Origin of the sequence: Flagellimonas iocasae (assembly GCF_042682725.1) — a bacterium.
Taxonomy (GTDB): Bacteria; Bacteroidota; Bacteroidia; order Flavobacteriales; family Flavobacteriaceae; genus Flagellimonas; species Flagellimonas iocasae.
This window is the reverse complement of sequence record NZ_JBHUHU010000005.1, coordinates 173015-403700: the sequence shown is the minus strand read 5'-3', so window position 1 is coordinate 403700 and position 230686 is coordinate 173015. Positions and strand designations below refer to the sequence as shown.

Genomic DNA, 230686 nt, shown 5'->3' with positions numbered 1-230686 from the left:
GGGAGGTACAGTGTTGGTCGCTTGGAAAAGTGTTGGTTATATCAGTATTAACAAAGGAGGCATTGGGGGTCAATTTGAATACTCGAAATTGTGAATACCCTTTCGGGATTGTACAATAGTAGGAATAATTGCCGTAAATCATGAAAAGATGCCTGGCTAGTGGACTGCCTGGATCTAAGTATGGTAAACTAATTTTAAAAACTTAATCAGAAGGTTCATTTTTTACATTTAACCAACTGACAAACATTGCCAATCGAATGTATTATTTAGGTATTGATTTAGGAAGTTCATCCATAAAACTTGCCCTGGTCGAAAGAGAAACGGGAAAAAAAGTGATTGTGGTCCAAGAGCCAGAGGGCGAGATGCCAATGATGGCCCCCAGAAAGGGTTGGGCAGAGCAGCGACCCCAACTGTGGTGGGAACTTTTCTGTACCGGAACCAAAAAAATCATTGAAAAGCAGGGTGTTTCCCCATCAGAAATAATCGGATTGGGCATCGCATATCAAATGCATGGGCTCGTACTTATCGATAAAAATGGAGAGACATTGGGAAATTCGATCATATGGTGTGATAGCAGGGCCGTAGCCATTGGCGACGAAGCTTATGAAACTGTAGGGAGGGATACGTGTGAATCCAGATTGTTGAATTCCCCAGGTAATTTTACCGCATCAAAATTAGGTTGGGTAAAAAGAAACCAACCAAAGGTTTTTGGTCAGATCTATAAATTTCTGTTGCCCGGGGATTATATCGCTTTTCGATTGAGCGGAATCGCAAGCACTACAATCCCGGGTCTTTCTGAAGGCATTTTCTGGGATTTTCACAACAATTGTGTTTCTAGGGAAATCATGGATTTTTATGGAATCCCACATGATACGGTACCGGAGATAGTTGAAACTTTTGGGGTACAGGGAAAGGTCTCCGCCAAAGGGGCGGAGGAAAGTGGTCTTGTTGAGGGCATCCCCATTTTGTACCGAGCTGGCGACCAGCCCAACAATGCGCTGTCCCTCAATGTGTTTGAGCCCGGTGAGTTGGCTGCCTCAGGGGGGACATCTGGAGTGGTCTACGCCGTGGTGGACAATCTGTCGGCAAAAGAATGTTCAAGGATAAACAATTTTGCACATGTCAATTATAAAAAGGATCATCGGATAAGAATAGGGAAACTGTTGTGCATCAATGGAGCGGGAATTCAATATAGGTGGCTTTTGGACAACCTAAAAGTATCTTCTTATGAAGAAATGAACAGCTTGGCATCAGAGGTGGAGGTAGGTTCAGATGGCCTTTGTACACTTCCTTTTGGAAATGGTTGTGAGCGTATGTTGAACAACCGGGATCTGGGTACCAGAATTTTGAACCTTGACCTTAATAGACACACCAAAGGTCATCTTTGTAGGTCGGTCCTGGAGGGAATTGCTTTTTCCTTTGTTTATGGAATGGAAATTATGGGATCCGATGGAGTGCAACCTAAAGTATTGCGAGCAGGAAACGACAATCTTTTCAAGGCGGAGATATTTGCAGATACCATTGCGACCCTTATCCAAGGGAAAATCGAAATATACAATACTACAGGGGCGGTCGGTGCTGCTAGGGCATGTGCCATCCATGAAACAGGGTACGGGGACTTCACATCCATTATGGAAAACGACCTGGTAATGACCCACGAATACCAAACCGATCAAGGGGCATACCTTAAGGCCTTTGAAAAGTGGAAAAAAGAATTGGAACTAATTATAAAAGCAAAAAAATAATGGTGCATTTAGGCAACAAGGAGTATTTTAAGGGAATTGGGGAGATTAAGTTCGAAGGCAAGGAGTCAGACAATCCATTGGCATTTAAGTTCTATGACCCAGATAGGGTCGTAGCGGGTAAATCAATGAGGGAACATTTTAAGTTTGCCATGGCTTATTGGCATACACTGTGTGGAACGGGAGGTGATCCATTTGGTCCCGGGACCAAGCGGTTCCAATGGTCAACTTCCAGTGACCCGATAAAAGCAGCTGAGGATAAAGCAGATGCGGCCTTTGAATTTATTACCAAAATGGGTTTCGATTATTATTGCTTCCATGATTTTGATTTGGTGGACGAGGGAGATACATTGGCGGAATCCGAAAGAAGATTATCCATAATAGTGGATTATCTAAAAGAGAAGCAAAATTCATCAGGTGTAAAATTGCTTTGGGGAACTGCCAATTGTTTTTCCAACCCACGTTATATGAACGGAGCGGCTTCCAATCCCAATTTTGACGTTTTGGCCCATGCTGGTGCACAAGTAAAGTTGGCAATTGATGCCACCATTGCACTGGGAGGCGAAAATTATGTTTTTTGGGGAGGAAGGGAAGGATACATGTCCCTGTTGAATACCGATATGAAACTCGAACAGGATAACATTGGACGTTTTTTAAACATGGCTAGGGATTATGCAAGAAGTGAGGGGTTCGTCGGCAGCTTTTTAGTGGAGCCCAAACCCATGGAACCTACCAAGCACCAATATGATTTTGATGCGGCCACAAGCATTAATTCCATTAGGGACTATGGACTGGAGAATGATTTTAAACTGAACATAGAGGTGAACCATGCAACCTTGGCGCAGCACACCTTTCAACACGAATTGCAGGTGGCCGCCAATGCCGGAATGCTGGGAAGTATAGATGCCAATAGGGGAGATTATCAAAACGGATGGGACACCGACCAATTTCCAAACAATGCATTGGAGGTCACCGAAGCAATGTTGGTGTTTCTTAAATCAGGGGGCCTGCAGGGAGGAGGAATCAACTTTGATGCAAAAACCCGAAGAAACAGTACGGACATGGACGATATTTTCCATGCCCACATCGGAGGTGCAGATACTTTTGCCAGGGCATTATTGGCAGCCAGTGCAATATTGGAAGAATCCAATTACGAAGATTTGTTGAACAAAAGATATGCGTCCTATGATACTGGCAAAGGTGCTGAGTTCATTGATGGAAAGCTGGATTTCACCGATCTCTATCAATATGCCTTAAAACATGGAGAACCAGAACAACTCAGTGGTAAACAAGAACTGTTTGAAAATATTGTAAACCGTTTTGTATAAGTAATAAAGGAATGGTCTCAGAAGATAGGCCTATATCAATGTTTAGATTGCTCGATCATTTAAGTGGTCTTACTGAACTTTTATGGAAAACTTGGATATTGATTTCCGAATTTTCATTTGATTTTTAAAATAATTTGTGTTTTAAGAATGATATTTTGATACCAACCCAATGACAAAGTTGACCGTTAAAGCCATTGCTTCCCATTTTAATGTGTCCGTTTCAACGGTATCAAAGGCTATCCATGACAGTCATGAGATTAGTGATGAACTTAAAAGGAACATTAGGGAATATGCTAAATTGAACAATTATAAACCCAACAGGGTGGCCCTAAACCTTTTTAATAGGAATACAAAAACCATAGGTGTTGTTATTCCGAACATCTTAAACTATTTTTTTGTTCAAGTACTCTATGGTATTGAAAAAATAGCAGATCAAAGGGGATATAGTATTATTATTTGTAGTACAAACGAATCCATCGAAAAAGAAATAAAGGTTTTGGATTTTTTATCCTCTGGAACTGTGGATGGGGTTATAATTTCCACTGTGTTGGGTGAAACAGGTCTGACAAACAGCAATGAACATTTCAGCGCCTTATTGGATCGTCAAATCCCAATGGTCATGTTTGATAGGGTTATTGAATTTATAAAATGTGATAAGGTAATGGTGGATGATTTTGAAGCCGGTTATTTAGCTACAAAATACTTCTTGGATACAGGATGCAAGATAGTGGCAATAATAAACCCGCTAGGGAATTCTTACATCGGTAGATTAAGGATTGAGGGGTATAAAAAGGCATTATGTGAGAATGGGATAGGTCCAAATGACAAGTTGATCGTTACCATCAATTATCAGGACGACCTTGAACTGACAATTCATTCATTATTGGATTTCGATAAAATTGACGGAATTTTGATTTTTGATGAACTGACCCTGGTGAAGATAATGGACATTGTCCAGTCCAAAGGATATCAAATCCCCAAAGACATTTCTTTCATAGGTTTTACCAATGGGGAGTTATCCAAGTATGTGACTCCTTCCGCCACTACGATCAGCCAACATGGAAAGTTTATTGGGGAAAGTTCTGCAGATAAACTGATAGACCGGATTGAGGAAGAGTGCGATACCTGTAATTTTGAGACCAGAATCATTAAAACGAGCCTTATTGCAAGGGAATCCACCTTAAAACCGAAAGAGTATGGAAAAGCTTGATTTCAAAATTACTGGGTAATATGGGCTGTTTTATGCGATAGAGCTATCCCATGCCTGTTGGATTACCATTTATTTGCTTAATTGGGCGGGCCAATAGTTTTTTTAATAGATGAAGTAGGCCATATACAGTATGCTGAAACGTACATCGGTTCACACAAAGAGTGTAGCGTGTCCTATAAATGAACATGAATGGTGGTTTATATTACGGCAATCCATATTTTCCTGGGTTGGAAGGAGCAAACCATCTATAGGTGGTGCAAGATAGTCCCAAGGATATTGTAAGGTCGAGGTTTTCACTTCTCGGATTATGTGGAAATAAATGGCGTAAACTTATAGTGGTTGGCTGAAATGAGTACACGGGAAAACCTCTTCCTTCATGCTTTGCTGGTCAAGGCTTAACTTGAATAGGGGCAGGTAACGTCATTCAGGTCAAATCGAAGTGGCCGCAACTGGTTCAAAGGTGATTTTTCAAGTTGGTGGGATCTTCAAAGTCCATTTTCCATGGCGGAATTTCATAAGAGATCAACGGCATGGTTTTCTTCTTGTTTGTCCAGGGCTCTCCACACCTAAAAAGACCTTCGGGAAAGGGCACTTGGCACCGAAGTTGGGTTCTTGCCATTTTCGGGCCAAGGTCATGACCCTGTGCGTCCTTGTATAAGTCTAACAGCATCTGTTGTCGGGCGATAAAAGGATCATATTTAATATCACCTTGTTGTTCTCCTCCCTTCGCTTTGTCATTTTAAATGCCGCCATGTATAAACCCCAAGTCCCTCAAAACCTCGATCAACTGGTTTTCATTGATTGGTTTAATGATATAGTCACTGACGACCTCATATTGTTTCGCCCTTTCACGATCTGAAGGATTGATGGACGAACTGACCACATAGACAACAATTTTTTCCCTGTTCTTATTTGGAATTTTAATGAAATTATCCAAGAAGCCCCAACCGTCCATTATGGGCATGTTCAAATCCAGGAAGATGATCGATGGTAACTTCGCCCCGTCCACCACACGATCCAGAAGGGCGTCCATGGCCTCCTGTCCATTGTGATAGACCAAAATTTCCTTGGAGAGTTTTACTTTTTTCAACAGAACTTTCATTCCAAATTGGTGGATGGGATCATCATCGACAATAAATGCGGTGTCCAAATGTTTCATTTTATGGTACTTTTAAAAATGTGACCTCAAAGGTCGTTCCTGTATTTGGTTTACTGGCCACGGAAATTTTTCCCCCCATGGCCTCAATTTGATTTTTGGTGATAAAAAGCCCTATGCCCCTAGCGTCCTTGTTGCCATGGAAGGTCTTGTACATGCCGAACAGTTTGGTCCCGTATTTATCCAAATCGATGCCAAGACCATTGTCCTCCACAATTAAGACCACGGTATCTTCCTTTTCCCAAGCAGAAATATGAACCATGGAAACATCTTTTCCTGAATCCCTATATTTAATGGCATTGGTCACTAAATTTAATATGACGCTCTCCAGATAAGCGATAACTCCCTTGACCTGAAGTCCGACGGGGACATCAACATGGGTGAATACCACATTTTCTTGGATCAAGGCATGCGTGTCCAATAATACTTTTTCAACAACGTCCCGAAGGTTTACGGCCTTCAATTTTCGATCTGCTTCAAGTTTTACCTGTACGACCTCGTTTAAATGGGCAATGGTCTCATTTAAGCTTTGAGATGCCCTGCCCAACATTCCAAAGCTTTCATCTCGAATTTCCTCACCCAAGGTATCATCCATTAAAAAATCGCTTATCATGGTCAGGTTTGCCGCATGTGACCTTAGGTTATGGGAAACGATATGGGCAAAGTTCATTAGACTGTTGTTCTGATTGGTGGTCAGTTCCAATAGGCCCTTGAGTTTATTCTCTGTCTTGATCCTTGAGGAAATGTCCACGATTTGGGAAATAAAATGTGAAATTTCCCCTTCAATATTTCGGGAGGCCGTAACGGTGAGGATGACATGGACCAATTGTCCCCCCTTGTCAAAATAGCGTTTCTCGATTTGATAGGTTTCCCTCATGCCCTGGACCAGTTCATTTAAAAAGGAAAGATCGATTTCAAGATCTTCAGGGTGCGTGATATCCTGGAATGTCAAATTCAGGAGTTCGTCCTTCGAATAGCCGAGACTATGGCAAAGACTCGAATTGACATCCATGAATTTGCCGTCCTTGGCGACCAGTGCCATTCCGATGGATGAGTTCTTCAAAGTTCCCTTGAGCGATTCCTGACTCTTCAATAATTCCAACTCGGCCCTCTTCCGATGGTCTATGTCCTGAAAGGTCCCGATGATTCGGACACATTTCCCATTTACCATCTCAGGTTCTCCAATCGCCCTTACCCACAACGTATTTCCCTTTGCTGTGACAATTTGCAGTTCCGTATCCCACTTTTTGCCCGATTCCATTCCTCTTTTTACCAGTGTTGAAATGACTTCCCTGCTATGCCCCTCCTTGTAAAAGAAAATTCCACTGGCCAAATCGGGAATAAAATCATCGGAAACTTCATGGATTTCTCTCGTGATCGCTGACCAATAAATGGAATTCTTGACAAGATCGACCACCCAGCCGCCGATTCGTGCCACTTGTTGGGACTTGACCAACAACTCTTCCTCCAATCTTTTGTTCGAAACATCTTCCAAAATAACAAGTACGTCGGTGGTGGTTGTGTCCCCATCTTTTATTTGGCTTATTTTCCAATCATACCAAACCACATTTCCGTTTTCCAAGACCATTCTTTGGATATTGGATCTATGCTCTATCTTCCCAAGACAATGGTTGATGTCCACCTTAAATTTTTCGGGTAGATCCGGCATGTTATCATAAAAGTACCTGCCTCGAATTTCTGGGCCCAAGTCGAAGGCATCCAGCCACTGTTTTGAAAAATCAACAAAAGTTTTTCCTTGGTCTACAACGGCAAAGGGAATGGCTGCGTGATGAAGAATGGATGGATTGACCGGCATTGTTTTTTTTGGATTTAAATGTATTAAATCAAGTTCAATCCGACAATGCTGCCATTGAGGTTTGACCTCACTGGGTTAATCATGAATTCGATATGTAAATGACATATGCCCTTTTATGGAATTGGTAACATATGTTTGACCGTCCATGGACTTCGACCCAAAAATTGAAAAATGAAAGTCAATCAATTTGAAAGGTATCCCCAGGAAGAAAAACGTTCAACTCCATACCATGGGCCCCCAGCTTGTCTTCGAACTTGTTCGTCGAAAGACCGCGGTTCTCCATGACCACAACCTGTGAAACCCCCACTACCTCAACTGAATTGCCATCCACTAGGATGGCGGTGGCCTCGTCAATACCGATGCCCATCATTTCAGGGTATTGGATGACGGCGCTCAACAAGCGGTTATACCGACTCCGTTTCACAAAATGTTGGTCTATGATGACATTGGTCAGCATTCCGAGTCCTGGCTTTATTTCAATATTATCGGCTTGGATATACCTAAAGGTAGAGGAGTATTCCGGGTGCTTCAACTCATTCCCGGTGATCATCATCCTGCTCATGACAGCAGCGCCCGCACTGGTTCCCGCAATGAGACTACCATTTTCATAGGCCTTGTGGATTGATTTTTCAATGGGGGTTCCTGCAATCACATCCATGAACCTGTTCTGGTCACCACCAGAGATATAGATGAGTTTTGCCTTGGAAATTGAATCCAGTTTTGTTGGTGAAGAAATTTCACCCTTCACAAAATTCAACCCATGGACATTTGTAATGCCCTTGTCGTAAAACTGCCTCGTGGCATAATAAACCGCTGAGTCTGGTTCTATACTGGACATCGGAAGAATTATTCCATACCCTGATTTGTCAATTCCGGATTCTTTGATAATCCTGTCAACCATCCCACTGGGTCTAGACCCCCCTCCGATAATGAACAATTTACCTTTTGGCGGTTGTTGTTGGGCAAACAAGCTACATGTAAGCCCAATACATAGTATAATTAGAATTTTCTTCATTGATCTATTGTTTTTTACCTATAATGATCCCTCTGGTATCTCCAGGGGCAGTAAACCATGATTCAGGGTTGCCCCCATCCAAATCGGCACGCCACATGATGTCGGTGCCACGGTCGCCCCAATATATTTTTTGATCATTGGGGTCATAGCCAATTCCATACACCACTCGGCCTATGCCGACGGCTAGCGTATTTATATTGTTGCCGTCCAGATCGGCTGACTTTATCCTAATATCACCAGAATCCACGTATTCATCAAAATAGATCCTATCGTTGATGACCATGATCGTACCTCCTTCGATATCGGGAAAGAGCATGGTCTCACCAGTCCCGTCCAGGTTTTTGGAACCTATGCCCCCATTGTAATTGATCCAGTAGAGTTTTCGATTGACCGGATCGATGGAAAGCCCATCGGGATCGTTTGTCTGTCCGGTCACAAAATCCTCTTTTTGGTTCAAATCTGAACTGTTCAGGTCGGCTCTTTGGATTCCAGAACTGTTATCCCAATAAATTTGGTTTTCCCCATAGTCGATGGCCAGCCCATTGGGACTGTCAATTCCGGTCCTGAACTCTTCAAAGCCACTGCCATCCAAATTGGCCCTGTAAATTTTGTCGGCCCCGTAATCGCTCATGTATATCTTTTGGGCAACAGTGTCCATGACCATACCATAGCTCGATTGTAGGGATGGTCCCTCAAGCGCTGTAAAAATAGGGGCTTGGGTATTGATAAGGGCCTGAAACACTGTAGACCCATCCGTGTAATAAATGGGCACCCCGGTGGCGTTCGGGTCCTTGATCACAATCGTTTCTGAGACTTTCCTTACTTCCAAGGATATGGAAGTGGTGACGACCAAGTTGACTGTATACGCTCCCGCTTTTGTGTATAAGTGTTGTGGATTGGCATCCCGGGATGATTCCCCGTCTCCAAAGTTCCAATAGAAAGTGGCTTCCCCAACGCTTGAAGGGACAATGGACGTATTGGTAAACGTTGCCATGGAAGGGGCGAGTTCATCATTATCCACCGTATAGGTGAACTTAGGTACCGTACTTGCCGGGGGAACGGCAAAATCTTCATCGCCGCAGCTGAGCAACATTCCCACCAAACAAACTAAAACTGGAATTCTGATTACGTTGTTCATAGGTCTTATTTTATCAGTACAATTCCCCTAGGACTGGACAGTCCGGTTTTTAACACTTCTTTCCCGGTACCATCCAAGTTGGCACGGTAGAGTTCCCCTGAATCCCGACCGGACCAGTAGAGCTTTCCTTCTTCATGGTCAATGTGCATGCCATATATCCTTGTGCCATTATCATCGACCGTCTGAACATCTGAGCCATCAAGGTTGGCCACTTTGAGCAATTCCTCGTTTTGATCGTCAAAATAAATTTTGTCGTTAACGGTATCCACTGAAATGGCGTAGCCATATACCCCCGATACGATAATGTTAGGGTCGGTCCCATCCATGTTGACTTCGTACAAATCTTCAAAATAGGAATCATAAACATACATTTTGGAGTTTTCAACGTCCAATGCAATGGCTCTCCACCAAGCTCCGGCCACAGTAAAGAACCCAATTTCCGGATTTGACCCATCCATATTTGCCCTTGATACGTTTCCATCATCGTCAACCCAATATATTTTGCCCGCATCAATATCCAAGGCTATGGCATATGGGTCACCAATATTACTGGCGATGGCCTCCAATTCAGATCCATCGGGGTTCATTTTCCAAATGTTCCCCAAAGGATAAGCATTGAAATCACTGAAATAAACTTTTTGATTCACGTGGTCATAGGCCATGCCCACACCGCCCATTCCCGCAATGTTGAGGATGTCCGAAACCGTGCCTGTGCCATCCAGGGCCAAGCTCCTTACATATTCGTCCCCTAGGTCGATATAATAGAGATCGGCAAATTTTTGTGGTGCACTTCCTACAAGGATATCCTGGGTGAACACGTGGCTGCCCACTGCACTTTCGGCTGTGAGACTGACCGAATAGGTGCCGGCCTCGGTGTAGGTGTGCGTTGGATTTTCCTCCGTGGAACTCGAATTGGTTCCGTCGCCAAAGGACCAACTATAACTGGTGGCCTCCAATGACATATTGTTGAACTGTACGGGTACGGTGGCCAAAAGGCTTTCTGGATCTTCCACTGTGAAAGAACTTGCCGGGGTGACGGTAATTTCCATGTTGGAGATGGTGGACCCTCCGGCACCTGTTGACACCAGGCTTACCAAAAAGATATCACTGCTCTCATATGATTTTTTGGGCGATACCAATTTTGAGGTCGTGCCATCACCAAAACTCCAGAGGTATGCCGTTGCGTTCTGCGAATCATTGGTAAACTGAATGGTTTCCCCCACGGCCACTTGATCGGCACTTGCTGAAAATACGGCCTCCGCTTGGGGAGGGAGAGCCATTTCATCCTCTTGGCAATTCATAAACAATAGGGATGAAAACAATACAATTGAGTAAATGTAAACTTTTGATTTCATGCGATAGTTTTTATTTGGTCATCTTGTTTGGTTAATATCCGGGATTTTGTACCATCCCCGGATCATTGTTGGTCTGTAGCTCATCCAACGGTATCGGGAACAAGGTTTGATTTCCGCTGGTAACATTTGGAAGCAGTTCCATGGCACGGCCCGTGCGTACCAGATCGAACCATCTGTGTCCCTCAAAGGCAAATTCCAAGTGCCGCTCATTTTCTATGATAGTGAGAAGCGCTGCAATGGAGGATTCCGTAATGGGGGGCAGGTTGGCCCTTGCCCTTATCGTATTGATGTCATCTTGAATGGAGCTTATTTCGGGAGTGGTCAAAAGGGCCTCCGCCTCCGCTCTGATCAAATACATTTCGGCCAATCGCAATACTATGAAATTGTCCGCACCCAGACTGATGTCATCATATTTTATTGCATAGGCATCGGTTCCTTCGAATGCAATGCTGGCGGCAAACCTTTCATCCCCGGAACCATAGGCATCCAAAAGGACAGTGGATGGTTCCACTTCCCTTCTCCCATTCAGTGAATGTGGGAAGTTGTATTCTGCAATCCTGTTCCTCTCAAGTTGGGAAAATGATATTTCAAATATGGATTCCGACGACCCCTCCTCGAATACAATTGAATAGTTGTCCTCCAAGGTATAATTGCCGCTGGATATCACTTCGGTGGCCATTGAAATGGCCTTCGAAAAGTCCCCTTTATATAGATAAACCCGGGCCAAAAGTGCCTTGGCACCAAATCTTGATGCCCTTGACCTATCACCTGGATCCATGAGATTGTCGGCAGCAAAGGTCAAATCTTCAATGATTTGGTCGAATACCTCCGCTGAAGAATTTCTTGGTGCATCCAGATTACCAACCCCAACTGTGGGCTCGACCTTTATGGGTATCCCTCCAAAATAGTTCAGAAGATTGAAATGGTTCAGTGCCCGAACAAAGTAAAGTTCACCTCTGGCCTGGTTTTTTTCCTGCTCGGTCATGCCTTCTATTCCTGGGAGTTTGTCGATGACATTGTTGGCCACATTGATGCCGTCATAACAACTGGCCCATATGCCACTGATCGATCCATTTTCAGGGAGAATGTTGTTATTGTCAACTTGGGCATAGGCCGTAGCGGTGGCAGCTATGGGATGTGAAAGGTTGTCTGCCGCCAAATCCGAAAAGATGCCATAGGTCCTTCCATAATAGCTCAGGTTTTGGAACGGGGCATAGGAGCCCAAAATTCCTTTTTCAATATCATCAGAGGTCTGGAAAGCCTCATCGGCCGGTATCGCATTATAGGGTTCAACGTCCAGTACATCACAGGACAGTACCATTGCTGCAAGATTCAATAATAAAAGTATCTTTTTCATTTTTTAAAGTTTTACGTTAACCCCCAACGTCAGTGTTTGAGCCTGTGGATAGGTAAAAAAATCAGTACCGATCACCGAATTGTCATCGCCCCTATAGTTCACCTCGGGATCCAGGCCGGTGTACCTCGTCCAAGTGAACAGGTTCTGGGCACTCAGATAGAAGCGGATGCTCGAAACCATCGATCTGCCGAGAAATTCGTTCCCAATGGTGTAGCCCAGGGTTATGTTTTTTACCCTAAGGTAGGATCCATCTTCAATGAACCTTGATGATACCCGTTTGTTCTCAGCCGATTTGATGGGGTCCGTTGTCGCCCTTGGGATATCAGTGATATCCCCGGGTTGTCTCCAGCGTCTGGTGACCGCCGCAATCTGGTTGTCACCGCCCTGAAGCGATTCCAGAAACAACCGGGAGCCATGAAAGACATCATTGCCATAAGAGCCTTGGAGAAAAACACTTAAATCGAAACCTTTAAAATTGAAGGTGTTGGTAAGGCTCCCGATGAAATCCGGATGTGGGTTGCCCACAATGGTTCTGTCCTCAGAGGTGATCTCACCATCAAAATTGGTGTCCTCATATACGATGTCTCCAGTGGAGGGATCCACCCCCAAGGACTTGTAACTATAAAAAATGCCGATGGGTTGGCCCTCCATGATCCTGTTGCCGCCACGACCTATATCATCAATGGGCTGGTCGTTGTAGAGTTCCAAGACCTTGTTCCTGTTCCCTGAAATGTTGAACTGCGTGCTCCAACTGAAATCCTCTCCCACGATGTTCTGGGTCCCAAGGGTGAACTCAATCCCTTGGTTTTCCACTTTTCCAATATTCTCAGCTATGGAGGAAAATCCTGAACTCGAAGGGATGGGCCTGCTCAGTAGCAGATCGTTTGTCTGTTTGTTGTAGTAATCGGCGGTAAGGGTGATGCGGTTGTCAAAAAGCCCCAGGTTTAGGCCTACATTGAATTGAGATGTACTTTCCCATTTTAGGTCAGGGTTTGGGATATTGCTCGGATAAATGGCGGGTTGTTCACCATATGAAGTGTTACCATATAGTTCTGAAAAAAGAAAGGAACTGATATCATCGTTTCCGGTCTGTCCATAGCTCACCCTCAATTTAAGGTCGGATAGCACACTGCCATTCCTTAGAAATGGTTCTTCGGAAACCCTCCACGCCAGGGACGCGGCTGGAAAAAATCCTGTCCTGTTGTTTTGTCCGAACTTGGTTGAAGTATCAAATCGTCCCGAAACATTAAGGATATATTTATTTCCAAAATTATAGTTCAGCCTCCCCAGGTACGATTTGAGTCCGGAATCGGAAGCGCTGGCACTGGCCGAAACGATGGTGGCGGCCGAGTTGATGTATTCCAGATTGTCATCGGCAAAGTCCTGCCCCCTTATAAAGGAAGAACGGTACCCATAACTCTCAAAACTGTGTCCGATCATGACCTCCAGATTGTGCCTGCCAAATGAATTGGCGTACTTTAAAATGTTGTTGGAGACAATATTGGACACATTACTGTAGGTCTCAAATCCAAGACCGTTGTATTTGGCACCTTGGACCGTTTTGGTGGACTCGTAGGCATGTTCCCTAAAGCTTAGAAAGTCCACCCCCCATTTTGTGGAGAAGGAAAGTCCATCCATTATTCTGTAATCTAGGAACACATTTGAATTGGTCCGGTATGAAAAGTTTTGGTTGATGGCCTCGTTGGCTATGGAGACCGCATTGGAGTAAGGCCCCTCCTGGTTATAGGTTCCATCCTCATTGTAAACTGGGAAAATCGCAGGGGTTGAAATACCGTTTGGCAAGGGGCCGTGCAAGGTTTGGTCACTTTCGACACGATCGGTCTTTGCATAGCTCAGGCCAATGCTTGTGCCCAAGGTCAATCTGTCCGACAATTGATGGTCCACGTTGATGCGTCCATTGACCTTGTTGTAATCGCTTCCGATTAGGATCCCTTCTTGGTCAAATACGGTGCCGCTTATAAAGAACTTGGTTTTTTCAGAGCCTCCAGTGGCCGATACTTGATAGTTGTTGATAAGGGCTGTTCTAAATATAATATCCTGCCAGTCCGTATCCACGGTGATGTTGTCCATTTGTTCCTGGGTAAAGACCGTGGAACCCGTAAGGTCGTTCCTGTATTCCATCCATTGCCTTGCATTTAACATGTCCAATTTGTTCCAAGCACGTTGGACACCCGAATATACGTTGACATTAATTTGGGATTTTTGCATTTTCCCTCTTTTGGTTGTGATCAGCACAATCCCATTGGAGGCTCTTGCGCCATATATTGCGGTCGCTGAAGCATCTTTGAGAACACTTATGCTCTCTATTTCATTGGGGTTTAGGTCTGAAAGGGCCGATATGCCCTGTCCGGAATATCCAATTTGGGCAAAATCACCACTGGTGACCGGAATTCCATCAATGATGTACAGGGGTTGGTTGGAGCCACTTATTGAACTGAGTCCCCGTATTCTAACAGAGATCTCGCCGCCCGGCGTACCGGAGTTTTGAATCACCTGGACCCCAGCGGCCTGTCCCTGAAGTACACCGTCCACGGTGGGTACCGGTAGGTTTTGAATGTCATTGGAACGTATGGAGGCAACCGCATCACTCAATAATGCCTTTCTTTCTGTGCCATAGCCCACTATGACCACTTCATCCAGGACAGTATTGTCCGGTTGAAGCACCACATTGATCTGGTCGGCGCCGACAATGTCAACTTCCTTTGTCGCATAACCGATATAGGATACCTCCAAGGTGGTGGCATCGATGGGCACGGATAGTTCGAAATAACCATCAAAGTCCGTGCTTTCACCAATCGTGGTATTTTTTACCACCACAGTGGCACCGGCCAAAGGTTGACCTTCATTGTCCTCGACCGTTCCCTTAATGGTCCTTGTCTGCTGCCGATTCTTGGTTGGCGGGGCATTCCCTTGTAATTTCATGACAATTACCTGTCTACGGTCCAACTTGTAGGTTAGACCCGTTTTGTCAAAGGCTTTGTCCAGTATTTCGGAGATGGAGGCGTTTTTAAGGTTTAGGGTTATAGTGTGGCCTATCACATCGTCCTCGTAAAAGAAAATGTACTCACTTTTGTCCTGTATTTCCCTGAAGAAGTCTTCCAAGGAAATGTTGGTCACGTTAATATCCATTCTGGTCTGGGCTTCGGAAACGTTCGAAAATGCACTGCTCGCTCCAATGGTGATGGTTAAAGTAAGGACTTTGAGGGTCTTGGACAGTCTTTGCCCAAAGCGTACGGCCCACTTGACTAGGGTTTGTTCTCTCATTATCATTCTTGGTTTATTGGTTGGCATCCTAGGATTGGGAATTGCCTTTTCCCCATCGCTAAGCTCGATTTATTCTTTAATGATGATCAATTGGTCGTCCTCGGTCAGATGATAGGTGAATTTTGATGAGGCCGTTTCGTTGATTGTCTGGATTACATGTTCAATGTGCTCTGTGACGTCCAAATAGCCAGAAAAGGTTTGGTTTGCCAATTCCTCGTCTTTGATATCTATCTTTATATTATAATATCTGGAAAGTTTTTTAAGGATTTTTCTGAAAGGATCTTTATGGAAGATGAACACCCCATCCCTCCATGAAAAGTAGGGTTCCACGTTTACAGAACCGGTTTCTATCGTCCCATCCCCTTTGCGAAAAGTCGCCATTGTATTTGGGGCTATCTTTATTGAACGCTCATTTTGAACCCCATCACTGATATCCGTTAGGGCTATGCTCCCACTTTTTAGAACCGTGATGATTTCTGGGTCATCATGGTAATTGCTCACATTGAAAACGGTGCCCAACACTTCGATTTCCTGCTCCCCAGTTTTGACCACGAAGGGCTTTTCCTTATCGTGGGCCACTTCAAATATGGCCTCTCCTTCCAAATATACGGTCCTACGATCACCCTGGAAAGAAGCGGGGAATCTGAGTTTGGAACCCGAATTTAACCAGACCCTGCTTTGATCGGACAATACAATTTCAGATCGTTTTCCATAGGGCACCATTAGGGTGTTGAAGATGATACCCCTCGAAGTGGCGGTTTCTTGATTGACCGTTTCATTGCCCAAAAAAACCTCCTGTCCTGTGGGTGAATAGGTAATCTGGGGATTTTCCTTGGGGATTTCAATGGTATTGTCATCACCCAGGACAAGCCTTACCTGATCAAGCTGTTCCGAGTTCTCATTTGAATTCACCATATTTTCCATTGGAACGGCCGTCCGATCATCGGAGGTCAACAAACCGTAATAGACTGAAAAGCCGATTAGAAATGTTGCGGCCATGCCCATGGCATACCTGATGTTCCGCCTTGATCGGATATGGGCTTGGACCGATTTGGTGATTCGTTTTTTTAAGAGGGACTTTTCTTGCTCTCCAAGCTTTTGCCCTTCAGGGATGTTTGTCATATTGGTCAATTTTAAGGCAGGTATTCCACGCAATGAATTCTCCGAGGTCTTGTCAAGCTTTGGTGTTTGGGTTTCCTTGCACCTTGCCCCAGTTGCCTCAAAGAAGGTCTAGGGCATGTCAAAGCTTGAAAACATGAAACTTTCAAATTTTTAAAATACCTATGATCCTATATAACTATAAGTGGTGGATACCGGATATATAGACAGAAAATTTGATATAATTTTATTGGAAATACTGAAGAGTGGTGACAATCAGTATCTTGAGGGCGCCCCTAAGAATCTTTAAGGCCCTGTAAATCACAGTTCTCGATGATGTGACGGAGATTTCCAATAGATCAGCTATCTCTTCATAACTGCGTTGCTCGTTGAACCTGAGGTAGAGTACCCTTTTTTGTCTTTTGCTCAATAAATTGAGAGCTCCATCAAGACGGACATTTTGTTCGATATCAAATTCACGGTGAACAATTTGGTCCTCAACCGAAGGGGCGATCCGTTCTTTCAACAACACCTGTTCAGAATAGGCGAATTTATTTTTTTGTTTTTTGATAAGTTCATTCTTTAACGATCTCAAGAGATAGTTTTTGACATTGTCGGTTTCCGAAAGGTTTGTTCGGTATTTATATAACTTTAGGAACAGGTCATGGATACCATCCAGTACACGGTCTTTGTCCTTGACCAGGTGCATCCCATAGCGGTAAAGGTCATCTATGAACAAATCGTACAGATCACCTAATGCCTCTACGTTTCCGGTCTTAAGTTTCCTCCACAACAGTATTTCGATTTTACCGGTTTCCTTCAAAGCATGAACGGTTTTGAAAAATCCTTGCCCTTCGACCCAATTCGGATTCCATTCTTTGGATCCCATGGGAAAAGAGATGGCCCATGAGACAATAGTGACCCTTGTCAAAAATTGAGTTGGCGGGCAAAAAGTAATAAAAAGTATTTTTTTTTAAAAGAATTTCATTGTAAAATCAATGATTATGTTAAATAATCAAAGAAATCTCATTTGTTGGATTCTTGAATTTTTGGGTGAAGATTCTGCTCGCCAGACCTATCAGTTTGATCAAAAATTATGCAAATTGGTTTTTTTTTCCTTTTTTGGAGGGATTTTCCATATTGGAAAAGATAGATTGGGGAAATATCCTGAAGGATAACCTGGGGACAGTCCTGAATGGGCGCCTTTGGTGGTTCATCGGCATTTGTTCTTCAGTATAATCGATGTGGGGCGGTCGAAATGGATTTTGAAAGGTTGGATTGACGGGATTCAATTTTTGCCTTGGAGTTCGGCCACCGAAATGAACCACTTTATGGGATTCTTGGATGATTTGAGTATCGGATGAAAGTTGTTTTTGGTTTTCGGGATAAACTGACAGTGCCGATACTGGCATAGATTCAATATAAAGTTATGGAGTTAAGTTATTGGGAATATAAGACTTGGTTTTCCAAAGTTGATTTTACGGTCATTGGTAGCGGTTTGGTTGGTCTCAACTGTGCAATTCGTTTAAGGGGCAAATATCCCAAGAGCAAGATTTTGATATTGGAGAAGGGGAGTCTTCCCCAAGGAGCAAGTACCAAAAATGCTGGCTTTGCCTGTTTCGGAAGTATTTCAGAAATTCTTTCGGACATGAAATCCCAACCTGAGGAAGCGGTGGTGCAATTGGTCCAAAAACGTTTAAAGGGCATTCAGCGACTACGTGAGCTTTTGGGAGATTCGAAAATGGGATACCAATGGAACGGAGGGCACGAATTGTTCTTAAAGGACAAACCCGAACTGTATGAACCTTGTTTGGACGCTATGGAGCGATTGAACAAACTCTTGAAGCCCATATTTGGGGAAGCCCCTTTTTGCAAGGGCAGCAATAGGTTCGGTTTTAAGGGGATAGAGGATCACTATATCACCCAGCGATTTGAAGGTCAATTGGACACTGGGAAAATGATGCGGGGATTGCTACAAAAATGCCTTGATGCAAAAATCCCTATTTTGAACGGAATTGAGGTGGTATCCCTTGAGGATTCAGGTGACAAGGCTATGGTTGGTACAAGGAACTTTGATTTTGTCTCAAAACAGGTAATTGTGGCCACCAATGGATTTGCCTCAAAATTGCTACAGGATGAGTCGATAAGGCCGGCCCGTGCCCAAGTCTTGGTCACCCGACCGATTCAAGACTTAAAGATCCAGGGTACTTTTCATTTGGATGAGGGGTATTATTATTTCAGGAATATAAATAATAGGATACTTTTTGGGGGAGGTCGCAACCTTGATTTCCAAGTGGAGGAAACCATGGAATTTGGACAAACCCTGATTATACAGAACTCTCTTGAAAGTCTGCTCCATGAGGTCATTCTACCTGGCCAAGAAGTGAAGATAGATCGAAGGTGGAGCGGTATCATGGGGGTAGGCTCCAATAAATCGCCCATTGTCAAACAAATTTCCAATTCCGTGTATTGTGGTGTTCGGTTAGGGGGAATGGGCGTGGCCTTGGGAAGCTTGGTTGGCGAAGAACTTGCACAAATGGTCCATTGATTTCGGAGCGGCAATGTCGGTTCTAAGCATCGTCTTGGCCCTAGGGGTCAACACTGCCCGTCTTGGTATTGTCATCAATGTAAATATCCATTAACTAATCAATGGCCTAATTGATGTCTGTTGTTGGGCCGGAAACATTCTGTTCCGACCACAGATTGTAAAGAGGCTTTGGATAAAAAGATATCAGGAACCAATCCCCACGTTTGGTCAAGGAATGGCGCTTTCAAAATTTGGGCCATGGTGATCCCTTGTTCGACCGTACGCTTCTGAAGCAGCCCCATTGCCCCAATCATAGATCGTAAAGTCGCCAATGCCCAATCCTTCTTTGGAAGTTGTGCCATTGTGACCATAATTTTCCATCATAAATCCATGATCCTCTTCGCCAAAATGAGGATGTTTGGCTTCCCACTGTGTTTTGGTCAGTCGATTTTCGGGACAATACATCATTACAAATGATGCCCGAAGTGCCGCCAGCCCACGCTCCATGTATTCCTTTGAGCCCAATGCTTTTCCATACTTGATGATCAACTCGGAAAAAAGACTTTGTCGGGCATCGTTCCACTCCGCATCCGCGTTCATTACCCCGAAACCTCCAAATGTCTTCACATACATATAGGGGGGTTGCCATGTGGCCTGGGTCATGAGCAGTTCATCCAATACGACCTGTCCAATGTCCAAATAGCTTTGGTGCCCTGTTAGCTGGTAGGCCTCATAAAGTGCCTCGGAAGTCCAAAACATGGATAAATTGTTCTGCTTGAACATGTTGTTTCGCTCTACCTTTTTGTTGACCAGGGATATGTTCCCGTAACTAGAGCAGGACCAGTAGGTTTCAAAGTCCTCCCATCTACCGATCGGAATGACTTCATCGATAAGTGTATGAAGAGCTTTTAATGCTGAATCCTTGTAACCCTTATTCTGTGTGGCCCTATAGGCATTTAACAGGAATGTGATGGACATCGCAGATTCAGGTGATTGATCGAGGATACCCATGGGTTCATGGGTCTGTTCTGAAATCCAGCCGGGAAAATAGCCTTCCTTATCCTGAAGTTGAACAAGTCGATCTGCATATCGTATGGCATAATCGAGTAATCGCTGGTCTTTTTCCAACTCCATAAACCAAAGCAGCATTTGGTTTGCGGTCCAACTCATATCCAGAATATGGTAGGGAGCTTCCTTTGGGCTTCCCCAATGGACACCTTCAGCCTGGGTAGGGTTCATAAAGGGGTTTCGGTTGGAATTTCCAAAATAATGGGTGTCCCAACTTTTGGATCTTCTAAATGCATTACCCTCAATAACGGTATCCTTCATCTCAGTGGCAATGATACTCGGGAAAAAACCATTGTTTTGAGGGAACAACAAGGACAACTCCTTGGTCATCAGGGCTTTTTCCATCAGTTTTTGGTCATGGTGTCTTTTTGCGTAACGAAAAAGCCCCGAGGCCGAGCGCAAGGAACTGAACCATGCTTGGTTCCAGATGGATTTAAACTCCCTTTCAAAAGGCGGCTTTTTATAGTTGGGGCTTTGGCTAACGTTTACAATAAAGGTAGCCGCCCCAACCTTTTTGTTGTTCAGTTCAAATTCTTGCCACACCACATCTTTCCAGTCCTCAAAGGCCCACCGGTAGGCATGGTCCACATATGTTTCCAAAGCGGTGGTTCCTAAAGGTTCTTTCTTTTCATGGAGCGGTTCCCCAAATTTTTTCCAATAAAATGCCAGAACATCGCGCCACGGATTCTTGACTTCAGCAGGTGTACCGGTCGCTCTGATATAAAATGAAAAATGGTATGCCCCAGGCCGGTAATCGGTGCCCTTCTCTTTTACATAAAGCACATGTTCTCGGATTTTTGAGGAAGTCCAGCCCAAAACCATTTCATTGTTTTGTGCATCCAAATCCATATACCATTCAGGTCCGGAGGGATCAATTGCACTAAGTTCAGGGAAGACAACCAATCTGATGTTGTTCGCTTTTTCGGACATGATCAAGGCGGGAGCCCTAAAAACATGTTGGGGAATGATGTGGTCATCCGTTGGGGTTAAATGGGGTGACCAATGAAAATCAGGTTGAAATGATGGACGAATGGATACCTTCCAATCATCTTGGGAGATGGCGTGGTCTAATTCAAAATTGATGTCAATCTTTACCGTATGCTCGTCAACAACGTCTAACGAGGTGATTGGAAGCGCATCCCCCAACGGTTCAATCTCTATACGCTCAATGATATCTTTAAAAAGAGGGGATGCCCCTTTTTTTTCAAATTCCGTTAGCAAGTCCTTGTTGGTGGGTTGGGTAGGGTTGCACCCCACCAAAACCATTGTAAGTATGGTATTATATATCATTCTAAGTGCACCATTGCACTTTAAGGATCTGACCGAGGAATGGTTTTGACGAATTTCCGAATGCATAGGCAGTTTTTAGAGATGGTCTCGATTAATTCATTTTTGTTAGCTGCATGACCATTCCGCCACTGGGGGCCAACTGTATTTCCAAAGTGTCCTCAAGGGTTATTTGCTTCATTTCCCTGTTCAATTGGTTTGGGTTCACATTGGCCTGTTTTCCATCTGTATAGATTTCTGCCCTGTAGGTTCCCTTTTCCAGAAACCCAAAATGTATGTTGATCGTTCTGGCCGTACCGTTGTTAAGGCTTCCCACAAACCATCGGTCGCCCTTTCGGCGTGCGGTGGTCACATATGCATCGACTTTTGCATCCAAAATTTTGGTTTCATCCCAGGTAGTGGGTACTTTTCCAAGAAAATCAAAACCTGGTTGACCCAAATAGGCATCGGGATAGTCACAAACAGAAGCGAGATAACTTTCCATAACCACGTACATGGCCAGCATGTGACCTCTGGTGACCACTACCAATGGGCGGGTGTACTGTGTCTTGAATTCAGATTGGGGCACCGCCCGGAACCCACCAAGATGGTAATCCGTGGTTCCCGCCAGCAACCGGGTAAAAACAATATCCAGATCGTGGTCGGCGGTTATGGGTTCGGCCTCCCATTTATTGTACTCATAATTTTTGGCCCCCTCACGGGTAAATTCGTTGGGATAGGTGCGATGGAGCCCTGTGGGCTTAAAGCTACCATGAAATTGAATGTAAAGTTTGTGTTCTGCCGCTTTTTGCAGTATTTCTTCTTGGATCAGCACCATTTCCTGATCGTCACGATCCATAAAATCCACCATCATCCCCTTAATGCCCCATTCCTCGAATTTGGAAAAGGCACGTTCCAAATGGGGGTAAATGGCTTTCCAGTGTACCCAAACGTGAATCCCGACACCTTTTTCCTTGGCGTAGTTGCATACGCGCTCCATGTCCAAACTTGGTACCGGCCGGGTAACATCGGTTTGTGAACCCACCGCTCCATAGCCAGGAGCGTCGCTGGTATACCATGCAAATCCACCATAGCCAATGACCGCATGATAATCAATGTTGTTATCAGCGCAGAAGTCGATATAGTATTTGTTGGTCTCAAAATTGACCCCTGGGGCAAATGTGGTGTCCGGTACAATGTCACCATTCCACCAATGAAAAGAGGTCTTTCCCGGTTTGATCCAGGAGACATCCTTAATTTTTGAGGACTCGTTCAAATTGGTCAGTATGTTCGATTCGAGTAGTGCGCCGATCCGGTCACTTATCATCATGACCCGCCAAGGTGTTTGATGCGGTAGGTCCGCCCGCACCTTTACTTTGGATTGGCCGGGTAGGGGGGAGAGCTGGCAAGTAAAGTGCCCGTTCTTTTTTATAAGGTACATCCCTGCATAATTCCTGAGATTGGCCTCGGTGATGGCCATGAAGGTCTTGGGAAACTCGAGCAGTATGGGCATGTCCATGAGGGTGTCCTCCTGTATGCTGTTGTAGGGCAGCGTATGGTAAAATCCCTCATGGGAATTGACATAATTGTTCCAAAAAAGGGTTCGTACTGTTGGATTCCCTTTGATTTCGAAAGAGGTCAATTCATCCAAAAGTTCATAAGAGCTCCATTTTTCCTGCTCGGGAAATTCATAACGAAACGCAATACCGTCATTGAAGGCCCTTACCGCCAAAATAAGGGTCTGCTTGGATCCATTGTGGGCATGGAGCGGAATCCGTACCTCACGATAGTGGTTTCTGACCGTTTTATTTTTTCCCACTAAAAGTTCATAAGTCTCATCAACAGTATTATAGGTTGGCTTCCCCATTTTTAGACGAGCGGAAAAATAGCCCTCCTTTTGAAATTGGAAGCCTAGGTTGGAAGTATCAATTAAGGTGGAGCCATTGAAGGAGATACTGTACTGGGGTGCATCCTTGGTGACCTTAAGGCTAAAATGAAGCTTGCCGTCGGGAGAGGATAGTCCAACTTTTTTTTGTGCATTGACGGTCATGGACAGGCTCAAAAGAAGGGCAATCCATAGGCAATGAACGCTTAGGGATTCCGAATTGTTTTTTTTTTGTGAAGGCTGTGGCATTGGTGTGTATTTAGCGTAAAAGGTTCTAGTTCCAATGGATGAAATTGAAACACTTAAACGTTTAAGTGTTCAAACATACTGATAATTCATTTATACAGAAAAAGATATTTGTTAAAATGGACGTTTCTTCACTATTCCGAAGGTCATTGGTCACTAAAATAAATGTACCTTTTGTCTTTTTGCAATAACAACGGAATTCAAAACAATGATCCAATTCCCTAAGTTTTATTTTTTTGTGGATAAACTCAGAAGACACCGCCATAAATTGAAAACAAAAATTTGGTATCATGTATTCTTATTGATACTTTGCGGGTCGAAATAAATTAAACGTTTAAGTCCTTGTCAGTCTATGAAGAAAAGAACTTCCCTTAAAGACATAGCCAAAGAAGCGGGGGTTTCCATTGCCACAGTTTCGTATGTGCTTTCAAAGCAGGAGAACAGCGGTGTAAGCAAGGAAGTTTCGGACAGAATAAAGGAAATAGCCAAAAGGCTCAACTATCGGCCCAATCAAATTGCAAAGAGCTTGCAAAGTGGAAAAAGCCATACCATAGGGTTGATCGTGGCCGACATATCCAACCCATTTTTTGCGCATATAGCAAGAATTGTGGAAGATGAGGCAAAAAAAAATGGGTATACTGTCATTTTTGGAAGCTCGGACGAGAAGGCCGCCAAGTCCCATGACCTCATCAAATTTTTATTGAACAGACAGGTGGACGGATTTATCATAACACCGACGGAAGGTTCCGAAGGACAGATTCAGCTCTTGAAAGAACAGAATATACCCTTTGTATTGATCGACCGGTATTTTCCCTCAATTGACACCAACTATGTCGCCATAGACAATTATAAGGCAGCATTCGATGCAACAAAAAAGTTTCTTGAAAATGGAAAGAAACGAATCGGCATGATCGCCTATTCCACGGAGTTGAACCACATGAAGGAACGGGTTCAAGGTCATAAGGATGCTTTGGGAAGTGTCTATGATGAAGCCTTGCTACAAGAGGTTGCGTTTGAAGGGTTGGTGGAGCATATGCCCAAAGCCATCAATAATCTTGTCAAGGGAAAAAACCCGGTGGATGCCATCTTTTTTGCCACCAATACTTTGGGGGTAGTGGGTTTGAAATATCTAGCTGAACTGCAACTCCAGGTTCCCAATGATATAGCTGTCATCGTTTTTGACGAAAGTGAGGTGTTCCACTTTTTTTACTGTCCCCTTACCTATGTGAAACAACCGTTGGCCGATTTGGCCAAAAAGGCGGTGACCGTTCTTTTAAATCAGATCAAGGACCCCGGTGCCAAGACGGACAAGGTGAAATTGAACGCACAACTTGTAATTGGCAATTCCAGTAATTAATTGTAAATATTTAATCAAAGAATCAATTTAAAGATGTAAAAATTGAAAATAATACATTTTTTATTTTTATTTAAACGTTTAAATAGTATATTTGGCCGATAGCGTGGTCGAGCGGTCGCACTAATCCAATTAAACTTAAAATTATATCCATTATGAAAAAAAGAGGAAGTTTTATACTCACACTACTCGTTGCTTTGTTCAGTTTTTATTCCTGGACACCCTATGCCCAAACCGCAAATGGTCTTGATGCCCACATGGGTAATATCTTTACCTTGTCCGACGCAAAAACCCGTTCCATCAGTCCGGAGAATTTTACGGGTGAACCCGGAAAAGGCGGTATGGCCGAAGTGGGAAATGGAACAGGAAGCCACGCAGCCAGGGAATTGGGACAAGGCTGGAAGGTCAGCCCATCCGTTAAAATAGCCCCAGGTGAAACATTTACCTTGGCCGATATCAATGATGAAGGCGCCATTCAGCATATTTGGATGACCCCGACCGGTAACTGGCGCTTTTCCATTCTTCGCTTTTACTGGGATGGAGAAAAGGAGCCCTCTGTTGAAGTTCCCGTAGGCGATTTCTTTGGAATGGGATGGGGCGAGTACACGCCTCTAAATTCCTTGCCCATTACCGTTAACCCAGGTAGTGCATTTAACACCTATTGGCCGATGCCTTTCCGAAAAAATTGTAGGATCACCATGGAAAACATAGGGACAGAGGAAATGTATTTATATTACCAGATTGATTACACCTTGACAGATGTTCCTGATGATGCAGCGTATTTCCATGCCCAATTCAGAAGAAGCAACCCAACGGAAGGTGCCCTTTATACCTTGATCGATGGAATCAAAGGGAAAGGTCACTACGTAGGGACCTACATGGCCTGGCAGGTCAACAATCGAGGTTGGTGGGGTGAAGGCGAGATCAAGTTCTATATGGATGGGGACAAAAAGTTTCCAACCATTGCCGGAACCGGAACCGAGGATTATTTTCTGGGGTCGTACAATTTTGAGAACAAGCGGAAAAGGGAATATGAAAGCTATTCCACACCTTATGCCGGCCTGCACCAAATTATAAGACCTGATGGAATGTATGACTCCCAACAGCGATTTGGACTGTACCGTTGGCATATACAGGACCCCATTAGGTTCGACAAGGAGCTTAAGGTTACCATCCAAGATTTGGGCTGGAGAAGTGATCACAGGTATCTACAGCAGAAATCGGATATCAGCTCGGTAGTGTATTGGTATCAAACCGAGCCACATGCGAAGTTTCCGGACCTGCCTTCCAAAAATGATCTTGAAGTGAACTAGACATGTTGAAAAATCAACAGTTTTTACAAATCGTGGTGGCCTTGTTGGTGGTAGTTTCCTGCAGAAATCAAGGCAAAAAAGGTGCAGATATAGGGACTATGGACAAAGAAATTGCTTTTAAGGAAGGTTCCTTCGGGCATGACACGGATTTTTTAAAAAAATGGGATTCCGATCTCATACTGTTGAAATCCGGAAATGCTGCGGTGGCCGTATCGGGAAAGTACCAGGCAAAGGTATTTACTTCGAGCGTATCCGGGGATGAAGGAAGAAGCATGGGGTGGATCAACTATGGGGCATTTGGGAAGATGGACCCGCACATGAACGCTTACGGTGGGGAGAGTAGATTTTGGTTGGGACCCGAAGGGAGCGCCTTTTCACTCTTCTTTAAGCCCCAGGCCGAAATGACTTTTGAGAACTGGAAAACCCCGCCCCCAATTGATAGTGAAGGCTGGGATGTCACTAAGAAAAGTGGGACTTCGGTGGTTTTGGAACGTACCATGGAAATTGAAAACTATGCGGGCCATACGCTTCATATCCAAGCACAACGGGAAATTAAGATCTTGACCATCGATCAACTGGAGGAATTGCTCGGAGTGCGGACCAGAGCGGTCAAATCGGTCGGGTATAAAACAAAAAATACCATTACCAATATTGGCAATTTTGAGTGGACCGAAACTACCGGAGCTCCCTGCATTTGGATATTGGATATGTTTCCACCTTCCGAAGAAACTACCATTATGATCCCGTATAAACAAGATAGCTCTGGACCCATTGCCACGACGGATTATTTTGGAGAAATTCCGGAAGAGCGAATTGGGTATGAAGAAGGGATCTTATTTTTCAAAGCTGATGGGAAATCCAGGGGGAAATTGGGCATACCGCCACAGCGGGCTACGCCATTGGCCGGGAGTTATGATGCGCAGAACAATGTACTGACCATTGCCCTGTTTGATGTGGACTCCAAAGCGACCTATCTCAACCAGGAGTGGAATCTAGAAGGGGATCCTTTGATAGGTGATGCAGTGAATGCCTATAATGATGGGCCCTTGGAAGATGGTTCACAAATGGGGCCATTTTATGAGTTGGAAAGTGTCTCCCCGGCGGCATTTCTCAAACCCAATGAATCGCTCACCCATAACCATTCGGTTTTTCACCTGACGGGGAAAAGGGAAAATCTAGAGCAAATTGTGGCGGAAGTATTCGGGACCACATTAGATAAAATAACTAACTTTTTATAGTATACTAAAGAAAGAATGACCAAGAAAAACAAGTATCCTAAAATAGGGATTCGACCCATAATAGATGGAAGGTTGGGAGGAGTGCGCGAGTCTTTGGAGACGACCACGATGAACATGGCGAAAAACGTCGCCGAACTTTTCAGGGAAAAACTTAGATACCCGGACGGTAGTCCAGTGGAATGCATTATTCCGGACTTCTGTATTGGAGGGGTAAAGGAAGCGGTGGACTGTGGGGCCCTTTTCAGTGCCCAAAACGTAGGGGTGTCGCTGTCCGTTACCCCATGCTGGTGTTATGGTACTGAGACCATGGATATGGACCCCCAACTCCCAAAGGCCATTTGGGGATTCAATGGTACCGAGCGGCCCGGTGCGGTGTATCTGGCTGCTACCTTGGCCGCGCACAACCAAAAGGGACTTCCGGCCTTTGGTATTTATGGGGAAGATGTACAGGATTTGGATGATGGTCAAATAACTGAAGATGTTCAACGTAAACTACTGTCCTTCGCCAAGGCCGGATTGGCGGTTGCTTTGATGAAAAATCGAAGTTACCTGGCCATTGGCAGTGTTTCCATGGGAATAGCAGGTTCCATGATAGACCCCGATTTTTTTCAGGACTATTTGGGAATGCGAAACGAATATGTGGATTCCTCCGAAGTGCTTAGACGTATCCAGTATGAAATTTATGACAGGGAAGAATATGAACGAGCATTGCAATGGACCAAAGAAAACTGCACGGAAGGGCAAGACTTGAATGAAAGGGATAATCAGCGCAGTCCTGAGCAAAGGGGAGACGATTGGGAATTTGTAGTGAAGATGACCCTTATTATCCGTGATTTGATGGAAGGGAATCCGAAATTAAAGGAAATGGGCTATGGGGAGGAATCCCAAGGACATGATGCTTTGGTTTCTGGTTTTCAGGGACAACGGCAGTGGACCGATTTCTTGCCCAACGGCGACTTTTCAGAAGCCATTCTCAACTCTTCATTCGATTGGAACGGGATTAGGACACCTTATATGGTGGCCACTGAGAACGATGCCCTTAATGGCGTATCCATGTTGTTCAATTATTTACTGACCAATACCGCTCAGATATTTGCGGATGTACGTACCTACTGGAGTCCCAGTGCAGTTAAAAGGGTTACAGGATGGGAGCCCGACGGAATAGCATCGGAAGGCTTCATTCACCTGATAAACTCAGGGTCGGCCACCTTGGATGGCACAGGTCAGCAAAGTAAAGATGGAAAGCCTGTAATGAAACCCTTTTGGGAAATAGACCAAAAAGAGGTTGATGCCTGCCTAAAGGCCACTACATGGTATCCGGCCAACCTTGGGTATTTCAGGGGTGGGGGATTCTCCTCTAACTTTCTCACCAAAGGGGGAATGCCCGTCACCATGTGCCGAGTGAACCTTATCAAAGGTTTGGGCCCTGCCCTTCAAATAGCCGAGGGGCATACCATAGACCTGCCGGAAGACGTCCACAAAACCTTGGATGAAAGAACGGATCGTACTTGGCCAACAACATGGTTTGTGCCCAAGACCACAGGGAAGGGTGCATTTGCCAATGTCTACTCGGTGATGAACAATTGGGGATCCAACCATGGAGCGATCAGCTATGGCCATATCGGGCATGACCTTATCACCTTGGCCTCCATGTTGCGCATTCCCGTTTGTATGCACAATGTTGAGGATGATCGGATTTTCAGACCATCGGCATGGAATGCACAGGGAATGGACCTTGAAGGTTCAGATTATAGGGCTTGTGAGAATTATGGTCCAATATACGGCATGAAATAACGGAACAAATGAGCAGTAAAAAAGGAACGAACAAGGGCATTCCGGTTACAATGCCGGGAAATAAATGGCCCTTTATTCTGATTACCAGTTTATTCTTTCTATGGGGACTGGCCAATAACATGACGGATACGCTGCTGGCAGCGTTCAAACGGATCATGAGTATGACCGATTTTCAGACCTCATGGATACAGATGGCCTTTTATGGGTCCTACTTTTTGTTGGCCTTGCCGGCCGCAATTTTGATTAAAAAGTATTCTTACAAAACAGGGGTTTTGGTGGGATTGGGGCTATTTATCATCGGAGCGCTTCTTTTTTATCCGGCCAGTATCACTATGGTATATGGTCATTTTTTGGTGGCTCTCTTTATTCTGGCAGGTGGACTGTCCATTCTGGAAACAGCAGCCAATCCCTATATCATTTCAATGGGACCCGAGGAGACGGCAACCCGAAGATTGAATTTGGCCCAATCCTTCAACCCAATTGGGAGTATTACAGGCATATTGCTCAGTAAAATTTTTATATTGTCCAATCTAAACTTGTTGGATGCAGGCCAGCGGGCATCCATGGCGCCCGAGGAGCTAAAGGCCATTCAATCCAAAGAACTTACCTCCGTGATGGGCACCTATGTGGGGGTGGCCCTTTTCTTGCTGGTCATCTGGATATTGGTAAAGATGACGAAAATGCCTATGGCCAAGGATAAAGTGAAAAAATTGGACATTTCAGCTTCCATAAAACGACTCTTGGGCAATAGGAATTATTGCTGGTCCGTAACTGCACAGTTTTTTTACATGGGAGCCCAAATCGGGCTATGGTCCTATACCATCCGCTATGCAATGCAGGAATTGGGCAAAAGCGAGGATGACGCCGCTGTGTACTATTTGGCGTCCATCATACTATTTTCAAGTTCGAGGTTTGTATTTACCGCTTTGATGAAATATGTAGCGCCCAGAAGATTGCTGTTCATTGCCTCCATACTGGGAGTGTTCTGTACCTTGACCGTAATTTACGGAGCGGGCATGGTCGGGGTGGTCGCACTTATCCTTGCATCGGGCTGTATGTCTTTGATGTTCCCGACAATTTATGGATTGGGAATGCAAAAATTGGGGAATGATGCAAAAATTGGAGGATCAGGACTGATCATGGCCATTTTGGGCGGAGCGGTTCTGACCAGTGTTCAAGGTATGGTCTCGGACCGTTTCGGAAGTATCAATATTTCGTTCTACGTACCCTTGGTATGCTTCCTTGTCGTGGCCCTGTATTCCAGGGTTCAAAAGAGTCTTCAACAAAACGTAACCACAACCTAAAGCAAAGTTCCCTTATGGTGAATGATGATTATGTGATCGGTGTTGATTTCGGCACTGGGTCAGTACGCGCACTTTTGGTAGATGCGCATACTGGAGATGAGATCGCCATCTCTGAATTTGAATATCCCCGATGGAAAAAAGGCATGTACTGTGTTGCCGCCCAGGGTCAATTTAGACAACATCCATTGGATTATATAGAAGGACTGGAGCACACAATCTCCAAGGTGGTAGCCCAAGCAGGTGCAAGTATTGCTGGAAAGGTCAGGGCCATTTCCGTGGATACGACCGGTTCTACTCCGGTTGCCGTGGATAGGACCGGACAGCCCTTGGCCCTGAGACCTGAATTTGAGCACAACCCAAACGCCATGTTCTTTTTATGGAAAGATCACAGTGCCATTCAGGAAGCCGATGAAATCAATGCACATGCCACTTCATTTAAGCAAGACTATCTTAAGTACTCCGGGGGCACTTATTCCCCGGAATGGTTCTGGGCGAAACTCTTGTATGTCCTAAGGGTTGATAAAGGGGTGGCTCAAGCCTGTACTACCTGGGTGGAGCATTGTGATTGGGTTCCATTCTTGCTCACTGGTGGTACCGAGGCCAAAAGCATCAAAAGAGGGGTATGTGCTGCGGGACACAAGGCACTTTGGGCCTATGAACATGGAGGCCTGCCATCCAAGGAGTTTTTTACCTCACTTGATCCAGTGATGGAAACATTGCGCCATCCCCTTTTCACCAAGACCTTTTATGCGGATGAGCCCGTTGGGAATCTATCCAAGGACTGGGCCGGAAAATTGGGACTTTCCACAGACGTTTTGATCGGGGTTGGGGCTTTGGATGCACATGTGGGTGCGGTTGGAGGACAGATTGAACCGTATTACCTCAGTAAGGTAATGGGTACTTCAACTTGTGATATGATGGTGGTGCCTACCAGCGACGATGTGGCTTTGGTACGTGGAATATGTGGTCAGGTACAAGGTTCCATTATCCCGGGAATGGTGGGTTTCGAAGCAGGCCAGTCTGCCTTTGGCGATGTGTATGCCTGGTTTCAGGATCTCTTGACCGCAACAATGCTAAAAGCTCTTCGTAAAAGTTCTGTGGACGATGACAATAAGACAGGGTTGGAAGAAGAACTTACCATTGGACTATTGGAACAATTGGGGGAGGAAGCTGCAAAACTTCCCCTTGGAGAAACTTCGGAGCTGGCCATTGACTGGTTCAATGGCAGAAGAACCCCGGATGCAAACCCCTATGTTAAGGGAGCCCTGTTCAACCTGAACTTGGGAAGTGATGCCGCCAAAATATATAGAGCTCTTGTGGAAAGTACCTGTTTTGGGGCCAAAAGCATTGTGGATCATTTTGTGGAAAATATGGTAACACTTAAGGGGGTGATTGCTTTGGGTGGTGTCGCAAGGAAGTCGGACTATATCATGCAGATGATGGCCAATGTATTGAACCTCCCGATCAAAGTCCACAGTTCGGAGCAAACCTGTGCCATGGGTGCTGCAATGTTTGCATCGGTAGTGGGCAAGATACATCCCAATGTCCAAGGGGCCATGAAAAAAATGGGCACAGGGTACGACAAACACTTTTTACCTGAAGCAGAAAACGTGGTGATACATCTAAAACGGTATGACCTTTATAAGGATATGGGTGCTTTCCAGGAAATATAACATGATTATGATTGAAAAGCTCAAAAACCACTGTTTTTGATTAAATGACATTTTTTTGTTTAAAAATTTATCAAAAACGGATATTTAATCGTTTAAATTTTGTGTAATACAAAAGAATGTTATAGTTTAGTTAAACGTTTAAATACTTAAACGTTTAAACTGACGCAGATAAGTAACAAACAAACTATTAAACCAAAGTAAATGAAGGAAAGTTTTTTAAAAGCGAATATCGCTTTGAAGTACCCTTTTAGGGGGAAAAGTAGAATCTTATTTCTTCTGTTGACGATGTTGACGGTTAGCAATAAGGGCCTTTGTGGTGAACTGACGGAAAACCTGGTCTCCAAGGATCTTCAGCAGTCCGTATCCGGTACTGTAACCGATGAACAGGGAACCCCGATGCCCGGAGTCACCGTATTTGTCAAGGGGACGACCAATGGCACCTACACCGATTTTGATGGGAATTATTCTCTCGAAGTCAAAAATGCCGCTGTACTGGTGTTCTCCTATGTGGGATACCGAACGTATGAGGTTCCAGTTAATGGCTCCTCAACCATAGATGCGGTCATGAAAGAAGATTTGGCCATGCTTGATGAAGTGGTCATAACAGGCTATATGAAGCAACGAAAAGCAGATCTTACCGGTGCCGTGGCCACAGTAACCGCTGAAGACATTGAAAAAAACCCATACCCCAATATAATTCAGGGGCTTCAGGGAAGGCTTCCCGGGGTTCAGATTACTGCGGATGGAAGTCCCTCTGGGGGAACGGGAATCCAAATTCGGGGTCTTACCTCCCTTAGAGGGGCGCCTCCGCTTATCGTTATTGATGGATTGCCCACGGATATCAACTTGAACGATATCAATTCCAATGACATTGCCTCTTTGCAGGTGTTAAAGGATGCTGCCTCGGCCAGTATCTACGGTTCTAGGGCCGCAGGGGGTGTTATCCTTATAGAGACCAAAAAAGGGAAATCGGGCAAGACAAGGATAAACTACAAGAGCACTGTTGGCTTTTCAACCTATCTTGACAAGATCGACATGTTGAATACCCAGGAATATGGCACGGCTTTTTGGCAAGCAGCTGTCAATGATGGCAGTGATCCAAATGCAATGACACAGATATACGACTATGATTGGAGTGTCGGTGCCAACGGGGTGCCGGTATTGAACAGTGTGAGCCCCGTGGAATGGCTCAATGCTGACCAGACCATGAGGTCCGCAGATACAGATTGGTTCGATGAAGGAACAAGGGCGGGTCTTCAGGTCAATCATAACCTTTCCATTAGCAGTGGAACAGATAAAGGGAACAAGTACCTGGGATTAAATTACTTTGAAAACCAAGGGACACAGATTCATTCTTATTTCAAGAGATATTCCCTTCGCTTGAACTCCGATTACAAATTACTGAACGATAAACTTGTAATTGGTGAGAACCTCTCCATAGCGCATCTAGATCATAACAACCAATGGAGAACGAACGAGATGTTGAGAATGCCTTCCATAGTGCCCGTGTACACAGAAGATGGCGGTTGGGGAGGATCCGCTGTGGCCTTGGGTATGGATGATTATTGGAACCCTATCCGGCAGCTCGCCATGAACAAGGATAACAATACTGTTGGAAATACATTGGTCGGTAACATTTTTGCCGAACTCCAAGTGGTAAAGGGATTCAGTTTCAAAACTTCTTATGGTCTACAGTACAATACTTCAAAATTCAGGCATATTGACTTTAGTTGGGAAGAAGGAGGTGGAAGAGCCAATCCGAACAACGGGATAAATACAAGATGGAGTGAAAATGTCACCCAGACCTTTACCAATACCCTCAATTATGCACTAAAGACCCAAAGACATGATTTGGATTTTATGGTCGGAATGGAGTCTGTTCACTATCAAACAGAGTTTATGAGAGGGTATCGCAGGGATTTGGAAATTGAGGATTACGATTATGCCTATTTGAGTTCCGCATCCGGTAATCAAGAGGTCTATGGGGGAGGGGATGAATGGGCCCTACTTTCCTATTTCTCCAAGTTCAATTACGTATTCAATGATAAATACCTATTGTCCGCAACCTTGAGGTACGATGGTTCGTCCAAGTTTGGCAAGAGCAACCAATTTGGATTTTTTCCGGCAGTTTCCGGGGGATGGAGAATAAGCGAGGAAAATTTCTTGAAGAACAGCAAGGTACTGTCAAACTTAAAATTGAGGGCAAGCTGGGGAAAAAATGGGAACTCGAACATTCCGACCAATGCGTTGGTGGACATCTTTGATGCGGCGTACCATTCAGGTTTGCACGGTACCAGCTATGGCATCGATGGAAATGAAACGGGGAACTTGGCTTCTGGATACCGTAAAATACATACGGGAAATCCCAATCTAAAATGGGAGGCCACCGAGCAGACGAACGTTGGACTTGATTTCGGCTTCTTCAACGGTGCACTTTCAGGATCGGTGGATTATTTCCGAAAGGATACGGACGGAATGCTTTTTGAACCACCGTATCTGGCAGCCATAGGTGAAGCTGGGTATAGATGGGTAAATGCGGCCAACATGGCCAATACCGGATTTGAGTTTGTGGCCACCTATCTTGGGAAGATAAACGAGGATTTTCAATTCTCCATTACTGCCAATGCCAGTACCTATCGCAATGAAATTGATAACCTTCCGGAATCGGTTAAATATACCTATGGGGGAAATGGACTTGATGACAGTATTTTGGGCAGGCCCCTCAATTCCCATTATGGTTTTATTGCTGATGGGCTGTTCACCACCCAGGACGAGGTTGACAACTCCCCTGAACAACCGGGAAAAGGTCTGGGGAGAATACGATACAGGGACCTTAACAGCGATGGAAGGATTACATGGGAGCACGACAGGACCTGGCTTGGGACAAGTGACCCGGATTTGGCCTATGGTTTGAACTTTACGGCCAATTACAAGGATTTTGACTTTTCCATGTTCTGGCAGGGAATTATGGGGAATACGGTGATGAACGAATGGAAAACCTACAGTGACTTTTGGAACGTCCATGTCCAAAAAGGACTCAATCACCCAACACGGATTTTGAATGCCTGGTCACCCTCCAATCCAGACTCGACCATTCCCGCACTGTCCCTTATCAATCCCAACGATGAGTTGAGACCTTCAACCTATTTTATGGAGTCAGGTTCTTATTTGAAGCTGAGACAAGTGGAATTTGGCTATTCACTTCCCCAAAAGTTCCTAACCAGTATAGGCGTGGAAAAAATTAGAATGTCCCTAAGTGCTCAAAACTTGTTGAGCTTCGACAAGGGGCGGGGAGATGATGCCTTTACCGGGATAGATCCAGAGAGCCCTGCTGCCACGGCCTATGTTAGACCACAGATATTCTTGTTCACACTTGATGTGTCACTTTAAAAAAATGTTAGAGATGAAAAGATTGATAAAATATATTGTATTGACCTATATCTTTGCAATGCCATTATTGGGTTGCGAGAGCGAATTGGATATTACCCCCAAAGGGGTTCTTACGGAGTCCCAACTTCAGGATCCAGACCAATTGGATGGATTTGTCACTGCGGCATATGCCTTTATGCCCATGTCGCACGCATTTGAAACCTACAACCCATTTATCGCCAGTTTACGTTCCGATGATGCTTATAAAGGAGGGGGTGGACTTAATGACCAAACCCCTTGGTACCAAATGGAGGTTTTCTCACTGACCAATGCCAGTGTGGGGAACAATGATGGATCTTGGTACCGAGGCTATCAAGGTATCTCCAGGGCCAATACCGCCATTCGGGTCATTGAGGCGGTTACGGTGGAACAGTACCCGCTCAAGAACCAACGGTTGGCGGAAATGCACTTTCTTAGAGGTTGGATCCATTATAAAATGAAGAGGCGTTGGAAGTGGATCCCGTACATTGATGAGACGGCTACATCGGATGACATTGCCCAGATTTCAAATCATCCCAGCGATATGGACAATGATATCCCTTTATGGCAGAAAATAAGGGAGGATTTTCAATTTGCGGCCGAAAACCTTCCCGAGGTTCAAGACCAGGTGGGCAGGGTCAACCGGTATGCGGCAAAAGCATACTTGGCAAACACCTTGCTATGGATGGCCTATCCCCAGAACGGTTCCCATGAAGTTACGGGATTGGATGAGGGTAAATTGCAAGAGGCATTGGTCCAGGTCAATGATATCATCAATAGTGGGCAGTTCAGCCTGGCCGACGATTTTGCCTTTAATTTTATGCTGGAATACGACAATCAATCACCAGAGTCATTGTGGGAACTGCAATTTACCATAGATGATGGTACGCCTCGTGGTAATCTGAATGAAGGAAATGGATTGACCGCACCGTGGTGGAACCCTTACTTCAGTTGTTGCGATTTTCACAAAGCCAGTTACAATTTGGTAAATGCCTTTCGGGTAGATGAGAATGGGGTGCCCCTTTTTGATACCTACAATGATGCCGAATTGCAGAACAATTACGATAACTATTTTGAAGATATGTCATTCGACCCAAGAATGGGGCATACTGTTGCAGTACCGGGATTTCCTTGGAAGTACCAAGAAATTCCATTCGACAGTACGGGATCTCGAGACCCAGGTATCTACGGGTTCATGAATTCCATGAAGGAGAACGTAAGAACCGATAGCCCCGGATTGTTCAACCAATTTTGGATGTTCAATTCCAAGAACCAAATTGAGGTGCGGTACGCTGAGGTTTTGCTATGGAAGGCCGAAATACTGATCAAATTGGGAAGGCACGATGAAGCGCTACCTATTATCAACCAATTAAGGGAAAGAGCAGCTAACAGTATAGAGAAATTAAGAAAAGCAGATGGAACGTTTCCAACGGAGTACAGGATATCGCCCTATGTGGACGGATCCAATATTAATTGGACTCCCGATAATGCTTGGAAAGCTTTGATGTGGGAAAATCGATTGGAGATGGCAATGGAAGGGCGAAGATTCTTTGACCTCGTTCGCTGGGGTGTGGCCGCTGAAGTGATCAATGCTTATTATGAGAAGGAACGTCAAAGGTATCCATGGATGGAAGCAGCTTACTTTACAAAAGGACGGGATGAATTTCTGCCCATTCCCCAGGCACAGATGAATTGGTCGCAGGGGGTATATATCCAAAACCCAGGCTATTAACCGCTAAAACAAAAAAAGTAATGAAAACTATTATAAAATATTCACTTTTAGCAGTCTGTATTTTATTTGCGGCTTGCTATAACGATGATGTCATAGCTTCCAAACCTGGAGAGCCCATTGATGGAATAGACAACCTGCAACATAATATCAATGGCAACGAGGTTAGTTTTACTTGGGATCTCCCAACTTCATATCCAGAAGGAATAATAACCCCCGTTTCGGTACAGATTGTTCTAACCGTGGACGGCGTACGGGAAGGTGGGGCCATTATATTGCCAGACAATCCGTCAAATTTCACCTATAACACATATGATTCTAATAAGGAATATAGGTTCACCCTAAAAGTTGTTGCCGATAGGGATGTCCAAGAGGATGAACCTTATGTTTCCACTGTATGGTATTCAGAAGGTACCACCTTAGAAATTTAAAATTTCAAATATCGTGTAGATATAGATATGTTTGAGTTAGTTGTTAGTTTAAAAGGCCAGTTCCTGTGATTGAAAATATCATTGGGAATTGGCTTTTTACAATTAAATGAAGACGTTCTAAACCCCCAAGGCCCCAAACAACCAAAATGGGTAAATCACAAATATTGAAGTTCCACAATTGATTTTTGGGGATTGGAAGTTACTTTCAAACCTGATGCGCCGAAGCAAACCTAGCTTTAGTGTTATAAAGGACCAAATTGTATTCGATTTTATTCAGGGACATCAGGTGCACATCAATGAATGGATTAAGTACATTGATTCAAATGGCAATTGGATTGGACTTTTGAACTGAAGATTTAAATAATCGACTTTGATTGCACTAAAAAGCCTTTTTTGAATTCGAATAATTTTAATTCACGACTTTCCTTGGATGTATTCGGTAGGGGTCATTTCAAATTGTTTTTGAAAGTTTCGGCCAAAACTGGTTGCTGAATTATACCCTACAATTTCCGCCACCTCAAAAATGCGATATTTCCCTGTTTTTAGCAGTTCGGCAGACCGCTTTAGGCGGGTTATATTTATTAATTCGTTAGGGCTTAGGTTAGATATATCCTTGATCTTGCGATATAGGGTTGACCGACTCATGTTCATGATCTCTGCCAAGACTTCCACATTAAGATCATGATCTGCCATATTCTCGTATATAACTTCATCTAACTTTCTAATGAAAGTTTCATCGGTCTTTGTATTGGCAATACTTCTAATATGGGCCAGTGGTGAACTTGTGTAGTGTTCCAAAATGTGTTTTCGGTTTTCCAGTAAGTTGGCAATGTGCACCTTTAGGTGTCTCATGGAGAAAGGTTTTTCCATGTAGGCATCGGCACCCGACTCAAGACCTTCCATTTTAGCCGCCATTGCACTTTTTGAAGTAAGCAGGATTACTGGAATATGGCTCGTTTCCAGATTGGTCTTTAAGTTCTTGCACAATGTAAAACCATCCATGCCGGGCATCATTACATCACTGATGATAAGATGAATGTTCTCCACTTCCAAAATTTGAAGGGCAACCGCACCATTTGAAGCTTTAAAAACCGTATACTCTTCCTTTAATTCCTTAGCAATGAAATCCAATAATTCTTCACTGTCCTCTACAAGTAAAATACTTGTTTTTCCAAATACTGTTAGACTTTCTTCTGGTTCCTCATTTTGAAATCTTTGGTCCATTCTTTTTGGCCAGAGTACAAATTCCTTTTCTTGACGAATGGGCAGTACCAATACAAAACAGTTTTCAATTCCATTGCTCGCATCCAGTGTTAAGCTTCCTTGGTGCATTTCTGTAAGTGATCTGGCTAAAGCAAGCCCAATTCCGGTTCCAGACTGATTCTCTACCCCAGATACTCTATAGAAAGGTTCAAAAACGGTTTCCTTTAAATGTGTGGGAATCAAATTCCCATCATTGGCAATGGTCAATATCAACCCCTCTGTGCTGGTCTTTAGGTGCACGTTCACATTCTTTTCGGCATATTTTATGGCATTTCCAAAGAGATTGCTCAGTATTTTTCGTAAGGCCTCAGCATCCACGTAGGCATAGATATCATGATCGTTTGTATTCAATTTAAAATCGATTTCACGCTCTTCAATGGCTTCACTAAAACGTTCCAAGGTCTTTTTTACCAACTCTGTAATATTGGTCTCCACAAACGTAAGGTTTACCCGTTCAGTTTCGGTCTTTCTAAAATCCAACAACTGGTTCACAAGGTCTAACAACCTGTTTGTGTTCTTTTCAATAATGTTTAGATTTTCGGATACGCCTGGCAATTCCTTCACCTTATTGAGCACTTTTTCCAACGGACTCTTTATCAATGTCAGTGGGGTACGTATTTCGTGGGAAATATTGGTGAAGAATTCAATTTTTGCCTCGTACAGTTCTTTTTCCTTTTTATAGTTTAATTGACGGATTCGCTGGATATTCTTAATCTTGTTTCGCTGGTGATATAATCTAAATCCGAGGATTGCCAAGGTTGCGATCAAAAACGTATATAGGGCATAGGCAAAGTTGCTTTTCCAGAATATGGGAAAAACTTTTACTTGCAAAGCTTTGGATTCTTTACTCCAAGTACCATCGTAATTCATGGATTTGACCTTGAACACATAATTTCCTGCTGGAATTTCGGTAAAAGACACATTGTGACTCTTTTTAAGACTGATCCAATCATCGTTCAATCCTTCCATTCTGTACCAGTATTCGGTGGTCTCTGGAGCAGCGTAGCCCAGAGCTGCAAAACCAATATTAAAAGATGCTTGGCTTGGCTTTAAATTAATTTTATCAGCCCAAATCAATGATTCTTGCAAAGGCGACCCCTTAGCGGACACATCCACTTCTGTATTGTTGATCTGTAAGCTGGTTAGGTAAATTGGGGATTGCTCCGAATTCTCTTTAAAACTTGAAGGATTGAAACTTACCAAGCCCGCAACACTTCCAAAGTATAGCGTGCCATTATCATCTTTATAGGCAGAATTATAGTTGAACTGATCGCTCAACAAACCATTGGCCTTTGTATAAATTCGCTTCTCTTCTGTATCTGGATTGAATTCGACCAAACCCTTGGAGGTACTGATCCAAAACCAGTCCCCAATCTCAATTATGGAATAGAACACATTACTGGGAAAACCATCCTCAACCGTATAGGTTTTAAAGTCATTTGTTTCTTCTCGATACAGGTTAAGCCCATACTCCGTGGTAATCCAAATACGGTTACTACTATCTTGAAAAATTCCATTGACATTGTTACCGCTAATGCTGTTCTGGTCATTTTTGTCATGTCTGTAGATTCTTTTCTTTCTGGTCTTTGGATTAAAAGTAACCAGACCGTCCCAGTACGTACCGGCCCAAAGCACACCCTTACCATCTCTTAGTACGGCGGTGAAATGTGTGTCTTCGGAAAAGGCGTCAATGGTGGTAAATAGGTCGGCTTCGTAGTCGTAGGTTTGAATCCCTGAATCTGTTACCACAAACAAGTTTCCAAAATTGTCTTCATATAGACTGAAAATGAAATCACTGGAAAGTCCATGCCCATCGCCCCGCCCATAATGCTGTACCACTTTACCCGTAGTGATATCCATGATGTCCAATCCATGCTGAAAAGTACCCACCCATAAATGTTTTCCTTTAGGAAAAAGAGCGTGGATGTTGTAATAGGAAAGTGTTTGGTCCGATTCTGAGGGCGCATAATTTGTGAAAAGTCCTGTACTAGGGTTGTATTTATTAAGTCCCGCATCTTCGGTCCCAATCCAAAGATTCCCCAAGCGATCTTTGATGATTTCCCGCACCGCATTTCCGCTGATTGAGTTTTCCCCAGGTATTGGAAAAAACTTATTGAACTGCGTGTATTGTTTGGGATAATAATTGATTCCCCCAAAATAGCTACCTATCCATACACCGTCCTCATTGTCTACAGTAACACAATAAAGGGCATTATCGGAAAGGGCGTAAGGATCATTGATACTTTTTTTTAGGTTGATGAATGTCCCATTTTCAATGTTGTAGATAAAAAGCCCTGATTCTGTGGCCACCCAAAGCTCATCCTCATTTTTTACAGAGATACCCCGCACATACAATTGATCTTTGTCATCATATAAAAGCTTGGTCACATTTTGGTTCGTTGTATTGAAAGAAAGCAAACCGTGACTTTGGGTCCCCACCAATAAAGTGGTACTATCCAGTGCTTCAATTTTACTTATCCGTAATGAAGGGGCATTTGATTCATTTAGGGTGATATCGAAGTTTTTGAAACTCTTTGAATCGCTATCATACCAATGCAGGGAGTTATCGTGGGCAGCCCAAATACTCCCATCAGCACCTCTGGTGATGTCCTCTACATGGAAGTGCCTTTCCGCATCATAATTGGTGGATTTTTGACTGTCTACCTCATACTTTACCAAAGACTGGCCAGACACAAACCAGAGGTTACCTTGGTCGTCATGATCTATATCAAGAATGGGAAGGCCCATTGAAGCATCAATGGCCTCAAAACTTTCATAGCGCTCATCGTAGCTAAACAGACCGCTATCTGTACCGACCCATAATTTACCCTTGTATTCATGGAGGCATTCAATAAAATTACTGCCTAAACTTTTTGGATTGTTGGCATCATATTGAAAAACCTTGAATGAATACCCATCGAAACGATTAAGGCCATCCTTGGTTCCAAACCATAAAAAACCACGCTCATCTTGCAAAGAACTAAGAACAGTATTGTGGGAAAGGCCATCCTCCGCTTTGTAATTCTTGAAATAAAATTCCTGGCCTGTTACCCAATAAAATGAGCAAAGGAATATCCAAAAACCAAACCAAATACCCTTCATCATAGACCGCATTGCTGTTTTACAATATTATGGATTTAGAGAACAACAAAGCGTATCATCTTGCTTCAAATTGTTGCATAATTCTGTTCAACATTCAGGAAAGTGTGGTTTTTGAACGGATTGCAAGATATTTTGAAACAAATTGTCGTGCCCATCGGCACAGAAATATAGTACTTGGAATGCTGTATGGGTTCCAATGAATTTTTATTTTAAATTTCATTGGGACAAAACCGTTATTTTCCAATCAAAATTTAAAAATGACCTAATAGCATTTACTATGAGAAATTCAATTGCCATATTCTTTACTGTTCTATTGAGTTTACAGCTCTCTGCCCAGTGGAAGCCTGCCGGTAACAAGATCAAGACAGCCTGGGCGGAAAAAATTGACCCAAAAAATGTATTCCCGGAATATCCACGTCCAATAATGGAGCGTGCCGATTGGAAAAATCTCAATGGCCTTTGGAACTATGCCATTCAGCCCAAAGGAGCATCCCAACCAACCCGATATGATGGAAAGATTTTGGTGCCATTTGCAGTTGAGAGTAGCCTATCTGGGGTAATGAAGGAAGTAGGGGCATCCAAGGAGGTATGGTACAGCACCTCTTTTACTGTTCCGGGAGCATGGAACGGTAAAAATGTTGTGCTCCATTTTGGCGCAGTGGATTGGAAAACCGAGGTGTGGCTCAATGATATAAAAATTGGTTCCCATGAAGGGGGATACACATCTTTTTCTTTTGACATCACTCCATTTTTAGGGAACAACGAACAAAATCTAGTGGTCAAGGTTTGGGACCCCACCAACGATGGTCCGCAACCCAGGGGAAAGCAGGTGAAGGAACCAGAAGGCATTTGGTATACCCCGGTTACTGGCATTTGGCAAACGGTGTGGTTGGAACCAGTGGCTCAAAAGAGCATTGCCCACATGAAAAGTGTACCTGATATAGATAATGGTACCGTAAAAATTGAAACAGACATTGTTGGAGGCACCTATGGTGATATCGTTGAAGTAAGCATTTCTGATGGTGACAAGAAGATAGCAACGGCTAAATCATCTTTTGGGGAATCTGTGGTAATCAACGTACCAAATGCTAAACTTTGGTCTCCAGAATCACCCTTTTTATATGATTTCACCGCAAAACTGATAAGTGATGGAAAGCTGGTGGATGAGGTAAAAAGTTATTTTGGGATGCGAAAAATTTCCATGCAGAAAGACCAGTATGGTGTTGTTCGAATGCAGCTCAATAACAAAGATTACTTTCAGTTTGGTCCGTTGGACCAAGGTTGGTGGCCCGATGGACTTTATACCGCTCCAACGGATGAGGCCCTTAAATATGATATTGTAAAGACAAAGGAATTAGGATTCAATATGATACGTAAACATGTGAAGGTAGAGCCAGCGCGTTGGTACACCCACTGCGATCGTTTGGGAATATTGGTCTGGCAAGATATGCCAAACGGGGACAAAAGCCCCCAATGGCAGAACCGCAACTATTTTGATGGTACTGAATTTAAAAGAAGTACCCGCTCTGAAGCGATTTATAGAAAGGAATGGAAAGGTATTATGGACTATTTGTATTCTCATCCTAGCATTGTAGTGTGGGTTCCTTTCAATGAAGCTTGGGGTCAGTTTAAAACAGAGGAAATCACAGAGTGGACAAAGGCGCATGATCCAAGTCGACTTGTAAATTCGGCAAGTGGAGGGAACTTTTACCGTACCGGGGATATTGTGGATCTTCATAACTATCCGGGACCAAAAATGTATCTTTATGATGCTGAACGAACCAATGTCTTGGGAGAATATGGCGGAATTGGGCTGCCTTTGCAAGGGCATCTTTGGAAACCCGATAATAACTGGGGCTATATAAAGTTCAAAAACTCCAAGGAGACCACCGATGAATACATTAAATATGCCAAGGAACTGAAACAAATGGTGCTACGGGGTTTCTCAGCGGCGGTATATACCCAAACCACAGACGTAGAGGGAGAGGTCAACGGGTTTATGACCTATGATCGTAAGGTGGATAAGATGGATTTTTCAGCAGTAAAGAAAATCAATCTGGAAATAATCAATGCAATACATGAATAAAGGAGTGAGGAAGTGTATAGCTGTGCTAGCGCTGTTGACAACAACGGCAGTTTGTGCTCAATCTGGGAAAACCGAACAGGGGCAAAACCATAACCCTTTGTTCGATGGTTGGTACGCCGACCCTGAGGGCGCTGTTTTTGGGGATACCTACTGGGTTTTTCCAACCTTTTCCGATGATTTTGAAAAACAGCTTCATTTTGATGCCTTCTCTTCCAAAGATTTGGTGAACTGGAAAAAGCATGAACGTATTTTGGATACGACCCAAATTAAATGGCTGAGACAGGCATTATGGGCACCTTCCATTATTGAAAAAAACGATGAATACTATCTTTTTTTTGGCGCCAATGATATTCAGCGACCAGGTAGGGATTCTTATGATCCCGATAATGATATCAACCATTATGGAGGCATAGGGGTCGCTGTGGCTCAAAGTCCTGCAGGACCATACAAAGACTATTTAGACAAGCCATTGATATCCGATTTTTATAATGATGCCCAGCCCATAGATCAATTTGTTTTTAAAGACACTGATGGTACGTACTATTTTTTTTATGGTGGATGGAGCCATTGCAATCTGGGAAAACTGAACGATGATTTTACCGGGTTTATCCCTTGGGAAGATGGCACTCTTTTTAAAGAAATCACCCCTGAGAGCTATGTAGAGGGGCCATTTATGTTTTTAAGAAACGGGATTTACTATTTTATGTGGTCCGAAGGCAGTTGGGGAGACGGAAGCTATAAAGTGGCCTACTCCATGTCAGACAAGGCTACTGGACCCTTCAAACGCATAGGAACAGTTTTGGAGACCAAGGAAGGTGATATTGCCACAGGGGCCGGACACCATTCGGTCATTAAAAGGCTAGGAACTGATGAATACATCATGGTATACCACAGAAGGCCTATTCCCAATGTGGATCGTGATCACCGTGTGGTTTGTATGGATAAAATGGAGTTCAATTCCGATGGAACCATAAAACCGGTGAAGATCACTCATAAGGGTGTAAAGTAACTTCAAGGTTAAGGTTAAAACTTACTCATTCCCACAACACAATCTTACGGATAAAAATCTTTTTAATCCACTCTACACCAAATAAATCTGTAAACCAATTCCCTTTACTGTTCAGAAAGCTACGTTTTCCATGCAATTACTTTCCGATTCACTAAACGTTCCAAACAGGCTAACATCTTTTGAACAAGAAGTGGGACTCTTTGGCAAATAGGCTGAGAAACACGGAAATCGTTCAAAAAAACAAGTCAAAGCTAGTTTTGTCCAGAGGTGGACTTATTTGAACACTTCACACTGCCAAAGTTTAAAAAAAATTAATGTTTTAAATATTAAAACGCTAAAAAACAAATAGTTAATCACTGTCTTTGTGTGTCTTTTTTGTTTTTATCCGGTACAACAATTTGTCTCAACACTCGATAAAATATTTCAAAAAGGCCGATTCCTTAACAGTTTCTTAAAGTTTGAACGATTTGTATGATAGATTGGAACAGATTTATAGGTATTGTCATAATCTAAATTATTTGATTTGTTTATTCGAATTATATCAAAAAATCGTATTTGTTATTGATGATTTGATAAACAGCTAAAGCTTTTTGGAATACCAACTTTAAATTTAAAACTAAGGACAAATGAAAAAACAGCTAACTAGACTAACTAAAATGGCGCTATTGCCAATACTTTTGTTATGCGCCCACAGCTTTGTTCATGCACAGGAACAACTGACGGTTACGGGTAGCGTTACGGATACCCAAGGGACTCCATTGCCTGGAGCCAGTATTGTAATCCAAGGAACCCAGCAGGGTACTACTTCGGATTTTGATGGAAATTTTCAGCTGGATGGTGTGCCTTCAAATGGGCAGCTTATGGTAAGCTATATTGGATTTGTACAATTATTGGTGGATGTTGATAACAGAAGTTCAATTGATATTGTACTATCAGAAGACAATAATCTTTTGGATGAGGTTGTCGTAATCGGTTACCAAAGTGTAAAACGAAGTGAGATTGTAGGATCTGTATCTGTTGTGGATACAGATGAAATGTTGAAAGCTCCTGCGGGAAACGTCGGTCAGATGTTGCAGGGTAGGGCAGCTGGGGTAACCGTTACCTCAACCGGAGCTCCCGGTACATCTTCTTCCGTTAAGATTAGGGGATTGAATTCGTTTTCGGGTCAAGATTCTCCTCTTTATGTAGTGGATGGAATGTTGATTTCGGCTCTTGGGTCTGATTTTAACCCAAACGATATTGAGTCGATACAGGTACTAAAGGATGCAGCCGCAACAGCGTTGTATGGATCAAGGGGAATGAACGGGGTCATTGTTGTAACCACCAAAAGAGGAAGACCGGGTCCATTAAAAGTAGATTATGATTTTTATTATGGCTTCCAAACCATAAATAAAAGGTTAAAGTTGACCAATGCCGAGCAGTTTAAGGCGATTAATGATCTTGCCTATACCAATAATGGTGATGCACCCCTCAATCTTAGACAAGGTGTGGATACCGATTGGCAAGAAGAGTTGTTCAAGACGGGAACTATTTCTGAGCATAATCTTAACCTTTCAGGGGGTTCCGAAAACTCAAACTATTTTATTTCATTGAACTATTTTGATCAAGAAGGTGCTATAATCGGCCCTGAGTTCGAAAGGTATCAGATTAGGGTAAATACCCAAACAAAGAAGGGGAGGTTCACTTTTGGTGAAAATATTGCCATGAGCAGGAGCAATCAAACTAGAGTGAATGGCAATCCGTTCATTGATGTAGTTTGGATGCTGCCCACAATACCTGTGTACGACCCCAATAACGAAAGTGGCTATGGCTATGGGGACGATAACAATTCAACTTTTGCGACCAACCCTATTGGATTGCAAGAGCATTACAGCAACACTGCGGTGACCAGTAAAGTGCTCGGTAGCGCATTTGCAGAATTTGAGATTTTCCCATTTTTAAAGTATAAACTGAATCTTGGTCTGGATTATGCGCAGATTCGAGAAAAATACTTTCAAAGAGCAGGAGCGTTAAGGCAGAACACGCCTGGAGCCGCCTTTTTGGATGATCGTCATACAGAGTTCTTCAATATTCTAGCGGAAAACACTTTGAATTTCAGCAAGGCATTTGGAAAACACAATATTACCGCTTTGGTGGGTTACACTACCCAAAAAGACAATTTTACATACAATTTTGCTCATACGGAAGGGTTAAGTGGAGAGTTCTGGGTACAGGACAATGGTACTACCAGCCCTCGTACAGAGGGTAGGGAGGAAGTAGCAGGACTACGGTCTTTTCTTGGTAGTTTCAACTACTCCTTTGATGATAAATACACCCTGTTGTTCAACTTTAGACGGGATGGTTCTTCTAAGTTTGGTAAAAACAACCGATATGCCAATTTCCCTTCAGTGTCCGCTTCTTGGAGAATTAGTGAAGAAGGATTTATGGAAAACAATGGTGTATTCAGTAACCTAAAGCTTAGGGGGAGTTGGGGTATTGTAGGTAATCAGGCCATCAGCAATTATGCTACCCAAAGCGTGCTCCGATACAACCAAAACTATGTGCTCAACAACCAAGTGGTTCCCGGTGCAACCAACCTTCAGTTGGTAAATCCCAATCTAAGGTGGGAAAGCAAAACCACGACCAATATTGGTGTGGATATGGGCTTTTTCCAAAACAGATTGAGCCTTACGGCAGATTATTACATTGCTGATGTTGAAGATTTACTATTGGCTGTGCCAATACCTTTGTCTTCCGGTAACACGGGTGGCGACCCATTGGCCAACGTAGGTCAGGTACAGAACAGGGGCTTAGAGCTTAGTCTAGGTTACCAGAATGTCATCAATGATTTCAGTTTTGGGGTTTTGGCCAATGGTACTTTCTTGAAGAACGAGGTAAAAGCTTTGGTAGAGGAAGCTGGGAACCTGCCCATTTTTGGACAAGGACAGATATTGCGTACTGCAGTTGGTGAACCGGTAGCATCTTTCTATGTTTTGGAAACCGCGGGAATATTTCAAAACCAAGCTGAGATTGATGCATGGGGTGTGCAACCCGGTGCGCGCCCTGGTGATGTAAAGTATGTGGATAATGATGGCAATGGTGTCATCAATTTTGATGACCGAACCGTGGTTGGAAAGGCCCTACCGGATTTTGAATATGGCTTAAACCTGAATTTTGGCTACAAAGGATTTGATATGACAGCGTTTTTCGCTGGAGTTACTGGAAACAGCATCTTTAATGAGCAAAAATGGTGGTCTCAGCGCTATGATGACAACGCCAACTATTTGGTAGATGATGTATTCTGGACGGGTGAGGGGACTTCCAATCTTATTCCAAGACCACAACACTTGGATTCTTCATTGAACCCCACCCAAAACTCTGACCGTTATGTGGAGAAAGGGGATTATTTTAGGTTAAAGAACCTACAAATAGGATACTCCTTTCCAGAAGAGGTCATCAGCAAACTCAGTTTAAATAAACTTAGGTTGTATATGACTGGACAAAACCTTTTCACCATTACCGATTATTCCGGATATGACCCAGAAGTTGTTGGGGCCAATGGAAACGGTGATTTCTTGAACAGAGGATTTGACAATGGGAATTTCCCTTCATTGAGAACAGGAATATTGGGGATTCAAATAGGATTTTAATCAACTAAAAACTTAAACTTCAAAGAATGGAAAATATAAGAAAAATAATAGTATTGATGGTATTCTTTGGGATGACCGTCTCATGCGAAAAAGACCTTTTGGACCAAGTGAATCCAAATGCTCCTACGCCGGATACGTTCTGGCAAACCGAGGAGGATGCCATACTTGGGATCAATGCAGTATACTCTGGAATCCAAAACCGCGAACTAAGTTTATGGGAAATCTTTGATTACGACATGCGCTCAGATGAGGGCTATAGTCAGAGTCCATGGACCGACCTCGCCAATGTGGGTAGACACGTGAATATAAATTACGACTTCCCATGGCTACTTGAGGTTTGGCGAGAATTGTATAGAACCATCTATAAAGCAAATCAAGTGCTTGAAAATGTGCCAAACATTGAAATGGATGAATCGCTACGAACAAGAATTGTGGCTGAAGCCCATTTTTTAAGAGGACACTGTTATTATAAATTAGCTACACTTTGGGGCCGTGTGCCATTGGTTACTGGTATTGAGGATGCCAATACGCGTTATCCGCAAGGAACCATTGAGGAAGTTTGGGCTTTGGTAGAGGAAGACTTCATTGCTGCCGCTGCAGGACTCCCTGAAAGTTATACAGGAGCAGATGTTGGACGTGCAACGTATGGTGGAGCCATAGGTTATCTAGGGAGATCTTATTTACAACAGAAAAAATGGACTGAGGCGGCGACTGAATTCGAGAAAATTATAGATATGGTACCCGGAACCTATGATTTGATGGCAGATTTTAAGGATAATTTTACTGAGGAATTCGAAAACAACAAAGAGTCCCTTTTTGAAATCCAGTTCGTCAACAACAATGGAAAAACAGGTGGGTTCCCAACTTATAATAATGCCTCTGGCGATGAAACCAGTGAGCGGGCACAGTTCTTCGGAGTTCGACCTTTAGGGTGGACCGATGGCCAACCAACCAAGTGGCTCCTAAACCAATTCTTGAGTGAAACCGATAGGGATGGCAATGAAGACCCACGTCTTCAGTACACCATGACCTACGATCACCCCGGAGAACTTTTATATGGGCAAACCTATGCTGAAAGAGGCGCTGGACCCAATGATCGTTTTTGGAGAAAGTACACCAATTACTGGCAAGATTATGAAAGCTACTTTTCAGGAATCAATACGAGGGTTCTCCGATTGGCCGATGTATATTTAATGTATGCTGAAGCCTTGAACGAATTGGGCAGAACACCAGAGGCCATTCCATATGCAAACTTGGTCCGTCAACGATCCAACATGAATGATTTGCCCATGACCTTGAATCAGGAAGATTTTAGGCTACAGTTGCGTCATGATCGTGTGGTTGAACTAGCAGGGGAGAGCGTCAGGTTTGTTGATATGGTTCGCTATGGTATCGCTGGACCGGAACTTGCAGGGCCTGACCCAAGCCTTTCGGCTGCGGAATCAGATTTCGATACCGAGTTTCAAAATTTTGTGAGAGGTAAATCCGAATACTTGCCAATTCCTTTACGGGAAATTGATGCCTACGGAGGTTCGTTGGAACAGAATCCAGGCTGGTAAGCGATAAATAATTTTAATAAAGAAAGACAAGTGCCATTGCTAGCGTAATCAAGCAATGGTGCTTGTCTCCAATTAAAACTTCAAGGATAATTAAGATATCGTTTCATCGATGGGGAGGTGCAGTTCAAGACAGACATTTTTAACAAGACAAAGGAGCATGCTTTTGAGCGCTGCTACCCTTTGTTTATGTTTTGCGGCTTGTTCTGAAAAAGACCCCGAATCAAAGATGTTTAAACGGATATCCAGTGCACACTCAGGAATTGATTTTAACAATCAAATTCAACCGTTTGAAAGTGATACACTGAATGCTTTGGAATATGATGTGCTTTTCAATGGCGCTGGTGTGGGAATAGGAGATTTCAACTCAGATGGACTTCAAGATATTTTCTTTGCTGGAAATCTGGTTTCCTCCCAATTGTATATCAATCAGGGTGACTTTACCTTTCTTGAGGTTACTGAAAAAGCTGGTGTTGCCACCACTAAATGGTGCACTGGGGTTTCTGTGGCAGATGTCAACCAAGACGGATTATTGGATATGTATGTGGCAGTCGCCCATGCTACGGGATCTAAAGAAGAAAGGTCGAACCTGTTGTTCATCAACCAAGGAAACAACGCTGAAGGAATTCCCATTTTTGAAGAGTTAAGCAATGCGTATGGCCTTGCTGATGATGGATTTTCCATACAATCGGTTTTCTTCGATTATGATAAAGATGGCGATCTGGATTGCTACATTCTTAGCAACGCCATGGAAAAAACAGGTCGTAACCAACTTCACAAAAAACGTAACAATGGTGAGAGCCCATCAAATGATCGGTTGTACCGGAACAATGGATTTGTAGATGGTCATCCAAGCTTTGAAAATGTGACTCTTGGTGCAGGTATTCTAAAAGAGGGCCATGGATTGGGGGTTTGTGTAACAGACTTGAACCAAGACGGATGGCTTGATGTGTACTGCGCCAATGATTTTGTTTCCAACGACAATATCTGGATCAACAATCAGGATGGCACATTCGTGGACAAATCCGCGGAGTATTTAAAACACACTTCATACAACAGTATGGGAGTGGACATTCAAGATGTAAACAATGATGGACTTTCAGACATATGTGTCGTGGATATGTTGCCTGAAGAGGAGCAGCGAAGAAAAATGATGGTCATGAAGACCAACAGGGACTTTTTTAGCATGGCTAAAGGTCTTGGCTATCAAGAGGAGTATGTACGAAATGTGTTGCAAATCAACCAAAGGAACAACCAGGAAGGAAGTCTTCGATTTAGCGAAATAGGCCAGCTAGCCAGCATTCATGCCACAGATTGGAGCTGGGCTCCTTTGCTGGCCGATTTTGACAATGACGGATTAAAAGATTTGGTGGTCACCAATGGCTATCGCCGTGATATTACCAATTTGGATTATGCAGTGTATCTAAACCAAGAAGCAGCTTTTCAAGGCAAGAACCAAGAGGAAGCACGTCAGAATCGAATCAAAAAATTGTATGAGCTTCCTGAAATACAACTGCAGAACTACATTTTCAAGAATAATGGAGATCTAACCTTTAAAAATGCTTCGGAAACATGGGGACTTCAAGAAAGCACCTATTCCAATGGTGCGGCTTATGCAGACTTTGATAATGATGGCGACCTCGATTTGGTATTCAACAATATCGATTCTGAAGCAAGTTTGTACCGAAACGAGCTTATTTCATCCTCCACTTCTGAAGTTACTGAAATCAAAAACGAATCCCATTTTGTGCGGCTGCAATTAAAATCCGATAAAGGTCAAAGTAAAGAAGTTGGTGCAAAGGTGAAGGTCTTGCTTCCTTCCGGGGAATTAAAATATCAGGAAAACCTTCCTGTAAGAGGGTATATGTCTTCTGTGGATCCCATACTTTCCTTTGGGTTGGGAAATAACACCAGTTTTAGCGTGGAAGTTGTTTGGGCTGATGGCACAATGCAACAGTTGCATGATTTAGCTCCAGATACCCTTCATACCATAAAATATGCATCGCAAGAAGAACAGCATTTGGTTGCCCAACCTTCAGAACAACAAGTTTTTCAACTGCTGAACGCGGATAGTTTGGGATTGACCTACAAACATGAGGAGTATGCTTTTGATGAATTCAAGCGCACCTTTTCCCTGCATCAGCAATACAACCAACTTTCTCCGGGCATGGCCATAGCCGATGTGGACAACAATGGTCTCGATGACATTTTTATAGGAGCGGATTCCAAACGATTGCGGACCATTTACCTTCAAAAAGCACCGGGAAAATTTGAAGCCTTGCCCCAAGGGGAGAACAATATGGAAGATATGGGCGCACTTCTTTTTGATGCCGATAATGATGGGGATAATGATTTGTATGTGGTCAGTGGTGGCAGTGTCAACCTAAAAGAAGATGACTATATCTACAACGATCGTCTGTATTTGAATGATGGCAGAGGCAATATGTCCCGGTCCCAAAACCTGATTCCCAAAACACGCTTTAGCGGTAGTGTTGTGGTAGCAGCCGACTATGATCGCGATGGAGACTTGGATATTTTTAGGGGAAGCCGGGTCGCCGTTGGCGAATTTCCAAAATCACCGGACAGTTATTTGTTGCGAAATGATGATGGGGTTTTCAATGATGTGGCTAATACAGTGGAAGGGTTACAAAATGTGGGCATGGTAAGCGCGGCCTTGTGGACAGATTATAATTTGGATGGATGGTATGATTTAGTGGTGGTGGGTGAATTTATGCCCATAACCTTCTTCCAGAATCATGAAGGGACCCTAAAATGGGATGAACAAGCCACAATTCCCAATTCAAGCGGATGGTGGAACAGCATAACTGCTGGCGATTTTGATCAAGATGGGGATATGGATTATATCGCCGGGAATCATGGGTTAAATAGTCAGTATAGAGCCTATTCCGATAGGCCTTTAAAAGTATATGGCTCAGATTTTGACCATAATGGCACCAACGATCCCATTGTGAGCTACTCTAAAAACGGCAAGGATGTTCCGGTGGCTGTTCGGGATGTAATGCAAGAACAATTGAGCCTCACCCACAAGCGGTTTGGAACGTATGACGCCTATTCAAAAGCTTCCATAAATGATATTTTCAGCAAAAAGGAACTGGAAAGCGCTATTGTACTTTCTGCCACCGAAATGCGCAGTTGCTACATAGAAAACAAAGGTAATTCAAAGTTTGTTCTAAAACCCTTGCCCAACGAAGTGCAGTTCTCTCCTGTTTTTGGAACGCTGGCCAATGACTTTAATGCAGATGGATTTTTAGATGTGCTGTTAGTGGGTAACTCAGAATCTTTTGAAACCTACACGGGACCATACAATGCTTCTTTGGGCACTTTGTTGTTTGGAAATGGAAATGGGGATTTCACCTATGTTTCGCAATCCAACTCTGGGCTGTACTTGGATTATGATCAAAAAGCGCTGGGAATGGTAAATGCAGGCAATGAGAATCTTTTCGTTGTCACCAATAACAATGCACCAGTACAATTGCTCAGGACTTCAGTAGCATCAAAGGGCGAATTTATATCGCTCAAAACCGATGAAGCATCACTCGAAATGATATTGGATAATGGGAAGACTGAACGTAAGGAAATAGGATATGGCAGTGGATATTTAACCCAGTCATCAAGAGGCATTTTTGTAACCACGAAAAGTGTAAAACAAATCAATGTATATGATTTTGTGGGAAATCAGACGCGTACCATAAAAACCAATCAACATGAACCAAACTGAAAAAATACAGAATTTGAAGATGAACTTGGTGTATCGCATATTATTTTTAGTTGCTCTAATGGGGTCTGCGGACTTAATTGCCCAGCAACCCGATATACCGGGGCAGGTTTCCGAAAATGAGTTGCCCAAAAATGAGGCCTATCTTTTTGCCCACATGACCCATGAGGATTATGGGCGATTATATTACTCCGTTAGTTTGGACGGTCTGCACTGGCAACGTTTGAATAATGGGGAACGAGTTTTTGATGCATATCAAGGCCATCCAGATATCTGCAAAGGACCCGATGGAAAGTACTATATTTTGGGCAATACCAGTGATTCTTCACCTGATATCAATATTTGGGTTTCCGATGACTTGATCAACTGGAAGAAACACGGGGTATATACCCCCAACCTGAAACAAACTCCGGATTATTCAGAAGCGCTACAGCGTATTGGGGCACCTAAACTTTTTTATGATGAAGCCTCGGCACAATTCGTCATGACCTGGCATACGCCACACAAAGAAGGCACCAAAACGGACCCAGAACGGTATTGGGCAAGTCAAAGGACTTTGTATGTGCTTTCAAAGGATTTGAAGACATTTTCCGATACCCCCAAAAAACTTTTTGATTGGAATATTGGCACCATTGACGTCATCATCAGAAAGGTAGAGGACACCTATTTTGCGATCATAAAGGATGAAACCTATCCAACCTTGTACTGGCCAACTGGAAAGACCATACGAATTGCACGGTCAGATTCCTTGTTGGGACCTTATTCCTTTCCAGCGGATCCCATAAGTCCAAATTTTAGGGAGGCGCCAACCCTAATTCCCTCCCCAAACAATAAAGTTTGGTACCTGTATTATGAGCAATATCCAGGGGTTTCCTATGGGCTCTCCGTGGCCGATAATTTGAATGGTCCGTGGTATCAAGCATCAGGATACACATTTTATAGTGACTGGGATAAATATGCATTACCCAAAGAAGTTAGGCACGGTTGCATGATTACCATTTCAAAAAAAGAATATAACCAACTAGTTGAGAAATTTGAGATTGTTAAAGAAGAATTCAATGAAAAATAGAAGAAGATCAATAGTTTATGGATCCCTTATTGCGGTATTGGGCTTTTGTTTGATTTCATGCCAGGAACGGACAGAAAAAAAGGAAACAGCAGAAGGTGAACAACCCCAGAAAGAGACGTTCACCAACCCATTGTTGCCATCTGGCCCGGACCCGTTCAACATTTACCATAACGGATACTATTATTACACCAGTACAGAGGGCAATAAACTGGTTTTGAGAAAAGTGAAAAACTTGGCAAATCTCAGTGAAGCAGAGACCAAGACAATTTGGACCCCACCAGAGGGCACATTGTACTCCCATGATATTTGGGCGCCAGAAGTGCATTTTATTGATGGAAAGTGGTACGTGTATTTTGCTGCGGATGATGGGAACAACGAGACCCACAGAATGTATGTTGTGGAAAACCCGAACGAAAACCCGTTTCAAGGCACTTTTGAGTTTAAGGGAAAGATAGCCGCAGCTACGGACAAATGGGCCATTGATGGTAATGTCTTTAAGCACGATGGGCAATTGTATATGATATGGTCTGGATGGGAAGGAGATACCAACGGGCAGCAAGATATTTTCATAGCCAAAATGAAAAACCCTTTGGAGATTGAAGGGGATCGCGTAAAAATTTCGTCACCAACCCATGAATGGGAACGGCATTGGAATGAGGGTACTTCCGATAGTAACCCTCCCCAGGTATATGTGAACGAAGGACCACAATTTTTGTCCCATGATGATAACATATTTATCGTGTTCTCCGCTAGTGGATGTTGGACCGATTATTACTCATTGGGATTATTGACGTTTACCGGAACGGACAATTTATTGGATTCAGAAGCTTGGGTAAAGTCTGATGAACCCATATTCACCCAATCACCCGAAAATGGAGTGTATGGTCCCGGGCACAACTCCTTTTTTAAGTCACCTAACGGCAAAGAGGATTGGATTCTGTACCATGCCAATTCAGAACCAGGCCAAGGATGCGGTTCGCATCGCTCACCAAGGATGCAGATGATCCAATGGAGTGAGGAAGGCTATCCCATCCTTGGGACGCCCAAATCGGAGGAAGAGGTCATTGAAATTCCCTCCGAATAGGACGCAATAATTCAACTAATACAAGAAAGTTTGAAAAATTTAAAAAATATACTGGTCTACATGATTGCGATTCTCTTCTTTCAGATGGGAATAGGTCAGGATAAAAGCACATTCACCAATCCCATTCTTGAGGATGGAGCCGATCCTTATGCCATGCTGCATGACAATGGATATTACTATTTCATGGTAACAAGGGGAAACCGCTTGGAACTTTGGTCCACTAAAGACCTTACCCAAGTGGAGACCGTTGGTTCAAAAACAGTATGGAAGGCTCCCAGTGAGGGGGGAAACAGTTGTTGCATTTGGGCGCCAGAGATTCATCATGTAGACGGAAAGTGGTACATCTATTACACCGCTGCTGATGCATCCAATGAAGGAGATCACTCTAGATATGTCTTTGTTCTGGAGAACAGCCATCATGATCCAATGCAAGGGGAGTGGATTGATAAGGGAAAAATCAACACAAAATACTGCGGAATAGACGGGTCCATTTTCAAATACGGCGATAAACGGTATTTCATGTATTCACCTTACGTAGATGACCACAGCGATATAGCCATCGCCACCATGTCCAACCCTTGGACCTTAAATGACGATGAAACCATTTTGGCCGCACCCAAATATGATTGGGAGAAGACCGGAGAAAGAAGTATTCTGGAAGGACCTTCATTTTTGGAGGGGCCAGGGGATGAGGTCTTTATTGTGTATTCTGCAGGAGCCTGTTGGGACGATAATTATTCCTTGGGCATGCTGGCGGCCAAGAAGGATTCAGATTTTACCAAAGCCGCATCTTGGAAGCGGTTTTCTAAAGCTGTCTTTGAATTTTCCACAGAAAACAATGTGTATGGTCCAGGCCACCATATTATCACCACCTCCAATGACCCCAGTGAATATTGGCTGGTGTATCATGCAAAGGACAAACCCGAATTGGGATGTTCCCAACGGAGTACTAGGATACAATCGTTTGGTTGGGATGAAAACGGTAGGCCAAATTTTGGTGTACCGTGGCCGTTGGAAAAAGTCATTCAAAAACCAAAATGAAACCAAGAATTATTTGAATACGAGTGTTAGTTAGTTTGAATTAGATTGTTTGAGTTTAGTTGATGGAAATTATCGGGCTTTGAAAAAGGCCCGGTAATTCTATTGTTCAACTTCCCCACACAGAATAGCCTATTCCAATTACAAGGTCGATGCTAATTCCAAAACAAAAGCATTCAAGAATATTTAAGTGTGAATCAAAAAATAACAAGATTATTATGAAACGAATATTGATTACTGGGCTGTTTTTATGTGCAATCCTTGTGGCAAATGCCCAAGAAAATGTTCTGGAAAAGAATAAATGGTCAAAGGAAAAAGCGAGTGAATGGTACGCCAAACAAAAATGGATTACCGGGGCCAATTTTGTCCCCAGTACAGCAATCAACCAATTGGAAATGTGGCAATCCAGCACATTTGATCCAGAGACTATTGATCGTGAGTTGGGCTATGCCGAAGGTGTAGGATTTAATACCATGAGAGTATACCTGCACAGTTTGGCCTATAAGGCAAATCCAAAGGACTTCAAGAAAAACATGGAAACTTATTTGGAAATTGCCGACAAGCATGGTATCAAAACCATGTTTGTGTTCTTTGATGACGTTTGGGGGAAAGAGCCAAAAATTGGCAAGCAACCTGAACCTGTGCCAGGAACCCACAATTCAGGATGGGTGCAAGATCCAGGTGACCCAGCATCCAAGAACAAAGAAAATTTTCCAGCCTTGGAAGTTTATGTAAAGGATATCCTGAACACTTTCGCCAATGATAATCGGATACTTCTGTGGGACCTATACAATGAACCTGGGAATACGGATAAATTGACAAGTTCCATGCCTCTTTTAAAAGCGATTTTCACTTGGGCTAGGGAAGTCAATCCGAGCCAACCATTGAGTGCTGGTCTATGGCGATGGGATTTTCAGGAGCTCAACGAGTTTCAGGCAGCCAATTCAGACATTCTTACCTATCACCATTATGACGATGAGAAAAAGCACCAGCATGTAATCAATTTACTAAAGACACATGGACGCCCCATGATCTGTACCGAATATATGGCACGTACCAACAACAGCAGATTCTCCAATGTTTTGCCTGTTCTCAAAAAGGAAAATATAGGAGCTATTAACTGGGGCTTGGTTAATGGAAAATCCAATACCATCTACGCCTGGAATACTCCAATTGAAGATGGAAGTGAGCCCATTGAATGGTTTCATGATGTGTTCAGAAAGGATGGTACTCCTTACAGACAAGATGAGGTTGATTTAATCAAAAAATTAAACGGCGAGGAGAAATGATCATTCGGTCAAATATTAAAATTCTCGCATGGGCAATGGCATTGATTGCAATCCCAATATGTACATCGTGCAATATGAAACAAGTATGTAAAAGTAAGACAGAAACTCAACAAGCTCCATTGGCGAGCAATATAAAGGATGGGGACTTCAATGCAACAATTGACGGCAAGTCCGTGAAGTTATATTGGTTACGGCGCGAGGATCTGAAAATGGCCATGACCAATTATGGTGGGCGGATCATAAGTCTTTTTGTACAAGACAAAAATGGAAATGCAATTGATGTAAATATTGGTCGTGGTAGCATTAAGGAATACATTGAATCACCCGAGGCCTATTTTGGGGCAACCATTGGTAGGGTTGGCAACCGCATTGCCAATGGTAGGTTTGCCATTAACGGAAATGAATATAATCTGCCCAATAATGACAATAGAAACACCCTACATGGGGGCTACAAAGGATTTCAAGATGTGGTTTGGGATGCCGAGCAGATCAATGGGCATACATTGATTTTAACGTACACCTCTCCTGATATGGAAGAAGGTTTTCCCGGGAATTTGCAAGCGAAAGTAACCTACTCGTTGACCGAAGACAATGCGGTTACTATTGAATATGAAGCGACTACGGATAAACCTACGGTGGTAAATTTAACCAACCATGCCTATTTTAACCTCAATGGGGAAGGAAGCGGAACGATTTTGAACCATAAGCTGCAAATCAATGCGGACCGATTCACACCAGTGGATTCTGCACTCATTCCAACCGGAGAGTTGAGAGAGGTAGCCTCAACCCCCTTTGATTTTAGGAAGCCGCATACGATTGGTGAGCGTATTAAAGCAGTAAATGAACAACTGGAATTTGGCAAGGGGTATGACCACAATTATGTTTTAAACAGTGATGAAATTGGCTTACTTCGAGCAGCAAAGGTTGTGGGTGATAAATCGGGAGTTGTCATGGAGGTGTTTACCGAAGAACCGGGAATCCAATTTTATAGCGGAAACTTTATGACTTCAAAGAATACATTGAAATCCGGTGCCAAGGACGATTTTAGAACAGCTTTTTGCTTGGAAACACAGCATTTTCCAGATACTCCGAACCAACCAGAATTTCCATCTATACAATTAAACCCGGGAGCGACTTACCATACCGTTACGGAATACAGGTTTTCAGTGGAGTAAATATGAATTCAATTTGATTTTTAGAAATAAATGAAAAATGATAGTGGTTTAATGAAGAAAAAAATAGTTGGCGATCTGGATGTCACAGAATTTGCATACGACCTAGAGGTCTCCTCTCCCGGGAGGATTAATCTGATAGGCGAACATACAGACTATAATGATGGGTTTGTGCTGCCGGCCGCCATTGATAAGTCCATTACCATGAGGTTTAGGGTCAATGGCAGTAATACCAGGTGCACCATAAAGAGCAAGGGCTTTGACAGTGTTCTGGTCGTAGATCTTGCCAAAATAGATAAGGGCACCGAAGGTTGGCACAATTATGTGCTGGGTGTCCTGAACGAGATACAGTTGCTCACACAGGGTTTAAAGGGATTTGACTGTGAGATGGAGACGGACATACCCGTGGGATCGGGGGTAAGCTCCTCTGCCGCCTTGGAATGTGGACTTGCCTTTGGACTGAACGAGCTTTTCGACCTGGGCCTGGATAAATGGCAGATAGTGAAACTGGGACAGAGGGCAGAGCACAATTTCGTGGGGACCCAGTGCGGTATCATGGACCAGTTCGCCTCGGTCATGGGCAAGAAGGGGCATTCCATGTTGTTGGATTGCAGGTCACTGGATTTTGAGTACATACCCACTGACATGGACCCCTATGTGATTTTGATGCTCAACACCAATGTCAAACACAATCTTTCAACAAGTGGCTATAATGATAGGAAGGAGGAGAGCTCTTCCGGTCTTAAGATTATTGCCGAACGTTATGGCGTGCCCAATTCATTTAGGGATATAACCTTGGACATGATCAACGAATGTAAGGAAGATCTTGGCGATGTACGCTACAAGAGGTGCAGTTATGTGCTTGAAGAGAACGAAAGGGTCTTGAAAGCAGTGGAGCACTTAAAGAACAATGATTTAATCAGGTTGGGAAAGCTTTTGTACGAGTCGCACCAGGGACAGAGCAAAAAGTACGAAATCAGTTGTCCTGAGCTTGATTTTTTGGTGGATTTTTCAAAGAATTGGGAAGAAGTACTCGGTGCCAGAATGGTTGGCGGGGGTTTTGGCGGATGCACCTTGAACATTATCCATAAGGAAGCTGTAGACAGTTTTGTGAATGCGGCGAGTGAGGCCTACAAAAAGAAGTTTTCCATTGAACTGTCCTCTTTCCAAACCGTTCCCAGTGAAGGAACAGCAATTATCAAAAGGCATGGCTGATAACCAATTGAACCAAATACCGCATCGTAGGTATAACATTCTTACTGGAGAATGGGTGCTGGTATCCCCACATCGCACCAAACGGCCATGGCAGGGCAAACAGGAAAAACTGCCAACCTTGAACAAGCCATCCTACGATAAGGAATGTTATCTGTGCCCTGGAAATGTCAGGGCAGGCGGGAAGACCAACCCCAATTATGAGGATGTATTCAGTTTTGTCAATGATTTTTCAGCACTTCTTCCAGATACAGAAGCACAGTCATATAACGAAGGACTTTTATTGGGCGAAGGTGAGACTGGTATTTGCAAGGTGGTCTGTTTTTCGCCGGACCATTCCTTGACACTGCCCCAAATGGAAGTTTCCGAAATTGAAAAAGTGGTATTACTTTGGCAAAAGGAATATCTGGAACTGGGAAGTATGAACAATATCAACCACGTACAGATTTTTGAAAACAAAGGGGCCATCATGGGATGCAGCAACCCTCATCCACATGGACAAATTTGGGCACAGAGTTCCGTTCCGCAGGAAGTAGGGAAGAAGACCATTCATCAAAAAGAGTATTGGAAAAAGCACCAAAGGAGTCTTTTGGGCGATTATCTGAAACAAGAGCTGGAACTGGAAGAACGGATTGTTGCGGAGAATGACCATTTTGTGGCCTTGGTGCCCTATTGGGCGGTTTGGCCCTATGAAATGATTGTCATTCCAAGGAAACACCACCAGGATATTGGACAAATGGATGGAAAGGAAAAGAAGGCCTTTGCCGAGATGATCAAAACGGTGACCACGAAATATGACAATCTCTTTGAAACTTCGTTTCCCTATTCATCTGGGATACATCAGCGGCCCACGGAGGGAGAGGAGCATGCAGAATGGCATTTCCACATGTCGTTTTATCCGCCTTTATTGCGTTCGGCCACGGTAAAAAAATTCATGGTCGGCTACGAAATGTTTGCCAACCCACAACGGGATATCACCGCTGAACAGGCGGCCCAGACCTTGGCACAACTCCCTACAGAACACTATTCCAAAATGGATAGCCATTAAATAAGTATCAACCAACGAATAACCAATAACTATGGAAAGCAGTTTTGAATTTTGGGACTATCTGGTCTTTGTGCTTTATGCACTTGTAATCCTAAGCGTGGGCCTATGGGTCTCGCGGACCAAGAAGGGAGAGAAGAAAAGTACAGAAGACTATTTTTTGGCAAGCAAATCCTTACCATGGTGGGCCATTGGAGCTTCCTTGATAGCAGCGAATATCTCCGCAGAACAGTTCATTGGTATGTCGGGTTCAGGTTTTGCCCTTGGGCTGGGTATCGCATCCTATGAATGGATGGGCGCCCTGACGCTTCTCATTGTAGGGAAGTATTTCCTTCCTATTTTCATAGAAAAAGAACTGTACACCATCCCTGAATTTATAGAAAAACGGTTCTCAACCAATCTGAAATCTATTTTGGCCGTTTTCTGGGTCTGCCTCTACATTTTTGTGAACCTTACCTCGGTTTTGTATTTGGGGGGACTTGCACTGGAGACCATTTTGGGTGTAGATATGATCTATGCTATTATTGGTCTGGGGCTCTTCGCAGCGGCTTATTCCCTTTATGGTGGATTGGCGGCCGTAGCTTGGACAGATATTATCCAGGTGGTGTTCTTGGTCTTGGGTGGATTGGTCACTACCTATTTGGCATTGGATACGGTATCCGATGGCCAGGGGGTAATGGCAGGATTGCACACCATTTTTGATACGGTTCCAGGCCATTTTGATATGATATTGGATGAAACCAATCCAGAGTACATCAACCTGCCCGGTATTGGGGTGCTTGTAGGGGGACTTTGGGTTGCCAACTTGTATTATTGGGGGTTCAACCAGTACATCATACAACGTACCCTAGCGGCCAAGTCCTTGAAGGAATCCCAAAAAGGGATATTGTTTGCCGCTTTCTTGAAGTTGATAATTCCATTGATCGTGGTGATTCCGGGAATAGCGGCCTATGTCATTGTTAATGACCCAAGCCTATTGTCAAGTCTTGGGGAGCAGGGGCTTGCCAATATCCCTTCCTCTGGAGCTTCTGATAAAGCATACCCTTGGTTGATGCAATTCTTGCCCACGGGGTTGAAAGGAGTGGCCATTGCGGCACTCGCAGCAGCCATTGTCTCATCATTGGCCTCCATGTTGAACTCCACCTCCACCATTTTCACGATGGATATCTACAAACAGCACATCAATAACAGTGCAAGCAATAGGAAGCTTGTTGGGGTAGGTCGGCTTTCCGCCGCAGCCGCCTTGGTCATTGCCATGGTCGTGGCTCCACTTCTGGGAGGATTGGATCAGGCTTTTCAATTTATACAGGAATATACTGGAGTGGTAAGTCCTGGTATCTTGGCGGTGTTCTTATTGGGACTTTTTTGGAAAAAGACGACCAATAGGGGAGCCATAATTGGGGTTCTGGTTTCCATACCCATTGCCATGTTTTTTAAGGTAGGACCAAAGGGCTGGGCCGAAGGAAGTATGCTTGAATCTCTTTTCCCGTCCCTGCCATGGATGGACCAAATGGGACTTACCTGTCTGATTACCATGGCGGTCATTATGTTGGCTAGTTATTTACAGACCAAAGGAAAAGATGACCCCAAGGGCATACAGCTGAAAAAGGAAACTTTCAGGACCGGACCGCTGTTCAATATAGTGTCTTTTTGCATTATGATAGTCTTAACGGTAATTTATGGACTGCTTTGGTGATTTCCAAGTGGACAAAGATTTTAAGAATGATTAGTGTCAATTTGAGGTGTTGTTTTTTAAACAAATTCATGAATTTACCTGAGATGTGTCAAATTTTTGTCTATGGCATCTATGGGTGGCTTCTTATTTTTAACTGCTGTCTTCAAAGGATCCATATAATGATAGATTTCGGTTTCTAGTTCTAACTGGGATATGATGATGAAAAAGCAGCTTTGGACCCATCAGTCTAAGATTGGTTCATTGATATGATTCAAACCGATAGACTACAAATTCTTTTGGAATACCTAAGAAGTAAGAACCTCCACAGATAAAAGGTTTGAACAATTAATAAAAGTTTTTATTTGAGTTAGTTTAGTTGGCAATTGGCATAATGGTTACATTATGCCTCTTGTTTTTTATTTGTATTCAAGATTACTGTTGATGGGAATTGTTCTGCGATCAAAACGGGGCAAAAAATCAATTAAACAGGGGACCAGTTGTTGCCATCGCCTTTTTTTAACACCTCCTTTTTGTCATTGAGCCTTAGTTGTAAGTCGATCATATCCTCGCTCAATTTTTTGTCCAGAACCCTGGCATAGATTTGTGTTGTGGACAACTTTGTATGCCCTAGTAATTTGGATACCGTTTCAATGGGAACTCCATTGGATAGGGTAACAGTTGTGGCAAAGGTATGTCGTGCCATATGAAAGGTCAGGTTCTTTTTGATGCCTACCGCATCTGCAATCTCTTTCAAGTATAAATTGGTTTTTTCATTGGTGATTTTTGGCAAAAGAGTACCGGAGTGCGTTGTGATAGGATGACTTTCATATTTATCCAGTATTTTTTTGGCAGGTTCCAAAAGGGGAACCCTTACTGAAGTTTTGGTCTTCAATCTTTTTGTGGCTATCCAATTATTACCGTCCATTCCAATAATGAGATTGTTTTTTGTCAGGCCCATAATATCAGAGTAGCTTATGCCTGTGTAGCAACTGAAAACAAAAAGATCTCTTACACGATCCAACCGGTCAATTGGGAAATTGTAGGTTTCCAGATTGTTCAGTTCGTTCTGGCCAAGAAATTCCCGCTGTTTCTGTTCAAATGTGGGTTTCCAACGTAAAAAAGGATCTTTGTCCATCCACTCCAGCTGGTATGCAAGATTGACTATTTTACGGAGTCGTTGCAGGTGTTTCATCACCGTGTTATGGCTCATGGCCTTGGGGTGGCCTTTTGGATAATAATTGACCAAGAACATTTCTAGGTCCGAAATGAACTTGTAATTGAGTTGGTTCAAATTGACATCCGTTGTTTTCAATTTCTGTTTTAAAAACCTGGTGATATAATTTTCGGTTATTCCAAAGTTTCGGATAGTGCCCAGGGCAAGTGTGTTCTCGATTTTTCTATTATGATATTCCAATAACTCCAATAAAGTCTTTGAATTGATGTTCTCACCATTGTACAGTGATTTGACCAATTGCGGGGTAATTAGTTCGCCTTTGTATTTAAGGTCTTGATAAATATCAAATAGTCTGGATTGGACAAGGTTTATATGATCATTGATTTGTCTTGATTCTTTGGAGTTACCTTTTACCTTTTTATTAGTATAGTCCCACAGATCAATTTTCACTTTTCTATTAAGAGCAATATTAGCCCTCTTCCCATTTACAGTTACTCGCACATACAACTCAGCTAGTTGGTTAGAGGCTCTTGATTTGTTGATCCAGAATAGGATTGAAAAAGTGTGTGATGTTTTCATAGTTGTCATCTTTTAGGTTGAACATTAAGATGAAAGTCAAATCAACTATGGTTTCTCGGCTCGGGGCCCTTCGGTCAACATTGTTGACCTATCAAAAATCTGTTGACCGATTTGTTGACAAATCAAACCAAATCAAACCAAATTAAATGGTACCCCAAAAACGCCGAAAACCTTGCAATCCGAAGATTTTGCAAGGTTTTCCTTTATTTTGGTATTGCTACCTAGTGACCGCGGCAGGATTCAAACCTGCAACCTTCTGAGCCGTAATCAGATGCGCTATTCAGTTGCGCCACGCGGCCTTTAATTAGGGCTGCAAATATATTTCTTTTTAACTTTACTACAAAACCGCCTCAACTAAAAATGCATATGGATTTTGCCGCTTACGTCCGTGATATTAAAGACTTTCCAAAACAAGGGGTAATCTTTAAGGACATTACCCCACTTTTAAACAATCCAGAAGCCCTTGCTAGAGCCTGCGAAGCGCTATGTGGCTTTACCACAAACATGAAGATTGACAAAGTGGTTGGTGTGGATAGTAGGGGGTTTATTTTCGCACCAATGTTAGCAGAACGACTGCAGGCCGGTTTTGTTCCAGTGCGAAAAAAGGGAAAATTGCCGTACAAAACGGTTTCAGAATCCTATGATTTGGAGTATGGTTCCGAAACCTTGGAAATTCATACTGATGCCATCAAAAAAGGGGAGAAGGTACTCATCCATGATGATGTGCTGGCCACAGGCGGAACCGCCAGTGCAGTATGCAAATTGGTGGAAAAGCTAGGAGGAGAGGTGGTCCAGTGCAATTTCTTGGTGGAACTCACATTTTTAGACGGTGCCAAAAAGCTTAATGGCTATCAAATTGAGGCCTTGTTGCAATACTAGTTGTCCAAAGCTCTGGTGGTCACAAAATACCGCCATCCTATAATGGCCAATTGTAATTTGGATGCTTTTGCCAAGTCCAACCCCTTTTTGGTATAGGAGGGGAGCAGGGCTTTATTGATTTTGGCAAGAATTTTATAGAACATGTTCCTGTGGGTTGGTCAATTCACAAATATAACCAAGATACATTTAATCATAGCTAAAGAAAAAGGGCCATCACAGATGGCCCTTTTCAACTATTATTTACTGGCTTCAATCCAGTTGTCTATTTTATCTTCCAACAAAGCCAAAGGGACGCATCCGGTTTCCAATACTTGATTATGGAATTTCCCGATATTAAATTTATCCCCAAGAGTAGCTGTAGCTTTTTTGCGCAATTCACGAATCTTTAGCTGGCCAATTTTATAGGAAAGCGCCTGACCTGGATTGGCCATGTATCGCTCAATTTCAGCGATGATGCTCGCTTCGGATTCCGCTTCGTTGTCCAAAGAATATTGAATGGCTTCCTCACGGGTCCATCCTTTGGAGTGCAATCCAGTGTCAACGACCAAACGGACGGCTCGGTGCATCTCAGCACCCAACATCCCAAAATATTGATAAGGGTCCGTGTATAATCCCAATTCCTTGCCCAGAGACTCGGCATAAAGTGCCCAGCCTTCACCATAACCACTATACCAAAGGGTTTTTCTGAACTGAGGCAATTCTTCATTTTCCTGAGTTAGGGATGTTTGATAGTGATGTCCAGGAATAGCCTCGTGCAAAAACAGCGACTCATCGGAATAGATGTTGTAATGGGTTACATCTGGAATGGGAACATAAAAGACACCGGGACGAGTTCCATCCAAAGAGCCGGGATTGTATTCAGCGCTGGCGGAATTTTCTCTAAAGGCCTCGGTTCTTCGAACCACAAATGGGGTTTTGGGTTTGTTATCGAACAGCTTTTCCAGTTGTGGTTTCATGCGCTCGTGAATTTCATTAAAATGCGCAATGACTTGTTCTGGTTCCGTAAAAGGCATAAGCTCTTCGTTGCCGCGGACAAAGTCGAAGAACGCTTTTAAATCACCTTCAAAACCTACTTCTTCCTTTATCTTTTCCATTTCGGAACGGATACGGGCCACTTCACTCAATCCCAATTGATGGATTTCGGCGGCCGTCATGTTGGTGGTGGTATACTTTTTTATTTGATGGGCGTAGTAGGCATCACCATTGGGCTCTCCTTGAATACCGCTCGATTCCCTTCCAGCATCAAGATATTCACCACTCATGAATGTGTGCAATTTGGTATAAGCAGGCACAATTTTATGGGTGATCATGTCCGTATAGGCTTCGGTAAGCATTGCTTTTTCCTCATCCGTAAAATCCGCGGGCATATTTTTGATTGGAGAATAGAACAAGTGCTCCTCTACATTTTCTTCCATTTGGGATTCCAGTTGGGGTAGCACCTTAACAATCAACGATTTTGGAAGCACATATCCCTTTTCCATGCCTTCTTTCATGTTGTCTTCCGTGCTGGAAAGCCATTCCAGATAGCCATCAACACGTTTCATCCATTTTTGATAATCCTCTACGGTTTCAAAGGGCTGTGCACTTGCGCCACTGGCCAATTGCCCCATAAACAAATTTTCAGACCACATTTGGTCAATAGGAGTGAGGTCGGCATTATAATCAAACTCCGCCAAATTAATGTCACATTCCCACGCAAGGATAGCCTTACTCATTTGCTCACTTTCGGTAAGTGATTCATCGGGAAACTCAGAAAGTTTGCTCTTGTAACTCTCGTAGTAGGCCTTTTTCTCGGCTTGGTACGCATCCGAAAGTAAGTTGGGGAAGGAGTCATCGTATCTGTGGTCTCCAGCCAAGGTGGCCGTAATGGGGTTCAATTTAAGACCATCCTCATAATAATTGTTCAGCAACGCTTCAAATTCAGCATTGTGGGTTGGCATTTCTTCTTTTTTGGATTCTTCTTTACAGGAACCCATGACCACCAAGGCCATGAGTAAAATTGTTATTTTTTTCACTTTTTTAGGTTTGTTCTGTTACAAATGTAAAGTAACTAAATCCTAAGGACTAGAAGAATTGAACGGCCCTTTTTTATAAAAAAAAATCCCGCCAAATGGCGGGATTTAAGCATGATTATGGTTATTTCTCGGTTTTGTTCATTATTTGTTTGGCGAGATCAGCACCGATTAAGGATTGTAGCAAGGTGTTGTCGCTACTCTTAGAGTTACTGCCCTCGATAAAGATTTCGGGCAAGCGTAACTCCTTCAGTTCGCGGGCCACGCCAACCGCTTTTTTATATTCCCACTCAGCACGCTCCTGTGGCGTTAACCCAGCGTTCACCAATTTGGCATTTTGATAGGCTTCGGCATCAGCAGCCACTTTTTTACTTTGGGCCTTGAATTTCTCCACCTCAAACTGTTTTTTCTCTTTCACCAAATTGAATTCGGCCACCTTGGCCTCTGTTTCAGCGGCAATGGTCTTTTGGATTTGCTCTTTTTCCAAGCGGGCACGTTCTGCGGCTTTTTCGGCCTCACCACGGGCCTTTTCTTTTTGGGCCCTGTAGAACTCACGCTCTGCTTGTTGCTTTTCCAATTGTGTTTGTGCCACCTCTTCTTTTTGAAGCTGAAGACGCTTGTCAAAAGTTTCTTCCCAATCAATTTCGGTTACTACGGCCTGCACTACGGTCAATCCATACGCTTTTAAAGAGTTTCCTTCTTCTCGGATGGGCATGCCATCAGCAGAATGTTTGATACGAAAACGCTTTTGTTTTGACTCTTTGTTCACCACGGTTCGCACGGTACTGCTGTCACCGATGATGTCCTTTTGCTCATCATATAGATACTCTTCCAAAACATACATACCGTTTTCCAGTTGATCCCTAAAATACCGGTCAAAGTCCGAAGCCTGTCCTGAAATATAATCCTGGGCGTCCATCAATTTACAGGTATTCTTTATGGACTGGTCAATGTTGGGGATAATCCGTGAGCGAATCAGGTTTTCTTCCGTTTTGTTACGATCGGCAACGGAAAGAAATTGCGTTTGGTCCTCCGTATTGATGCTTATCACCACTGATGTAGCAATTCTGGCCTTGACCGCATCGCTAAACGCCCAATATTTGGCAGCATCCACATTCGCATACTCACTTTGTTCACCCAAATTTCCTTCGGTGGATGGGATCACATATTTAATGGGCAGTTCAAACTGAATTGGTATAAGTCTTCCCCACATTTTGGTATGGATACCCTGTCTAAAGACTGCTTTTTGACCTCCCCACGGATATTGTACGGCATAAGCCGTTCCAGGCTCGGCATAGAAAAAAGTTCCGGTAACAATACTCATCACAATTCCCAATCCAATAATTTGAAGGCTGCGCTTTGGCGTAAACCATTGAAGCAGTCGACTATTTTTAAATAATGGTTTGGAAATAAGTGTAGCAATTCCAAAAAGAACGATCAGTATTCCAAATAAAGTAAGCATGACGATTGGTTTTAAAGGTTAGACAAAAATGTAAGTGATGAGCTGTAGCAGAACCATCACTAAAAACTTGACAATTGTTATCATTGTATTGATTGATTTTAAGGGTTGAAAAACACTCGTTAACCGGTTATGTTTTTTGAATATAGAATGATAAAACTCATGTTTCCAAACTTTTACATCAAAATCTATGAAAGTGAATACAAGATTGTAGCTTTTTAAATGAGTTGCTACTTGAATTTTTCATTCGTGCCTTGAATGAAATTATAAAATGTAATATGAATTCATTTTTATTATTACGATTTGTAATAATTGTAGGGGGTTTTTCCGGCCGTTTTTGAAAACCAAGGGAGCTTTCGTTTAAAAATGGGCCTTTTTGGACAATCTCGTTTCTGGGGCGGGCATAAAAAAAACCAACCGCTTTGGGTTGGCTTCTGCTTTTTTTGAGTCTTTTTTAGGGTGTTAATCCTCCTTTTTGGTGGTGATTTCAATGACGCCGTTCTTTCCTTTTTCGCCATACTTTTCAGTGGCCGTTTTATCCTTCAAAACAGTAATGCTTTCAATTTTTTCAGGCGCCATATCAAGATTATCCATATCTGCTTTTAGTTGTTCCTTGCCATCAATAACAATTAAGGGTTTGACGTCTGAGGAAGTTCGTATGGAAACCCCATTACTCTTATCATCTGCTTTAACCAAATGTTGTCCGTAACCAGTTACTGTTAATTCAGTTTTGGAGCCCTTAAATTTCTTCGTGGTGATTTCAACTACGCCTTTGGAACCTTTTGCCCCATATTTTTCCACGGCCATTTCATCCTTCAAGACATTCATACTTTCAATTTCTTCTGGTTCCAGGCCAAGGTTATCCATATCCGCTTTTGGTTTTTCTTTTCCATCGATAATTATCAGGGGTTTATTACCAGAAGAAGATCGTAACGTTACACCATTGCTATTATCATTAACTTTTGTTGAAGTTGCTTTCCTAAGAAGCATTCGGGTTTTCAGTCCGTTAAACACCTCTGTATTATCGGCCACAAATATGCCATCTTTTGTGGTGCCAAAATAACATTCAGAAAAGGGAAAAGTACTTGTGAATCGACCAGTGCCTTTATTTTTGATTTGCAACTCAAGTTCTGTAATCTCGCCTTTAGCATTTCTTTTAAGCGAATGGGTAAAAGTACCCCCATTCTGTTCAATAGAACTTTTAATTTCCGCAATTTCATCATCGGTGGAATTCTTGTTTATGGAATAAACATGTTCAAATAACCCGTTTTCAGACTGATTTTCCACTTTCTTTATCTGCGCTACCGTTGTGGTTTGAAAGCTTACCACGAAACCGATTAATAAGGGAAGCACGATGCCAAATTTCCACACATTGCTTTTCTGAGATCTTTGTTTGTTTAACATGACTATTCGTTTTTTGATGATTGAATTATAAAATGAATTTGAAAAATAAGGGTGTGCTGCGCCAACCATGGTCCGCAACATTAAATTTTGATATCCGACCCGGTCCCGGCCCAGTTGCAAAGCACCTCGGTCCGCGATAAACTCAAGATTGTGCTCCACGCTGTCTTTATAAAGCCAAATAAATGGGTTGAACCATTGAAGGAGGAGTACGGTGTGCATCAAAAGAATGTCTAATGAATGGCGTCCTTCAATATGTGCACGCTCATGGGTGACGATGGTTGCAAAGTCAGATTTGGTCAAGCTTTCGGGATTGTAGATCAAATAGTTGAAAAAGGAAAATGGTGTGATATTCTTTTGGGTCTCAACAAAGTTGATTCCATTTTCTTCCTGATTGTCGCCTTTTGCGATGATACGTTTTAAGGACAGTAAATTTACCACCAGACGTATGAATAGAAAAGCTGCGCCCAAACCATATACGGTTAACACTAATGTAATCCAATTCAGTGTTGAAGAAGGAGTATCTACACCGGGTTCAACAGGGCTGCCACTGCTAGTGGAAGGCAGCATAACCGGCTCTATCCAGACTATTTCCTTAATGCTGACCAACGGGATTACGAAGGACAGTACCAAACCTGCAATCAGAAATACACGATTGGCATTGAAAAACGTTTCCTTTCTCAGAAAGAACAGATAGCACAACAAGAAAAGCGTGGAGATTCCCGCTGATTTTACGATGTAGAGTAAAAAACCTTCCATTTATTTATTTTTTTCAATGAGATCCAGAATTTCCCGAAGTTCCTCTGCTGAAATTTTCTCTTCCTTGGCAAAAAAGGAGACCAGACTTTTATAGGAATTGTCGTAATAATCCATAATGGTGGAATTGATGAACTTTTTCCGATATGACTCCTTTGTTACCAATGGGAAATACCTGTGAGTGTTTCCAAAAGCCTCATGTCCTACATAATCTTTTTCTTCAAGGTTTCGAACAATGGTGGATAACGTGTTGTAATGGGGCTTTTCACCAGATAGCTCGCCCATGATCTCTTTGACAAAGGCTTTTTCCAAACGCCAAAGAATTTTCATTACTTCTTCTTCCTTATTGGTCAATTTTTGCATGACATGAATTTTATATCGACCAAAGTAAAACTAATTTTTAAGTTATACAACTATTTTTATAGTTAATCTACTAAAAATTTAGTTGATTCTTTTTTGGCCTTCGATTTTAAAGCCATGAATCTTCCTCTATATTTGCCATAAATTCTGCTTTTTTGGAAAACTTACTTTTTATTGTTCTTGGACTAGTCTTGCTTATTGCTGGAGGAAATTGGTTGTTGAAATCTGCTGTGGGCTTATCATTGCGATTGGCCATCCCAAAAATTGTAATTGGAATGACGGTGGTGTCTTTTGCAACATCAGCCCCAGAATTGATTGTGAGTGTAAAAGCGGCATTGGATGGTTTTCCAGATCTGGCATTGGGTAACGTTGTGGGATCTAACATCGCCAATCTTGGATTGGTATTGGCCATCACTGTAATTATGGGCAGTATTGATGTTCGTAAAAGTTTTTACACTACGGATTGGCCCGTGATGATGGTAGCATCCTTGCTCTTTTGCGGATTTATCTATTTTGATGGAGTGTTGCAACAGTATGAGGGGATAATCCTTGTGACGTTGTTATTTGTATTCCTTATATATCTACTACGGTTTCAAAAAACCGCTGTTGTTGATGAAATGCCCGAAGATGACGTCATACTTCCCTTATATAAAATTGTATTGTATTTGGGTATTGGTGGTACAGCACTTTGGGGCGGCTCTGAATTGTTGATCAAAGGTGCGGTGGGCATGGCTTCCACGCTAGGGGTGAGTGATCGTGTTATTGGTATTACTGTAGTGTCGGTAGGGACTAGCATTCCTGAGTTGGCTGCATCGGTTATTGCTGTATTGAAAAAAGAAAAAGCCATTTCCCTCGGGAACTTAATTGGATCCAACATTTTTAATCTTTTGGCTGTTTTGGGCATTACATCAATAATCACCCCAATTACAGTGATGGATCAAGGATTGCTTTCCAATGATATTTTTTGGATGCTGGGAATTTCCTTTTTGATATTACCTCTGGTATTTTTCCCAAAAGGATTGCGTTTGGGGTGGAGAGACGGTCTTGTGTTGCTCGCTTTTTATGTCCTTTTTGTCTATATGACCATAAAATAAAAACCGCCCCTAAAACAGGGACGGTTTTCATTTATAATCAACAACTAATTTATATACACCTTAGATCTTAGCAGATTTAACGGTCTTGATAATTCTAGCCGCAATCTTGTAAGGGTCTCCGTTAGAAGCAGGTCTTCTGTCTTCCAACCATCCTTTCCATCCCTTTTTCACAGTGGCCAAAGGAATACGAATGGAAGCTCCACGGTCAGAAATTCCATAGCTGAAATCAGTAATGGAAGCAGTTTCGTGTTTACCGGTCAAACGTTGATCGTTGAACTCACCATAAACCTCAATATGTTCTTTTACAACAGGTCTGAATGCTTCACAAATTTTCTCGTAAACCTCTTTGGAACCGGCAGTTCTCAAAGTAGAGTTGGAGAAGTTGGCGTGCATACCTGAACCATTCCAGTCCATATCCTTACCAAGTGGTTTTGGGTGGTATTCAATATACCATCCATAGGACTCAGTTAGTCTTTGTAGTAAATATCTAGCCACCCAGATTTCATCACCTGCTTTTTTGGCTCCTTTGGCGAACAATTGGAATTCCCACTGTCCACAAGCAACTTCTTGGTTGATTCCCTCAAAGTTTAGTCCGGCAGCAATACAAAGATCGGCATGTTCTTCAACAAGCTCCCTACCGTGGGTGTTTCTTCCACCAACGGAGCAATAGTACATTCCTTGTGGTGCAGGATAACCACCAACAGGGAAACCTAGTGGCAGTTGAGTAGCTGTGTCCATAATGAAATACTCTTGCTCAAATCCGAACCAGAAGTCGTCATCTTCATCATCGATAGTAGCCCTACCGTTGGAAACGTGTGGAGTACCATCAGCATTCATAACCTCGCACATTACCAAATAACCATCTTTTCTGGCAGGGTCTGGATAGATGGCTACAGGCACCAACAAACAGTCGGAAGATCCACCTTCAGCTTGTTGTGTGGAAGATCCATCGAAAGACCAGTTGTCAATCTCGTCCAAGGTTCCTTTAAAATTTTCATGATCTTCAACTTTGGTCTTACTTCTTATGTTTTGAGTTGGGTAGTACCCATCCAACCAAAGGTATTCTAATTTAATTTTGCTCATAATTCTGGTAGTTATTTGTTCTCAAATTCATGATTCACAAAAATAGTTTTTTCAATGAATAATATGCATTTTGAAGGGGTAAAATCACAAACTCTCTCCTATTATTTATATAACCCCATATTTTGGGTAGGGTTGAATGAAAAAAAAGTATTTTTTCAAGGATTTATTATTAAATTGTTAATTGTAGCTTTGCGAAATTAATACCATTCAAGATGCCAAAAACAAGATTTCAGGCCTTAGCCGAAAGCCAGAAAAGGGAGTATAAAAACATTGATGAGTCGGGCAGGCGCTCAGAGCTGTTTGCCAGACAGGTGTTCAATGAGGAAAAGATGCTTCAGTTCCTTACAAAGGAGGCTTTTGACAATGTAAAATCAGCAATTTTTCACGGAAGTAAAATCGATAGAAAAATAGCCGACCAAGTAGCCGAAGGCATGAAGGCATGGGCACTCTCCATGGGCGCTACGCATTACACGCACTGGTTTCAACCCTTAACCGGAGCCACGGCAGAAAAACATGATGCTTTTTTTGACGTTTTGCCCGAAGGAAAGGCCATGGAGAAGTTTGGCGGCGCACAATTGGTGCAGCAAGAACCCGATGCGTCCAGTTTTCCAAGTGGTGGCATCAGAAATACATTTGAGGCGCGCGGATACACGGCATGGGACCCTACTTCTCCAGCCTTTATCTATAAAACCACACTTTGTATTCCAACAATTTTTGTAGCGTATACAGGTGAAGCTTTGGACAACAAAGCGCCTTTGTTACGGGCATTGCATGCAATTGACCAGGCCGCCACAAGCGTTGCGCAATATTTCGATAAAAACGTGCGGAAGGTGTATGCAACCCTTGGATGGGAGCAGGAGTATTTTTTGGTAGATAAGGCATTGGCCCAATCTCGGTTGGATTTGACCATGACCGGAAGGACTTTGGTTGGAAATTTCTCTGCAAAAGGCCAACAGTTGGACGACCATTATTTTGGGGTGATTCCACCACGCGTTTTGAGTTTTATGAGCGATTTGGAAAAGCAATGTACCCAACTCGGCATACCCGTGAAAACACGACACAACGAAGTGGCTCCAAACCAATTTGAGCTGGCTCCTGTCTTTGAGGAGGCCAATCTCTCCGTGGACCATAATTTGTTATTGATGGATGTTATGGAAGAGGTGGCGAGCAGGCACAATTTCAAAGTCTTGTTTCATGAAAAGCCTTTTGCTGGAATCAACGGTTCAGGGAAACACAATAACTGGTCTTTGGCAACGGATACTGGGGTGAACTTGCTGAGTCCGGGGACCACCCCCATGAAGAATTTGCAATTTTTGACCTTCTTTGTCAATACCATAAAAGCGGTGGACACCTATGAGGAATTGTTGCGTTCCTCAATTGCTTCGGCCAGTAACGACCATCGTTTGGGGGCCAATGAGGCACCACCGCCCATTATTTCCATCTTTATTGGAAAACAATTGAGTGATGTTTTGGATGAACTCGAAGGGGTTTCCAAAGGAAAACTTTCTCCAGAGGAAAAAACCGAACTCAAACTAAATGTTGTTGGGAAAATCCCAGAGATTTTGTTGGACAACACCGATAGAAACCGAACTTCTCCATTTGCGTTCACCGGGAATAAATTTGAAATGCGGGGTGTTGGTGCCAAAATGAACTGTGCCAAACCCATGACCATGCTGAGCACCATTGTGGCCAAGCAACTTACTGACTTTAAAAAGGAGGTTGATGCATTGATTGACAAGAAGAATTTAAAGAAGGACGAAGCCGTCTTCAATGTATTGCGGGAATACATCAAAACCTCAAAAAGAATCCGATTTGAAGGGGATGGTTATGGTATGGAATGGCAAGAAGAGGCCCGTAGACGAAAACTCAGCTTCAATAAAAACACACCCGAAGCACTACAAATAATCACAGCCAAGGAGAGTGTTGACCTCTTCAAGGAGATGGATGTGATGAGCGAAGTAGAATTAAAAGCGCGTCAAGAAGTGGAATTGGGGGCCTACATTTTCCATATTCAAATTGAAGGCAGGGTTTTGGGTGAAATGGTGTATAATCACATTATCCCAGCAGCGATTCGGTACCAAAACTTGTTGCTGGAAAATATTGGCGGATTGAAGGAGGTTTATGGCGCGGTCCATAAAAAGGTTGCTGAAAGCCAATTGAATCTGTTGGAGCAAGTCGGTGAGCATATTCTAGAAATCAAGAAATTGACCGACGAAATGACGGACGCCCGAAAAAGGGCCAACGGGCTTTCCACCATCAATAAAAAAGCACAGGCTTATTGCAACAACGTGAAACCGTATTTTGATACGATTCGGGAGCAATCGGATAGACTTGAAAAGCTGATAGCCGATGACCTTTGGCCATTCACAAAGTATCGTGAAATATTGTTTACAAAGTAAAACACCTCAAATCCAGGGCAGTTTTCAAAAGAGCTTAACAACCTGTCAATGAATTGATGGTTTTCCGCTATTTTTGCCCAAACCAAGATTATGTCGTCGGACACCAGTAAAAGATATGCACAGCGCGGGGTCTCTGCCTCCAAGGAAGATGTGCACAATGCCATCAAAAATATTGATAAAGGCCTTTTTCCAAAGGCATTTTGTAAGATAGTCCCAGATTATTTAACGGGTAGCGAAGACCACTGTTTGGTGATGCACGCCGATGGAGCCGGAACCAAATCCTCCTTGGCCTACATGTACTGGAAGGAAACCGGCGATGTTTCTGTGTGGAAAGGTATAGCCCAAGATGCCCTGATCATGAACGTGGACGACCTAATTTGTGTGGGGGCCACGGACAATATTATGTTGTCATCTACCATTGGCCGTAATAAAAACTTGATTCCAGGGGAGGTCATTTCAGCCATCATAAATGGTACGGAAGAATTGATTTCCGATTTAGAAAAACACGGCATTGCCATTCGCTCCACAGGTGGTGAAACCGCAGATGTTGGCGATTTGGTGCGCACCATAATTGTGGATTCCACCGTAACGGCTCGCATGGAACGTTCCCAGGTTATAGATAATGCCAATATCAAGGCAGGTGATGTTATTGTGGGACTGGCTTCCTTCGGAAAGGCAACCTATGAAAGTGAATATAACGGTGGAATGGGGAGTAATGGACTTACCTCGGCCCGCCATGATGTCTTCGGAAAATACCTGGCTAAAAAATATCCGGAAAGTTATGATGCTTCCGTTCCTGAAGAACTGGTGTATTCCGGAAAAACAAAATTGACCGATGCGGTGCCCAATGCTCCATTGGACGCGGGTAAATTGGTGCTTTCACCAACCCGGACCTATGCGCCCATCATCAAAAAAATTCTGACCAATTATGCTTCCGACCAGATTCATGGAATGGTACATTGCAGTGGAGGGGCACAGACCAAGATTCTCCACTTCGTGGAAAACCTACATATCATAAAAGATAATTTATTTGAGATTCCTCCACTTTTTAAACTGATTCAGGAGCAATCTGGAACAGATTGGAAGGAAATGTACCAAGTCTTTAACTGTGGGCATCGAATGGAATTGTATGTAAATGAAGAAGTTGCAAATGACATTATTGAAATTTCCAAAAGTTTTAATGTTGATGCACAGGTGGTTGGTCGCGTGGAAGCCTCGCCAAATAAGAGATTGACCATACAAAGTGTGTATGGTAAGTTTGAATATTAGCATACGAATCAGCGTATTTTAACGTTCTTTCTATAAACCTCTCGCTATGGAAAGAAAAGATTTTCTAAGGAGTTTGGGTGCAGGCGCCGCTTTTGCCCTAACTTTTCCTTGTCTTCAAGGGTGCTCCAAAGATGATATTAACGGTAACAAAGTGGAGCAACCCACAGGGGTTGACTTTACCGTTGACCTAACGTCGCAGGAGGCGCAAGCCCTGGTTCCCAATGGAGGTTTTATTTTGAAGAATTTAGTGGTCATCGCCAAGAATTTTGAAGGGGAGTATGTGGCTGCCACTCAGGTTTGCAGTCATGAATCGTATGATCAAGTACGATTCGTAAATCAGAACGGAGGAATTTTTTATTGTGATGTCCATGGTTCCCGTTTTGACCAAGATGGCACTCCTCTAAATCAAGTTGATAGTAAAACGGCAAAGCCGATAAAAATATACAATACCGAACTCAATGGCTCCATATTGCGGGTTTTTGAGTAGTCGGGTTGTCCCAAATCGTATGAAGAAGTTCTTGACCATAGCATTTTGCATTGTAACCGCTATGCTTCATTCACAAGAATGGCAGCCCAGTTTTGATGCTGCTGTGAGCCTGTCCCAAAAGGAGGACAAGCCCATTGTCTTAGTCTTTTCTGGGTCTGACTGGTGTGCGCCTTGCATCCGGTTAAAACGAAACATTTTGGAATCTGAGGAGTTCAAAAGCTATGCTTCTTCAAACTATGTACTCTATAACGCCGATTTTCCCAGAAAAAAGAAAAACCAACTTCCAGAGGAGTTATCCTCGGTCAATAAAACCCTAGCGGAAAAATACAATCCCAAAGGATATTTTCCCTTGGTGGTGGTTTTGGATAAGAACCAATCCATTCTCGGCAAAACCGGGTTTGATGTAAAGGCGTCTCCTAAAAAGTATATTGCCACCCTTAATGGTTTTGTGAAATGAAAACACTGGCCGTCCTTTTTTGCAGCTTGTTTTGCATGCTGTCCCAAGGGCAGTTGGTGCAGCAAGATGTCACTGTAAAAAAGACCCTGAAGCTCATGGGTACCCGGTTTGAGATTACCGTGGTGGCTCCCAATGAAGAGATTGGCTATATTGATATTGACCAAGCGGTCTCGGAAATTGAACGTATCGAAAAGATGATATCCTCTTGGGATGAAGCATCGGAAACCACCAAAATCATCAAAAATGCGGGGATAAAACCTGTAAAAGTGAGCCCAGAATTGTTCAGGTTGATAGAACGCGCCATAAAAATATCTGAGATTACGGATGGCGCCTTCGATATAACATACGCCTCAATGGACAACATCTGGAAGTTTGACGGCAGCATGGACCAAATGCCATCCGAAGAAGACATCCAAAAATCCATTGAAAAAATTGGGTACAAGAAAATTGTACTTGACCCGGATGAGCAGACGGTATTTTTGACAGAGCCTGGCATGCGAATTGGATTCGGGGCCATCGGAAAGGGTTATGCCGCGGATAAGGCCAAGGAACTTTTGACTTCCAAACAGGTCAAGGGCGGAATCATAAATGCTTCTGGTGATTTGACCACTTGGGGTACAAAAGCAACTGGAGAACAATGGTTGGTGGGTATTGCCAATCCCCTGAGTAAGGATAAGGTGTTCAGTTGGTTGCCCGTGGTGGAGTCCTCAGTGGCCACTTCCGGCAATTATGAAAAATACATCACCCTAAACGGGAAAAAATACTCCCATATCATCGACCCGCGTACCGGATATCCCACAACGGGCATAAACAGCGTATCGGTTTTTGCCAAGCAAGCTGAATTGTGCGATGCCTTGGCCACAGCCGTTTTTATCATGGGTCGGGACACAGGCATTCATATGATCAATCAGATTGATGGGGTAGAGGTCGTTGTCGTGGATTCAGAAAATAAAATACATAGGAGTTCGGGAATTATTTTCGATACGAATCAGTAAATTTATCACATGGGTAAAGCTGTTTTCTTCTTTCTCTTTCTTTTGATGTTTTCCAGTTCATGTGTTGCGGTCCGCGAGTATGATAAGGTTTACGTAAATGATGTTGAGATGCAACTCGGCGCAAGACCCTGCGAACGGTTTGAGACCAATTTCCATATCTATCGCGAAGCTTCGTCCGGTGCCAATGGCGGAAAAACGGGCGGAGGTTGTGGATGTAACTAAAATGACAGCTCTTGTGATCGGGAATAAACCAATAAACCAACAATCCAAAAGTCTTAACAATCTCGTAGTTGTCATTCTTGGTACTCTGTGCTTTTTTACCGGATGGTCCCAGCAGACGGATACCTCCTACAAGCGAAGGGTGTTGGAGACGAGTGAGGTAAATGTGTTGTTCAGCTATTACAGTCAAGATGGGCAAAACGCTGCCGTTACCGGTGGAGAAGGCACGGAAGAATTGACCGATGCCACGTCGTCAATCGTTTTAAGAATGCCCATGAATGAAGACGACATCCTTACAGTAGATGTCGGATTATCGGCATACACGTCGGCTTCGTCCAGTAATGTGAATCCACTGGATGGTGGGTTAAGTGTAACCACATTTGATGCTTCATCGGGCGAGTCCAGAAAAGATTTGTTGGCGTACATCAACCCCAGTTACCAACATAGTTCTGAAGACCGAAACTCCATTTGGAGCGCCAATATCTATTTCTCATCCGAGTACGATTATTTTTCGTTCGGTTTTGGAGGGAGTTACACCCGATTGTTCAATGAAAAGAATACCGAACTCACGTTCAGTAGTCGTGTTTTTCTGGATAAATGGAATGCCATATATCCTATTGAACTCCGTGATGGTTTTTTTGATGATCGAATCACGGGAACAGGGACCTATAACCCGAATTTCACCGAGTTTGGTAAGGAAAACCGAAACTCTTACACCTTATCCTTAAGTTTTTCCCAGATTTTAAGTCGAAAACTCCAAGGAGCGCTATTTGTGGATCTCGTGACGCAAACCGGACTCTTAAGCACCCCATTTCAACGGGTCTATTTTGCTGACGCCAATGACTTTTTTATTGACGATTTTCAGTTGGCGGACAATGTGGAACAGCTCCCTGATAGCCGATTGAAGGTTCCTGTTGGAGGTCGCTTAAATTACTATGTAAACGATTTGCTGGTACTGCGTTCCTATTACCGTTATTATTGGGATGATTGGGGTATCACCTCGCATACGGCGAGTTTGGAAACACCTTTTAAGTTGACAGATAAATTTACTTTGTATCCTTCGTACAGATACTACACCCAAACAGCTGCCGATTATTTTTATCCCAAAGAAACCGCTTTGTCCAGCTACGAGTTTTACACCTCAGATTATGATTTATCTGAGTACGATGCCCACCAATATGGAATGGGAATCCAGTACAAGGATATTTTTACAAGTGCCTCAATCTTCAATTTTGGGTTGAAGACCATCGATTTGCGCTTTAGTCAGTACGATCGTAGTGATGGGCTCAATGCATTTATAGTCACATTGGGCACGACCTTTATCGGGAATTAGGTATGAGGTAACCTTCATTTTCCAAATCTTCCACACCTTGTATCAATTTGGAGTGTCCATTGGATAGGAAATAGAGGCTGTCGCTCACTTCTAGAATATCTTTATAAAAATGGTCGGTGATGATGATAGTGCTGTTCTTTTTTCGCGCTGCGATCATGGATTTTATCTTTTCGATATACAGCGGAGATACAAATGAAAAAGGTTCGTCCAGCAAAATGATTTCTTTGTTCTGGTTTAGAATAAGATAGGTTTCCATCACCTTGATTTCTCCACTCGATAATTCTCCAATTATTGGATTTTGGTAAACTTTAAAGCTTTCAAACACATTTTTAAACTGATTCCAATCCACATTAAAAAGATGGAATGCAGTTTGGATTTTCATGGAATTTGGAAGGAGCTGATGTTGGGGAAGGTAAGCCACTTTATTGGTCAGAAATAGATTTTTTGTAATGACCTTTCCATCAATGCGAACCGATTTATACTTCGGAGTCAAACATCCGAACACAATTTTTAGGAGGGAGGTTTTCCCTGAACCATTCCTTCCCAAAATGCCCGTTACCTTTCCCTGCTCTGCACGAAGATAAATACCGGAGAGAATCCGTTTGGCGCCAAAATTCAGTTCTATGTTATCCACCTCAAGAATCACAGAAAAATAGGAGGTATATTAGGATTGACAGCAATAGGTCTATCAAAAAGGAGAGTCCAAAGAGGTATGTTTTGGAGAGACCAAAATTTTGGTAGAAGACCAAGCTCTCTTTTGATTTGTTATCCTGAAATTTCAGAAAATAAATCCCAATCAACATCAATTTAAAGCATACGACCGAAAAAAGGGAAACCTTAAAAAGAAATAGGAAAATGGTGATGGTATTGGACAGGATCAGAATGGTCTTATAGAACAGAAAGACAAGTCGATACGTTTTAAGGCGGAACAATGACCAAGGCATTTACTAAATGTACAAATTAATCGTAAATTCGCAGTCTTAGTGGATGGAGATATGCTCGATAAACTCAATATAGTTAAACAACGTTTTGATGAGGTCGCGGACCTTATAATTCAGCCGGATATCATTTCGGACCAGCAGCGGTACGTAAAACTGAACAAGGAATACAAGGACCTAAAATTATTGGTTGATAAACGGGAACAATACATCGAATTGACCAATAATATCAACGAAGCAGAGGAAATCATTGCCGATGGTAGTGATGCTGAGATGGTTGAAATGGCCAAAATGCAATTGGATGAAGCCAAAGGGGTCATGCCTAAATTGGAGGAGGAAATCAAATTCCTGTTGATTCCCAAGGACCCAGAGGATGCAAAGGATGTAGTGATGGAAATCAGGGCTGGGACCGGAGGTGATGAGGCCAGTATTTTTGCTGGGGATTTGTTCCGAATGTATACCAAATACTGCGAATCCCGAGGTTGGAAAACCAATATCATCGACTTGAATGAAGGTACCAGTGGTGGATATAAAGAAATTCATTTTGAGGTCACCGGTGAGGACGTATATGGCACCTTAAAGTTTGAAGCGGGAGTACACCGCGTACAACGTGTTCCACAAACCGAGACCCAAGGAAGGGTGCATACCAGTGCAGCCACTGTGATGGTGATTCCAGAAGCTGAAGATTTTGACGTGCAGATAGACCCAAAGGATGTTCGGATTGACTATTTCTGTTCTTCAGGTCCTGGTGGGCAGTCGGTTAACACGACCTATTCTGCTGTTCGATTGACACACCTTCCAACAGGATTGGTGGCGCAGTGCCAAGATGAAAAATCCCAGCACAAAAACAAGGACAAGGCCTTTAAAGTGTTGCGTTCCAGATTGTACGATATGGAATTGGCCAAAAGGCAAGCAGAGGATGCAGCCAAGCGAAATTCGCAGGTGAGCAGTGGGGACCGTTCGGCAAAGATTAGGACCTACAATTATCCCCAAGGTAGAGTTACGGACCACAGAATAGGACTTACGCTTTATGACCTGCAAAATATCATCAACGGAGATATTCAAAAAATTATTGATGAGCTGATGTTGGTTGAGAATACAGAAAAACTGAAGGAAGCTTCGGAGATTTTTTAGATAGGTTGGTGTTAGGTGTAGGGTATAAGGTTTTGGAAATGATTAAGAATGTAGATTGAGAAATTTTAGAGAACTGGAAATTTGGAAATGCGGAGTTGAATTGGTAAAAGATATTTACCTATTGATTGATAATTTTCCAAAAGTCGAGAAATATGGATTGACCTCCCAGATATCTAGATGTGTAATTTCTATACCATCCAATATAGCTGAAGGATGTTCAAGGGAATCCCAAAAGGATTTCTCAAGATTTCTTCAAATTGCATTAGGGTCTTCTTATGAGTTGGAGACCCAACTGTTGATTTCAAAAGAATTGGGATATATTGAAATTGAAGGCTATTCAAACTGTATCAAAAAGCTGAACAATCTTCAAAAGAGTATCAATTCATTGAAGAAGTATGCAGACTCTATAACCTAAAGCCAAATACCGAACACCCCAATAATGAAAATAGAGCATTTAATTTCCCAAATCCATCAAAAGAAATCTTTTCTCTGTGTAGGCTTGGATACTGATTTGGAGAAAATCCCTCAACATCTTTTAGAAGATGAGGACCCTATTTTTGCTTTCAACAAGGCCATCATTGATGCTACGCATTCCTTTTGTGTGGCCTACAAACCTAACATTGCTTTTTATGAAGCTTACGGCCTAAAAGGGTGGAAGTCCTTGGAACGCACCATGGCCTATTTGAATGACAAGCATCCTGAAATTTTCACAATTGCCGATGCCAAACGTGGGGATATTGGGAATACATCAACCCGTTATGCCAAAGCTTTTTTTGAAACGCTCAATTTTGATTCAATCACTATAGCACCGTATATGGGCAAGGATTCCGTGGAGCCATTTTTGGCATTTGAGGATAAGCACACCATTTTACTTGCCTTGACCTCCAATCAAGGGGCATTCGACTTTCAGACCAAAAAAGTGAACGGAGGAGAATTGTATAAAGAGGTGTTGAAAGTTTCCAAGTCCTATACCAACGCAGAGCGATTGATGTATGTAGTGGGAGCTACCAAAGCCACGTATTTAAAGGACATCAGGGAAATAATTCCGGATAGTTTTCTATTGGTTCCAGGAGTGGGGGCGCAAGGCGGCAGTTTGCAAGAAGTCTGTGCCTATGGAATGACCAAAAATGTAGGGTTATTGGTCAATTCGTCCCGCGGAATATTATACGCGTCAACTGGCGATGACTTTGCGGAGGCTGCTGCGAACGAAGCTCAAAAAATACAGATTGAAATGGAAGTTGAATTGGGTAAAATCCACAAGTAACTATCCTAAACTTTCCAATACTTTTTTGATGCTCTGTGCTTTGCGCTTGAAGAATTCAACCAAGTGCGTATCAGCATTGGATACATTGGATGCTTTCTCAATAAAATTTTTATATCTGAATTCCAAAATGGAAATCGCTTGGCTACCGCTGGTGATTGGAGTCACAGTTCCAACTCTACAATACTGATTATTCATAACTCAAGATTTGTTATATCAAAGATACGTTGAAAACGAGGTGGTGGATTACGTAGAAATAGGGGATACGTCTATAAATCAGGTTATTTATCTAAAAATTAACAGATTTGCTGCTTTCTTAAGGGTTTGGTTACGTTTTTTCTATGAAAAATTAACGTACATTTAGGAGAATAGTTTTGCTCTTGGTAAGACGTAAAACCGTATCCCATGAAAAAGATTTTCTTAGTAGGAGCCCTTTTTATTTTTTCATTCATCAATGGCCAAAACACCACCTCCTGTAATTGCTGTTCAGAGGACCAACAAGCATTTGATTTTTGGATTGGAAATTGGGAAGTAGCCAATTCCAATAATGGAACACCCGCTGGAACAAGTACCATCAGCAGGGAAGAGGATGGGTGTGTTATCCGCGAAAACTGGGTAAGTGCTACACCAGGTTATACAGGAACAAGTTTAAATTTCTATAATGCCCAAACGGACCAATGGGAACAACTCTGGGTGGACAACACCGGAGCATTTTTAAAATTGAAGGGAAACCGGGAAGGCAATCAAATGATTTTAACCTCGGATGAATTCACCAAAGACGATGGTAAAACCTACAGAAACCGTATCACTTGGACCAAAAATGATGATGGTACCGTGCGGCAACATTGGGAAGTACTACAAGGCGATGAAGCCACCACCGCTTTTGACGGAATCTACACCAAAAAATAGCATTTCTCAAAACAAAAAAACCGGTGCGAACACCGGTTTAAACTAACTAACTCAAAAAAATGCTAACTCAGATAATTTCTGTTTACAAAATTCCTGTTTAACCTTCAGGTCAAGGTTAATTTAACTTTAGGAATTTGTTATAATTGTCTCGTTTAATTGAGTTTATAACGACGATATTTTCAACTTATTGCACTATTCTGAAAAAATTATGATTAATCTTGAAGAGCGAACACTCTTTTTAACAAATCTGTTGTTCTAGAAGAAATTTTTGTCCGGATTTCTTGCTCTTCCACCGCAATCATTGTGTAGACTCCTTCCAGTGCTTGATTGGTGGTATAGTCCGTTAAATCTGGGTTTACGTCGTTAGTAAGGGGTAAGTTGTTATAACGGGTAATGATGTTGCTCCAGATTTTGTCGGCACCAACTTTTTGGAACGAATTTTTAATGATGGGGTTGAATTTATCGTACAACTTGGTCTTCGTGGAGGACTCCAAATATTGGGTAGCTGCGTCGTTACTCCCCAAAAGAATCTGGCGTGCGTCATTAAAGGTGATTCCCTTTACGGCTTCAACAAAAATGGGAGTGGCTTCGCCGACAGCATCTTCAGCCGCCCTGTTGATAATGCGCAACCCTTCATCCGCCAAGTTTCCAAGACCCACATCCCTGAGGGTTTTGTCCACTTTTTGAAGTTCCTCCGGAAGCAAAATCTTAACAAGTTCATTCCTGAAAAATCCATTTTCCAACGCAAGTTTGTTCACCTGTTTTTCAATGCCCATGTTCAAGGCTTCCCTGAGTCCTTGGGCAATTTCGGCATTTCCTATTCCAGTAGGTCCTTGGGGCAATTGGTTCACAACCTGTTGCAGTTCAGTGCATGCCACCAGTTGAAAAACCAATACGAATAGCAGTGTTCGTTTCATGGTAAATTTTTTATAGTTCGACTGAAATTTAGGTAGAAACGGCAAGAAACCGATTTTTATTCGATATAATTAAGAGAAAATAACCGTCTTATTATTGTAGACCATGGTTTTTCGGGCCACGTGGAGTTGCACAGCCCTAGAGAGCACAATACGTTCCAAATCTCTTCCCTTGGCAATGAAATCTTGGATGGAATGCGAGTGCGACACTGCGGTGACGTCCTGCTCAATGATGGGGCCAGCGTCCAATTCCGAAGTCACGTAGTGGCTGGTGGCACCAATGATTTTCACGCCGCGTTCAAAGGCCGCATGGTAGGGCTTGGCACCTACAAAAGCAGGAAGAAAGGAGTGGTGGATATTGATGATTTTTTGCGGATAAATATCTATCAACTTTGGCGATACAATTTGCATGTAACGAGCTAAAACAATAAAATCCACTTCGTGTTTTTTAAGCAGTTCCAATTGTTTGTTCTCAGCCTCCTCCCGAGTGTCTTTGGTCACCGGAACATGGTAAAACGGAATCTGAAACTGCTCTGCCACATATTCCAAATCACGGTGATTACTTAAAATAAAAGGAATGTCCACAGATAGCTCAGTGGAGTTGTATCGGCTCAGCAAATCATACAAACAATGGTTGTATTTGGATACGAAAATGGCCATTTTAGGTTTGTAAGCACCCAGATAAATGTCCCACTCCATCTGAAATTTTTGGGCGAGTTCCTCCTCAAATCCTTTTTTGAATTCTTCCAGAGAAACTTGTTTTTCAAACTCACTTTCCAAACGCATGAAGAAAACACCCACCTGCTTGTCCACATGTTGATCTAAATAAACCACGTTGCCTTCTTGCTGGTGCACAAAGGTGGTCACTGAGCGTATAATGCCGGATTGATCAGGGCAATGGATAAGTATGGTAAGCTTCATAATGCATTTTTGGCCGAGTAAAATTAGGGTATTCAAAAAAGGAAGTCCAAGCTTTTTGGACTTTTTGTAATATCCTGAACAAAATCGAATTTGACTTGCATTTTCTGTAAATTGCAGGGCGAAAACAGACCTTTTATTGCAAATGGAACAACCAAAAACCTACAAACCCAAGCATAAAATCAGAATAGTGACGGCGGCCTCCCTTTTTGATGGCCATGATGCCGCCATAAATATTATGAGGCGAATTATACAAGCCACTGGGGTTGAGGTGATTCATTTAGGTCATGATAGGAGTGTTGCGGAGGTAGTGGATTGCGCCATTCAGGAGGATGCCAATGCCATAGCCATGACCTCGTACCAAGGAGGGCATAACGAGTATTTTCGGTATATGTTCGATTTGCTGAATGAAAGAGGTGCAGGGCACATCAAAATTTTTGGTGGTGGTGGTGGTGTGATTCTTCCAGAGGAAATAAAGGAATTGATGGACTATGGTGTAGAGCGGATTTATTCTCCAGATGATGGAAGGCAAATGGGGCTTCAAGGGATGATCAATGATTTGGTGGAACGATGTGATACCGCTGTTCCCGATTTGCAAGTTCCCAAAGGGAAAAAGTTGGAAAACTTATTGGAGGACAAGGATTCCAACACCGTTGCCCGATTGATTTCCTTGGCTGAAAACCGTCATGAGGAGTTTGAAAAATATGAAAGTGGGATTCAAAATGCACAGAGTGCGGTTCCTGTACTTGGAATCACAGGTACCGGTGGTGCTGGAAAATCCAGTTTGGTGGACGAATTGGTGCGCCGATTTTTGATTGATTTTCCTGAAAAATACGTGGGTATCATTTCCGTGGACCCTTCCAAACGGAAAACGGGCGGTGCATTGTTGGGTGACCGAATCCGAATGAATTCCATCAATAACGAGCGTGTCTATATGCGTTCTTTGGCTACCCGTCAATCCAATTTGGCGTTGTCCAAAAATGTTTCCGAAGCCGTCCAAGTACTTAAAGCAGCAAAATTCGACCTGATTATTTTAGAAACATCCGGAATTGGGCAATCCGATACCGAAATTTTGGAACACAGCGATGTGTCGCTTTATGTGATGACACCCGAATTTGGTGCGGCAACCCAGCTGGAGAAAATTGATATGCTGGATTTTGCGGATTTGGTGGCCATCAACAAGTTTGATAAAAGAGGGGCGTTGGATGCGCTTCGTGATGTGAAAAAACAATACGCCCGAAACCATGGATTGTGGCATGCCGCTGAAGACGATTTGCCTATTTATGGGACCATTGCTTCGCAATTCAACGACCCGGGAATGAACAGCCTGTATAAAAAGGTGATGGATACGCTGGTGGAAAAGACAGATTCCAAATTGGTGTCTTCTTTTAAGGTGAGTGAGGAAATGACAGAAAAAATCTACGTCATTCCTCCGTCCCGCACCCGGTATTTATCCGAAATAGCAGAAAATAATAGGTTATATGATACCAAAGCCAAAGAGCAGTCCAAAATTGCACAACAGCTATATGGAATTTTCTTGACCCTTACGGCTATTTTGGGCATGGAGGCTGAAAACGCCGAAGAAGTTCTTTTGGATAAAACAGGTTTGAATGAGAATGAGGTTTTTTCAAAAACGAAAACTGAAGAGGAAAAGACTTTAGCCAGTTTGCTGATAAAGGAGTTTGATAAAATCAAAATGAACTTGCTACCCCAGCATTGGGACACGATGTTGAAGTGGAAGGAAAAAGTAAATCGATATAAATCAGACGTATATTCTTTTAAGGTTCGTGATCGGGAAGTCAATATAAAAACTCACACAGAATCGTTATCTCACAGTCAAATACCCAAAGTGGCTTTGCCAAAGTACAAGGCGTGGGGCGATATCCTCCAGTGGATACTTCAGGAAAATGTGCCTGGCGAATTTCCGTACACGGCCGGCTTATACCCGTTCAAAAGGGAAGGGGAGGACCCCACCCGAATGTTTGCTGGTGAAGGTGGCCCCGAGCGCACCAATCGAAGGTTCCATTATGTGAGCTTGGATATGCCCGCCAAGCGCTTGTCCACGGCATTTGACTCGGTTACCCTTTATGGAAATGACCCCAACCACAGACCTGATATTTATGGAAAAATCGGAAATGCTGGGGTATCCATTTGCTGTTTGGATGACGCTAAAAAGCTCTATTCCGGATTTGATTTAAGTAATCCCATGACTTCGGTGAGTATGACCATCAATGGTCCGGCACCAATGCTCTTGGCTTTTTTTATGAATGCCGCCATTGACCAGAATTGTGAGAAATATATTCAAGAAAATGGTCTGGAAGATGATATTGAAAAGAAAATAGCGGCCCTGTACCAAAAGAAAGGTGTCCCCCGTCCTTCTTATTTTGGAAAACTTCCCGAAGGAAATAATGGTTTGGGGCTTATGCTTTTGGGGGTCACGGGAGACCAAGTATTGCCTCAAGAGGTATATGCCAGAATCAAAACGGAAACCTTGTCGCAGGTTCGCGGAACGGTTCAAGCTGATATTTTAAAGGAAGATCAGGCCCAAAACACTTGTATTTTTTCCACGGAATTTGCTCTGAAGCTGATGGGCGACGTGCAGGAGTATTTTATTGAGCAACGAGTTCGAAATTTCTATTCAGTTTCGATTTCTGGGTACCATATCGCGGAGGCTGGAGCAAATCCTATTACGCAGTTAGCCTTCACATTGTCGAACGGGTTCACGTACGTGGAGTACTATTTAAGTCGCGGGATGGACATCAACAAATTTGGTCCCAACTTGTCCTTCTTTTTTTCAAATGGAGTTGACCCGGAGTATGCTGTCATCGGCAGGGTGGCAAGACGAATTTGGTCCAAGGCCCTTAAAGAAAAATATGGCGCTGACCCAAGAGCCCAAATGCTCAAATACCATATCCAAACCTCGGGAAGAAGTTTGCATGCCCAGGAAATCGACTTCAATGATATCCGAACGACCTTGCAGGCGCTCTATGCCATCTATGACAATTGTAATTCCCTGCATACCAATGCTTATGACGAGGCAATCACAACGCCTACGGAAGAATCCGTGCGTAGGGCGATGGCCATTCAATTGATTATTAATAAGGAGTTGGGACTGGCCAAAAATGAGAATCCCATCCAGGGCTCCTTCATCATAGAAGAGTTGACGGATTTAGTAGAAGAGGCCGTTTTATTGGAGTTTGACAGAATCACGGAACGCGGTGGCGTATTGGGGGCCATGGAAACCATGTACCAACGCTCCAAAATTCAAGAGGAAAGCTTACATTATGAAACCTTGAAGCATTCCGGGGACTATCCCATTATTGGGGTCAATACCTTTTTAAGTTCCAAAGGTTCACCTACCATTTTACCTGCGGAGGTAATTCGAGCCACAGAGGAGGAGAAGCAAAATCAAATACAAACGCTGCAAAATTTACATCAACGGGAAAAAGATGAGGCTCTAAAGCAGTTGCAAGAATTACAACAGACGGCCATCAATAATGAAAACTTATTTGAAAAACTGATGGAAGTTTCCAAACATTGTTCCTTGGGGCAGATAACCAAGGCCCTTTTTGAGGTCGGGGGTCAGTACCGGAGAAATATGTAAAAGGGAATTAGTCGTTTCGGTTGTGGAACGACTTTCTCCATTTTTTATAGGAGATTCTAAAAATCTTGATTTCCCTGCGGAGTAGGTTCAAATATTCCTTTTCCTTGACACCATCGCGCTCCAAACCATTGCAATAGGCCAAAATATTTCGCGTCATGATGTTGATGAAAGTAAGGCTTCGCATCCGAACGGAGTAAGAATTGCTAAGGGCTGCTTGTTCCACTTCTTTGGTGATTAGGGAAGCATCATTTAATAACGATGCAGTGATATCATCACGAAAACTATCAATTTTTCGCCAAGACAGTCGCTCCCTGTTATGGGCAAAGTAGGTGGCGACAGCTTCGCTCATATCGCGAAGTGCCAACGAATTGCGGTATACAACCAAGGAATTAAGAGAGTTTCTCTCCATGTTTTCAAAGCAATTTTGTACACTAAAATTACTGAGGAATTGAAAATTTCAACTTTAGTTTTAAAATTGAAAAATAGATTATACCTTTAAAATTAAAATTTTATCGACTTATTTCTTTTAATATGAAGATAGATGCGCTTAATTGGCAAATTTTGGGGCACTTGCAGCATAATGCAAGGGAGTCTTTTTCACATATTGGTCGAGAAGTGGGGCTTACACCCCCCGCAGTTGCCGAACGGGTAAAAAAGATGGAGGACCTAGGAATTATTGAAGGGTATGGAGCCAAGATTTCTTATGTTAAAGCAGGGCATCAGTTCAAGGCAATCATCATGCTACGTGCTTTTATGGGGAAGCTGAAACCTTTTTTGGATAAAGTAAAATCACTCCAAGAAGTGGTCAATTGTTACCGAATCACCGGAAACGAGAACATTATTATGGAGGTGGTGCTTCGAGATCAATCCCACCTGGAAAAATTTATCGATGAACTCATTGTTTATGGTGAATGCCGGACCCACATCGTGTTGTCCAACGTGGTGGCCCATGCCCCGATTAAAAGTGGGAAACAGGGAAAGTAAAAATCCATTAACTTTATAGAACAGGAACCAAGCTTTGTTTTGGCCAGATTTTTGCTATGATAGAATTATGAAAAATAAACAGCTACTCGCATTTCTCTCCTTTATTTGTTTGACTTCGATTTCCGCGCAACAAATGGTATTAAAAAAGGGCGAGATTATGGACTCCATACCCGTCCAAGATTCCATACCCAGTTCATTTTCCTTGTATTTGCCCCGAGATTTTTCTGTGGAAAAACAGTGGCCCTTGCTGCTCGTTTTTGATTTGGATGGAAAGGAACGGCAGGCATTGTCCATATTCGTGGCCGCTGCAGAAGAGGAAGGATATCTGTTGGCCGCTCCAAAAGTTCGCGATTCGGTTTCATTGACCACAAATATGATCGTGACCAACAATGTTTTGGAAGAAATCGTGAATATGCTGCCTATTCAAAAAGAGCGCATTTACACCGCAGGTGCTGCCAGTGGCGGCCGTTTCGCTGGGCTTGTGCCCATATTTATAAAGGGAATAAACGGTACGCTTTCCATGGGGGCCTCTTTGACCAATACCGATTTGTTGAATGTTAAACGCCCTTTCCATTTTATCGGTGTGGTCAGTAAAAATGACTACAACTATACCACCATGTTGGATGATGAAAAGCTCTTGGATCGATTTAAATTTCCGAATCAGGTGTTGTTGCATGAGCAGAAAAGTGCTTGGCCAGAAATAACATACCTGCAAAAAGGACTCCAATTGTTTACGTTGGGCGCCATGGGAAGAAAATGGATTCCTACTGATTCCTCATATGTTGAAGCGGCTTATCAAGAGGATGTGGCCAAAGTAAATCGGTTGAAAAATTCCGGTGAATTGATTTGGGCGGAACAATATTTGGGCGAAATGATGTCCATGTACGGTGCCCATAAGAATCTGGATTCCCTTCGGGAAGTGCAAAAAGAACTCCGTCGAGACAAACAATATAGAGCCATGAAGCGTTCGGAAAATGCCGCTTTTTCCAAAGAAATATTGATGAAAGAGAACTATCAATATGATATGGAAGAGGATATGTTCGCGCACAACTTCAAGAATTTGGGTTGGTGGAATTATCAAATGACGGAGCTGGATAAGTTCATCAAAGGTTCCAATATCCATGAAAAGGAGATGGGAAATCGCTTGGTAGGATTTTTAAATGCGCTTGCTGAGGACAACATCGCGCTTGTGCAATCGGGGCAAGTGATTGATGAGGATGCCCTGGCCTTTTTGTATATGCTGAAGACCATTTTGGAACCTGATAATTTTGAGTTCTACCTGAAAACCATTTCGCTCAGTGCAAAAAATGAGGATTTTGGAACCGCTCTATTTTATTTGGAGGAGGCTCTTAAAAAAGGATTTAAGGATAAGGATAAGCTGTATAATTTGGAAGATACAGCATTACTTCGGATTACCTCTGAGTTTAATACTATGGTAGAAAAGTATCTAAAGGATTCCCGCTACGAAATTATTGAGCAATAAATCGGGGAACATCGTCCAAATTCCAGTCAATGACCAATCCGCCGGCTATGGATTGCGCTATTTCTTTTCCATATAAATACTCGCAGAGGTAGAGCGCGGCTTCAAAACTTTTGGCCCCACCTGCGGAGGTAATGAACTTTCCATCATGGACAAAAAGAACACTGTCTTTTGCATCCAGCTGGGGAAACATCTTTTTATAGGTTGAAATATCACTCGGAAAAGTGGTGGACGCCACGTCATCCAACAATCCGGCTTTGGCCAAAACAAAGGCACCATCGCAATGTGAGGTAACAAAAAGAGCATCCTTTGACGCTTTCTTTACAAAATTCAGCATCAAGGAGTCTTGCAGGTCTGTGTCCAAATGATGCTCTGCGCTGGGCACCACCAAAATATCAATATTGGGAATGGAATCTTGTGTATAGTCAAAATCGGGCAGGATTCGGATGCCTTCAAAGGTGGTAATGGGTTCCAAGGTATTGGCAACCGTGAAGGTGTTCATGGCCTTGATGCCCTCTCGGTATTGGGTATGCTGAAAAATATCAAAAGGGGCGGTGAACTCCGTATTGTATGTCCCGTCCATGATCAAAAAGGCAGTGTTGTATCGATTTGGCTGGATTTCTGGCAACCTTCTTTCGGTGGTTTTATGGTCAACTTTGGGTGTTTTCTTTTCCGAACATCCTGATACGAAAATGAGTAGACTTAGTAGGAGTATGTTTTTCATCATAATGACACTAAGGTAGTATTAAGAATGATTTCTGCTAATTTTGCGGTAAAATTACACCCATGAAGTATTCAATTTTGGTCTTAGCGATTCTGATGATGTCCTGTGGAAGGGGCAAAAAGTATCACGATGAAACGACTGCAGCGGAACCGGATTCACCTTTGGTGGCTGATATTTTGGAATTTCAAAAAGAATTGAATGCAAGCTATAAGGATCCCGAGACCTCTCCATTACCGGATAGGTATCGAAAGGATTTTGAGACGTTGGATTTCTTCAAACCGGATACAGCGTATGTGGTCAAGGCCAAGTTTGTGCGAACTCCGGATGCTGTTCCCTTTCTAAATCCCACTACTACGGATAGAAAAACAGAGGAAGTGGTTTATGGTATTGCCCATTTTACCTTGAATGGAAAAGAGCATCAATTGGAGGTATACCAAAGTTTGGGATTACTGGACCAAGAAGAATATAAGGATTATCTCTTTTTGCCTTTTTTGGATGAAACCAATGGAAATGAAACGTATGGGGGAGGACGTTATATAGATTTGACCATTCCTGAAGGAGATACGTTGGTCATCGATTTTAATAAGGCGTACAATCCGTATTGTGTGTACAATAAAAAGTACTCCTGCCCTCTAGTGCCAAGGCAAAATTATTTGAGAACTAATGTGAGAGCAGGAGTGAAAGATTTTAGTAAAGACTAAAAAAGCCTTAATCCCGGGGGAGTAAGGCTTTCTATTAGCATTAAAATTTTATTTCTTGGGCCTAGAAAGAGTAGATTGCAGCAAACAATACAGAAGCTAAACTTGCTGTTGGAGCCAAATCATTGTCGATGAATGTATCTTCAGAGGCGCTATCCAAACGAATTTCTGGTTTTAGAATAAGGTCTCCGATAGTAGCACTTCCTGTTAAAGTAATGGCAAAAACACTTGCGTCACCATCTGCATCAAATACGTCACCAATGGCACCAAATTCATCTGTTTCCATAAAATACTCACCTCTTAAACCGAGTGTGAAGTTCTCAGAAGTGGCCAATTGAGGATAAAGGGCAACACCTGTAAAGCTACCTGCATTGTCATCAGCGCTAAAGTGAGCGGCGTTGATGCCCAAGAAGAAATCTTCGGTTACATCAAAACCACCAGTAAAGTCAATTTCAAAGCTGCTTTGGCTGTATACAAAGTTCAAGAATTGTCCAGAGTATCCCAATTGTGCACCTACCGCATAATCACCGGTTGGATTGAACTCGGTCAAGTCGGTTGGGTTCATTACGGCCAACATGGCAGACCAGTCATTTCCTAGGTCAAAATCAGCTTTCAAACCAGTGTGGCTGAAAGGTCCATAAGAGAATAGGTAAGAAGTACTGTAGTTGAAGTTGGCCACTGGGGAGATAACCTCATAACCCAAGAAGGTGTTGAAGTTACCAAAGGTCAACGTAACATCGTCACTTACATTCCAGTACACATACAATTGGTTGATGATATCACCAGTCATGGAGTACATTGGTGAAGCAAAAACAGCATCCGTACCTCTAGGACCGAATACCAAATCAGCTACAAAACCTACTTTTTCACCTTCGTAAGCAGCAACCAGATTGGCCATACCCAATGAAAAACCAGGCAAATTGGCGAACGAAGAACCGGGGGCAATGGCCTCCTCATCGTTAGGAGCTGTTAGGTTAGCTCGGTAATATGCATCTACAGAACCACTAAAGCTAAACTTTGGGGCGGTTTCTTCCTCTTCCTGTGCAAAAGCACTAACAGAAATCAATGCCAATGCGGCGAAAGCTAAATTTTTTACGAAATTTGTATTTATAATCGTTTTCATATCATAATCGTTTTAAGTTGTCCTTGTTTAGGACAGAGTTGTTTAATTGTGAGTTGTGTTTGAAAAGGTTATTTAACGGAGCGTTTGGCAGAACGCTCCGTTTCCTTTTATATGAGTTGTGTTGTGAAATTTTATTTATCCTGGGAAATGTGCTCTGGATACGCTTCGATACCATGCTCATGGATATCCAAACCTTCCACTTCTTCTTTCTCAGAAACACGAAGTCCGATGGTCTTCTTCAAGATGAACAATACAACGAAGGTTGCAAGAGCTGCCCAAAGGATATAGGACAAAGAACCATAGGTTTGTACCCATAGTAATTTGGCACCACCTCCATAGAACAATCCACCATCCAAGGCGAAGAATCCAATCAAAGCTGTTCCTAGGAAACCACAGGTTCCGTGTACAGAAATAGCACCTACGGGATCATCAATCTTTAATTTTTTGTCGATGAACTCGATGGAGAGCACTACTACGATACCACAGATAAGACCAATGGCCAATGCACCCCAAGCGCTAACAGCACCACATCCGGCGGTAATACCTACCAATCCGGCCAAAGCACCGTTCAAGGTCATGGAAATATCAGCTTTACCATATTTTGCCCATGTGAAGAACAAAGCTCCAATGGCACCGATGGCAGCAGCCAAGTTTGTGTTGATGATTACACTGGAAGCAGCAATGGTATCATCACCACCCCAAGCCAATTGGGAACCTCCGTTAAATCCGAACCATCCCAACCAAAGGATAAATACCCCAAGGGCACCGAACATCATATTGTGACCAGGAATAGCCTGAGCCTTTCCATCCACATATTTTCCGATTCTTGGACCTACCATGATAGCAGCAACCAAAGCGGCACCACCACCTACAGCGTGTACAACGGATGAACCAGCAAAATCGATGAAACCGGCAGTGTTTAACCAAGCATCATCATCAAATGGCCAGTACCAGCTACCTGAGATAGGGTAGATAAGGGTGGTCATCATTGCTGAGAAAATCAAATAGGTTGAAAATTTGGTTCTTCCGGCGATGGCTCCAGATACAATTGTTGCAGCTGTTGCACAGAATACAGTTTGGAAGAATAGGTTGTACCAATCATCGGCACTGAAAAAGAAGTACCCTTGATCAGCAGGACTGGTTCTAAAGAATCCTCCGCCCACAAGTCCGCTACCATACATGATACCGTAACCTACGGCCCAGAACATTACCGAACCAACGGCAAGGTCCATAAGGTTTTTCATAATAATGTTACCCGAGTTCTTGCTGCGGGTAAAGCCAACTTCCACTAATGTGAATCCTGCTTGCATAAAGAACACCAAAATGCCCGCGATCAATATCCACAAAGCGCCCATATCAGCAGTGATTGCTTCTACGGCTTTATCTATTGCTTCTTGTTCTTGTAAAATCATAATCTAAGTTTTTGAGTTTTTGGTTATACTTTTAATTGATTCCAGCACTACCGCTTTCTTTAGTCCTGATTCTGTACGCTTGAATCACATCTGAGACGAAAATTTTCCCATCTCCCACATTTCCTGTGCCCGCTGTGTCCAATAATACATTCACGGTTTTGTCTAGAAAGTCATCTGATACTACGATAACCAAATACCTACGCTGTATATCACTGGTACTATAGGAAATACCACGATACACATGTCCTTGTTTCTCATTTCCAACTCCGGTTACATCCCAGTAACTGAAGAAGTTAACCTCAATTTGATGGAGCGCTTTTTTCACCTCATCAAACTTGGATTTTCTAATAATTGCCTCGACTTTTTTCATAATTAAGTAGTTAATTGATGTCTCAAATATATGGTAATTCAATCAAGACCATGAAAAATTGGAGGGTATTGGTGGGATTTTTATGGTTCTAAAAAAAATACCCCATATATTTTAGGGGTATCTGATTTTAATCTATTTTTTGTTAAAAATTTTTTGATTTTTTCTTAACATTTACATTATATGGATTATGATTTCACATCAAAATCAGAGATTTGTGTGATTTCTGTTCGGTTTTTAACAAAAATTAACTATGAAAATGAAATTTATAACTATTCGCCGAGTTTGGATAGCCATAATCCGAAAACTACGGCCAAAACACCGATGACGATGCTGGAAATCATATAAATAGAAAAATGGAGAAGTTCACTGTTCTTTAAAAGAAAGTTTTTTTCAAAAGCAAAAGCAGAGAAAGTGGTGAAGCCGCCACAAAACCCAGTGGCCAAAAAAAGAGTTGTATTATAGGATAGAATATTGCCTCTGGCCGATAGACCCAAAATAAATCCGATTAGCAGGCAGCCAACAATGTTTACCAAGAAAGTCCCGTAGAAGAAATTAGGGGATAGTACGTTTAAGGGTTTGGAAATTAAGAAACGAAGAACGCTTCCAAATCCTCCACCTAAAAAAACAAGAAAGGCCTGTTTCATGCCCTAAAGGTACAAACTATACCGCTTCCTTGTATTCGGTTTCAGAGGTCTCGCGGGGGAATAATTTTGTGATTGAGTTCTCTGAAATTTTCTGAATTGGTTTTCTAAACCTTTCGCTAGCTCCGTTGACACTAAAAATCAACAGAAGAGCATTAATAGCAAGTAAAATGAAAAGAAGGCTGAAAAATGTGGTCATTTGTTGTGCTAAATTAATGTTAAACAAAAGTACGGTTTTTCCTATAGTATACGAACCAAAGTGCTTTTTTAGTTGTGAAAGCCCTCATTTTTGTTGCGAATGCAAAGTCAGTGTTAATTTTTGAGAAAGTGCTTAATCAAAAACAGAAAAATTATAAAAGTCACAAAGGAAATCAGAATCCAAGCCACACCTTTATAGTTTCTTTTGTGAAGTTTTTTGTCCTTTTTATATGAAAGTGAGATAATTATAATAAAGACCACTAAAAAAAGTACTGCAAAGATTAACTGTCCGGTGCTGAACATATTTCATATTTTTACGCAAAGCTAAATCAAAATACGTGCAATGGAAAGTAAAATAAAAGCGGTTGAACTCTTTCACAATTCCTTTGGCCTTGGTGTTTCCCAAGAGCCTGTAGCAAATTTGGGTTCAGAAAAGAACAAACTGCGTTTCAATTTAATGGATGAAGAGAACAAGGAATACTTGGAAGCGGCCAATGAAGGTGACTTAATTGAAGTAGCCGATGCCTTGGGTGATATGCTGTACATTCTTTGTGGAACCATATTGGAACATGGAATGCAATATAAAATAGAAGAAGTCTTTGAGGAAATTCAACGCAGTAATATGAGCAAGTTAGGTGCTGATGGAAAACCTATCTATCGTGAGGATGGTAAAGTGTTGAAGGGCCCCAACTATTTTAAACCAGACATTCAAACTATAATGGACAAATAAAAAAAAAGCACCTTATTAAGGTGCTTTTTTGTTTTATACGACTTCGTGTCGCCATCCAAATTTGTCTTCCGCTCTATTATATTGTATATCGGTGATGCGTTTTTTCAGCAAGGAAGCATAACTGTCCTTCAACTCAGGAAGGTCATAATCAACCCCCTCATAGCCAAAGGCTGATATCGGCGATACCACTGCAGCGGTACCCGCCCCGAACATTTCTTTTAGAGAACCATTCTTGGCAGCATCCACCACTTCTTTAACGGAAACCTTGCGAATCTCTGTTTTGATGCCTTCATCTTCGGCAATGTCCAAAATACTTTTTCGGGTGATACCATCAAGGATTCGGTCATTGGTAGGAGCGGTCAATAAGGTATCATTGATTCGGACAAAAACATTCATGGCACCAGCCTCTTCAATGAACTCGTGGTTGTTGTCATCGGTCCAAATTACCTGCTGATATCCTTTTTCTGCAGCCAAACGGGTTGGATAAAACTGACCTGCGTAGTTTCCACCGGTCTTGGCAAAACCTACACCACCATTGGCAGCGCGGGAATATTGTTTTTCTATCAATACCTTCACTTTTCCGGAGAAATAAGAGCCAGAAGGGGCGCAACAAATGATGAATTTATATTCATCTGCTGGCGAGGCATGAAAACCATTGCCCGAAGCAAACATAAACGGACGTATATATAAGGAACTACCCGCATTTTGTGGAATCCAATCGCTGTCCACATGCAAAAGTGTGGTCAAGCCATCCATAAAATAGGATTCTGGAAGCTCTGGCATGGCCATCCTTTTGGCCGATTTGTTCAAGCGTTTAAAATTTTCCAAAGGTCTAAACAGCCAAACGCTGCCACTCTCGTCTTTGTATGCCTTCATTCCCTCAAAAATGGACTGCCCATAATGAAAGATTTTTGAAGATGGGTCCAGGGTAATAGGTTGATAAGGAACCACCTTTGGCGCTTGCCATTGCCCGTTTTTATAATCACAGACGAGCATATGGTCGGTATAAATACTTCCAAAGGAAAGGTTGTCAAAATCAACATCCTTAATTTTTGATGTCTTTGCTTTCTCGATCGTTACGTTGTTCATCACTGCTTCCATTTCAATAACTTTTGGAAAGTTAAAATTAGCTATTTATCACTAGTTTTCGTTATTTCATGATTCTAATTTCAATTCTTGGACAAGAATTTCTCAAAAGCTGATAAAAATGAGACCTTTTAACATATATCCTACCGTTTTCTTACTGTTTTTGGCAAATTTGATAATGGCCCAAGAGGGCACATCGGGAAGTTATTTTGGAGAAAAATTCACAATTGAAGATGGAATCCAACAAAAAGAGCCTGTTTATGCCCAACTTGCTGTTACTGATACGGTCATGACACAAATGACCGGAAAAATTACAGAAGTATGCCAAGCCAAAGGCTGTTGGATGAACGTTGCTTTGGATTCTGGGGATGAAGTTTTTGTACGATTTAAAGACTATGGTTTTTTTGTGCCGAAGGACGCAGCGGAGAAAACGGTATTTATGAATGGACTGGCTTTTTTGGAAGAAATGTCTGTTGAGGACCAAAAGCACTACGCAAAGGATAGTGGTGCTTCGGAAGAAGAAATAGCCCAGATTACCGAGCCCGCTCACATTCTCCGTTTTGAAGCGGACGGGGTACTCATCAAAAATTAAGTTTGAAACGAAAAATCATAACCACAGGAGATGGTTCAAAGACCATCCAGATTGAGGATTGGGACGAACAGTACCATTCCAAACACGGTGCCATCCAAGAAGCCTATCATGTTTTTATTGAACATGGACTACGATTGTTCCAAAATGAGCACATCCATATTTTGGAAATCGGTTTTGGGACTGGGTTGAATGCACTCATCACTCTTTTGGAAGCGCCAAAGCAACAATTAAAAGTGGACTATGTTGGGGTGGAGGCCTATCCAGTTTCCATGGATGAAGTGAACGAACTGGATTATTGTTCACAACTTCACGCAGAAGACCATCAACCACTGTTTGAAAAAATGCATCAATCCCTTTGGGAGGAGAACCATGCTATTGCCAGTAACTTTTCGCTGTGCAAACAACAAAAGGACTTTCTGGACATAAATGACGCGGATTTGTTTAACCTTATCTATTTTGATGCTTTTGGTGCCCGCGTTCAACCTGAGCTTTGGACAGAGGAAATTTTTGAAAAAATGTTCACGGCCCTCAAAAAAGATGGTGTTTTGGTCACCTATGCAGCCAAGGGCAGTGTGCGCAGGGCATTACAGGCTGTTGGCTTTACCGTGGAACGTCTTCCCGGCCCCCCGGGCAAGCGGGAGATGCTCCGGGCCATTAAAAAATGATGTTTTCCCAATGTTGTGTTAAGAGGTAGAATGGGAACACTCTTAAAATCAATTAAAGTTTAAACATTTCTGTTAAACCTAAATTAATGCCTCAAAAACAGCCACTTAATCTTGTAAATTTGTTATAAAATGATTGTATGAAGGTGTTGATAACAGGAGCTACCGGGTTAGTGGGACAAGCAATTGTGAAAGTTTTGCACGACCAAGGGATAGCCGTAAATTATTTAACTACAAGCAAGGATAAAATATCCAATTCGGAAACATACCAAGGATATTATTGGAATCCGAATAAGGGAGAAATCGATTTGGATTGTTTCAAGAATGTTGGAGCCGTGATTAATTTGGCTGGAGCCAGCATTGCAAAACGATGGACCCCGCTCCGAAAAAAGAAAATACGCTCAAGCCGAATCAATAGTCTTCGGACCTTGTATAGGGGTATGGAGCAAGTGGATATTTCATTGATGGATTCCTTTGTTTCGGCATCGGCTATTGGAATCTACCCAGATTCCCTCTCTAAATTTTACGAGGAGAACGAAAAAGAGGTAGATGACAGCTTTGTGGGCGAAGTGGCCCAAAAGTGGGAAGCTGAAGTAGATTCTTTTAAAAAATTTGACATCAATGTATCCAAAGTTCGTATCGGTATTGTGTTGTCCTCGGAAGGTGGTGCTTTACCGCAAATGGCGGCACCCATCAAAAACTTTATTGGTGCCCCGTTGGGTAGCGGAGACCAGTGGCAATCTTGGATTCATATTGAGGATTTGGCCCAACTATTCGTTTTTATCATAGAGAACAACCTGAAAGGCACATACAATGGTGTTGCCCCAAATCCGGTGACCAATGCCAAAATGACCAAGGAATTGGCCAGAGCTATGGACAGGCCCTTGTGGATGCCCAACGTACCCAAATTTGCATTAAAATTACTCTTGGGAGAAATGGCGTACTTGACGTTTTCCAGTCAGCGAGTCAGTAGTAAAAAAATAGAAAACGAGGGATTCGGTTTTCAATACCCCAATATTTGTGTAGCCCTTCAGCAGCTTTATGCCGAAAAAAGCGAAAAGGAGGTCTTACCTGTTGAATCCACTAAAAAGGAATTGGTTTAATCCGAAACCATACAAGAACAAGGACATAAATCCGCTTAGGCGGATTTTTTTATGTTTTGTGGTGACATTTTGACATTTTTAGACAATTGGCAGTACTTTTGCCATTTCAAAAAAGGAATAAAATAAACGTATATGAGCAAGAAAAGTAAGGTTGAGGAAATGGATGAGGCAGCACAAGATGCCCAAACTGTTGAAAATCCTGAGCTGAACGAAGAACATATAAATGCTGAAAACGCAACTGAAACGCAGGATGAACTATCAGCTGAGGATCAGTTGCGTGAAGATTTGGCCAAGGAGAAAGATAAGTTTTTGAGGCTTTTTGCTGAATTCGAGAACTTTAAGCGTAGAACCTCCAAAGAACGTATGGAATTGTTCAAAACTGCAGGGCAAGAAGTAATCGTGTCATTATTGCCTGTTATGGACGATTTTGAACGAGCGTTGAAAGAACTTTCTAAATCAGAGGACAAGGAAATGTTCAAAGGTGTGGAGCTCATCAGCAATAAATTTAAAGAGACCCTTAAGGCAAAAGGATTGGAGCAGATAGAAGTTGGCGAAGGAGATACTTTTGATGCCGAGGTCCACGAGGCCATCACTCAAATTCCTGCACCCAACAAAAAATTGAAGGGTAAGATTATCGATGTCATCGAGAAAGGATTCAAACTGGGAGACCGAATCATTAGACATCCCAAGGTGGTAGTTGGAAACTAAGCGTGTATGAAAGAGGATTTTTACGACATATTAGGAGTTTCAAAAGGTGCATCCGCGGCTGAAATAAAAAAGGCCTACCGGAAAAAAGCCATTGAATTCCACCCAGACAAAAACCCAGGCGATGCCAAGGCCGAGGAAATGTTCAAAAAGGCGGCTGAAGCCTATGAAGTTTTGAGCGACCCCGACAAGCGTGCCAAATATGACCAATACGGTCATGCAGCCTTCGATGGCAGCGGCGGTTTTGGCGGTGGAGGCATGAACATGGATGATATCTTCAGTCAGTTTGGGGATATCTTTGGTAGTGCTTTTGGCGGTGGCTTTAGCGGTTTCGGAGGCTTTGGCGGAGGCGGACAACGTCGGGTCAAAGGAAGTAACCTTCGCATCCGGGTAAAACTGACTTTGGATGAAGTGGCCAATGGCGTAGAGAAAAAGGTCAAGGTCCGCAGAAAGGTTCAGGCTGAAGGCGTAACCTATAAAACCTGTCCTACCTGTAATGGAAGCGGTCAAATCACCAAGATTACCAATACCATTTTGGGTCGAATGCAGACTGCGACTACTTGTACCACTTGCGGCGGTTCCGGTCAGTCTATTGATCAAAGACCTGCAGGTGCCGATGCCCAAGGATTGAAGGTTGAGGAAGAAACAGTTTCCATTAAGATTCCGCCAGGGGTTGAGGATGGTATGCAGTTAAAAGTGGCCGGCAAAGGTAACGGAGCTCCTGGAAATGGAATTCCCGGAGATTTGCTCGTCGCTATTGAAACCGTTGAGCACGATACCTTAAAAAGAGAGGGGGATAACCTTCACTATGATCTATACATTAGTATTTCCGAAGCGGTTTTGGGCTGTTCCAAAGAAATAGACGCTATCGGAGGTAAGGTTCGTATAAAGTTGGAGGCCGGAATCCAATCTGGAAAAATATTGCGATTGCGAGGTAAGGGAATCACCAGTATCAATGGTTATGGTAGTGGGGATTTGTTGGTCCACGTCAATGTTTGGACTCCAAAAGAGCTAAATAAAGAGCAGAAAGAGTTTTTTGAGCGCATGCAGAACGATGAAAATTTCATCCCAAAGCCCGAAAAATCAGATAAATCCTTTTTTGAAAAGGTAAAAGACATGTTCTCGTAACAATAAAAATATTTCTGTTTAAATAAAAAACGTATATTTGAAACTGATGTTGGGTGACCAATATCTAATTTTCTTTTTCATAGCAATTTTTTTCCCATCCTTGAATTCTTTAAGGGTGGGTTTTTGTTTTTACAGGATAGTGTCTTATTCACCAAATACATATCTTTGAAAAAATAGTTTACATGGATCATATCCTTGTTGCCAAAAATGTTTCCAAAACATACGGAAACTACACTGCGCTGAGCAACATTTCACTCAACATACCTAAAAATTGCATTTATGGTCTTTTGGGCCCAAATGGGGCCGGAAAAACCTCTTTTATTCGGATTATCAATCAAATTACCTATCAAGATTCTGGCGAGATTTTGTTCAATGGTGAGCCTTTGGCTCCCAGACACATCTCTTTGATTGGATATCTTCCAGAAGAACGTGGACTCTACAAAAGTATGAAGGTGGGGGAGCAGGCATTGTATTTGGCCCGTTTAAAGGGATTATCTAAAACAGAGGCCAAAACCAGATTGAAATACTGGTTTGACCGTTTGGATATTGGCGATTGGTGGAACAAGAAAATCCAAGAACTTTCCAAAGGAATGGCGCAGAAAGTACAGTTTATTGTCACTGTGCTGCACGAACCTAAACTTTTGATTTTTGATGAACCCTTCAGTGGTTTTGACCCTATAAATGCCAACATCATCAAAGATGAAATCCTTCAGTTGAAAGAGCAGGGAACCTCCATCATTTTTTCCACACACCGCATGGAATCTGTGGAAGAGCTTTGCGAGTATATCGCATTGATTCATAAATCAGAGAAAATATTGGATGGAAAGCTTTCTGACATCAAAAAAGCATACAAGAACAATATTTTTAATGTTGGACTTCAAGTGCAGCAGAATGAGGCGGCTCTCATGAAGACCTTGGAGGATAAATTCAATATTATGGCTCCAAAGTTTGATGACATGGAGCATCAATTGGATTTTAAGATTCAATTACCTTCGGAGGATACTGGGGGTGTTTTGGCAGAATTATCGAAATTGGCCAATGTCAACCGTTTTGAGGAAACCATTCCATCGGCCAACGATATTTTTATTCAAACCGTAAATAATAAGGACAATGGGAGGTAAGCTCGGTTTGATTATAAAACGGGAGTATTTGGCCAAGGTGCGAAATCGCTCGTTCATTGTCATGACAATTTTGAGCCCGTTGCTGATTGTGGGAATGATTGTGCTGATAGCCTATCTCACCAAAATCAACTCTGATGAGGTGCGTGTGGTCTCAATACTTAACGAAAGCAGTTTTTTTCAGCATCAATTTAAACCTTCAAAAGGCATTTCCTACCTTTATATGGATGGCATCAGCTTGGAGGATGCCAAGGATTCCACCAATGCATTGGGGTATTACGGACTATTGCACCTTCCGAACGAAAAGGATGCGGAGCAGGTTGCAAAATCGGCTTATCTCTTCACAAAGGACAACCCAAATTCTACAATCATTCAACAACTGGAAGCCGTTTTTCAAAGACAATTACGGCAAGACCGATTGCAAAGACTTGGGGTTTCAGCGGACCAATTTTCCAAAGTGGAGCAGCCGTTCGACCTTCAATTGGCCACTTTTGATGGCGAAAAAAGTGTAAAAGGTGTCAACGAAATCAAAGCTTTTATCGGCGGAGGATTTGGCTATGCCATTATGATGTTCATTATTATTTACGGCGGATTTGTAATGCGAAGCGTCATTGAAGAAAAGACCAGCCGAATCATTGAAGTCATTATTTCTTCTGTAAAACCCTTTCAATTGATGCTCGGGAAAATCATTGGAACTTCCTTGGCAGGCATTACTCAATTTACCATTTGGCTCATTTCAGCATCCGTTCTGCTACTGTTGGCTGTTACGTTTTTGGGAATTGATTTGGGAGAACTTTCCGGCAATTCCGCAGCCATGCCCGGCATGTCGCAATACGCTGCCATGGACAGTGATGTGCTTATGTATGCTAGAGAAATTTTGGATATACCATGGGCGCTGTTGATTTTCTCCTTCTTTATTTATTTCGTTTTGGGATATCTGATTTACAGTTCCATTTATGCCGCCATAGGAGCTGCGGTGGACAACGAAACAGACACTCAGCAGTTTATTTTTCCGATAATTCTACCCTTAATGTTGGCCATTTATGTGGGGTTCTTTTCCGTTTTTAGCAATCCACATGGGCCAATAGCTGTCGGATTTTCGTTATTTCCCTTAACTTCACCTATAGTTATGCTTATGCGCCTCCCTGGAGGAGTTGGTGAAGGAGGAGTACCATGGTGGCAATTGTTGTCGTCCATAGCTTTGCTCATAGTTACATTCTTAGGAATTGTATCGCTGGCATCAAGAATTTATAAGGTTGGAATTTTAATGTATGGTAAAAAACCCACCTATAAAGAATTGGTTAAATGGTTAAGATATAAATAGGAACATGCAGGAAGAGGGAAAAGAAATAAAGGAAATTATTGAAAAGGACATCTGGGGAACCGTAAAGGATTTTCTGGATTTAGGGTTCCAAATCGGGACAGAGGAAAAACCCATCCATATGACTATTGGGTTGCTGTTGCTTTTGACCTTTGCCCTTTTTATGGCCAACGTTTTGCTAAAATGGCTCCGCCATCTCCTTACCCGAAAAATGGAGCGCGAAGACAAGCAAAAGTTTGTCAGTATTTTTAAGTTCATCCATTACGTGGTCTACCTTATTGCGGTTTTGGTCACACTTAGTGCCGCTGGTGTGGACATTACCTTGGTCATAACCGCATCTGCCGCCCTCTTTGTTGGTTTGGGTCTGGCTTTGCAAGAACTATTTAAAGATGTTCTTGGGGGAATCTTCATTATTGTGGATAAATCCTTGCAAGTAGGAGACATCGTGGAAGTTGATGGAAAAGTGGGTAAGGTGTTTGAAATAAAATTGAGAACCACCCGTGCCATCACGAGAGATGATAAAGTACTGATTCTTCCCAACCACAAGTTTATCAGTGATATTGTTTACAACTATACCCAAAACCATAAAACAACAAGGGAAAGTGTTAGCGTTGGCGTAGCCTATGGAAGTGATGTCGATTTGGTCACCAAGATTCTGATGCAAATCGCCACAGAACAGAAACAAGTACTCAAAAATCCCAGACCTTTTGTCCTTTTTGATGACTTTGGAGATTCGGCCCTACTGTTCTCCATTCACTTTTTTACGAACGATAGTTTTAGCGATCCCAAGATAAAAAGTGAAATGCGCTATAAAATCAATACAAGATTTAAAGAAAATAACGTTACTATTCCGTTTCCACAGCGTGACGTACATATTATTCAGTAAAAAACCCGAAGAAAATAAAAACCTCACTATACCACACTGCAACCAGGGGACTGTTGGTTTCCCTTGCAATATTATATAGCCATATTGGATTTGGGCAGAGCACCGATATTTTCAGGATTGACTACATGAACATCCCAGAAAATGATACCGGTATCAAAACCCAGCGTTATAAAATACTCTTTAACCTGCCCATTCAACTGAATGCTAAAAAGGACTACCTCCTTACCGGTATGGAATACAACCGGTTCGACATGGGGTATTCGCGTGATTTTCCATTTGATAAAAGTGAACTGATTCGTTTTCATGTGGTTGATTTAAACTTAGGATTCATCACCAAGTGGAATGAAAACTGGAATTTGGTTACCATTCTCACCCCCCGGATGGCATCCAATTTTACCAGCGGAACCATTACAGATGATTTTTTTCTCAATGCAACGGCAACCCTTTGGAAAGAACAACCCAATGCGGATAAACCGTTTAGAATCGTGCTGGGCTTGACCTATAACAGTACAACCGGTCTGCCCGTTCCCTTGCCATTGATCAACTACTACCGGAGGTTTCATCCGAAGTGGTCGTATACCCTGGGAATTCCAAAAACGAGCTTTAATCATTACATCAGCAAAAAGCATTCGTTGGAAATGGCATTATTCTTGGATGGGTATTTTATGAATATCCAGGACAATATCATTTTGCCCGACAATCAGGTTGCATCCAAAATATCACTGACGGCTTTGGTGGCCACTGTGGGATATCAATACAACCTTACCAAAAATATGTCCCTTTTTCTAATGGCCGGCCGATCCATTGAACAAGAAGGAAAGCTCAGGAATGACGATCAAGGCGATGTTTTTTTGTTGAATAACGAGTCAAATCTTTATATTAGGACTGGGTTCAAAATAGGAATTTTTTAAAACAACGAACTATGCCGAAGATTTTGGTTATTGAAGATGAATCCGCCATTAGAAGAGTTTTGGTGAAAATTTTGGTCGAAGAGAGCGATACCTATGAGGTTCTGGAAGCAGAAGATGGACTAGGTGGCATTGAGACCATTAAAAAGGACGACTTTGATTTGGTCCTTTGTGATATTAAAATGCCTAAAATGGATGGCGTTGAAGTCTTGGAGGCTGCTAAAAAGATAAAACCTGAAATTCCATTCATTATGATTTCTGGTCATGGGGATTTGGATACCGCCGTAAACACAATGCGGTTGGGTGCCTTTGATTACATCTCAAAACCTCCAGATTTAAATCGACTGCTGACCACGGTTCGTAATGCCTTGGACCGAAAGGAGCTTGTGGTGGAAAACAAAATCCTGAAAAAGAAAGTCTCCAAGAATTACGAGATGATTGGCGAGAGTGAGGGGATAGGCACCATAAAAGACATGATTGAAAAAGTGGCTCCTACCGATGCAAGAGTGTTGATCACAGGCTCAAACGGTACCGGTAAGGAGTTGGTGGCCCATTGGTTGCATCAAAAAAGTAATCGCTCTTCAGCTCCATTTATTGAGGTGAACTGCGCCGCGATTCCATCAGAATTGATAGAAAGCGAACTTTTCGGACACGTAAAGGGTGCATTTACTTCTGCAGTAAAGGATAGAGCAGGAAAATTTGAAACGGCCAACAAAGGGACCATTTTTCTTGACGAGATTGGAGATATGAGCCTTTCGGCCCAAGCCAAGGTTCTTAGAGCACTTCAAGAAAACAAAATTTCCCGTGTTGGTTCGGACAAAGACATTAGTGTTGATGTACGCGTACTGGCCGCTACCAATAAAGATTTAAAAAAGGAGATTGAAGAAGGTAAGTTCCGGGAGGATCTATACCATCGCCTGGCTGTGATTTTGATTAAAGTGCCCGCATTGAACGAGAGACGTGATGATATTCCATTGCTCATTGAGCATTTTTCTGATAAAATAGCCTCGGAACAAGGAACCGCACAAAAGGATTTTTCCAAAAAAGCCATAGAGTTGCTCAAAGGATATGACTGGACAGGAAATGTCCGGGAACTCCGTAATGTTGTGGAACGCTTGATCATTCTTGGAGGAAAAGAGGTCTCCGAAGAAGACGTGAAGCTTTTTGCCAGTAAATAATTACTTGGCAGTACAGTCTCCCAAGCGTTTAAGTGCTTCTTGGGACAAGGTCATCACACGTTGGTGGTATTGTTTTTTATGTTCAGAAAGTTCCGTGTTGAGCAAGACCAATCTAGCTTCTTCGTAAATATTGTTTACAAATCGATGGGCTTCTTCGCACTCAACTTCATTGACAACTTTATCCAACGAAGTTTCAAAACCCAACAAGCAGCTATGCACTTGTTGTCGTATCGTATGGGTTGGTGTCAAGAACATTCCATCTTGATCATTCAGGGCATCTTTGGTATTGAGCACAAGGATATCATTTCCATAAGTACTGGACACTTCTTGTTCAAATATCCGCAATACTTTTATCCCGATCATGGTGCTTTCCAATGCCAAATGCAGCGATTTTTTGGAAGTTTCAAGGTTGTCAGCCTTCGTAGCCTGTTTTAACTCATAGGAAGTGCCTTCCAAACTTTCAATGGTTCCTTCGCAACCACAATCCACAAAGTTGGCTCTGGTTTTTTCAATACCATTAAGCGCTTTGTACGCATGGTATTTTGCCATTTGCAGATCCTTGGCAACGATGGCCGCCTGAATCTTACTTTTAATGTATTCTAAGTTGGAATTTGCATATTCACAGGCATTGCGAGTTGCAAAAGAAGACATGAACCATAGGACAATTATGCCTATGACAAAGACGATAAGTAGGATTATCTTTCTAGTATTCATAACGCTTAATGATTTGGGACAATGCGTCATTGATTATCACTAAGTTATATTCAGGAGTCGACTGGGTGTAAATAAAATCGATGAAAATACCTACAATAACCATAAGTGGTAAAAATATCGATGAAATACACTTTTTAAATTGGGGTTGAAGGAGTGCCCAAAATGAATTATATTCAGTCCTATGGAAAAAATCAACTCAGGTTCTTATCTGGTTAAGAACGGGATAGAACTTGCCAAACAAAGTACGTATGAGGACTTCGGGGCATCGGAAAAGGAGCTAAAGAAAGAATTAAAGGACATCAGAAAAAAGCTGGGCGACTTTCAGGATACCATGTATGCCCATGGAAAATATGGTGTTTTGCTTTGTCTTCAGGGTATGGATACCGCCGGAAAGGATAGCCTTATCCGGGAGGTGTTCAAAGATTTCAATGTGCGAGGTGTGGTCGTCCATAGTTTTAAGGTGCCCACTTCCTTGGAATTAAAGCACGATTACTTATGGCGGCATTATATAGCCCTTCCGGAACGTGGTAAGTTCTCCGTATTTAATAGAACCCATTACGAAAATGTATTGGTCACCAAGGTGCATCCAGAATATATATTGAGTGAAAACCTTCCGGGGATTGAGTCTGTTTCCGATATTGATGCATCGTTCTGGGAAAAGCGCTATCAGCAAATCAATGAATTTGAACAGCATGTTGCTGAAAATGGAACGATTATTTTCAAGTTCTTTCTGCATCTGTCCAAAGAAGAACAGCGTCAGCGATTATTGAGGCGTATCGAGCTGAAGCGTAAAAACTGGAAATTCTCTCCTGGAGATTTAAAAGAACGAAGAATTTGGGATGCCTATCAGGATTGTTATGAAGAAGCGCTGAATAAAACTTCAAAGGAACACGCACCTTGGTATGTAGTTCCAGCCGATAATAAAATGGCCGCAAGGGTCATAGTGGCCTCCATTCTTCATGAAGCGTTAAAAAAGTACAAAGATATCAAGGAACCGGAGCTTGACGATGAAATAAAGGCTAATTTAGAAACCTTTAAACAGGAACTGGAAAAAGAGACCAAATGAGAATAGTATTGCTATTGGCCCTTTTGTTGGCAAGTACCCCATTTTTTGCACAATCCAATGATGAAAAGCAGATAAAGGCCATTTATGACAAGGCGTTGACCGATGGTAAGGCCTACGAATGGTTAAATTATCTCTCCAATCAGATTGGGGGACGCCTTTCTGGGTCCGTTCAAGCGCAAGAGGCCGTGGAATATACCAAAGAGGAATTGGATGCTCTGGGACTGGACCGCGTATGGCTTCAACCCGTAATGGTGCCCAAATGGGTAAGGGGTACTCCGGAGTTTGCCTATATTGAAACAAAACCGGGACTTACCACAAACGTGCCCATCTGTGCCTTAGGAGGTTCGGTGTCAACTCCAGATGGTGGTCTCAAAGCAAATATAATTGAGGTTCAGGGTATTGAAGACTTGGAAAAGTTGGGAAAGGACAAAATTGCGGGCAAGATAGTTTTCTATAATCGTCCAATGGAGCAGACACTGGTAAATACCTTCGCTGCGTATTCCAATTGTGTGGACCAGCGCTATTCCGGTGCTGCTGAAGCGGCTAAATATGGAGCATCTGGTGTCATTGTAAGATCTATGAACCTACGGTTGGATGATTATCCACATACGGGTTCCATGGGTTACGGGGATACCCCAATAAAAAATAGGATTCCTGCTGCAGCCATCAGTACCAAAGGAGCTGAATTGTTGAGTACTACCCTGAAACTAAACCCGAATATCAAGTTTTATTTTAGACAAAATTGCAAACAGTTGGAGGATGTTCAGTCTTACAATGTCATTGGCGAGATTACAGGAAGCACCAATCCAAAAGAGGTCATGGTCGTTGGAGGCCATTTGGATTCTTGGGATTTGGGGGATGGTTCCCACGATGATGGTGCTGGTTGTGTCCAAAGTATGGATGTATTGCGATTATTAAAGGAAACGGGCTATAAACCTAAGCGCACACTTCGTGTGGTCTTGTTCATGAATGAGGAAAATGGACTCAGAGGCGGAAATAAATATGCTGAAGTGGCCCAAACCAATGGGGAAAACCATGTTTTTGCTTTGGAAAGTGATTCAGGAGGGTTTACGCCCAGAGGTTTTTCCTTTGATTGTTCCGATGAAAATTTTGAGCAAGTACTGAGCTGGAAGGGATTATTTGAGCCGTATTTGATTCACCTTTTTGAAAAAGGACATAGCGGAGCCGATATTGGGCCCATGAAGAATGAAAGTATTGTTCTCGCTGGGTTGGTGCCAGATTCGCAGCGCTATTTTGACCATCATCACGCAGAGAATGATACGTTTGAGCATGTCAACAAGCGTGAATTGCAACTTGGGGCGGCCACCATGGCCAGTCTGATCTATCTTATGGATAAGTACGGAACCGTTCCATCACAAAAAATCAAAGGGTAGAAAGCTCTTTTTCTGAAATGGTAAATAGCTCAGTGCTGGCTTCTTTTCCTCGTAAATGGGCTTTATCCACCTGGAGGATTTCGAAATCGGACCCGAGTTCCATTTGATGCACCAGGTTTGAGGAAACCAAAAGAGTCACTTGGTACGAGTTGCAAAGGGATTGAATACGAGCGGCGACATTCAAGGGGTCACCCGTAAAGAGAATCTCCTTTTTTATTTTCCCAATTTCCCCGGCAGTTACTTTTCCCAAATGAATACCTGCCTTAAAAACAGGAGCTAAACCAAAGGTCTTTTGGTACCACGCCTCTTTTTGCTGAAGCGCTTTTTTCATATCAAAAAAGCAATGAATGCATCGGTTGTTCGCCGTTGGAGTGGAATTTTTCCATGACAAAATGATTTCATCCCCAGCATATTGGTAAATCTCACCTTCATACCGAACAATGGGCTCAGAAATATCGGCATAATAGTTTTGTAATAAATCAAAATAAGCAACATGCCCCAATTTTTCCGCAATGGTGGTGGAGGACTTCATATCCAAAAACATAAATATGCGTTCCTCTTCAATAGGTTTATGGTATTTTCCGGTAAAAAAATTTTTCAGCACTCCTTGGCCCAAATAATCCCTAATCTCCACATAGAACAAGGAAACTACCAATGCTGTTCCCAGTTGCACAATGGTGCTGAAATGGCTTAGGCTGGTGAAATAATCCGTGTATTTTTCCCAAACACGGGAATCCAAAACAGAAGAATCCAGTTCAAGGCTCGCAGCAAACGGAAAAGTGAGAAGGCCAATCAAAAAGAATAGGAGGACATATATAATCAGCTTGTAGAAAATCTTGGTCACAAATCTCTTATGGGAAAAAAGACGGGACAGGTATTTGATCTCAATAAGTCCGATGAGGAGCCCAACCACTGTGATGGCAATGCTGGAAAGCAAAAAAATAGTGGGGTCCATTTTAATGGCCGTTTCTGGAAGATGGCTAAAATGGTCCGAAGCGGCATGTTCAACAATGAGGAATATCCAACCAGACAGCAGCCATATAATCCCGAATGGAAGTATTCGGTAAAGGGTTCTTTTGGTTTCTGGTCCGGACATTGATGGTTGGTTGGCAATAAATGTGCTATTTTCCTTTAAGTACATTCATGGCCAGCACCAAAAATTAAGGAACTGTACTTATCCTGCCTTTTTTGGATACGGTCCCAGTGGTATTCTTGCCTTCTTTTCGCATCCTTTTTGGGCCGTACCACAACCAAAATCCCGTAATCGTAAACATTAATAGCGATAAGCCCATAATGGTGGAATATACCAATTTTACAACCCCCGATGTACCTAGGTATCGGTCTATGATAGAGCCGTCGTGTACGTTTTCAAAAAAGTCTGACCTTCTTTGTCCGATGGACAGCACGTTTCCGGTGGCACCATCCAACTGCACTTCGTAATAGTGGTCCACAAAATTAAATTTTACCGAGCCCTTGTCCTTACGAATATCGATTCTATCCAATTCTAAAGATAAATCTGGGGATACAGAGGTGTGCAATGTTTGGCAAGCAATGGTATGAAGACTATCCACAGGTAGCCATTCCACCAATTCTGTGGAGGTGCCTTTTTGGGTTTTGGGCAAGATTAACCCATTGGTATTCTTTTTCCAACCTAATAGTAATCCGGTTGCAGATATAACGAAGAAAAAAATAAATAATAATGCTCCTGTGGTCCTGTGAATTTTCCTAAAAACGCGCAATACTTTCGCCTGCCTCTTTCTTTTGCCCATGCTAATCCCTACTATCGATATAAACAATCCTATAAAGATCGCCAAAAATCAGAAAAAAGTTGGGATGCAGCGTTTTTTGTGAATTTGTTAACGATACAGGCAAAACCGGACGAACGATTTGTTAGCAATTTTAACATTACCTTCTTCCTGAAACCCCAATTTTAGGAGTCCTTGAACCCGTGTTCGCGTTGGAGGGAACAAAACGGTCACCGATGGCAGTTGCAGTTCATTGAACGCAAAGTGAATAATTTTTTGATAGAGCATTCTTCCCACGCCCCAAAAGTCTGGATGTAACACCAAAGCCAAGTCAGCAGTTCCATTTTCTGGTTGTACGCCTCCCCATCCAGCAAACACTCCATCAATCATAAAGGCCCAAGGGCCATAGCCATGTTCCATCCACAGACTTTCCTTGGCTGCAACAAACTTTTTGCATTTGTTTTCATCAAAATAACCCTTTAATAAGGGCATTTGTCGCCTCACTTTAGGATGATTCATAAGATTCATCAAGTCAGATTTGTCCGCTTTGGATAGCTTTATGCATTTGATGTGTGCCACAGGAAGAATTTATATGGCACATTGGTCGCAAAACATTGATGATGCTATCAACTAAACTATGTGTGACTCTATTCTTTGTCGAAACAAAATTTACAAAGCCTAATCGGCCACTATTTTTAAGGAGGTCATGGTAAGTGAACCAGCCACAGGTTTATCATTGAAGAGGGTCACTTTGTCATTCTCTTCCTTCAAAGCCAACGTATACAGTAGCGGCAAATAGTGCTCTGGAGTGGGGATGGCTAAATCAAACGCCCGACCTTGTGACCTAAAATCGATTAGTTGCTGATGGTCTCCACTGGTTATGAAACTTTTCATTTTTTCATTTGCTTCGGTGGCCCAGTCAAATGCAAATTCCTCATTCAATTTGCTCCAAGCCACCATTCTAAGGTTGTGCACCATGTTTCCACTGCCAATAATCAGAACCCCTTTTTGGCGAAGGCTGTTGATTTGCTGTGCCAATTCATAGTGGTATTGCGCAGGTTTAGTATAGTCGATGCTCATTTGAATCACAGGAATGTCTGCATTGGGATACAGGTGTTTTACGACGCTCCATGCCCCGTGGTCCAAACCCCATTTGTGGTCTAATCCCACTTCTGATTTGGTAATTAGACTTTTGGTTTCTTGAGCCAATTCTGGGCTCCCCGGTGCAGGATATTGAACATCGAACAAGGCTTGTGGAAATCCACCAAAGTCATGAATGGTGGGTGGATTTTCCATTGCGGTCACAAAGGTGCCTCGGGTCTCCCAGTGGGCCGAAATACACAAAATGGCGTTGGGTCTGGTTATTTCCTGACCTACTTTCCGAAAACCTTGAACAAATTCATTTTCCTCAATAGCATTCATAGGGCTACCATGACCAAGGAACAACACGGGCATTTTGCCCGTGCTTTCCATGGATGAAGTCATTTTGTTTAAATCCTTTAAATTCATGCTAGAACTTATTAATGGTCAAATTTTCTCAATATATTCAGAATGGTTTAATGAAACTGAGAATCGAGCGTGCCGGTCCTTATGTTGGACACTGAAATACACTAACGATTCTATTATTCCATTAAAAAGCGCAGTTCTTCAATGGTTTTGGTGGGTGCAAATTCCGTGATGGTGTAATCAGCCAAATCGTTCTGATAAAATGGGTCTTTTGCGATGATCTCTTCCAGTGTTTCCTTGCTGTCGGTTTTGGCAAAAATGATTCCACCTGTTCTTGGTACTTTACGGCCAGATGCTACAACTGTACCCAATTTGTACTGTTCATTTAAGAATGCAATGTGTGGTCCCAAGAATTGGTCTATTTGTTCCAATTCAACTTTGTACGTAAGTTCTATAATAAACATGGTATGATTTTTAACATGATTTAGTCAATAGGATAATGGTCCGCATCACCATAAATTACTTTCCAAGTTCCATCTCGCCATTCCCAAACAAAGGTGTTAGGTCCCTTGGATTGCGAAATTTCACCAGCTTTGGAGACAATGGAGTCCTTGAATATAAAAGAGGAAATGGCATGCTGTTCTCCAATGGGAATGATTTTTAACTCTGTCCATTCGGTATGAAAGGTTTTTAAGGAGCCCATAAATTGTTGCGTTCCTTCCTTTACTTCCGTATAAGTGATATAGTTTCCGTCTACCAACATGGTAAATTCGGGCCATAATAGGTCTACAACTTTATTGGGATTCAATGTGGTGTCAGCAGCTTGAAAGGCATCAACTTGAACTTTGACTTGCTCCTCAATTTCAGTATAATCAATGGCTTGGGAATCGAGTTGTTTTTTACAGGACGAAGCAACCAGTAAAACTAAAAAGACACTCAAATTTGTTTTAAAACTCATCTTTCAATGTTTAAAAAGGTGAAGATTTATTTTTCCAACCCGAATTGGTTCGAAAGGTTTATTTATGATGAACATTTTATTGCTTTTATGCGACATTCACATTAAATAAGTATCCTACCAAAGCCGTTAAGCCCATGGCAACGGTCCCCCAAAACGTAATACGTATTATGGCCTTTCCAACACTTGAACCGCCAGTTTTTGCAGCTAATGCACCTAAGACAATAAGAAAAAATATGGCAAATCCGTAAAGCATATATTCCATGCCTTTTAAAGGCAGAAAAAGGGTGACCATAAACGGAAGAAGACCTCCAATAGTAAACGCTGCCCCAGAGGCGAATGCCGCCTGCAAGGGTTTTGCCTGACTGATTTCATTGATGCCCAGTTCATCTCGAATGTGTGCACCCAAGGCATCGTGTTCGGTCAATTCCTTGGCTACAAGTAGCGCGGTCTCCTTTTTAAGCCCTCTGTTTTCATAGATTTCCGCCAAACGTTGCAATTCAATTTTAGGCATTTCTTCCAGCTCTTGTTTTTCACGGTCAATGTCTGCTTTTTCAACATCTGTTTGTGAACTGACCGAAACATATTCACCAGCAGCCATGGATAAAGCTCCGGCCACCAAACCCGCTAGGGCAGCCAATATTATTGGCTCTCTAGCATCGCTGGCCGCTGCTACCCCTATTGCAATACTGGCAGTGGACAGAATACCGTCATTTGCTCCCAGAACAGCCGCTCTTAACCAATTACTTCTGTTGATGTAGTGCGGAGCTAGATAATCATCTAATGTGTTGGATTGTTCAGTCATTGGATTCATTCAATTGGACGTGAGTACCTTAGTTTATGCATTACTTACTTGAGTTCGAATGCATTTCTCTTCAGTTGGTCAACTAAAATAGCAGATTTTTTTCGTTCAAAACCTTATTTGCGTTGTTATGTTTTTTCACTCTTGGCCATAAAGCCGTACCTTTGCGGACTTGGAAAAATCCAGACATCGAGCAATCGATTAATTCAACAATTTAAAAAGATGCAAGACGGAATCTACGCAAAATTCAATACCTCAAAAGGGGAAATTCTTGTAAGACTTACGCATGACAAGACCCCAGGCACCGTGGGCAACTTTGTGGCCCTTGCCGAAGGAAATATGGAAAACTCCGCAAAACCGCAGGGCAAGCCGTATTATGATGGGCTTAAATTTCATAGGGTCATCCCAGATTTTATGATTCAGGGTGGCTGCCCACAGGGAACCGGAACCGGTGACGCTGGCTATAAGTTTGATGATGAATTTCATCCAGACCTTACCCACGAAGGACCAGGAGTTCTTTCCATGGCCAATGCAGGACCTGGTACCAACGGAAGTCAATTTTTTATCACCCATGTGGCCACACCTTGGTTGGATAACAAACACACGGTATTTGGACATGTGGAGCAGGGACAGGAGGTAGTGGATGCCATTGCCCAAGGGGATATCATTGAAAGTTTGGAAATTGTTCGGGTAGGGGATGAGGCTGAAAATTGGAATGCCATTGAAGCTTTTAGAACCTTTGAGGGTGCCCGTGAAAGAAGAATAGCCGAGGCAAAGGCCCAAGCAGAGGCTGAAATGGAAGAACTGGCCGCTGGTTTTGAAAAGACCAATAGCGGACTTCGCTACAAAATCATTCAAAAAGGAAGTGGAGCTAAGGCTGAAAAAGGAAAAACCGTGTCTGTACATTATGAAGGATGCTTGTCCAATGGACAAGTTTTTGATTCTTCCTACAAAAGAAATCAACCCATAGATTTTACCATTGGCGTGGGTCAGGTAATTCCAGGATGGGACGAAGGGATAGGATTGTTACAGGTTGGGGATAAGGCCCGATTGGTGATTCCATCACATTTGGCTTACGGAAGTGCCGGAGCAGGAGGAGTTATTCCGCCAAATGCCACTTTAATTTTTGATGTGGAACTGATGGGCGTTAAATAACATCAAACTGATTTGATTGAAAATAATAAAAGCTTCCAGAAATGGGAGCTTTTTTATTTGGTCCGATTCACACTTACCAAAAGCAAACAAAAATTAACGGCAAGCAAAAAGAATAAAATGCTGAAAAAGGTATTCATTGGGTATAGGTCTTTTTGTTGATAACACTTCAACGCAGAAAAACCCTACCATATTGCCCTAATCATATGGAATAGGCCTAATCTTTGCCCAAAAAACTCTTTTTTGAACCGTTTACGCTTAAAACTAACAACAATAGATTAATGATCAAAAGAAGCAGAAGTACTCCGAAGAATGTGCTCATGATACAGTTATTTAATGGTTATGGGGAACTGTTGTTTATAGATTAGATATGAATCTGGTGAGAGGTTGCGTTGGGATTCAAAAAAAAAATTAAATAAAAAAACCCGGGCATTTGCCCGGGCCTGATCTTATAAAAAAGTATACGGTTACCTTAATCTATAACTTGTACATTTACGGCGTTCAATCCTTTTTTACCTTGTTGTAGTTCAAATTCTACAACATCACCTTCCCTAATTTCATCGATTAAACCTGAAACGTGTACAAAGTGATCTGTTTGTGAACCATCTTCAGTGATAAAGCCATAGCCTTTAGAATCGTTGAAGAATTTTACTGTTCCTTTACTCATAATAAAAATTAAAAAATTAAATAAAGCGCGAATGTACCATTAATTTATTGGTAATAAGGGTTTTTACACTTTTTTCTCAAAAAATAATTATGCCGTGGGGTCTGGAGTCAATCGCAAATACGGCTTAACTTCCTCAACACCTTTGGTAAAGATTTTCTTGGCCTCGTCCGTTGGGATAGCTGGACTTACCACCACTTTTTGACCATGCTCCCAGTTGGCAGGAGTTGCAACTTTATGGTTTGCGGTCAATTGTAAAGAGTCTACCACACGCAAAAGTTCATAAAAATTACGTCCTGTTGAAGCAGGGTAGGTCAGTATCAATTTTATCTTTTTGTCAGCACCTACAATGAATACGGAACGTACCGTAAGCGTGTCATTGGCGTTCGGGTGAATCATATCATAAAGGTCGGATACCTTCCTGTCTTCATCCGCGATAATGGGAAAATTAACATTGGTTCCTTGGGTTTCATTGATATCCTTGATCCATTCCTTATGCGATTCAGCACCATCTACACTCAAGGCCATCATCTTCACATTTCGCTTAGCGAATTCATCTTTAAATTTAGCCGCAGTACCCAATTCAGTGGTGCAAACTGGGGTGAAATCGGCCGGGTGTGAGAAAAGAATGCCCCATCCATCGCCTAGATACTCATAAAAATTTAAAGTTCCTTCTGAGGTTACCGCTGTAAAATCTGGAGCGGTATCGCCTAATCTTAGTGTTGCCATATATGTTGTTTTTTAGATTATTGAATGATTACTCTACAAAGTTACTAGATAATTCAACGCGGTAATTTTAACGCAGTTAAAACTGTATTAAAATTACGTATTCTTTTGCTGAATATGGGGCAGACAGCAATTCATTTCAGGCTGAAGTTCACTACCTTTAAATCATGGAAAAAGAAACTTTGGAACAACTACGCTATCCTATTGGTCTGTTTGAAACACCAGAGACCATTACCGACCAACAGTTTGATGAATGGATTACAGTTTTGGAAAAATTGCCCCAGCGATTGGAAACCATGGTGAGTCCACTTTCGGCCAATCAGTTGGAAACCCCTTATCGCCCGGGCGGTTGGACGGTTCGGCAATTGGTGCATCATATTGCAGATAGCCATCATCACAGCTACATTCGGTTTAAATGGGCGTTAACAGAGGATAATCCGTTGATAAAGCCGTATGATGAAAAAGCATGGTCCGAACTTTTTGATGCCAAAACCGCTCCCATTCAAATTTCTCTAGATCATTTAAAGGTGGTGCATGCCAAATTGGTATATCTCATCAGGGGATTGACCAAAGAGCAGCTACAACGAAAGTTTACCCATCCTGATGGGAATACCGAGACCACACTGGAGGTCAATGTGGGGCGTTATGCTTGGCATGGAAGCCACCATTTTGCCCATATCGAGAATTTGATAAAACGAGAAGGCTGGTAATTTACAGTTGCTTGGTCAAAATCCACATGGCTTTTTCAGAGGGTTTTGCACCAGATAGTACAAGCTCACTTTCTCTTTTGATCACAAATCCATTTTTTTGGTAAAACTGAATGGGATTTCCTTTTTGCATGGTATCGAGCCAAACCACCTTTTTGTGAATATCGCGGGCGTAGTCCTCGATTAATTGGAGTACTTTTTTTCCAAGACCTTTCCCTGCATAAGCTTTTAAGAGGTAAATTTTCTCCGCTTTTAAGGATTCGCTGGATGAAAGTTCGTCCACTCTGCAGTCTTTCACCAATTTAACAATACCCACAGTCGCATTATCCATTTTTACTAAATAATTCACGACGTTTGGGTCGGCCAGTTCCTTTTCAACCACCATTTTGGTAAGACCGTTTGAAATGTAGGGTGTCGGGTCTTCATTCTCCCACAGATGCAGATAATGTTCTTCATAGGATTTTATTCCTACGGAAAGATAGGTTTCCAAAGTAGCGGGAGTGACCTCTTCAAAAATTAGTGAATGATTCATGGTTTACCTTCACCTCCTTCCGGACCATAGAAAATTACCCAAGTGGCAAAATCATCTGTAAAGTTTTCAAACCGATGCTCAACTCCGGCCGGAACAAACAGAAAATCCCCTTGGGAAAAGGTAGTTCGTTTTCCATCATTCAAAAATTCACCACTTCCTGAAACCACCACATAAACTTCATCCCGTGAATGCGGTTGTTGAAGGTCCACCTTTTCAGGTTTGTAGATTTCAACGGATAAGGAACCGTGTTCAAAAAGGGTCAAAAATGGAGAATCTTTCCCTGAAAGCTCTTCCAGTGCTGTTTTTGGACTTATTTTCATAGCCCTTTTTAGTTTTCAATCCATTTGATGTTGCAACCAATGCTCGGCTTTTGGTCCGAGGTAATAGGATTTCCATTCAAAAGTGCATCCATGGCATTTTTGAGGTCGGACCCTGTCAACGGTAGTCCATTTCCCGGTCTAGAATCGTCCAATTGACCCCGATAGACCAACTTCAAATCACCATCAAAAAGATAGAAATCTGGGGTGCATGCCGCATCATAGGCCTTGGCGACTTCCTGGGTCTCATCGTACAAATAAGGGAAGGAATACTCCATTTCCTTGGCTTTTTCCTTCATTAAATGCGGTGCATCCTGTGGATAGTTTTCCACATCGTTGCTGGAAATGGCCACAAAGTTGATACCCTTGACCTGATACTCTTTACCCAATCTTGAAATTTCTGGATTCACGTGGATGACGAAGGGGCAATGGTTGCAAATAAACATAACCACAGTACCCTTTTTTCCCTGTAATTTGGATAGGGAAAGGGTTTTGTTGGATACCGTATCCAATAATTCGAAATCTGGGGCCTTGGTGCCTAGGGGGAGCATGTTGCTTGGGGTGCGTGCCATATCATTCTCTTTTACACCTTAAAATTAGGAATTAGTCGACAGTGCTCCAAAAACTTGCAGCGGTTCAAATTGAAAGAAACATGTATATTGTAAGCTAAACACTTTTTGTTCTGGGATGGAGCAAATTATAGACAGCGTTCACATCAATTTTGATGAAAAGTCACTCTGGACCTTAAATGTGGCCCTTGCCTTGGTCATGTTTGGGATTGCTTTGGAGATTTCCCTAAACGACTTTAAGCGCCTATTGAAGACTCCAAAACCCGTATTGGTAGGTGTTATTTGCCAATTTTTGTTGCTTCCGGCCATCACTTTTGCATTGGTATGGATGGTGGAGCCAGTACCCAGCATGGCTTTAGGCATGTTTATGGTTGCTGCCTGTCCTGGGGGCAATGTCTCCAATTTTTTCACGCATTTATCCAAAGGAAATTCAGCACTTTCCGTCACGTTGACGGCGATAGCCACACTATTGGCCATTTTCATGACCCCGCTAAATCTCAGTTTTTGGGGAGGGATGTACGCCCCAACGGCCTCCATTTTAAAGGAAGTCTCCATTTCTCCGCTTGAAATGGTTGAATTGGTAGCTCTTTTACTTGGAGTACCTTTGATTTTGGGAATGGTGGTGAATCGGTATTGGTCCAAAACTGCGAAACGAATGGCGAAGGGATTCAAATTGGGTTCACTGCTCTTTTTTGTGATTTTGGTGTTTTTGGCGTTGTACAAAAACAGTGGTGTTTTTATGGAGTATGTTCTCTATGTTTTTTGGTTGGTGGTGGTTCATAATTTGGTCGCCTTATTGACCGGATTCTCAGTGGCCAAATTTTTAGGGCTTTCCCAAGAAAATGTGCGTTCCATCACCATAGAAACCGGAATCCAAAACTCTGGATTAGGATTACTTTTGATTTTTACATTTTTTGATGGTTTGGGAGGGATGGCTCTTTTGACCGCTTTCTGGGGGATTTGGCATTTGGTATCAGGCTTGATTTTGGGGTCGGTTTGGGGATATCGACCCATTGAAAAAGAAAAATTGGTTTGAAAAAGCTTGGGTATTTCGTCATTAAGTTCTGGGCCTCGGCTGGACTATTTTGCTACTACCATAAGATAAAGGTGATTGGTAGGGAAAACATCCCCGAAGGAAAACCGGTATTGTTTCTTTCCAATCATCAAAATGCATTGATGGATGTGCTGTTGGTTGCCACGCGATGCAATAAAAAACCTTGGTTTTTGACCCGTTCCGATGTGTTTACAACCCCGTTACTACGCTCATTTTTTAGGTTTTTACAGATGCTACCCATTTATCGAATGCGGGATGGAAAGGACAATTTGCTAAAGAATGAAGCCATTTTCAGGGAGTGTAGCCAATTGTTTCAAAACCACGAGGCAATATTGGTATTCCCTGAGGCCAACCACAGTTTACAACGTCGCGTTCGACCGTTGAGCAAGGGTTTTACCCGAATCATTTCAGCAGCATTGGAAGAAAACCCCAGTATAGATTTGCAATTGGTGCCCGTAGGGCAGAATTATGCGTATCCAACCCAAGTTGGAGATTCTGCAGTACTCCATTTCGGAGAACCCATTGCTATTCAGAAGTTTTTGAATTCCTCGGATTTTTCAGTCAAAATAAAACAAGCAGTAGAGGAAAGCCTTCAACGCTTAACAACGCATATTCCTGAGGCTGATTATGAGTCGACAATCCAAAAAATAGGGGAGGAAGGGAACATCTTTCTCCATCCTGAGCGGGTAAATAAAATCATTGCACAGCAAGATTTTGAACAGGTATTCCTTCCAAAAAGGAAAATTTTAAATAAGATTTTCAGGGCATTATTTCTCATCTGGAACCTTCCTTTTGTGTTGCTTTGGCGAATCCTATTGAAACCCAAAGTCCCCGAAGCTGAGTTTATGGCTACGTTTCGGTTTGGATTCATACTTGTGGCATATCCTATCTTCTATGGAATCGCACTATTGACACTTTGGAATATGTACTCCATAAAAACGGCATGCCTTGTTGTTTTAGGGCATGCCGTCATCAATATTGTATTGGTTAAGATGGGAATTACATCATCTGCCCAAAGAAAATAGCATTCATGAGTAATTTGTTGGTGCCGTACCAAAAAGCTCTAAAGTTGGTGTTGTCCGTAAAAAGAATCACCCTTCCCTTGCCCAAACGTTGCGCTTTAAAGGGAACGCTGTTTTTTATGAGCTTCGCATTTTCTTCGGAAATATAACCACTCAATAGCGGGTCATTAGTATACTGAATGGGATTGTCATAGCTATCTTTTTCCGGCTCTAGATAGATATTGGTATTGCGAAAAAGAGCCAGATTGTCATTTTTATAACCATAGTTTATAGGGTGGGAACGGTCCAATTTGGCTTCAAAAATGGCACCACCTGTAACTTGCGCGCCTTGAAAATCTTCTTTTTGATCAAAGGCGATATTTTTGGCCACCAAGGTGTCCTTTCGCATGGTCAAATTCATGAACTCATTGCTTTTGAACCAATTCGCCGTGGTCCGATACCCGATAACTGTACCCCCATTTTTAACCCATTCCTTAATTTTATCAGCGCCTCTCTTGTCCAGCATAACACCACCTCCGTAGCCCGTACCCGGCAAGATTAAATCGGTGTACGAATCCAAATCCACACTATTGAAATATTGGGTATCTATCTTGGTGATCTTGATGTCATATCGCGTGTCGAACAGATGCCAAATTTCACCGGCATCGTAGGAGCGGGTACCATCACCTACCAAAATGGCCACTTTTTGCTTTTTGATAGGCTCAAAATCTCCACTTCCCAAATCAATACCTTCAGCAACTCCAGTGGATACGCCATGGATGGTAACCCCGGTTTCCTGTGCTAGATCGTTTAAAAAGGTGTACATATCGTTGGGATCCAAATCTTGGTTTTGAACTGGAACCATTATAGAACCGTAGTCATAACGGATGCCTTCCAAAGTGAACGGTGTTTTGGCGGTTTTGGCACGCAGCCCTTTTTCCAAAATGGCATTCAACACTTTTGGAGTGTAGTATTCATGCCACTCAAAAACATAAGCATAGTTACTTTTTTGGTTGACTCCACCTGTTGGTCGTTGAAAATTGACCACCTCTGGTCCAGCATTGGATAGCGAAGAGAGTTCCGTATAATCCACATTAAAGGCCAACGGGAAGGTCCAAGCAGAAATGTCATAAAAAAGACTGTCTGCAAATGTGGTTCGCTTCTCAAACATGGCTTTGATGAGTCTTGGATTTTTCTGGTCCATGGGTACCACATAGCTGAAACCTTTTTTATAGGCTTTCCCTCCAATAGTGGCATCTGATGCCAACTCATGGAATTTTATTTTGTGCCTATTCAAAATTTCGGCCAAATGCCAGGTTTTGGACGCATCTTTGCTGTCCCCAAAAACGATTGCCTTTGTCTTGTTTTTAGCGGTTTCACTGCGCATATCCGCATAAAACTTTTGCTGAAAGTCTAGCAGTTTTGTCCGCATGTTTTGTGCTGCTTCAATGGTGGACAAAGCCGTGGTAAATTGATTCCGTATAGTGAACGGGAAGGTCAGTAGACCGTTGTCACTTTCTTGGATATGTCCTCTGGAACTGGCTTGCTCAAATAAAATACCTATGCTTCCGTTCACATCTGGAAACGTAGAGCCTTTACCGTAGTAATAGTCGTCGTAATTTTCTTCAGAAAAATACAATGAACCGATTTTATCCAAAGCCTTGGCGTGATAGGTTCCAATCTCTGCGGTAAGCTCTTGGGTTATTTTGGGCGTCAAAGGGTGCACTCGAGTGGGTTCTCCCGGTTGAAAAAAGAAAGTCGAATTAGTACCCATCTCATGATGGTCCGTTAAAATATTGGGCAACCACTTATGGAACGATTCAATTCGTGCTCGACTCGCGGGCAACTGAGCGGGCAGCCAGTCACGGTTTAGGTCGAACCAATAGTGGTTGGTACGCCCACCGGGCCACACCTCGTGGTATTCACGCTCGTTGTTGTCCGGATTCAGGTTTTGATTTTTATGCACATTGGCCCAATAGGCAAAACGCTGCAGGCCATCTGGATTAAAACTGGGGTCCATAAGAATGACCGTATTGTTCAGCACAGATTCAATTTCAGGTCCTTGCGCTGCTGCTAAATAATAGGCATAAGCCAACCCGGCATTGGCGCCACTGGGTTCATTTCCATGAATGGAGAATCCTTGGTATACCACAATGGGCATGTCGGAGGTATTTAGGCCAGAATTTCCTTCAGAAAGTGCGATGTGTTGTTGCCGAATGTTCTCTAGATTTTGGTGGTTTTTGGGTGAGGTCACCGTAAGTAGGAGTATGGGTCTACCTTCATAAGTGGTTCCTCTGTTTTCGATGGTGATTCGGTCGCTGGCTTCTGCCAATTGATACATGTAGTACACCAGTTTATCATGGGTAACATGCCACTCCCCAACTTCATGTCCAATGATATCCACTGGTTTTGGAATATTGGGGTCATATGAGATTCCATCGGGCAAATAGTAGTCGAGAGTGACTTGTTGAGCGGACAGGTTGAGGCCAACCATTAGCGCAAAAATGAGAAGGCTGAGTTTTTTCATGAGTGGAAAATTGAGTTAGTTGTAGGGTTAAAAATAAAAAACGACCTGCATTGGACAGGTCGTTTTTTACTATTTTTTGGTTTGATGTTTAAATGTCATCAAAATCAACATCGGTGAAACTACCAGATGCGGTTCCGTTTTCACTGATGTCGTCATTTTCTTCTTTCTTAAAATCTTTTTGGTGGCGTTCAGAGATTACTTCCTGTCCTTTTTCATCAATAATGTAGTCCATCATTTCTTCCATAATTTCCCTAAAAGCTTCAAAATCTTCCTTGTAAAGGTAAATTTTGTGCTTCTTGTAGTGGAAAGAACCATCATCATGAGTGAATTTTTTGCTTTCTGTGATGGTAAGGTAGTAATCACCGGCCTTGGTGCTTCGTACGTCAAAAAAGTAAGTTCTTCTTCCTGCTCGTAAGACTTTAGAATAAATCTCTTCCTGATCCATTATATCTTTCTCGCCCATTTGGTCTAGTGTTTTAAACTTTGGTTGTATGTTCTCCCAAAAATGGAAAAAAAAAGCTAATCCAGCAACTTTTTTATTATTCTTTGCCTGAGAGCTGGTTGATGTAGAGTTCTTTATAGTACCCTTCAACATTGTTCAATTGCTCGTGCGTACCCTCTTGTATTATGCTCCCATTTTCCAATACAATGATTTTATCCGCATTTTTTGCCGAAGAAACCCGATGGCTGACAATAAGCGTTGTCCTGTCTTGGGATTCCCGCTTAAGATTGTTCAGGATTTCCTCTTCAGTCTCGGTATCGACAGCGGAGAGACAGTCATCAAATAGATAGATTTTAGGGTCTTTTAGTAAAGCTCTGGCAATGGATACCCGTTGTTTTTGCCCCCCACTGAGCGTTATGCCACGTTCGCCTAAAATAGTATCGTACTTTTTGGCGAAACCTTGAATATTTTTGTGAACGACCGCTTTTTTGGCCACTTCAACAATCTCTTCATGGGTGGCATTTTCGTTCCCAAATCGAATATTGTTCTCAATAGTGTCCGAAAAAAGAAAGGCATCTTGGGGTACGGCTCCAATAGAACTTCGCAAACTGTTCAGATTCAATTTTTGAAGCGGTGTGCCATCTATCAAAATCTCACCAGAGGTGACATCATAAAGACGCGCCACCAAATCCAAAATGGTAGATTTTCCCGAGCCGGTCTTTCCTAAAAAGGCTACCGTTTCACCAGCTTTAATGGTAAAGGACACATCCCGAAGGGCAGTAATATTGGTATCCTCATAGGTAAAGGTGACGTTTCTGAATTCGATATTCCCCTTGATCGGGGTTTCTTGGGCAACCTCGTTGGTGATGGAAGGTTCTGCCTTTAAAAATTCATTGATTCGTTTTTGCGAAGCTTCCGCGGTTTGAATGATGGAGGTGAGCCACCCCACAATGGCCACGGGCCAGGTTAGCATGTTTACATAAAGAATGAACTCAGCGATAATTCCGATGGTTTCAATTTTACCATTGATATACTGTCTTCCTCCAATGTAAATCACAAAAATATTACTGATTCCGATGAGAAGAATCATCAAAGGGAAAAACCATGCATTTACTTTGGCTAAAGCCATGCTGGTATCTTTCCCCTTATAAGCCAAGTCCTTCAATTCAGAATTGATTTTCGGCTCTAAACTATAGGCTTTGATCACCGCAACTCCCGAAAATGATTCTTGGGTGAAAGTGGATAGCGTGGACAAAAATTCCTGCACCTTGGTACTTCTTTTGTGGATGACCTTGCTGATTTGATAAATCAAAATCGACAAAACCGGCAATGGAAGTAGCGTATAGGCCGCTAGTGTAGGTGCTTTGATAAACATTAACGGAATCAAACAAACAAAGAGGGTTAGGGTTTGAATTCCGTACATAATTGCAGGTCCCCCATACATCCGCACCTGATTGATGTCCTCACTTATTCGGTTCATAAGGTCACCAATCCGATTCTTTTTATAAAAATTGAGGCTGAGCAACTGGTAGTGATCAAAAACCTCATTTTTTAGGTCGTATTCAATATATCTTGATACGTTGATGATGGTCTGTCGCATCAAAAAAGTGAAAAGCCCTGATAGCAGTGCTGCACCGATAATAATGAGGATGTACTGAAAAAGAAGCCCTTTGGCATCGGACAAGGAAATGGTATCAGCCAAAAAATCTTCCACCGCTTGAATGGATTTATTTACGTATGAGGGCATTACAAGCGAAAAAACACGGGCAATGATGGTGATCAGGATTCCCATCAACAACTTAAACCAGTATTTTTTAAAGTATTTATTTAGGTGTTTTAGTTCCTTCATAAAAGGGAAAGGTGGTTTTTGAGGGTCATTTTTTAATGACAATCCAGCAAATATATGCCATACAATACAAAGTAAATGTTATAAAACTGATAAGAAAACAACTTTGGTAGGTAAGATTCAAATATAAGATTACTTTTGCGGGGTGAAAGCCAATAACGACTTTAAAGTTCTTTAAAAAATGCTTACCCGGAGGCATATCAGAGTAAAAGTAATGCAGTGCATTTATGCACTGATTCAGTCCAAAGACGACTCTTTGGAAAAACAGGAAAAGTTCCTAAGAGTTAGCATAGAGAACATGTATGTGCTCTATTTGCTTGTATTGAGTCTTTTGGCCGAACTACACCAGCTGGCCAATAGGCATGTAAACCGAACTTCAAAGAAATACCTCGCCACGGAAGAGGACAACTATCCAGACCGCGAAAAATTCGTAAAAAATAGACTGCTGTTGCAAATTGCCAACAACGAGTCCCTTAAGTCAGCGTTATCCAAAAGAAAGCTGAACAATTGGTATTTGAACGAGGAGTATGTAAAAATCATTTACAAAGAGGTGGTCGGCTCTGATATTTATAAGCAGTATATGACCAACGGAAAGAATGATTATGAGGATGATCGCGAGGTAGTCTTGGAGCTTTTCAAAAATATCATTGCCCCCAACGATAAGATTTACGAATATTTTGAGGATGATAAGCTCACTTGGGTGGATGATATTCCTATTGTAAACACCTATTTGATGAAACGTCTGCGCAAGGCCAGCGAGAGTTCAAATGAAAAATTCTTCCTTCCGGCCCTGCTCAAAGACCAACAAGACATGGAATATGCCAATGAATTGTTGACCAAGACCTTGCTCAATGATGCCAAATGGGAAAAAGAGATTGAGGGGAAAACGCCCAATTGGGACAATGACCGTATTGCGGAAATTGATTCCATCATCCTGAAAATGGCCATTTGCGAGTTGCTCAATTTCCCATCAATCCCAGAAAAAGTAACCCTAAACGAGTACTTGGAGATTGCAAAAGAGTACTCCACACCCAAGAGCAGTATCTTTATAAATGGGGTTTTGGACAAGTTGGCCAAAGAGTATAAATCCACCGGAAGACTGCAAAAAATAGGTAGAGGGCTACAATAAACAATATTTGCTTAATTTTGGAAAAACAAATTTTTATCATGAAAAGAATAACAACAATTTTAAGTTTGATCATGGTCGTTGCCGTGATTAGCGTTTCCTGTAAGGACAAAGCCTCGAACAAAATAGTTGCTGACAACGTAGAAAGTGCTACCAGCAGGGACGAAGCACAAAAACAGCTTCCTGTGATGACTTTTGAAAAAGAAGAGCATGATTTTGGAACAATTACACAAGGAACCCCTCAAGAGACTGCCTTTAAATTTACCAATACCGGAGATGCTCCTTTGATCATCACCGATGCAAAAAGTAGCTGTGGATGTACCGTTCCTGAATATCCAAAAAACACGCCAATTGCTCCAGGTGAGACTGGCGAATTGTTGGTGAAGTTCAACGGTTCTGGACAAAACCAAGTGACCAAGACCATCACCGTTACAGCCAACACCCAAAAAGGAACAGAAATGTTGAGGATTAAAGCTTTTGTCAACCCTGCAGGTGCGACTCCAGCTGGTCCTGTTAAATAAGACTCACAGCCTAAATGGAAAGCATACAACAGTTTTTACCTCTGATATTGATTTTTGCAGTGGCCTATTTTTTTATGATTCGCCCGCAGGTCAAACGTCAGAAGGATGAGAAAAGATTTACTTCGGAGTTGAAAAAAGGTGATAAAATCATTACCAAAAGTGGTCTTCACGGCAAGATTGTGGAATTGAACGACAAGGATTTCTCCTGCGTTATCGAAACCATGGCCGGCCGTTTAAAATTTGACCGTTCCGCCATTTCCATGGAAATGAGCAAAAAACTAAACGCTCCAGACGACAAGAAGTAAGTAATTTACATACATAAATAAAAACGCCCCTATGTTACAGGATAATCAAGGGGCGTTTTTTTGTACCTTAATCAAAATTTTAACGATATGGGTACAAGAAGACAATTTGTAAAAAAGGGATCCCTTTTTATGGCCGGTATGGGAGCCACAATGGTTTTTCCAATGGAATTATTGGGGGCAATGCGCAAGAGCGTTAGCCCAAACGATAAAATTCAAGTGGGACTTATTGGCTGCAAAGGAATGGGATTTTCAGATTTGTCTTCCATGCTCAAGAACAGTGAGGTAGAAGTGGTTGCCCTGTGCGATGTGGATGAAAATGTGCTTCAACAACGAACCGCAGATTTGGAAAAAGCGGGGATTAAGAAACCAAAATGGTATTCGGACTACAGAAAGTTATTGGAAGATAAAGATATTGATGTGGCCATCATCGGTACGCCAGACCACTGGCATTGCTTATTGCTGACAGATGCCATTGATGCCGGAAAGGATGTCTATTGCGAAAAACCCATCGCCAATTCTATAGCCGAATGCGATATCATGTTGGCAAAGGTGGATTCCAGCGACCGTATGGTGCAAATTGGGCAATGGCAGCGTAGCCAGCCCCATTTTGTAGATGCCATCAACTACGTGCATTCTGGAAAATTGGGACAGATACGTTTGGCAAAGGCTTGGGCCTATCAAGGATGGATGCAATCCATTCCCCAGGTTCCAGATAGTCCAGTTCCCGCTGGAGTGGATTATAAAATGTGGCTGGGTCCTGCGCCAGACCGACCTTTCAACAAAAACCGTTTTCATTTTGATTTTAGATGGTTTTGGGACTACGCAGGTGGACTCATGACCGATTGGGGCGTACACTTGATAGACTACGCACTTTATGGTATGAAGGCATCCACACCAAAATCGGTAATGGCCATGGGTGGAAAATTTGCCTACCCCGATGATGCTGCCGAAACTCCGGATACGTTACAAACCGTTTATGAATTTGATGGTTTTTCCCTTCTGTGGGAACACGCCACCGGAATAGATGGAGGAAACTACGGCCGAAACCATGGAATTGCCTTTATTGGTAATAATGGAACCTTGGTTTTAGATCGTGGCGGATGGGAAGTCATTCCCGAAAATGATCGTCCAAATTGGGACAAGGATAATGGCCCTAAAATTGAACGGGTACCCGTACAACGTGTGGAAGCCAGTGGATTGGACTTACATACCACCAACTTTTTAGATGCCGTTAAATCACGGGATAAATCTATTCTCAATGCACCCATAAAAGTAGGGTACGATGCTGCCGTGGTAAGCCATATGGGGAACATTGCCTATAAAACCGGGGAACGCTTGTTTTGGGATGCCAAAAAACACCAATTTACAAACTCAGAGGCCAACGACCATTTAGTGAAAGCCTACCATAATGGGTGGGAGTTGCCACAGGGGGGGTAGATGATTTTTTGGTAAAATCAGGATAACAATGGGGTTGCACTTATCGGTTTAGTATAAGAGCAGTAGCGGATTAAAATACTACTGACTTTTCGGATAACAAAATACTTAATTAAACACAAAAACGGTTCGAGTTGGCACCCAAACCGCTATTGCTTTTATACATTGTTAGCTGCAGCCTTTTTTGTCAACTAGTTATTCTCATGGATTGAATGAGTTCGTTTTTAAAATTTAAGTTATAGGATAGAATAACTGAGCTTCCCGGAAAATTACCGGAAACTTCAGCTGTAAGAATTTCTGTTGTTTCCGAATATTCAAGGGGTTTCATTGTGACTTGGTATTCTTTATTGGCTTTTTCAATCCAGCTTTTGATTTCGTTTTTTCCGTTGTATGTTTTGCCTTCATCAACAACTACTGCTGTTTCTGCAAAGCAATTTGCATAGGATGTGCTATCAAAGTTGTCTTGTGCTTTTACTAGTTCCGTTAATACTTTTGGTAAGTTCATTGCTTTTATTTTTTTTTGATTATAAAAATTATACTGTAGGAATGGTTCCACCATCAATTACAAATTCTGTTCCTGTCAGATAATTGGCTCTTGGCGAAACTAAAAAACCAACCAATTCAGCAATTTCATCGGGCTGGGCGGGTCTGCCAAAAGGTATTCCGCCTAAACCATCCATTACGGATTGTGTGGCTTGTTCAATGGTTATGTTTGAACTTTCTGCTATTCGCTCCATCATTGCTTTTGATGAGGAAGTATTTATCCACCCTGGCGAAACAGTTAATACGCGAATACCTTTTGGAGCAACTTCATTGGATAAATTTTTACTGTAATTCAATAAACCCGCCTTTGCAGATGCATAAGGCAAAGTACTGTCGTACAAAGGCAATTTTGCTTGAATGGAAGCGATATGAATGATAACGCCATTTTTATTTTCTACCATTTTGGGTAAAAATCCACGGTCTAACCGAACTGGTGCAAGCAAATTGGTTTGAATGGAATGTTCCCAATCTTCATCTGTTAACGCTTCAAAGCCGCCACCTTTTGTTTCTGAACCTCCAAGGTTATTTATCAGAATATCAAGTTTATCATAGTTTTTTAAAACTACCTTAACTACTTTTTTTGTTCCATCAGACTTACTTAAATCTGCTGAAATAAAATGTAGATTTTGGTTTTTCTTTTCGGGTTCATTTCTTGCAGTTATTATGACGGTTGCACCTGCTTGTATAAGTCTTTCAGCTATTGCTTTTCCTGCACCTTTTGTGCCTCCTGTTACCAGGGCTGTTTTTCCTGATAATTCGTTGTTGAAATTAAACTGCTCCATTTGAATAAATATTTTAGGGCAAAATTCTATCATATAAACAGTTTATACAATTACGGAAAATCGAATTGCATAGGGATAAATTTTTCCCCTATAGTACAATTTGGTACATAGTACTAAATTTGTCCTATGAAAAATAGAAAAATACCATTGAACCTAAATTGTGGACTTGATTTAATTGGTGAAGTACTTTATGGAAAATGGAAAATTCGTTTGCTATGGTTTATTAATGAAGGTCATAAACGACCAAGCGAACTGCAACGTAAAATTCCTGATGCTTCAAGAAGAGTATTAAACATTCAGTTGAATGAATTGATACAGCACGAATTAGTTACAAAGAAAATATACCCCGTTGTTCCACCCAAGGTTGAGTATTCTCTAACTGATTTTGGGTTAACTCTAATTCCTGTGATTTCAGCTTTAGGGGATTGGGGAGATAAAAATGAAGAACACTTACGAAATATCATTATGCAAACATTTGAAAATTTATAAGTTTAATAAATCTGTCATTTGTCTATTCTCATCACTATGTTTCGTTTGCCGCTAACTATTAAGCCAAACGTCGTTTTAATGACGCTTTAGCGACAGATACCTGCCTGTCGGCAAACATGAGTGAAGTTAGCGTTTTCTCGGTAGAAAATCCAGATGGAATTTATCAGACCCTTTGTGGATTGATAAATATCAAAAACCTACCGATACCCATCATTCAACCCAATCCCTTTTTCAATCATGGGCAGGATTTTATCCAGTCGGCGTAGCTTGGTGGCTTCTTGTTTGGCTTCAGCAATATATTCACAGAACTCTTTTTGTTTGTAGGGAGTAAAGGTTGCAAAAGCAGTTTTTAGCGTAGTGTTTTTGGCCAATTCGGTTTGAAGTAGTTCGGGGATGGTCACTTCAGTGGTCTTTTCAGCCTTTACTTCCAATCCTTTTTTCTGGTTGTCCAACGCCTCGTTCATGTAGGCCAATACCTCTTTCTCATCAATTTCTTCCAAAGATTGAAATTTCCAGTGACGCATGCCTTTGGTTTTACCCTCTTGGGCATTTTCCAACACTTTCTTTGGGTCTTTCAGAAAAACGCCATTAAAGAACCAAACCCCAAAATGATGCTTGAACTTACAAATGCCAAACACATTCTTCCCATCAATGGTATACACCGGAATACGCCATTTAAGGTCTTCTTGGGCTTCCGTTTTTTCCGCAAGTTTTCGGAGTTGAGCTAAACCTTGTTTAAAAGTGTGCTCATCTTGATAATAGGCTTCAAGTTTTTCTGATTTTTCCACAACTACTTGATTTGACTAGCTGTAAGTTCGCAAATTTTTACGATAACCCTCACCGCTTTCTCCATACTTTCCAAAGGAACATACTCATACTTTCCATGAAAATTATGGCCCCCAGCAAAAATATTGGGACAGGGCAGTCCCATAAAACTCAATTGGGAGCCATCCGTTCCCCCACGAATGGGTTTAATGATTGGGGCTATGCCAACTCGTTTCATGGCTTCTTCGGCAATTTCCACAATATGGAAAACGGGCTCCACTTTCTCCCGCATGTTACGGTACTGGTCTTCAATATCGAGTGTAATGTAATCACCATGCTTTTTGGTCAACTTTTCGGTGATGTCTTCCAGCATTTCTTTACGAGCTTTAAATTGGATAGCATCATGGTCCCGAATAATAAGCTCTATTTCCGCATTTTCGATTTCCCCCTTGATCTTACTCACATGAAAAAAGCCTTCCATACCTTCGGTATGTTCCGGAACTTCCCGGGGAGGCATAAGACTTAGAAATTCATTGGCAATTCTTATCGCGTTCACCATTTTGTTTTTGGCATAACCTGGGTGAACACTTTTACCTTTAATGATAATCTTCGCTTTAGCGGCATTGAAATTCTCATACTCCAATTCACCCACTTGGCTGCCATCCATGGTATAGGCCCAATCCGCTCCGAATTTTTTAACATCAAACTTGTGCGCACCCCTACCGATTTCCTCATCGGGGGTAAAGGCAATCCGTATTTTACCATGTTTGATTTCCGGATGCTTCACCAAGTATTCCATGGCAGTAACAATTTCGGCAACTCCGGCCTTGTCATCGGCTCCTAACAATGTATTCCCATCCGTGGTGATCAAGGTTTGTCCTTCATATTGGAGAAGGTCCTCAAAATAATCTGGCGATAGCACTATGTTTTTGGCCTTATTGAGCACAATGTCCTTGCCATCATAATTTTCAACGATTTGTGGTTTCACATTTTTCCCGCTGAAATCCGGAGAGGTGTCCATATGACTTATAAACCCTATCGTTGGCACTTTTTTATCCGTATTGCTGGGCAAGGTGGCCATGATATAGGCATTTTCATCAATGGATACTTCCTGCAACCCAATTTGATGCAGTTCCATCACCAGTTTTTTGGCCAGGGTCCATTGCTTTTCGGTACTGGGCGTGGTTTTGGAATAAGGGTCGCTTTGGGTATCGGTGGTTACGTAGTCAAGAAATCGGGGTAGTAGTTGTTCCATGATTGGTGTTTGATCAAAAATAATGCATATTCAATAGCCATTTTAACCATCTAAACACTTTTACTGTTATCTTTCGCTGTTTTTCAAACCCCACATGCATTGAAAACCGTTGTTTTTTCTCTTTTTTTACTATTGAATTTCTCGGCTTTTGCCCAAGATGATTGCCTTTTGGGTATCGGAGGAAAGGATGATGAGGTCATTGCCGAGGTTTTTCAGCTCAATGACGAACAGCAAGAGAAGCTGCGAAATTGGAGTGCCGAACTCAAAATTAGAAACGGAATATTAAAGGAGAAGGCTGATTTTCTGATAAAAAAACATGAAGAAAGCTCAATAGAAGAACTGTTAAAGGTTTCGCCTGAATACGGGAATATTTTGGATAGTATGAAACAAAATGTCCGAATGATGGACAAAAGACTGCTCGCTACACTGAATCCAAAACAATATGAGTTCTATATGGAACTCTGCAGCAAACTTACTTTGCGACCCATCTATATAGATAGGTCGGTTGACGAAAAATGAATCTTTTCCTAAATACTGTTTTAAGACTTTTTATTTTTGTGCAAAATTAATTGAATGTATAAAATCCTCATTCGTCCAATTCTCTTTTTATTAGACGCTGAAGCCGCACACCATTTTTCTTTTTGGGCTATTGGGATACTTTCAAAATTAGGGTTTGGACCCTTGTTCAGAAAGGCATTTGAGGTGCAGGATCCCAAATTGGAACGCGAGGTCTTTGGGTTGAAATTCAAGAATCCCGTAGGTCTAGCCGCCGGTTTTGATAAGGATGCGAAACTCTACAATGAATTTTCAAATTTTGGATTTGGTTTTGTTGAGATAGGCACGTTGACCCCTAAGCCGCAGCCCGGGAATCCCAAAAAGCGTTTGTTCCGATTGCGGGAAGACAAGGCTATCATCAACCGGATGGGATTTAATAATAAAGGGGTTTTTGAAGCCGTTGAGGAATTGAAGAAGCATCATCGGGTAATCATTGGCGGTAATATTGGGAAAAATAAAGTCACCCCGAATGAAGAGGCCATCAAGGATTACTTGATTTGTTTTGAGGCGCTATTTGACTACGTGGATTATTTTGTGGTCAATGTGAGCTCACCCAACACACCAGGACTTCGGGAACTTCAAGATAAAGAACCCTTGACCAAATTGCTGAAAAAATTAAAAAATCAAAACAGCAAACAGGCCAAGAAATCAAAAAAGAAAGAAAAACCCATCCTATTAAAGATAGCTCCGGACCTCACAGATGCACAGCTTTTGGATATTATTGATATTGTTGCGGAAACCAAAATTGATGGCGTCATTGCAACCAATACCACCATTGCCAGAAACGGGCTAAAAACGCCGTTGTTTATCGCTGAAGAAAAAGGAGGATTAAGCGGTAAGCCGCTAACCCAACGAAGTACCGAAGTGATTCATTTTTTAGCAGAAAAAAGCAACAAAGCGTTTCCGATTATTGGGGTAGGAGGTATCCATTCACCACAAGATGCCTTGGAAAAGCTGGAGGCAGGCGCGGATTTGGTCCAACTCTACACCGGATTTATCTATGAAGGCCCCGGACTTATCAAAAAAATCAATAAAGCCATTTTGGAAGGAAAAGCGGAATCTTCATCCAAATAGTTGTACAGTAAAAGCGCAAAGCATCCTGAAAACCCGCAGCCTATATTTTTCAATTGCTATCAGATAAATAATGGTAATTTTACGGTCGGCCTATGTCAAAGATAAAGCTCATAGAATGTCCACGAGATGCCATGCAGGGCATCAAAACCTTCATTCCTTCAACGGAAAAGGCAAGGTATATTCAATCCCTTTTGGGCTGTGGTTTTGATACCATTGACTTTGGGAGTTTTGTTTCTCCCAAGGCTATTCCGCAAATGCAGGATACTGCTGAAGTCCTTGATTTGTTGGATTTGTCCAAGACCAAAAGTAAGCTTCTGGCCATTGTGGCCAATATTAGGGGCGCTGAGGATGCGTGTCAGCACAACGCCATTGATTATCTGGGGTTTCCTTTTTCCATTTCCGAGAACTTTCAAATGCGGAATACCCACAAGACAATTAACCAGTCGGTTGAAACGCTGCAAGGCATATTGGAGCTTGCCAACAAACACAATAAAGAAGTGGTAACCTATATTTCTATGGGGTTCGGAAATCCATACGGAGACCCTTGGGATGTGGAGATTGTAGGGGAGTGGACCGAAAAATTGGCAGCGATGGGCACCAAGATTTTATCGCTCTCTGACACCATCGGGAGTTCAACCCCAGAGGTGATTGATTACTTGTTTTCCAATTTGATTCCGAAATATCCAGCTATTGAATTTGGCGCCCATTTGCATACAACCCCAACAAAATGGCACGAAAAAGTTGACGCGGCATACAAGGCCGGCTGTAGACGCTTTGATGGAGCTGTGCAAGGATTTGGCGGATGCCCTATGGCCAAGGACGAGCTTACTGGAAACATGCCAACCGAAAAAATGCTTTCCTACTTCACTGCTTCAAAGGCAGATACGGGCGTAAACTGGATGGTTTTTGAGGCCGCTTACAACAAGGCCACTGAACTTTTTTCGGCCTACCACTAGAAATTCTTAACAAGAAATGAGGTTAAATGTTAAAATCTAAAATTTATTTAAACCAAGTCTAAATAAATTTGTTTGGTTTGAGAGGTGAAAATATATTTGCCGCACAATTACTCAAACAATCATGAAACAACTAACTATTCTTTCAGCACTTTTGTGCACAGTCTTTTCTATTGCACAAACCAAAACAGATTCCATTCAACTTGACCCACAGAAGCAAATCAACGCAGCACAACGCTTGCTTTCTGGTAATTATGCATCAGCAGTTACTGTGGGAGCCTATGGCGAAATGCTCTACAATCAGCCTGAAGCGCAAAATGGGGAATTGGATGTACAACGATTAGTCCTCCTTTTTGGATATCGATTTGATGATCGTACCCAATTTGTTACGGAAGTTGAATTTGAACATGTAGAGGAAGTCTTTGTGGAACAGGCTTTTGTAAACTACAACGCAGCGCCTAATTTAAATATTAGAGGTGGTTTAATGTTGGTTCCCATGGGTATCATCAATGAGTTTCACGAACCCACAACTTTTAATGGCACCGAGCGTCCAGCGATGGACAATGCCATTGTGCCCACTACATGGCGTGAGCTTGGGGTAGGGGTAACAGGAAGGTTCAATTCCATTTCATTGGGATATCAGGCCTATATTTTTAATGGATTCAAATCAACAGAAGCTGATGGCGAAGGAGGTGTGGCCGGAATGTTGAGTGGCTCCAGCGGACTTCGTGGCGGAAGACAGAAAGGGATTCAATCCACCATTGACAGTCCTAACCTATCCACCAAATTGGATTACTATGGCATTCTAGGTCTTCGATTGGGTTTTTCAACCTACTTCGGTCGTACACAAGCCGAGGACGATGTTGAACAATTTGATGGCGCTGATATAGGTATCGCCATGTTAGGTTTTGATGCACGATATGCGTATCAACAATTTACCGCTCGTGGGCAATTTATCCATGCCTCGCTCTCAGATACTGACGATTACAATGACCTCACAGGAAGTAATCTTGGCAGTGCATTGCAAGGCTGGTATTTGGAAGGTGCCTATAATGTTCTTCCCGTAGGGAAGCGTCAAAAATTGTTTGCATTTGCTCGTTATGAAACCTACAATACGCATGCAGATACGGAGGGAGGGTTAATGGCAAATGAAGCTTATGATCGAACCGATGTTACTACTGGATTGACCTATCATATAGCACCCGGTGTTGTGGTGAAGGGAGACTATCAATTTAGAAGTAATGCTGCAGATGATAGCGATGTGGCGGACCAACTTAACTTTGGTATAGGGGTCTGGTTTTAAACGGCGTATATTGGATTCAATAGGAGTAATCGTTCTTTGAATTATTCCTATTGAGTCTAAATTAATATATTTGATGTATGAAACAGTTAAACGGTACGGCTTTGGTTCTTGTTTTGTTTATAGTGTTCGGATTTACCTTTCCGACCAATGTAAACAAAAGGGTATTGAAGGAAATCGAGAAGACCTTTGAGGTAACCGATTTTAAGATGGAGCCCATTGTAGTTTCAGATGATTTGAATGCCCAACTTCCCGCCAAAATTTCCAGGGAAAATCTATATCGTGTTCAGGGTAATCAATCTCTTTTGGGTTACGCGTTTATGGATCAGGCACCGAGTAAAACGGCCGCTTTTGATTATTTGGTGTTGTTTGATGCCAATGTAAAGGTCATCAATACCAAGGTTTTGGTCTATCGTGAAGAATATGGTGGGGAAATTGGCAGCAAGCGATGGTTAAAACAATTTGAGGGAATGACAGGGGGGAACCGGGTTAGCAGCGAAACCAATATTGATGTCATTTCAGGAGCTACAATCTCTGTCAATTCAATGACTAAAGCTATGGATGAACTTTTTCAGACCATCGGAATACTCCAGGAAAAAGGGAAATTATAATGGAATACAATGGATTATTGCCTCATTTTCCACGGGAAATCCGATTATTTATAGCAGCATTCGTAGTCATTCTTTCTGTTGGATTTTTTACAGGATTGCTATTCATCAATGAAACCGAATCCAATACCCCAACCGGAATTGAAGAGAATTATTTGGGAAACGAAGAAGATGAAGACGCCGAAGTAATGAAATTCAAAAAGGGCGATAGGGAAATGCTCACCATTGTCCATACCCATATTCTTTCCATGTCCCTAATTTTCTTTTTGTTGGGTGGATTGGTGTGGATGACCCGATGCTCCAAAAAATGGAAACTCTTCTTGACAATTGAGCCATTTCTATCCGTTATTTTAACTTTTGGCGGAATTTATTTGATGTGGAAGGGCATTTTGTGGTTCAAGTATATCGTAATCTTTTCTGGAATTTTGATGACGCTCACCTTTACAGGATCCGCTTCTTTGGTGCTCTGGCAATGTCTAAAACCTGCTAGAAAATAGCGAAGCGTTTAGTTTTCAATGAATCGGTAGTCGATATCGCTATATTCCAATAGTTTTACATGGGGCTTTTTAAAGGAGAGCAGATGTAAAATTTCGTAGACCTCCTCCTTATTGACCAAAATGATAAAATGTTTTTTTCCGACTGAAATAGGGATTTTTCGCTTTTGTGTCCAATGTTTCAACTGATTCTCCCAGTAGGGGATATCCAAGTCATCCACATATTCCTTAAAAGCTTCCAACTCCCATTCATACAATTCAAAACATAGGTTGTTGAAAATCAACTGAAAAAGTTTTGTTCGATTGCAAAAGGTCAATATGCCATTCTTGGATTGGCTCAAAATGTGTAGGGAACTGCACATAAATTCTAGGTTTGGCATAAAGATATTAATTATTTATAATAAGTCTAAATAAAAACAAATAGAATCTATTTCACTCCAAATAAGGATGGGATAGGAATCAATTAAAATAGTGGTATATTTGCACGCAATTAATCCGTAATTGCAATGGAAGCCCACCTAAATAAAATTGTTGGCGAAGGACTTACTTATGATGATGTTCTTCTTGTGCCAGCATATTCCGAAGTACTCCCAAGAGAAGTTAACATTCAATCCAAATTTACAAGGAACATTACCATTAATGTGCCCATCGTTTCAGCGGCCATGGATACCGTTACCGAGTCGCGAATGGCCATTGCCATGGCCCGTGAAGGCGGTATTGGTGTGCTCCACAAGAACATGACCATTGAGCAACAGGCGATGAAAGTCCGAAAGGTGAAGCGTGCCGAAAGCGGTATGATCATGGATCCTGTAACCCTTCCGTTGGATTCTTTGGTGCGAGATGCCAAGGCGAACATGAAAGAGCACAGCATCGGGGGAATTCCCATAGTGGATGCCAATAAGAAGCTCATCGGAATTGTCACCAACCGGGACCTTCGTTTCGAGAAAAACGATATGAGACCTATTGCTGAGGTGATGACTTCGGAAAATTTGGTCACTGTAGGGGAAGGCACATCCTTGCAACAAGCTGAAGTGATTCTTCAAGAAAACAAGATTGAAAAACTCCCGGTGGTCAACGACAAAGATGAACTGATAGGGCTGATTACCTTCAGGGACATCACTAAACTTACCCAAAAACCTATTGCGAATAAAGACCAATATGGACGTTTGCGCGTTGCTGCAGCCGTTGGGGTAACCGCAGATGCTGCGGATAGGGCAGGAGCCTTGGTTGCCGCTGGTGTGGATGCCATTATTATTGACACAGCCCATGGGCACACCAAAGGTGTTGTCGGTATTTTAAAAGAAGTCAAAAAGAATTTCCCTGAGTTGGAAGTTGTGGTTGGTAACATTGCCACAGCCGAAGCAGCCAAGTATTTGGTTGAAGCTGGTGCCGATGCCGTTAAGGTTGGGATTGGTCCAGGTTCCATTTGTACCACCCGTGTGGTGGCTGGAGTTGGTTTTCCACAGTTCTCCGCAGTATTGGAAGTAGCTGCTGCCATTAAAGGTTCAGGCGTTCCTGTTATTGCCGATGGTGGAATCCGATACACTGGAGATATTCCCAAAGCGATTGCCGCTGGAGCCGATACAGTAATGCTGGGCTCTTTACTAGCTGGAACCAAAGAATCCCCAGGCGAAACTATCATTTACGAAGGTCGGAAGTTCAAATCCTACCGTGGTATGGGCTCTGTGGAAGCCATGAAGCATGGTAGTAAGGACCGTTATTTCCAAGATGTGGAAGACGACATCAAAAAATTGGTTCCTGAGGGAATTGTGGGACGTGTACCTTACAAAGGTGATTTATACGAAAGCATGCACCAATTTATTGGCGGACTCCGTGCTGGAATGGGCTATTGTGGTGCTCAAGATATTGCCACTTTAAAGGAGAGTGGTCGCTTTGTGAAGATTACCTCCAGTGGTATCCATGAAAGTCACCCGCACGATGTCACCATCACCAAGGAAAGCCCGAATTATAGTAGGTAGTTCTCATTTTCATTTGAAAGAATAAACTTACCATTTGTCTAAAAAAACTTTGGTTTTTAGATGTAGAGGGGTATTCTTGCCGTACCATTCGTTACCAATTATGAGATACTTTTCAATTTTGACGGTTGCATTTTATTTGTTGATTTCCTGTAGTTCCAGTGAAGATTCAGGTCCAGTATCGTCGGATAAAGTAAAGATTGAATTTGAGGGCATACCCTATACTATTGAGGTTTCAACGAAAGTGGATATCTTAATCCAAAGTGAAACAAATGTATCCTCTACGCTTTACATTAATGATATTGAAGTTTCAAAATCCAATAACAAAAGCATCTCCTTCACCATAGATCCGTTTGACTATCCCTTGGGAGCAAACACTTTAAAAATTGTTTCTATTGACCAAGAGGGTAACAAGTCAGAACTTGCACAATCTTTTACATTAAAGCGATTGTTATGCAAGCTAAATAGGGTTTGGGGGCATTGCGATTTTGTCGCGGTTCATACATTGGATGGTAAACTCGTGGAATACAAAAGCTATGACGGAACACCAATTTCATTTTATGCGGACGATGATTACGACCGTCAGAATTTGGTGGTAACATCTTATCAGCTTAACACGATTGATAATAGAACCAACATAACTTCATATTTTGATGTTGAGCCAGGAACAGAAAATTTAGGCGGCGATGAATATATTGAAGAGTTTTGGCTGGGTAGGCCCAGTTATGGAAATACCCAAACAGAAATCCAGTTATCAACCCCATCCGGAACAGGTTTGATTTCTAGCCCTAGTGGCGTATTAATAGCGCCAAATGGAAACTTAATATTTACTTCCGTATCCGACGGGTCTCATAATTTTTTATATGAGGAGAATAGCACAGAGGATTTTTTCTTGTTCTCTGTTTTATTAGCAAATCCAACATTTGAAAATAAATACGTAAAACTTGGATTGGACGACTTTTTGAATGACAATTATAGTGCAGAAGACTTCTTGCCAATTGAAAACTTTAAAGAGGTTGCCATAGAAAACATAGATGAGTTAACATATTATAGTGTAAGAGCTTATGAAAATTATGAGGCAGTTGAAAATATTAGGTTTCATGTGATTAATTATGATGATTTCCGTCTTTCACCACTTACACAAAGTTCTACTATCAGGACACCTCTATTCGATGATTTTGAAATTTATCGGGCGGAGTTCATTGCCCCAATGACAAATAATGCTAGGATTTGGGCCAAAAAACAGATAAATCCGGAGGATGTAACAATAGACTTGCCATTAATGAATTTAACGAAAAATTCGGGTAATCTGACTTTTACAGGAGATACAGCATACACGTTTTCTGAATTGACATATACCGGTTATCTGGATAATGGTTCAGGGAATTATACTAATTTTCGTTGGAATGTTTATCAAAAGTTCAATAATGAAATCAGCTTGGTGGGATTGGAAATCGAACATCCTCAAGAGATTTTGGAGTATATGAATTTGACCGAAGTTGCCAATCTTTCAAATTCGGACCCAGGCATAAACACCCTATATTGTTCTCTACATCTTTATGAAAAGGAAGTGGTTTTTAAAAATATGATGTTCGGTCCAGGATATTATTCAAATCAGAAAGGGGATCAATACATTTATTCCTTTCCTGATTTTCTACAATAGCTTTGAGAAACTATTTCCCAGCATACGTCTGCCAGTCCTTGTCCTTATAGATGTTGTCACCGAAATAACGGGCAATTTGCATGAATGGCTCCACTTTTTGGTAGCCGGGAACGGGAGAGAGCATTTGTAATTTCTCATCCAGAAAAACTACGGTAGGATAGCTCAATTTACCTTGCAAAAGAGCGGCGGCCAATTCGTGGTATCCATTTCTTCCAGAAGGAACAAACTTAAAGGTCTTTCCTTGAAATTCGATGGGGTCCTTACCTTCCGCATCCAATTTTACCATATAGAAATTGTCCTGCATGTATTTGGAAACATCAGGATGTTGAAACGTATCCTTGTCCATCTTCTTGCACCATCCACACCAATCGGTATAGACGTCTATAAAGATTTTTTTGGGCTGTGCATCTGTTTGTGAGAGTTCAACGGCCTCTTCCCAAGAAATCCAAGTGATATCTTGGGCCTGGGATTGAAATCCTACAAATAGTAGAAAAAATACGCTGATTTGGGTAAAAAGGGTACGCATAGTCGAGTTTTTGATATTGGTCTCACGACCAATACAAAACTAACGAAAATTATGCCAAAAAAGTATGAAACCCAATAACTATGGTGTTCGAGGCTACTTTACCGCTTCCTTTTTGGGGACTTCGAACAATTCTTTGACATCCACTTGATTTCTAAGGATGTCATCAAACGTTTCGCGTTCCCGAATCAAATGCGCTTTGCCATTGTACCAAAGTACTTCGGCAGGTCTATATCTGGAGTTGTAGTTGCTGGCCATGGTAAAACAGTAGGCGCCGGCATTTCTAAAACAAAGAATATCACCCTCAGAAATTTCATTGATCCTACGGTTGCTGCCAAACGTATCCGTTTCACAAATGTAACCTACTACGGAGTAGTAACGTTCCCTACCTTGTGGGTTGGAAATATTCACGATTTCATGGTTGGCACCATAAAGCATAGGTCGAATCAAATGGTTGAAACCAGAATCAATGCTCGCAAATACAGTGGAAGTAGTTTGTTTTACCACATTCACTTTGGCCAAGAAGTGCCCGGCTTCACTCACCAAGAACTTTCCGGGTTCAAACGCCAAGGTCAAGTTTTTGCCATATTCCTCACAGAATTGGTTGAATCGCTTGGTCAATTTTTTACCCAATTCCTCAATGTTGGTCTGAATATCCCCAGCCTTGTAGGGTACCTTGAACCCACTACCAAAGTCGATGAATTCCAAATCCTTGAAGTTTTTGGCCGTTTCAAACAAGATTTCAGAAGCATATAGGAACACATCAATATCCAAAATATCGCTTCCGGTGTGCATGTGAATACCGTTGATATTCATATTGGTCAATTCCACAATGCGCAATAAATGCGGAATTTGATGGATGCTGATTCCAAATTTGGAATCGATATGACCCACTGAAATTTTGGAGTTTCCTCCCGCCATAACATGCGGATTGATTCGGATGCAAACAGGAATATCCGGATGCTTGCTACCAAACTGTTCCAAAATGGAAAGGTTGTCAATGTTCACTTGAACCCCAAGTGCTGCAGCTTCCTCTATTTCTTCCAGAGAAACCCCGTTTGGTGTATAAATGATGGACTCGGGTTTAAATCCGGCCATCAGGCCTAATTTCACCTCTTGCACGGAAACGGTATCCAAACCGCTTCCCAAATGGTTCATTAGCCTTAGAATGCTTATGTTTGACAACGCTTTGGCGGCATAGTTCAAACGTAATTGTGGGACCCCTTCAAAAGCCTTCGTCAATCTTTGGTATTGCGAAGCTATTTTGTCGGCATCATATACATAGAGCGGAGCTCCATACTGCTCCGTAAGTTTTAATAGGTCTTTGGAGTTCATTGTGCTTAGTCTTTCGCGCAAATCTACAGTAACTACGCGGGTTGTACAAGAATTAAAAACAAATTCATTTATTTGTAACAAATTGTTTCAAAACCAACAATCAAGCGAAAACATACTTGCTCTTTTGGATTTGGGATTGTACATTTAGGCAAACTTCAACAATGAAATTACCCTTATTTCCACTACAATCGGTTTTCTATCCGGGCGAAACAGTGCCCCTTCATATCTTTGAAGAGCGCTATAAACAGTTGATCAATGACTGTAGGAAGGAGGCTATTACCTTTGGAATACCGGTTTTCATCAATAATATGATGTCTTATGGAACCGAGGTGCAGTTGGTTGAAGTGGTGAACACCTATAAAAATGGCGAAATGGATGTCGTCTGCGTGGGAAGACAAGTGTTCAAGGTGCTTTCTTTTGAAAGTCAAATGGATGGAAAGCTTTACTCCGGCGGAGAAGTACAGTTCTTGGAGGTTGAGAATGATGCCGACGAAGACCTTCGGCAGGAAGTGTTGCAAAAGGTTGAAGTATTGTATGATCTTATGGATGTTCCCTTCACCAAGACCTCACCGAAGCAGTTCAATAGCTATTCCTTGGCCCACAAAATGGGACTTTCCTTTGAGCAGGAGTATGAATTGCTTCAGATTTCCAACGAAAAAGATCGTTTGTTGTACATCAAGGAGCATTTAGATTCCACAACGTCTTTGTTGAGCCAAGTGAACCGTACCAAAGCCGTCATTGAAATGAACGGTCATTTCAAGAATTTTGACCCGCTGGACTTTGAGGATTTTAAAATATAGCAGGTGATTTGTTACGAAATTTGCCTCCTTTCTCTGGGGCAGCCAATCTAGAGGCAATTAATCCCCTTTCACCTAGAATTTGTCGGCGGGGTTTTCTATTTTTGTCGGCAAACAAAAGTTAATTCACAGATGAATCTTCACGAATATCAAGGAAAAGAAATTTTGGCCAGCTTTGGGGTTAGGATCCAACGTGGAATCGTGGCCCGAAATGCAAAGGAAGCGGTTGATGCCGCAAAACAACTTACACAAGAAACCGGAACCGGATGGCACGTAATTAAGGCGCAAGTTCATGCAGGTGGTCGTGGTAAAGGTGGCGGTGTAAAATTGGCCAAAAACTTGAAAGAAGTTGAAGAGTTGGCAGGTAGCATCATCGGAATGAACCTAATTACCCCGCAAACTTCTGCGGAAGGTAAAAAAGTACATCAAGTATTGGTGGCCGAGGATGTGTATTATCCGGGTGACAGCGAAACCAACGAGTTTTATATGTCCGTTTTGTTGAACAGAGCCACGGGTAGAAACATGGTGATGTACTCTACCGAAGGTGGTATGGATATTGAAGAGGTTGCTGAAAAGACCCCTCACTTAATTTTTACCGAAGAAATTGATCCGGGAACTGGACTTTTACCATTTCAGGCGAGACGAATTGCCTTTAACTTAGGCTTGTCGGGAACGGCTTTTAAAGAGATGGTAAAATTCGTGTCCGCCCTTTACAAAGCATACGAAGAAAGTGATGCCAGTTTGTTTGAAATCAATCCGGTGTTGAAGACATCTGACGATAAGATCATGGCCGTGGATGCCAAGGTATCCATTGATGATAACGCACTTTACCGAAGAAAGACTTATGCTGAAATGCGTGATCTTCGCGAAGAAAACCCTATTGAGGTTGAAGCTCGTGAGGTTGGATTGAACTATGTGGACTTGGATGGAAACGTAGGTTGTATGGTAAATGGAGCTGGATTGGCCATGGCTACTATGGATTTGATTAAAATGGCTGGTGGAGAACCTGCAAACTTCTTGGATGTTGGAGGTACTGCCGATGCCAAAAGGGTAGAAGAGGCTTTCCGCATCATTTTGAAGGATCCTAACGTAAAGGCGATACTGATCAACATTTTTGGTGGTATTGTTCGTTGCGACCGCGTAGCGCAAGGTGTTGTAGATGCCTACAAAAACATGGGTGATGCCATTCAAGTGCCGATTATTGTTCGTCTTCAAGGTACCAACGCTGAATTGGCCAAAGAAATCATAGACAATTCTGGATTGGCCGTGCATTCTGCCGTTCAGTTCCAGGAAGCTGCCGATAAAGTAAAAGAGGTATTGAGCTAATAACCGCTCCTCCTTTAAAAGATAAGGGCAACGTTTTTTTAACGTTGCCCTTTTTGTTTTTTCCTATTGACGATTTAAGTAGAGCTTGAGCACAATCATCCTAAAGTCCAAGAAACTTTTTTCAGATTATGGGTGGGCACCTAATTTTAGGATTATTAGTGTACTAAAATAGGCTGTTTTGGAGTTATCTATACTGAAGTTACATCAAAACCAAACCCATGGGCACCTACGAGGAAAAATTGAGCATTCTTTCCGAAATGATCTCCTTTGCCAGAGTGGACCATTCCTTAAAGGAATCGGAGTATGGTTTTTTGCTTAAAGTAGCTTCAAATCTCGGCATAGATAAAGAGACTTTTGATGGGTTGCTGAAAGAGCGTTCGCCTAAAGTGGTTTTAAAATCCCAGGCGGAGCGTATTGTGCAGTTTCACCGACTATTGCTCTTAATGAATGTCGACCGTGAACAGCATAAAAAGGAAGTGGACACACTCTATAACATTGGACTCAGAATGGGGCTCCCTCCAGCTGCAATCAGTCAGGTTTTGGAAGTGATGCATAACTACCCAAACAATGTCATTCCGCCAAATGTGCTCATCAATATCTTCAAGGCGCATTACAATTAGCGCCATTTTGACATAATATTTTGTTAAAAGCATGTCATATCGACATGAATTCAGCATTGGTACATGATTTGTCTTTTATAGGGTGATTTAGAAGTTTAACCTTATAAAATATAAAAGCCATGAGTTTAGTTAAAAGAAACAACTTGTTTTTTCCATCCTTGATGAACGATTTTATGGGACCCGATTGGTTCGGTGGAACCGAAAAATGGAATGCTTCAGTTCCTGCTGTAAATATCAAGGACAATGAAGAAGGTTTTGAATTGGAACTTGCCGTTCCTGGGGTAAAGAAAGATGATTTTACCGTAGAAGTGGATAATGATGTATTGACCATTTCCAGTGAGATGAAATCTGAAAACGAAGAAAACAAGGACAATTACACTAGAAAAGAATTCTCCTATTCTTCATTCAAGAGAGCCTTTACACTGCCCGAAACCGTGGATGGTTCTAAAATTGATGCCAAATACGAAGATGGAATATTGAAATTGACTTTGCCCAAAAAACAAGAGGCATTGCCAAAACCAAAGCGATTGATTTCAATCGGATAAAAAATTGAAGAGGACACCAACTTAGGTGTTTCATGATGGTTGATTAGTTGGTTAGTTTGTTTGCGCGCTCCTTCAGCAATGTAGGAGCGCGCTTTCGTTTTAATCCATCGGTTCCGTCAATACCGCCAAACAGGATATAATGCCCTCCAAATAATTACCAATTCGTAGGTTTTCATTTGGTGCGTGAATACTATTATCCGGATTGGGAATACGCAAGGCCACTCCGGGAACCCCAAGCGTATTGATGAACGGTGCAATGGGCTGGGACCCTCCAGTGGTGCGCATGTTCACAAATTTATCATCAAAAAGGCGGGTCATGGAGCGATTCAACATGCGACCCATGGAAGAATCAAAATCAGTGCGGAAGGGTTTGGACCCTAATTTATAAGTGAAGGAAGCCAATTTTGGGTATGTTGCCCGTTCTTCATCCGTGGGAATGGAATCCACCAGATGAAATCCATAATCCACCATGTATTGTTTCAGGGATTCCATCAACCGTTTTCCATCAGATTCAGGAACCAGTCGCATATCAATCTCTGCAACCACCTCGGATGGGATTATCGTTCGAACCTCTTTGCCCACCCAAGCTGCTTTTAGTCCTCTAACATTCAATGATGGATATTGCAAAGCTTCTTGATAGGTTTCGCCAACGTTATCAGGTTGGGAAATGCCAAGTTCCGTTTTGATGTCGTCCAAGTCTTCTGGAATTTGGTTGAGTTTTTTCTTTTCACTTTCTGAAAGCTTGATACCGTCATAAAATCCGGGAATCTGAACAATGCCGCCTTCGTTTTTTAAAGAACCCAGAAAGCGTGAGGCCTCAAAAACAGGGTTGGGAGCAAAATTCCCATACTGACCACTATGCAACGAATTTTTCGCACCGAAGAAGGTCAAAGTAGCCGTTGCAATTCCACGAGCACCATAGGTGAGCGTCGGTAAATTGGAAAGATGTCGGGTCCCGTCCATAATCAATATGCCATCTGCGGAAAGAAGGTCACCGAATTTTTCAACCACTTCTGGAAGGTCAGGGGAGCCCAATTCCTCCTGAAAATCCATGATTGCTTTAATGTTGTATTCTGGAACTTTCCCCAGATTTTCTAAAATTCGTAGCGCAGAAATAAATGACATTGCTGGCCCTTTTGAGTCCGATGCCGACCGGGCAAAAATGCGCCAATCCATATCCAAGGGCTTTTTATGGGTTTCGTACGGAATGATTTCCCATTCACCATTTGCGGTTTCTTGTTTTATGACGGGAAGATAAGGACTGGGTTGATGCCACTCCGTAGTATCCACAGGTTGCCCATCAATCTGCATATAAAAGAGCAGGGTCTTTGTGTTTTTTGGATATTTCTTTTCTGCAAAAAGTAGCGGAGCACCGTTGGTTTCCAATCGTTGGGTTTTAAATCCCATTTCTGAAAAAATAGTGACGCAGCGTTCTAAGTTGGCCTCAATTTGGTCAGGGTAATTCCCGTCATTTGGAATTTTAAGAAATTCCATCAAATTCTCAACGGCGACGGGTAACGCTCTTTTTGAAGCGACTTCAATCTGTTCCTTGGTAAGTTTTTGGGCATACATGCCCATGACCAATCCAAAATTAATAATGATGGTCAGAAAGAAGATGCGGTTGAAGGATTTCATGATTCTTGGAGTGATTTTATTTCATCCCGCAATTTGGCGGCTTCCATAAAGTTCAATTCCTTGGCCGCTTTTTCCATCGCTTTGCGTTTATCCCGAATCAATTTTTCTTTTTGGTCCTCAGTCAGGTATTCCAAATCGGGTTCGGCGGCGCGTAATTCTTCTTTTTGAAAGTGATAGGTGGATACAGAATTTTTTGCCAGTGCACTATCCAGACTTTTGTTCAATGCTTTTGGCGTGATATTGTTCTCTGTATTGTAGTTCAACTGTTTTTCCCTTCGATAGTTGGTCTCATCAATGGTTTTTTGCATGCTATCCGTAATGGTATCCGCATACATAATGGCCTTTCCGTTGAGGTTACGGGCCGCTCTCCCCACCGTTTGGGTCAAGGAACGGTTGCTTCGCAAGAAACCTTCTTTGTCCGCATCCAAAATGGCAACAAGGGAAACTTCGGGCAAGTCCAACCCTTCCCGTAACAGGTTTACGCCAATTAGCACATCGAAAATGCCTTTACGCAAATCCTGCATGATTTCAACGCGTTCCAAGGTATCCACATCACTGTGAATATAGCGACAGCGCACATCGATTCGCGCCAGATACTTGGCAAGCTCTTCAGCCATCCGTTTGGTTAGAGTGGTGACCAAGGTTCGTTCATCCAATTCTACACGTTGCTGGATTTCCTCCACCAAATCATCAATTTGGTTGGCGCTGGGCCGTACTTCAATAATGGGGTCCAAAAGACCCGTAGGTCGAATTACCTGCTCCACATATACCCCTTGACTCAGTTCCAATTCATAGTCCGCGGGGGTGGCACTTACATAAATTGTTTGGTTTTGCAAGGCTTCAAACTCTTCAAATTTCAAAGGTCGGTTGTCCATTGCCGCAGGCAGTCGGAACCCATATTCCACCAAATTTTCCTTTCTGGAACGGTCACCGCCGTACATCGCATGGACTTGCGGAATGGTTACGTGACTTTCATCAATCACCATTAAATAATCGTCTGGGAAATAATCCAGCAGGCAGAAGGGGCGTGTTCCAGGTTCCCGTCCATCCAAATAGCGGGAATAGTTTTCAATTCCGGAACAATACCCCAGTTCACGAATCATTTCCAAATCAAAATTGGTACGTTCTTCCAACCGCTTGGCTTCCAGAGGACGTCCAATTTCTTTAAAGTAATCGATTTGTTTCACTAGATCATCCTGAATCTGGCGGATGGCATTCTGAAGGATATCCGGAGAGGTCACGAACATGTTGGCCGGATAGATGTTCAGCGAATCATAAATTTCAATCACGTTGTTGTTGAACGGGTCCAACGCCTCAATTTCTTCAATTTCATCTCCAAAAAAATGGATTCGGAATGCATGGTCGGCATAGCCTGGGAATACATCCACCACATCGCCTTTCACCCTAAAATTTCCATTTCTAAAATCCGCCGTTGTTCTGGAATACAAGCTTTGAACGAGCTGTTTCAGGAATTTTGTGCGTGAAATGACCTGTTCCCTGTGGATGGAAATTACGTTCTTTTGAAACTCAACAGGGTTTCCAATACCATACAGACAAGAAACTGAAGCGACCACCAATACATCCCTTCGACCGGAAAGTAGGGAAGAGGTGGCGCTCAACCGCAATTTCTCGATATCCTCATTGATGGACAGGTCTTTTTCAATATACAATCCACTGGTGGGAATGTAGGCTTCGGGCTGGTAGTAATCGTAGTAGGATACAAAGTATTCCACCGCATTTTTCGGAAAAAATTGCTTGAACTCAGAATACAGCTGGGCCGCCAAAGTTTTGTTGTGTGCCAATACCAGCGTTGGTCGCTGCACGGACTCCACCACATTGGCCACCGTAAATGTTTTTCCGGAACCTGTTACTCCCAGTAGGGTCTGATGGCGCTCACCCGCCTCGATGCCCTCCACCAATTGTTTGATGGCCTGCGGCTGGTCACCCGTTGGTTTGAACTCTGATACTACCTGAAACTTCATTTGATAAAAATAGTAAAGGGAAGCACCAAATTAAAGCAAAGCGGAAAGATTATCGCTTGAGTGCAAAATGACCTTTGATTTCGCGGTTTGAATCATCAACAGCACGAAACCAATAGTTTCCGGCAGGCAGTGGGCGTCCTTGAAAATTCCCGTCCCAACCAAGTGAGTTTTGGGATATTTCCTTTAGGAATTGTCCATATCGATTAAAAATCCGGATGCTTCGCAGAACGATTGCCTCGCTATTTGGGGGTTGAATGAATTGCCAAAAATCATTGATGTTGTCCCCATTCGGAGTGAAAAATTTAGGGAATCCCTCAACTGTCAGGTCTTGGACAAAACTTTTCTCCGCAATGCCACAACCATTTTTATCCCGCACATAAAAGGTATGTGTACCGGGTTCCAGATTGCTAAAGACGTTGTCATCTGTATAGGGTCCGTCCCTGTTGTCCACGGCGTATTCAAAGTCACCGTCTCCAGCGGTTTCCACGATAATCTGTAATCGGTCCGTACCATTTCCAGCCACATTCAAACGGGAGATTTCGGGAGCTTCCGACGAGACCACTTGAAATTCTTGGGTTGTGGGACATTCAATGATATTTCCCGATTGGGAAACTAGGTTGTATGCTTCATATCGATAGTTACCATTTTCTTGAATGGAAACCTCATTGCTGTCTGAAATCACCGTCTCATTACCAAACTGGTCGATTTTATACCATCGGTAGCCATCGGCAACATCATTGGGAGTAAGAATCAATGGGGATTCATTTTCACAGAATGATAATGTCTCGGGAAAATCAATCTCTGGGTTCAAGGTTATAAATTCCCCTGAAGCGATATCCAAATAAGGCCCACAGCCCAAAAGTGTGGAAAAGCTTTCTTGGATACACCCTTGTGCCTCACCTGCATCATTAAAGGGAATAATGGTGATAAAAAAGGTCTGGTTGGGTACAAAATTTAGTACCGGGGTTGAATTTGAATAAAATGTGGCATTGTTCAAAATATCAGAGCCATCAGGGGTAGACCCAATGGTAATTCGGTATCCGGTGGCACCAGCAACCGCATTCCATTCCAATACAGGGGATAAAGGCACATTGACCTCACCGTTTTGGGGATAGATCATGTTGCTGCAACTGGGCAGAGGGGAAACCGCGCTGGTTGTAAAACTTTCCGATGAGCAACCCAAAGCTACTCCAATAGTGTTATATGGGGTTATGGTGACATAAATGGTTTGTTCAGAAGGAAGATCTCCCGGCGGATTGAAGCTGAGATTATTGCCCACATCAAAACTGTTTACAATGTCTGTTCCTCCTGCGATTGTTCCCAAACTCACATAATATCCGGTTGCGCCATATATATAATCCCATGAAATGGAAGAAGCCGGATTTATATCCATCGCCATATCTTGGGGAAAACTCATCTGTGTGCATAAGGGAGGTTGAGTAAGCGATTCTGTGGTAAAGCTTTGACTGCTGCAAATAACATCAGGTTGATTAAAGAAGAATAGGGTAATGGTTGCGAAAATTTCGGTGTTCTCGGGTAATCCTTTTGGTGGAGTGTAGCTGACTGCGTTACCCACATTTTGAGCGTTCAATAAATCGGTTCCTCCCGGTGTAGTGCCCAGTGAAAGAAGATAGGCAGTGGGTCCGGATGTAGCCTCCCAAGAAATGGTTGCATCCACACCCACATTGGTTGCACCATTGGTTGGAGCCAATAAATTTGGACATTGCTGGGCCTTTCCCAGAAGGGAAGCAAAAAGGACACCCAGAAAGAGCAATTTTTTTAACACTTGGGATGATTAAATCCCCTCAATATACTACAAATCGCGCTTTTTCAATAATGCGTAGGACAAGTAGATGAAAAGAGCCGTCCAAAAGATAACTATCAAAAACTCATACCAATAGGTGTGATAGTCGAACCGAAAGTTTTCCCCAATCTGGTCCCCAATATTCTGTACGGCAGAAAGCCGGGAACCCGGTTCCTTGATCAAGTTCATCATGGATTCCAGTGGGAAAAAGTCTTTCACCCTTTTTGCAGCGGGCCAGCTCATCACTTTCCAACCTAACAATCCAAAAACCACTTGTTCCAAAATGGTCCAAAGTATTAGGAAGCCAAGGGCAAAGGCCGATCGTTTAACCAAAATGCCCAGAAACAGACAAAAGGAGAAAAACCCGACCAGTTTAACGAAAAAGGCCAATAAAAATTCCAAATCGGAAAAAATGATGGACAGTTCGTTGTAATCTGAATAAACAAGGCCTAATATCATGGAAACCACAAATACAAAAACGGTTGATATCAGTGCAAATGAAATGACAGTCAATACTTTGGAGAGGATAAATTCTTTTTTGGAGAGGCCGTCAATCAGGTTTTGTTTGATGGTCTTGTTGCTATACTCATTGGACATCATAGAGACAATCACGATGGCCAAGAACAGTTTGAATATGGCGGCTACCCAAGTGTTGAAGTGCCAGATATACGGAAAATTAAAAATCCCTTGGTCGGCCAAGTGAAACTGTACAGGTCCGATATCGAACTTAATGGCGGCAATAAGCGCAATTGAGGTCAATAGCACAAAATAAGATATGATTAGCACCTTGCTGGCTCTGTTGTTCCAGAGTTTTATGAATTCTATTTGGAGTAGACGTACCATTCGTTTTTTGATTAGTTGTTTTTGGTCAAGTTCAAAAATTGTTCTTCCAGACTTTCTTTTCTTTTGACCAAGTGGGAAAGGACAATACCCTTTTCAAACATTTGTTTGTTCAATTCTTCGGCGTCCATTTCTTCTTTTAAGTAGACGGTCAGTGTTCCGTTGAAGCTTTCAATTTTTCCGAAGCTGGCACTTTTTTCCAGAAGGGATTTGAGTTTTTCCATATCGGCTGTGCGTAATTCAAAAAAGCCATGACTGGCCATCATGCTGTCCACAGGGCCGGAATACAATTTTTCCCCTTTTCGAAGAATGACCACATGGGAACACACTTTTTCAACCTCGTCCAGTAGGTGCGAGGCCAAAAGGATTGTGGTTCCTTGATTTGCTATTTTTTTGATGATCTCCCTAATCTGATGGATGCCCTGCGGGTCCAACCCATTGGTGGGTTCATCCAGGATTAGGATTTCCGGTTCGTTGAGCAAGGCGGAGGCAATGGCCAAACGCTGCTTCATCCCCAGTGAATACGTCCTGAACTTGCTGTCTTTCCGGTCCCACAACCCAACCAATTCCAATTTTTCCTGAATTCGGGTCTCTGGGACTTCCTTGATTTTGCAGACCAACTTCAAGTTTTGAATGGCGGTCATATACGGATAGAAATTGGGTCGTTCAATAATGGCCCCCACTTTTTTCAATGCCTCATGGGTGGAGGTATTGCCATCGAACCAACTAAAATCACCCGACGTTCGGTTGACCACATTCAAAATAATGCCCAAAGTGGTTGATTTTCCACTTCCATTCGGGCCCAAAATACCATACACATTGCCCTTTTCTATAGTAAAGGACAGGTCTTTTACGGCGGTAAGAAGTCCAAATTTTTTGGTGAGATGATTTACGGTCAGTATAGTTTCCAAGACGGAATCGTTTTTTGATTTGTTTATAGTAACTTGACGAGGTATTCTAGAATTTGTTACAAAATAGGGAAAGAATGTCTGAGGAAAAATTGATGTCCAAGAAAAAACCGGCCTATCCGGTCCATAAAAAGTTGGACGCGTATTTGGACCGATACAACCGAAAAATAGAGATTCCCATTTTTTATGAGGATTTGCTACGGTTTTCTGGGTCGGTGGTGGTGTATGATGCGGATGGTGAGGATACGTTGTGGGTTCGGGTGTATTATTCGGATTCAGACCGTAAGGAAATCGATATGAGTCTAAAACAGGTGTATTCCATCCTGCATTCTGATGGTAGCAACCGGATTTTGGAATATCTGAATGTGGATGCAGTGGACTTTTGTACGTTTGGAAACTCCAAGCCCTTCCGTATCAAGGTGAGGAACATCTTGAACGACAACTACACCTATTTCTATGTAAAAAAGACGGATGCCTCCCGAATTTACGGTTTGGAATTGGAGCACATGCTCTCACCGTACAATTTGAACTTTTTGGTCTACAAGGATACACTCATTGAGGAACACATTGCAGGAATTCCGGGGGATGTTTTTATTAAGGACATGTTACCCAAATGCACAGAATCTGAAAAAGCCCAATTGGCCAAGGAGTTTGTAAAATTCAATGAGCGTTGCATGATTCGCTTGTTGGGAGACATGCGTTCCTACAACTATGTGATTGTACCAGTGCACGATTTTGATCATGTGGTTTATAAAATCAGGGCAATTGATTTTGACCAGCAAAGCTTTGAAGGTAAATTGAAGGTGTACCGTCCGCAGTTTTTCAAGGAAAATTATAAGATGGTGGAATTGGTACGTGATAAATTACTGAAAAGCTCCGTGGATCAATATAAGATTGAAGAACGGTCCATTGTGGCCAAACGGATTTTGAGTTCCGGGAATCGAATTAGACGCTTAATTTCAGCGGTTAAACCCGATACAATTTCCCTACCGGAAAATATTGAACGGCTAAAATTAGAAATCTACGAACTCACCAAGGACATGGATTTTAAAAAGAGCACCACAATGGGTGAAGTACTGTCACTTGCCCTGGATTTCGTAAAACGAAATTACGAAGATGTCAGTATGAAACAGATTATGGAAAAAAAGTTTTAAGTGCTCAGTTTTTAGTGCTGAATGCTCCTAACTCTTCTGTTCTTTGTTGAAATACACCAAATAATAATACATCTGACGTTCCTCGTCCCAACCTTTTTCCACAAACTTTTCAGCGGATTCTGGGTTGATGAAATCCAACTTTATCTGAATGTTGGTATCCAGATTGATGACATTCTTGATTTTCTTCCGAGCGTCGGAAACAGCTTTATTGGCAATATCAAAATTGGAAACGTCCTCAATGCTGTATTTTGGCCCTTTCTCAACCTTGTAATGCTTGAATTCAGGAATTAAATCGGGGTTTTCCATTACCTCGTTCAAAAATGAGGTTTCTTCAAAATTGTCGTTCTTGGCGAAGTGGTTTACGGCTCGGTTCATAAACAGCACCTCTTGTTGCTTGTCCTCTGCTGGCAATACCACATCCTTCGCGAAGTTTTGACAGAATTTGAGATAGTTTTTGGTCAAGAAGTTCTCATCGGTCAGTGGTATAAGCCCTAAAAAGTTCTCCAACCAGTATTTGGCATCGTAACGGTTACTATCTACCGACAACACTTTATAGCCTTCTTCTTTTTGCGTATTGAAAATGATGCATCCCTTGTCCAATTTATTGATGTTGATTCCCTGACGAATCAAAATCTCCAAGTTTTGCTCTTTTTCCTTGAACTGAAGGAAATCATGCTTCAACTCACTTTTAAAAATCCCAACAGCATCCAATTTTTGGTTATCGATGACCATATCGGAGAAATGAACCACGTACACCTCACCACTTTTAATATGCGGGTGGTTTGATTGTTCAAAGAGGTGGGCAGTTATTTTTTTGGAAACCTCATGGGTTTTGGAGTTGTCCACGAAAATCTCGGTAACAGAGTTATAAACATCATTGAACTCCAAATCCACATCATTATAAAACTTATAATAGTTCTCTTCCTTCTCTCGGAACGGTTTAAAGAAATATTCCTTGAGCAACCCCGCCATTTCATCATTCAACGTGAACGGCTCCGCAGATAAAAATGCATTCTCATTTTTGCTTTTGTTGCCAACACGGTGAAGTGAAATTCGTTCAATTTGGGCGTTATACAGATTTAGCATTTTTTGGTTAAGGGTTAAGGGTTAAGGGTTAAGGGTTAAGGGTTAAGGGTTTTAATTCCAGTTTTCGTCAAAATCCATGTCATCATAACTATCGAGGAAGTCGTCATCATCACCTAATCCATGCATTTCTTCTCCTTCCTCTGCTTCGAATTTTTTCTCTGGCGGAGCATCGGGTAATTCCCCAAAACTGAAGAGCACATTGGGGTAAATTCTCCCGGGTTCCTCATCTACGACATCGGCCAGCTCCACAAAAAAGGTCCACATGCTGAAGAAATCGTACACATAAATCATTTTAGGGTTGTCTTCGGACAATACATCGTCCAAAATGGTTTCGTTCATCAAGCGGATATCAGAACCATTCTCGCTCATATCAAACAACGCAATTTCCTCGTCTTGGTTCCATTCCTCATCACAGGTGTAGAAAGAGGCCATCTCACTGCCTTCAAATCCAAAGGCTTGGGTAATGGTGTTATGAAATTCTTCCAGTGTATTGCTATCCTCAATCTCAACATCCCTAAAGATATCTTCCTCGGCATCAAGAATAATCCTGATTTTATAAATCATCCAACAAATTTTAGAGTGGGCACAAATTTACGACAATTCAATCTTATTTGGAGAACCTATGCAAGGTAAACGTCATGGCGGCCAACAAGAAAAATGCACCAATTTGGTGGGCAACGCCCAGCCATAGGGGAACGACATAAATCAACGTTAAAACCCCCAACAAAAACTGAACAAACACCAATATAACTATAGATTGAAGTCCTTTATCCTGTAATGGCGTTCGCTGAATTTTCCGGCTTCGTACCCAAATCATGGCAATTAAGCCTACCACAAAATAGGCGATATACCTGTGTACGAACTGCACCCCGCTTTTTCCTTCAAAAAAGTTTTTAATGACGGGTTGCTGCTCAATATATACGGTCTCGTGAATCAATTTTCCCTCGCTCATAAGAGGCCAGTGGTTATGGATAAAACCAGCATCCAATCCAGCTACAAAGGCCCCCCAGATAATTTGAATCAATAAAACACCGTAGGTGATTCGGATGAGGTTCCGGATGGGTTTTAGAATTTCTTTTTTGGTCGGATATAGCAAGTCCAACGCCACCCAAAGGCTATAGGCAAAGGTGATGAACGCCGTGGTCAAGTGTGCGGCCAATCGAAAATGGGACACATCGGGACGGTCCACCAAGCCACTTTTTACCATGTACCACCCTAAAAACCCTTGAAATCCTCCCAGAAAAAGCAAAACCACACATTTTTTGATGGTAGGTCTATCCAATTTTTTAGTGAAAAGGAAGTAGAGGAAAGGCAGGATGAAAACGATTCCGATAAATCGACCTATAAATCTGTGCAGCCATTCCCAGAAATAGATGTCCTTAAAATCCTCTAGATCAAAATGGGAATTCAATTTTTGATATTCAGGGTATTGCTTGTACAGTTCAAAGGCTTCTTCCCAGGCTTGCTCGTTCATTGGGGGCAAGGTGCCATGAATCAATTTGTAGTCCGAGATGGAAAGCCCAGAGTGTGTGAGTCTAGTGATTCCACCCACCAACACCATAATAAAAATGAGTGCGCAACCGGTCAGCAGCCAGTACACCACATATTTGTTCTTTTTCATTCTGAATGGACTTTTAGGTTTAGTTGCTTGCCTTTTTCCAGCATAAATTGATAGGCAGCTTCGTATTCATTGGGAATTTCACCTTCCAAAATAGCTTCTTTGATGGCGTCTTTAATGATTCCAATTTCCTTGGAAGGCTTTAAATTGAAGGTTTGCATGATTTCCTCACCCGAAACCGGCGGTTGAAAATTTCGGACGTGGTCACGCTCTTCAACTTCCACAATTTTTTGACGCACCAATTGAAAGTTGTTCTTGTACTTCCGTTGTTTTTTAGGATTCTTGGTAGTGATGTCCGCTTCGCACAAAGTCATGAGGTCGTCCACATAATCACCAGCATCAAAAACCAAACGCCGAACCGCAGAATCGGTAACATGGTCTTCCGCCAAAATGATGGGTCTTGAACTCATCAACACCATTTTTTGGACGAATTTCATTTTGTCGTTCAGCGGCATCCGCATCCGCTTAAAAAGTTTGTAGACCATTTTGGAACCTACAAACTCATGACCGTGAAAGGTCCAGCCAATTTTGTTATGGAATTTTTTGGTGGGAGCTTTGCCAATATCATGTAACAGGGCTGCCCAACGTAACCACAGGTTGTCCGTGGTTTCGGAAATATTGTCCACCACTTCCAACGTATGCCAAAAATTGTCCTTGTGTCGTTGTCCTTCAATCTCTTCAATGCCCTGAAGTGCAGTCAATTCTGGAAGAATGAGCGGCAACAGCCCGGTTTGGTGCATCAATTTAAAACCTAATGAGGGTGTGGGGCTCATCAAAATTTTATGGAGTTCATCCACAATGCGTTCCTCGGAAATGATTTTGATGCGATTTTTATTTTCGGTGATTGCCTGGAGTGACTTCAATTCAATGGTAAAATGCAATTGCGTAGCAAAACGAATGGCACGCATCATGCGCAAAGGATCATCAGAATAGGTAATGCCCGGTTCCAAAGGAGTTCGGATAATCTTTTTATCCAAATCGGAAATGCCATCAAAAGGATCCAGAAGCTGCCCAAAATTGGTATTGTTCAGCGACAAGGCCATCGCATTTATGGTAAAATCACGACGGTTTTGGTCGTCTTCCAACGTGCCATCTTCCACCACAGGTTTTCGGCTATCGCGATGATAGCTTTCTTTTCGTGCACCAACGAATTCAAGCTCCAGACCTTGGTGTTTGATCATAGCCGTTCCAAAATTCTTGAAAATGGAAACCTCAGGTTTTCCCTTGAGTTTGGAAGCTACTTTTTTCGCCAGTTGAATGCCACTGCCTACGGCCACCACATCAATATCTTTAGGTGTCCCTCTTTTTAAGAAATAATCCCGCACAAATCCACCGATAACGTATGCATCCATGCCCAATTCATCGGCGGTTTCACCGATAAGCTGAAAAACGGGATGTTGTATGGCGTCTTTGTGGAATTCTTGTATCATTATTCCCGAATTACCTTCACCTGTCCGTCATTGGCCAATTTAATGATGGATGAGGGTGAGGGGTCTTTGTTTACATCCGGCAAATTTACCACATAGTCCACTCCTTTTAAAATTTCAGGGCCGATATCCTTGAACCGTTTTGGGGTTGGTTCTCCAGAAATATTGGCAGAGGTGGACACAATGGGTTTTCCAAATTTATTGATGAGGTATTGACAGAATTTATCCGATGCCACCCGAATGGCCAGCGTATTATCCTCCGCAATAAGGTTTTGAGCTACGCCCACCGGTTCATCAAAAACAATAGTGGTGGGTTTAGTGGCAAAGTCCATAATATCGTACGCTACTTCGGGTACCATTTTTACATGCCGTTCCAGCATGGCTTGATGGGCTACTAGACATATCAATGCTTTGGAGTCTTCTCGCTTTTTAAGGGCGTACACTTTTTTTACGGCGTCCGGATTTGTGGCATCGCAGCCAATGCCCCAAACCGTATCGGTAGGGTAGAGGATAAGGTTACCTTCCTTTAGTTCTTTGATGCAATTGTTGATTTCTTCCGTCAATGTGTTGTCTATTAAATTGAAATGACCAAGATTGCAAAATTAATCATAAGCGATAATATTTAATATTTCTATTTTTGCCCAGATGGATCAGAACGAACAGGAAGCACCTAAAATATCTGTGATTGTAAGCACCTATAATGCCGAAGAATGGCTTAAAAAGGTGCTATGGGGGTTTAATTGTCAGATTTTCAGGGATTTTGAGGTTGTTGTTGCGGATGATGGTTCGGGGCCAAAGACCAAGGAACTTTTGGAGGAAATGTCAAAAAAGGTATTTTATCCCATAGTTCATGTATGGCAAGAGGACGATGGTTTCCAGAAATCAAGAATTCTGAACAAGGCAGTTGAAGCCTGTAGTGCTGATTATATTATTATGACGGATGGGGATTGCATTCCTCGTGAGGATTTTGTGGAGGTGCACTACATCAATAAAGAACACGGCTATTTTATCTCTGGTGGGTATTATATGCTGCCTATGAACATTTCCAAAATGATCACATTGGAAGATATTGAAAATCAAAATTGTTTCAATATCCATTGGCTCAAGGAAATGGGAATTCCTAAGACGTTCAAGAACAACAAACTTACTGCCAGCGGGGTCATATCAAAACTCTTGAACACATTTACCCCCACCAATGCCAGTTGGAACGGACATAATTCCTCGGGTTGGAAAAAAGACATTTTAAATGTCAACGGTTTTGACGAGCGGATGCAGTACGGAGGTCAGGACCGCGAGTTGGGTGAACGGCTGTTCAATTTTGGAATTAAATCCAAGCAGTTACGATACAGTGCTGTATGTGTGCATTTGGATCACAAAAGAGGGTACAAAACCCCAGAATCCATTGCAAAAAATCAATCTATACGGAAAGAGACGAGGTCCAGTAAATTGGTGTGGACCCATTATGGCATTACCAAGTAATAGGCAAGCTCATTTTTCTTCTCCAAGCGCTTAAGCTCTCTGTATCTTTCCAAAACGCCCAATGCGTTCAAATAGCAAATGGTAACTCCTTTTTTACCATCCAAAATACCAAGTCTCAGAACATAGTGATTGAAGAATTTCCAAGTAGGTTTTACCACCATCAAAATATAATTGAAATGCTTTTCCTTGTAGAAATCCTCTTTGGCCTTTAATTGGCCATAGCGGAGCATTTTACCTTTATAGTCTTCGTAATTTTTATAGCAGTAATGGGTAAGTTTTTCTTTAAGGATGCAAGACGCACCATCAACTTCCAAGGTTTCGTGTACAATCTTTCTATCGGTAAAGTGTGCCTTACTTTTTCTAAAAAGTCGATGATTTTTATCCGTTTGCCAGCCACTAAAATTTAAGGTGCTGTCTTGGAACATGAACTTGCGGTAGAACCAATACGCCTCGCAGGCATTTGGATTGTTAACGGTATCAACAATTTCCTTTTGAAGTGCTTCGCTTACCACCTCGTCGGCATCTAAAAAAAGTATCCAATCATTGGAAGCTTGCTTCAAGGTGAAGGACTTTTGGGCAGTAAAATTCTCGAAAGGATTTTGAATCACATTTACTTTAGGATGCTTCTTCAAATACTCAAAAGTGCCATCCGTACTGTAAGAATCAACAACGATTATCTCATCGGCAAATGAAACAGAATCGATACACTTTTCAATGTATCCCATTTCATTGTAGGTGATGATGAGTGCTGATATTTTTTGCTTTGGGGTGCTCAATCCAGCCATAATTTATTGGGTACGCGGTTTGGTTATACAAAACTATAACAAAAAAACAGGGCGAAAATTGTTTAGCTGTTTATTTTTCTTACAACAATCAAAATTGCCAAATCCCTACTTTTTTCATGTTAAAATTGAAAAAATCCGGGCTGCTCTTTCAGATAATAGAGTATGTCATTCCAATATGGTTGCTTTTTTTTGAAGAAAAAACGACCTAACCTAAATCTGGGCCTCAAAAGTATTTCCAAAAATTTGGTAAACGATTAAAATGGAAGTCTATACCGCAACATCATGCTCTCTCAGGGCATTGTTGAGCGAAGTCTTCTTATCGGTACTTTCTTTTCGTTTTCCAATGATCAAGGCACAAGGCACTTGATATTCCCCTGCTGGAAACTTTTTGGTGTAACTTCCAGGGATCACTACAGACCTTGCAGGAACCCTTCCTTTCAATTCAATGGGTTCATCACCTGTAACATCTATAATTTTGGTGGAGGCTGTCAGCACCACGTTAGCGCCAAGAACCACTTCTTTTTCTACGCGAACACCTTCAACAACTATACATCTTGAACCGATAAAGGCATTGTCCTCAATAATAACGGGTGCAGCCTGCAAGGGTTCCAAAACACCTCCAATACCAACTCCACCACTTAAGTGAACGTTTTTGCCTATCTGTGCACAACTACCTACAGTGGCCCAAGTGTCCACCATGGTACCTTCGTCCACATAGGCGCCGATATTAACGTAACTAGGCATAAGAATGGTTCCTTTGGAAATATAGGCGCCGTGTCTGGCCACAGCATGGGGAACAACACGCACCCCTTTTTCTTGATAGCCTCTTTTCAAGGGAATTTTATCGTGATATTCAAAAATGCCAGCTTCAAGCACCTCCATTTTTTGGATGGGGAAATACAGCACCACAGCCTTTTTCACCCATTCGTTGATTTGCCATCCATCCGCGGTGGGTTCCGCACAACGCAGTTCCCCCATGTCAATCAATTCAATTACCTCCCTGATGGCGGTTTGGGTTTTTTCTTCTGTCAACAATTCCCGGTTGTCCCAGGCTTCTTCTATAAGTCCCCTTAAATCTGTCATTTTTCTTAAAATTTAGGCAAAGATAGTCCCCTTGCCAGAATAATGGGGCTTATTTTAAGGGCATAACATTTTTAAGGTTATTTTTGCCAAAAATTTTGGTTTGGCTAGAATCTTGGCGTTGGATTATGGAAAAGTAAGAACTGGAATTGCGGTGACCGATGAACTTCAGTTGATTGCTTCTGGACTGACCACAGTTGAGACCAAGGAATTGATTCCCTTCCTTGCGGATTATATTGAAAAGGAATCCGTGGAACGATTTGTGGTAGGATTACCCAAACAAATGGACAATACGCCCTCTGAATCGGAAGCATTGATTCAGCCTTTTTTAAAAAAATTGACAGGGAGGTTTCCAGAAATACCTGTAGAGCGCCAAGACGAAAGGTTCACTTCCAAAATGGCATTCCAGTCCATGTTGGACAGTGGAGTGAAAAAGAAAAAACGCCGAGATAAAAGCTTGGTGGATGAAATAAGTGCCACGCTGATTTTGCAGGCCTATCTTAATAGAATTTAATTTATGATTTTACCCATTATTGCATACGGAGACCCCGTTTTACGTAAAATGGCAAAGGATATTACCCAAGAATATCCAAAACTGGATGAATTGATCACCAATATGTGGGAGACCATGTACAATGCCCACGGCGTGGGATTGGCGGCTCCTCAGGTTGGTCTTCCAATTCGACTTTTTGTGGTGGATACTACTCCGTTTTCAGATGATGAAGACTTAAGTGAGGAGGACCAAAAAGCACTAAACGGCTTCAAAAAAGTCTTCATTAACGCAAAAATTGAAGAGGAAATAGGGAAGGAATGGGATTTTAATGAAGGTTGTCTTAGTATTCCCGATATCCGTGAAGATGTCAAAAGAAAGTCCGAAATCACCATTAGCTACCTGGATGAAAATTTTAAGCCCCGCACCGAAACCTATGATGGTCTGTTGGCACGGGTGATTCAACATGAATATGACCATATCCAAGGTGTTTTATTTACAGATAAACTTTCAACATTAAAGAAGCGCTTGCTGAAAAGTAGGTTGGAGAAAATTTCAAAAGGAAAAATCGCAGTCGACTACAAAATGCGGTTCCCCAATATCAAAAAAGGACGTTAAAAAAATTGACGTTTCAGAGAATACTATATTTTTGCGCGCATAAATCTTATTGAATGGCATTGGACAAAATTTTATCGATTGGCGGTAAGCCCGGACTTTTCAAATTATTGACCCAAACAAGAAGTGGTTTTGTTGGGGAATCCCTTTTGGATGGAAAAAGAGTTACCGTGGGGATGAGAAGTAATGTCAGTGTCCTTTCTGAAATAGCCATCTACACCTTGGAGGAAGAGGTACCGCTTCGCGAAGTTTTCCAGAAAATCAAGGAAAAAGAGGACGGCAAGAAAACTGGAATCAGCCACAAGGCCGAAAAAATTGAGTTGGAGGAATATTTCTTCGAAATTCTGCCCAACTATGATGAGGACCGGGTGTATGCGAGTGATATCAAAAAAATCGTTCAATGGTACAACATCCTCATCGATAACAACATTTCAGATTTTGTTACAGAAGAGGATGCTGAGGAAGAGCCAACTTCTGTGGCTTCCAGTGAAGAGGAATAATCATTCTTTCTTCCAGTCTATCAAAGGACTTGGGTAATAATTCACTTCCATCTGATTTAAATACGGAACCTGTTGGGCCAAACGCTGTTTGTACTCTTCCCAGTTGCAATGTTCTGCTGGGGACCAACCCAATTCGGCAATCCCAATCACACGTGGAAAGGCCAGATATTCCAATTCGGCACTGTTGCTGATGGTCTCTGACCATAATGGTGCTTCAATTCCAATAATACTTTCTCTCGGCAGCCCTTCAACATAGGTTTCTGGGTTCCAGTTGTAGGCTACATCCACAGGAATTAAGCCAGCCCAAGTGAGGCCGTATTCGGAAATGGAATCATATTTCATATCCACATAGGTTCGTTCCGATGGGGAAAGAATCACTTTCAACCCATTCTCGGCTGCTTTTATGGCGCTGTGTGATTCATTCCAGAGTTGGGCAACGGAAGATGGGTCAAGATTGGCTTGGGCAATCTCGTTCCACCCTATCATTTTTTTACCGTGCTTTTGGACAAGTTTCTCCACTTTTTCCACAAATAGGATATAATCATTCTTTTTGGTCACATGACTTTCATCTCCACCCGCATGAAAATACGGGCCAGGCGTTATCGCAGCGATTTCGCCAATAACATCATCCAAAAAACTGTAGACCGTGTCTTTTTGCGCATCAAAAGTGCTAAAACCAACTCTGGTGCCGGTGTATGGTTTCAATGATTTTCCATTGCCATTGAGGAACGGATAGCTCAACGAAGCGGCATTGCTGTGGCCGGGCATATCAATTTCAGGAATTACAGTCATGTGTCTATCCTCGGCATATTGAACGATATCCTTGTATTGTTCTTGGGTGTAAAATCCACCTTCACCACCGCCAACTTCGGTTTTAGCTCCCACCTCGGTGAGTTTTGGCCATGACTTGATTTCAATGCGCCATCCCTGGTCATCGGAAAGGTGTAAATGAATGGTGTTGTACTTGTAGTACGCCAGAATATCGATGTATTTTTTTACTTCATCCACAGTGAAGAAATGTCGAGCTACATCAAGCATCGCACCGCGATACTCAAACTTGGGAGCGTCCACAATTTTTCCGGTTGGAATCAACCAAAGTGGATGGTCCGTAAGCGTATCATTGCTTTTTTCGGGGATAAGTTGACGTAACGTCTGGATGCCCCTAAACGCACCCGCGGCGGTTTTGGCATTGACGAAAATGGTGTCCTTTTGAACATATAACTGATAGGATTCTGGAGTTTCCAAATCCGCACTGTCCGACTGATTGATATAAATCAAACGCTCTAATTTTCCTGAATTGTTATCATTTACTGCAAGGTCCAACCCAATTTTCCCTTTTATCTTTTCTGAAAGAAATTGTCCAACTTTCTCAAAAGCCGGGTCCTGTGTTGAGGTATAAATGACCGTATTGGAGTCCAAACCAAAAGCACTGTGGGTTGCCACCGTTTTTATGGGTTTTGGAATCAGTGGAACTGAAGCTAGGTCAGTTTTGGGGAATAGGATTTCTTTTTTTTCGGGTTGGCAAGCCCCTACGCAAATGATAGCGGAAAAGAGCAGTAATGTCCTTGTGATCACAGTGTTTTTTGATTAATTAATTATTCGAAATGGGTTTTCAATACCTCGTACCAGATATCATAGCCTTTGGTATTCATATGGAGTCCATCTTCAATGAAAATGTCCTGTTTTACTTTTCTTTTGTCCAGCATGGGGTACCAAACATCCACAAAATCGACCCCATCGATTTTTTCAGCCAGCCTACTTAGTTTTCGGTTCAACCGGCGGTACTTTCCTCTCATTTTCCATCGGGCGATACTAGGTTTTGGTGAAATCAAAACAATCTCCATGTTCTGATTTTTTTGTTGAAGCACGGTCACAATCCGTTCAGAAGTATCCACAATATCCCGGAGTCTTTTCTTGGCGCTTACATCATTGTCTCCTTCATAAATAAAGACTTTCACAGGCTGGTAATTGAGAATCAACTCATCTAAATACAATTCTAAATCTGAAAATTGGGAACCTCCAAATCCGGTATTCAACACTTGCTGATTTGGAAATCTATCTTGGACGTCCCTCCACATTCTCACACTGGAGCTACCCGTAAAAACAGTCGTAGGTTTTGAGGAATCCCAAAGGGAATCATTCTTTTTTTGGATTTCCATTACCTCCTTATCAAAGCGATTTGGAGCTTGGGCCAATCCCAAGAAGGGAACAAATAGTAGTAATATGAATAATTTTTTCATGCCGATGTGTTTTGTGTGATAGTGATTAATAGTCACTGACCAGATTTTGAGTTTTGCTCCATTCATAAAAACGCTCTATCCATGTATCTGAAGGCAATCCTTGTTTACGCATTCCAAATCCATGTCCGCCCTTGCTGTACATTTGAAGGGCTACACTTTTTTTGGCTTCCAACCATGAGGAATACAGCGCTATGGTTCCTGCTGCCAAGCCAAGAGGGTCATCTGAAGCGCAGACCAAAAATAGGGGAGGCGCATCGCCCTTTGGTTTTTCAAGCGGAACTACATCGGACCAGTAGTACACAGGCACTAAAAAATTGGGTTTATTTTCTTCGGTATAGTTGTACGCTACCCCAGCTGTTACAGCTCCTCCGGCAGAGAAACCCATAAAACCAATTTTATTGGGGTCAATTCCGTAGGTAGTTGCATTGTCACGAACATGTTTTATGGCATTTAACCCATCTTTTATGGAATAGGGGAGAACGGTACGTACACGTTCCATAAATTTTTCGGGTTCTTTTGGGGCTTCATTTTCTATTTCAGCTACCCCATCTTTTCCGGTTGGAACCAATCGATATTTAAGGACAAAGGCGGTAATGCCCTTTTCGTTCAGCCATTTGGCCACATCATTCCCTTCACTGTTGATGCTTAGGGCGAACAATCCACCCCCGGGCGCTATAATTACAGAAGTGCCCGTATTGATGTCGTCTTTAGGTCGAAAAACCTGCATGCTGGGTTCGGATACATTGGTCACGACATCAACACCCCATATATTGGAAAAATATTCGTTTTCTGGAGTTTCCCAGGTTATGGGAGGCGCTTCGGTATTGGGAAGCTTAATAATTTCTTGTGCATTCAAATGAAGAATGCAACCAAAAATCGATATGTATAGTAGTAATTTCATGTTGATAAGCAGAACGTTAGTTTTTTATAAAAGTCTTTTGAAGATATTCCTGTGAGCTGGTACCCACCATTACTTCAAATTCTCCAGGCTCAGTCATAAAATTGTAATTCTGGTCATAAAAACCAAGTTCTTGGTCTGTCAATACAAATTCAACGTTTTGGGAAGCTTTTGGAGCAAGACTTATTTTTTTGAAGCCCTTTAATTCCTTCACTGGCCGCACTACGCTTGCAACTTTATCATGAATATAGAGTTGTATTACTTCTTCGCCCATTAAGTCGCCGGTATTGGTTACGGTAACTGAAACATTGATATTGCTTTCATCCGAAGTATCAACCTTTAAATTGGTATAGTCAAAAGTAGTATAGCTGAGTCCGTATCCGAATGGAAACAAAGGCTCATTTTTTTCATCGCTGTAATGTGACCAAAATACATTGGGTTGTGAATTAGGTCTCCCCGTGCTGAAATGATTATAGTAAAGGGGTATTTGGCCAACGCTTCTTGGGAAAGTCATGGGCAACTTACCACTTGGATTGTATTCGCCAAACAGCACTTGGGCAATTGCATTTCCCGATTGGGAACCCAATTGCCATGCCTCCAAAATGGCAGGAATGTTTTCTGCTTCCCATTCAATAGTAAGGGGCCGCCCATTCATTAAAACCAATACCATATTTTTATTGACTTCGTAAACAGCTTTTAATAGTTCTTGTTGTAAACCTGGAAGATTTAGTTGTGTTCTACTTCGTGCTTCTCCGCTTTGAAAGCCATGTTCTCCCAAAACCATGATTACCACATCAGAGACTTTTGCCAATGCAACGGCCTCATCTATTCCTGAAGTATCAGTTTCATTGACCTTTACTTCATTTAAAAAACTGACTTCAGAGTCAAATACCTGAGGGCCTTTGGCATAGGAGACATTTTGGGTGAATTTTTTTAAACCTTCCAAAACGGAAATACCGGAATGGTCATCGGACCCTAAACGCCAGCTTCCCAAGGGACTATTATTATCACTGGCCAATTCACCAATAACAGCAATATTCTTCTGATTTTTTTGCAATGGAAGAAGGTTTCCAGTGTTCTTTAAGAGCACTATGGATTTTTTGGCCATTTCCAATACACCGGCATGATGGTCTTTATGGTTGAGACGCTCTTTTTGTCTTTCTTCACTACAATAGCGATAAGGGTCATCAAAAAGGCCAAGCTCAAATTTAACTTTCAAGATTCGCCGAACCGCGTCATCAACCAAAGATTCATCCACATTGCCGTTTTTCACATTTTCCACTAAATGTGAGACATAGGCCGTTGATTCCATGTCCATGTCAGAACCGGCATTGGCCGCAAGATCAGCGGCGTGGCTCAAATCTTTGGCATATCCATGGGGGACCAATTCGCCAATCGAGCCCCAATCTGATATTACAAACCCATCAAAACCCCATTTGCTCTTCAAAATATCGCGTTGCAGAAATTTATCAGCGGTGACGGGTATTCCATTTAAAAGATTGAATCCGTTCATTACGGTTTTCACATCGGCATCCACAGCCGCTTTAAACGGGGGTAGAACCGTGTTGAAAAGAGTTGTTGTGCCAATATCAACTGTGTTGTAGTCCTTGCCCGCCTCTGCAAAACCATAAGCGGCAAAGTGTTTAACACAAGCTGCAATGGTATTGGGTTTGGAAAGGTCGTTTCCTTGAAAACCAACTACTCTAGCCTTGGCAATCTGCGAACCTAAATATGTATCTTCCCCTGCACCTTCCATAACGCGTCCCCAACGTGCATCCCGCGAAATGTCCACCATAGGGGCGAAGGTCCAATTGATGCCAACAGCGGAAGCCTCGTCAGCTGCGATTCGGGCAGAATTTTCTATGGCTTTTAAGTCCCAACTCGCCGCCTCGGCAAGCGGTATTGGAGCAATTGTCTTGTAGCCGTGTATCACATCAAATCCAAAAATCAAGGGGATTCCCAATCGGGATTCTTCCACGACCAATTTTTGCAATTTTCGTACTTCTTGGGCGCCCACAACATTGAGCATTGAACCGACCCATCCCTTTTTAAGATGTTCATATTTAACGGCGGCGTTGCCTCCTTCGGGAACAGGACCCGTTACATCCCAAAAACCATTGTATTGGTTCATTTGACCTACTTTTTCCTCCAATGTCATCAGTTGTAGTAAGGAATCCACTTTTTGGTCAATTGTTTTTTCTTGAGCCATGGTTTTGGTGTTGAAAAGGGTAATTTGAAGAATAACGGCCAGCAAACATTGTATTCTATAAATCATAACGTTACAATAGGGTGTTAAAAACTGGTTGATAGTCTTCGTAATTTAGCCAAAAATTCAACATCGTCTTAAAGTATGGTCTTTGTACTTTTGAATAAAATTTTATAGATGAACGCAAGATCTGAGCAGCTGAAGGCAGTGGAACGACTTCTAAACATCATGGATGAATTACGCGAACAATGCCCGTGGGACAAAAAACAGACCATGCAGACCCTTCGCCATTTGACCATAGAGGAAACCTATGAACTGGGTGATGCCATTTTGGACAATGATTTGGAAGAAGTGAAAAAGGAACTGGGCGATTTACTGTTGCACATTGTCTTTTACGCTAAGATTGGTTCTGAAACCCAAGACTTTGATATTGCGGATGTTGCCAACGGAATCTGTGAGAAATTGATCAATCGACATCCGCACATTTATGGCGATGTAAAGGTACAGGACGAGAATGAAGTCAAACAAAACTGGGAAAATATAAAATTGAAAGAGGGCAAAAAAAGTGTTCTGGAAGGCGTTCCAAATAGTTTGCCCTCGTTGGTCAAAGCCAACAGAATTCAAGAAAAAGTGGCCGGCGTGGGGTTCGATTGGGAACACCCCGAACAGGTCTTTGAAAAATTAAAGGAGGAATTGGGAGAGCTTCAAGTGGAAGTGGAATCCAACGATGCCGACAAAATTGAATCGGAATTTGGCGACGTGCTCTTTTCCATGGTCAATTATGCCCGATTTTTAAATGTAAATCCAGAAAATGCCTTGGAACGCACCAACAAAAAGTTCATCAAACGGTTTCAATATTTGGAGGGGAAAGCCAAGGAATCTGGAAAGACCCTCAAAGAAATGACCTTGGCTGAAATGGATATTTTTTGGGAAGAGGCGAAAAGCATATAACGGTTGTTCTAAATTATCAACAAACCTCTTTTTGGGTATTCCAAAATTTAGAATCCAACTATCTTTGTGCTCTTTAAATTGCCATTGTGTTCCAACAATATACCAGAGAATTTTCATATAATCTTAAGCTTGCTTATCCCGTAATTTTGGGGATGCTGGGCCATACGTTTGTCGCCTTTGCGGACAATATAATGGTTGGCCAGTTGGGCACTGCCGAATTGGCAGCGGTCTCTTTGGGCAACAGTTTTGTATTTATTGCTATGTCCTTGGGAATCGGTTTTTCCACTGCAATAACCCCTTTGGTGGCCGAGGCGGATGGTGCCGGCAACCCTGCTGATGGAAAAAGAGCTTTAAAGCACGGTTTGGTGCTCTGTACCCTGTTGGGACTTTCCCTTTTTGGCATCATCTTGTTGTGTAAACCCTTGTTGCATCACATGGAGCAACCGCCCGAAGTTGTGGAATTGGCCATTCCATATTTGGAATTGGTCGCTTTTTCTTTGGTGCCCTTGGTGATGTTCCAAGCCTTCAAACAATTTTCCGAAGGCTTATCCCAGACCAAATACCCCATGTATGCCACCATATTGGCGAATGTGGTGAACATCACCCTGAATTACCTGCTCATTTTTGGTTCCTTCGGATTTCCAAAATTGGGCATCGTGGGAGCTGCCATTGGGACACTGGCCTCTAGGGTGATCATGGTCTTGTTCATTTGGTTTTTATTGAAGCGCAAGAAGAAGTTTGAAAGCTACGTGACCAACTTCAATTTTAGGGAAATTGAAAAGAAAGTGATGAAGAAAATCATCAATTTGGGATTCCCCTCCGCCATGCAGATGTTTTTTGAAGTGGCCATCTTCACCGCGGCCATTTGGTTGAGTGGGGTGTTAGGCAAAAATGCCCAGGCTGCGAATCAGATTGCGTTGAATCTGAGCAGCATGACATTTATGGTGGGAATGGGACTCAGCGTAGCTGCCATGGTACGAGTGGGTAATCAAAAAGGATTGCAAAATTTCAGGGAACTCCGACGAATAGCAGAGTCCATCTTTTTCCTCACCTTTATTTTGGAAGTGGTCTTTGCCATCCTGTTCCTTTTGGGCAGACATTGGTTCCCCACCATTTATTTGGATGTGGATGACATTGCCAACCAGGCGGACAATACCGAGGTGATCATCATTGCCGCCAAATTATTGTTGGTGGCTGCATTTTTTCAGATTTCCGATGGATTGCAGGTGGTGGTTTTGGGAGCACTTCGTGGATTGCAAGATGTGCGGATTCCTACCTTTATCACGTTTATTGCCTATTGGTTGATTGGTTTTCCGGTTTGTTATTTCCTCGGATTGCACACCGAGCTGACCAGCACCGGAATTTGGATAGGTTTGTTGTTGGGATTGACAGCATCAGCCGTAATGTTGTATCTTCGGTTCAACTATTTGACCAAAAAGCTGATTAGAACTAAACATCATTCCAAACTATTGGAATCCAACGCATAAAATATGGAACTACCCAAATTTCTTTTGGCCGATAACACCGATTATCCAGATGCCATTTTTATCGTCCATACCGAATATCCACGATTTATCATCAATCTGGAAAATGATGAAGTGGAATGGATGGAGGAGTTTTCCAAAGAAGATGAGGCGGATTTAATGGATGAAACAGAAAATTTGATTGAAGCTGCAACCGCTTTTTACGATCGGGAAGTTTCAAGATATGATGCCTAATGCTTGAACAGCTCCTTCAGTACGATAAAGACCTTTTTTTATTCCTAAATGGACTGGGAACTCCATTGTGGGACGGTTTCTGGATGTTCATGACCAACACTAAAAGTTCTTTCCCACTTTATGTGCTGTTGCTGTATCTCTCTTATAAATTTTACGGTTGGAAACTCACCGGAATCATTTTGGTCTCAGTCGCGTTATTGATTACCTGCACGGACCAACTTTCCAACTTCTTTAAATATGGAATAGAGAGACTACGCCCCTGTCACGACCCGGAGGTCAGCAGTGTCATGCGTTTGGTGAAAAGCTATTGCGGAGGTCAGTTCGGGTATTTTTCTGCACATGCTGCCAATTCCTTTGGGCCTGCAGTCTTCTTTTCGATTTTGTTTCGAGGAAAAGTGAAGTTTATCGGAATAGCATTGCTGCTGTGGGCCTGTGTGGTGGCTTATAGTCGCATTTATATTGGGGTTCATTATCCTTTGGATGTTCTTACGGGTGCCTCGGTGGGTACTTTGTTCGGATGGTTATTTGCCAAGTTGGCTATATTTGCATTCCAAAAATTGGGTACATGATTTCAACGGCCAGATACTGGTTTTTACTCTCCCTTATTGTTCTGGTGTACATCGCTGGAATGTTCGTGACCCTTTTTGAAAATGATTCAGCCCAATTTGCGGTGATGGCCATGCGAATGGTCCAGGAGAATGATTGGTTCACCTTGATCAAGGGAACAGAGGAATATTTGGACAAACCGCACATGCATTATTGGCTGGCCGCGCTCTCCTACAAGATTTTTGGCATTCACGATTGGGCCTACCGGATTCCCGGGATTTTAGCCACCCTGCTTGGAGCCTTTAGCTGTTATGGACTAGGGAAATTATTGTACAACAAGGATGTTGGTCGTTTTGCTTCGTTGATTTTCATGACAGCGCAGACCATTGTATTGGCCAATATAGACGTTCGTACCGATGCTGTTCTAACAGGGTTTACCATTTTCGCCATTTGGCAATTGGCCGCTTATGTAGAAAAAAATGCACTGAAACATATTGTTTTGGGAGCCTTTGGAGCAGGCATGGCCTTTTCCACCAAAGGGCAGATTGCCTTGGTGGTCATTGGGGTTTCATTGCTTTGCCATTTGGCCTACACCCGAAAATGGAAACGGCTGCTCAGTTGGAAGGTGCTTGTGGCCCTTTTGGTGTTTGCCGTCACCATTGCGCCCATGTTGTATGCCTATTATCTGCAGTTTGATTTGCATCCCGAAAAAGTGATTCGAGGTAAAGACCACAGAAGCGGTATCTTTTTTATTTTCTGGGAGCAGAGCTTTGAGCGGATGAGTGGTGAAGGAGTAGGAAAAAATAGCAGTGACTTCTTTTTCTTTTTTCACACCTTTTTATGGGTCTTTTTGCCATGGACGGTTTTGGCATTGATAGCCTATTGGACAAGATTGAAAATCTTTTGGCAACAGAAATTTGCGTACAATCCAAAAATGGAATTTTTGACGCTGGGAGGCATATCTATTTTGTTTGGACTGATAAGTTTTGCACAGTTCAAGTTGCCCCATTACATCAATATTCTGATTCCATTGTATGCTATTCTTTCAGCGTCTTATCTCTATCAACTTCAAGAAAAGGAAAAACAGGGCGTGGCCAAGGTTATTTTGATTTTCCAATATTTTATACTGAGTCTGGTCTTCATTTTTACCGTTTTGGTGTGTTTTTATGTGTTCAAGTTTGAATATGTCCACGGCTATTTTGTGTTGATCCCCGTTTTGGGAGGGATTATCTATTTCTGCTTAAAGCGCGAAGCACTATATCTAAGGATTATAACCTTATCCGTATGTAGTTCCTTATTGTTGAATGGATTATTAAATAGTCACTTCTATCCAAGATTGCTAGAGTATCAGGGTGGTTCTACCATGGCTGAAAAGGTGGAGGAATATGACATTCCAGTGGATAAAATCTTCAAAATTTCTGAGCGACATACGTGGGCGTTGGATTTTTATGATAAGCATCCGATTGGAATTCTTTCTATCTCCGAATTGGAGAATCAAAGTGGCATCTGGATTTACGCCACGGACCAAGAATTGGAGCAGCTGGTAAACAATGGGTATCACTGGCACGAACAAATCACGGTGGACCAATTTAGGATCACCCGACTACAAATCAAGTTTTTGAACCCTGATACCCGTCAAAAGAAATTGGAACAGGTACACTTGGTGCAACTGGATTAGGAAATGGTTTCTAGCATCGGTTTTCTAAAATGGTAGACGATTCCTATTAGCGAAATTAAGGCGGTAATCAAGAAAAAGGTAAAACTGATGCCTATCGAAGTACTGGCATCCAATCCCAACCATTTTGCACCGTACAAGAAAGTAACTTCTCTACTGCCAATTCCACCAATGGTCAGCGGAATTACCGATACAATCGAAGAAATCAAAAACACAAAAAGGTATTCAATGACTTCCAGGCTTATGGAAAGCGATTGGAGGATGCACAAAACGCACACCAATTGCGCCAGTTGTACTATGGCCGAATACCCAATGGATTTCCAAAAAATGGGTAGGGTATAGGAAAAGAACTTCCAATTCATCCACCAGAAAACAGCAATGCTCAATGGAATTGCAGCAATGGTCAACCCCAGAAAACCCTTAAAAAATGGGCTATCTGAAATCAAGGCCAAAAAGCAAGCATATAAAAAGAGCAATAGCATCCCGCTCAAACGGTCCAGAAGTAAAACGGAGACTACTTTCTTGGTCCCGGTTTGGTATTCTTTCTGGATAACATAGCCTTTGTACGCATCACCGCCAATCCCTCCGGGAAGAAAGAGGTTGTAGAACATGCCCTGCAAATACAGTTTTAGATTGCTCTTTTGGGTGATTTTTGCCCCAATTTGATGAAAATATAGGTTCAAGCGAAGTGCAGCAATTCCTTTGGAAAGCACAAAGAACAGCAGGGCCAAGACCAGATAAAGCGGGTCGCTCTTTCGTAACGTCTGTAATACATCCTGTAGATCTATTTTGGTGAAGATAAAGTAGATCAGGGCCGCACTGATGATAAACTTCAGTGCCGTGATGAGCTTTTTACGCAGCTTTTCCGTCACCTACAGTAATTTTTTTAATGCGATAAGGCCTTTTCTGTTGGGACTCGTAGTAGGTTCGGATGAGCAGTTCCATCACAATACCAATAGTGAACAGTTGAATGCCACCCAAGATGAACATCATCCCAAAAATAAGCAAAGGTCGACTTCCAATGTCCTCGCCAAATCCAAGCTTTACAATCAATAAATAGATGTTGATGAAAATGCCGAGAATAATCAATAGCACCCCAAAAATCCCAAAAAGGTGAATGGGCCGTTGAAAATATTTTCGGATAAAGAGTAGCAACATCATATCAGCTACCACCTTGAACACGCGCTCCAAACCATACTTGGAAACCCCGGCATGTCGAGCATGGTGTTTTACAGGCACCTGCTTTATTTGTCCACCCTCCAAAAAGGCCAAAAGTGTAATAAAACGGTGCATTTCGCCATAGAGGTTCAAGCCCTTGGCAATATCCTTGGTGAACACTTTAAGGGCGCAACCGTTGTCCTTAATATCCAATTTGGTCACCCTTCGTACCAAGAAATTGGCAATTTTGGACGGTATTTTTTTGACCAAGGAATCCTTTCTTTTCTGACGAATACCGGTCACCACATCATATTCGCCACTAACTGCATATTCAAGCATATGTGGAATATCCGAAGGATCATTTTGCAAATCGCCATCCATTGTGATGATATATTCGCCCTCGGCATAATCAAGTCCGGCAGCAAGGGCCAAACTCTGGCCGTAGTTTTTCTTCAACTCAATCAAATGGACTTTGTCATCATCCATTCCTTTGACTCTTTGGCGTGTTTTATCAGTGGAAAAATCATCCACATAAACAATTTGGTAGTTGTAACCCACAAGACTTTCATGAATCTTTTGGGTCAACAGGACCACATTGTCCTCTTCATTGTACAAGGGAACCACTATGGATAGGAGGGAGTTAGTAACGGTGCTCATTCGATTTTTAATCTGTGCAAATTTATTGCTTTTATTTAAAGTTCCTTGGTGATTTTATCCAAGAGGAGTTTGGCGGCGTAAAAAGGGGAGATTTCATTGTTGTCGATGGCGTTGAGCATTTTGTCCTGTTCCATTTTAAAGGACTCCCGTTGGTGGAAAAATTGTTTGATGTGCTCGTCCACGGTTTGGAGGAACCAGTTTTTGTTCTGGGTCTTTCGGTTTTTTTCAAAATGGCCGTTTTCCTTGTTTTGAGCGACGAATTGTTCCACCAATTCCCAAATCTCCTTAATTCCTGTATTCTCAGTGGCCGAACAGCGCATCACTTTGGGGACCCAACCATTTTTTTTGGGTGGATAAAGATGTAAAGCTCTGGAAAATTCCGTTTCGGCCAGTTTGGCACGTTCCAGATTGGTACCATCAGCCTTATTGATGGCGATGGCATCGGCCATTTCCATGATACCCCGTTTAATACCTTGGAGTTCATCACCCGCCCCGGAAAGTTTCAGCAATAAAAAAAAGTCCACCATGCTATGCACGGCAATTTCACTTTGGCCCACGCCAACGGTTTCCACTAAAATGACATCATACCCTGCCGCTTCGCACAGCATAATGCTCTCTCGTGTCTTTTGGGCCACACCACCCAAGGAATTCCCCGAAGGGGAAGGCCGGATAAATGCATTGGGGTCTTTGGAAAGCGTTTGCATGCGGGTCTTATCACCCAAAATACTGCCCTTACTCAACGAACTTGTGGGGTCCACTGCCAAAACCGCCACTTTTTTCCCCATGGAAGTCAATGTGGTACCCAGTGTCTCAATAAAGGAACTCTTACCCACACCTGGAACCCCGGTAACTCCTAATCGTACACTATTGTTAGGTTGGGAAAGGCAATTTTCAATGACGGCATTGGCTTTTTCGAAATGATTAGGGTTGGCGCTTTCCAATAGGGTAATGGCCTTGGCCAAAATGGCATTATCACCTTTTAAAATGCCTTTGGTAAGGGCTTCAACGGAAATTTCCTGCTTGCGCAATGCCCTAATTTTGGAGACGGTGCTGGAGGGTGTACTTTTTTTGGTTGTCAAAGGTAATGCTCATCGAATTCTATACTAAGGTATAAAGTTTTCATGGGTTCCCGTTTATCACATGGCAAATACGGGCGTTTTTGGGTGTTAGCTGGTGTATTTCACATAAATTTAATAGCAGTTGATGAGGTCATCCACCCACAAAATGGTAACTTCTCGCAAAGAATCATTGAAAGTGGATTTTCCATTTGAAGTGATCAAAACTTTAAATACTATTTACAGATGAAAACTATTTTTGAGAGTAAAGCCACCAATACCGGAGGCAGGTCTGGACATGTTGAAAGTGAGGATGGTGTTCTTGATTTTGATATCAGTATGCCAAACTCCAAAGGAAAGCCTGACCCCAAATCCACCAACCCCGAAGAGCTTTTTGCTGCAGCATATTCCACTTGTTTTGCAGGAGCCCTTCAAGCTGTGGCCAAGGAACATGGTGTTGATGATCTAGGTGACTTTAACGTTACCGCCACTATATCGTTCAACAAAGAAGAGGAAGGTTTCTTTTTGGAGGCTACTTTGGATGCTTACTTGCCCACAGTGGACCAACAGAAAGGGGAGGACCTTATCAATGCTGCGCATGAAATTTGCCCTTATAGCAAAGCTACGCGGGATAATATCACCGTGCATTTGAATCTTTTGATGGATGAATAAAAGCATCAGAAATAACTAAAAAAGAAATCCCGTTGATAAGTCAGCGGGATTTTTTTGTTAAAAATCGATTTAAAAATGAAAATTCTGAAACGTTCCATTTTTTTCATCGTCTTTACGGAGAACCACTAAGAACCAAACAGCAAACTGACCGTGTTTCAAATTGAACTGGTAGAAAAATGTAAGCTCAACGACCGAGAGGCGCAGCTAAAACTGTATCGTCAATATTGTGACGGTATGCTTGGTGTGGCCATGCGTTTTGTGAAAAATTACGATGATGCGGAGGATGTGGTTCAGGAATCTTTTATAAAAGCGTTCCAACGGATTGAGCAATTTAAGGGTGAAGTTACGTTTGGAGCTTGGTTGAAACGGATTGTGGTAAATGGATGCATCGATTTTTTAAAATCGAAGAACCAGCGAACGGTGGAGCTGAATGAAAGCTACCTCCATATTACGGATGAGCAAGACTGGCATGTGGAAGAAGGTATCACTTTGGAGGAGGTGAAAAAGTCCATTGAGGAATTACCGGATAAATATCGATATGTGGTTCAACTGTTTTTGGTGGAGGGATATGATCACAGTGAGATTGCCCAAATTATGAACATTACGGAGGCCGCTTCGCGGACCAGATTGTTGAGGGGCAAGATACAATTAAAGGAATCATTAAAAGATAGCGCGTATGGCACGGGATCTTAGAAAATTGTTTGAAGCGGAAAGGGAAGAAAAGACCTATTCTATGAAAAGGGGGCATGAAGCCCGGTTTCTTTCAAAATTGGATGAAAAAATGCCAACGGAAGAACTTCCGAAGGAAAAGAAAGGATATTTTGTTTGGTGGCAGATAGCAGCGTCGGTTGTGGTGGCTCTGGGTTTGACATTCTATTATTTTTCCACACAAGAGGAAAAAATCAATCCGATAGATAATCAAGTGGTTGAATCTGAAGAGGAGAAAGGGGAGTACCAAACCATTTCTTTGGGAGACCTTTCCCCAGATCTAAAGAAGGTGGAAAATTACTATCTCACCAATATCAACATTCAACTATCCGATTTGGAGGTCGATGCCAATAATAAGGAAATCATGGACAGTTATATGGACCGCTTGGCCGAACTGGACGCTGAATACCATCGATTGAATAAGGAACTGAATGCAATGGGTCCCAATGACCAAACCATAGGAGCGCTGGTGAAAAATTTACAGTTACGTCTGCAATTGCTACAAAAATTGAAATCAAAGTTGAACCAATTAAATTCATCAAAAAATGAACAGGAATCATCAAATATTATGTAGTGGGCTTTTTCTGGTGCTGACGGGTATCGTCTGTCAAGCCCAAGAAAAATCAAAGACCTACAAAGAAACGTTCAATGTGGACAAGGATGCCGTCATTAACATCAACACAAGTTATGCGGACATTGAATTTGAAACATGGGACAAGGACCAAGTGGAAATTACGGCTGTGGTAGAACTGGAAGGTGCCACGGACGAAGAGGCAAAATCGTATTTTGAAAAAGACCAGATCAAAATCAAAGGAAACAGTAAGGAAATTGAAGTCCGAACTGAGGGAGGTACCTTTTGGGGTGGAAACGGCTCATTTGTTTATGATTTTGATATGCCCGATTTTAATATTGTCATCCCTGATATTCCGGAAATTCCAGAGATTCCAAGCTTCGAGTTTGTGATGCCAGATATTCCTCCAATGCCGCCCATGCCACCAATGCCTCATATGGATTTTGATTATGAAGCCTATAAAAAGGATGGGGACAAATACCTGAAGGAATGGAAAAAGGACTTCGATAAAAATTTTGACAAGGAGTATAAAGAGCGATTTAAGGAGTGGAGTGAGCGTATGGCGGAAATGGCCAAAGAGCATGCTGAGGACAGAAAGCAAATGGAGGAAGACCGCAAGCAATTGATTGAAGAGCGTAAGGTCATGGCGGAAGAGCAAAAGCAGTTACGCCAAGAAGCCCAAGAGGAAAGGCGTAAGCAACTTGAAGAGGTTAGGAAACAGCAATCTGAAGTGAAGCGCCATGTTATTAGCGTGAACAATGGAGGTCCCAATGTTTTTTATTTATCTTCTGATGATGGTGAGCACAAGGAATACAAAGTGAAAAAGCGCATCAAAATCAAAATGCCCAAAAGCGTCAAACTAAAAATGGATGTTAGACATGGAGAAGTAAAATTGGCCTCAAACACAAAGAACATCAATGCAAGCTTGTCTTACGCAAGCTTGCATGCTTCTACCATTGATGGGGACAAAACCAATATTCGGGCTTCGTATTCGCCCGTTGTGGTGCAGAAATGGAATTACGGGCAATTAAAAACGGATTATTCAGACAGGGTTAACTTGAAAGAAGTTAAAGACTTGAAATTGAATTCGGTTTCTTCCAACGTGATTATCGGGAGGCTCGCCAATACTGTTTTGGTAACAAGTAGCATGGGGGCGTTGAACATTGATTCTGTCTCCGACGATTTTTCCAATATTGACATTACGGTGGAAAATGGGGAAGTGGACTGCAAGGTGCCTCAGGTTCCCTTCAAAATTTATGTGAACGAAACCTCATCGGAATTTACCTATCCCAAAAGCATATCCATAAGTACGTCCAAAAACTTCAATACTACCGTTCACAAAGGGTATAATATGGCCAGCAAAGAGGGTAAAGCCATCAATATCAACTCCAAGTATAGCGAGGTGGTGCTAAAACAATAGTGCCTGCATCTCACAAAGGGTTCCAAACACCCATTGCCTTTCCCAGACCAAATTCTTGGTTGTTCTACAGCAATTACTGCTACGTTTCCTAAGTTACTTTTCCGTTTTAGTGTGCTCCTTCTTTTAAATAGGATTGAAAATTGGCCTTAAACCGGTTCAATCTGGGGATGGATACATTCCTGATGTATGAATTGTTCGGATGATTTCTTTCATAATCCTGATGGTAATCCTCAGCCATATAGAATTTGTCAAACTTCTTCACCTCCGTAACAATAGGTCTGTCATAAACGTTTTCAGCCTGCAGCTTGGCCATATAATCAGTGATTATCTTTTTCTCGGCGTCATTTCTATAAAATGCGATGGAGCGGTATTGGGCCCCGCGGTCGGGTCCTTGACCGTTTAGCGTAGTGGGATCATGAGAACCGAAGAATACCTGCACCAATTGTGTGAAAGAAATGACCTTTGGGTCGTAATACACTTCCACGGCTTCTGCATGATGCGTCTGTCCATAGGATACTTGTTCGTAAGTGGGGTTGTTTTCTGTACCCCCGGAATATCCAGAATACACTTCTTTCACGCCTTTGACGCTTTCAAAAATAGCCTCCACACACCAAAAACATCCGCTGGCAAAATAAGCGGTTTCGTATTTCTGAAGTTCACTTTCGGTAAACGATTCTTTTTTGGAAACTTCAAGTTCCTCTTTTTGGACCAACTCTGGTTTTTCTGATTTGTTTTTGGACTGACATCCAAATGAAGTTAAAAGTAACAGGAGTACAAATGGAATTCCCACGGTTTTCATTTTAGTGTTTTTTGTTTAGTGGGAAGAAGTTAGGAACAATTACTTGAAATGCTGTTAAAATTTGTTAATCGTGATGGAATGCAGCCCGATTCCATGTCATTCTGCATTGGAGTTTGAAGGGGAATATTTCAATAGTTAATACACTATATTCTTACAAAACGTATTCTTTTTCCTACAAATAGTTGGTTTGCTATCAGTAAGTTACAGATGAACGGTCATTGTAATGATCGATGAAATGCACATGTCGTCGCCATGCTGTTTTTGAACCCAAAAACGTTCGTCGTCGATAAAATGCACTTCAGCCAAGAAAAGTTTTTACAACGAAAAAAAAGGGGGGTTGGGCGACACAAATCGACCCCAGGGGACATGTGAGGGTAGCTTTACAAAGTAAATAAAACCCAAATCATGAAAACAATTTTAACCATCATCGCAGTAACATTTTTCGGAACAATGGCCATGGCCCAAGATATTTCCAAAGAAGTAAAGGTAGAAACCAAAACTGCCGATGTAGAGTTGAACATTGCAATCCAGAAGGAAATTAAGAAGGACAGAAAGATGACCAGATTGTACAAATTCAAAAACTCTAGGGTTAAAAAGGAACTTTCTTTCGCTACAAAAAGAAACAAGGCAAAATTGGCATAATCATGATATTGGGGCTTTTAATACCATTTACACTTTTTTTAAGCTTGGCGTTTGTAATCGCATCCATAGTTTTTTCCTTGCGCAGCAAAAAATTCAGGTAATTCTTATTTCATTGATTGGGTAACAGGAATTTGTAGATAACTGCCAATAACAAGAAATCAGTCTACCGAGTTGAATTCTTCAATTACTTCTTCGAATTCAATGCGGTAATAGGTACCCTTTTTTTCATAATCCCTTGAAATGGTACCGCGAAGTTGGCGTGCCAAGTTGTAAATCAATTTTAAACCAAGCGAATTGGAGGTTCTTGGGTTGATATCCTCCGAATAGCCAATGCCATTATCTCCCAGATACATTTCGTAGCGATTGTTGTCCAGTTTGTGCAATGAAACGTGTATTTCGCCACCATGCCCTTCTGTTATACCATATTTAAGGGCATTTGTGATGGTTTCATTGATAATCAATCCAAGTGGGATAACTGTGTCGATACTGAGCTTGTTATCGTCGATATCTAAATCTACCTTCACATTATTGGTATTTCCCTTCACAGAGCGGACCAAATAGTCGCACAGCTCTTTTACATAGGGTTTCAGTTCTATTTTGGAAAGATAGTCATCCCGTTTGTAGAGCATTTCGTGAACCATGGCCATTGATACTACTCGATTCTGGCTGCTTTTGATGATATTGCTGATTTTTTCATCAGCAATGGCCCTGGATTGCAGGCTCAAAAGACTTGAAACGGTCTGAAGGTTATTTTTAACTCGGTGATGTACTTCCTTCAATAAGATTTCTTTTTCCTCAATTCGTTCCTGAATTTCGTTTCTGGACTTGTAGAGTTTATGGTGGGCTCGTAGTAGGTTTTTCCCAAAGACTCCTCCCAACAAATAGACGGCGAACACAGCACTCAGAAAGGCAAACCAACTTCTGGATTCTAGAGGAACGGTATTTTCGGATATCTGGAAGTCCCCGATATCATATAAAAAAAGGATGACCAATACCGCTAGATTGACAATGAGGTACAATTGGCCAAAAACCTTGGTGGTCACGTACCCGGCAAACACAACAATGGCCAAAACAAAAATGAAAGGGCTCTGAATGCCACCACTGTAAATGGTTACAACGGTAGCCCCAACCATGGAAATTATGGAAGTGATGTTGTAGGTGAGTATTAGGTTTTTATGCTGTTTGTAAAGTAAGGTATTTACCAGGTTAAGAATTGCATAACCAAAGCAGGCATAGGGAATTATGCCATTTATATCCAAAAAGAATAGGCAAATTAGGCCCAAAATGAACGCAAATAAAGAAGAGCTATAGTTAACCTTAAGTATCAAATCGGTTTTGTCTTGCAAAAGTTGTTTATCCTTGACAGGAGCCTTCATATACTGCGCTTGGTTGTCTGCTCTACTACAATAAGGTTGAATGGAGTAGTAAAAGTAGCTTGTTACGGGGTGTTTCGGTTGTAAATCTAAATATGTTTTTTGATATAATCAAAAGCGGCAGCTAATATTAGCTGCCGCATGATTTTTATCAATTTAGGGGGGTTAGTCCTCCACAAGTACCCACTCGCCTTTGTCTATAAGGGGTTCAGCTTGCTTGAACTTACAGGTTTTGCTCTCCCCAGACATCACATTTTTAATGGTGACCCTATCGTTTCTACCAATTTTCGGTTTTTCACGAACAATGGTCTCTGTAATCTGTGGTCGTTGCGATTGAGTTTGCCCTGCGGCCCTGTTCTGAGCGGCCAATTCGTCGCTATTTGGAATTTCTTCCTTGGAAGTTTTTAAATTTTCCTTGGGTCTGCGTACGCTTCGGGCCTCTTGGATTTGATTGGTGTTCTCTGTAGGCAATTCTCCTTTGAAAAGGAACGAAATTACTTCTTTGTTCACCTTGTCAATCATCTCTTTGAAAAGCTCAAAAGCCTCAAACTTATAAATCAACAGTGGGTCTTTTTGTTCGTGGACAGCCAACTGCACGGATTGTTTCAATTCATCCATTTTACGCAAATGGGTTTTCCATGCGTCGTCAATAATGGCCAAAGTGATATTTTTCTCGAAATCTGTGATCAACTGTTTTCCTTCCGAGTTGTATGCTTTTTCCAGATTGGTAACCACGTTTAGGGTTTTAATGCCATCGGTGAAAGGCACCACGATACGTTCAAACTTATTGGTCTGATCTTCGTATACCTTTTTGATGACCTGAAAAGCCACTGTGGCACTGCGCTCCATTTTTTGCTTGTAGAAATCGTAGGAAGCCTTATAAATGGTATTGGCAATCTCTTGGAAGCCCATCTTTTTGAACTCCTCTTCCGTGATAGGCGAGGTGATGGAGAAATATTTGATGAGTTCGAATTCAAAATTCTTGAAGTCGTCAGCCATTTTATTGGTCTCGGCAACTATTTCACAGGTGTCATAGACCATATTGGCGATGTCCACCTTAAGGCGTTCCCCTTGCAGAGCGTGCTTTCTTCGCTTGTAGATGACCTCACGTTGGGCGTTCATTACATCATCGTATTCCAGCAAGCGCTTACGGATACCAAAGTTGTTCTCCTCTACTTTTTTCTGTGCGCGTTCAATGGATTTGGTCATCATGGAATGTTGAATGACTTCTCCTTCTTCCAATCCCATACGGTCCATCATTTTGGCCACACGGTCCGAACCGAACAAACGCATCAAGTTGTCTTCCAAAGAAACATAGAATTGCGAACTTCCCGGGTCACCCTGACGTCCTGAACGACCTCGTAACTGTCTATCCACACGACGCGAATCATGGCGTTCTGTACCTACAATGGCCAAACCACCGGCTTTTTTCACCTCTGGACTCAATTTAATATCCGTACCCCGACCGGCCATGTTTGTGGCGATGGTTACAATACCGGATTTACCGGCTTCGGCAACAATGTCAGCTTCTTTTTTGTGCAACTTGGCGTTCAATACATTGTGCGGTATCTTTCTAACACTCAGTAATTTTGAGAGTAATTCCGAAATTTCTACCGATGTGGTACCAATCAAAACAGGTCTTCCAGCATTGGAAAGCTGCGTTACCTCTTCAATGATGGCATTATATTTTTCACGCTTGGTCTTATAGATCAAATCGTGCCTGTCATCTCTTGCGATGGGTCTGTTGGTCGGAATTTCCATCACATCCAACTTGTAGATTTCCCAGAACTCACCAGCTTCGGTAACAGCTGTACCCGTCATCCCAGCAAGTTTGTTGTACATTCTAAAGTAGTTCTGCAGGGTGATGGTGGCGAAGGTTTGGGTCATCGCCTCAATTTTCACATTTTCCTTGGCTTCAATGGCCTGGTGCAATCCATCGGAGTAGCGTCTACCATCCATGATACGACCGGTCTGCTCATCCACGATCATCACCTTGTTGTCCATCACCACATACTCCACATCTTTTTCAAAGAGGGTATAGGCTTTCAACAACTGGGTCATGGTGTGGATACGCTCACTCTTAATGGCAAAATCCTTAAAGAGGTCCTCTTTGAGTTCGGCCTCTTTTTCAATCTCAAGGTCTTGATTTTCAATTTTGGCAATTTCACTTCCGATGTCAGGCATCACAAAGAAATCTTTGTCTTGATCCCCGGAAATGTAATCAACTCCTTTATCCGTAAGTTCTATTTGATTGTTTTTCTCATCAATAACGAACAATAAGTCTTCATCAACCTTTGGCATTTCCCGGTTGTTGTCCTGCATGTAGAAGTTTTCGGTCTTCTGCAACAACTGCTTCACACCCTCTTCACTCAAGAATTTGATAAGCGCCTTGTTCTTGGGCAATCCGCGATGTACGCGAAGCAATAAAAATCCACCTTCTTTGGTGTCCCCGGCAGCGATGAGTTTTTTAGCCTCGGCCAAAACTCCGGTTAAATGTTGTCGTTGTTTTTGAACGATATCAGAAACCTTTGGTTTCAACTCGTTGAATTCATGTCGGTCACCTTCAGGAACGGGACCAGATATAATTAAAGGAGTACGAGCGTCATCAATCAATACGGAATCCACCTCATCCACAATGGCATAGTGGTGTGGACGTTGAACCAAGTCGCCCGGCGTATGCGCCATGTTGTCACGCAAATAATCAAAACCAAACTCGTTGTTGGTACCATAGGTGATGTCGGCATTATACGCTGCTCGCCTTCCGTCTGAATTAGGCTGGTGCTTGTCGATACAATCCACGGAAAGTCCATGGAACTCAAATATAGGAGCCATCCAAGCACTGTCCCTTTTGGCCAAATAGTCGTTCACGGTTACCAAGTGTGCCCCTTTTCCTGCCAATGCGTTCAAATAGAGTGGGAGAGTGGCCACCAGGGTTTTACCCTCACCAGTCTGCATCTCGGCGATTTTCCCTTGGTGCAGTGCAATACCACCAATCAACTGTACATCATAATGTACCATGTCCCAAGTAACTTCCTTACCGGCGGCATCCCAGGAATTGTTCCAAACGGCTTGGTCATCCTTTAAAGTTACATAGTCCTTTGTTCCGGAAATGGTACGGTCAAATTCTGAAGCGGTAACGGTCAGGGTTTCATTGGCGGCGAAGCGTTTTGCCGTTTCTTTGACAACAGCAAATGCTTCAGGAAGAATATCGTTGAGGGTCTTTTCGGAAATTTCGTAGGCCTCTTCGTTGAGTTTGTCTATTTCAGCATAGATTTCCTCATTACGGTCAATGTCGTTGGAATTTTCAACTTCTGCTTCCAGCACTGCAATCTTATCATTGATTTCTTTGCAATTCTCGGCTATCAGTGCTTTAAAGGAAGCGGTTTTCTCTCTCAGTTCATCGTGGCTCAACCCCTCAAGCTCCTGCTCAAAGGATTTTATCTCTTTTACCAAAGGTTGTAGGGACTTAACGTCTTTTTCTGATTTATCTCCTACAAAAACCTTCAGTACGGAATTAATCAAACTCATGAAATGTCTTTTCGTTAGAATGGCAAAAGCTGTTCCATTGATGAGAATATGGTGGAATTCTTTTGCTGGGCTGTCAAAATTACATAAAAAAAAGCCTCTAGTGAGACTTTTTAACGTGCTTTGTGTTTTCCGAAATTAATATTCATCCTCATTCCAAAGATAGTCTTCTTCGGTAGGATAGTCGGGCCATATTTCCTCAATGGACTCATATATCTCCCCGCCCTCTTCTTCCATGGATTGTAAGTTTTCCACAACTTCCAATGGAGCTCCGGTACGGATTGCGTAATCTATCAGTTCGTCTTTGGTGGCTGGCCAAGGCGCATCACTTAAATATGAGGCTAATTCTAGTGTCCAGTACATAGTAACGGTTTGATTTTAAATTTTTTGCAAAAATAATTTTTAAACTCAATTAGTCAAGTAAAAACAGTATTAATTAAAAATTATTTTGGAGTTGACAAAACTATTGGGTTAAAAAAACGATTTTTTTAGTCCAACGCCTTCGGAATCCACTTGACTTCTTGGGCCTTTAAGTCGTTTGACAACTTTCGTGCCAGTACAAATAAATAATCGGAAAGTCGGTTCATATAGGAAAGTACGGGGGCAGGAACGGGCTCATTTTCATGCAAATATGAAATCATGCGCTCGGCTCGGCGGCAAACGGTTCTGGCAATATGACAGTATGACACGGTTGTATGGCCGCCTGGGAGGATAAAATGTGTCATTTCTGGAAGACTTTCGTTCATTTGGTCCATTTCCTGTTCCAAAAGTTCGATGTCTTCTTCATTAATCCGTGGAATTTTAAGTCGATTATCTTTTTTCGGCTCTGTGGCCAAAATAGAACCTACTGTGAACAATCTCTCCTGAATCAGCATCAGCATTTCTTTGGAATGGACATCCATCTCCTGATCTCGGAGCAATCCCAAGAAGGAATTCAGTTCATCCACAGTGCCATAGCTCTCAATACGTATGTGATGTTTCGGTACGCGAGTCCCCGTAAACAATGATGTAGTGCCTTTATCTCCAGTTTTGGTGTAAATTTTCATTTTTCAGCAATCAATTAGCAATTATCAATTAACAATTACCTATTGTTTATTGTTTACTGCCCACTGTTAATTGTCCCGGTCATGCATGCGTTTACCTTCCATAAACCTACGGGACTTTCTACGACGGGTTGCTCTTTTGTTTCGGTATAAAACAATCAAATAAATCAGTCCTAAAACTACGAGGACATACCAAATGGTGTTATCGGTTGCAGCACTTTCCATGCTTAAAATTACTTTTTTAAATTCGAATGATGAAATGTTCCTTTACCTGTTCCTCTCGAATGAAAATGGCTCCGCAGTGGAACATATCAATACTTACCGTGATATTGGGCGAAGTAATCAGATTTTCCCAATTTTTCTGCTGCTGTTTATTTCGATGGATGCCTTCTACCAAAATCATGCTGTCGTTGTGGAGTTTTCCTTCGGAAAGCAATGCAATGAATTTAGAAATATCCATCGAGTCCGTATAAAAGAGATCAACCATTGGATTGTCAAAAGAAGCAGCTGGATAAGCAGTCTTGACAAGATTCGCAACTTCTGGAATGTTATCGATTTCTACATATCTAAACTTGAAGTGACCGATGCTTTTCAGCAATACATTGATGCTTTTATTGCTGTGAAGCTTTTGTTTGGAATACAAACACTGGGTAACAAAATTAAACACGAAAGGGGAGTGTACCCCATGTTCGTTGGTGGATTTCAACAGGAATTGGAGGTGAGAAAGGAATTTAAACCACATATTTATCCCTCTAAAATGGCCGAAAGTTCAAACCAGCGTTCCGTTTTTTCTTCAATGGTGTCCTCCACTTCCTTCAACTCAATAGACAGTTGGGAGATGGCATCGCCATCCAATTCTGGGTCCATAAATTTGTTTTGGAGCTCCGCTTTCTTTTCTTCCAGTTTTTGGATGTCCTTTTCCAACTGTTTGTATTCTTTTTGCTCCAAATAGGATAGTTTCCCGCCGCTTGTGTCTCGCCAGTTATTTTCGGTTTTTTCGGAAGTTGTGGATTTACTTTCACGTTCCTCAATCACTTTACTGCTTTCATAAACGCGATAATCGGTATAGTTGCCAGGGAAATCTTCGATAACGCCATCACCTTTGAAGACAAACAAGTGGTCTACTATCTTGTCCATAAAATAACGGTCGTGCGAAACCACAATCAGACATCCCGGAAAATCCAATAAAAAGCTTTCCAATACATTTAGGGTGACAATGTCCAAATCATTGGTGGGTTCATCCAGAATCAAAAAGTTGGGATTTTGAATGAGCACAGTACAGAGGTAGAGCCGTTTTCGTTCCCCGCCACTGAGTTTTTCTACAAAGTCGTATTGCTTTTTTCGGTCGAAAAGAAACCGCTCCAACAACTGCTGGGCCGAAATTTGTTTTCCTTTTTTCAAGGGAATGTAATCGCCAAATTCACGAATGACATCGATGACTTTTTGGCCCTCCTTTGTTGGAATACCCTTTTGGGTATAGTACCCAAATTTTAGCGTATCGCCTACTACAACTTTTCCGCCATCAACGGCTTCCCGTTGGGTAAGGATATTCAAAAAAGTAGATTTTCCAGTGCCATTTTTCCCGATGATGCCCACACGTTCACCTTTATTGAAATTATAGTCGAACTTGTTGAGAATGACCTTGTCGTCATAAGATTTGGAGACATTATGGAGTTCTAAAATCTTACTTCCCAGTCGTTCCATGTTAAGTTCCAACTCCACTTCATGGTCTTTTCTGCGTTGGTGTGCCCGTTTCTTTATTTCGGTGAAATCATCAATTCGGGATTTGGATTTGGTGGTTCGCGCCTTGGGTTGTCTGCGCATCCACTCCAGTTCTTTTTTATACAACTGTTTGGATTTGTGTTGCTCCACGGCTTCGCGCTCCATTCGAGCATCCTTTTCCTGCAAATAATAGCTGTAGTTCCCTTTGTAGGTGTACAATTGATTGTTATCCAGCTCTATGATTTCATTACAGACCCGATCTAAGAAATAACGGTCGTGCGTTACCATAAAAAGGGTGATGTTTTCCTTGGAGAAATACGCTTCTAGCCATTCAATCATTTCCAAGTCCAAATGGTTGGTGGGCTCATCCATAATGAGCAAATGGGGTTTGTTCAGCAAAACATTGGCCAGGGCCAGTCGCTTTTTCTGCCCTCCCGAAAGGGTACTTACCTTGGCATCCAGTTTTGTGAGCTGTAGTTTGAACAGGATTTGCTTGTACTGGGTCTCAAAATCCCATGCATTGTGTCGTTCCATGGCCTCAAAGGCCTTTTGATACCGAGCCGTATCCTCAGGATTTTCCATGGCCTTTTCGTACGCAGCAATCACCTTAAGGATTTCGTTGTCGGTAGTGAAGATGGTCTCTTCAATGGTCAAGTTGGGGTTCAGGTTGGGTTCCTGTTCCAAAAAAGCCACTTTGGTATCTTTTCTAACGGTTACTTGACCTGTTTCCGAAGTGTCCTTTCCGGACATGATATTGAGAATGGAGGTTTTTCCACTACCATTTTTGGCAATCAAGGCAATTTTTTGGTCCTTGTTTATTCCGAAGGAAATACCGGAAAACAAGACCAGTTCACCATAAGATTTAGATATGTTCTCTACCGTTAGTAAGTTCATGGATGTTCTTTAGTGGCCAATCCTACATTTTGGAATATCGAATAAGATAGGCGTATCGGATGGCCAACGTCAAAAGTAATGGAATCAACACGGGTGAAAAAATCTGTACGTGCAATACCCATAGTATAAGCATCAGTCCCATCAGTCCCAACATGCCATACATGTATTTTGATGACCAGTCTGGCAATTTGTCCTCAAACACTAAAATAAAGGCGACAATGGCATTGAGCGGAAAGGCCCATAATATGTTAAAGTTGTTGGGTGTTGAGGTATGATCCGTGGCAAACCAGAGAAACAATAGAAAAATTCCAATCAATCCGGTAATCAGAAACAGGGAAAAGTCCAACCACCGACTTTTGACTTTGTGGGTGAAATCAAAATAGGTGACAATACCCGTGAACACCAATAGCAAGGTAAACCAGAATAGCGGTGTGAGCGGAAAAAAGCTCTGCTTTGTATGTTCCGCATAATTGAGAATGGTGCGCTCCCGCTTCAACAACGGTTTTCCGTCTTTGGTGGTGTGCTGAATTTGCGTCATGGCATAATACGGCAGAAACATGTGTTCCTGAACTGTCGCGGTACGGTCAACTCGGGAGCCAAACGCAAGGTCAATGCCGAACATGGACCACGAGTTCACTTCCAAAAATTGCCGGACGAGTTGTCTAAACGTATACTGTTTCTCCAAATAAGAGCCATCAAAAACGATGGCATCACCATATTGTTCTTTTAAAATGGTCCCAGATATGCTGGAGCAATTGTTCAAAAGGGGATCGTACAAGTAATCCCGATTTTGGGGCAGATAATTTTCTTCAAAAAATGCAAGCAATTGATTTCGCTCTTCAAGGGTTAGATCAAAAATCTGTTCTTTTACCCATCGTTTTTCGAGCTCATACTCAAATAAGAAATGATCAAAACTTCTTCGCGAGAGCGAATAGATCATGCGCCCTTTTACAAAATTGAGGTAGAAGTTGGGTTGGTTAAAATCAAAGGTTCCATAGTTATAGACGACATCGATTCCCAAAACAGGGTCCTGGACACGAAATGCACTGTGACCAAAGGCATAATACAACTCATCCCCAGCTGCACAGGTGAGCAGGCTTATTTGGGATTTCTCTGAAAGTTGCGGCGCTTGGGGAAATGCTCGGAGCGCAACCAAGAGTAGCAATAGTAAAAACCGTTGTCTCATTTTTAAATGTATCACGGCAAATATCAGAATAAATACGACTCAGCCCATTATCAAAATCCAACAGTTTGTTTTTTCCCTTATTTTTACGGAAACCGAATTGTATGAAGTCCTATATTCCCAATTTGCTAACCCTAATGAATGTTTTAAGTGGATGCATTGCCACTGTTTTTGCGGTGCTCAACCATTTGGAGTTGGCCGCCCTCTTTGTTTTTATTGGAATATTCTTTGATTTTTTTGATGGATTGGCCGCACGTGTCCTTGATGTAAAAAGTGAAGTTGGACTTCAGTTGGATTCTTTGGCGGATGTGATCACCAGTGGATTGGTTCCGGGTATTGTCATGTTCCAATTACTGAATATGGCCGAGCGCGGAGGCTGGAACCTTGGTTTTTTCGGACATGATGATGAAATGACGGTACTGCCTTTTGTCGGATTCTTGATCACACTCGCATCCGCATATCGATTGGCCAAGTTCAATGTGGATGAGGACCAGGTTTCTTCCTTCAAGGGATTGCCAACTCCCGCCAATGCGTTGCTGATACTTTCCTTACCCTTGATTTTGCTGTATCACAACAATGAAACCCTTAGCAGTATTATTCTCAATCAGTGGTTTTTATTGGGATTGACTGTGGTCAGTGCGTATTTGTTGAATTCTTCCATTACACTTTTTGCTTTAAAATTCAAAAATTGGAGTTTTAAGGATAATGGGGTAAAGTATTTGTTTTTGATTGGCAGTTTGGTGATGCTGCTCACCCTAAAGTTTTTGGCCATTCCGCTGATTATAGTTTTTTACATACTAGCATCACTATTGATTTCTGAAAAAGATGGAAAATAAAGCAGACAAGATTTACCCTTCAAAAATTGGATGGGGATTATTGGCTTTTGTATTCATAATCTTTGCAGTGGGAATATACCAGCAGGTTAAATCAGAATTATGGATTGGTGTGGTTATTCAAGTAGTGGTATTAGTATTGGTGCTGCTTATATTTTTTTCCATATCCTATGAAATCCATGGAAAGACGTTGTGGGTGAAGTCTTTTTTTTGGGTCAAAAAAGAAGTTCCAATTGAATCCATAACAAGAATTTCGGAAACCTACAATCCAATTTCATCCCCAGCAGCTTCATTGGATAGGTTGGAAATACTTTATGGCAAATACAATAGTGTGATTATTTCTCCAAAGGACAAAATGGACTTTATTGCGCACTTAAAATCCATTGCTCCGGATATAGAGGTAAAATTGAGGGAAAGAAAGAAATAAGAGCTATGAAAGCGACAATTAAATGTTACTTGTGCGTTCATTCAATCACGTCTTTTTTTATTTTACAAATTGATAATTGCAGTTTAATAACAAAAAGGGGTACTATTTATTTTTAATTTGTAGTTTAGTATTATTGATTATCCTTCAATTTTTAGCACTACCATTGGTTATTGCTTTATATATTCCAACCTCACTACTTAATAAGGAAAAATAATTGGATGTTGAAGTACACGTAAGTGTATTCAGCCTTACCTAGACATCCATAAAAAATTATTATGAAATTATTTCTAGGTTACTCTTTGGTCGTACTTTATCTGCTATGCGGTTCTTTTTGCTGCCGGTACGAAGATGATTACGACTTTGTCACTGTAGAAGCAGAAATTACCAATTTAGCGACTATTGAAGGAAACAAAGCTGTTTTCGTGCAAAATGAAATACTTTATTTGACAGTAAATATTCCGAGAAAAATTGTTACCACAAAAGGGAAATCAATCGACCTAGCCGAGGATTTGGGAGCGCAATCATGTAGTTTTAGGTTAAAGTTGAGAAAGAAGGGGATTTTCGAAACCCCATCTCTATTAGTGCTCTCTGAGAATGAAATTTTTTTGGAGGAAGGGGATGTCAGTTTGGATGATTATGAGGAATCCGTGTTGAACTGTTCAGCTGTGCTTCAGGAAAACAGCTACGTTTTACATTTGGGCATTCAATTGAAAGAAAAAGGGGATTTTATCTTGTCTCAAGATATGCAGACCAAAAGCGAATGGAAATTTTATTTTAGCGATAGTGAGCTTGAAGACAATACGTTTGAGGATGTAACTATAATATCTCCACTGGATCAAGAAAATAGTACAGTTTTAGGGTTTGAATTTCTGGTGGAGTAGGGGTTCTAAAAATCCAACTTCTTCTTACGGAGCTCAAAGTTTTGCCCCAAATAGACTTTACGCACCATTTCATCCACAGCCAATTCTTCAGGAACCCCAGCTTTTAGGATACCGCCTTCAAACATTAAGTAGGACCGCTCGGTAATGGCCAACGTTTCCTGTACGTTGTGATCGGTAATGAGAATACCGATATTTTTATTCTTCAATTGGGCCACAATACGCTGAATGTCCTCAACGGCAACAGGGTCTACTCCTGCAAAAGGTTCATCCAATAGAATAAATTTAGGGTCGGTGGCTAGGGCACGGGCAATTTCAGTACGGCGGCGCTCACCTCCAGACAATAGGTCACCACGGTTTTTACGGATATGTCCCAGACCAAATTCATCAATGAGCGACTCCATTTTCATGTGTTGCTCTTTTTTGCTCAAGTTGGTCAGTTGCAGTACGCTGAGAATGTTCTTTTCGATACTCAACTTGCGGAAAACGGAAGCTTCCTGCGCCAAATACCCAATACCATTTTGTGCTCTTTTGTACATGGGGAAGGCGGTAATGTCCATCTTGTCTAGATAGATGTTGCCACCGTTGGGTTTTATCAAGCCCACAATCATGTAGAACGATGTGGTTTTCCCAGCGCCATTTGGGCCCAAAAGCCCCACAATTTCACCTTGGTTTACCTCGAGCGATATGCCCTTTACAACTTTTCGGCCGCGGTAGGCCTTCATGATATTTTCTGCGCGTAGCTTCATAGGAATTTGCCAAAACTAAACATATTCTCCTTCAAGAAAAGAGTCTTTGGGATTTTTTTATGCTTCGTTTTCCTCCAAGTCTTCCCAAAATTCATAGGCCCGGCGTAGGTGGGGAACAACAATGGTACCGCCCACCAAAGTGGCGATGCCCAAGGTTTCCATGACTTCCTCTTTATTGGCCCCAGCCTTTTTTGAGCTTTCCAGATGGTATTTTACGCAGTCATCACAACGGAGTACTGCCGATGCCACCAATCCCAGAAGTTCCTTGGTCTTTACATCCAATGCCCCGGCCATGTAAGCGTTGGTATCCAAATTGAAAATGCGCTTTATAAGCTTGTTATTATCAGCTAGGAGCTTCTCGTTCATTCTGGAACGATAGGCATTGAACTCGTCTACTTTATTTGGCATTTTTTAGCTCTTTTTCTTTTTTGGCCTCTCGCTTCACTACGATTTTGGAAATGAAAATACTTATCTGATATAGTATCAGTACAGGAATGGCCACCACAATTTGACTTGTAACATCGGGTGGGGTGATTACTGCGGAAAGAATCAACACAATTACCAATGCAATTTTTCGATACTTTCTGAGGATTTCTGGAGTCACCAATCCTATTTTGGTCAGGAAATAAATAACGATGGGCAGCTCAAACATGATTCCGCATGCAATCACAGCAGCACGTACTGTTCCTATGTAAGAAGCGAGGTCAATGTCATTATGAACTTCATTATATACAGTATACGTACCCAAAAAGTTAATGGATAATGGTGCCACTACGTAGTATCCGAAAAGCACACCTAAAAAGAATAGCCCAGAGGCGGTAATGATAAATCCTTTGGAATGTTTCCGTTCCTTTTCATAAAGCCCAGGGCTGATAAAACGCCACAATTCCCACAAGATATAGGGAAAGCCAATAATCACACCGGCCCAAATGGAGGTCCAAATGTGTGCGGAGAACTGACCGGCCATCAATCTACTCTGAATGGTGAACGGAAGCTCATCCCCACAAAACTCCGAATCAATCCCAAAATAGGTGGCAATGTTGCAGAAAAAACGATAGGTGGGGAAATCCATGCTCTTTGGACCAAAGATGATTCCAAAGACAAAGTCTTTCATTACAAATGCCACACAAGCGACGATTACAATCGCCAGAGTGGAACGAATTAAATGCCACCGTAATTCCTCCAAATGATCCAAAAAGGACATTTCATCCGGATTGCTTTTGTTCTTTTTTGCCATTATAGGATTCCCTCGTTTATAAGGTTATGGATATGGACCACTCCGGCATAATTCCCATTTTCAAATGCAAGAAGCTGGGAAATTCCGCTTTCCTGAAGCTTCTTCAATGCTTTTACCGCCAACGTATCCACATCTACGGTTTTTGGATTGGAGGTCATTATATCTTGAGCGGTCAGCCCACTAATATTGTCGTATTTGCTCAGCATCCTTCGGATATCACCATCAGTCACCACACCCACAACTTTTCCTTCATTTATAACAGCGGTCACACCCAGCATTTTTTCTGAAATCTCCACAATTACTTCTTTTACGCTGGTGTTGATATCGACCTGAGGCTTTTGATTGTTCACCACGATGTCTGCTACCCTCAAATATAGTTTTTTGCCCAATGACCCACCAGGGTGGTATTTGGCAAAATCAGAACTGCTGAAACCTCTCAATTCCAATAAGCATATCGCAAGGGCATCACCAATGGCCATTTGGGCCGAAGTGCTGGTGGTTGGAGCCAAATCGTTGGGACAGGCCTCTTTTTCCACATAAGTCTTTAGGACAAAATCAGCTTGTTTTGCCAATACTGAATCCATGTTTCCGGTAACCCCAATCAATTTATTTTTGGCGATTTTTATCAACGGAAGCAATGCTTTTATCTCTGGAGTGTTTCCACTTTTGGAAAGGCAAATCACCACATCATCATCCTGAATGGTACCCAAATCCCCGTGGATGGCATCCGCAGCGTGCATAAAGGAGGCAGGCGTACCGGTTGAGTTAAGGGTGGCCACAATTTTCGAGGCCACAATGGCACTTTTGCCAACGCCAGAGACCACAACCCTTCCCTTGGATTCCAATATATATTGAACCGCATGGGCGAATTGTTCGTCAAGTTGGTCAATCAAGTTGAAGATGGCCTTGCTTTCAATCTCAAGGGTTCTTTTGGCGATGGATAAAATAGACTTGGCGTCGTTCAATGTAATAAACAGATTATCTAATTGTATTCCTAAAAGAATGTGTTATATTTAAGATTACAAAACTAATCAAACTATCTTTTATGTACCATTATGGAAGATAGAATACTTCCTACTTTTGATTGATGTAAAAAATATGAGCTTGAACTACCATTTGAGGTTGCTTGCAAATAATTGAAAAATGCGGAAATGAGTTTGACGGATACCGATTTACATGCTTCCCTGAAAAAATATTTTGGTTTCTCAAAGTTTAAAGGGCTTCAGGAAAAAGTAATTCAGAATATACTTGACAATAAAGATACATTTGTAATCATGCCCACGGGAGGGGGCAAATCCCTTTGCTACCAGCTCCCAGCTATCATGAAGGATGGTACGGCCATTGTGGTCTCGCCTTTGATTGCCTTGATGAAGAATCAGGTGGATGCCATTCGGGGTATCTCCGAGCAGACGGGCATTGCCCATGTATTGAATTCGTCTCTTACCAAAACCGAGGTAAAACAGGTGAAGGAAGACGTGATCAATGGCGTTACAAAGCTGCTGTATGTTGCCCCGGAATCCCTTACCAAAGAGGAGAATATCGAGTTTTTACGAAACGTTACCCTTTCTTTTGTAGCTGTGGATGAAGCACACTGTATTTCGGAATGGGGCCATGATTTTAGACCTGAGTACCGAAACTTAAAAGGCATCATCAGTAGATTGGGTGATGATATTCCCATTATTGGGCTCACCGCAACGGCGACTCCAAAAGTGCAGGAGGACATCATCAAAAACTTGGGGATGACCGATGCCAAAGTCTATAAGGCATCCTTTAACCGACCCAATTTATTTTACGAAGTCCGACCGAAGACCCAGAATGTAGACGCGGATATTATCCGTTTTGTGAAACAAAATCAGGGTAAATCAGGAATCATTTATTGTTTGAGCCGGAAACGGGTAGAGGAATTGGCACAGGTGCTTCAAGTCAATGGGGTGAGTGCAGTTCCGTATCATGCGGGGTTCGATGCCAAGACCCGGTCCAAATATCAAGATATGTTCTTGATGGAAGAAGTGGACGTGGTCGTGGCCACCATCGCTTTTGGAATGGGGATTGATAAACCCGATGTGCGATTTGTCATCCATCATGATATTCCCAAGAGTATTGAAAGCTATTATCAAGAAACCGGTCGCGCAGGAAGGGATGGCGGCGAAGGGCATTGTTTGGCCTTCTATGCCTATAAGGATGTTGAAAAATTGGAAAAATTCATGTCTGGAAAGCCTGTGGCCGAACAAGAAATTGGAAATGCCCTGTTGCAAGAAATTGTGGCTTATGCAGAAACCTCTATCTCCCGAAGAAAGTTCATCCTTCATTATTTTGGGGAAGAATTTGATGCCGTGAATGGGGAAGGGGCCGACATGGACGACAATTCCAGGAATCCAAAACCCAAGGAAGAAGCCATGGATGAGGTGGTCAAGCTTTTGAGTGTGGTTAGGGATACCAATGAAAAGTTCAAAACCAAGGAAATCGTTCGCATTTTGGTCGGTAAGACCAATGCAATGATATCTTCCCACAAAACAGATGAAAAGAAATTCTTCGGCATTGGTGCCGAGAAGGATAAAATGTATTGGATGGCCCTTACAAGACAGGTTTTGGTGGCTGGACTTTTGAAAAAGGAAATTGAACGCTACGGCATTTTGAATTTGACCAAAGCAGGTGAGGATTTTCTACAAAAACCGGAATCCTTCCAAATGACGAAGGATCATGTTTATACAGAGGATAGCAAAGATGCTGTGGTCACTGCTGGGAAATCCGGAGGGGCTGTGGCGGATGAAAACCTGCTCAAACTGCTCAAAGACCTTCGCAAAAGAGAAGCAAAAAAGATGGAGATTCCTCCTTTTGTGGTGTTTCAGGATCCTTCTTTGGAAGATATGTCCCTAAAATATCCCATCACCATGGATGAGCTTTTGAACATTCAGGGTGTAGGAGAGGGGAAGGCCAAGAAATATGGAAAACCTTTCATTAACCTCATTTCTCAATATGTGGATGAGAATGATATCATCCGCCCAGATGATTTGGTCGTTAAAAGTACTGGGGCAAATTCCGGGCTTAAGTTGTACGTCATTCAAAGTATTGATAGAAAATTGCCTTTGGATGATATTGCCTCTGCCAAAGGACTGGAATTACCTGAACTCATCAAAGAAATGGAACAAATTGTCTTCAGTGGTACCAAACTGGACATTGGCTATTGGATAGATGAGATTTTGGATGAAGACCAACAAGAGGAAATCCATGACTACTTTTTGGAAGCGGATTCGGATTCCATCAAACAAGCTGTTGAAGAATTTGATGGGGATTATGAAGATGAAGAAATCCGACTATATCGCCTAAAATTCATCAGCGAAGTGGCTAACTAAGGTGCCAAATATTCAAACGGATACATTTTAAGGTTCCGAAGGAACATAAAGAGTACTACTATAATCAATACGATGATAGGTGCATATCTGTAATTCAAGAAGCTTTGGGATTTAAGGAAACCGGTCTTCACCAGTCCATGTTGCGCAAGAACAAACAATGCGGGAATTAAGAGTACATTATGCGCAACCGCATCCCCAATACGTAAATGGAGTAAATCGTGTACAGCGCGTTGGCTTCCACAACCGGGGCAATAGATTCCCAAGAATTGATACGAAGGGCATTTTGGGAAAAGCAGCCCTTGCTCAGGATTAAAAGAAAAGTAAAGGAGTACTGCCAAGACAGACAATACTCCCAAACCTATAAATACAAATGATTTTTTAATAGTTTGCATTTGCAAGACCACCTAAAATAGCAAAGCCAAAGAAGACAAAATAGACAATCCATATCAAAGCGGCTGCGCCAACTCCTATCAATCCCCACATCTTTGCATTCTTTGATGCAGTTTCCGCTTCTGCATATTCACTTCTTGCATAGTGCTCATTTACTTTTGAAGCGTAAATGATGCTGGCAATCCCGGTGGGAATACAGCAGAAAAGTGTACTTAAAATAGCCAAAACCATATAGTTGCTTGGTTTTGGTGGCATGTTTTGGTTGTTTTCCATGGGTTATTGTTATTTATTGGTGTTGTTTCAAACGGTAATCATTTCCAAAATGAGCCAATATTATTGGCTCATTCTAATGGAGAAATGATGATTTTATTGTCCTAAAAGGTCTTCCAATGCTTTTTGCAATGCTTCTGGATCTTGCATGGTGTCCCATCCAAATGTAGTGTAAATCCAGACGATGTAAGCGATAAAAATAAGGTTCAGGACTATCCCGATAATGGCCAATATCCTACCGGTCTTCACATTTTGAACACCTTCGTACAGTTCTGGTTCTGCGGCATAAAGTTTTAAGGCATTATTGGCTAAAATCACAGCGATCACACCGAAAATAAGACCAAAGATTCCGTAGCAGCAGCACGTAACAATAGACACGATGCCGAAGACAAGGATAAGCGTAGCATTAGGTAGTTTTTGTTTTTCCATAATCTAAGTTTTTAGTTAAAATAGGATGTTCATTTTTATAAGGTAGCTCACTAAAATGGCGCCTGCCGTGGTGAGCATGAGTATTAATTTTATTTGGCTCGCAAATCTGAATTTTACGAAAATGGTGGAAACCAAAAAGACCAATAATAGCATTAGGGGGTAAATGGCGGGGTACATTTTAAAGGCTTCCATAAATTCTCCTTGAAGGAGTAAGTGCACCGAACGTTGCATACCGCAACCAGGACATTCCACCCCAAACAATTTCTTGTTGAGACAGGGTAGCATATATTCCTTTAGGCTGAGTGAGAAAATGGTTAGTTGTAGGTACATCATCGCCTTAATAGTCAAGAAAAATACTATTATTTTTGCTTATGGGATTAACTTTTCAAGATTTTTTTAGCTGAGGTTTATGGGTAGAATAGCTATTGGAGATAGGGTAGAAGTATTGGATGAGGCCATTTCGGGAAGGGTAGAATCCATTGAAGGGGATATGGCCACGTTGGTCACTTCGGACGGGTTTCCTTTGAAATACCCCATCAAGGAATTGATAAAACGGGAGAAGGGGATAAAAGTTTCCAATTTTGAAGTGATTCAGGTGAAAAATGAAAAGGAGCAACCTAAAAAGAAACCTTCAGCCAGTGTGAAGCCAAAGGAACGGAACGCCCCAAAAATGGAGGTCGACCTGCATATTAATCAATTGGTAAAATCCAATAAGGGGCTCAGTAATTTTGATATTCTCAACATTCAATTGGAGACCGCCAAACGCCAGTTAGACTTTGCCATTGAAAAGCGCATTCAAAAAGTAGTGTTTATCCATGGGGTGGGGGAAGGTATCCTAAAAGAGGAGTTGTACTATCTCTTTAAAAAGTACGATAATCTAAAGTATTATGATGCCGATTACCAAAAGTATGGTTTGGGAGCCACTGAGGTCTATATTTACCAGAATGCCTAGTAAGATTATTCGGGGATGTCCGTGGTAACTTCACCAAACTCGCTAATCGTAAGGTCGGTAATCCGCTCATCGGTGTCTGTTACAAAAGAAATGCCGCTTAGTCGAATAGTGTGCACGAATTCCGTGTTGTCTTCGTTCGCGACCGTTTCAATGATCACGGTACCGTCTTGGGCCTCAATTTCATCCACCACCGTAGGTTCGGTAAGTGGTATGTCATCACAGAAATAGTTTTTGGTCACCCCATCAGAAAAAATTCGATACGTAACCTGCGATTGACCGGGAACCGTACTTTCGGTGGTAACCGTTTCACCAACCACACCCCTGTTCAATACACCACTTTGAAGTTCCAAAATCAAGGCCTCATCATCATTTATCTTGAACATGATATTTTTTGCGGTGGTTTGAGGGGCCGTGCAAAATTGAAGCGCAACACTATCAAAATCAATAGTCTCAATTTGTAGATCACCATCACTACAAGAAAGTAGCATCCCTGCGAAGAGGGTCAGAAAGAAATATTTTCCCATGCGCCAAATTTAAAGCAATTCCATTTTAATACCCCAATCCAAAGAGATAGTTTAAAAGAAATTAACTTTATTTCCCGTATTTTTGAAGCCTCAAAAACTACTGCAAATCATGCAAAAAGTGTATTTGGACAATGCGGCAACCACCCAGGTAAGGGATGAGGTCATTGCTAAAATGCAAGAGGCCTTGGCGGTCTATTACGGAAATCCATCTTCCACCCACAGTTTTGGAAGGTCGGCCAAAACGGCTGTGGAAAAGGCCCGAAAGACCATTGCCAAAACCTTGAATGCCCAGCCTTCCGAAATTATTTTCACTTCGGGTGGTACGGAGGCGGACAATATGATTTTGCGTTGTTCAGTGCGGGATTTGGGAGTAAAGACCATTATTACCTCCAAAATTGAGCATCATGCGGTGTTACATACTGCGGAAGAGTTGGAAAAGGAATATGGTATTTCCCTTCAATATGTTGATTTAGATGAACATGGGAACCCTAAACTGGACCATTTGGAAGCCTTGTTGTCTCAGGATGATTCCAAGAAATTGGTCAGTTTAATGCATGTGAACAACGAGATAGGGAACATCATTGATATTAAAGCTATCGGACAATTATGCCGAGAGCATGGGGCTTTGTTTCATTCCGATACGGTGCAATCCATCGGTCATTACTCGTGGGATGTACAAACAGTTCCAGTTGATTTTATGACGGCGGCTGCGCATAAATTCCATGGTCCAAAAGGGATTGGTTTTGCTTTTATCCGCAAAAATTCCGGATTGAAGCCTTTGATTTTTGGTGGTTCACAAGAACGAGGTTTTAGGGCCGGTACGGAACCCTTCCACAATATTGTGGGGTTGGAAGAGGCTTTTGTGAAGGCCTACGAACATTTGGGGCAAGAGACTGAGACTGTGGCAGCATTGAAGCAATATTTCATTCAAAAAGTAAAGCAGGAAATTCCGGGAGCTGTGTTCAATGGTTTGTCCGATGATATGGAAAAAAGTACCTATACCTTGGTGAACGTGCGCTTACCTTTTGACAAACAAAAGGGGTTAATACTCTTGTTCCATTTGGATATGAAAGGAATAGCCTGTTCCAAAGGAAGCGCTTGTCAATCGGGGAGTAATTTAGGGTCTCATGTACTCACGGAAATCTTACCCGAAGAGGAATTGGAAAAGCCATCATTGCGCTTTTCTTTCTCCATGTACAACACTAAGGAAGAGTTGGATTACACCGTTCAGGTTTTGAAGGAATTTGCCGAAAACTGATTTAGTCGTCCTTGTTCTTTCGCTTTTTCTCTTTGTCGTAAGGAAACTTTCGAGAAGCAGTCTTCATCATTTTATCAATCAGTTCCGTGGTGTTCTTTCCGGTTTTTTTGGAGATTTGGTTTTCGTATTTCCAGAGTAATTTGCCCGTTTTCCCATCACTGATTTTTACCCCAATCCGACCATAATTGGCGTCACCACTGAAATAATCGAGAAGGTTGAAATCGGTGGGAACTCCTTCAGAAAGAAGTATGTTCAGATTTAGGTTGCCGTTGATGATTCCATCCACATCAAGAATCTTGCAGAGCTCCTGCGTGGTGTGGATGTCAATATTATCATAAGTGATTCCATTCTGGGCCAAAATGGCATTGGTATTGGTGATGTTCTGGAAATCCACATTGAACTTTTTCCGTTTTTTTCGCTTTGAAAAATAGGTTTCCAGAGCATTCTGTACGGCGTATCCTTCTCGCTGGGCCAATACTTTGAGTTCGTCTCGATCCACAACTTCCTTAAGTTCCAGATAAGCGATAAAAGGCAGGATGGCCAAAACTTCGTGATCTTCGGTAAGTTCATCAAACTTTCGGTTCTCATAAATGTTTTTCTGGGCCGATGCCAAGGCAACGGTCAAAAACAGCATCATGGAAACGATTTTCTTCATCGATATCATTTAAAAACGTACCCCAAACTTTACATTGAGGATACGGCCTGTTAAATAGTTGGGCACGGCGAATTGTTGTTGCGTATCCACATCCCTGACCCAAGTATTGGTGATGGAATTTTGGTTGTTGAACATGTTGAAAATTTCAAAACCAACACTGAATTCCTTGAACCTGTGGAGCCAATGCCCTTTGGGATGTTTGTTTTTTTCGTCTGCAAAAATATAGGAAATTCCCATATCGGCCCTTCTATAATCTCTTAATCTATTCTGAAAGTTGTACGGGTCCGCATAATTGGGACTCCCACCGGGGACTCCTGTGTTGTAGACCAGATTGAGGTAGAGCTTCACGTTGGGGATGCTTGGCACGTAATCTTGAAAGAGCACTGCAAATTTAAGACGTTGGTCCGTTGGGCGAGAAATGTTGCCACGGTCATCCCAATTTTCTTCTGTTTTAAGATAGCCGAGACTTACCCAAGATTGGGTGCCAGGAACAAAAGCGCCAGTCAACCTGAAATCAAAACCAAGGGCATAGGCCGTAGCATTGTTTTGGGCCGCATAACGAATGCGAACATCCTCAACGGTGTAGGGATTAACATTGGTCATATCCTTGTAATAGGCCTCACTGATTAAGGTAAAAGGCCTTTCCCATAGGGTAAAACTGTATTCACTTCCTAAGACATAATGAATGGATTTTTGAGCTTCAACATTCGGATTGATGTTTCCTTGGCTGTCTCTTAGCTCCCTGTAAAAAGGAGGCTGTTGGTAGCTGCCAATGGCCAATCGGAACAACATATCCCTTTCCCAGTTAGGTTTTATGGAGAATTGTCCTCTTGGACTAAAGACGGTTTGGGCATTTTTCTCAAAAACCTCCCCTTTCAATACCCAGTGTTGTGCTCTTACCCCTAAATTGTAGTAGACGTCGTGTTCCCCTAATTTGGTGTGTTTGGAATATTGTAAAAAGCCCGATAACCGATTCGTTTTGGTATCATTGATGGCTTGCACACTTTCAAATGGAAGAATGTCTGCAGTAAAAGGTTCTTCCGGTTCATTGTTCACCAATCCTGAATTTGGCGGACGAACGATATATCCTGCGGAGTCTATAAATTCAGATTCCCGAAACCTATCGTTGATATCCTCATGGGTAAATTTTACGCCCCACTCCAGCACGCTTTCATTTTTAGCGATTTTACCGTTATGGGAAACATTAAAAATCAAGGCATCCAACTGATTTCGGGCCCTATTGAATTGCGAGCCAATCCCCCTTGGGTTGACAACCTCACCCAAGGTTTCACTTCCGAGGTTGGTATCCACTTCGCCCAATTCATAGGATGCTATAACATCTGAAAATTCTTGTTCTTGCGTGTGAAAAGTGGACGCAATGAATTCGAGCTTCACGTGGTCATTGGGAAATAAATCGGCCTTTAATGCGCCCAAAGTGTTGGTGAACTTATTTCGCTCCCGTCCTTGATAGTAGACCAAAAGAGCTCTTGGGTCATTTAGGGTCCCAAAGTTGGTCTGGCGGGTCAGGGGCTCATTGGTGTAATCGTTTATAGAAAAGGTCCGCAAAAAATTAAGATGGAACTTCTCGGAGAATCGATAGGTGAGCAGACTCTGCACATCAAAAAATCGAGGGTTAAAGTTGCCCTGTGTCTGAAGGCTGTTCAGAAAAAGTCCGTTGTTGCGATAGCGTACCCCTGAGATAGTGGTGATTTTTTTATTTTTTGATATGGTTTCCAAGCTTCCACTGGCTCCCAAGAGACTTGCATCTGCCCTTAGTTCGAATGAGGTTGGGGTTTTATAGGTGATATCCAAAACGGAGGATAACTTGTCACCATATTTGGCTTGAAAGCCACCCGGAGAGAACTGCAAATCCGAAATCATGTCGCTGTTCACAAAGCTCAAGCCCTCTTGTTGTGCAGAGCGAATCAAGAAGGAACGATATACCTCAATCCCATTGACATAGACCAAGTTTTCATCAAAATTGCCCCCACGCACATTGTATTGGGTGCTCAATTCATTATTGAAGGACACTCCGGGAAGTAATTTTAAAATGTTTTCCACTCCCGCGTTGGTACCGGGAATTTTTCGGACAATCTCAGGTGGAATCGTGGTAATCCCCTCAATACTTTTTTTACCGGTGGCTGACACGTCCACACCAGCAATTTGAATGGCACCCGTTTTCATCACCGGATTGAACTCAAAGGTTTCGTTTGTGGTCAGAATCAAGTTTTCCAAGATCACATTAGAGTGCCCAATATGGGAAAAGGTGATGGTATTGGGAATATCAGCGGTGAGTTCCAGTACATAATTCCCGCTTTCATCGGAAACCGTGCCCAAATTCGCTGCGGTAATATTCACATTGGGAATGGGTTCGTTGTTTTCATCCAGTATAGTACCCAGAACCGATGCGGTCTGTCCATGAAGACCGGATGCCCACAGAAGTAATAAGAACAGGGTTATGGGCTTTAGCTGGATCAAGGATTTATTTTCTGAAAAAAGTACTGGTAAACGTGGTACTATTACCTACATTATCCGTAACGATGACTTCGAGATCACATTGTGTGTCATTCACGATATTGTCATCAAAATTATAGGTAATGGTATTGGTCTTTGGTTCATATTCCATCAGAATCCATTTTCCATTCAAAGTGGCCCTGTACGAATCAATTCCGCTAAGGTCGTCCGAAATAGTTAAGCTTAGATAACTGTAATTGCTCAACCATTGTTTTTCCTTGAAATTTTTTGGAGTGATGGTGGGTGCCACCGTATCGCGCGCCAAGGTATAGGTGCCCAAGTCCCGTGTTCGTGTGGTGAACGAACCGTCCCGTTTGTAGGTGGTGGAGTAGGAGGGGCGCAAACGGTCATCCAATCGAGCTATAAACATCTGTTTTCTTTCCGAGGGGGGATATTGTGATGGGTCAAAACTAATTGTGAAATTACGATGTGCGGCCACACTGTTATCGTGAATGGTGACCGTGTCCTTCCCCTTCTTTAAATTGATGTAAAAATCGTCATAGAAGGTGCTAGCCGGAAAATATACCTTCGCCGCTCCCAAATCAAAATTATTGGGTTTACTTGCAATGATGAAGTTTTCCGTAGCTTCGTTATCCTTATTGATTTTTGGGATTTCTTGCTTTCCTTCCAACGGAATGACCAATTTGGTCTGGTTGCCCGCAACGTCTGAGATTAGGATTTCAACCGTGTAAGACATTCCTTCCTCCACATCAATCTTCCCATCATTGTAAAGGGTTTTATAAATGCTAAGATGGTTGTAGGGCTCTTTAAAACACTTTTGGATTCGTTCCCGGTATTTCCCAAAATAATTGTAGTCAATCAAAGTATTGATATATCGGGTTTCTCCAAAAGAGAACGATTCAAAATCATAAGCTGAGTGTACTCTGCCATTCACGGTTTGTTTTACGGCGTAGACGCCATTTTTATTGGCGGCCATGTCCAAGCGGTCAAAACTATTGATTCCGAAACCAATGGTCCCGGTAGCGGTAACCTTATCGGCCAAAAAAGAACCATCCGGTTGCTTTGTAAAATTCAGTTGAATCATTTTGGCACTTTCATTCACCACCGCATCGTCGGACAATGGATATCCATAAAGACCAAGCAGGGTGGGATTGGTGGCGTCTCTTACATCATAACCATAGAGCAGGGGGTTGGTCGGTTTTTCGGTGACGCTGCTCCGTATCTCAAAATGGAGATGGGGGCCAGCGGAGCCTCCAGTATTTCCAGAGTATGCAATAACGCTTCCCTTGCTTACTTTTAATTCGCCATAATCAGGAAAAGCCTCAACCTCATACGATTGTTTGGCATACTGCATTTTTTTGATGTATTCCTCTATCTCTGGCCCAAATTTCCTTAAGTGGGCATAAACTGAAGTATATCCGTTGGGGTGCGCTACATATAGGGCCTTTCCATATCCCCAATGGGAAACATGTATGCGCGTTACGGTTCCATCGGCGATGGCATATACGGGCAAACCTTCCCGTTGTTGGGTTTTAATATCCATTCCAGAATGAAAATGGTTGGAACGGAGTTCACCAAATGTACCCGCGAGGACCAATGGAATATCCAAAGGGGATTGAAATACGCCTTGGGGATATTTTTCTTGTGCAGTGAGTGTAATAGCCAATAAAAAAAGAACTCCAAAAAAAGTAAGGCGCATACGGTACATTATTATTGTTTACGAAAGTAACCAATGTTTTTATTACCAAAAAGAGATTTAAGATACCTTACAGAACTTAAACCAACACTTTAAGAATATATACAAAAACTATTGCGAGGTTATCCAAGGATGGTTAACTTTGTATCATACGCATTGACGTTTGCAATTATGAGCGAACTAGTTGAGATTGTTGATTCTTTGGAGAACAAGGTTAGCAAACTGCTGCACAAGATGGAATTGATGCATCAGGCCAACACCAAGTTAAAAGAAGAATTGGACCTCGCAAAAGAGGAAAACAAAGTTCAGCAGAACGCCGTATTGGAATGGGAAGAAAAGTACAATTCCTTAAAAATGGCAAGCTCAATGCTGGGTGGTAATACTAGCAAAACAGAAGCTAAGCTCAAAATAAATACACTGATTCGCGAATTGGACATTTGCATTGCCAAATTAGCGGATTAGTTTGACCGATATTATGGAGGAGAAGCTCAAAATAAAGCTTTCCATTGCTGACAGGGTGTATCCGTTAACGATAGACCCCAAGCAGGAAGAGGGATTGCGTAAAGCGGCCAAGAACATTGAAAATCTGGCCAAAAAATTTGAGCAAAACTATGCGGTTAGGGACAAACAGGATGTATTGGCCATGTGCGCCTTACAGTTTGCCTCAAAAATTGAGCAAGGCGGTATAGACCGCACGGAAGGAACCAAAGCAGCATTTGACCGACTTAAGGCTTTGGATGATTTGGTCACTTCCAAACTCGGGGAATAAGTTCTTTTAAATAAAATATTGTTACTGCCCACATTGGTAATTATTTTTTGACAAACTCAACACTAATACAATTAGAGAGGGTGAGTTTAAGTTGTAAAAGCAGGCCCTACCTGTATAGGGATCCTTGAGCAGCTTGGTAGCCCTAAACCTGTACATAGGAGTTTGTACAAAACTTCAATCAATGTGGGCTTTTTTTTTAACTAAACATAAGTCAACATGGATAATATCATAGTAATTGTTGTAGCTGCTGTTGTTGGATTGGCGATAGGATTCGCAATTGCCAAGATGATGGAGAAGGGGAAAGTGACCAAGACCATTGCAAGTGCGAAGAAGGAGGCAGAAGGCATCATAAATGAAGCAAAGAAGGAAGGGGAGAACATTAAGAAGGATAAGATATTCCAAGCCAAGGAAAAGTTCTTGGAGCTTAAGGCAGAGCATGAAAAGGTCATTGTCAATAAGGATAAGAAAATCGGTGAGGCTGAAAAACGCACCCGCGATAAAGAATCCCAAGTAAGTAGCGAACTGGCCAAAAGCAAAAAACTCAACGACCAGTTGGAACAACAAATCAAGGAAGTCAACCACAAAAGCGAAATCCTTGATAAGAAACAATCCGAAGTTGAAAAATTACATAAAAGCCAAGTTCAGCAATTGGAAGTCATCTCAGGCCTATCCGCAGAAGATGCCAAGAGTCAGTTACTGGAATCTTTGAAGGAAACGGCAAAGTCCGATGCCATGGCGTATATGCAAAGTGCATTGGAAGAAGCAAAGCTTTCCGCCCAGCAAGAAGCTCGAAAAATCGTAATCAATACCATTCAACGGATTGGAACCGAAGAAGCCGTGGAAAACTGCGTTTCTGTTTTCAATCTGGAATCTGACGACGTTAAGGGTCGTATCATTGGTCGTGAAGGGCGAAATATCCGTGCCCTTGAATCCGCTACCGGTGTTGAAATTATTGTTGATGATACCCCAGAAGCTATTATTCTTTCCTGTTTTGATTCCGTACGCAGAGAAGTGGCCCGACTATCCTTGCACCGCTTGGTGACCGATGGTCGAATCCACCCGGCCCGTATCGAAGAAATCGTTAAGAAGACCGAAAAGCAAATCAACGAAGAGATTGCAGAAATAGGGAAACGTACCGTAATCGATTTGGGCATCCATGGTTTGCATCCCGAATTGATCAAGGCCGTGGGTCGAATGAAATATCGTTCTTCCTACGGACAAAACCTTTTGCAACACTCCCGTGAAGTTGCCAAGCTTTGTGGTGTGATGGCAGCAGAATTGGGCCTCAACCCAAAATTGGCCAAACGTGCCGGATTGCTGCATGATATCGGAAAAGTGCCTATGGCCGAAGTTGAGGTGGAAACGCCGCACGCTATTCTCGGTATGCAATGGGCGCAAAAATATGGTGAAAAGGCCGAGGTCTGCAATGCCATCGGTGCCCACCACGATGAAATTGAAATGACTACCCTAATTTCTCCGATTGTTCAGGTTTGCGATGCCATCAGCGGAGCGCGTCCGGGTGCAAGAAGGCAGGTTTTGGATTCCTACATCCAGCGATTGAAGGATTTAGAGGATATCGCATTCGGATTCAATGGAGTTCAGAAAGCCTATGCCATCCAGGCAGGTAGGGAGCTTCGTGTCATTGTTGAAAGTGAAAAAGTGAGTGACGACAAAGCAGCTGAACTTTCTTTTGAGATTTCGCAAAAAATCCAAACGGACATGACCTATCCCGGACAAGTAAAAGTGACGGTGATTAGAGAAACCCGTTCCGTGAACGTGGCCAAATAATAGTTACTTCTGGTAAACTCCGCTTTCCAGCATCAAAAGCCCTTTTTGCAAATGGGCCAACAAGTTGCTGAGTTTTGATATGGTGGATTCACCCATGAGAACATTCAATCCCAATTTGGGTGGTCCAAATTGTTTGACTTTGGCCAATAGCAAAGTGAAAAATTCTATTCCGGCATCAGTTTGATTGGTTTTGGAGATTTCATTCAATCCCAAACCTTCAACAATATGCGCCATTTCATCATTTTTGATGAGAAAGCTCAAGGTCTCTTGTGTAGCCCAAGGCATAGGATATTGAATTTCCCCATCATTTTTTTGAAAGATGTCATAATACAAAAAATAACCACCGGGTTTTAGTACCCTGTGCGCCTCACCATAGAATTTATGCTTGTCGGGCACATTCATCTGAACATGTTGTGTCCAGACTACATCAAACGAATTATCTTCAAAAGGCAGTTCGGCGGCACTTCCTTGCACAAAGTGGGTTTTATCATCCAGCTTCACCAATTTTGATAGCGCGTTTGCTGTCTGTACAAATTCTGGGCTAAGGTCAATTCCTGTGGCGGTACAATTAAATTCATCGGCAAGCATTCTGCAGGGGCCTCCAAGTCCACTTCCCATGTCAAGGACCGTTTTGCCTTCAATGGCAATGCTTTTGGCCAATTCTTTGGATACGGCCGCTCCCCGCACATGAAATTCATCCACACCGGCAATATCACTGCGTTGTACGTGGTCTAAATCGATATTTTGATTTTTAAGGCGAGCAATAATTTCTTCGAAGAGGTTTTCTTTTTGGTAGTGCTCCGCTACTTTTTGGTCCAAATGATTCATGCTGTTTGTTGTTGTTCAGGAGGTATTGGTAGGAAAAGGTTGGCTTGGCTTACGAGCATCCGCAATATTTATCACTGCTGGCCTTTTCAAAGCACTCTTTGCCTTCAGTAAACGCAAAATAGGATAGGGCCAAGGTGCCGACGCTATCAATATAGCCAATGCCCCAAAGTTCGTAGATACCACTGCTGATTAGTAGTATTATGGACATGTAAACACAGACCAAAGTACAATTGGCATCCGCTAAGATAGGAGCTGAGTCCAGTTTTTTGCCCACTTTTCTTTTTCCAATGACCAGTGCCCACATCACTAAAATGGAAATTATCGAAATCACTACACCCCAGAAGGTGGTCAATGGTTTGTGTCCAGTATAAATGTTGTAGATGCTTGTGGCCACCAAGGCCACGACCAATGCGTAAAAGGCGAAACCGGTAATTCTTAAGGCAGTGCGTTCAAAATTGTCCCTATGACTATTAGGCTGTTTTTGGATGCGGATAATCATGTGGGCAATTCCAAGACCGGAAATGACCTCTATAAAACTATCAGAACCGAAACCGAACAGGGCCAAACTTTCATCCTCGAATCCCAGATAGGTGGAGATGAGTCCTTCAATAACATTGTAAATAATGGTAAACAAAGCAAGTGCAAAGGCAATCCGATACTGTTTTCCAACATCTGTCATTTTTGAATTTACTTGTCCTGTTGAAGATAAGAAGAAGCTACGGACACAGATTTGGAAGATAAAAACATAGGTCTATTCCTCCTCGGAACCATCCTCTTCTTCTTCGGCCTCCCTATTCAACTTATTTTCGAGGATATTGAGTTTTTTGAGTTTTTCTTTCCAAGTCTGAAGGGCCTCTTTCTGTTTGTTGATGTTGTTGATAACCTCTTTTACCAATGGATTGTCTTCGGAGTCATCCGAAAAGAACTGTAAATTGTTTTCCAACTGGCGAATCTCGGACTTGCTGTCATTGATTTTTCTCCGGATAAAGACACGTTCATTGCCAATGGCGCGGTTATCCTCTGTCTTGGCAAGTTCTTGTACTTTATTCCCGTACTTAAGTAATTCAGATTCTTGCTTGCTAACTCCAGCTTTCTTGAAAAGGGCATCAATGATTTTATTGAACTTACCGTTGATGTGCTTTTTGTTGAAGGGAATTCGGCCATACTGTTTCCACTCATCCAAAAACTCCTTGATGGCGGCCAAATCCTTTTTCTTATCTCCACTTAATTGAAAGGATTTTAGACGTTCCAGACAGTCATTTTTCTTTTCAAAGTTCTCGTATTCCTCTTTGTGGGCCTCGTTTTTTTCTGAATGAAGCCGGTCAAAATAGTGGTTACACGCATTTTTGAATTCATTCCAGATTTTATCGGAATATTTTCGAGGTACATGACCAATTTTTTTCCAATCACTTTGAATGCGCTTCATTTGGGGCGTTACCTCTGCCCAATCATCGCTATCTTTTAAAGATAGTGCCAGCTCCAATAGCTCGCGTTTCTTTTCGAGGTTGGTGTGCTGTTCCTTTTTTTGGTTTTTATAGAAGGCATTTTTGTTCCGATTAAATTTTCGGACCACCTCTTTGAACGCTCCCCAGGTCTCTTCATTTACTTTTTGAGGAACTTTCCCTGCCTTGAAAAATGAATCCCTCAACGCCTCAACCTCTCGTATTTGCTGCTGTATGCCTCTATGATTATCGGAAACATTATTGGCCACCTTGGCAATGTTGGCTATGATTTCCTGTTTTTTCTCCAGATTTTTTTCATAGGACTTTTCCAATTCTTGGAAATGTTCCTGTCTACGAAGGTGCATCGCTTTGGTGGCATTGCTGAACCGTTCCCAAATCTCTTCCCGCTGCTCTTTGGCCACGGGACCAATATCTTCCTTCCAGATTTTGTGAAGTGTCTGTAGCTCACGGAACGCTTTGCCCAAATCGGGCTCATCGGCCAAAGCTTCGGCACGCTCCACTATTTTTTGTTTCTCTTCAAGGTTGTGTTTAAAGTCCAGATCACGCAGCTCGCGGTTCAGGTGAAGGAAATCATAGAAGATTTCCATGTGATGGTGGTATGTGCGCCAAACATCATTATAACTGCTTCGTGGAATCGGCCCTGCATTTTTCCAATTCTCCTGAAGCTCCTTGAAGTTCTTGTATGTGGTGTTGATGTCTTCTTCTACGTCAATAAGGCCCTTGAGCTGCTCAATGATTTCCAAACGCTTCTGGAGGTTTATTTTTAAGTTCTGCTCCAGTTGTTTGTAGTAGTGGTCGCGTTTTTCACGGTACTCTCCATAAACTTCGTTGAATTGCCTTTTGGCAACCGAGTTGTATTTAAAGTCTACCTCATTGCCACCATTGGATACAAATTCCTCTTTTTTATGCTCCAAAAATTCCTGAAACTTTTGGTCGAATTCATATTTAATGGAGCTTACATGCTTGTTGATGGCCTGTACTTTTTCATTTTTGACCAAGCGCTGAAGTTCACCCACAAGATTTTCCATGGGCATGGCATGGTAATCCAACATGGGGATGTAATGCCGCTTTTCATTATCTGCGTCCTCCGCATCCTCTGCGTTGGACTCATCTATTTCGTTCATTGGGTCATCTGAGCCATCGGTGTCAGAAGACTTCTCGCCGTCATCCTTTTTGGATTCGGGTGGCGAACCATTATCTGTTTTGGCTTCTTCGGCATTTTCTGCTACGACAGCATCGGACCCGGTTGGTTCAGAAATGGGGCTTTCTTCCAATGGAGTTTTTGTATTGTCCGATATCTGTTCAGTACCACCTTCAGCTTGCTGAAGTTTACGCTCATTTTCCTGCATGAGTAGTCTCCTTTCCTTTGGATTGATGATTAGTATAGCCAATTTAACAACTAAATTGCCTAATAGCAAAAGTATTGAACCTTCTTTTGCGTAAGATTTTTATTGTGCGGATCGATGGTAAAGCTATATTGGCTGCTGTTTTTTAGGGCATGTTCCAGATTTCCCAAGCCTTTTCAGCTTGCCCCAACAGCATTTCCAGTCCATTGGAAATGGTGGCCCCATTTGCTTCTCCCATTGCCAGAAAGGTGGTTTTTTCCGGATTATAGATCAAATCGAAGAGAAGATGCTTATTTCCAATATGTTGGTACGGTAAATCCGGTTTGTTTTCAATGTTGGGGTGGGTACCAAGCGGAGTGCAGTTGATGATTACGGTATACTCCTCTAAAATCTCCTTGCTGAGTTCTTCATAAGTGAACTGGTTTCTCTGTTTGCTTCGGGAAACATAGGCATGGTCTATCCCCAGTTCGTCCAACACAAAGCAAATGGCCTTTGATGCACCACCTGTGCCCAGAACCAACGCTTTTTTATGATGGGGTTGAATAAATTTTTGGAGCGATTCCTTAAATCCGTAGGCATCCGTATTGAAGCCTTTGAGGCCATTTTTGGTAAATTTGATGGTATTTACCGCCCCAATCTTGGCCGCCTTCTCATCCAGCGCATCCAAATAAGGGATAACGTCTTGCTTGTAGGGAATGGTAACGTTGAGTCCTTTGAGATTCGATTCGGACAGTACCGATTTGAATTCGGAAATATCTTGTATGTCAAAATTTTCATAGCTGTGGTCATCCAGACCCAGCTGCTCAAATTTTTTGGTAAAATAACCTTGCGAGAAGGAATATGAAATGTTTCTACCGAGTAGTCCGTACCTGTTCTCTTTCTTTTCTGTTTTTCCCATACCAATCCAATAGCAATAATACCAAAATTCCCATAACCACAAAAAGAACAGCCCACCAGGTTTCTGAATCTCCGAAATGAGGAAAATAGCGCTGATAGTTGAGCACGATTTTGTCCCCGTTGGAGTCCAAAATAAGATTGCCCAAATCGTCCATTTTGTACATGGTTCGTTTCCAAGGCCATACAACACCCAAAGAGCCAGTAATAAATCCTAAAATGGCAGCAGTGGTCATGGCTTTATAATGTTTGAGCACATAGCTCAATAGATGCGAGAAGGTCACCAGTCCCGTTGCGGAACCGAGTGTGAAAACCGCTAGAATCTTTAACGTTTGCATGCGCTCAGCATTTTTCAGAAAGCCAAAATCTCCAGAAAAGACCTCTGAAAAAGTATCGTACAACGCATTTACGGAATCAACGAGGAGCAAGACATAATTTCCCAAAAGAATTAGAATGAACGAGCCTGAAAGTCCCGGTAATGTCATTCCGGAAACACTGATGATTCCGCAGAAAAAAATGAAGAATAGGTTGTCATTTTCCCGTGCAGGGCTTAAAAAACTAATGGAAATGCCAATAATCAATCCCAGTATGCCAAAAGGAATGGTTCTTTGGTTCCAAGAGTCGTAATCTTTGGCGATGTAGTAGATGGAGCCCAAAATCATTCCGAAAAAAGTGGCCCAAACAAAGAGTTCATTTTGGTCCAAAAAGTAATCAAGGATTCGTGATACACTAAAGTAGCTCACCAACATTCCAAAGATGAGCAGTCCTAAAAATTGGGCGTTGGTGTATTGATAAAAGCTTTTGAACCTGCCATTGAAAAGTAATTTTAAGGCTTTGGAGTTCAGTTTTTGGAGGGAGTAGATGAATTCTTCATAAAAACCACCTACAAAGGCAACAATGCCCCCAGAAACTCCAGGTACTTTATTGGCAGCACCCATGCAAAGGCCCTTTATTACCAAAAAGAAATTATCCAGAAATGATCTAGGCTGATGCATGTGGCCAATGGGTTTTCTTATTTTTTGGAAGCAACTTTTTCCAAGATAAAAATAAGCGAAAAACCTATTATAGCTAGGATAATGGCAAGGATTAACTGATTGTCGCCCTCAAAGGCGGATGGCCACACATTCATATCATCTACCACTATGGTTTTTTCACCAAATGTTTTGGTTTCCAAGACTTTTTTCCATGGCCATATTTTATTCAAGGAACCAAGGATAAAACCGGTAAGCAAGGCCAAGGTTATATTTTTGTAATGGGTAAACATCCATTTGAGCAATCGGGCGAAGCTCAATAGCCCGAATATGGCGCCTACCGCTACGGTGAGTACAATTTTAATGTCACGCTCGTGTACGGCATCTAAAATGGTTTTGTAGGATCCCAAGAGCACTAAAATGAAAGCTCCCGAAATTCCTGGGAGAATCATGGCACAGACCGCCAATGCTCCTGATAGAAATAGGTAAGGCAGGCTCTCCACATTTTCATTAGGTGGCAATTCCGTAATGAAAAAGGCCACTGCGGCACCAAGAATCAATACGACAACGGTACCCAATGTCCATTTGGTGATTTCCTTCCCAACAAAAAAGATGCTGGCCAATACCAATCCGAAGAAAAAAGACCACAGCAACACGGGTTTATTCTCGAGCAGCCAACTCAAAAATTTTGCTAAGGAAAGCACACTGATGAAGATGCCCAAAAAGAGCGCCACCAAGAAATTTCCATTTATCTTTTCCCAAGCGGCTTTAACGCCGTCTTTTTTCAAGATTTTGAAAAGGGACAGATTTATATTGTTGATGGAGGTGATGAGTTCTTCATAAATGCCCGAAATAAAGGCAATGGTACCTCCGGAAACACCGGGAACCACATCGGCAGCTCCCATGGCCATTCCTTTTAGGGTAATAAAGATATAGTCAACTAATCGACGTGCTTTCATGGATTTGGGTACGTATGGAAACGCAAAGTTACGTAGAAGTCCTTTTAATTTGGGAAACGAATGTCTGTAGCCACTTTACTTCGCTGAACTCTGGAAACTCTTCATCGAACAATTGCAATTTGTCAATATTCAATTGCATGGCTTCCGTCAATTTTGCTTTGGCTTCCTTAGGTTGATTGTTTTTTAGGTAAACCCCAGCCAACTTATACGTCAGTGCAGCATTTTCTGGGTAGAACTCCAATCCTTGTATCAACACCTGAATGGTAGATTCAAAATCGCCAATTCTTTTGAGGACCTCGGCCCAATTTCGCCACGTATCCAGCTCATAATTACCCAAGTCAACAGCTTGTTTGAAGGCAAAATCAGCCTCATCCAAGTTATCCATGGCCAAATAGATTTTGGCGGCCTTTTTCCAGTACAGTGGGTTTTCACCATCAATATTGATGGCTTTGTTGATGTAGTACAACGCCTTATCGTAATCCTTTAGTTTATAATGGAAATTGGTGATGGCAAGCCATCCCTTGTCCAATAAGGGGTCCTCGTGTACGGTATTATAGTAATAATATTTGGCCAAATCATAGTTGCCCAATTTCTCATGACACTTTCCAATTCGCAGGAAGGCATGTGAGGTTGGATCCTCTATGGAAATGGTAGTTTCGTAATTTTCGATGGCCTCGTTGTATCGACCTAATTTTTCAAGCACTTTACCTTTTTCAAAGTAGGCGCCAATGAAGGAATCATCAGAAATGATGGCAAAATCAAAAGCGGTCAACGCCTCTGGGAACATATCCATGGCGTAGTACATTTTGCCCAACTGATGCCAAGCCACTTCGCAATAGGGATTGCGTTCCAAATAATCGTTCAGATACAGGATGGCGCCATCGTAGTCTTCCAAAAATTCAAAGCAGTATACCACATTGTAAAGGGAGGAATAATCACTGTCGTCGAACTCAACGCATTTCATAAAGCTACGCTTTGCCTTTTCATAGTCGTCCATAAAAAGGTACTCCATGCCCAATAGGGAATGGATGTCGAAACTGTCATCAGACAAGTGAAGTGCTTCCAGTAGCAGATTTACGGCTTCTTGGTGATTGTCCTTTTTGGATTGGATGTTGGCTCGTTGAATGTAGATTTCCTCATTGTGGGAATCTATATTTTGAATTTCATCCAATAATCGCTCTGCAGCTTCATATTTATCCTCAAAAGTCAATACCTCTACCTGCAAAAGCTTTAATTCCAGAGAATTGGGATGTTGTTCCAAACCAATCTGAATGGCCTTTTTGCCTAAGGAGATTTTGCCGTTGTTCAGGTAATGGTGTATGATTTCCTCAAAGTCCTCTGCATCAAAGAAATAGACGTCATCCGTCTTGAGCATGGACTCAAATTTGCTAATGGATTTGTCAGGATATTCGTTAGAATCTAACGCCATAGGAACGTGTTTGGTTTAACTATGGACTTAAAATTAACCCTTTGCTTAGGTGTTTAAGTCCCATTTTGGGGTATGTTATCAACAAATTAGTTAACAGTAGCAGGTTTATACCGATTTAAAATAGCAATGATTTGGTCGCAACCTTGCTCAATTTCTTTCATGGAAAGGGTCAATGGTGGTGAAATTCTAACGGCTTTTGGCTCAAACAGCAACCAAAATAGTATAAGGCCTTCTTTGGCCGCGGTGAGTATCACAAAATCTGCAATTTCCCTGCTTTTCATGAGCAACGCCAACATTAATCCTTTTCCTCGTATTTCATCAATCAAAGGATGTACCAAAAGCTTTCGAAACAGTTTTTCCTTTTCCAAGGTCTCTGCAATGAACTGTGATTCAGTGATTTCCTGTAATGTTGCCAGACTGGCAGCTGCAATCACGGGATTTCCGCCAAAAGTGGTGATATGGCCCAATTTTGGACTGTCCTGCAATGTGGCCATCATTTCTTTGGAAGCCACAAAAGCACCCACCGGTAATCCTGATGCCATGCCTTTTCCAATGACCAAAATATCAGGGACACAATTGAAATGTTCAAAAGCAAAAAGTTTTCCAGTTCTACCGAATCCTGGTTGAATTTCATCTAAAATAAGAACCGCACCCACTTCATCACAACGTTTCCTCACTTTTTCCAAATAACCATCCGTTGGAAGAATAAAACCAGCTCCACCTTGAATGGTTTCCAAAATCACGGCTGCAGTTTTGTGGGTAATCTTCTCCAAATCAGCTTCCATATTGAAGGAAATAAAGCGAACATCTGGAATCAAAGGTCGAAACGCGCTTTTCCGTTCCTCGAACCCCATAATGCTTAGACTGCCCATAGTATTTCCGTGGTAGGCATTTTTGGCGGAAATAATTTCCGAGCGACCTGTATATCTTCTTGCCAATTTTAAAGCCCCTTCAATGGCCTCCGTGCCAGAATTCACTAAATAGGTGGTCTCCAACCCTTCAGGAAGGTGGGAGGCCAAAAGTTTGGTAAACTCCACTGCAGGTTGCTGCACATATTCGCCATAGACCATCACATGCATGTATTTATCCACCTGTTCTTTAATGGCATTCACCACTCTGGGATGACTGTGTCCCAGTCCGCATGCAGAGACACCCGCCACAAAATCCAAATGGGCGTTACCCGCTGTGTCGTAAATGTAACTTCCTTTGGCATGGGATATTTCCAAGCCTAATGGATGCGGGGTAGTCTGGGCTTGATATGTGAAAAAGTCGTCTCTGTTCATCTAGGGACTCTGCGCTTTCTTTACTTGGGTCTTTTTAGGCTTAACCGCTTTAGTATTTGGGGCATTAACGGGGTCATTTTCATTTTTTTGACGCTCGCTTTCCTCTGCATCAATATCGATGGGGTTATCGATTCCTCGAATCTTTACCAGTTCAATGTTGTTGTCGTCCTCATCAAAAATCTCATCTTTGCTCATGATACGTTCCTCACCACGCCAAACGAACCCTTTCAGTTTTCTGGTTTCTGCGGGAAACTCGGTTTCGGGAAAAATATCCCCATCCGGATTCACAAAAAAGGTAATGTCCTCAATATCATTATTGGCCATGAGCAGCCTAATTTTACTACAGATGGTCTTATCTATCCCCACCAATTCATTATCATCATTATATACGTAGTATATGACCTCCGTATTTTGAATGAGGTCTATGATTTTCAACTCATTTTCAATGAATTTTCCGAGGAGGTTCTTCCCTTTGGCTTGATTGTATCCGTCGTTACTGATGGTATCCAATGAGATGATAAAGGCATTTTCAATCACTTTTAGAGAGTCCAACTTTTCCGTTTCCAAATCTGACAGCAAATGAATACTATCACCTGTGATTTGGTTGTCCACGTTCCAAAGTATCGGGTCGGTGATCAATTGGGTGATTCCCGTTTTCTCACTGAAATGGATGGAATCGCACTTACCGCTCAAGTCGGTTTTGTAGAACTTGGCATTTCGGAACGCCCTCAGAATCCTATTCTCCTCTTTCCCGGTGACCATCAAGGTATCGCCATGCATATAGAGCGAATCTTGCTCAACCAAACTGATGGATACTGCACGTTTTGTGGCAAAAACAGAATCCTTGGCCTTAAAGACTTCAGCATAATGCGCCTTAATGACACCGTTGTTGATGGTGTCCGTGATTTTTATATTGTTGGTGGCCGAAGCAAATTCAGAAAACTTATCAAAATAAAGACTGTCCCCCTCTATGATTTTGTTGTCATAATCAATTCGGGTATTCTTGATACCATACCCTTGTTCAATTTTAGTGTCATAAAAACCACGCTCGCAATAAATTTTATACTCCTCTCCGGTAATGGTGGATGGCCCGTACATATAGGCATTTTTGGAAGTACGGTAATAATCCAGTTGTTCTGAATCGATAATATATTCTGGATTATCAATATGAACTTTATTCTTGAACTGTACTTTTTTTAGCTCCGTGAAATAGGTACCCACCTTACTGGTAAGCACATTGACGGAATCCACGACTTTACCTCCTGAATTGTAATAAGATATCTGTTTTTCCCTGTCAAAATAAAGCGTGTCGGTGGTCAGCTTCATTTTGCCATCGGATAATTCAACAGTTTCCCAAGCCTTAGCCAGGCTGGTGTTGCCGTTCCAATCCAGTTTAGCACTATTCATCTCGATGGAATCCCCCTGTTGAAGACGTACATTGCCAATCGCCCTCAATCTATTCTCTTGATTGTAAAAAATGGCAATATCGCACCAGAGGTCGGCACCTTGATGCTCAAATTGCACCTGACGCTCATCGTCTTTACTGAAAATGGACGCTCCAGGATAATTGGCCTCATCCTTTGTGAAGTTGGCCCCATAGACAATATTGATTTGCCTACCCTGGGTTTCTTGCTGGGCAGCGGCCATAAAAAAGGAAAGAAACAGAAGGAAAAAAATAATCCTTTTCAAATCCATAGAATTTTGCCCAAAAGTAGGGTTTTTAGCCAAAGTGGCATACACCCTTTAGAAAGGTTTGGGATTTGAAAAGGATTTATTGCCGGAGGTCTAGCCAAGATAGGCAGAGTACATCCACACCAATTTTTCCTGCTCGCGGATGTAATCACTCATCAAGGCGTTGGTGCCTTCATCATCAGAGTTGCCAGACATTTCCAGTAATTCGCGCTCCAACGGCAAGAGCACTTCATACCCCTTTAAAATCTCTTTAATGGCCTCAATACCGCTTGAAACGTTCTTGGCGGCCTTGATTTTAGAAATTTCAGAATAGTCTGCATACGTATGCAGTGGGGTAAAACCGAGGGTTAGAATCCGCTCCGCGATTTCATCGATTTTCAACAAAGAATCGTTGTAGAGTTCTTCAAATTTGAGGTGAAGCTCAAAAAACTTATCTCCTTTAATGTTCCAGTGAAAGCCGCGGGCATTCATATAGAACAGTTGATAGTTGGCCAAAAGTTCGTTCAATTTATCGGAAAGCGAACTAGAGGCTTTTTTGTCCAGTCCGATATGATTTAAGGTATTTACCATGACTCTTATTTTAAAGGTTTACGACCAAAATAGGTCGTTTTTAGTATCTCATATTTCAATCCGAAAGGTATGTAATACGGAATACTCCTAAAGTGATAAATGTCACACAGCGGAGAAAAAGACGTTATTTTTTCTGAATCAGACTAATGGCAAAACCACCTCCTTCAGCCAATTGAAGGGTAAGTGAAGTTTCTTGGTTGATTTCCATTTCTTCTATGTCGATAGCGGTCGGATTCGTTTTATAATTTGCGTCGGCAGCGTCTTTATAAATAATGGCATCGTAGGTGACACCTTCGTCCAAAAAGTCAAAATCCAAACTGATTTCCCTTGCATTCTCATCCGTTATTCCACCAACAAACCAATTGCCGGTTTCCCGTTCTTTTCGTGCAATGGTGACAAAGTCACCAACCTCACCATTCAAGACCACGGTTTTGTCCCAGTCCACTCCAACATCCCTGATAAATTGAAATGCAGGGTGCCCTTCATAATTTTCAGGAAGGTCACATGCCATTTGCACGGGACTATATATGACCACATACAAGGCCAATTGCTGGGCTAGGGTAGTGCTTACACGATTATTTTCCTTGGTAGGAAGGGTGATATCAAAAACCCCGGGGGTGAAATCGATGGGTCCAGCCAACATTCTTGTGAAGGCAACAATGGGTAGGTGTTCTGGAGGATTTCCGCCGTCTGCCGACCATGCATTGAATTCTTGTCCTCGCAAACCTTCCCGGGCAATGACATTGGGGTATGTCCTTCGGATTCCGGTTGCCTTGATCGGTTCATGTGCATTGATGGCCACTTGGTATTTGGCGCCGGTTTCCACCACTTTGCGGTAGTGGTTCACCATCCACTGACCATGGTGGTACTCACCTTTGGGTATGATTTTGCCCACATATCCGGTTTTCACGGAATGGATACCCAATTTGTGCATGAGCTGGTATGCAGTGTCCAATTGTTGTTCGTAGGTGCGCGGTGCGGCGGATGTTTCGTGGTGCATAATGATTTCCACACCCTTCTCCTTGGCATATTGGTTGAGTCCTTCCAAGTCATAGTCAGGATAAGGAGTGACAAAGTCAAAGACGCCTTCACGATCCTCAAAACCAATCCAATGCTCCCAGCCGGTGTTCCAGCCCTCAACCAAAACCCCAGTAATATTGTTGGCGGCTGCAAAGTCGATATAGCGTTTGGTATTTTCTGTGGTGGCTCCATGTTTGCCGGTAGGTTTCATGTCGTTGGTGAAAGTGTTCATGTCTTGCGAACCGGCATAATCCCAAGTAGATTTTCCGATGTGCATTTCCCACCAAATACCCACATATTTTTTGGGTTTGAACCAACTCACATCCCCAATTTTATTGGGTTCATTCAGATTGACAATCAATTTGGAGTCTATCAGTTCGGTGGCTTTTTCCGCAATTTGAATGGTGCGCCAAGGTGTTTTAAAGGGCAATGCCCGCTTTACTTTATATCCCAATCTATCGGAACCGACCAATTCGCTGGTCAATTTGAGGGATTCATTGTCGACTTTTAGGGTCATCCCTGCATAATCGGTTAGATTGGCCTCATGAAAGCTTAAGTGCAATCCATCACTTCCACGCATGGTAACCGGAGTGTTCACCGCGTTTTCAGGGATATTGGTTTGGGCCAAATCCGGATTGTTTCGTTTGGAAATAGCATCAATTTCCGAAACTTTGGTGGTGTTGTACAGATGTTCATAAATGTCCCAATCGCCAGGAATCCACCAAGCGGTGTAGTCTTCAGTGAGTTGGAATTCGGTGTTTTCATCCATGATTATCAGACTGTCCACCCCTTGTTGGGGAAGAAATTCATATCGGAATCCAATCCCATCATCATACGCTCTAAAATACAGGTTGATTTTGCGATGAGGTGCCTTGTCCTCTTCCAGTTCCACCATCATTTCATTGTATGCATTGACCACTTCCTTTTGTTCGCCCCAAGGCATTTCCCAGCTTTTATGGACGGCCTTTTTTACCGAGTTTATAATTTTCAGGTTTCCCTTTAGAGATTCTTGGTCTTTAAAATCAAAACCCATGGAGGAGGCATCAATGATTGTTTTTTCATTGTGACTTACAAGATAGGTGGGCTCTCCAGCAGTAGAAAGATGAAAATCAATGGTGTTGATTCTGTTGGGTGAGGTTACTGTAAGCGTTTCGGATTCTTGTGAACAGGATATGAGAAACCCTGCAATGCAAAAGAGTGCTAGCAGCTTGTTCATGACGGCGTTGTTTGTTTAGTTAGTTTGTGCAGAAAGAAGCATCACAAAGCAGTGCTGAGAGGCTTCCATCCTCTTAAAAATACTAAAAAAGAAACAATACCGACTTTTTATCGATGGATGGTCTGTAATCTGTCTGGCCCAACGGACACTATTTTTATAGGTACGTTAAGCTGTTCTTCCAAGAAGTTGATGTAATCATTGAGCGCCGTAGGTAATTCGTCAGCCTTGGTCATTTTGGTGAGGTCTTTGGCCCAACCTTCCATTTCCTTGTAGATAGGCGTTACGTTCTTGCTTTCAATGTTGTAGGGAAGATGCTGAATTTCTTCGCCTTTGTATGTATAAGCTGTACAGACTTTGATGGTTTTAAATCCGCTTAAAACATCGGCTTTCATCATCATCAATTCGGTTACACCATTGATTTGAACCGCATATTTAAGCGCGACCAAATCCAACCAGCCACAACGTCTAGGTCGGCCAGTGGTGGCACCAAATTCATTTCCTACGCGACCCATGGTAGCACCGTCCTCATCAAAAAGTTCGGTAGGGAAGGGACCGCTACCCACGCGGGTAGTATAGGCTTTGAAAATTCCCAAAACACGTTCAATTTTATTGGGAGCTACGCCCAATCCGGTACATGCACCGGCGGCAGTAGTATTCGAGGAGGTTACGAATGGATAGGTTCCAAAGTCAATGTCCAACAAAGAACCTTGGGCGCCTTCGGCAAGGATTTTTTTGCCCTCAGCCTGTGCCTTGAACATGTATTCCTCACTGTCAATAAAAGTCAATTTCTTAAGCATTTCCACTCCTGTACAGAATTCGGCCTCCAATTCGGCCAAATTGTATTCCAATTCTACATCGTAGAAATCAATCATGGCCTCATGTTTATCGGCCAACGCTCTGTATTTTTCCTTCCAATCATCAAACTCCAAATCCCCAACACGCATTCCGTTACGGCCTGTTTTGTCCATATAGGTTGGGCCGATACCCTTTAGGGTAGAGCCGATTTTTGCTTTTCCTTTGGATGCTTCAGATGCGGCATCCAATAAGCGATGCGTTGGTAAAATTAGGTGTGCTTTTCTTGAGATGAGCAGCTTGGATACAAAATCAATGTTGAACTTATCGAGGTTGTCCAATTCCTTCTTGAAGATTACAGGATCAATGACCACGCCATTACCTACAATATTGATGGCATTTTCATGGAAAATTCCAGATGGGATGGTATGAAGCACATGTTTGATGCCATCAAACTCTAGGGTGTGCCCTGCGTTTGGGCCTCCTTGAAATCGGGCTATGATATCATATTCCTTGGTTAATACATCAACAATTTTTCCTTTTCCTTCGTCCCCCCATTGGAGTCCAAGCAATAAATCTACCATGAAATGTTTAGGTTATTCAGTTAGGTTTTCTTCTTTGTTTCGTGTCCCGTAGAAATACAGTGAGTGGTTGTTGATTTTGATATCAAAAACCTCCTCAATGGTCTTTTTTATGGATTGAATACGGGGATCGCAAAATTCAACAACTTCACCAGTATCTGTTAAAATAACATGGTCGTGTTGGCGATCAAAATAGGATTTTTCGTATTGGGCCTGATTTTTCCCAAATTGGTGCTTGCGAACCAGCTTGCTTTCCAGTAAAAGCTCAATGGTATTGTACAACGTGGCCCGGCTTACGCGATAATTCTTGGTTTTCATTTTAATATAGAGGGATTCTACATCAAAATGGTCGTCACTGTTATAGATTTCCTGTAAAATGGCGTAGCGTTCAGGGGTTTTGCGGTGTCCTTTTTCCTCAAGGAAGGCTGTGAACACGTTTTTTACAATTTCCTGGTTTTTGTTGTTTCCCATGGCTTTCTACCTATGCTAATGCACAAAGGTACAGCTAAAAATTAAATTCTGGTCACTTTGTCGATTCCCTCCACCTGCTTTAGGTTGTCCATCAACTTTTTGATGATATTGTTGTTTTTCACCACCAAAGTGATCTTTCCTTTAAAGGTACCACCATCTGCGGTAAAGTTGAGATTCCGCATGTTTACGTGCATGTTGTCCGATATGATATTGGTGATATCATTGACCAATCCCAAGTTATCAATTCCGGTGAGCTGAATGTCCACTGAAAATTCCTCTTGTGTTGAATCTATCCATTTGGCACTGATGATTCGGTAAGCGTAATTTGATTGGAGCGAAATGGCATTGGGGCAGTTCTTTTTGTGCACTTTAATACCGTCGTTCACGCTCACAAAACCA

The 230686-nt window shown here is 42.2% G+C and carries 208 protein-coding genes, 1 tRNA gene and 1 other RNA gene (1 of these 210 only partly in view); 102 read left to right on the top strand and 108 right to left on the bottom strand.

From position 1 onward, the window contains the following. The first annotated feature begins 257 nt into the window (after positions 1-257). The 3 genes from ACFSJE_RS15865 to ACFSJE_RS15855 all read left to right on the top strand — a co-directional run bounded on the left by ACFSJE_RS15865 (position 258) and on the right by ACFSJE_RS15855 (position 4280). On the top strand, positions 258-1745 hold the full coding sequence (locus tag ACFSJE_RS15865) for a xylulokinase (RefSeq protein ID WP_379831851.1): 1488 nt from the start codon (positions 258-260) through the stop codon (positions 1743-1745). Then, positions 1745-3070: a xylose isomerase gene (gene xylA / locus ACFSJE_RS15860; RefSeq protein WP_379831850.1), complete on the top strand. Its 1326-nt coding sequence runs from the start codon at positions 1745-1747 to the stop codon at positions 3068-3070. Before ACFSJE_RS15865 ends, xylA begins: the two co-directional genes overlap by 1 nt. A 169-nt stretch (positions 3071-3239) precedes the next feature. Next, positions 3240-4280, top strand: coding sequence for a LacI family DNA-binding transcriptional regulator (locus tag ACFSJE_RS15855; RefSeq protein WP_379831849.1), 1041 nt, complete (start codon positions 3240-3242; stop codon positions 4278-4280). Between the two features lie 739 nt (positions 4281-5019). Here the strand turns inward: ACFSJE_RS15855 and ACFSJE_RS15850 are convergent. The 9 genes from ACFSJE_RS15850 to ACFSJE_RS15810 all read right to left on the bottom strand — a co-directional run bounded on the left by ACFSJE_RS15850 (position 5020) and on the right by ACFSJE_RS15810 (position 17389). Next, positions 5020-5439: a response regulator gene (locus tag ACFSJE_RS15850; protein ID WP_379831847.1), complete on the bottom strand. Its 420-nt coding sequence runs from the start codon at positions 5437-5439 to the stop codon at positions 5020-5022. Position 5440: 1 nt separating this feature from the next. Beyond that, positions 5441-7252: a PAS domain S-box protein gene (locus ACFSJE_RS15845; RefSeq protein ID WP_379831846.1), complete on the bottom strand. Its 1812-nt coding sequence runs from the start codon at positions 7250-7252 to the stop codon at positions 5441-5443. 178 nt (positions 7253-7430) lie between these two features. Then, positions 7431-8267, bottom strand: a complete 837-nt coding sequence (locus ACFSJE_RS15840; protein WP_379831845.1) for a cyanophycinase — start codon at positions 8265-8267, stop codon at positions 7431-7433. A gap of 4 nt (positions 8268-8271) precedes the next feature. Next, a complete protein-coding gene (locus ACFSJE_RS15835; protein ID WP_379831844.1) occupies positions 8272-9405 on the bottom strand; it encodes a PKD domain-containing protein in 1134 nt (377 codons plus the stop codon). Positions 9406-9410: 5 nt separating this feature from the next. Next, positions 9411-10760: a PKD domain-containing protein gene (locus tag ACFSJE_RS15830; RefSeq protein ID WP_379831843.1), complete on the bottom strand. Its 1350-nt coding sequence runs from the start codon at positions 10758-10760 to the stop codon at positions 9411-9413. 31 nt (positions 10761-10791) lie between these two features. Beyond that, positions 10792-12117, bottom strand: a complete 1326-nt coding sequence (locus tag ACFSJE_RS15825) for a RagB/SusD family nutrient uptake outer membrane protein (RefSeq protein ID WP_379831842.1) — start codon at positions 12115-12117, stop codon at positions 10792-10794. 3 nt (positions 12118-12120) lie between these two features. Beyond that, positions 12121-15402, bottom strand: coding sequence for a SusC/RagA family TonB-linked outer membrane protein (locus tag ACFSJE_RS15820; protein WP_379831841.1), 3282 nt, complete (start codon positions 15400-15402; stop codon positions 12121-12123). A gap of 69 nt (positions 15403-15471) precedes the next feature. After that, positions 15472-16524: a FecR family protein gene (locus ACFSJE_RS15815; protein WP_379831840.1), complete on the bottom strand. Its 1053-nt coding sequence runs from the start codon at positions 16522-16524 to the stop codon at positions 15472-15474. A gap of 223 nt (positions 16525-16747) precedes the next feature. Beyond that, on the bottom strand, positions 16748-17389 hold the full coding sequence (locus tag ACFSJE_RS15810) for an RNA polymerase sigma factor (protein ID WP_379831839.1): 642 nt from the start codon (positions 17387-17389) through the stop codon (positions 16748-16750). A 540-nt stretch (positions 17390-17929) separates the two neighbouring features. On the opposite strand from ACFSJE_RS15810, the gene ACFSJE_RS15805 reads away from it, so the two are divergent. Further along, positions 17930-19048, top strand: a complete 1119-nt coding sequence (locus ACFSJE_RS15805) for an NAD(P)/FAD-dependent oxidoreductase (RefSeq protein WP_379831838.1) — start codon at positions 17930-17932, stop codon at positions 19046-19048. 207 nt (positions 19049-19255) lie between these two features. On the opposite strand, the gene ACFSJE_RS15800 is transcribed toward ACFSJE_RS15805, so the two are convergent. Together ACFSJE_RS15800 and ACFSJE_RS15795 are read right to left on the bottom strand one after the other, a co-directional pair. Continuing rightward, positions 19256-21385, bottom strand: coding sequence for a hypothetical protein (locus ACFSJE_RS15800; protein ID WP_379831837.1), 2130 nt, complete (start codon positions 21383-21385; stop codon positions 19256-19258). A 91-nt stretch (positions 21386-21476) separates the two neighbouring features. Further along, on the bottom strand, positions 21477-23495 hold the full coding sequence (locus ACFSJE_RS15795) for a glycoside hydrolase family 97 protein (RefSeq protein ID WP_379831836.1): 2019 nt from the start codon (positions 23493-23495) through the stop codon (positions 21477-21479). 349 nt (positions 23496-23844) lie between these two features. Between ACFSJE_RS15795 and ACFSJE_RS15790 the strand changes: the two genes are divergently transcribed. From ACFSJE_RS15790 to ACFSJE_RS15750, 9 genes are all read left to right on the top strand, one after another. Beyond that, positions 23845-24849: a LacI family DNA-binding transcriptional regulator gene (locus ACFSJE_RS15790; protein ID WP_379831835.1), complete on the top strand. Its 1005-nt coding sequence runs from the start codon at positions 23845-23847 to the stop codon at positions 24847-24849. Positions 24850-25001: 152 nt separating this feature from the next. After that, positions 25002-26159, top strand: coding sequence for a glycoside hydrolase family 172 protein (locus ACFSJE_RS15785; protein WP_379831834.1), 1158 nt, complete (start codon positions 25002-25004; stop codon positions 26157-26159). Positions 26160-26161: 2 nt separating this feature from the next. After that, positions 26162-27397 carry a DUF6786 family protein gene (locus ACFSJE_RS15780; RefSeq protein ID WP_379831833.1) on the top strand — a complete coding sequence of 412 codons (1236 nt, stop codon included), beginning with the start codon at positions 26162-26164 and terminating at the stop codon, positions 27395-27397. Between the two features lie 15 nt (positions 27398-27412). Then, positions 27413-29191 (top strand): L-fucose isomerase, encoded by a 1779-nt coding sequence (locus ACFSJE_RS15775; protein WP_379831832.1) that lies wholly within the window; start codon positions 27413-27415, stop codon positions 29189-29191. 8 nt (positions 29192-29199) lie between these two features. Then, positions 29200-30495, top strand: a complete 1296-nt coding sequence (gene fucP, locus ACFSJE_RS15770; RefSeq protein ID WP_379831831.1) for an L-fucose:H+ symporter permease — start codon at positions 29200-29202, stop codon at positions 30493-30495. 14 nt (positions 30496-30509) lie between these two features. Then, entirely contained in the window at positions 30510-32168 is a 1659-nt protein-coding gene (locus ACFSJE_RS15765; RefSeq protein WP_379831830.1) for a ribulokinase, read from the top strand. Between the two features lie 201 nt (positions 32169-32369). After that, positions 32370-35558 (top strand): SusC/RagA family TonB-linked outer membrane protein, encoded by a 3189-nt coding sequence (locus ACFSJE_RS15760; protein ID WP_379831829.1) that lies wholly within the window; start codon positions 32370-32372, stop codon positions 35556-35558. Between the two features lie 13 nt (positions 35559-35571). After that, positions 35572-37308, top strand: a complete 1737-nt coding sequence (locus ACFSJE_RS15755; RefSeq protein ID WP_379831828.1) for a RagB/SusD family nutrient uptake outer membrane protein — start codon at positions 35572-35574, stop codon at positions 37306-37308. Positions 37309-37328: 20 nt separating this feature from the next. Then, on the top strand, positions 37329-37736 hold the full coding sequence (locus ACFSJE_RS15750) for a DUF4945 domain-containing protein (RefSeq protein WP_379831827.1): 408 nt from the start codon (positions 37329-37331) through the stop codon (positions 37734-37736). A gap of 414 nt (positions 37737-38150) precedes the next feature. On the opposite strand, the gene ACFSJE_RS15745 is transcribed toward ACFSJE_RS15750, so the two are convergent. Next, complete coding sequence (locus ACFSJE_RS15745; protein ID WP_379831826.1) at positions 38151-42104, bottom strand: two-component regulator propeller domain-containing protein; 3954 nt, start codon at positions 42102-42104, stop codon at positions 38151-38153. 274 nt (positions 42105-42378) lie between these two features. Here ACFSJE_RS15745 and ACFSJE_RS15740 point away from each other — a divergent pair, with 274 nt between their 5' ends. The 13 genes from ACFSJE_RS15740 to ACFSJE_RS15680 all read left to right on the top strand — a co-directional run bounded on the left by ACFSJE_RS15740 (position 42379) and on the right by ACFSJE_RS15680 (position 63722). Continuing rightward, positions 42379-44187: a glycoside hydrolase family 2 protein gene (locus ACFSJE_RS15740; protein ID WP_379831825.1), complete on the top strand. Its 1809-nt coding sequence runs from the start codon at positions 42379-42381 to the stop codon at positions 44185-44187. Next, positions 44180-45196, top strand: coding sequence for a glycoside hydrolase family 43 protein (locus ACFSJE_RS15735; protein ID WP_379831823.1), 1017 nt, complete (start codon positions 44180-44182; stop codon positions 45194-45196). Before ACFSJE_RS15740 ends, ACFSJE_RS15735 begins: the two co-directional genes overlap by 8 nt. A 626-nt stretch (positions 45197-45822) precedes the next feature. Continuing rightward, positions 45823-48825, top strand: a complete 3003-nt coding sequence (locus tag ACFSJE_RS15730; protein WP_379831822.1) for a SusC/RagA family TonB-linked outer membrane protein — start codon at positions 45823-45825, stop codon at positions 48823-48825. A gap of 26 nt (positions 48826-48851) precedes the next feature. After that, complete coding sequence (locus tag ACFSJE_RS15725) at positions 48852-50384, top strand: RagB/SusD family nutrient uptake outer membrane protein (RefSeq protein ID WP_379831821.1); 1533 nt, start codon at positions 48852-48854, stop codon at positions 50382-50384. Between the two features lie 226 nt (positions 50385-50610). Further along, positions 50611-54120: a VCBS repeat-containing protein gene (locus ACFSJE_RS15720; RefSeq protein WP_379831820.1), complete on the top strand. Its 3510-nt coding sequence runs from the start codon at positions 50611-50613 to the stop codon at positions 54118-54120. Continuing rightward, complete coding sequence (locus ACFSJE_RS15715; protein ID WP_379831819.1) at positions 54107-55186, top strand: glycoside hydrolase family 43 protein; 1080 nt, start codon at positions 54107-54109, stop codon at positions 55184-55186. The genes ACFSJE_RS15720 and ACFSJE_RS15715 overlap by 14 nt, the downstream gene beginning before the upstream one ends. Continuing rightward, on the top strand, positions 55176-56270 hold the full coding sequence (locus ACFSJE_RS15710; RefSeq protein ID WP_379831818.1) for a glycoside hydrolase family 43 protein: 1095 nt from the start codon (positions 55176-55178) through the stop codon (positions 56268-56270). The genes ACFSJE_RS15715 and ACFSJE_RS15710 overlap by 11 nt, the downstream gene beginning before the upstream one ends. A gap of 60 nt (positions 56271-56330) precedes the next feature. Then, positions 56331-57311 (top strand): glycoside hydrolase family 43 protein, encoded by a 981-nt coding sequence (locus ACFSJE_RS15705; protein ID WP_379831817.1) that lies wholly within the window; start codon positions 56331-56333, stop codon positions 57309-57311. 215 nt (positions 57312-57526) lie between these two features. Next, positions 57527-58597, top strand: a complete 1071-nt coding sequence (locus ACFSJE_RS15700; protein ID WP_379831816.1) for a glycoside hydrolase family 2 TIM barrel-domain containing protein — start codon at positions 57527-57529, stop codon at positions 58595-58597. Between the two features lie 74 nt (positions 58598-58671). Continuing rightward, the gene (locus tag ACFSJE_RS15695; RefSeq protein WP_379831815.1) at positions 58672-59772 is read left to right on the top strand and encodes an aldose epimerase family protein; all 1101 of its coding nucleotides are present in this window, start codon (positions 58672-58674) and stop codon (positions 59770-59772) included. Positions 59773-59823: 51 nt separating this feature from the next. After that, the gene (gene galK, locus ACFSJE_RS15690; RefSeq protein WP_379831814.1) at positions 59824-60984 is read left to right on the top strand and encodes a galactokinase; all 1161 of its coding nucleotides are present in this window, start codon (positions 59824-59826) and stop codon (positions 60982-60984) included. Beyond that, entirely contained in the window at positions 60977-62029 is a 1053-nt protein-coding gene (locus ACFSJE_RS15685) for a UDP-glucose--hexose-1-phosphate uridylyltransferase (RefSeq protein WP_379832304.1), read from the top strand. The genes galK and ACFSJE_RS15685 overlap by 8 nt, the downstream gene beginning before the upstream one ends. Before the next feature lie 31 nt (positions 62030-62060). Beyond that, entirely contained in the window at positions 62061-63722 is a 1662-nt protein-coding gene (locus tag ACFSJE_RS15680) for a sodium/sugar symporter (RefSeq protein WP_379831813.1), read from the top strand. Between the two features lie 460 nt (positions 63723-64182). On the opposite strand, the gene ACFSJE_RS15675 is transcribed toward ACFSJE_RS15680, so the two are convergent. After that, a complete protein-coding gene (locus ACFSJE_RS15675) occupies positions 64183-65454 on the bottom strand; it encodes a site-specific integrase (RefSeq protein ID WP_379831811.1) in 1272 nt (423 codons plus the stop codon). Between the two features lie 225 nt (positions 65455-65679). Continuing rightward, positions 65680-65753, bottom strand: a tRNA-Arg gene (locus ACFSJE_RS15670). 67 nt (positions 65754-65820) lie between these two features. On the opposite strand from ACFSJE_RS15670, the gene ACFSJE_RS15665 reads away from it, so the two are divergent. Then, positions 65821-66333: an adenine phosphoribosyltransferase gene (locus ACFSJE_RS15665; RefSeq protein ID WP_379832303.1), complete on the top strand. Its 513-nt coding sequence runs from the start codon at positions 65821-65823 to the stop codon at positions 66331-66333. Here the strand turns inward: ACFSJE_RS15665 and ACFSJE_RS15660 are convergent. From ACFSJE_RS15660 to ACFSJE_RS15640, 5 genes are all read right to left on the bottom strand, one after another. Continuing rightward, positions 66330-66476: an SsrA-binding protein gene (locus ACFSJE_RS15660; RefSeq protein WP_379831810.1), complete on the bottom strand. Its 147-nt coding sequence runs from the start codon at positions 66474-66476 to the stop codon at positions 66330-66332. The two genes, ACFSJE_RS15665 and ACFSJE_RS15660, sit on opposite strands and share 4 nt — an antisense overlap. A gap of 93 nt (positions 66477-66569) precedes the next feature. Beyond that, positions 66570-68348: a DUF885 domain-containing protein gene (locus ACFSJE_RS15655; RefSeq protein WP_379831809.1), complete on the bottom strand. Its 1779-nt coding sequence runs from the start codon at positions 68346-68348 to the stop codon at positions 66570-66572. A gap of 121 nt (positions 68349-68469) precedes the next feature. Then, positions 68470-69807, bottom strand: a complete 1338-nt coding sequence (locus tag ACFSJE_RS15650) for a cell envelope integrity TolA family protein (RefSeq protein WP_379831808.1) — start codon at positions 69805-69807, stop codon at positions 68470-68472. Positions 69808-70266: 459 nt separating this feature from the next. After that, positions 70267-71964 carry a M56 family metallopeptidase gene (locus ACFSJE_RS15645; RefSeq protein WP_379831807.1) on the bottom strand — a complete coding sequence of 566 codons (1698 nt, stop codon included), beginning with the start codon at positions 71962-71964 and terminating at the stop codon, positions 70267-70269. Further along, on the bottom strand, positions 71965-72324 hold the full coding sequence (locus ACFSJE_RS15640) for a BlaI/MecI/CopY family transcriptional regulator (RefSeq protein WP_379831806.1): 360 nt from the start codon (positions 72322-72324) through the stop codon (positions 71965-71967). Between the two features lie 152 nt (positions 72325-72476). On the opposite strand from ACFSJE_RS15640, the gene ACFSJE_RS15635 reads away from it, so the two are divergent. Continuing rightward, positions 72477-73415: a calcium/sodium antiporter gene (locus ACFSJE_RS15635; protein WP_379831805.1), complete on the top strand. Its 939-nt coding sequence runs from the start codon at positions 72477-72479 to the stop codon at positions 73413-73415. Between the two features lie 60 nt (positions 73416-73475). On the opposite strand, the gene ACFSJE_RS15630 is transcribed toward ACFSJE_RS15635, so the two are convergent. Further along, positions 73476-74498: a glutamine synthetase beta-grasp domain-containing protein gene (locus tag ACFSJE_RS15630; RefSeq protein ID WP_379831803.1), complete on the bottom strand. Its 1023-nt coding sequence runs from the start codon at positions 74496-74498 to the stop codon at positions 73476-73478. Positions 74499-74710: 212 nt separating this feature from the next. Between ACFSJE_RS15630 and ACFSJE_RS15625 the strand changes: the two genes are divergently transcribed. The 7 genes from ACFSJE_RS15625 (at position 74711) to ACFSJE_RS15595 (ending at position 81657) form a co-directional block, all read left to right on the top strand. Further along, positions 74711-76897, top strand: a complete 2187-nt coding sequence (locus ACFSJE_RS15625; RefSeq protein WP_379831802.1) for a glutamine synthetase III family protein — start codon at positions 74711-74713, stop codon at positions 76895-76897. Positions 76898-76987: 90 nt separating this feature from the next. After that, a complete protein-coding gene (locus ACFSJE_RS15620; RefSeq protein WP_379831801.1) occupies positions 76988-78166 on the top strand; it encodes an AIR synthase related protein in 1179 nt (392 codons plus the stop codon). Between the two features lie 46 nt (positions 78167-78212). After that, entirely contained in the window at positions 78213-78653 is a 441-nt protein-coding gene (locus ACFSJE_RS15615; protein WP_379831800.1) for a QcrA and Rieske domain-containing protein, read from the top strand. 19 nt (positions 78654-78672) lie between these two features. Continuing rightward, complete coding sequence (locus ACFSJE_RS15610; protein ID WP_379831799.1) at positions 78673-79110, top strand: thioredoxin family protein; 438 nt, start codon at positions 78673-78675, stop codon at positions 79108-79110. Further along, complete coding sequence (locus tag ACFSJE_RS15605; protein ID WP_379831798.1) at positions 79107-80105, top strand: FAD:protein FMN transferase; 999 nt, start codon at positions 79107-79109, stop codon at positions 80103-80105. Before ACFSJE_RS15610 ends, ACFSJE_RS15605 begins: the two co-directional genes overlap by 4 nt. A gap of 9 nt (positions 80106-80114) precedes the next feature. Next, on the top strand, positions 80115-80327 hold the full coding sequence (locus tag ACFSJE_RS15600) for a DUF4266 domain-containing protein (RefSeq protein ID WP_379831797.1): 213 nt from the start codon (positions 80115-80117) through the stop codon (positions 80325-80327). After that, the gene (locus ACFSJE_RS15595; protein ID WP_379831796.1) at positions 80290-81657 is read left to right on the top strand and encodes a DUF3570 domain-containing protein; all 1368 of its coding nucleotides are present in this window, start codon (positions 80290-80292) and stop codon (positions 81655-81657) included. The genes ACFSJE_RS15600 and ACFSJE_RS15595 overlap by 38 nt, the downstream gene beginning before the upstream one ends. Here ACFSJE_RS15595 and ACFSJE_RS15590 read toward each other — a convergent pair. Further along, positions 81644-82291: an ATP-binding cassette domain-containing protein gene (locus tag ACFSJE_RS15590; RefSeq protein ID WP_379831795.1), complete on the bottom strand. Its 648-nt coding sequence runs from the start codon at positions 82289-82291 to the stop codon at positions 81644-81646. The two genes, ACFSJE_RS15595 and ACFSJE_RS15590, sit on opposite strands and share 14 nt — an antisense overlap. A 361-nt stretch (positions 82292-82652) precedes the next feature. On the opposite strand from ACFSJE_RS15590, the gene prfA reads away from it, so the two are divergent. The 3 genes from prfA to pyrF are packed head-to-tail and all read left to right on the top strand — an operon-like array spanning position 82653 to position 84993. Then, on the top strand, positions 82653-83729 hold the full coding sequence (gene prfA, locus ACFSJE_RS15585) for a peptide chain release factor 1 (RefSeq protein WP_379832302.1): 1077 nt from the start codon (positions 82653-82655) through the stop codon (positions 83727-83729). Between the two features lie 55 nt (positions 83730-83784). After that, on the top strand, positions 83785-84144 hold the full coding sequence (locus ACFSJE_RS15580) for a four helix bundle protein (protein WP_379831794.1): 360 nt from the start codon (positions 83785-83787) through the stop codon (positions 84142-84144). 24 nt (positions 84145-84168) lie between these two features. Further along, the gene (gene pyrF / locus ACFSJE_RS15575) at positions 84169-84993 is read left to right on the top strand and encodes an orotidine-5'-phosphate decarboxylase (RefSeq protein WP_379831793.1); all 825 of its coding nucleotides are present in this window, start codon (positions 84169-84171) and stop codon (positions 84991-84993) included. On the opposite strand, the gene ACFSJE_RS15570 is transcribed toward pyrF, so the two are convergent. After that, a complete protein-coding gene (locus ACFSJE_RS15570) occupies positions 84994-85188 on the bottom strand; it encodes a hypothetical protein (protein WP_379831792.1) in 195 nt (64 codons plus the stop codon). It lies immediately after the preceding gene. A 207-nt stretch (positions 85189-85395) separates the two neighbouring features. Here ACFSJE_RS15570 and ACFSJE_RS15565 point away from each other — a divergent pair, with 207 nt between their 5' ends. After that, the gene (locus ACFSJE_RS15565) at positions 85396-85899 is read left to right on the top strand and encodes a hypothetical protein (protein ID WP_379831791.1); all 504 of its coding nucleotides are present in this window, start codon (positions 85396-85398) and stop codon (positions 85897-85899) included. A gap of 212 nt (positions 85900-86111) precedes the next feature. Here the strand turns inward: ACFSJE_RS15565 and ACFSJE_RS15560 are convergent, their stop codons facing one another. Both ACFSJE_RS15560 and purU read right to left on the bottom strand, forming a co-directional pair. Continuing rightward, complete coding sequence (locus tag ACFSJE_RS15560) at positions 86112-86816, bottom strand: DUF4197 domain-containing protein (RefSeq protein WP_379831789.1); 705 nt, start codon at positions 86814-86816, stop codon at positions 86112-86114. Positions 86817-86885: 69 nt separating this feature from the next. Then, a complete protein-coding gene (purU, locus tag ACFSJE_RS15555) occupies positions 86886-87734 on the bottom strand; it encodes a formyltetrahydrofolate deformylase (RefSeq protein ID WP_379831788.1) in 849 nt (282 codons plus the stop codon). Positions 87735-87876: 142 nt separating this feature from the next. Here purU and ACFSJE_RS15550 point away from each other — a divergent pair, with 142 nt between their 5' ends. Further along, positions 87877-91335, top strand: a complete 3459-nt coding sequence (locus tag ACFSJE_RS15550; protein WP_379831787.1) for a methylmalonyl-CoA mutase family protein — start codon at positions 87877-87879, stop codon at positions 91333-91335. 7 nt (positions 91336-91342) lie between these two features. On the opposite strand, the gene ACFSJE_RS15545 is transcribed toward ACFSJE_RS15550, so the two are convergent. Beyond that, the gene (locus ACFSJE_RS15545; RefSeq protein WP_379831786.1) at positions 91343-91744 is read right to left on the bottom strand and encodes a hypothetical protein; all 402 of its coding nucleotides are present in this window, start codon (positions 91742-91744) and stop codon (positions 91343-91345) included. A gap of 122 nt (positions 91745-91866) precedes the next feature. Between ACFSJE_RS15545 and ACFSJE_RS15540 the strand changes: the two genes are divergently transcribed. Together ACFSJE_RS15540 and ACFSJE_RS15535 are read left to right on the top strand one after the other, a co-directional pair. Beyond that, positions 91867-92319, top strand: a complete 453-nt coding sequence (locus ACFSJE_RS15540; protein WP_379831785.1) for an Lrp/AsnC family transcriptional regulator — start codon at positions 91867-91869, stop codon at positions 92317-92319. A 157-nt stretch (positions 92320-92476) separates the two neighbouring features. After that, entirely contained in the window at positions 92477-93802 is a 1326-nt protein-coding gene (locus ACFSJE_RS15535) for an alpha/beta hydrolase (protein ID WP_379831784.1), read from the top strand. Here the strand turns inward: ACFSJE_RS15535 and ACFSJE_RS15530 are convergent. Continuing rightward, on the bottom strand, positions 93789-94523 hold the full coding sequence (locus ACFSJE_RS15530) for a DJ-1/PfpI family protein (protein WP_379832301.1): 735 nt from the start codon (positions 94521-94523) through the stop codon (positions 93789-93791). The genes ACFSJE_RS15535 and ACFSJE_RS15530 overlap by 14 nt on opposite strands. A 62-nt stretch (positions 94524-94585) precedes the next feature. On the opposite strand from ACFSJE_RS15530, the gene ACFSJE_RS15525 reads away from it, so the two are divergent. Beyond that, positions 94586-95224 carry a DUF1684 domain-containing protein gene (locus tag ACFSJE_RS15525; protein WP_379831783.1) on the top strand — a complete coding sequence of 213 codons (639 nt, stop codon included), beginning with the start codon at positions 94586-94588 and terminating at the stop codon, positions 95222-95224. 61 nt (positions 95225-95285) lie between these two features. On the opposite strand, the gene ACFSJE_RS15520 is transcribed toward ACFSJE_RS15525, so the two are convergent. From ACFSJE_RS15520 to crcB, 4 genes are all read right to left on the bottom strand, one after another. Further along, positions 95286-96344 (bottom strand): porin, encoded by a 1059-nt coding sequence (locus tag ACFSJE_RS15520; RefSeq protein WP_379831782.1) that lies wholly within the window; start codon positions 96342-96344, stop codon positions 95286-95288. A gap of 131 nt (positions 96345-96475) precedes the next feature. Further along, positions 96476-97756, bottom strand: a complete 1281-nt coding sequence (locus tag ACFSJE_RS15515; protein WP_379831781.1) for an ammonium transporter — start codon at positions 97754-97756, stop codon at positions 96476-96478. Positions 97757-97787: 31 nt separating this feature from the next. After that, positions 97788-98126 (bottom strand): P-II family nitrogen regulator, encoded by a 339-nt coding sequence (locus tag ACFSJE_RS15510; protein WP_036379337.1) that lies wholly within the window; start codon positions 98124-98126, stop codon positions 97788-97790. A 269-nt stretch (positions 98127-98395) separates the two neighbouring features. Next, on the bottom strand, positions 98396-98770 hold the full coding sequence (crcB, locus tag ACFSJE_RS15505) for a fluoride efflux transporter CrcB (protein ID WP_379831780.1): 375 nt from the start codon (positions 98768-98770) through the stop codon (positions 98396-98398). 538 nt (positions 98771-99308) lie between these two features. On the opposite strand from crcB, the gene ACFSJE_RS15500 reads away from it, so the two are divergent. Continuing rightward, a complete protein-coding gene (locus ACFSJE_RS15500) occupies positions 99309-99695 on the top strand; it encodes a pyrophosphohydrolase domain-containing protein (RefSeq protein WP_379831779.1) in 387 nt (128 codons plus the stop codon). 33 nt (positions 99696-99728) lie between these two features. On the opposite strand, the gene ACFSJE_RS15495 is transcribed toward ACFSJE_RS15500, so the two are convergent. Continuing rightward, the gene (locus tag ACFSJE_RS15495) at positions 99729-100796 is read right to left on the bottom strand and encodes a branched-chain amino acid aminotransferase (RefSeq protein ID WP_379831778.1); all 1068 of its coding nucleotides are present in this window, start codon (positions 100794-100796) and stop codon (positions 99729-99731) included. 106 nt (positions 100797-100902) lie between these two features. Between ACFSJE_RS15495 and ACFSJE_RS15490 the strand changes: the two genes are divergently transcribed. From ACFSJE_RS15490 to ACFSJE_RS15445, 10 genes are all read left to right on the top strand, one after another. Beyond that, the gene (locus ACFSJE_RS15490) at positions 100903-101373 is read left to right on the top strand and encodes a DUF4920 domain-containing protein (protein WP_379831777.1); all 471 of its coding nucleotides are present in this window, start codon (positions 100903-100905) and stop codon (positions 101371-101373) included. A 2-nt stretch (positions 101374-101375) separates the two neighbouring features. Next, entirely contained in the window at positions 101376-102038 is a 663-nt protein-coding gene (gene mnmC2 / locus ACFSJE_RS15485) for a tRNA (5-methylaminomethyl-2-thiouridine)(34)-methyltransferase MnmC2 (RefSeq protein WP_379831776.1), read from the top strand. Positions 102039-102175: 137 nt separating this feature from the next. Further along, positions 102176-103138 (top strand): TIGR01777 family oxidoreductase, encoded by a 963-nt coding sequence (locus tag ACFSJE_RS15480; protein ID WP_379831775.1) that lies wholly within the window; start codon positions 102176-102178, stop codon positions 103136-103138. A gap of 132 nt (positions 103139-103270) precedes the next feature. Beyond that, a complete protein-coding gene (locus ACFSJE_RS15475; RefSeq protein ID WP_379831774.1) occupies positions 103271-103846 on the top strand; it encodes a nucleotide exchange factor GrpE in 576 nt (191 codons plus the stop codon). A gap of 6 nt (positions 103847-103852) precedes the next feature. Further along, on the top strand, positions 103853-104971 hold the full coding sequence (dnaJ, locus tag ACFSJE_RS15470; RefSeq protein ID WP_379831773.1) for a molecular chaperone DnaJ: 1119 nt from the start codon (positions 103853-103855) through the stop codon (positions 104969-104971). 182 nt (positions 104972-105153) lie between these two features. Beyond that, on the top strand, positions 105154-106092 hold the full coding sequence (locus ACFSJE_RS15465) for an ABC transporter ATP-binding protein (RefSeq protein WP_379831772.1): 939 nt from the start codon (positions 105154-105156) through the stop codon (positions 106090-106092). Further along, entirely contained in the window at positions 106082-107413 is a 1332-nt protein-coding gene (locus ACFSJE_RS15460; RefSeq protein ID WP_379831771.1) for an ABC transporter permease, read from the top strand. The genes ACFSJE_RS15465 and ACFSJE_RS15460 overlap by 11 nt, the downstream gene beginning before the upstream one ends. A gap of 4 nt (positions 107414-107417) precedes the next feature. Next, positions 107418-108296, top strand: coding sequence for a mechanosensitive ion channel family protein (locus ACFSJE_RS15455; RefSeq protein WP_379831770.1), 879 nt, complete (start codon positions 107418-107420; stop codon positions 108294-108296). A gap of 53 nt (positions 108297-108349) precedes the next feature. Further along, positions 108350-109207, top strand: a complete 858-nt coding sequence (locus ACFSJE_RS15450) for a DUF6268 family outer membrane beta-barrel protein (RefSeq protein WP_379831769.1) — start codon at positions 108350-108352, stop codon at positions 109205-109207. An 11-nt stretch (positions 109208-109218) separates the two neighbouring features. Continuing rightward, positions 109219-110382: a sigma-54-dependent transcriptional regulator gene (locus tag ACFSJE_RS15445; protein ID WP_379831768.1), complete on the top strand. Its 1164-nt coding sequence runs from the start codon at positions 109219-109221 to the stop codon at positions 110380-110382. On the opposite strand, the gene ACFSJE_RS15440 is transcribed toward ACFSJE_RS15445, so the two are convergent. Beyond that, entirely contained in the window at positions 110383-111096 is a 714-nt protein-coding gene (locus ACFSJE_RS15440; RefSeq protein WP_379831767.1) for a hypothetical protein, read from the bottom strand. Positions 111097-111277: 181 nt separating this feature from the next. Between ACFSJE_RS15440 and ACFSJE_RS15435 the strand changes: the two genes are divergently transcribed. Both ACFSJE_RS15435 and ACFSJE_RS15430 read left to right on the top strand, forming a co-directional pair. Beyond that, complete coding sequence (locus ACFSJE_RS15435; RefSeq protein ID WP_379831766.1) at positions 111278-112162, top strand: PPK2 family polyphosphate kinase; 885 nt, start codon at positions 111278-111280, stop codon at positions 112160-112162. Further along, positions 112159-113556: a M28 family peptidase gene (locus tag ACFSJE_RS15430; RefSeq protein ID WP_379831765.1), complete on the top strand. Its 1398-nt coding sequence runs from the start codon at positions 112159-112161 to the stop codon at positions 113554-113556. Before ACFSJE_RS15435 ends, ACFSJE_RS15430 begins: the two co-directional genes overlap by 4 nt. On the opposite strand, the gene ACFSJE_RS15425 is transcribed toward ACFSJE_RS15430, so the two are convergent. From ACFSJE_RS15425 to ACFSJE_RS15395, 7 genes are all read right to left on the bottom strand, one after another. Continuing rightward, positions 113546-114652, bottom strand: a complete 1107-nt coding sequence (locus tag ACFSJE_RS15425; protein WP_379831763.1) for an adenylate/guanylate cyclase domain-containing protein — start codon at positions 114650-114652, stop codon at positions 113546-113548. The genes ACFSJE_RS15430 and ACFSJE_RS15425 overlap by 11 nt on opposite strands. Positions 114653-114716: 64 nt before the next feature. Beyond that, on the bottom strand, positions 114717-115340 hold the full coding sequence (locus tag ACFSJE_RS15420; protein WP_379832300.1) for a PepSY domain-containing protein: 624 nt from the start codon (positions 115338-115340) through the stop codon (positions 114717-114719). Positions 115341-115412: 72 nt separating this feature from the next. Then, positions 115413-115880, bottom strand: a complete 468-nt coding sequence (locus ACFSJE_RS15415) for a GNAT family N-acetyltransferase (RefSeq protein ID WP_379831762.1) — start codon at positions 115878-115880, stop codon at positions 115413-115415. Positions 115881-115979: 99 nt separating this feature from the next. Next, a complete protein-coding gene (ygiD, locus tag ACFSJE_RS15410; RefSeq protein ID WP_379831761.1) occupies positions 115980-116810 on the bottom strand; it encodes a 4,5-DOPA-extradiol-dioxygenase in 831 nt (276 codons plus the stop codon). 113 nt (positions 116811-116923) lie between these two features. Beyond that, positions 116924-117211 (bottom strand): YciI family protein, encoded by a 288-nt coding sequence (locus tag ACFSJE_RS15405; RefSeq protein ID WP_379831760.1) that lies wholly within the window; start codon positions 117209-117211, stop codon positions 116924-116926. A 20-nt stretch (positions 117212-117231) separates the two neighbouring features. Next, positions 117232-117705 carry a Cif family virulence factor gene (locus tag ACFSJE_RS15400; protein ID WP_379831758.1) on the bottom strand — a complete coding sequence of 158 codons (474 nt, stop codon included), beginning with the start codon at positions 117703-117705 and terminating at the stop codon, positions 117232-117234. Positions 117706-117790: 85 nt separating this feature from the next. After that, complete coding sequence (locus ACFSJE_RS15395; RefSeq protein ID WP_379831757.1) at positions 117791-118507, bottom strand: VIT1/CCC1 transporter family protein; 717 nt, start codon at positions 118505-118507, stop codon at positions 117791-117793. A gap of 219 nt (positions 118508-118726) precedes the next feature. Here ACFSJE_RS15395 and ACFSJE_RS15390 point away from each other — a divergent pair, with 219 nt between their 5' ends. Beyond that, positions 118727-119659 carry a peptidylprolyl isomerase gene (locus ACFSJE_RS15390; RefSeq protein ID WP_379831756.1) on the top strand — a complete coding sequence of 311 codons (933 nt, stop codon included), beginning with the start codon at positions 118727-118729 and terminating at the stop codon, positions 119657-119659. 469 nt (positions 119660-120128) lie between these two features. Here ACFSJE_RS15390 and ACFSJE_RS15385 read toward each other — a convergent pair whose 3' ends face one another. Together ACFSJE_RS15385 and ACFSJE_RS15380 are read right to left on the bottom strand one after the other, a co-directional pair. Further along, positions 120129-120323, bottom strand: a complete 195-nt coding sequence (locus tag ACFSJE_RS15385; protein ID WP_379831755.1) for a cold-shock protein — start codon at positions 120321-120323, stop codon at positions 120129-120131. Between the two features lie 87 nt (positions 120324-120410). Then, the gene (locus ACFSJE_RS15380; protein ID WP_379831754.1) at positions 120411-121049 is read right to left on the bottom strand and encodes a peroxiredoxin; all 639 of its coding nucleotides are present in this window, start codon (positions 121047-121049) and stop codon (positions 120411-120413) included. Positions 121050-121213: 164 nt separating this feature from the next. Here ACFSJE_RS15380 and ACFSJE_RS15375 point away from each other — a divergent pair, with 164 nt between their 5' ends. Then, the gene (locus ACFSJE_RS15375; protein ID WP_379831753.1) at positions 121214-121756 is read left to right on the top strand and encodes a YfiT family bacillithiol transferase; all 543 of its coding nucleotides are present in this window, start codon (positions 121214-121216) and stop codon (positions 121754-121756) included. A gap of 1 nt (position 121757) precedes the next feature. Here ACFSJE_RS15375 and ACFSJE_RS15370 read toward each other — a convergent pair whose 3' ends face one another. From ACFSJE_RS15370 to ACFSJE_RS15360, 3 genes are read right to left on the bottom strand one after another with little or no spacing between them, the layout of a single operon-like run. Continuing rightward, positions 121758-122285, bottom strand: a complete 528-nt coding sequence (locus ACFSJE_RS15370; RefSeq protein ID WP_379831752.1) for a GNAT family N-acetyltransferase — start codon at positions 122283-122285, stop codon at positions 121758-121760. Further along, positions 122282-122605 carry a cupin domain-containing protein gene (locus tag ACFSJE_RS15365; RefSeq protein ID WP_379831751.1) on the bottom strand — a complete coding sequence of 108 codons (324 nt, stop codon included), beginning with the start codon at positions 122603-122605 and terminating at the stop codon, positions 122282-122284. The genes ACFSJE_RS15370 and ACFSJE_RS15365 overlap by 4 nt, the downstream gene beginning before the upstream one ends. Positions 122606-122613: 8 nt before the next feature. Beyond that, entirely contained in the window at positions 122614-123174 is a 561-nt protein-coding gene (locus ACFSJE_RS15360; RefSeq protein ID WP_379831750.1) for a thioredoxin family protein, read from the bottom strand. Between the two features lie 115 nt (positions 123175-123289). Between ACFSJE_RS15360 and ACFSJE_RS15355 the strand changes: the two genes are divergently transcribed. After that, entirely contained in the window at positions 123290-124207 is a 918-nt protein-coding gene (locus ACFSJE_RS15355) for a bile acid:sodium symporter family protein (protein ID WP_379831749.1), read from the top strand. After that, positions 124204-125250 carry a lysophospholipid acyltransferase family protein gene (locus tag ACFSJE_RS15350; protein ID WP_379831748.1) on the top strand — a complete coding sequence of 349 codons (1047 nt, stop codon included), beginning with the start codon at positions 124204-124206 and terminating at the stop codon, positions 125248-125250. The genes ACFSJE_RS15355 and ACFSJE_RS15350 overlap by 4 nt, the downstream gene beginning before the upstream one ends. Here ACFSJE_RS15350 and ACFSJE_RS15345 read toward each other — a convergent pair. From ACFSJE_RS15345 to ACFSJE_RS15335, 3 genes are all read right to left on the bottom strand, one after another. Continuing rightward, complete coding sequence (locus ACFSJE_RS15345) at positions 125225-127753, bottom strand: M14 family metallopeptidase (RefSeq protein WP_379831747.1); 2529 nt, start codon at positions 127751-127753, stop codon at positions 125225-125227. The genes ACFSJE_RS15350 and ACFSJE_RS15345 overlap by 26 nt on opposite strands. Before the next feature lie 88 nt (positions 127754-127841). Next, complete coding sequence (locus tag ACFSJE_RS15340) at positions 127842-128216, bottom strand: PUR family DNA/RNA-binding protein (RefSeq protein WP_379831746.1); 375 nt, start codon at positions 128214-128216, stop codon at positions 127842-127844. Between the two features lie 76 nt (positions 128217-128292). Then, positions 128293-130044 (bottom strand): ABC transporter ATP-binding protein, encoded by a 1752-nt coding sequence (locus ACFSJE_RS15335; RefSeq protein ID WP_379831745.1) that lies wholly within the window; start codon positions 130042-130044, stop codon positions 128293-128295. Positions 130045-130255: 211 nt separating this feature from the next. Between ACFSJE_RS15335 and nusB the strand changes: the two genes are divergently transcribed. The 4 genes from nusB to ACFSJE_RS15315 all read left to right on the top strand — a co-directional run bounded on the left by nusB (position 130256) and on the right by ACFSJE_RS15315 (position 133430). Next, the gene (gene nusB / locus ACFSJE_RS15330; protein ID WP_379831744.1) at positions 130256-131170 is read left to right on the top strand and encodes a transcription antitermination factor NusB; all 915 of its coding nucleotides are present in this window, start codon (positions 130256-130258) and stop codon (positions 131168-131170) included. 38 nt (positions 131171-131208) lie between these two features. Further along, on the top strand, positions 131209-131688 hold the full coding sequence (locus ACFSJE_RS15325) for a DUF1573 domain-containing protein (protein ID WP_379831743.1): 480 nt from the start codon (positions 131209-131211) through the stop codon (positions 131686-131688). A gap of 14 nt (positions 131689-131702) precedes the next feature. Next, positions 131703-131993 (top strand): preprotein translocase subunit YajC, encoded by a 291-nt coding sequence (gene yajC / locus ACFSJE_RS15320; protein WP_379831742.1) that lies wholly within the window; start codon positions 131703-131705, stop codon positions 131991-131993. A gap of 87 nt (positions 131994-132080) precedes the next feature. Further along, a complete protein-coding gene (locus tag ACFSJE_RS15315; RefSeq protein WP_379831741.1) occupies positions 132081-133430 on the top strand; it encodes a Gfo/Idh/MocA family protein in 1350 nt (449 codons plus the stop codon). A gap of 184 nt (positions 133431-133614) precedes the next feature. Here ACFSJE_RS15315 and ACFSJE_RS15310 read toward each other — a convergent pair whose 3' ends face one another. Then, a complete protein-coding gene (locus ACFSJE_RS15310) occupies positions 133615-133932 on the bottom strand; it encodes a nuclear transport factor 2 family protein (protein ID WP_379831740.1) in 318 nt (105 codons plus the stop codon). A 28-nt stretch (positions 133933-133960) separates the two neighbouring features. Then, positions 133961-134785 carry an SDR family oxidoreductase gene (locus ACFSJE_RS15305; RefSeq protein ID WP_379831739.1) on the bottom strand — a complete coding sequence of 275 codons (825 nt, stop codon included), beginning with the start codon at positions 134783-134785 and terminating at the stop codon, positions 133961-133963. 93 nt (positions 134786-134878) lie between these two features. Here ACFSJE_RS15305 and ACFSJE_RS15300 point away from each other — a divergent pair, with 93 nt between their 5' ends. After that, on the top strand, positions 134879-135241 hold the full coding sequence (locus ACFSJE_RS15300; protein ID WP_379831738.1) for a winged helix-turn-helix transcriptional regulator: 363 nt from the start codon (positions 134879-134881) through the stop codon (positions 135239-135241). Between the two features lie 197 nt (positions 135242-135438). On the opposite strand, the gene ACFSJE_RS15295 is transcribed toward ACFSJE_RS15300, so the two are convergent. Both ACFSJE_RS15295 and pepT read right to left on the bottom strand, forming a co-directional pair. Then, positions 135439-136029, bottom strand: coding sequence for a YdeI/OmpD-associated family protein (locus ACFSJE_RS15295; RefSeq protein ID WP_379831736.1), 591 nt, complete (start codon positions 136027-136029; stop codon positions 135439-135441). A gap of 2 nt (positions 136030-136031) precedes the next feature. Further along, positions 136032-137261: a peptidase T gene (gene pepT, locus ACFSJE_RS15290; RefSeq protein ID WP_379831735.1), complete on the bottom strand. Its 1230-nt coding sequence runs from the start codon at positions 137259-137261 to the stop codon at positions 136032-136034. Positions 137262-137360: 99 nt separating this feature from the next. Between pepT and ACFSJE_RS15285 the strand changes: the two genes are divergently transcribed. The 6 genes from ACFSJE_RS15285 to ACFSJE_RS15260 all read left to right on the top strand — a co-directional run bounded on the left by ACFSJE_RS15285 (position 137361) and on the right by ACFSJE_RS15260 (position 142248). Next, complete coding sequence (locus ACFSJE_RS15285; RefSeq protein WP_379831734.1) at positions 137361-137780, top strand: hypothetical protein; 420 nt, start codon at positions 137361-137363, stop codon at positions 137778-137780. 54 nt (positions 137781-137834) lie between these two features. Next, positions 137835-138890 carry a quinone-dependent dihydroorotate dehydrogenase gene (locus ACFSJE_RS15280; RefSeq protein WP_379831733.1) on the top strand — a complete coding sequence of 352 codons (1056 nt, stop codon included), beginning with the start codon at positions 137835-137837 and terminating at the stop codon, positions 138888-138890. 92 nt (positions 138891-138982) lie between these two features. Continuing rightward, a complete protein-coding gene (locus tag ACFSJE_RS15275; protein ID WP_379831732.1) occupies positions 138983-139846 on the top strand; it encodes a hydroxymethylglutaryl-CoA lyase in 864 nt (287 codons plus the stop codon). Positions 139847-139967: 121 nt separating this feature from the next. After that, entirely contained in the window at positions 139968-141146 is a 1179-nt protein-coding gene (locus ACFSJE_RS15270) for a hypothetical protein (protein WP_379831731.1), read from the top strand. A gap of 77 nt (positions 141147-141223) precedes the next feature. Further along, on the top strand, positions 141224-141754 hold the full coding sequence (locus tag ACFSJE_RS15265; RefSeq protein ID WP_379831730.1) for an FMN-binding protein: 531 nt from the start codon (positions 141224-141226) through the stop codon (positions 141752-141754). Further along, the gene (locus ACFSJE_RS15260) at positions 141754-142248 is read left to right on the top strand and encodes a hypothetical protein (RefSeq protein ID WP_379831729.1); all 495 of its coding nucleotides are present in this window, start codon (positions 141754-141756) and stop codon (positions 142246-142248) included. Before ACFSJE_RS15265 ends, ACFSJE_RS15260 begins: the two co-directional genes overlap by 1 nt. 8 nt (positions 142249-142256) lie before the next feature. Here the strand turns inward: ACFSJE_RS15260 and ACFSJE_RS15255 are convergent, their stop codons facing one another. After that, positions 142257-142607, bottom strand: a complete 351-nt coding sequence (locus ACFSJE_RS15255) for a DUF6686 family protein (RefSeq protein ID WP_379831728.1) — start codon at positions 142605-142607, stop codon at positions 142257-142259. A 144-nt stretch (positions 142608-142751) separates the two neighbouring features. Here ACFSJE_RS15255 and guaB point away from each other — a divergent pair, with 144 nt between their 5' ends. Further along, positions 142752-144224 (top strand): IMP dehydrogenase, encoded by a 1473-nt coding sequence (gene guaB, locus ACFSJE_RS15250; protein ID WP_379831727.1) that lies wholly within the window; start codon positions 142752-142754, stop codon positions 144222-144224. Between the two features lie 34 nt (positions 144225-144258). Next, a complete protein-coding gene (locus ACFSJE_RS15245; RefSeq protein WP_379831726.1) occupies positions 144259-145884 on the top strand; it encodes a hypothetical protein in 1626 nt (541 codons plus the stop codon). A gap of 10 nt (positions 145885-145894) precedes the next feature. Here ACFSJE_RS15245 and ACFSJE_RS15240 read toward each other — a convergent pair whose 3' ends face one another. Together ACFSJE_RS15240 and lysA are read right to left on the bottom strand one after the other, a co-directional pair. Further along, the gene (locus tag ACFSJE_RS15240) at positions 145895-146410 is read right to left on the bottom strand and encodes a thioredoxin family protein (RefSeq protein WP_379831725.1); all 516 of its coding nucleotides are present in this window, start codon (positions 146408-146410) and stop codon (positions 145895-145897) included. 93 nt (positions 146411-146503) lie between these two features. After that, complete coding sequence (lysA, locus tag ACFSJE_RS15235; protein WP_379831724.1) at positions 146504-147742, bottom strand: diaminopimelate decarboxylase; 1239 nt, start codon at positions 147740-147742, stop codon at positions 146504-146506. A gap of 161 nt (positions 147743-147903) precedes the next feature. Here lysA and ACFSJE_RS15230 point away from each other — a divergent pair, with 161 nt between their 5' ends. The 4 genes from ACFSJE_RS15230 to ACFSJE_RS15215 all read left to right on the top strand — a co-directional run bounded on the left by ACFSJE_RS15230 (position 147904) and on the right by ACFSJE_RS15215 (position 151030). Next, the gene (locus ACFSJE_RS15230; RefSeq protein WP_379831723.1) at positions 147904-148542 is read left to right on the top strand and encodes an LON peptidase substrate-binding domain-containing protein; all 639 of its coding nucleotides are present in this window, start codon (positions 147904-147906) and stop codon (positions 148540-148542) included. A gap of 129 nt (positions 148543-148671) precedes the next feature. Beyond that, positions 148672-149865, top strand: a complete 1194-nt coding sequence (sucC, locus tag ACFSJE_RS15225; RefSeq protein ID WP_379831722.1) for an ADP-forming succinate--CoA ligase subunit beta — start codon at positions 148672-148674, stop codon at positions 149863-149865. Between the two features lie 218 nt (positions 149866-150083). Continuing rightward, the gene (locus tag ACFSJE_RS15220; protein ID WP_379831721.1) at positions 150084-150485 is read left to right on the top strand and encodes a TerB family tellurite resistance protein; all 402 of its coding nucleotides are present in this window, start codon (positions 150084-150086) and stop codon (positions 150483-150485) included. Positions 150486-150604: 119 nt separating this feature from the next. Next, positions 150605-151030, top strand: a complete 426-nt coding sequence (locus ACFSJE_RS15215; RefSeq protein ID WP_379831720.1) for an Hsp20/alpha crystallin family protein — start codon at positions 150605-150607, stop codon at positions 151028-151030. A gap of 99 nt (positions 151031-151129) precedes the next feature. Here the strand turns inward: ACFSJE_RS15215 and ACFSJE_RS15210 are convergent, their stop codons facing one another. Genes ACFSJE_RS15210 through ACFSJE_RS15190 form a run of 5 tightly spaced genes read right to left on the bottom strand, consistent with a single transcriptional unit; the run spans position 151130 to position 158202 of the window. Continuing rightward, positions 151130-152665, bottom strand: a complete 1536-nt coding sequence (locus ACFSJE_RS15210; RefSeq protein ID WP_379831719.1) for a M20/M25/M40 family metallo-hydrolase — start codon at positions 152663-152665, stop codon at positions 151130-151132. Next, the gene (gene uvrB / locus ACFSJE_RS15205; RefSeq protein ID WP_379831718.1) at positions 152662-154647 is read right to left on the bottom strand and encodes an excinuclease ABC subunit UvrB; all 1986 of its coding nucleotides are present in this window, start codon (positions 154645-154647) and stop codon (positions 152662-152664) included. Before uvrB ends, ACFSJE_RS15210 begins: the two co-directional genes overlap by 4 nt. Positions 154648-154696: 49 nt before the next feature. Continuing rightward, positions 154697-156433 (bottom strand): T9SS type B sorting domain-containing protein, encoded by a 1737-nt coding sequence (locus ACFSJE_RS15200; RefSeq protein ID WP_379831717.1) that lies wholly within the window; start codon positions 156431-156433, stop codon positions 154697-154699. 27 nt (positions 156434-156460) lie between these two features. Continuing rightward, entirely contained in the window at positions 156461-157294 is an 834-nt protein-coding gene (locus ACFSJE_RS15195) for an ABC transporter permease (RefSeq protein ID WP_379831716.1), read from the bottom strand. A gap of 11 nt (positions 157295-157305) precedes the next feature. Next, positions 157306-158202 (bottom strand): ABC transporter ATP-binding protein, encoded by an 897-nt coding sequence (locus ACFSJE_RS15190; protein ID WP_379831715.1) that lies wholly within the window; start codon positions 158200-158202, stop codon positions 157306-157308. A gap of 74 nt (positions 158203-158276) precedes the next feature. On the opposite strand from ACFSJE_RS15190, the gene ACFSJE_RS15185 reads away from it, so the two are divergent. Then, the gene (locus tag ACFSJE_RS15185) at positions 158277-159353 is read left to right on the top strand and encodes a hypothetical protein (protein ID WP_379831714.1); all 1077 of its coding nucleotides are present in this window, start codon (positions 158277-158279) and stop codon (positions 159351-159353) included. 27 nt (positions 159354-159380) lie between these two features. Here the strand turns inward: ACFSJE_RS15185 and ACFSJE_RS15180 are convergent, their stop codons facing one another. Genes ACFSJE_RS15180 through ACFSJE_RS15160 form a run of 5 tightly spaced genes read right to left on the bottom strand, consistent with a single transcriptional unit; the run spans position 159381 to position 164047 of the window. Continuing rightward, complete coding sequence (locus ACFSJE_RS15180; RefSeq protein ID WP_379831713.1) at positions 159381-160439, bottom strand: nucleoid-associated protein; 1059 nt, start codon at positions 160437-160439, stop codon at positions 159381-159383. Positions 160440-160490: 51 nt separating this feature from the next. Continuing rightward, on the bottom strand, positions 160491-161003 hold the full coding sequence (locus ACFSJE_RS15175) for an IS1096 element passenger TnpR family protein (protein ID WP_379831712.1): 513 nt from the start codon (positions 161001-161003) through the stop codon (positions 160491-160493). A gap of 43 nt (positions 161004-161046) precedes the next feature. Further along, the gene (locus ACFSJE_RS15170; protein WP_379831711.1) at positions 161047-162060 is read right to left on the bottom strand and encodes a COX15/CtaA family protein; all 1014 of its coding nucleotides are present in this window, start codon (positions 162058-162060) and stop codon (positions 161047-161049) included. Beyond that, entirely contained in the window at positions 162057-163487 is a 1431-nt protein-coding gene (locus ACFSJE_RS15165; RefSeq protein WP_379831710.1) for a CCA tRNA nucleotidyltransferase, read from the bottom strand. The genes ACFSJE_RS15170 and ACFSJE_RS15165 overlap by 4 nt, the downstream gene beginning before the upstream one ends. Further along, complete coding sequence (locus ACFSJE_RS15160) at positions 163487-164047, bottom strand: L-threonylcarbamoyladenylate synthase (RefSeq protein ID WP_379831709.1); 561 nt, start codon at positions 164045-164047, stop codon at positions 163487-163489. The genes ACFSJE_RS15165 and ACFSJE_RS15160 overlap by 1 nt, the downstream gene beginning before the upstream one ends. An 82-nt stretch (positions 164048-164129) precedes the next feature. Here ACFSJE_RS15160 and ACFSJE_RS15155 point away from each other — a divergent pair, with 82 nt between their 5' ends. After that, complete coding sequence (locus ACFSJE_RS15155) at positions 164130-164963, top strand: glycosyltransferase family 2 protein (RefSeq protein WP_379831708.1); 834 nt, start codon at positions 164130-164132, stop codon at positions 164961-164963. Here ACFSJE_RS15155 and ACFSJE_RS15150 read toward each other — a convergent pair. Continuing rightward, positions 164945-165748, bottom strand: a complete 804-nt coding sequence (locus ACFSJE_RS15150) for a glycosyltransferase family 2 protein (protein ID WP_379831706.1) — start codon at positions 165746-165748, stop codon at positions 164945-164947. The two genes, ACFSJE_RS15155 and ACFSJE_RS15150, sit on opposite strands and share 19 nt — an antisense overlap. A gap of 267 nt (positions 165749-166015) precedes the next feature. After that, positions 166016-166831 carry a 2,3,4,5-tetrahydropyridine-2,6-dicarboxylate N-succinyltransferase gene (locus tag ACFSJE_RS15145; protein WP_379831705.1) on the bottom strand — a complete coding sequence of 272 codons (816 nt, stop codon included), beginning with the start codon at positions 166829-166831 and terminating at the stop codon, positions 166016-166018. A gap of 100 nt (positions 166832-166931) precedes the next feature. Between ACFSJE_RS15145 and ruvX the strand changes: the two genes are divergently transcribed. Genes ruvX through ACFSJE_RS15130 form a run of 3 tightly spaced genes read left to right on the top strand, consistent with a single transcriptional unit; the run spans position 166932 to position 168433 of the window. Continuing rightward, entirely contained in the window at positions 166932-167342 is a 411-nt protein-coding gene (gene ruvX / locus ACFSJE_RS15140; RefSeq protein WP_379831704.1) for a Holliday junction resolvase RuvX, read from the top strand. 3 nt (positions 167343-167345) lie between these two features. Further along, on the top strand, positions 167346-167936 hold the full coding sequence (gene def, locus ACFSJE_RS15135; protein ID WP_379831703.1) for a peptide deformylase: 591 nt from the start codon (positions 167346-167348) through the stop codon (positions 167934-167936). A 53-nt stretch (positions 167937-167989) separates the two neighbouring features. Then, positions 167990-168433, top strand: coding sequence for a DUF5606 family protein (locus tag ACFSJE_RS15130; protein WP_379831701.1), 444 nt, complete (start codon positions 167990-167992; stop codon positions 168431-168433). On the opposite strand, the gene ACFSJE_RS15125 is transcribed toward ACFSJE_RS15130, so the two are convergent. The 4 genes from ACFSJE_RS15125 to bglX are packed head-to-tail and all read right to left on the bottom strand — an operon-like array spanning position 168434 to position 173846. Continuing rightward, positions 168434-170008, bottom strand: coding sequence for a family 20 glycosylhydrolase (locus ACFSJE_RS15125; protein ID WP_379831700.1), 1575 nt, complete (start codon positions 170006-170008; stop codon positions 168434-168436). 20 nt (positions 170009-170028) lie between these two features. Next, positions 170029-170673 (bottom strand): GDSL-type esterase/lipase family protein, encoded by a 645-nt coding sequence (locus tag ACFSJE_RS15120; protein WP_379831699.1) that lies wholly within the window; start codon positions 170671-170673, stop codon positions 170029-170031. A 25-nt stretch (positions 170674-170698) separates the two neighbouring features. Next, positions 170699-171574: an alpha/beta hydrolase gene (locus ACFSJE_RS15115; protein WP_379831698.1), complete on the bottom strand. Its 876-nt coding sequence runs from the start codon at positions 171572-171574 to the stop codon at positions 170699-170701. Between the two features lie 16 nt (positions 171575-171590). Beyond that, a complete protein-coding gene (gene bglX / locus ACFSJE_RS15110; protein ID WP_379831697.1) occupies positions 171591-173846 on the bottom strand; it encodes a beta-glucosidase BglX in 2256 nt (751 codons plus the stop codon). Positions 173847-173954: 108 nt separating this feature from the next. Here bglX and mazG point away from each other — a divergent pair, with 108 nt between their 5' ends. The 5 genes from mazG to ACFSJE_RS15085 all read left to right on the top strand — a co-directional run bounded on the left by mazG (position 173955) and on the right by ACFSJE_RS15085 (position 178670). Then, positions 173955-174728 (top strand): nucleoside triphosphate pyrophosphohydrolase, encoded by a 774-nt coding sequence (mazG, locus tag ACFSJE_RS15105; protein WP_379831696.1) that lies wholly within the window; start codon positions 173955-173957, stop codon positions 174726-174728. Positions 174729-174814: 86 nt separating this feature from the next. Beyond that, entirely contained in the window at positions 174815-176215 is a 1401-nt protein-coding gene (locus ACFSJE_RS15100) for an MATE family efflux transporter (RefSeq protein ID WP_379831695.1), read from the top strand. A gap of 3 nt (positions 176216-176218) precedes the next feature. After that, on the top strand, positions 176219-176446 hold the full coding sequence (locus ACFSJE_RS15095) for a hypothetical protein (protein WP_379831694.1): 228 nt from the start codon (positions 176219-176221) through the stop codon (positions 176444-176446). Next, on the top strand, positions 176446-177015 hold the full coding sequence (locus tag ACFSJE_RS15090; protein WP_379831693.1) for a phosphatase PAP2 family protein: 570 nt from the start codon (positions 176446-176448) through the stop codon (positions 177013-177015). Before ACFSJE_RS15095 ends, ACFSJE_RS15090 begins: the two co-directional genes overlap by 1 nt. Next, complete coding sequence (locus tag ACFSJE_RS15085; protein WP_379831692.1) at positions 177012-178670, top strand: ArnT family glycosyltransferase; 1659 nt, start codon at positions 177012-177014, stop codon at positions 178668-178670. Before ACFSJE_RS15090 ends, ACFSJE_RS15085 begins: the two co-directional genes overlap by 4 nt. Here the strand turns inward: ACFSJE_RS15085 and ACFSJE_RS15080 are convergent. From ACFSJE_RS15080 to meaB, 3 genes are read right to left on the bottom strand one after another with little or no spacing between them, the layout of a single operon-like run. After that, on the bottom strand, positions 178667-179539 hold the full coding sequence (locus tag ACFSJE_RS15080) for a lysylphosphatidylglycerol synthase transmembrane domain-containing protein (protein ID WP_379831691.1): 873 nt from the start codon (positions 179537-179539) through the stop codon (positions 178667-178669). The two genes, ACFSJE_RS15085 and ACFSJE_RS15080, sit on opposite strands and share 4 nt — an antisense overlap. Beyond that, on the bottom strand, positions 179520-180482 hold the full coding sequence (locus ACFSJE_RS15075; protein WP_379831690.1) for a glycosyltransferase family 2 protein: 963 nt from the start codon (positions 180480-180482) through the stop codon (positions 179520-179522). The genes ACFSJE_RS15080 and ACFSJE_RS15075 overlap by 20 nt, the downstream gene beginning before the upstream one ends. Positions 180483-180517: 35 nt before the next feature. Then, the gene (meaB, locus tag ACFSJE_RS15070; RefSeq protein ID WP_379831689.1) at positions 180518-181510 is read right to left on the bottom strand and encodes a methylmalonyl Co-A mutase-associated GTPase MeaB; all 993 of its coding nucleotides are present in this window, start codon (positions 181508-181510) and stop codon (positions 180518-180520) included. A 273-nt stretch (positions 181511-181783) separates the two neighbouring features. Between meaB and ACFSJE_RS15065 the strand changes: the two genes are divergently transcribed. The 4 genes from ACFSJE_RS15065 to ACFSJE_RS15050 all read left to right on the top strand — a co-directional run bounded on the left by ACFSJE_RS15065 (position 181784) and on the right by ACFSJE_RS15050 (position 184908). Beyond that, positions 181784-182209, top strand: a complete 426-nt coding sequence (locus ACFSJE_RS15065; protein WP_379831688.1) for an organic hydroperoxide resistance protein — start codon at positions 181784-181786, stop codon at positions 182207-182209. A 150-nt stretch (positions 182210-182359) separates the two neighbouring features. Beyond that, a complete protein-coding gene (locus ACFSJE_RS15060) occupies positions 182360-182902 on the top strand; it encodes an RNA polymerase sigma factor (protein ID WP_379831687.1) in 543 nt (180 codons plus the stop codon). Further along, entirely contained in the window at positions 182886-183491 is a 606-nt protein-coding gene (locus tag ACFSJE_RS15055) for a hypothetical protein (protein ID WP_379831686.1), read from the top strand. Before ACFSJE_RS15060 ends, ACFSJE_RS15055 begins: the two co-directional genes overlap by 17 nt. After that, complete coding sequence (locus tag ACFSJE_RS15050) at positions 183463-184908, top strand: hypothetical protein (RefSeq protein ID WP_379831685.1); 1446 nt, start codon at positions 183463-183465, stop codon at positions 184906-184908. The genes ACFSJE_RS15055 and ACFSJE_RS15050 overlap by 29 nt, the downstream gene beginning before the upstream one ends. A 106-nt stretch (positions 184909-185014) precedes the next feature. On the opposite strand, the gene msrA is transcribed toward ACFSJE_RS15050, so the two are convergent. Then, positions 185015-185707: a peptide-methionine (S)-S-oxide reductase MsrA gene (msrA, locus tag ACFSJE_RS15045; RefSeq protein WP_379831684.1), complete on the bottom strand. Its 693-nt coding sequence runs from the start codon at positions 185705-185707 to the stop codon at positions 185015-185017. A 405-nt stretch (positions 185708-186112) separates the two neighbouring features. On the opposite strand from msrA, the gene ACFSJE_RS15040 reads away from it, so the two are divergent. Beyond that, complete coding sequence (locus tag ACFSJE_RS15040) at positions 186113-186349, top strand: hypothetical protein (RefSeq protein WP_379831683.1); 237 nt, start codon at positions 186113-186115, stop codon at positions 186347-186349. Positions 186350-186507: 158 nt separating this feature from the next. Here the strand turns inward: ACFSJE_RS15040 and ACFSJE_RS15035 are convergent, their stop codons facing one another. The 8 genes from ACFSJE_RS15035 to ACFSJE_RS15000 form a co-directional block, all read right to left on the bottom strand. Then, the gene (locus ACFSJE_RS15035; RefSeq protein ID WP_379831682.1) at positions 186508-187725 is read right to left on the bottom strand and encodes a sensor histidine kinase; all 1218 of its coding nucleotides are present in this window, start codon (positions 187723-187725) and stop codon (positions 186508-186510) included. A gap of 162 nt (positions 187726-187887) precedes the next feature. Continuing rightward, positions 187888-191250, bottom strand: coding sequence for a preprotein translocase subunit SecA (gene secA / locus ACFSJE_RS15030; RefSeq protein WP_379831681.1), 3363 nt, complete (start codon positions 191248-191250; stop codon positions 187888-187890). Positions 191251-191385: 135 nt separating this feature from the next. Beyond that, positions 191386-191610: a DUF2795 domain-containing protein gene (locus ACFSJE_RS15025; protein ID WP_013551418.1), complete on the bottom strand. Its 225-nt coding sequence runs from the start codon at positions 191608-191610 to the stop codon at positions 191386-191388. A gap of 125 nt (positions 191611-191735) precedes the next feature. Beyond that, positions 191736-192293 carry a cob(I)yrinic acid a,c-diamide adenosyltransferase gene (locus ACFSJE_RS15020; RefSeq protein ID WP_379831680.1) on the bottom strand — a complete coding sequence of 186 codons (558 nt, stop codon included), beginning with the start codon at positions 192291-192293 and terminating at the stop codon, positions 191736-191738. 66 nt (positions 192294-192359) lie between these two features. Further along, positions 192360-192515 carry a hypothetical protein gene (locus ACFSJE_RS15015; RefSeq protein ID WP_379831679.1) on the bottom strand — a complete coding sequence of 52 codons (156 nt, stop codon included), beginning with the start codon at positions 192513-192515 and terminating at the stop codon, positions 192360-192362. A gap of 16 nt (positions 192516-192531) precedes the next feature. Beyond that, a complete protein-coding gene (locus ACFSJE_RS15010; RefSeq protein ID WP_379831678.1) occupies positions 192532-192996 on the bottom strand; it encodes a hypothetical protein in 465 nt (154 codons plus the stop codon). A gap of 38 nt (positions 192997-193034) precedes the next feature. Further along, entirely contained in the window at positions 193035-194906 is a 1872-nt protein-coding gene (locus ACFSJE_RS15005; protein WP_379831677.1) for an ABC-F family ATP-binding cassette domain-containing protein, read from the bottom strand. 22 nt (positions 194907-194928) lie between these two features. After that, entirely contained in the window at positions 194929-196092 is a 1164-nt protein-coding gene (locus ACFSJE_RS15000) for a lipoprotein N-acyltransferase Lnb domain-containing protein (RefSeq protein WP_379831676.1), read from the bottom strand. 101 nt (positions 196093-196193) lie between these two features. On the opposite strand from ACFSJE_RS15000, the gene ACFSJE_RS14995 reads away from it, so the two are divergent. The 3 genes from ACFSJE_RS14995 to ACFSJE_RS14985 all read left to right on the top strand — a co-directional run bounded on the left by ACFSJE_RS14995 (position 196194) and on the right by ACFSJE_RS14985 (position 198230). After that, entirely contained in the window at positions 196194-196925 is a 732-nt protein-coding gene (locus tag ACFSJE_RS14995; RefSeq protein WP_379831675.1) for a CDP-alcohol phosphatidyltransferase family protein, read from the top strand. Next, positions 196915-197349 (top strand): PH domain-containing protein, encoded by a 435-nt coding sequence (locus tag ACFSJE_RS14990; RefSeq protein WP_379831674.1) that lies wholly within the window; start codon positions 196915-196917, stop codon positions 197347-197349. The genes ACFSJE_RS14995 and ACFSJE_RS14990 overlap by 11 nt, the downstream gene beginning before the upstream one ends. 275 nt (positions 197350-197624) lie before the next feature. Beyond that, positions 197625-198230: a hypothetical protein gene (locus ACFSJE_RS14985; protein WP_379831673.1), complete on the top strand. Its 606-nt coding sequence runs from the start codon at positions 197625-197627 to the stop codon at positions 198228-198230. A gap of 5 nt (positions 198231-198235) precedes the next feature. Here ACFSJE_RS14985 and lptB read toward each other — a convergent pair whose 3' ends face one another. From lptB to ACFSJE_RS14965, 4 genes are read right to left on the bottom strand one after another with little or no spacing between them, the layout of a single operon-like run. Beyond that, positions 198236-198976, bottom strand: coding sequence for an LPS export ABC transporter ATP-binding protein (gene lptB, locus ACFSJE_RS14980; protein ID WP_379831672.1), 741 nt, complete (start codon positions 198974-198976; stop codon positions 198236-198238). A gap of 57 nt (positions 198977-199033) precedes the next feature. Further along, the gene (locus ACFSJE_RS14975) at positions 199034-199384 is read right to left on the bottom strand and encodes a carboxymuconolactone decarboxylase family protein (protein ID WP_379831671.1); all 351 of its coding nucleotides are present in this window, start codon (positions 199382-199384) and stop codon (positions 199034-199036) included. Further along, positions 199374-200213, bottom strand: a complete 840-nt coding sequence (gene tatC / locus ACFSJE_RS14970) for a twin-arginine translocase subunit TatC (RefSeq protein WP_379831669.1) — start codon at positions 200211-200213, stop codon at positions 199374-199376. Before tatC ends, ACFSJE_RS14975 begins: the two co-directional genes overlap by 11 nt. Continuing rightward, complete coding sequence (locus tag ACFSJE_RS14965) at positions 200213-201178, bottom strand: KpsF/GutQ family sugar-phosphate isomerase (RefSeq protein WP_379831668.1); 966 nt, start codon at positions 201176-201178, stop codon at positions 200213-200215. The genes tatC and ACFSJE_RS14965 overlap by 1 nt, the downstream gene beginning before the upstream one ends. A 186-nt stretch (positions 201179-201364) precedes the next feature. Here ACFSJE_RS14965 and ACFSJE_RS14960 point away from each other — a divergent pair, with 186 nt between their 5' ends. Further along, positions 201365-203566 (top strand): RecQ family ATP-dependent DNA helicase, encoded by a 2202-nt coding sequence (locus ACFSJE_RS14960; RefSeq protein ID WP_379831667.1) that lies wholly within the window; start codon positions 201365-201367, stop codon positions 203564-203566. Here the strand turns inward: ACFSJE_RS14960 and ACFSJE_RS14955 are convergent. From ACFSJE_RS14955 to ACFSJE_RS14940, 4 genes are all read right to left on the bottom strand, one after another. Further along, positions 203563-203904 carry a DUF2752 domain-containing protein gene (locus tag ACFSJE_RS14955; protein ID WP_379831666.1) on the bottom strand — a complete coding sequence of 114 codons (342 nt, stop codon included), beginning with the start codon at positions 203902-203904 and terminating at the stop codon, positions 203563-203565. The genes ACFSJE_RS14960 and ACFSJE_RS14955 overlap by 4 nt on opposite strands. 40 nt (positions 203905-203944) lie before the next feature. Beyond that, positions 203945-204229 carry a CD225/dispanin family protein gene (locus tag ACFSJE_RS14950; RefSeq protein ID WP_379831665.1) on the bottom strand — a complete coding sequence of 95 codons (285 nt, stop codon included), beginning with the start codon at positions 204227-204229 and terminating at the stop codon, positions 203945-203947. A 93-nt stretch (positions 204230-204322) separates the two neighbouring features. After that, positions 204323-204655 carry a CCC motif membrane protein gene (locus ACFSJE_RS14945; RefSeq protein WP_379831664.1) on the bottom strand — a complete coding sequence of 111 codons (333 nt, stop codon included), beginning with the start codon at positions 204653-204655 and terminating at the stop codon, positions 204323-204325. A gap of 15 nt (positions 204656-204670) precedes the next feature. Continuing rightward, complete coding sequence (locus ACFSJE_RS14940) at positions 204671-204985, bottom strand: DUF2752 domain-containing protein (RefSeq protein ID WP_379831663.1); 315 nt, start codon at positions 204983-204985, stop codon at positions 204671-204673. Positions 204986-205064: 79 nt separating this feature from the next. On the opposite strand from ACFSJE_RS14940, the gene ACFSJE_RS14935 reads away from it, so the two are divergent. Next, the gene (locus tag ACFSJE_RS14935) at positions 205065-205607 is read left to right on the top strand and encodes a Smr/MutS family protein (protein ID WP_379831662.1); all 543 of its coding nucleotides are present in this window, start codon (positions 205065-205067) and stop codon (positions 205605-205607) included. Between the two features lie 5 nt (positions 205608-205612). Here ACFSJE_RS14935 and ACFSJE_RS14930 read toward each other — a convergent pair whose 3' ends face one another. Further along, complete coding sequence (locus ACFSJE_RS14930) at positions 205613-206131, bottom strand: hypothetical protein (RefSeq protein WP_379831661.1); 519 nt, start codon at positions 206129-206131, stop codon at positions 205613-205615. Positions 206132-206240: 109 nt separating this feature from the next. Between ACFSJE_RS14930 and ACFSJE_RS14925 the strand changes: the two genes are divergently transcribed. After that, positions 206241-207389 carry a cysteine desulfurase family protein gene (locus ACFSJE_RS14925; RefSeq protein ID WP_379831660.1) on the top strand — a complete coding sequence of 383 codons (1149 nt, stop codon included), beginning with the start codon at positions 206241-206243 and terminating at the stop codon, positions 207387-207389. A gap of 1 nt (position 207390) precedes the next feature. On the opposite strand, the gene ACFSJE_RS14920 is transcribed toward ACFSJE_RS14925, so the two are convergent. From ACFSJE_RS14920 to ACFSJE_RS14910, 3 genes are read right to left on the bottom strand one after another with little or no spacing between them, the layout of a single operon-like run. Continuing rightward, positions 207391-208044, bottom strand: a complete 654-nt coding sequence (locus ACFSJE_RS14920) for a hypothetical protein (RefSeq protein WP_379831659.1) — start codon at positions 208042-208044, stop codon at positions 207391-207393. Positions 208045-208053: 9 nt separating this feature from the next. Continuing rightward, entirely contained in the window at positions 208054-210522 is a 2469-nt protein-coding gene (locus tag ACFSJE_RS14915) for a TonB-dependent receptor (RefSeq protein WP_379831658.1), read from the bottom strand. A 4-nt stretch (positions 210523-210526) separates the two neighbouring features. After that, on the bottom strand, positions 210527-212218 hold the full coding sequence (locus ACFSJE_RS14910; protein ID WP_379831657.1) for a M23 family metallopeptidase: 1692 nt from the start codon (positions 212216-212218) through the stop codon (positions 210527-210529). A gap of 168 nt (positions 212219-212386) precedes the next feature. Between ACFSJE_RS14910 and ACFSJE_RS14905 the strand changes: the two genes are divergently transcribed. From ACFSJE_RS14905 to rny, 4 genes are all read left to right on the top strand, one after another. Next, a complete protein-coding gene (locus ACFSJE_RS14905) occupies positions 212387-212677 on the top strand; it encodes a hypothetical protein (protein WP_379831656.1) in 291 nt (96 codons plus the stop codon). A 13-nt stretch (positions 212678-212690) separates the two neighbouring features. Beyond that, a complete protein-coding gene (locus ACFSJE_RS14900; RefSeq protein ID WP_379832299.1) occupies positions 212691-212984 on the top strand; it encodes a cell division protein ZapA in 294 nt (97 codons plus the stop codon). A gap of 54 nt (positions 212985-213038) precedes the next feature. After that, a non-coding RNA gene (gene ssrS, locus ACFSJE_RS14895) (6S RNA) lies at positions 213039-213148 on the top strand. 52 nt (positions 213149-213200) lie between these two features. Further along, entirely contained in the window at positions 213201-214772 is a 1572-nt protein-coding gene (gene rny, locus ACFSJE_RS14890; RefSeq protein WP_379831655.1) for a ribonuclease Y, read from the top strand. Between the two features lie 3 nt (positions 214773-214775). On the opposite strand, the gene ACFSJE_RS14885 is transcribed toward rny, so the two are convergent. The 14 genes from ACFSJE_RS14885 to ACFSJE_RS14820 form a co-directional block, all read right to left on the bottom strand. After that, positions 214776-215600, bottom strand: a complete 825-nt coding sequence (locus ACFSJE_RS14885; RefSeq protein WP_379831654.1) for a class I SAM-dependent methyltransferase — start codon at positions 215598-215600, stop codon at positions 214776-214778. Between the two features lie 49 nt (positions 215601-215649). Next, positions 215650-216279 carry a cation efflux transmembrane domain-containing protein gene (locus ACFSJE_RS14880; protein WP_379831653.1) on the bottom strand — a complete coding sequence of 210 codons (630 nt, stop codon included), beginning with the start codon at positions 216277-216279 and terminating at the stop codon, positions 215650-215652. A gap of 72 nt (positions 216280-216351) precedes the next feature. Then, complete coding sequence (locus tag ACFSJE_RS14875; protein ID WP_379832298.1) at positions 216352-218412, bottom strand: DUF349 domain-containing protein; 2061 nt, start codon at positions 218410-218412, stop codon at positions 216352-216354. A gap of 142 nt (positions 218413-218554) precedes the next feature. Then, entirely contained in the window at positions 218555-219307 is a 753-nt protein-coding gene (locus tag ACFSJE_RS14870; protein WP_379831652.1) for a shikimate dehydrogenase family protein, read from the bottom strand. Then, on the bottom strand, positions 219261-220298 hold the full coding sequence (locus ACFSJE_RS14865; RefSeq protein WP_379831651.1) for a DUF368 domain-containing protein: 1038 nt from the start codon (positions 220296-220298) through the stop codon (positions 219261-219263). The genes ACFSJE_RS14870 and ACFSJE_RS14865 overlap by 47 nt, the downstream gene beginning before the upstream one ends. A gap of 17 nt (positions 220299-220315) precedes the next feature. After that, on the bottom strand, positions 220316-221233 hold the full coding sequence (locus tag ACFSJE_RS14860) for a polyprenyl-phosphate transporter (protein ID WP_379831650.1): 918 nt from the start codon (positions 221231-221233) through the stop codon (positions 220316-220318). Positions 221234-221261: 28 nt separating this feature from the next. Further along, on the bottom strand, positions 221262-222662 hold the full coding sequence (locus ACFSJE_RS14855; protein ID WP_379831649.1) for a tetratricopeptide repeat protein: 1401 nt from the start codon (positions 222660-222662) through the stop codon (positions 221262-221264). A gap of 86 nt (positions 222663-222748) precedes the next feature. Beyond that, entirely contained in the window at positions 222749-223945 is a 1197-nt protein-coding gene (locus ACFSJE_RS14850) for an aspartate aminotransferase family protein (protein WP_379831648.1), read from the bottom strand. Next, positions 223946-225640, bottom strand: a complete 1695-nt coding sequence (locus tag ACFSJE_RS14845) for an OstA-like protein (RefSeq protein WP_379831647.1) — start codon at positions 225638-225640, stop codon at positions 223946-223948. Between the two features lie 90 nt (positions 225641-225730). After that, a complete protein-coding gene (locus ACFSJE_RS14840) occupies positions 225731-226207 on the bottom strand; it encodes a Dps family protein (RefSeq protein WP_379831646.1) in 477 nt (158 codons plus the stop codon). Positions 226208-226331: 124 nt separating this feature from the next. Beyond that, a complete protein-coding gene (locus ACFSJE_RS14835; protein ID WP_379831645.1) occupies positions 226332-228443 on the bottom strand; it encodes a glycoside hydrolase family 97 protein in 2112 nt (703 codons plus the stop codon). Positions 228444-228550: 107 nt separating this feature from the next. After that, the gene (locus tag ACFSJE_RS14830; protein WP_379831644.1) at positions 228551-229819 is read right to left on the bottom strand and encodes an adenylosuccinate synthase; all 1269 of its coding nucleotides are present in this window, start codon (positions 229817-229819) and stop codon (positions 228551-228553) included. 12 nt (positions 229820-229831) lie between these two features. Next, positions 229832-230287 (bottom strand): Fur family transcriptional regulator, encoded by a 456-nt coding sequence (locus ACFSJE_RS14825; RefSeq protein ID WP_067033379.1) that lies wholly within the window; start codon positions 230285-230287, stop codon positions 229832-229834. A 41-nt stretch (positions 230288-230328) separates the two neighbouring features. Then, positions 230329-230686 carry the 3' portion of a RelA/SpoT family protein gene (locus ACFSJE_RS14820; RefSeq protein WP_379831643.1) on the bottom strand. Its footprint extends 1847 nt past the window's final position, so only the last 358 of its 2205 coding nucleotides appear in the window; its start codon lies beyond the right edge, outside the window — the gene reads right to left on this strand; the stop codon is at positions 230329-230331.

What these genes read in the sequence shown, in the direction of transcription:
- ACFSJE_RS14835 (WP_379831645.1), bottom strand. Translation starts at nt 228,443, where the DNA reads ATGAACAAGCTGCTAGCACTCTTTTGCATTGCAGGGTTTCTCATATCC.
- ACFSJE_RS15065 (WP_379831688.1), top strand. Translation starts at nt 181,784, where the DNA reads ATGAAAACTATTTTTGAGAGTAAAGCCACCAATACCGGAGGCAGGTCT.
- ACFSJE_RS15075 (WP_379831690.1), bottom strand. Translation starts at nt 180,482, where the DNA reads ATGAGCACCGTTACTAACTCCCTCCTATCCATAGTGGTTCCCTTGTAC.
- ACFSJE_RS15195 (WP_379831716.1), bottom strand. Translation starts at nt 157,294, where the DNA reads ATGGTACGTCTACTCCAAATAGAATTCATAAAACTCTGGAACAACAGA.
- ACFSJE_RS15705 (WP_379831817.1), top strand. Translation starts at nt 56,331, where the DNA reads ATGATTGCGATTCTCTTCTTTCAGATGGGAATAGGTCAGGATAAAAGC.
- ACFSJE_RS15240 (WP_379831725.1), bottom strand. Translation starts at nt 146,410, where the DNA reads ATGCGTACCCTTTTTACCCAAATCAGCGTATTTTTTCTACTATTTGTA.
- ACFSJE_RS14830 (WP_379831644.1), bottom strand. Translation starts at nt 229,819, where the DNA reads ATGGTAGATTTATTGCTTGGACTCCAATGGGGGGACGAAGGAAAAGGA.
- prfA (WP_379832302.1), top strand. Translation starts at nt 82,653, where the DNA reads ATGCTCGATAAACTCAATATAGTTAAACAACGTTTTGATGAGGTCGCG.
- ACFSJE_RS15660 (WP_379831810.1), bottom strand. Translation starts at nt 66,476, where the DNA reads ATGTTCTATAAAATTCTTGCCAAAATCAATAAAGCCCTGCTCCCCTCC.
- ACFSJE_RS15115 (WP_379831698.1), bottom strand. Translation starts at nt 171,574, where the DNA reads ATGAAATTACTACTATACATATCGATTTTTGGTTGCATTCTTCATTTG.
- ACFSJE_RS15745 (WP_379831826.1), bottom strand. Translation starts at nt 42,104, where the DNA reads ATGATGAAGGGTATTTGGTTTGGTTTTTGGATATTCCTTTGCTCATTT.
- ACFSJE_RS15085 (WP_379831692.1), top strand. Translation starts at nt 177,012, where the DNA reads ATGATTTCAACGGCCAGATACTGGTTTTTACTCTCCCTTATTGTTCTG.
- ACFSJE_RS15565 (WP_379831791.1), top strand. Translation starts at nt 85,396, where the DNA reads ATGAAAAAGATTTTCTTAGTAGGAGCCCTTTTTATTTTTTCATTCATC.
- ACFSJE_RS14905 (WP_379831656.1), top strand. Translation starts at nt 212,387, where the DNA reads ATGAGCGAACTAGTTGAGATTGTTGATTCTTTGGAGAACAAGGTTAGC.
- ACFSJE_RS14945 (WP_379831664.1), bottom strand. Translation starts at nt 204,655, where the DNA reads ATGGAAAAACAAAAACTACCTAATGCTACGCTTATCCTTGTCTTCGGC.
- ACFSJE_RS15365 (WP_379831751.1), bottom strand. Translation starts at nt 122,605, where the DNA reads ATGAAAATAAGTCCAAAAACAGCACTGGAAGAGCTTTCAGGGAAAGAT.
- xylA (WP_379831850.1), top strand. Translation starts at nt 1,745, where the DNA reads ATGGTGCATTTAGGCAACAAGGAGTATTTTAAGGGAATTGGGGAGATT.
- ACFSJE_RS15515 (WP_379831781.1), bottom strand. Translation starts at nt 97,756, where the DNA reads ATGATTTTACAAGAACAAGAAGCAATAGATAAAGCCGTAGAAGCAATC.
- ACFSJE_RS15460 (WP_379831771.1), top strand. Translation starts at nt 106,082, where the DNA reads ATGGGAGGTAAGCTCGGTTTGATTATAAAACGGGAGTATTTGGCCAAG.
- ACFSJE_RS15275 (WP_379831732.1), top strand. Translation starts at nt 138,983, where the DNA reads ATGTCAAAGATAAAGCTCATAGAATGTCCACGAGATGCCATGCAGGGC.
- ACFSJE_RS15645 (WP_379831807.1), bottom strand. Translation starts at nt 71,964, where the DNA reads ATGGAAGGTTTTTTACTCTACATCGTAAAATCAGCGGGAATCTCCACG.
- ACFSJE_RS15455 (WP_379831770.1), top strand. Translation starts at nt 107,418, where the DNA reads ATGCAGGAAGAGGGAAAAGAAATAAAGGAAATTATTGAAAAGGACATC.
- ACFSJE_RS15000 (WP_379831676.1), bottom strand. Translation starts at nt 196,092, where the DNA reads ATGAGACAACGGTTTTTACTATTGCTACTCTTGGTTGCGCTCCGAGCA.
- ACFSJE_RS15605 (WP_379831798.1), top strand. Translation starts at nt 79,107, where the DNA reads ATGAAAACACTGGCCGTCCTTTTTTGCAGCTTGTTTTGCATGCTGTCC.
- ACFSJE_RS15210 (WP_379831719.1), bottom strand. Translation starts at nt 152,665, where the DNA reads ATGAAATCCTTCAACCGCATCTTCTTTCTGACCATCATTATTAATTTT.
- ACFSJE_RS15255 (WP_379831728.1), bottom strand. Translation starts at nt 142,607, where the DNA reads ATGTGCAGTTCCCTACACATTTTGAGCCAATCCAAGAATGGCATATTG.
- crcB (WP_379831780.1), bottom strand. Translation starts at nt 98,770, where the DNA reads ATGAAACAGGCCTTTCTTGTTTTTTTAGGTGGAGGATTTGGAAGCGTT.
- ACFSJE_RS15700 (WP_379831816.1), top strand. Translation starts at nt 57,527, where the DNA reads ATGAAACGAATATTGATTACTGGGCTGTTTTTATGTGCAATCCTTGTG.
- ACFSJE_RS15730 (WP_379831822.1), top strand. Translation starts at nt 45,823, where the DNA reads ATGAAAAAACAGCTAACTAGACTAACTAAAATGGCGCTATTGCCAATA.
- ACFSJE_RS14850 (WP_379831648.1), bottom strand. Translation starts at nt 223,945, where the DNA reads ATGAACAGAGACGACTTTTTCACATATCAAGCCCAGACTACCCCGCAT.
- ACFSJE_RS15600 (WP_379831797.1), top strand. Translation starts at nt 80,115, where the DNA reads ATGGGTAAAGCTGTTTTCTTCTTTCTCTTTCTTTTGATGTTTTCCAGT.
- ACFSJE_RS15435 (WP_379831766.1), top strand. Translation starts at nt 111,278, where the DNA reads ATGGAAAAAATCAACTCAGGTTCTTATCTGGTTAAGAACGGGATAGAA.
- ACFSJE_RS15185 (WP_379831714.1), top strand. Translation starts at nt 158,277, where the DNA reads ATGTCTGAGGAAAAATTGATGTCCAAGAAAAAACCGGCCTATCCGGTC.
- ACFSJE_RS14990 (WP_379831674.1), top strand. Translation starts at nt 196,915, where the DNA reads ATGGAAAATAAAGCAGACAAGATTTACCCTTCAAAAATTGGATGGGGA.
- ACFSJE_RS15120 (WP_379831699.1), bottom strand. Translation starts at nt 170,673, where the DNA reads ATGAAAAAATTATTCATATTACTACTATTTGTTCCCTTCTTGGGATTG.
- ACFSJE_RS15150 (WP_379831706.1), bottom strand. Translation starts at nt 165,748, where the DNA reads ATGGCTGGATTGAGCACCCCAAAGCAAAAAATATCAGCACTCATCATC.
- ACFSJE_RS15615 (WP_379831800.1), top strand. Translation starts at nt 78,213, where the DNA reads ATGGAAAGAAAAGATTTTCTAAGGAGTTTGGGTGCAGGCGCCGCTTTT.
- ACFSJE_RS15830 (WP_379831843.1), bottom strand. Translation starts at nt 10,760, where the DNA reads ATGAAATCAAAAGTTTACATTTACTCAATTGTATTGTTTTCATCCCTA.
- ACFSJE_RS15735 (WP_379831823.1), top strand. Translation starts at nt 44,180, where the DNA reads ATGAATAAAGGAGTGAGGAAGTGTATAGCTGTGCTAGCGCTGTTGACA.
- ACFSJE_RS15750 (WP_379831827.1), top strand. Translation starts at nt 37,329, where the DNA reads ATGAAAACTATTATAAAATATTCACTTTTAGCAGTCTGTATTTTATTT.
- ACFSJE_RS15380 (WP_379831754.1), bottom strand. Translation starts at nt 121,049, where the DNA reads ATGGCAACACTAAGATTAGGCGATACCGCTCCAGATTTTACAGCGGTA.
- ACFSJE_RS15345 (WP_379831747.1), bottom strand. Translation starts at nt 127,753, where the DNA reads ATGAAAAAACTCAGCCTTCTCATTTTTGCGCTAATGGTTGGCCTCAAC.
- ACFSJE_RS14995 (WP_379831675.1), top strand. Translation starts at nt 196,194, where the DNA reads ATGAAGTCCTATATTCCCAATTTGCTAACCCTAATGAATGTTTTAAGT.
- ACFSJE_RS15765 (WP_379831830.1), top strand. Translation starts at nt 30,510, where the DNA reads ATGGTGAATGATGATTATGTGATCGGTGTTGATTTCGGCACTGGGTCA.
- ACFSJE_RS15005 (WP_379831677.1), bottom strand. Translation starts at nt 194,906, where the DNA reads ATGAACTTACTAACGGTAGAGAACATATCTAAATCTTATGGTGAACTG.
- msrA (WP_379831684.1), bottom strand. Translation starts at nt 185,707, where the DNA reads ATGAAAACCGTGGGAATTCCATTTGTACTCCTGTTACTTTTAACTTCA.
- ACFSJE_RS15855 (WP_379831849.1), top strand. Translation starts at nt 3,240, where the DNA reads ATGACAAAGTTGACCGTTAAAGCCATTGCTTCCCATTTTAATGTGTCC.
- dnaJ (WP_379831773.1), top strand. Translation starts at nt 103,853, where the DNA reads ATGAAAGAGGATTTTTACGACATATTAGGAGTTTCAAAAGGTGCATCC.
- ACFSJE_RS15850 (WP_379831847.1), bottom strand. Translation starts at nt 5,439, where the DNA reads ATGAAACATTTGGACACCGCATTTATTGTCGATGATGATCCCATCCAC.
- ACFSJE_RS15845 (WP_379831846.1), bottom strand. Translation starts at nt 7,252, where the DNA reads ATGCCGGTCAATCCATCCATTCTTCATCACGCAGCCATTCCCTTTGCC.
- pyrF (WP_379831793.1), top strand. Translation starts at nt 84,169, where the DNA reads ATGAAAATAGAGCATTTAATTTCCCAAATCCATCAAAAGAAATCTTTT.
- ACFSJE_RS15310 (WP_379831740.1), bottom strand. Translation starts at nt 133,932, where the DNA reads ATGAACTTACCAAAAGTATTAACGGAACTAGTAAAAGCACAAGACAAC.
- ACFSJE_RS15215 (WP_379831720.1), top strand. Translation starts at nt 150,605, where the DNA reads ATGAGTTTAGTTAAAAGAAACAACTTGTTTTTTCCATCCTTGATGAAC.
- ACFSJE_RS15805 (WP_379831838.1), top strand. Translation starts at nt 17,930, where the DNA reads ATGGAGTTAAGTTATTGGGAATATAAGACTTGGTTTTCCAAAGTTGAT.
- ACFSJE_RS14975 (WP_379831671.1), bottom strand. Translation starts at nt 199,384, where the DNA reads ATGCCAAATAAAGTAGACGAGTTCAATGCCTATCGTTCCAGAATGAAC.
- ACFSJE_RS15535 (WP_379831784.1), top strand. Translation starts at nt 92,477, where the DNA reads ATGGACTCCATACCCGTCCAAGATTCCATACCCAGTTCATTTTCCTTG.
- ACFSJE_RS15230 (WP_379831723.1), top strand. Translation starts at nt 147,904, where the DNA reads ATGAAATTACCCTTATTTCCACTACAATCGGTTTTCTATCCGGGCGAA.
- ACFSJE_RS14875 (WP_379832298.1), bottom strand. Translation starts at nt 218,412, where the DNA reads ATGCAGGAAAATGAGCGTAAACTTCAGCAAGCTGAAGGTGGTACTGAA.
- uvrB (WP_379831718.1), bottom strand. Translation starts at nt 154,647, where the DNA reads ATGAAGTTTCAGGTAGTATCAGAGTTCAAACCAACGGGTGACCAGCCG.
- fucP (WP_379831831.1), top strand. Translation starts at nt 29,200, where the DNA reads ATGAGCAGTAAAAAAGGAACGAACAAGGGCATTCCGGTTACAATGCCG.
- ACFSJE_RS15510 (WP_036379337.1), bottom strand. Translation starts at nt 98,126, where the DNA reads ATGAAAAAAGTCGAGGCAATTATTAGAAAATCCAAGTTTGATGAGGTG.
- ACFSJE_RS15055 (WP_379831686.1), top strand. Translation starts at nt 182,886, where the DNA reads ATGGCACGGGATCTTAGAAAATTGTTTGAAGCGGAAAGGGAAGAAAAG.
- ACFSJE_RS15520 (WP_379831782.1), bottom strand. Translation starts at nt 96,344, where the DNA reads ATGAAAACGATTATAAATACAAATTTCGTAAAAAATTTAGCTTTCGCC.
- ACFSJE_RS14935 (WP_379831662.1), top strand. Translation starts at nt 205,065, where the DNA reads ATGGGTAGAATAGCTATTGGAGATAGGGTAGAAGTATTGGATGAGGCC.
- ACFSJE_RS14960 (WP_379831667.1), top strand. Translation starts at nt 201,365, where the DNA reads ATGAGTTTGACGGATACCGATTTACATGCTTCCCTGAAAAAATATTTT.
- ACFSJE_RS15165 (WP_379831710.1), bottom strand. Translation starts at nt 163,487, where the DNA reads ATGATACAAGAATTCCACAAAGACGCCATACAACATCCCGTTTTTCAG.
- ACFSJE_RS14825 (WP_067033379.1), bottom strand. Translation starts at nt 230,287, where the DNA reads ATGGGAAACAACAAAAACCAGGAAATTGTAAAAAACGTGTTCACAGCC.
- ACFSJE_RS15395 (WP_379831757.1), bottom strand. Translation starts at nt 118,507, where the DNA reads ATGACTGAACAATCCAACACATTAGATGATTATCTAGCTCCGCACTAC.
- ACFSJE_RS15095 (WP_379831694.1), top strand. Translation starts at nt 176,219, where the DNA reads ATGGAACTACCCAAATTTCTTTTGGCCGATAACACCGATTATCCAGAT.
- nusB (WP_379831744.1), top strand. Translation starts at nt 130,256, where the DNA reads ATGCAGTGCATTTATGCACTGATTCAGTCCAAAGACGACTCTTTGGAA.
- tatC (WP_379831669.1), bottom strand. Translation starts at nt 200,213, where the DNA reads ATGGCAAAAAAGAACAAAAGCAATCCGGATGAAATGTCCTTTTTGGAT.
- ACFSJE_RS15560 (WP_379831789.1), bottom strand. Translation starts at nt 86,816, where the DNA reads ATGAAACGAACACTGCTATTCGTATTGGTTTTTCAACTGGTGGCATGC.
- ACFSJE_RS15385 (WP_379831755.1), bottom strand. Translation starts at nt 120,323, where the DNA reads ATGAGTAAAGGAACAGTAAAATTCTTCAACGATTCTAAAGGCTATGGC.
- yajC (WP_379831742.1), top strand. Translation starts at nt 131,703, where the DNA reads ATGGAAAGCATACAACAGTTTTTACCTCTGATATTGATTTTTGCAGTG.
- ACFSJE_RS15755 (WP_379831828.1), top strand. Translation starts at nt 35,572, where the DNA reads ATGAAAAGATTGATAAAATATATTGTATTGACCTATATCTTTGCAATG.
- ACFSJE_RS15430 (WP_379831765.1), top strand. Translation starts at nt 112,159, where the DNA reads ATGAGAATAGTATTGCTATTGGCCCTTTTGTTGGCAAGTACCCCATTT.
- mazG (WP_379831696.1), top strand. Translation starts at nt 173,955, where the DNA reads ATGAACGCAAGATCTGAGCAGCTGAAGGCAGTGGAACGACTTCTAAAC.
- ACFSJE_RS15795 (WP_379831836.1), bottom strand. Translation starts at nt 23,495, where the DNA reads ATGCCACAGCCTTCACAAAAAAAAAACAATTCGGAATCCCTAAGCGTT.
- ACFSJE_RS15360 (WP_379831750.1), bottom strand. Translation starts at nt 123,174, where the DNA reads ATGGCACGCACCCCAAGCAACATGCTCCCCCTAGGCACCAAGGCCCCA.
- ACFSJE_RS15305 (WP_379831739.1), bottom strand. Translation starts at nt 134,785, where the DNA reads ATGATAGAATTTTGCCCTAAAATATTTATTCAAATGGAGCAGTTTAAT.
- ACFSJE_RS15400 (WP_379831758.1), bottom strand. Translation starts at nt 117,705, where the DNA reads ATGAGTTTTAAAACAAATTTGAGTGTCTTTTTAGTTTTACTGGTTGCT.
- ACFSJE_RS15020 (WP_379831680.1), bottom strand. Translation starts at nt 192,293, where the DNA reads ATGAAAATTTACACCAAAACTGGAGATAAAGGCACTACATCATTGTTT.
- ACFSJE_RS15780 (WP_379831833.1), top strand. Translation starts at nt 26,162, where the DNA reads ATGTTGAAAAATCAACAGTTTTTACAAATCGTGGTGGCCTTGTTGGTG.
- ACFSJE_RS15595 (WP_379831796.1), top strand. Translation starts at nt 80,290, where the DNA reads ATGGCGGAAAAACGGGCGGAGGTTGTGGATGTAACTAAAATGACAGCT.
- ACFSJE_RS15640 (WP_379831806.1), bottom strand. Translation starts at nt 72,324, where the DNA reads ATGCAAAAATTGACCAATAAGGAAGAAGAAGTAATGAAAATTCTTTGG.
- ACFSJE_RS15340 (WP_379831746.1), bottom strand. Translation starts at nt 128,216, where the DNA reads ATGGGCGAGAAAGATATAATGGATCAGGAAGAGATTTATTCTAAAGTC.
- ACFSJE_RS15025 (WP_013551418.1), bottom strand. Translation starts at nt 191,610, where the DNA reads ATGTACTGGACACTAGAATTAGCCTCATATTTAAGTGATGCGCCTTGG.
- purU (WP_379831788.1), bottom strand. Translation starts at nt 87,734, where the DNA reads ATGAAGCTTACCATACTTATCCATTGCCCTGATCAATCCGGCATTATA.
- lysA (WP_379831724.1), bottom strand. Translation starts at nt 147,742, where the DNA reads ATGAACTCCAAAGACCTATTAAAACTTACGGAGCAGTATGGAGCTCCG.
- ACFSJE_RS14860 (WP_379831650.1), bottom strand. Translation starts at nt 221,233, where the DNA reads ATGAAAGCACGTCGATTAGTTGACTATATCTTTATTACCCTAAAAGGA.
- ACFSJE_RS14855 (WP_379831649.1), bottom strand. Translation starts at nt 222,662, where the DNA reads ATGGCGTTAGATTCTAACGAATATCCTGACAAATCCATTAGCAAATTT.
- ACFSJE_RS15270 (WP_379831731.1), top strand. Translation starts at nt 139,968, where the DNA reads ATGAAACAACTAACTATTCTTTCAGCACTTTTGTGCACAGTCTTTTCT.
- ACFSJE_RS15090 (WP_379831693.1), top strand. Translation starts at nt 176,446, where the DNA reads ATGCTTGAACAGCTCCTTCAGTACGATAAAGACCTTTTTTTATTCCTA.
- ACFSJE_RS15145 (WP_379831705.1), bottom strand. Translation starts at nt 166,831, where the DNA reads ATGACAGATTTAAGGGGACTTATAGAAGAAGCCTGGGACAACCGGGAA.
- ACFSJE_RS15015 (WP_379831679.1), bottom strand. Translation starts at nt 192,515, where the DNA reads ATGGAAAGTGCTGCAACCGATAACACCATTTGGTATGTCCTCGTAGTT.
- ACFSJE_RS15740 (WP_379831825.1), top strand. Translation starts at nt 42,379, where the DNA reads ATGAGAAATTCAATTGCCATATTCTTTACTGTTCTATTGAGTTTACAG.
- ACFSJE_RS14865 (WP_379831651.1), bottom strand. Translation starts at nt 220,298, where the DNA reads ATGCATCAGCCTAGATCATTTCTGGATAATTTCTTTTTGGTAATAAAG.
- ACFSJE_RS15500 (WP_379831779.1), top strand. Translation starts at nt 99,309, where the DNA reads ATGGAAAGTAAAATAAAAGCGGTTGAACTCTTTCACAATTCCTTTGGC.
- ACFSJE_RS14930 (WP_379831661.1), bottom strand. Translation starts at nt 206,131, where the DNA reads ATGGGAAAATATTTCTTTCTGACCCTCTTCGCAGGGATGCTACTTTCT.
- ACFSJE_RS15725 (WP_379831821.1), top strand. Translation starts at nt 48,852, where the DNA reads ATGGAAAATATAAGAAAAATAATAGTATTGATGGTATTCTTTGGGATG.
- ACFSJE_RS15325 (WP_379831743.1), top strand. Translation starts at nt 131,209, where the DNA reads ATGAAAAGAATAACAACAATTTTAAGTTTGATCATGGTCGTTGCCGTG.
- ACFSJE_RS15475 (WP_379831774.1), top strand. Translation starts at nt 103,271, where the DNA reads ATGAGCAAGAAAAGTAAGGTTGAGGAAATGGATGAGGCAGCACAAGAT.
- ACFSJE_RS14870 (WP_379831652.1), bottom strand. Translation starts at nt 219,307, where the DNA reads ATGGGAAAAACAGAAAAGAAAGAGAACAGGTACGGACTACTCGGTAGA.
- ACFSJE_RS15130 (WP_379831701.1), top strand. Translation starts at nt 167,990, where the DNA reads ATGGCATTGGACAAAATTTTATCGATTGGCGGTAAGCCCGGACTTTTC.
- ACFSJE_RS15550 (WP_379831787.1), top strand. Translation starts at nt 87,877, where the DNA reads ATGGAACAACCAAAAACCTACAAACCCAAGCATAAAATCAGAATAGTG.
- ACFSJE_RS15810 (WP_379831839.1), bottom strand. Translation starts at nt 17,389, where the DNA reads ATGGGATCCAAAGAATGGAATCCGAATTGGGTCGAAGGGCAAGGATTT.
- ACFSJE_RS14985 (WP_379831673.1), top strand. Translation starts at nt 197,625, where the DNA reads ATGAAATTATTTCTAGGTTACTCTTTGGTCGTACTTTATCTGCTATGC.
- ACFSJE_RS15545 (WP_379831786.1), bottom strand. Translation starts at nt 91,744, where the DNA reads ATGGAGAGAAACTCTCTTAATTCCTTGGTTGTATACCGCAATTCGTTG.
- ACFSJE_RS15170 (WP_379831711.1), bottom strand. Translation starts at nt 162,060, where the DNA reads ATGAAAAAGAACAAATATGTGGTGTACTGGCTGCTGACCGGTTGCGCA.
- ACFSJE_RS15695 (WP_379831815.1), top strand. Translation starts at nt 58,672, where the DNA reads ATGAAACAAGTATGTAAAAGTAAGACAGAAACTCAACAAGCTCCATTG.
- ACFSJE_RS15665 (WP_379832303.1), top strand. Translation starts at nt 65,821, where the DNA reads ATGGATTTTGCCGCTTACGTCCGTGATATTAAAGACTTTCCAAAACAA.
- ACFSJE_RS15715 (WP_379831819.1), top strand. Translation starts at nt 54,107, where the DNA reads ATGAACCAAACTGAAAAAATACAGAATTTGAAGATGAACTTGGTGTAT.
- ACFSJE_RS15525 (WP_379831783.1), top strand. Translation starts at nt 94,586, where the DNA reads ATGAAGTATTCAATTTTGGTCTTAGCGATTCTGATGATGTCCTGTGGA.
- ACFSJE_RS15440 (WP_379831767.1), bottom strand. Translation starts at nt 111,096, where the DNA reads ATGAATACTAGAAAGATAATCCTACTTATCGTCTTTGTCATAGGCATA.
- ACFSJE_RS15530 (WP_379832301.1), bottom strand. Translation starts at nt 94,523, where the DNA reads ATGAAAAACATACTCCTACTAAGTCTACTCATTTTCGTATCAGGATGT.
- ACFSJE_RS15265 (WP_379831730.1), top strand. Translation starts at nt 141,224, where the DNA reads ATGAAACAGTTAAACGGTACGGCTTTGGTTCTTGTTTTGTTTATAGTG.
- ACFSJE_RS15370 (WP_379831752.1), bottom strand. Translation starts at nt 122,285, where the DNA reads ATGAATCATTCACTAATTTTTGAAGAGGTCACTCCCGCTACTTTGGAA.
- ACFSJE_RS14880 (WP_379831653.1), bottom strand. Translation starts at nt 216,279, where the DNA reads ATGACAGATGTTGGAAAACAGTATCGGATTGCCTTTGCACTTGCTTTG.
- ACFSJE_RS15710 (WP_379831818.1), top strand. Translation starts at nt 55,176, where the DNA reads ATGAAAAATAGAAGAAGATCAATAGTTTATGGATCCCTTATTGCGGTA.
- ACFSJE_RS15375 (WP_379831753.1), top strand. Translation starts at nt 121,214, where the DNA reads ATGGAAAAAGAAACTTTGGAACAACTACGCTATCCTATTGGTCTGTTT.
- ACFSJE_RS14885 (WP_379831654.1), bottom strand. Translation starts at nt 215,600, where the DNA reads ATGAATCATTTGGACCAAAAAGTAGCGGAGCACTACCAAAAAGAAAAC.
- ACFSJE_RS15720 (WP_379831820.1), top strand. Translation starts at nt 50,611, where the DNA reads ATGTTTAAACGGATATCCAGTGCACACTCAGGAATTGATTTTAACAAT.
- ACFSJE_RS15825 (WP_379831842.1), bottom strand. Translation starts at nt 12,117, where the DNA reads ATGAAAAAGATACTTTTATTATTGAATCTTGCAGCAATGGTACTGTCC.
- ACFSJE_RS15180 (WP_379831713.1), bottom strand. Translation starts at nt 160,439, where the DNA reads ATGCTAAATCTGTATAACGCCCAAATTGAACGAATTTCACTTCACCGT.
- ACFSJE_RS14925 (WP_379831660.1), top strand. Translation starts at nt 206,241, where the DNA reads ATGCAAAAAGTGTATTTGGACAATGCGGCAACCACCCAGGTAAGGGAT.
- ACFSJE_RS15800 (WP_379831837.1), bottom strand. Translation starts at nt 21,385, where the DNA reads ATGATATATAATACCATACTTACAATGGTTTTGGTGGGGTGCAACCCT.
- ACFSJE_RS15685 (WP_379832304.1), top strand. Translation starts at nt 60,977, where the DNA reads ATGGCTGATAACCAATTGAACCAAATACCGCATCGTAGGTATAACATT.
- ACFSJE_RS14845 (WP_379831647.1), bottom strand. Translation starts at nt 225,640, where the DNA reads ATGGATTTGAAAAGGATTATTTTTTTCCTTCTGTTTCTTTCCTTTTTT.
- ACFSJE_RS15300 (WP_379831738.1), top strand. Translation starts at nt 134,879, where the DNA reads ATGAAAAATAGAAAAATACCATTGAACCTAAATTGTGGACTTGATTTA.
- guaB (WP_379831727.1), top strand. Translation starts at nt 142,752, where the DNA reads ATGGAAGCCCACCTAAATAAAATTGTTGGCGAAGGACTTACTTATGAT.
- rny (WP_379831655.1), top strand. Translation starts at nt 213,201, where the DNA reads ATGGATAATATCATAGTAATTGTTGTAGCTGCTGTTGTTGGATTGGCG.
- ACFSJE_RS15445 (WP_379831768.1), top strand. Translation starts at nt 109,219, where the DNA reads ATGCCGAAGATTTTGGTTATTGAAGATGAATCCGCCATTAGAAGAGTT.
- ACFSJE_RS15785 (WP_379831834.1), top strand. Translation starts at nt 25,002, where the DNA reads ATGAAAAAAAGAGGAAGTTTTATACTCACACTACTCGTTGCTTTGTTC.
- ACFSJE_RS15650 (WP_379831808.1), bottom strand. Translation starts at nt 69,807, where the DNA reads ATGCTTACTTTATTTGGAATACTGATCGTTCTTTTTGGAATTGCTACA.
- ACFSJE_RS15035 (WP_379831682.1), bottom strand. Translation starts at nt 187,725, where the DNA reads ATGAAGGCTCCTGTCAAGGATAAACAACTTTTGCAAGACAAAACCGAT.
- ygiD (WP_379831761.1), bottom strand. Translation starts at nt 116,810, where the DNA reads ATGAATTTAAAGGATTTAAACAAAATGACTTCATCCATGGAAAGCACG.
- ACFSJE_RS15040 (WP_379831683.1), top strand. Translation starts at nt 186,113, where the DNA reads ATGAAAACAATTTTAACCATCATCGCAGTAACATTTTTCGGAACAATG.
- ACFSJE_RS14910 (WP_379831657.1), bottom strand. Translation starts at nt 212,218, where the DNA reads ATGCGCCTTACTTTTTTTGGAGTTCTTTTTTTATTGGCTATTACACTC.
- ACFSJE_RS15405 (WP_379831760.1), bottom strand. Translation starts at nt 117,211, where the DNA reads ATGTTTATTATAGAACTTACGTACAAAGTTGAATTGGAACAAATAGAC.
- ACFSJE_RS15335 (WP_379831745.1), bottom strand. Translation starts at nt 130,044, where the DNA reads ATGAAGGAACTAAAACACCTAAATAAATACTTTAAAAAATACTGGTTT.
- ACFSJE_RS15280 (WP_379831733.1), top strand. Translation starts at nt 137,835, where the DNA reads ATGTATAAAATCCTCATTCGTCCAATTCTCTTTTTATTAGACGCTGAA.
- ACFSJE_RS15465 (WP_379831772.1), top strand. Translation starts at nt 105,154, where the DNA reads ATGGATCATATCCTTGTTGCCAAAAATGTTTCCAAAACATACGGAAAC.
- ACFSJE_RS15425 (WP_379831763.1), bottom strand. Translation starts at nt 114,652, where the DNA reads ATGTCCGGACCAGAAACCAAAAGAACCCTTTACCGAATACTTCCATTC.
- ACFSJE_RS14900 (WP_379832299.1), top strand. Translation starts at nt 212,691, where the DNA reads ATGGAGGAGAAGCTCAAAATAAAGCTTTCCATTGCTGACAGGGTGTAT.
- ACFSJE_RS15835 (WP_379831844.1), bottom strand. Translation starts at nt 9,405, where the DNA reads ATGAACAACGTAATCAGAATTCCAGTTTTAGTTTGTTTGGTGGGAATG.
- ACFSJE_RS15760 (WP_379831829.1), top strand. Translation starts at nt 32,370, where the DNA reads ATGAAGGAAAGTTTTTTAAAAGCGAATATCGCTTTGAAGTACCCTTTT.
- ACFSJE_RS14920 (WP_379831659.1), bottom strand. Translation starts at nt 208,044, where the DNA reads ATGAAGAAAATCGTTTCCATGATGCTGTTTTTGACCGTTGCCTTGGCA.
- ACFSJE_RS15815 (WP_379831840.1), bottom strand. Translation starts at nt 16,524, where the DNA reads ATGACAAACATCCCTGAAGGGCAAAAGCTTGGAGAGCAAGAAAAGTCC.
- ACFSJE_RS15675 (WP_379831811.1), bottom strand. Translation starts at nt 65,454, where the DNA reads ATGAAAACATCACACACTTTTTCAATCCTATTCTGGATCAACAAATCA.
- ACFSJE_RS15155 (WP_379831708.1), top strand. Translation starts at nt 164,130, where the DNA reads ATGGATCAGAACGAACAGGAAGCACCTAAAATATCTGTGATTGTAAGC.
- ACFSJE_RS15355 (WP_379831749.1), top strand. Translation starts at nt 123,290, where the DNA reads ATGGAGCAAATTATAGACAGCGTTCACATCAATTTTGATGAAAAGTCA.
- ACFSJE_RS15865 (WP_379831851.1), top strand. Translation starts at nt 258, where the DNA reads ATGTATTATTTAGGTATTGATTTAGGAAGTTCATCCATAAAACTTGCC.
- ACFSJE_RS15220 (WP_379831721.1), top strand. Translation starts at nt 150,084, where the DNA reads ATGGGCACCTACGAGGAAAAATTGAGCATTCTTTCCGAAATGATCTCC.
- ACFSJE_RS15540 (WP_379831785.1), top strand. Translation starts at nt 91,867, where the DNA reads ATGAAGATAGATGCGCTTAATTGGCAAATTTTGGGGCACTTGCAGCAT.
- ACFSJE_RS14940 (WP_379831663.1), bottom strand. Translation starts at nt 204,985, where the DNA reads ATGTACCTACAACTAACCATTTTCTCACTCAGCCTAAAGGAATATATG.
- pepT (WP_379831735.1), bottom strand. Translation starts at nt 137,261, where the DNA reads ATGGAACAACTACTACCCCGATTTCTTGACTACGTAACCACCGATACC.
- ACFSJE_RS15390 (WP_379831756.1), top strand. Translation starts at nt 118,727, where the DNA reads ATGCAAGACGGAATCTACGCAAAATTCAATACCTCAAAAGGGGAAATT.
- bglX (WP_379831697.1), bottom strand. Translation starts at nt 173,846, where the DNA reads ATGATTTATAGAATACAATGTTTGCTGGCCGTTATTCTTCAAATTACC.
- ACFSJE_RS15490 (WP_379831777.1), top strand. Translation starts at nt 100,903, where the DNA reads ATGAGACCTTTTAACATATATCCTACCGTTTTCTTACTGTTTTTGGCA.
- ACFSJE_RS15840 (WP_379831845.1), bottom strand. Translation starts at nt 8,267, where the DNA reads ATGAAGAAAATTCTAATTATACTATGTATTGGGCTTACATGTAGCTTG.
- ACFSJE_RS14950 (WP_379831665.1), bottom strand. Translation starts at nt 204,229, where the DNA reads ATGGAAAACAACCAAAACATGCCACCAAAACCAAGCAACTATATGGTT.
- ACFSJE_RS15630 (WP_379831803.1), bottom strand. Translation starts at nt 74,498, where the DNA reads ATGAGCAAAATTAAATTAGAATACCTTTGGTTGGATGGGTACTACCCA.
- galK (WP_379831814.1), top strand. Translation starts at nt 59,824, where the DNA reads ATGAAGAAAAAAATAGTTGGCGATCTGGATGTCACAGAATTTGCATAC.
- def (WP_379831703.1), top strand. Translation starts at nt 167,346, where the DNA reads ATGATTTTACCCATTATTGCATACGGAGACCCCGTTTTACGTAAAATG.
- ACFSJE_RS15820 (WP_379831841.1), bottom strand. Translation starts at nt 15,402, where the DNA reads ATGAGAGAACAAACCCTAGTCAAGTGGGCCGTACGCTTTGGGCAAAGA.
- ACFSJE_RS15790 (WP_379831835.1), top strand. Translation starts at nt 23,845, where the DNA reads ATGAAGAAAAGAACTTCCCTTAAAGACATAGCCAAAGAAGCGGGGGTT.
- sucC (WP_379831722.1), top strand. Translation starts at nt 148,672, where the DNA reads ATGAATCTTCACGAATATCAAGGAAAAGAAATTTTGGCCAGCTTTGGG.
- lptB (WP_379831672.1), bottom strand. Translation starts at nt 198,976, where the DNA reads ATGAAGCTACGCGCAGAAAATATCATGAAGGCCTACCGCGGCCGAAAA.
- ACFSJE_RS15050 (WP_379831685.1), top strand. Translation starts at nt 183,463, where the DNA reads ATGAACAGGAATCATCAAATATTATGTAGTGGGCTTTTTCTGGTGCTG.
- ACFSJE_RS14840 (WP_379831646.1), bottom strand. Translation starts at nt 226,207, where the DNA reads ATGGTAAATACCTTAAATCATATCGGACTGGACAAAAAAGCCTCTAGT.
- ACFSJE_RS15260 (WP_379831729.1), top strand. Translation starts at nt 141,754, where the DNA reads ATGGAATACAATGGATTATTGCCTCATTTTCCACGGGAAATCCGATTA.
- ACFSJE_RS15315 (WP_379831741.1), top strand. Translation starts at nt 132,081, where the DNA reads ATGGGTACAAGAAGACAATTTGTAAAAAAGGGATCCCTTTTTATGGCC.
- ACFSJE_RS15495 (WP_379831778.1), bottom strand. Translation starts at nt 100,796, where the DNA reads ATGGAAGCAGTGATGAACAACGTAACGATCGAGAAAGCAAAGACATCA.
- ACFSJE_RS15625 (WP_379831802.1), top strand. Translation starts at nt 74,711, where the DNA reads ATGCCAAAAACAAGATTTCAGGCCTTAGCCGAAAGCCAGAAAAGGGAG.
- ACFSJE_RS15680 (WP_379831813.1), top strand. Translation starts at nt 62,061, where the DNA reads ATGGAAAGCAGTTTTGAATTTTGGGACTATCTGGTCTTTGTGCTTTAT.
- ACFSJE_RS15480 (WP_379831775.1), top strand. Translation starts at nt 102,176, where the DNA reads ATGAAGGTGTTGATAACAGGAGCTACCGGGTTAGTGGGACAAGCAATT.
- ACFSJE_RS15610 (WP_379831799.1), top strand. Translation starts at nt 78,673, where the DNA reads ATGAAGAAGTTCTTGACCATAGCATTTTGCATTGTAACCGCTATGCTT.
- ACFSJE_RS15175 (WP_379831712.1), bottom strand. Translation starts at nt 161,003, where the DNA reads ATGATTTATAAAATCAGGATTATTCTTGATGCCGAGGAAGATATCTTT.
- secA (WP_379831681.1), bottom strand. Translation starts at nt 191,250, where the DNA reads ATGAGTTTGATTAATTCCGTACTGAAGGTTTTTGTAGGAGATAAATCA.
- ACFSJE_RS15570 (WP_379831792.1), bottom strand. Translation starts at nt 85,188, where the DNA reads ATGAATAATCAGTATTGTAGAGTTGGAACTGTGACTCCAATCACCAGC.
- ACFSJE_RS15775 (WP_379831832.1), top strand. Translation starts at nt 27,413, where the DNA reads ATGACCAAGAAAAACAAGTATCCTAAAATAGGGATTCGACCCATAATA.
- ACFSJE_RS15620 (WP_379831801.1), top strand. Translation starts at nt 76,988, where the DNA reads ATGTCGTCGGACACCAGTAAAAGATATGCACAGCGCGGGGTCTCTGCC.